Raw genomic sequence first — 229,969 nt, 5'->3', positions numbered from 1 at the left:
CGAGCCGAAGGGTAATTTGGCTCGCCTGAGCGTACTTCCCTTGACACAAGTTCTTGACCACGCATGCTTCTTCAGTTCTTCCTTCCATATCTAACGCTTTGCCATCTGGCCTCTTGGGGTTTGGCACAAAATCTCGAGGGCCTGAGGTTATTCAAATACCTGAATACTCAGCCGAAGCAGATCGGTGATGTCATCTTCTATCCCCTCAATCTCAATCCGGCGGTGGGTGTCGCTAACTTGTCAGTTGTTCTCACGGGTGTTCTCGTCATCATATTTGTGCTGAACATCCGAGCCTGCTTCTACCTGAACAAGTGGGTTGGTAGTGCCGGTTTGACCCTATGGTTACTTCCTGGTCTATTGAGCATGTTCGGCTACGTGCCGGATATTCGCGGCGTGGCGCCTGATGTATTCCGCTTCGGTGAAGGTTTCCCGGGCAGCGCTGAATCAGCTGCGGCCAACCTGCTCATGTGTCTAGTTGCCGGCTGGTCTCTCATCATGCTGCTCAGTTCGCTCTGGAAGAAAAACACCTTCAAGAATGTCTACGACCATATCTGGTACACCATGGGACTGATCGCAGCCCTGTACTTCGTGGTCGATGCGGGTTTTTCCTCGTACAAGTCAGACCTGGAAGACGCCGACGACCGAATGGTCCGTACCCTGCAACTGTTTCGAATTGCGGAAAGACATCTCGACGTCCTGTGTGCTCTGCCGGAAACGGCAGAGCTATCTCCCGCATTGTGTGCGCTCGCTCCGGAGTTGAAGTGGGGTGTACTTAGCTATCTGGACATGAAAGGTAACGTGCGCTCGCAGATAGAGCCGCCCAATTGGGCTGCCAAGCTCGCCAGCGATCCCGTGTTGGCGAGCCAGATTAGAGCGCTCAACAATTGGGCCTGCACCCAGAGGCAGCAGCCGGGACAGTGCCAAGCAGTCCCCAGAGATACAGCTTTGTCAATCCAGGACATGGACACCCCCCTAGCTTTTCCCTCACCTAACTATGCTGACGCAATTCAGAGGTTACACGCCTCCATGGAAAAATCCGATCAACGCATCCGTGAAATTGAGCGAGGGCGCAATCTCCGTTATTTCGTATTCCTAGCCGTTGCATTTCTGGCTGGAGGGAAACTGGCCAACGCTTCAAGGGCGATGGTCAAAGATGACTCCGTCCGTCCGCGGTCGTGGGTACTCACCACTATCAAGTACGTCGGCAAGAAAGCAATAGCGACGCTCAAAGGTTTGACAACGCTGATCATCGACGCATGCTGTTACTTAGCCCAACAAATTGCGGTGCTACTTACCCGCTATCAGGCAGCCAGAGCAGTTCGCCTTGAGCAACGGAAAAAGGCGGCATCTGAGCAGGAATAGACTCGTGGTCAATGAACCAAGGCGCCTGATGCAACAGGACCCCGGCGGCTCCGTGGCCTAAGGGCGCGCCTGTATTCCATTTCCGTTCTTCAACACGGATACGGTTTCGGATGTCGGGTATAGATACTTTGCTACTCTACAACTGTCAAACCCGGACGGCAGCAGCCGGCCTGACGCCGTCAGCTGTCCTGCTTCATCGAAAGTTGGCTCCTCGGTGGGAGTTGCCCACTCTGGCGCCGACCAATCCGCCTGGGAGCGCGTGACATGACGTTGAAGTGTGTCCGAAGCGCACAGTCTCAAGCGGTTCTACTGTCAACGAGAGCGAAAAAACGCCCGCTATGCGAGCGGGCGTTTGAAGAGGTGGGGCAGGAAACTTACCGTGGAACAACGTCCAAGCCAGTAAGCCCCGCACCCTGTTTCTTGTCGCCGGCCCTAGACCGGCTGCAGCATGAGGGTAGCCGCAATTTGGCAGACTCGCAACGGGCGCCCATGGCCTTATCCGGCGGCGCCTATCTCAAGCGATGTGATGTAGCGGAGCAAGTCGTCTGTACGTCCTTCCGATACAAGCTGTTCGGCAGTCTTGTAGTCAAAGGTTGGCAACGGCTCATTGCGATACCAGAAGAGAGAGCTCGGCACGTCGCCGGAGACGTCGGTTGCGGCACGGATAATCCGAAGTGCGTCCCGAAGGAACTTCTGCACACTCTCAGATCCTGACAGGCGACCTATCGTGTTGCGATGTACATGTGCGAGCCGCGCGAGCGTCTGCATATCGATATGCAGAGCGGCTGCGAAACGTCTGGCTGAGATGATCGGATCGGGGCTGTCTGGTTCACGCAAAGACGCCATGAATTGCGCGAAATTGCTGGGCGCTGCCGCACTGCCGGTGATGTCAGATCCCATCGTTGCTCACTATTTGCACACTATAAGCACATTTATAGCACACACCGGTCTGCCATTGGGCCGTGAACCTCAAGCAAGCAGGGCATCGGCAACTCGTATGCGGCGTAGATGGGGCGCTCTTGATCCATGAGCGCCGCTTCTTTTCGGGTTCCTGCCTGCGCGTAAGTCTTTGATTTTAAAATCGTCTATACGGAGATTCGATCGGAGGCCATCTTTTCTGCGAATTTTGTAGGAAAAGGTCACCTTTTATGCCACATCCTCACGCGGAAATTCGCAGAAAAGATGGCCAAGTCATTGATTTGTATGGACCGCGGAGGTCACCTTTTTTGCGACCCTACAGCGGGAGTGGAGGGCTTGTGGTTGAGGTTTGCAGAAAAGGTCGCCTTGCCCGCAGTTGACAGGATCTTCTGCCGAAAACAGGTCCAGCGTCTCGAGACGGAGATCGTGGCCGTAGCTTTGAGAACCCGGATCCGGTGATGGATTTTTCTCGGAGGTGTTGTCCGGACCCTCATCGAGGAGGGCGGCATGAGATTGGCGTTTTCAAAGTGCCGCCAATGAATGCTCGACGGCCGCAAGTAATTCGGATCGCGTACTAATGCGGGGCAGGTGCGTGCCTGATAACGGCGCTATTTCGGATCAGCACATTGCTCAACGGAGCGTAATGGTACTGCGCCGGTCTGTCGTCCAGAGAGTCCGGATCGGTGTCACGCTATGTACCGGCGGGTAGGCGGGCGATTCCGTCCAATACGGCGAGCCGCACGCTTCGATCGCGCTGCGCCCGCGGTGCGACTATTAACACCATCGTATAAGGTCCAAACTCCCACGAGGTGATATTGCCGCGGCCGACTGTTCTCTAGACTTCCGGTTAATCCTTCTACCGCAACGATTTCCGGAGAACAGCATGGACCGTACTCTGCATGCGATGTCAGTGTTTAGTCACGTCGCCCGACTGGGCAGTTTCACAGCAGCGGCTGAGATGCTCGGTATCAGTGCAGCGTCGGCCAGCACGCTGGTCCGTCGATTGGAGGAGCATCTCGGCGTCACGCTGCTTCAGCGGTCCACCCGTTGTGTTCGCCTCACCACGGAGGGGGAGCAGTATCAGGAGCACTGCCAGCGCATTCTCGGCGAGATCGAGCATATGCAGCAGCAACTCAGCGGGGCGGGGAAGATCGCGCGTGGGCGGCTGGCGGTGGACCTCGACCAGGAGGTCGCGCATTCGGTTTTGCCGCTCGTGCCGGCTTTCCACGCCAGTTACCCCGAGGTGGGCTTGCGCGTGGACGTCGGCGGGGATGCGGACGGCCTGATCGCCAACGGCGTGGACTGCGCCGTCGTCGTCGGACAACTCGCGGATTCGTCGCTGCGTAGCCGGCGCGTCGGGAATTTTCACGTGGTGACCGTCGCCAGTCCGGACTATCTGCGCGTTCGGGGCACGCCGGCCGACCCGGATAGCCTTCATTGCCACGATGTCATCCATTACACCCCGAGGCGCTTCGGCCCAGCCCGGGAATTCCGCTACACCGTGGACGGAGCAGAGACACGGCTCAAGCTGGCGGAGCGCATTTCCGTCAATGACGTCCGTTCGGCGGTTCGTTATGCGGTAGAGGGTGTCGGTATTGCCCAGGTCAGCGAGCGTATGGTGACGGAAGAGCTCGCAAAAGGGCGGCTCGTCACCGTGCTCGACGAGTATGGTCCGCCGCCGCTACCGATTTCTGTCCTCTATCCGGACCGCCGGCAGGTGCCGATGTCGATACGGGCGTTCATCGACTGGATTCAAGCCCAGCTTCGCGATCTGGAGACTGCCAGCTTCGACGGCACGCCCGCGATCAACGGCGGGCGCGACGCAGCGCCATACTGGATGGCGGGCAGTGGCCGACACGACTCGCGGTTCATGCCCAAGGGGCTGCAGCAACTGGCAGCGACTGCCGCAACTGCATGACACACGCGGGCAACGCACGACGGTGTTGGCCGAGACGGCACTCATACCGACGTATAGTTTGCGCGCCGATTGCCGGCGGCATAGGATGCGGTCGAGCCGCCGACCTGAAATGCTCGCGTTCTCGATATTTTTACTGAATTGAAGGTCAAGGACCGCTCGTATGCCGAACCAAGGTATTGTTTCCATCGTCGATGATGACCGGTCCATCCGCAGGGCCACGCGAAGCCTCGTTCGTTCGCTCGGCTGGGAGGTCAGGGTCTACGAGTCCGGCGAGGAGTTCCTTGACGCCGACTTGATAATGGACGTCGCGTGTATCATTTCGGACGTCCAGATGAAGGGCATCACAGGGCTGGAGATGTACGAAGCGCTTCTCGAGCGCGGACCGGCTCCCCCCGTGATCTTCATCACGGCTTTTCCATCCGAAACCACCCGCGAGCAAGCGATGAAGCTTGGCGCGATCTGCGTATTCAGCAAACCGGTGGATCCGGCGCAGATCAAGCAGCGCCTGGAGGAGATCGGCTCGGAAAGCAATCGGACCTGATCCGGAAATCCGTCTTTACCGAGTGACTCTATGAATAACGACCGCCAGGCGGGTGACGGCCACGGCGCATACGCGGATCCGGTCATCGCTCCGGCCGAACTCGCGGCGGCGCGTGCGTCCGAGCTCGGGCCCAATCTCCAGGCGCAACTCCGGAACAGTCAGCCCGCGGTATACGCGGTCGCGATTGCGTTGGGCCTCGCGGTATTCCTTGTCGACGCGTTTGCGCCCGTCGACGTCGCCGTCGCGGTTCTGTATGTCGTCGTGGTGCTGCTGGTCGCGTCGGTCGCCTCCCAAACGGTCACCGTCGGCGTGGCCTGGGCATGCGTATCCCTGACGGTCCTCGGATTTCTTCTGGCTCAGAGCGACCAGATAGCCGTCAGTTCTCTCGCGCGCTGTATCGTGAGCGTCATCGCGATCGTGACGGTCTCGGCATTGGCGTTGCGCAATCAGAGCAGCAGGGCGACGCTGCAGAACCAGGTCGACTTGCTCAATCTGACCCACGACGCGATCGTGGTGTACGGGCTCGACGGGCGTATCCGCTTCTGGAGCAAAGGCGCGGAGCGCCTATACGGATGGAGCGCGCAAGAAGCGTTCGGGAAAGCGTTCCATGAGCTGACGCGCACCGGCGCCGCGCTGCCGATTGCCGACCTGATCGAGAAGACGGTGGCGCACGGCAACTGGCAGGGAGAGCTCACGCGCATTCGCAAGAACGGCGAGCGCGTCGTGATTTCCAGCCGATGGATCGTGTCGCGAGACAAGTCGGGCCTGCCCGTCGCCATTCTTTCCACCGATAGCGACGTCACTCAGGCGAAATCGCTGGAAGCCGAATTGCGCCGCCAGAAGGAAGAGCTCGTGGCCACCGTCGACGCGATTCCCGCGATGGTCTGGAGCACGGACGAAGACGGGCGCTTGCTGTACCTCAATCGGCGCTGGACGGATTACGGTGTGCGGACCAGTGACGGCACGGATGTATGGCGCGATATCGTTCATGCCGACGACATCGAGACGTTGCGCGCCGCGTGGCGCCAGGCGATTTCCACGGGAAGCCCGTTCGAGGTGACGGCGCGCGTCCAGCTCGGCAGCGGCGAGTATCGTTGCATGATCGTCGGTGCCGCACCTTTGCGCGGCGGAGACGGCCGGATCCTGCGCTGGTACGGCGTCAACACCGACATCGAGGCGCGCCGGCAAGCCGAGCAGGCGCTCGAGCGATCGCACGCGGAGCTCGCGCATGTCACGCGGGTAACGATGCTCGGCGAGCTGGCGGCTTCGATCGCGCATGAAGTCACCCAACCGCTGGCTGCGATAGTCACGTCAGGTGAGGCAGGGCTGCGCTGGCTGGACCACGACGTGCCAGATCTCGTCGAGGTGCGGGATTCCGTCGAGCAGATGACCGACGACGCGAGACGGGCGACGGATATCATCCGGCAGATCCGTGCGATGGCCAAGCGCAGAGACAGGGACGACGCGCTCGTCGACGTGACGTCCATCGTCGAACAATCGATCGATCTCGTGCGCCGCGAGCTTCAGATTCACGGCGTCGAGGTCGCGCAAAGCTGCGAGCCGTCGCTCTGGGTCCGCGGAGATCGTGTCCAGTTGCAGCAGGTCATCATCAACCTCCTGATGAATGCCGTTCAGGCGATGAGCGACGTCGCGGACCGCAAGCGGACCCTCGTCGTGTCGACCGGGCTGGTCGATGGCGCGAACGTGCAGGTACGCGTGGAGGATTCCGGCCCCGGCATTCGTGGCGAAGACGTCAATTCGTTGTTTACGCCGTTCTTCACCACCAAGAAGGAGGGCATGGGCATGGGGCTCTCGATTTGCCGTTCGATCGTTGAGGGGCATGGCGGCCGCATCTGGGCCGAGTCGCAAGAAAACAAGGGGGCATCGATGCAGTTCGTTCTACCGCTTGAAGGAATCACGCAGTCATGAGCCACGGTCCCGATCTCATCGCAACAAACTCCGTCGTGTACGTTGTCGACGACGACGATTCCATGCGCAAGGCGCTCGGCCGGCTGTTTCGCTCGGTTGGCTTGAGTGTCGAGCTCTTTGGCTCCGCGCAGGAGTTTCTGGATTTCGACAAGCCCGATGTGCCGAGCTGTCTGATTCTCGACGTCCGGCTCAAAGGACAGAGCGGACTGGCGTTGCAGGAGCAGATCGTCGCGGGCGACGTGCAGCTGCCGATCATCTTCATTACGGCTCATGGCGATGTCGAGATGTCGGTGAAGGCGATGAAGAACGGGGCGCTGGATTTCCTGTCCAAGCCCTTTCGCGACCAGGACATGCTCGATGTCGTCCAGAATGCATTGCTGAAGGATGAGAAGCGGCGGAAGTCGGAGAGCCGTGTCGCCGACGTGCGCCGCCGCTACCAGACGCTGACGCCGCGCGAGCGCGAGGTGATGAAATACGTCGTGAGCGGCCTCCTGAACAAGCAGATTGCCGCAGAGCTCGGATTGAGCGAAATCACCGTGAAGATCCATCGCGGCCACGCAATGCGGAAGATGGGCGCGCGAACCCTGCCCGAATTCGTGCTGGGCGCGCAATCGCTGGGGCTGGATCCCACCGCGGAGTAGCAGTACCGATCTCGACGCGCGTGAGCGCCGCGCCGCGTCAGCGCAACGGAACACGCCGGTGGGGCGATCCGGCCGCATCGCCCTGTCGATCCGGAGCGAACCGGAATCGCGGCCCGGGGGCTATCTGTTGACGATGTGTTTCGGCAACGACAGCGTCAGGCAGAAGCCCAGCAACAGGCACGCGATCATGCACGAGACGGGAAGCGCGAAGCTCCCGGACGACTGTTTGAGAACGCCGACCACATAGGGGCCGAAAAAGCCGCCGATGTTGCCGATCGCGCTGATCCATGCGATGCCGCTGGCGGCGTTGCCGGGGCCGAGAACCGCCGTGGGCATTCCCCAAAACACCGGGGGAAGAGAAAGCAATCCCGCATTCGCGATGCACAGTGCCATCACGGTAAGCCACAAATTGCCGTGCCAGACGAGGGCGAGTGTCAGCCCCAACGCTGCCAGCAAGAATAGTGCGGCGGTGTGGACGCGCCGCTCTCGGCGGCGATCCGCGCTTTGTCCGGCCGTGATCATCACGATCATCGCGAACGCGTTGGGCAGCGCCGCGATCAATCCGATGAAGAGATCCCTGCCCACGCCGAGCGACTTGATCATCGTGGGCGCCCACAGCGTGTAGCCGTAAATGCCGACGACGTCGAGGAAATAGATCAGCCCGAATACCCAAAAGATCCAGCTGCCGAACATCGCGTTGTTGTTCGCCGAAGCGGCGAGAGCACGATCTTCGGCAAGCGTTCGGGTGAGGTAGGCTCGGTCGGCCTCCGTCTCGTGGCGGCTTTGGGTGACATCGTCCTCGAGATACTTCCAGCAGAGAAGCGCGGCGACGAACGCAGGCAGCGCCTCGACCATCAACATCCATTTCCAGCCGGAAAGCCCGCCGATTCCGTCGAAATACTCCATGATGAAGCCGCTCAGCGGCGAGCCGATCAGACCGGACAGCGGCAGCGCCGCGTAGAAGGTGGACAGCACCCGCGCGCGGTGGTATCGCGGGAACGACTGGGAGATGTAATAAACGATGCCGGGCACGAGCCCGGCCTCCGCCACCCCGAGCAGATAGCGCATGACATAGAACTGCTTGGGCGTCGCGATGAAGGTGGTCAATGCCGAAACGATCGCCCACGACAGGATGATTCGCGTGAGCCATCGCTTGGCGCCCACCCGCTGCAGGATCATGTTGCTCGGAACTTCGAACACCACGTAGCCCAGCGCGAAAGTACCCGCGCCGAATCCGAACACCGCATCGGTGAAACCCAGGTCGACCCCCATCTGGAGTTTCGCGAAGCTGACGTTGATGCGGTCGACGTATGCGGCAACATACGCAAACATGAAAATGGGCAGGATTCGCAGGGCGAGATGCCGCGAAATACGATTTTCCCGCGCTTCGTCGTTCGGGTCGTTGCTATCGACCGGACGACCGGATGCGCGCGTCGCGTTCAGATCCAAGAGGTTCCCCCGTTGCTCGGCGAGCAAGGCCGCACAAATGTGTCGACATCGACGCCAGTGATCGTCGATATCGGATGCCAGCAGCAATTCACGTATCCACTCCACGACGCACGGCCGTGCCCGCACTTCGTTCGCGTCGGTAACGAGGCGCAGGCAATGCTGGATGAGGTGGAAGAACGGCGACTTTGCCCATCGTTCACTCGAGGCGTCCGGACCGGGACGCCGGTGTTGACGAAGGCATATTTTTCTCAGGGCCCGCGATCGCGGAACTGCCCGTGCGGCACATGACGGGCTGGCGTTGCGCGATTCGAACTCGTCCGGAGATTTTACCGGATAGTGTCGATCGCAGGACAGCGGCTGTCAGCATTTTTATCGTGGCGGCGACGACTGAATTGGAAGCGCGAAAGCCGCCGCGACGCAAAGCGCGTCGTGGCGGCACGAGCATCGGGCTGGCCCCGCGTTCGGTGGGGCAAGCCAGGCAAATGGCAAAGGCACTCGCTTATTTGATGGTGGCGAAGAGCAGATTGAGGCCTTCGGCGAGAAGCGGGTGGGCGATGATGGCGTCGCGCACGGACGTGTACGGCAGGTTGCCGATCATTGCCATTTGCACGACCGACATCACTTCGCCCGCCCCCGAGCCGACCATCGTGAAGCCCAGGATCTGTCCGGTTTCGGGCGCCACGAGTGCCTTCATGAAGCCTCGCGTCGTTCCGTTGGTGCGGGCTCTCGGCACGGCCGCCATCGGCAATTTCGCGACGATGACGGGCGTGTTGCGCGCCTTGGCGTCCGCTTCGTTCAGGCCGATGCGCCCCAGTTCCGGATCGGTGAACAACGCGTACGGAATGATGCGCGCTGCCGTGCTGCCTGCCCGCCCTTCGATACCGGCCTTCAGTACGCGATAGTCGTCGAACGACGCGTGCGTGAACATCGGCGTGCCGGCGACCTCGCCGATCGCCCACGTTCGTTCCGCGGTGGTCGCGAGCGCGTCGTCGACCTTGATGAAGCCCCGCTCGTCGCGATCGACGCCTGCCAGATCCAGGCCGATGTCGTCGGTGACCGGCCGCCGGCCTGCCGCGACGAGCAGATGACTGCCGTCGATCGATGTGCCGTCGTCGAGCTTGACCGTGACGCCTGTACCCGAACGCCCGCTTACGCCGGTAATCCGGGCAGACAGATGCAGCGAGATGCCGTCGTCCTCGAACGCGCGCTGGATTTCGACGCTGACGTCCTCGTCCTCGCGAATGGCGACCCGCGGTGCGTCGTGAATGAGTGCGACCTCGCTGCCGAGGCGCCGAAACGCCTGGGCCATCTCCAGGCCGATGTAGCCGCCGCCGATCACGATGAGCTTTTTCGGCAGCACGTCGAGGTTCAGCGCTTCAACGTGTGTGAGCGGGCTCGAGTCACGCAGGCCGGGCACGTCGGGAACCGCCGCCACGGTGCCGGTGTTGATATAGACGTTCTCGCCTTCGAACAGCTGTTCGGAGCCGTCGCCGGCCCGAACGAGGATGCGTCGCGGCGCGACGAACCGACCGGAACCGATCACGAGATCGAGGCCCGACTGTTCGAAAGCGCGGCGGTTGATATCCACCATGCCGTCGACGACTGCACGGACGTTCGCATGCACGCGCGCCATGTCTGCAAGATGGTGCGCGTCGGCGGACGCCGCTCGCCACGCATGCATGTTGCGCGCGTTCTGAATCAACGTCTTGCTGGGGATGCACGCGACGTTGATGCATGAACCGCCGATCATGCCGCGTTCGATGACGGCGACGCGCTTGCCGCTTCGGGCGAGGTCCATCGCCAGGGATTTTCCGCCCTTGCCGCCGCCGAGGAACAGATATTCGTATTGCTTCGCGCTTTCCATAACGTTACTCCTTGATTAATCCGACAGGCGAATCCGCGAGATCGACGCGCGACGTCCGCTCGGCGCGCGCACGCCGGCCTTACTCGGCCCAGATCGCAGTGCGGACACCGGCGGCATACGCCGGATCGATGCGCTCGAGATGGGCGAGCACTCTGTCGACCACGTCCTGCGGGACGCCGCTGATCGCCCGCCCGATGTTGGCGAACAGTCTCTCCTTCTGGTCGGCGCTGAACAGACGGAACAGCGCACGGGGCTGGCTGTAATAGTCGTCATCGTCACGATGGTCGTAACGGTCGACCGTGCCTGCCTGCACCGGCGGTTCGGCCGCTGCTGGATTCGCGGCGAAGTCGCCTTGACGGCTGGGTTCGTAGTTCACGGTGCTGCCGAGGTTGCCGTCGACACGCATCGCGCCATCGCGATGGAACGAGTGAAACGGGCAGCGCGGTGCGTTGACGGGGATCTGGTGATGATTGATGCCGAGCCGGTAGCGCTGCGCGTCGCCGTACGAAAACAGCCGCCCCTGAAGCAGGCGGTCCGGCGAAAACCCGATTCCGGGTACGACGTTCGCCGGCGTGAACGCGGCCTGCTCGACGTCCGCGAAATAGTTCTCGGGGTTCCGGTTCAGCTCGATCGTCCCGACGTCGATCAGCGGGTAATCGTTGTGCGGCCAGACTTTGGTGATGTCGAACGGGTTGTACGGCACTTTCGATGCGTCCGCTTCCGGCATCACCTGGATGCGGAAATGCCATCTCGGGAAGTTACCGTGTTCGATCGCCTCGTAGAGATCGCGCTGCGCGGACTCGCGATCCTGACCGACCACGCGAGCGGCTTCCGCATCCGTATAGTTTTCGATGCCTTGTGCGGACTTGAAATGGAACTTCACGTAGAAGCGTTCGTTCGCCGCGTTGACGAACGAGAACGTGTGCGAGCCGAAGCCGTGCATTTGCCGGTAGTTCTTCGGGATGCCTCGATCGCTCATCAGGATCGTGACCTGATGCAGCGACTCGGGATGGCGCGACCAGAAATCCCACACCGCGACGTTGTTGCGCATGTTCGTCCGCGGATCGCGCTTTTGCGTGTGGATGAAATCCGGAAACTTGAGCGGATCCCGCACGAAGAACACGGGCGTGTTGTTGCCGACGATGTCCCAGTTCCCTTCCTCCGTGTAGAACTTGATCGAGAAGCCGCGCACGTCGCGCTCCGCGTCGGCGGCGCCGCGCTCGCCCGCGACCGTCGAGAATCGCATGAAAACCGGCGTTTCCTTGCCAACCTGGTCGAAGACCTTGGCTTTCGTGTAGCGCGAGATGTCGTGCGTGACCTTCAGCGTTCCGAAGGCGCCCGATCCCTTTGCGTGTACGCGACGCTCGGGAATCACCTCGCGGTCGAAATGGGCCAGCTTTTCAACGAGCCACATGTCCTGCAGTACGACCGGGCCACGCGCGCCGGCGGTCATCGAGTTCTGGTTGTCGGATACGGGGGCGCCGGCGGCGGTCGTCAGGCTCTTGTCGGACATTGTTGTCAGCCTCAAGTCGTTTGTCGTTCGGTGAGTGATCGAATTGCGGGGGGCGGAAGGCGGCGTCGCAGGGCCACCCTCCGGAGTCCTTCTTCGCGGCGGCTCAGGCTACCGGAATGGGGTTCTCGACGAGCGCCTGATTGAACTGATCGACGAACGCATACTCGTCGGGGCCGACGTTGTTACGCAGCGGCTGCGCCATCTCGACCACGACTTCCGTCGTCGCGGTTTCGAGACGCTGGATCGTCTCGGCGATGAAGGCGTCCAGCGGCATTGCTCGCGGATCACCGCTCTTGTGGATCAGATCCGTGTCGACCCACGGCGGGGCGATTTCCAGCACGCGGACACTCGTATTGCGCAACGCAAAGCGTTGCGACATCGTGTACGAATGAATGGCCGCCTTCGTCGCGGAGTAGAGCGCCGTGGCGGCAAGCGGGACGAATGCCAGTACGGAGCTGTTGTTGATGATGAACGACTCGGGTTGCGCCTTCAGATGTTCGACGAGCGCGGCGCTGACACGCACCGGGCCGAGCAGGTTCGTGTTCACGAGCCGGACGGCTTGCGCGTCGTCCAGCGCACCGCCGGCGTCATCGAACGGCATGATGCCCGCGTTGTTGATCACGACGTTCAGCGTCGGATAGTCCGCGATCAGCTGTCGCGCGACACGCTCGATCTGCGTGGGGTCGCCGACATCCAGCTCCACGGTGTCGATACCCGGATTGGCCCGAGCGATCTCGTCCAGCAACGCCTTGCGACGCCCCGCGACAATGACCTTGTTGCCACGCTTGTGAAGGTTTTCTGCGAAAGCGCGGCCGATACCCGACGTGCCGCCGGTGATGAAGACAGTGTTTCCGGTGAGTTTCATGATCGGAGTTCCTTTGAATGGACGACTGGAGCGGTTGCGAAAATGGTTTGCTGCGTTTATTGCGCGACGGCGTAACGCGCCGCGGGGGTATTGCTCGAGAGATGGGGAATCATCACGCGGCGGGCGGCGTCGTATGCGGCCCATTCTTCTCCTGCGTGCAGGGATGGAATCGTGACGAGTTCCTGACGGTCGAAGCCGGTCAGCGCTGCGTCGACCATGTCGGAAGCCGACATGACGATCTCCTTCGGGAGGTTGTCCAGCGGGAGCCCGCCAATCTCCCAGAATTCCGTCGCCGTCGCGCCCGGGAGAACGGCCTGAACCTGCACGCCCTTGTCTGCCAGTTCGTGATGAAGGGACTGCGTGAACGCGAGCGTGAATGCCTTGCTTCCGCCATACACGCCGTTCAGCAGCTCGGGCCCGATCGCAACGATGGACGAGATGTTGATGATCGCGCCGTGGCCGCGAGCGACGAAGCCGGGCGCTGCTGCATAGGTGAGACGCGTCAGCGCCGTGACGTTGAGATCGATCATGCGCGTCATTGCGTCGACGTCGCTTTCGAGCAGCGGCTTATGCGTGCCGACACCGGCATTGTTCACGAGCAGCGTGATGCTCGCGTCCGTGCGCAGCTTCGCTTCGATGGCGGCCAGCGCGCGCGAATCGCCGAGGTCCGCGGCGATCACTTCGACACTGCGCTGCGTGTCGTCGGTAATGCGCTTCGCAAATGCGTCGAGCCGATCCTTGTTGCGTGCAACGAGAATCAGATCGAACCCGCGGCGTGCGAGTCGTTCGGCATAGACCGCACCGATACCCGACGATGCGCCCGTGATCAGTGCGGTGCCTTTGTGTGCTTGCGTCATGATGTTGTTCCGTCGATGGTTACGAAGTGAATGACATCTGCCGGGAAACGCCGAGCCGGTTGCGTCATCTCGGCCGGCTCGTTTCAGTCTTCTGTTTCTCGGCGATTGCGATGTAGTGCGATGCAGTTTATTGGCGAGGCGACGTGTCGATCAACGCGCTCCGCCCATAAAGTCATTTCACTTACTCCGAATATTCGTTCGCGCGAACTGCATAACGGCCGTCGACGTTCGCGGCGGTTTCGGTCGATACGCGTCGTCTACGCGTTCGTCACCGACGGTGCTCGCCCGTGGCGCCTCAGGTCGTTCGCGGCGAGCCGGTGCGTGAGAGGACATGGTCCAGACGGCTCGTTTCCCGGTTGCCGAGGCTGAGAGTGCGCAGTTCGGACAATGCGGCCAACGGGATCGCGTCAAGCGACGCATTTCTGACGATCAACGTGGCGTCGTCCGTGCCGCCGAGCAGACCCTTCGGGTCCTTGAGTTCGCGAATGGTGTATTGCTCGTGAAGGTACTGTGGAGTCCAAAGCGGAACCACCACCCACCGGCGTGCGGCGACGGCCTCCTCGAAGGCGCGTACACAATCGTCGAGCGTGCCGTTTTCGAAGTGATACCCTGCGTCCGCCAGGCCGTACTGCGCGACGATTTCGCGGGAAAATCTGCTGATGCCCGCGCCGGGATTGATGCCCTGAATCCGCTTCACCATCCGTGACGCCACATCCGGCCGTTTCAGATCGGAGATGGAGCTCACCGCGCTTTCGGGCACATAGTCGGGTACGCCCCACAATGCATATGGCCGGTAAAGGACGGTGATCTTGTGCACGTCCTGCTCGAACGGAGCGAGGTAGAGACTATGACTGCTCGGGAGCCACGCGCTGCTCAGCATGTCGGCTCGCCCTTCCCGCAGAATCCGGAAGGCTTCTTCGTGCGGTGCGAATATTTCGTCGACCGTTACGCCATGCTCGTTCAATATCCGCCGCACGACGCCGGAGGCCGCGCGATGGAACGACAGGTCGATGGTAACGAGCGTGAGTCTGGGTTGAGTCGGGTCGAGATCGACCATGGCATTCTCCTGGTTCAGACGATCAAGGTCAGCGTGATGCGATAGAGAGCGCGATGCCGGCCACGATGAGAACGACGCTTGCCGCAAGCCCCATCGTGAGATGCTCGTGAAGAAAGAGGACCGACGTCATGAGGCCGACGACGGGAACGCCTAACATCGCCGTCGCCATGCTCGTGCTCGACATGCGCGTGTTGGCGGCATTCACCGCGCAAAAGCAAAATGCCGTTGCAATCGGACCGATGTAGATCAGCGCCGACGTCAGGCTGAGGCTGCGGTCGCCCGTGTAGGGCCCCTCGAGCACTCTGGCAAGCACGGCGAGCGGTACGGCGGCAACGAGCATTTGCCAGGGCGCGAGCACGTAGGCGCTCGACGCGCTGCGGAAATGCCGGAGATGAAGAATGCAGACCGCCCAGCACAGCGACGCGCCGAGCAGCATGACGTGCGCGACAACGGCCTGACGATCGTGCCAGTCGACATCGAGCGGATTGAAGAGCAGCAGCACCCCGGCCACGCCAAGTGCCGTGCCGAATGCTTTACGCACGGACAGGTGCTCGCGAAATGCCAGCACCGACGCGGGCGTCACCCAGATCGGCGTCGTATAGGCGAGCACGGCGGAACGGCCGGCGCTCACGTGGTGCAGCGCGACGGCGCTCATCGCGGTGAACGCCAACATCTGAAGCAAGCCGACACTGGCGAGAAACGGCAGGTCGGCGCGCTTCGGCAAGCGCAGCGTCCCGGTCGCAGCCTGCACGACGAACAGGCACAGCGCCCCGGATGCGAACCGTGCTGCCGACAGCCACAGCGGTGTGACGTGCGCCAGGCCGAGCTTCATCGCCGGCCAGTTCGCGCCCCACAACAAAATCGCCGCGCCCAATAACAGCGCACCGCCATATCTGGACGAGGGCACGGTCGCGGTGCGGCCGTGCGTGTCCATCCGAATCAACTCGGACATGATGACGCTCCTCGAAGTCGTGCAGCCGAGCGTGCGCGAAACGGTAGCTCGGAACGCTTGCCGCGCGGGCGGCAAGCCTGCTTCGGGTGATCAAATGAATGTGAATATCCGTTCGCGCGGCAGCCGCGATTTGGGCAGATCCGCGTTGAAGTCGTCGCCGCTGCGAAAACCCAGGGACACGATGACGACGCTCGTCAGGCCTCGTTCGCGCAGGCCGAGGCTTGCATCGAGCGCGCGGCTGTCGAACCCTTCCATCGGCGTTGCATCGACGCCGAGGACCGCCGCGCCGAGCAGCAGGCCGCCCAGCGCCAGATAGACCTGCTTTTCCATCCATTGCGGCGTATCGCGCAGCTCGTATTTGTGCATGTCGACGTACGAGCGGCGGCTCTTGTTCTGCGCGGCGCGCATTTCGGCGGTCTTGAATCGACCATCCACCGATTCGCGCTCCAGAATGGCCTGAAGGTGTTCGTCGTCCATGTCGGTCCGCATGCACATCGCGATGACGTGCGATGCGTTGACGACCTTGGCCTCGTTGTACGCGTAGGCGCCCGTTGTGGCGGCCGCGATGCGCGCGCGGCCTTCCGGTGTCGCGGCCACCACGAAATGCCACGGTTGGGAATTCACCGAGGACGGCGACTGGTGAAGCAGCGACAGCAATGTTTCGACCTGCGCGGCGGGAAGCGACTTGCCGCCCTCGAAGGCTTTGACGGTATGGCGGGCATGAATGGCGTCGGCGAGATTCATGTGCGGGACTCCGGTTGTCGGCGATGGCGAAAGGGATTAACGGGTCGGTGCGGGACCTGCGCCGATGCGTACGCGGAACAATGCGTACGGCTTCTGGCGCTCGTCCTTGCCGCCGTGGAATACCGGTTGGCGGTGAAGCTGGTTCGCGGTGAAGTAGAGGTAACCGTCCGGGCCGACCGACAGCGTGTCGGGCCAGAGCACGCGCGGATCGTGCAGGATCGTCTGCCATTCGCCGCCCGGTTCGAGTTTGCGAATCGAGTTGTGCTCGTAATCGCCGGCATAGACATTGCCGTTCGCGTCGCTGGCAAGACCGTCGGACGCTCCTTTCTCCCCGAGATCCTTCACCGCGGCCGCCAGTTGCGCGTCGCTGATCGACGGATCGCGCAGCATCGCGGTCGGAATCGAGTAGAGATGGCGGCTCGACAGCGGGCAGTAGTAGAGGGTCTGGCCGTCCGCGGAGAGCGCGATGCCGTCGGACGCCACGGAAAAGGGCTTGGTGGTCCCGTTCGGGTCGCGGACTTTCAACGACTGGCCTTCGACGACCGGGACGAAGCGAGGATCCGCCGACGTCGACACGTCGCCGGTCAGGCGGCGCATCGCCTTTCCGCTGTCGAGGTCGATCACGATCAGGCCGCCGATGCCCGACAGCGAGGAGTCGGTCACGTAAGCGACCCCGGCCTTTCCGATGCGAAAATCGAAGCGCATGTCGTTCACATAGGTCTGGGCGCGCATCACGTTCGCGGGGAACACGATCGTCTTGACGACGCGGTTGGTTGCGAGATCGATGGCGACGAGCTTCGCGCCGCCCGCGACCGGCTCCGAAAAGTTCGGTGCGGCGGTATCCAGAACCCAGAGCTTGCCGTGACCGTCGGCAACGACGCTTTGGACACTCAGGAAGTGCGTGGACGGGTGCGCCGCATCGGCATGGTTGATCTCGGCGTTTGGATAGGCGACGACGCGGCCGTCACGCAACTCGCCAACGGTGAAAGGCACGGCGTCGCCCCAGCGCGGGAAATTGACGAAAATCCGGCCGTTCTCGGCAACCGTCACGCCGGTGGGCATGGGGCCGGAAAAGGTGGCCACCGTGTCCATCGCGCCGATGGTGCGGTCGGTCGCCTGAACCGCCGGCGCCGTTGCCGGCGCGGACGGTTGCGCCAACACCGGGTTGACCAGCAGCGTGAAACTCAAGCCGGCTGCCAGTGCGGTTGCGGTCCGGCGGAGGGAAGTGAATCTCGTGATGCGTCGATGCGGGAAGTGCATGTTTGTTCTCCGGTCTTGTTCAGCATTTTCGGAATGGCGATACAGGGCGTCGTCGGCGTGCGTCAGAAGCCTTCCAGCACGATCTTTCCTCGCGCGCGACCGCTCTCGATGAGGGCATGGGCGCGCCGGAGATTTTCGGCATTGACGGTTCCGAAGTGATCGGCCATGGTCGTGCGCAACGTACCGTCGTCGATCAGGGTGGAGACGCGATCGAGGATTTCGTGCTGCCTGACCATGTCCGCGGTTTCGAACAGCGATCGCGTGAACATGAGTTCCCAATGAAGCGAAATCGACTTGCGTTTGAGCGGCATCGCGTCCAGCGTGTCGGGGTCGTCGATCACGGCAAGTCGGCCCTGCGGCGCCAGCGCCTCGACGAGCTGCGCGTAATGGACGTCCGTCTGAGTGAGGCTGGCGACGTAGCGCACTTGCGGGGCGCCGATGCGGCGCAGCCCCTCGAGTAGCGGCTGCGTATGGTCGATGACGTCGTGTGCACCGAGCGCTTGCGCCCATGCGCGCGTTTCGGGGCGAGACGCCGTCCCGATTACACGCAGCCCCGTCAGTTGACGCGCCAGTTGCGTCAGCATGGAGCCGACGCCGCCGGCCGCACCGACGATCAGCAATGCATCGCCGGCACCGGCGCCCTCGGCGATCCCGAGGCGATCAAAGAGCAGTTCCCACGCCGTCAGCGACGTAAGCGGCAACGCTGCTGCTTGAGCATCGGAGAGCGTCGCAGGCTTGCGGCCTGCAATACGCTCGTCGACGAGAACATATTGCGCATACGCGCCGGGCCGGGCGATCGAGCCCGCGAAGAAAACCTTGTCTCCCGGAGCGAACATGGAAACGTTGCTTCCGATTGCCTCGACGGTTCCGACGGCGTCCCATCCCAGGATCCGCGGCTGCTCGGTGGGTGACCCCATACGAACCTTCGTGTCGACGGGATTGACGGCGATCGCGTCGACCTTCACCAGCAAGTCGCGCGGCTCGGCTTCGGGCTTGGACACCTCGGCATCGAGAAGGGACTCGGGATGGTCCGCGGGCAGGCCATGCTGTGTATAGACAACCGCTTTCATGGATGAACTCCGAATGATGGTTGAGTGGCGCTGGGCTGCTCGCTGCAGACCGGGCGCCAGCGTGTGAGTGAAATACTGCTCGACCTCGACTGCGGGAAAAACGCGTTACATTAGGGAGGACTTTCACTCCAGGAATGAAAATGGTGCGGCTCGAGGACCTTCAACTATTCGTGAGAGCCGCGGCGCTCGGCAGCTTCTCGAATGCGGCGAGGGAAGCCGATCTGCTGCCAGGGCAAGTGAGCGCCGCGATTCAAAGGCTCGAGCGCGAGCTGGATACCCGTCTCTTTGCACGCTCCACCCGAAGCCTGAAACTCACCGCGGAAGGCGAGCAGTACCTGCCCTATGCGGAGGAAGTGCTTTCCATGGTTCACGAGGGGCGTGAGCGGTTGCACGGAGGAAAGCACGCGTTGCAAGGTACGTTGCGAATCGCCGCACCGTCGGATATCGGACGCAATGCATTGCTTTCCTGGCTCGGCGTGTTCCGCGATGCGCATCCGAAGCTGGTGCTGAAGCTTTCGTTGTCCGACTACGTGACCGACGTATTTCGCGATCCGGTGGACGTGGCTATCCGCTATGGCGCGCCGGAGGCCGCAAGCTACGTCGCGCTTCCGCTCGCCGAAAGCAATCGAAGAGTGCTCGTCGCCGCTCCGGAATACGTGAAACGGCACGGCGCGCCTGCGTCGCTCGACGAGCTCGTTTTGCACGACTGTTTGCCCTACGTGCTCGGTGGGCGTGTCTACGATCGCTGGCTGTTCCCCGCAAGCGGCGTGAGGCGGCAGGTCACGGTGAAGGGTGTGCTGCTGTGCGACGATGCCGAAATCGCGCGGCGCTGGGCTGTCGAGGGCAGGGGCATTGCCTACAAATCCTGGCTCGATGTCCATGACGACGTCAGAGCGGGGCGCCTGACAGTATTGCTGCCCGATCAGCGAGGCGAGGCGGCTCCGCTGAGCCTCGTGTGTCCGCATCGTCGCCAGTTCTCGCCGGCGGTCAGATACCTTCATGCGCACCTCCGCGAACGAATTTCGCCGATGATCGCCGCGATGCGCGACTACGTTGGCGACGCGATGGAGTAGCACGGCCTTTTTAGCCGCGCGAGCCGTGACGTGCGGAGGTGAATGGAGAACGACGCGCAACGGAGTATTCATCAGCTTCTCGGCTCCAATTCGGGACGCTGTCTGGTCCCCAGGTTTCGTTAACGTCCAGTCGCGATAGTCCACGGCAACCGGGTTCCCGCTGGCAGATCGCCCACGTTCGAGCGTCGTTCAGGCGCCTTTCGGGTCATCGGGCAACACATGCAGCCAGTTTGGCGTTTCGGAGTTGCCCGGAAAATCGTCTCGCCGTGTATTCGAGCTAGTCGAAAATAGTCAATGCACCTATGCGCAGGTATAGGTGGCTTGCGAGCATCGGCGCGGGAAGGCGAAGAACGCGCGCTGAAAGCTGTTTTCAGGGAGAGGCCATTGAGGTCGGCCCATTGTCTTCCTACCATTCACTCGGGTTTTATCCCTTGATAACTTTACGTTCACGTTGGTTAAGGAGAGTGTGATGAAGAAAACGATCGCGTCGATGCTGTATGTCAGCTATTTGGCCTTCGGTATTTCAGCCCATGCGGCGGAGCAGAATACCGCTCCGCCGCCGGAGCAGGTCGTCAGCCAGAAAGAAGTGACGAAGAGTGAAAAGAAGGCGCAACACGCGGCCGATCGCGCGCTGTCGCGGAAAATCGTATGGGCGCTGTCGAAAACGAAAGGATTGAATGCAATCAACGTGCGGGTGCTCGCTCGCCGGGGAGCCGTGACCCTGACCGGATACGTGCCCGACAGCGAGCAAGTCCAGCTTGCCGGCGATAGCGCCGCGCGGGTCGCGGGCGTGACGTCCGTCGCCAACAATGTGGTGCCGGGCGAACCGGGCCGTTGATTGCCTTCACCGGAGGCCGACGTGCGCGTACCGATGCGTTCGCGCGTCGCTCGGTGTTCGCGGCGGCTCGAAGGCCGAGTTCCGATTTTGAATGTTGCATGGCGCCATGCACGGAAAACGGGTGTGTTCGTCGCGCCGAAATAACGTCCTTTTTGCCGGGTAATTGGTGGGTCGATATCGCGACCGACACGTTCATGACGTGCCTGAAAATGAATGATCTGAAGGCGAAACGGGCCGGCCCCGATGTTGACGAGTAAAGTCAGTTTTTCGGTAAATCGCATTCAAATTCAAGCGGCGAATTTTTATGATGACAAATGCTGCGATTAAATCGGGTCGTGGGTTTTCGATGTCGATAATTGTCGTGCGCGTTGCGTGACGCGACCTATTCGGCATTTGGCGCGGTTATCTGGCAGTAAAACCAGGGGCGCGGGCTCCGACTCGTCATCGTCGCTATCCTGCCGGCCGTTTCCGGTCGGTACTTCGTTATCCAACTCGTTGAGAGATATATGACACGCTTGACTACCCTGAAGCCGTCGGAAGCTACCGGCGAAACCGCAGCTGTGTTCGGTCAGATCAAGGCCGCACTTGGGAAGGTCCCGAACGCCTACGCGACCATCGGCACGCACAGCCCGGCCGGTCTTTCGGCCATGTTGAACGTCGATGCGGCGATCGCGGCAAGTTCTCTGGATCAGGCCGACATTGAAACGGTGCGCCTTGCGGTAAGCGCGCTGTCCGGTTGCGACTATTGCCTGGCCGCTCATACGATGCTCGGCAGGATGTCGGGTCTCACGCCGGAGGTGATGAAGAATATCCGCGCCGGTCGCGCGTCGGGGGAGGCCCGGCGTGATGCGCTGCTCTCGTTCGTGCGATCGATCGCGACGACGCGCGATACCGTGCCCCAGGGCGTGCTGGAGGCGGTGCTGGACGCGGGGTATACCGAGCGGCAGGTCATCGAGATCATCCTGGTCATGACATCGATCACCTTCACCAACCTGGTGAACCGCGTGAACGACACTACGCTGGACTTTCCGGCAGTCGACTGAACGTGTCGGGCGTCGGCTCGACTGACGGCCAATGCCCGGTGTCGTTCCGGAACGCCACACAGCGCCCGTCGGGCGCTGTGTGCATTGACGCTCGCGAAGCAGTTGGAAGACTGAATGAGCGACGGGGCGCCATGCGGACGAACCGATCCGTCCGATCGTGTCGTCGTACTGGCGTGTCAAACGAAAGCAGATGCTCGAAAGATCCCTTTACGATGGAGAATGAAAATGTCAAAGCAGTTTGTCGTTGCCACGATTACCGCGGATCCGCAACACGCGAAGGCGGTGGAAGCGGCGTTGTTGGCGGCCGTACCGGCCGTCCGGACCGAGGATGGGTGCGAGCAGTATGAGCTGCATCGCGACCGCGAGGCGGCTCATCGCTTTACGATGATCGAGCGATGGCGGGACGAACGTGCGCTGAAGGTCCACGGCGAAGCACCGGCGTTCCAGAACCTGGCGCGCGAACTCGCGGGCAAGGCGACGCTCGATGTCGTGCTGCTCGAGAAAGTGATCTAGGCGAACCGAAATCATTCTGGAACAAGCCGGCGGCCGGATCGATTTCCGGCCGCCGTTATTTTTCGTTCGTTCGATCGAGGCCGGACGTCGCGTGCGCGACGTCGATCATCGAACGAGCAGCGCGAGTACGGGCGCGACGAGTGCGGTCAGGACGCCGTTCATTCCGATGGCCTGCTCGCGTATCCGCGGGCCGGTGCCTTGTCTCGATCGCGTCATGATTGAAGCGATTCCCGACACCCGGCCGCGCAGGCCTTCGCGTTGACCGACGCACGGGACACGAGCAGGCTGCCGGTCGCCAGCGCGAGAAACACCAGTGAACTGCCGATCGACCCTGTCAAACCGAACGCGGGATACACCCACCCCGCGACGGCGGAGCCGACGCCGATGCCGCAAAACACGAAGGATGCGGTCAAGGCCAACGCAATGCCCCGCCATTGCGGTACGAGTTCGACGATGCGCCGTTGCTGTGAAGGCCACAGCAGGTCGGTCGCGAACGCCCACGCCGTCAGTGCGACAAAAAGCAGGTGCAGGCTCGGGGGCGTGAACCAGAGAAACACCAGGTCCGCTGCAAGCAGGGCGAGGCCGGCGAGCAGCATCGTTTCCGCGCTATGGCGCCGCGCGGCGCGCGTCACGAACAGGTTGCCCGCGACGCCGGCGACGCCGAGCACCACGAGCGAGGTCGACACCATGTCGGCGCCTGCGTGGAATACGTCGCGAATGATGGGTGCGATAAAAGCGTACGTCGAATAGACGCCGGCCGCGATGAAGAACACGACCAGAAATGCACTGAGCGTAGCGGTGCGCGTCAGAAGAGAGACCATCGTTGCGAATTCGATGTTCTCGCCCCTGCTGGTGTCGGGTACGGCCCATACGATGAGCGCGGCGGTCACGGCGCCGGCGAGTCCGACGGCGACGAAGAGCGACCGTGCGCCCCATGCGTGCGCGATCCATGCGGACAGCGGCATGCCGACCAGGCCGGCGACGCTCAAGCCGAGCAGCACGGTGGCAATCGCGCTGCCCTGCTGGTCGCGCTCGACGAGGCTGGAACCCAAGGCGCCGAGCACGGGGCCGATGAAACCCGCGCCGAGCCCCATCAGCACGCGCGACAGCAGCAGCACGGGATAATTCGGCGCGGCCGCCAGCAGGAGGGCAGCCGTACTGAACAGCGCCAAGCCGAGCAGGACCTGGCGACGGCGTCGCAGATGTCCAAAACCGACTTGCAGCAGCGGAGCGGCGAAAGCGAACGTCACACCGAACACGGTAACGAGGTAAACGCTTTGCGAATCGGCGAGCCCCCATTGACGCGATATCGAGTCGAGGCTGCCGACGACGGAGAGCGCGCCCGTCGCCTGTACGAAGTACGCGAGGCTGAGGGTGTGGAGTGCGCGCGCCGTCCGCGCGGAAAAGGGCGTAGTCATGAGAGAGTCCTTTCGAGGCTTGAGAAGCACGCGGCGCCGCAGACGAGACGGCCGCGCACCGATCAACCGACTACCTGCCGAGCGTGTGCAGAACCAGCGTGGCCGCGGCGTGGAATGCGCCCGCGGCGACAATCAACAGTCCGAACGTTCGACGCAGAAGGCCGGGCATCTGGGTTCAACCCTGCGTCAATGGCGTGTAGTTCGACGCCTTCGTGACATCGGCCCGCGGGTTCGAGATGGCGTTTTCCATCAGGCCGACTACCTTCCCGCCGCTCACCAGCGCGGGCACGTCGTGGCTTGGCAGCAGGAAGCGGCTCGTTGCAAGCGCGCGCTTGATCGCGCGCTTCTCGTCGAGCGTCGACATCGCGCGGTTCGCGGTAATGGTGGGTTCGTGCGCGGCCTGGTCGAGGATCGGGTCGATCAACTGATCCTTCAGGTTGTAGGCGATGTCGCCGCAGATGTTGGCAATGCCTTCGTCGGTTTCGACGAGCACCGACAGCGAACCCGGCGTATGGCCACCGGAGAGACGGACCGCGACGCCCGGAATGACCTCTTCCTCGAACGTGCCGTCCACGTCGAACAGCCGGATTGCGCCGCGCGTATGCAGGCGGTCGATCAGATGCTTCGTATCGGCCGCGGTGTACATCAGCGGGCCCATGATCCCGGATGCCGCGAATTCCAGCTCGCGACGCGAGATACCGACGGTTGTCGTCATGGGAAATCGGTCGGTCATGCCGACGTGATCGATATGTGCGTGCGTATGGACGATGTGACGGATGTCGCTCATCTTCAGGCCGTGTTGAGCGAGGTGATACTCGATCGTCATCTCTGGCGTGACTTCGTAGGGCAGACCGAATTCAGCGTACTGCTCGACGCTGCGCGAACCCGTATCGACGAGCACGGGATGCGCGCCACCCGTGATCAGAAACCCGAGCACCGGTATCGTCACCTGCTTGCCGGGTTCGCGAAACAGGACGAGGCCGCTCGAATCGAGCGACATGTTGCCGAAGTTGATCGGGTGAATCTTCAAGCTCATGGCTGCTCTCCGCTGTAGATCGGTACTTTATTGAACCGATCGGTTCAGTATGATCACGCGAGCGAGGCGGGGCCAATTAAAAAAACCAATCGGTTCAAAACGATTGGTCTATCGCGAAGCGGGCCGACCGCGGACGAGCGTCAAAGGAGGCGTAGCGCTTGCATGAATGCGCCGACGGCGTCGCCTTCGGCCTCGGCGGGCAAATTGCGCTCGATGCAATAGCCGGCAAAGAACACCGTCACGATCGTGGCGATGGTCGCGGCAGGCAGGTGATGAGGCTCGGCCTCGATATTTTCGATGATCTGCGGGATCAGCCGATGGTGATACGCGCCGACGACTTCGCGCACGCGGTCGGACAACGACGGGAATTCACGCAGCGAATTGACGGAGAAACAACCTACGCAGCCGTCGTCTTGCGCATCGCCCAGCCGCAGGAAGCGCTCGATGTTGCCGTAACTTTTCGGCTCCGCGGTAAGGATCTGCAGCGCCCCGCGATGTTCGTAGTAGTAGAGGAGGGTATGCAGGAACAAGTCTTCCTTGTCCCCGAACTCCGCATAGAGCCCCGACTTGTTGACGCCCGACGCCCGTTCCAGCTGCTGGAGCGACGTGCCGGCGAAGCCGTACTTCCAAAAGAGCGGGAGGACCTTTTGCAACACGCCTTCGCGACTGAATTTTTTGGGTCTGCCCATGTCCGTCACACCATGAGATGATTTGCAAACATTTTAAACCGAACGGTTTTTTTGGGGGCCGGGCGAATCGATACGGCGACCGGCGGGGTGCGGGGCTGTATCCGGTGTCGCGGCCGTTCGATCGACTACCCCATGTGCATCGTCGCGCCGACATACCCACGTTAGCCGGCTATCCCGAAAGGCATGAGCGGCGCGGCTTGATTTACGGACGGGTTAAACGGCATCGATTATAAAAACGCCAGGGAAAATTATTTAAACAATCGAAACGGTGTGATTTTATTTTCGCTCGGGCAAACAAAATTTCCGTGTTGGCAAAGGTCATTAATCCCGCTCTGTCATTCAATGTCGCCATACCGGTCGGATGTATGTCTGGCGGCGATTTGCGAGACGATGAATAATTTCGACCCCTTATTGGTAACCCGGAAATTTATCGGAAACGTAAAGGATTGCAATATGAAGTCGTTATCCGTGCATTCCGGTTGCGGGGCATGATTTTATTTGGCAGGATTTCATCGGGCGCCCGATTTTAAAACAACAAAGCGATCGACAGTTCAATTTGCTGAAATAACGTGCGATGCCGGGGCGACCCCTTGCAAGACAGCTGATCGGAAAAACAGGTAACGAGGCGGCGAACGTGCGACCGTTCGCGATCATTGAATCAATCGCTTGTCCGGCAACGTCGATGCGGCACTCGAACGATCCGGGCGAATCCGACACGGGGCGGCCATGGCGATACTCAAGAACGACGCTTCCGGAGAAGCATGCCTGCTCCGCGCGTATCACGTGTTCGGCCGCGACGACGCGCGCTGCGACACGGTCATCCGGGACGGCTCGGTGTCCCGCGTCCATGCCCATGTCCGCTGGGCCGGCGGGCTCTGGGAACTCCACGATCACAGCAGCAACGGCACGTCGGTATCGGGCGTATCGCTGCGCGACGGCGAGCATGCGGTGCTGCGGCAAGGCGACGTGATTCGCTTCGGCAGGGCCGGCATCGCGCCCTGGCGCGTCGAATCGCTCGACGATCCGGCCGATACGCTGTGGCCGATCCGCGGCGCCGTCGCGCCGATCGTGCTCGCGCCGCGCCAGATCCTGCCGGCCCCTGCCGCGCAGCCGGTCACGATCGTCCGATCGCCGGCCGGCGAATGGCTGTGCGACGACACGCTGCCGCCGCGCGCGCTCCATGACGGCGACGAAGTGTCGACCGGCGACTTCGCATGGCGCCTCGCCCTCGCGCGCCAAGGCTCGACGGTGACGCTCGCCGCCCACGCCGATCCGGCCGCGCCGGCGCAACTGCTCGAATTCTTCGTCAGCCGGAACGAGGAGCACGTGCGCATGCTGCTGCATGTCCGCGGCGGCGTGGTCGACCTCGGCGAGCGCGCCCATCACTACAGCCTCGTCACGCTCGCCCGCGCGCGCTCGGCCGACAGGCAGGCCGGCCACGACGCCGCCACGCAGGGATGGATCGAGCTCGACCGGCTCGCGCGCATGCTCGGCATCGACACATCCCACGTCAACGTGCAGATTCATCGCGCCCGGAGCCAGTTCGCGGCGCTGCCCGGGCTGGGCGCCAGCCAGCTCGTCGAGCGTCGGCGCGGCAGCGTCCGCTTCGGCGATGTTCCGTTCCGGATCGTGCGCGGCGAGCATCTCGAATGCGAGTGGGTGCCGACCGGCGGACCGCGTCCCGGCGCGCCGCGCGCGGTGCCGGGCCCGGTCGTCCATTGTCCGTGAACGCCGGAGGCCCGGCCGTGCTGCCGATCGTGTCCCGCGCGCCCGCCGGGCCGGATGCATCTGAACCGCCGAGGCATGCGGCGCCTTTCGCGACGCTCGCCGGCAGATGGCATTACCGGCTCGGCGCGCTGCTCGGCGAAGGCGGCAACGGCGTGGTGTTTCGGGCGACCTGCGACGAGACGGGGCTCGCGGTCGCGATCAAGCTGATGCGCGACGACGCCGCGTTGATCGCGCCGGAGCGCATGCGCCGGCGTGCGCGCTTCCGGCGCGAGACGAGCCTGTGCGAGGCGCTGCGGCATCCGAACATCGTGGCGCTGCTGGACCAGGGGCAGGCGCCCGACGGGCGGCTGTTCGCGGTATTCGAACTGGTCGAGGGCCGGACGCTGCGCGACCGGCTCGCCGCGGACGGGCCGCTGTCGGCCCTCGACACCGGGCGGCTGATGACGGAAGTGCTCGACGCGCTCGCGGCCGCCCATCGGCGCGGCATCGTGCATCGCGATCTGAAGCCGCAGAACGTCGTGATCGCGATGGCCGACGACGGGCCGCACGCGAAGCTGCTCGATTTCGGCATCGGCGCGTTGCTGCCCGGTACCGAAGACATCACGCGTCGGACCGCGACGCTCGCGACCGAGGTGCTCGGCTCGCCGCCCTACTGTGCGCCCGAGCAATTGCGCAACGAGCCGCCGACGCCCGCCAGCGACCTGTATGCGTGGGGCCTGATCGTGCTCGAATGCCTGACCGGCGAGGTCGTCATGCAGGGCGCGAGCGTGGCCGAGATCCTCCATCAGCAGCTGAGCCCCGTGGATGTCGCGCTTCCACCGCCGATCGCGGCGCTGCCGCTCGGCGCGGTTCTGCGGCATGCGCTGAACAAGAATCCTCGGCAGCGCGCCGCGTCGGCCGACGCGCTCGCGGCGCAGTTTCGTGCGCTCAACTTCGCCGCGCTCGTCGGCCGGTTCGACACCGGTTGCACCGGCCGCCGCGCGCGTGCGCGCTCGCTTGGGTCGCGCGGCGAGACGATCGCGGAGGGGGGCGAGTACCGGCAGATCACCACGCTGTGCTGCTGCGTGACGATCGCCGGAGAGGGCCGCCAACGTCGTGCCGGAACCGAGCAGGGGATGGCGCTCGACGGCTACGAGGCGCAGTGGCTGACGAAGTGCGCCGATATCGCGATCGGTTACGGCGCGCACGCGGGTGGACGGCTCGGCGACACGCTGCTGTTCCATTTCGGCCTGCAAGGGGACATCGACTGGCCCGCGCGTCGCGCGGCGCGGGCGGCGCTCGACATCGTGCGCGTCGCCGAGCGTGCGCGGCTGCCGGTGCCGTCGGCCGCCGGCGGCAGTGCCGGCGGCGCGGAAGAAGGCTGGCGAGTCGAAGTGGCCGCCGCGATTCACGTCGGGCAGATGCTCGCGCATGCGTCGCACATGTCGGGCGCGTCGACGCCGGCCGCGGCGTCGCGGCTGCTGCGGCTGGCCAGGCCCGGACAGATCCTGATCAGCGACGATGCGCGGCTCGTGCTCGAACGGCATGCCGATTCGCGTCCGACCGCGTTGCGGCTGCCGCGCGCGGGCCTCGTGTCGCAGCCGGTTCATGAATTGCTCGGCGAGCGGCACGCCGATACGCCGTTCGATTCGCTCGACGCGGGCAGGCGGACGCCCATGGTCGGCCGCGCGCGCGAATTCGACGTGCTGTTGCGCGCGTGGCAGGACACGCACGAGCGGCATCGTCGCGCGATGCGTGGCGAGCAGCCGCGCGGCGTGCCGCGGCTCGTCGTCGGCGATGTGGGCTTCGGCAAGTCGCGGCTCGTGCACGAACTGTGCGAGGCCGTGCGGACGCGCGGCCATGCCTTTGCGCATTGCGGGTGCCTGCCCGAACGCGAGAATCATGCGTTGTTTCCGGTCCTGAGATTCATCGCCTCGCACTGGCACGTCGACGCCGACCACGCGCCCGGCGCCGCGCTCGCGGCGATCGACGCGATGATCGCACCGCTCGATTGCGACCATGCGGCGGCGCGTGTCGCGCTCGCGGCCTGGCTCGGGCTGCCCTGCGATGCGAACGGGCTCCTGTGGTCGAGCGCGCGCGAACAGCACGCGCTGTTCGACGTCCTCGAGCAACTGATCGTGTCGCTCGGCAACGGCGCGCCGGTGCTGCTCGTGATCGAGGACGTTCAGTGGCTCGATCGCTCGACCGAGGATTTTCTCGCGTATCTGCAGCACTCGCCGCGCGCGGCGGCACTGTGCATCGTGCTCACGTCGCGCCCCGACAAGCTCGCGCGCTGGCGCGGCGCGACCGACCGCCTGGTGCTGCGCCGCCTGCCGCGCGACGACGCGCAGCGCCTGATGTCGGCGCATCTGGGCCCGGGCGCGTTCGATCCGGCGTGGCTCGACCGACTCGCCGATCGCACCGCGGGCATCCCGCTGTTCATCGAGGCCGTCGCCCGCGAACTGACGGTGAGCGGCGCGGACGGTCCGATTGCCGAGCCAGCGGCAACGGACCCGTACCCGCTGCCGCTCGGTCTCGGCGGCATGCTCGGCCTGGCCTTCGACCGGATCGACGACGCGCGCGACACCGCGCAGTTGGCCGCGACCATCGGGCTCGAAGTGGATGCGCAATTGCTCGCCGACGCGTCGCCGCACGATCGCGCCACGCTCGACGCACATCTGCGGCTGCTGCTCGAAGAGCGGATCGTGTACGCGCAGCATCGGCGCGACCGCGTGTTCTATGCGTTCCGCCATGCGCTGATTCGCGACGCCGCGTACGAATCGATGCCGCCTGCCGTACGGCGCGGCAATCATGCGCGCGTCGGCCGTGCGCTGCTCGCGCAGGCCGATCGCGGTGCCGGTGCGCATGCGTTCGGCGTCGCCGCGCACTTCGCGCGCGCAGGCGCGTACGCGGACGCGATCGCGCACGGCATCGATGCGGCGCATCGCGCGCTCGAGCGTTCGCGATACGACGACGCGATCCGCTACGGGCAGGCCGTGTCCGACTGGCTCGCTACTGCCGATCACGCGCGGCGCGAGCACGACAGTGCGCGCATCCGCGCCACGTTGACGCACGCGACGATGGCGCGATTCGGCTGGGCCGACCCGCGGGTGCGCGAGCATGCGGAGCAGTTGCTGCGGCAGACGCAGACGCTCGACGATCCCGAACTTGAGATCAGCGCGCTGTGGACGCTGTCGACGTACTACCACGTCGCCGGCGACCGTCCGACCGTGCGCCGGATCGGCAAGCGGCTCGACACGCTGGCGACCGAGCGCGGCGATGCGGGCGTGCAGGTCGCGGCGGACGCGATGCGCGGTATGAGCCTGTGGATCGACGGCGACTATGCGCGCGCCCGTGCCGCGTTCGACGCGGTGCTGGCTGGCTACGACGTGCGACGCGACGCGGGGCACCGGCGCGTCCTGGCGCTCGATACGCGCGCGTGGGCGATGGCGTCGCTCGCCAGCGTGCGCTGGTGCATGGACGACGATCCGCAGCCGTCGTTCGCGATGGCGCGCGAAGCCGTCTATTGCGCGACCTGTCTCGATCATCTGCCGACGCTCGGCGTCACGATGCTATACCTCGCGCGCACGCATCAGCTCGCCGGAGACCGCGACGCGGCGCGAGCGGTGTCGGAAGCGATTCTCCGCCTCGCGGACGAGCACCGGCTGCGGGCAGTCGGGCATTACGCCGCGATCATTCATGCGTGGGCGCAACGCGATCGCGCGGGCGTCGTCGCGCACCTCGATGCGCAGCGGCAGTCGGGCGGCCTGCTCGGCATGACCTACTACGCGTCGTTGCTTGCCGAGCTGGATGCCGAACGCGGCGACTACGGCGCGGCGCTCGCGCAGGTCGGACAGTGTCTCGCCTGGTGCGAATCGAGCGGCGAACGGTATTACGAAGCCCAGCTGTTGCTCAAGCAGGCCGAGTTCTTGCGCCGGGCCGATCCGCGCTGCGGCGGCGTGGCCGCGCTCGATGCGTGCCGGCGCGCAGCCGAAATTGCAACGACGGCGGGCATGGGCCGGATCGCGAGGCTCGCCGAGGCGACGTTGCAGTCGTTGCCGTAAGCCGTTCAAACCGACATTCAGCAGAGCAGACGACCGCGCGACCGTCATCCGGGCGATCGCCCTCGCCTGGCATTCGCCGACGTTTCTCGACAAGCTCGAGGCCGGTCCGCCGCACGCTGACGACGCGGCGCTCCGGAGTGCGCTCGACGCGGCCGGTATCGACATTGAAAGGGAGTCCGAACTGACTATCGCGATCGCCGATACGCACGACCGCGACGATCTCGCCGTATGCGTCGCCCGCGCGGCGGTGTGACGAAGCGGAGCTTAATCCGGCGCTGCGGTTTCCATGACCTGGCCTCGGGTCCGCCCGTGGCCGGCTGCGGGATGGAACCGCCAACGGGAAAGCGGAGAATGAGCCGAGGTCGTCCGCCGGGCATGGTCCGGCGCCTTGTTCCGGGTTGCGTCCAAGGCGCCGGCTCGAGTTCACCTGTCGGTGATGGTGATGTACGGATCCCAGGTGACATAGCCCTTCAACTGCGCGTGCCGGTCGTAAATCGCGACGACGAACGTATAGGTCTCGGTGCCGGGGCTGAGCACGGTGGCTTGCGCGTAGTAGTCCGCGCGCGGCTCTTCGTTCACGCGGTTGTTGTCGGGCCAGCCCGGCGCGGGATAAGGCTCGGTGACGTTGGCGGTGAGGTACGAAACCTGCCCAAGCCGATTGGGACCGATCGCAGTGAAGCGATACAGGAAGCACTTGTAGTCCGCCGTGTCGGTCAACGACACGGTGCGCCAGCGGATCACGTCGTTGACGCTGGCCTTGATCCGCAAATTGCTGCCCGCCTCGCCCTGGTCGACGCCCTGCAACGGGCCCTGGCCGTAGCCGTACGCCGCATTCGCCAGCGTGGTGATCATGTAGACGGTGTCGGGATTCTGGCCGAGAGGGGTCGGCGCATCCGGACGCTTGCTGAGCGAGTTGGCGTTCCTGTTCAGGATTTCCTCGACATCGAACGCGGTCAGGACGTCGATGATGTTGTAGGTGCTCAGAATTTCAGGCATGACAGCTCCTTTTCGATTGTACGGCGTTGAAAAAACGATGCTTCGGCCAGCGGCGCCGATGCAGTACGGACCGCCGGGCGCATGAAGCCGGCGCGGCCCTTCCCGACATGCGGGGCGCCCGTGCGCGTTCAGTTGCGGATCGTGATGGACGGGTCCCACTGGAAGTAGCCCACCAGCTCGCCGTTGCGCTGATACATCGCCACGACGAACGTATAGGTGGCCGAGCCCTGGCTGCGCGCCGTGGCTTGCCAGTAGAAGTCCGAGCCGGGTCGTTCCTTCACGCCGTTGTTCGGCCAGCCCGGTGCCGGATCGGGTTCGCTCGGGTAGGTATGTTCGAACGTCGGCTGAGACAGCGGCGGGTCGTTCGGGGAGGTGACCGAGAGGAACTTGAACGTGTGGATGAAGCACTGGTAGTCCGCGACGTCGGTCAGCGAGACGGTGCGCCACCGGACGATGTCGTTGACCTCGACGCGCATGCTCAAGTTGCTGCCGGCCTGGCCGGAAATGACGTTCCTGTCCGTGGTGATCATGTAGACCTCGTCGTAGCCGTTGGACGGCAACGGAGTCGGTCTGGTCGGATCCTGGCTGAGCTGCTTGCCCGGCTTTTGATAGCCGAGGATTTTTTCGACGTCGAACGCGGTCAGGACGTCGACGATGTTGTAGGTACTCAAGATCTGGGACATGGCAGTTCCTTTCACGCTTGATCGTTGGCGAAACACGCCGCCGCGCGACGATGCCCGGGGCGCTTGCACCTCACTCGTCCTGCGAGACCGCGTTCGGGAAGAACGCGGACCTCGCAGGCGTAACGACAGCGTAGGAAGAATCGGATTGCGAAGCGATTACACGCGGTTACAGCGTGCGTGTGACGACGCATGCGGCGTGCGATGGTGTCGGTGCGGGACAGCAACCGTGTCGCGCAAGGCGTTCAGGCAAGGCTCGACGCCTCGGTGCACTGCCGCCAGAAATCCGCTGCCGGCCAGCGCTGCTCGAGGCCGTAGAAGTGATGCCGCATCTGCAGGTAGCGCCGGTATTGCGCGTCGACCATCCGCGCGAACGCTTCCAGTGCATGCGGATCGCCATCCATGTGCTTCCGGATGGTTTCCGCTGCGGCAATGCCGTTCGAGATCGATTTGACGATGCCTTGTGCCGTGATCGGATCGTAGGCCGAGGCGGCGTCCCCGATCGCCAGCCAGTTGTCGCCGTACAGTCGATCGAGGTGATGCGACGGCGCTGGATACGACTTCACGCGCAGATCGGACAGATCGAGGCCCAGGTCGCACACGAGCTGCCATGTGCGCCGCGCGGCCTGCAGCATGCGACGCCATGACTCCGCCCGATACAGCCGCATCGTCCGGACTGCCGGCGCATGCGTGGCGAACATAACGACGACCATCCTGCCGGGCACCGATGCGAGGTACCACCAGCCATGCTCGACCGCTTCGAGGTGTGTGAGCATCGAAGCAGGCGCGCCGGTGTCCGGCCGCGCAAGCCTTGCCGCGATGCAGATCAGCGGATTCGCGTCGAGCCGTGTCGCGCCGCGTTGCCGGGCGAATGCCGCGCGCGCGCCGCTGGCATCCACGACGAAATCCGCCTGAACGCGCGACGCGACATGGGTCGCCCGTCCCAGGCTCAATGTATGCCCGGACGGGGCATGCGGCGCGGATGCCAGCAACGTATGGCCGGTCAGCAATTCCGCCCCGGCGGCGCGCGCCTGCGAGGCGAGGAATGCGTCGAACCTGCGCCGGTCGAGATGCCAGCCATGCCCGTGCGGGCTCAGCACGGAGTCGTTATAGCCGCGTTTGTCGCTGCCCCAGTACGAGCAGCTGCCGTAGCAAGGCTCGTGCGCTTGCGCGACGAAGGCGGCGTCGATGCCGAGGCGGCGGAACAGAATCCGGCTCTCCGGCGGAATGCTTTCGCCGATCCGCGCGTCGGCATAGGAACCGGCCTCGACGAGCAGAATGTCGGCGATGCCGGCCCTTGCCAATGCCAGCGCGCAACTGCTGCCCGCCGGCCCGCCGCCGATCACCGCGACCCGGTAGCGGGCCCGGTCGGGTGCCGGTGCGGCCGGGCGTTCGATGGACGGCGTCTGCACGATCCGTTCGGCGAGCATCGTGCGACCTCAGCTGTTATCGGGCGGCAGGAGCGGGTCGGTCACGGTGTTGGGCCATGGCTGCACGAGGTTGCTGTAGTCCTTCTTGAAGAGGCTCTGCACTTCGAGGTAGTAGTTCGGCGGATACTTGCCGTCGTACTCGTCTATCGCTACGCCCTGTATCACGAAGCCGATCTTGTCCCAGTCGAGCAGGATGTCGACGCGATTCTGATAGCGCCCGACGTTCATGGCCGGCGAATTGAAGGTCTTGCTCGAATCCTGCTGAATGGCGGCCGTGCCTTCGCCGCGTACCGAGTAACGCTGCACGGGCAGCGCGCCGTGGTTCGCGACCAGGTCGTCGTAGGTGTAGACGGCCACTGGTCGCTGCGCGGGCCACGACCAGTACAGGGTCGTGTTCACGCCGCTATACACGTTGCTGCCATCCGGATCGATTTCGCCGCCCGGATTGGGTGTGGGCAAGTGGGTCGAGCAGGAGTTGTAGTCCGTGTGCCACGGAATCGCCATGAATTTGCACAGATCGCCTGGCTCGACCGGGTTGCCGCGCAGCGGGAAATAGCCGACGCCGAGGAACGGCTGGTTCGCGCTGACGGTCGTGTAGTCGAGCGGGCGCATGTTGATGCGGAACGGGCCGACCGCCGGGCCACCCGTGCGGCTGGTCTGCCAGTTCGGGTTGTACAGGTTGGGGTCGCGGACGATGAACGTCAGATCGATGCCGGGGCTGAACCGCCCGCCGAGGCAGTTCGACAGCACGTTCCGGTCGAGCGCCTCGCCCGGGCCGTACGATACCGGCGACGCTTGCTCGGACAGGCCGTTCGCCCATTGCCGGACGAAGAAGTACTGGGCCCGGGTCAGCGTCAGGAAGCTCGCTTGATTGTCGCCGAGCGCGAGCGGCATCAGCGGCGAGCCGACCGCTGCCGCTGGCGACCGCGGATCCGGATCCCGAATGAACGACATGATGTTGAACGGCGGCCTGGCGGCCGTCAGCTTGTCGATATTGTCGTGGCTCTTCATCGCCGTGGCCGGCAAATTGGTATTCCACATCTGCAACGACGCGGCCCGCAGGATCGGGAAGATGTATTCGTCGAACGACGGCCGGAAATCCTCCCGGTAAACGCCTTTGTCGTGGATGTCGGGTCGCAGCCCGAATGTCTCGATCCACGTGGCCAGGATCTCGTCCCACAGCGTCACGATATTTCTCGTCTGAGGCGCGTACGACGGGTCGGTCGAGACCACCCATGCGCCGCTGTCGACGGCGCGGGCGGTACCGTCGTTGAACACGAGGATCGCCGTGACGGGGCCATCGCCGGTATCGTCGAGCCAGTTGTCGTTGTCGACGTCGTGCACCAGCGGAGCGTCGGCGTTGGCGCGGCCGTTGGCGTCGAATCCACACGCGAAGCCATATGCGCCCAGCACGAGCAGCCGCCCGTTCGATTCCGTGGTCAGCGCGCCCAGCGTGGTGATCGGATGGCTGCCCGTGCCGGGCGGCAGGTTCGCGACGTTCGACGCGGGAAACGCGACCGGATAGCGCGGCACGTCGACGATATCGCCGGTGGCCGAGCCGTAACTGGCTCGCGTGTTCTTGTCGAATGGGACGGTGCTGCGCGAGGACGCCTTGATCGCGCGCGGCCCGGCATCGATGATCAGCTTTTGCAGCCGTGTCTGGTTCGACGGATCGGACGTCGATGCAAAGCTCGCGTTGCGGATCGGCGGATGCTGGCCGTTCTCGTACGCGGCCAGTCCCGCCGGCGTCGCCTCCATGATCCAGCAGTTGGCCTTCTTGTTGGCGAGGTGCACGGTCCACACGATGTCCTTCACAACCTTGCCATCCACCGACGAACCGATCACGACTTCGGCGCCTGTCCCGGTCGGGTAACGTGTGAGCGCCGCGTCGTCGTACTGATAGATCCTGAAGCGCGCGGCTTGCCGCTTGAGGCGCCCCGCGGCGTCGCGCAGGTCGCTGCTCGTGATCGGCGTGCTTTCCGTGCCCGGCTTGATCGGCAGGCCGCCGGTGAGGGCCTGCCCGTCGAGAGGCAGGCCGGCCGAGGTCTCCGGCGCAATGTAGTACTCCTCGCTGCTACCGACACGCGCGAAGCCGATAGCGGGATGGATGCGTAACTTCGTGTTTGTCATGACGGGCCTCTGGAATCTCGATGGCGGTCGCGCAGGCGGTCGCCGTCCTGCACGGATGGATGGCAGCGAAACCGGGGCGACGCTATCGCCGGATCTGTGGGTTGTTCATGTACTTGCGCAACAGGATGTGGCTCGTGCTGATGTCCTTGCCCGGCAGCGTCAGCGTCAGGTCGTTCGTGTCGGTGACGGCCATCGTGTTGTGACAGCTGAAGCATTGATGCTTCGAAACCTGGTTCTGCGTGAAGGTCTCGATGACCGAGTTGGACAGTTTCGGCGTGCCGCGGATGGCCTTGGAGTCGAAATTCGGGCTCCAGTCCGGGTGGAACGGCTCGTCGGGATCCTTGATCCAGACCGCGCCCACTTCCCTGTAGTACTGCCAGATGGAGTTGTTCTTCACCAGGCGGGCCAGGATGTCGCCGTTGAGCTCCGTGATGTTGGCCTGGTTCGTGCTGTCGGCCCCGCCATACTGGTATTGCCGGCACACCTGCGTGACCGGCGCCAGGATCTGCGTCTTCTCGTCGATCGTCACCCGCGACGCATTGTTGACGTTGCAATCCGACGCCTTGGTGCCCGCCTGGTAGAACGTGAACGACTTGTCGGAAACCGGTTGCGACGGGCGCTGGTTGGGCTGGAAGTCCGGCGCGTTGTCGACGTGCTCGAACGTCGACCAGATCGCCTCCGGATGACCCTTGACGACCCACGCGATATGAAACCCGACCAGCGCGACCTTCACGGTGGCGGTGCTGGGTTGCGGCGGGATGCCGACCGCATTGCCCGTCTTCGCCAGCAACTGAATTCTCGCGGTGGTCGTGTAGAAGCGGCTCGTGTCTTCATTCGCGCCGACGATTTTCCACGCCGCCTTCAGCGACAGCGCGCCGGTGGTGAATTCGAGCGTGGGTCGCGCGTTCTGCATGCCGGCACGCGTGTACAGCTTGTTGGCGATCGAGAAATCGCGATAGATCGGATTGATGTACATGTTCGTGTAAACCGCGCGGCCATTCCGGTCGATCACGATGCCGAGCGAATCGGCCTGCTGCACGCCGTCCAGCACGTGCTCGGTGGGCAGCGCCACGCTAGGATCGATGGCTGCATCGGAATACAGGCTGTCGAAGCGCGGCGCGCCGTTCAGCGTGTCGGTGAGCCAAAGGAACGCGTGCCAGGAGAAGCGGTGGAAGTTGCAATTCTCGTTCTTGGGATCGTTCGGATCCTGGAACTGCGGATCGAGATAATTTGGCTCGGTGATGCCGGCGGAAGTAAACCACTGGTCGAATGCCGTGCACGGCTTTGCCGCCGCGGGCTGACTGAAACCGGCGCAGCAGCTGATCATCGCGACCGCCACGCAACTGCCAAGGTTTTTCATGCGCTTCTCCGCTCGTTCAAGGGTCGGTGGGGCAAGACGCCGGATGCGGTCCGACGCAGTGCGCTCGCCGTGCTGTCCGGCGTCGCAATGCGAAGCGAACGGTTTGCTGCATCGAGGATGGAAGTGGGGGCGACGGCAATTTCCGTTCGAACCCAAGGCTAGGTCGGCGATGTTCTCGAATCAATTACACGCGATTACGCCGCCGGGGCAGGTTGCAGACCGTGTTGCCGATGCCGGCCATTGAATCGAAAAAGGAAACGGCGTGACGATGCGAGACGGGCCCGTCCGGTTGCGACGCCGCTGCGATGCCGGCGCCGGTTACGCCGTACGCTCGCCGGCGCCGCGCGTGCGCCGGCGGAATGATCCGCCCATCAGAACCGCGCACTGATCCCCACCCGCGCGATCGACTGCAACGCGCCGCTCGCCGCGCCGTCCGCGTCCATCACGCCGTTGATCTGCGCGTGCCTGCCGCGGCTCGCGCGCTGATGCACGCCCGCGACGTACACCATCGTGCGCTTCGACAGCCAATACTGGACGGCGGCGAGCAACTGGTGCGCATGGGCATTGTCGAGCGTGTCGTTGCCCTTCATGTACGTGTAGCTCGCCCCGATCACCCAGGCCGGCGACGGATGCCATGCGGCGCCAGCTTCCGCCGACCACGCGAGCGCGCCGTTCCGCGCATTGCGCACGGTCGTGAAGAGCGCCTTCCCCGTGACCGTGCCGACCGTGTAGTGCATGCCGGCGCCCCAGTTGCGCACGCTGGTGGCGGGCATCCCGCCGGCCGCGCCGTATTTCTGATTCGTATAGGCGGCGCCCGCGCCGAACGGGCCGTTGTCGTAGCTTGCGCCGACGCTGACCGTGTTGTTCGCGCCGATCGATCCCGCGACGTTGCCGAAGCCGTACAGCGCGCCGATGGTTAGGCCCGACAGCGACGGGCTCGTGTACTTGACCGAATTCGCGACGCGATTGCTGCCGGCGACGCGGTCCCAGTCGAACGCGCCGGTCGGGTTGTTCGGTAGCGCGAGCCGGTCGAACGGCCCGTTGCGAAAGCCGTACAGGCCGACGAGATCCTGCGCGATCTCGTTGCCGCCGGCGGCGAGCGAATCGACCATGAACTCGTACTGGTTGCCGAGCGTCAGCGTGCCGTACCGGTCGTTCTGCAACCCGACATAGGCCGTGCGCGCGAACAGCCCGCCGCCGATGATCGAGCCGTTGCCGAGCGAATACTGGTTGACGAGCCGGAAGATCGCGCGCGTGCCCGCGCCGAGATCCTCCTTGCCTTCGAAGCCGAGCAGGTTCGGAAAGAAGATGTTGTCGCCGAATTTCGCGGCGCCGTGGCCGTCTTGATTGCTGACGTAGCTGATGCCGGCATCCATCAGCCCGAACATCGTCACGCTGCTCTGGGCGAATGCCGCGGCCGGAAGCGTGCAGGCCGCGAGCGCCAGAAGGGTCTTTTTCGTCATCTCCAAAGTGCTCCTCACATGTTTCCGATCGAGTCGGATATTTTTTAATGGGACTACTGATTGATACGAATAAACCGAACCGGGTGAACCCGGTTCAGCGACAATCGAAGGGAATCGCGATGTGCAACGGGCATCGGCGGGTCGCGCCGATGCGTCAAGCGTCGTGTGCTACACCGTCGAATACCCGCCGTCCACCGGCACGATCGCGCCGGTGACGAACGACGCGCCGGGCGAGCACAGGAACAGGATCACTTCCGCGACTTCGTCGGCCGTGCCCCAGCGCCCGAGCGGCGTGCGCTCGAGGATCCGTCGCGACGCCTGCGTGTCGGCCATCAGCCCGCTGCTGAGCGGCGTGTCGATCCAGCCCGGCGCGACCGCGTTCACGCGAATGCCGTGATCGGCCCACGCCTGCGCGAGCGAACGCGTGAGCTGCGCGATACCGCCCTTGCTCGCGCTGTACGCGGGCCGGTCCCTGCTGCCGAAGTACGTGTACATCGACGCGATATTGACGATGCTGCCGCCGTGGGCCGCCAGCGCGGGCAGCGCGGCGTCTGATGCTCGCATCACCGACGTCAGGTTCACGTTCAGCACGCGCTCGAACTGGTCCATTCGGTATTCGTCCGCGTGGCGGCTGATGCCGACGCCGTTGACGAGCACGTCGAGCCGCGGCAGCGCGGCGATCGTGCGCGTCAGTGCCGCGCCGTCGGCCACGTCGAGCTCCACGCACCGGACGCCGGCATGCACTGGCGCATGCGGGCCGGCCGCATCGAGCCCGAGGGCGACGACCGATGCGCCGGCCTGCGCGAACCGCAGCGCGGTGCGCGCGCCGATCCCCGACGTGCCGCCCGTCACGACGACGGACTGCCCTTCAAACGTCCACTGACGACTCATGCTCGACACTCCCGAGGGTGGATGCGCGGCGGGCCGGCCGCTGCGCGGGTGAAACGAGGATCTTGATCTGCGCGCGGTCGGCGAGCAGCGCGTCGAAGCCGTCGGTGACGGCGTCTTCGAGCGACACGGTGCGCGTGACGATCGACGTGAGGTCGAGCGCGCCCGACGCGACGATGCGCAGCAGGTCTTCGTACGCATGCCGATAGCCGACGCTCGCGGTGAAGGTCAGCTCGTCGTTGACCGCGCGGAACGCGTCGAAACCCGCGTGCGGCATCAGGCCGACCATCACGACGCGGCCGCCCTTGCGCAGCGCCTGCATCGCGGATTCGAACGTGACCTGCAATCCGGCCGCCTCGAAGCTCGTATCGACGCCGAGCCCGCCCGTGGCCGCGCGAATCGCGTCCTGCAACGCGGACACATCGAGCCCGCGCGGGTCGAACGCATGCGTCGCGCCGAAGCGCGTGGCGGCCGCGAGCCGTTCCGGCGACACGTCGACGGCGACGATCGTCGTCGCGCCCTGCAGCTTCGCGAGCATGATCAGCAGCAGGCCGATCGGCCCGAGCCCGAACACCGCGCAGGTGTCGCCGAGCCGCAGTTCGGCGCGCCGCAGCGCGTGCAGCGCGACGGCGGCCGGCTCCATCACCGCGGCCTGTTCGAGACTCACGCCGTCGGGCAGGCGATGCAGCATGTAGGCCGGCACGACCGCGAAGTCGGCCATCCCGCCGTCGCCCATCAGCCCGGCGAAGCCCATCGACACGCACAGGTTGTACGACCCCGAGCGGCAGTACGCGCACTGGCTGCAGCGATACTCGGGCTCGACCGCGACGCGGTCGCCGGTGCGCAGCGTCGTCACGCGTTCGCCGACTTCGACGACGGTGCCGCAGAACTCGTGGCCGAGCGTCAGCGGCGCGGTGCGGCGCGACAGCGGATGCGGCGCGTCGACCGGAATCGCGTGCGGGCCGTCCGCGTATTCGTGCAGGTCGCTGCCGCAGATGCCGCAATACGCGACCGCGATGCGCACGTCGCCTGGCCCGATGCGCGGCGTGTCGATTTCGACGAGACGGACGTCGCGCGCGCCATGCCATTGAAGTGCGCGCATGTCAGCGTCCTCCGAGGTTCTGCGTGTCGAGGCGGCCGGCGGTGGCGCCTGCCAGCGCGCGCTTGCGCAGCACGGCCGGCGCGGTTTCGACGAGGCCGAACGACAGCACGCACGCGAGGATCGCGCCGATGGTCGACGTCCACATCGCGAACTGCAGGCCATACCTGTCCGCCGCGAAGCCGGCGACGGTCGGCGCGACGAAGCCGCCGATCAGCTCGCCAGCGCCCATGATCAGCCCCAGTGCGCTCGCGATCGCGCGCGGCGGCACCGTTTCGGCCGGGATCGTCGCCATGAACAGCGTGAAGCAGCCCAGCCCCGTGTACGTGACGAACACGAGCGCGCCGAGCGCCCACACCGGGCCGACATGGATCAGCACGACCGGGCACACGGCTGCGATCAGCGCGAACGCGATCATCGTCGGCTTGCGGCCGATCCGGTCGGAGATCGCCGGCACGGCGAAGCCCCAGAACACCCACGCGGCGCCGAGGCAGGTCATCACGACGCCCATGCCGGACGGCGACAGGTGGCGGCTTTCCACGAGGAACACCGGCGCGAACGAGATGATCACGACGAACCACGTGAGGAAGAAGCAGCTGATCAGCACGCAGAGCAGGATGTTGCGTTCCTTCAGCAATGCCCAGCGGCTGACGTCGGCGCCGCGTGCGGCCGGTACCGCGGTGGTATCGGCCTGCGCGTGGCGCGCGCCGCCGGGCGGCATTTCGCGCACCCAGCGCCAGATGCCGAACGCGATCAGGAAGCCCGGAACGCACGACACGTAGAACGCCTCGCGCCAGCCGTATGCGGTGGCGATGCCGATCACGACCGGCGGGCCGATCATCGCGCCGAGCAGGCCAGCGGCCGAGCCCTGCAGCAGGCCCATGTTCAGCCCGCGTCGGCTCGGCGTCGAACTCGCGACCATCAGCGATTGCGACAGCGGCAGCACGGGGCCTTCGGCGATACCCATCAGCGCGCGAAACGCGATCAGGCTCGCGAAGCCGCCGACGAGGCCCGACAGCGCCGAGCACACGGAAAAGCCGAGCACGGCCGCGATCAGCAGCGGCTTGCGCGTGCCGCGCGCGTCGGACCACGCGCCGGTCGCAGCACCCGACAGCGCCCACGTGAGCGCGAGCGCGGACGACACCATGCCGAGCTGCGTGTTCGTCAGGTGCAGCTCGGCCGACATGAACGGGAACAAGAACGACAGCGCGAGGCGGTCGAAGAACACAAAGCCGAACGTCATGAACAGGATCAGCAGCAGCCTGTTCTCGTACGTCCAAGCAGGTCCGGAAGAGGGAGGGGATGTCATCGTGAGCCTCGCCGCGCGTCAGCGGAACAGTTTCTCGATCGCTTGCGCGCCGAGGCCGACCTTCTCGTAGTGCGCCTTGCACATCGCGATGTACGAATGCACGTCGAAGTAGCCGTCGGGATTGCCTTCTTCGTCGAGCCAGATCAGCGGGCCCTTGACGATGAAGAACGCGCGCATCGGTTCGGGGTGATCGAATGCGACGAGCGTGTGGCCTTCGCCCGGCGTCTCGTAGACGAAATCGCCGCGCGTTGCGGTCCATTCGTGTTCCAGGTAGCCCCATTTCCCGGACAGCGTGTACGCGAACACCTCGTGCGGGTGATAGTGCCGGTTCACGAGCCCGGCTTCCTTCGCCATCAGGATGTCGCACCATTTGTTCTGCGACGGCGAGATCCACAGCGGCCGCGACGACACCGTTTCGGTAAACGGAACGTAATAGCGCTCGTCGTCGGTGGCCGCGTTCGGGATGTAGGCTTCGGGGAGCGCATCGGGCTTGAACGGATTGGCAATCGCCGGGATGTTTTGCCAGAATTCGGATACGGCTTGGTCGACCACGGTCTGTCTCCTTGTATGGGTTGTCGTGGGCTCGACTTTAGTCAGCCGGTGCGCGCCGCTCTTGACTGGGCTGGACGAATTGCTTGATCGCGCCGGACATTGCATCGCACCAAGATCCAGACGAACCATTCCCCGATCGGTGCCGCTCCGCACGACTGGCGCCAGCAGGAGGCGACGTGACGAATTCGACCGTTCTTTCATGCACGCGAGGCTCGACGGCCGACGTGCCGGCGCGCGACAGGATGGCGTACTGGGATGCGTTCAACGCGGCGACGCTGGTCGGCCTGCGCTGCTCGTCGCTGTCGCCGGCCGGGCTCGAAGTCGAGAAGACCGACATCGCGCTGCCGGGCCTCGGCATCGCGGACATCAGCGGGCAGGATCACGTGATCGAGCGCGGCCCCGCGCTGGTGCGCCAGTTGCCGAAGGAGTCGCTGTTCGCGTGCCAGATCGTCAGCGGGCGCGCGTATTTCATCCAGCGCGACCGCTGCCTGCTCGCGGAAGCCGGCGATGTCGTCGTCTACGACACGCGCGTGCCCTATCTATTCGGATTCCTGACGCCGATGCGGCAGCTGCTGATCGATATCCCGATCACGACGTTCGACGACCGCCTCGATGCGGAGCTGGCCGCGCTGCCGCTGCGGATCGCGCCGAAGCCGGGTGCGGGCGCGATGCTCGGCGCGACGTTGCGCACGAGCGTCGAGCGGTTCATGAAGGCGCCCATCGAGCGCGACGCCGCGCGGTTCGCCGAGCATGCGCGCACGCTGGTCGCGGAACTCATCGATACCGAAGTGAACGGCGCGGGCGCATCGCGCGCGTCGCTGTCGTACCTGCTGACCGCAAAGCAGTACATCGCGACGCATCTCGGCGAGCCGGAGCTTGCGCCGCAAGCCGTCGCCGATGCGGTCGGGCTGTCGCTGCGGCATCTGGGTCGCCTCTTCGCGGCCGAAGGCGAGTCGATCACGCAGCACATCTGGTCCGAGCGGCTGTCGCACGCGCATCGCGAGCTGACGGATGCGCGGCTACGCAAGACGAGCGTCGGCGAGATCGCGTTTCGCTGGGGGTTCTCGAGCCAGGCGCACTTCAGCCGCGCGATCCGCGAGCGCTACGGCGCGTCGCCGATGGCGCTGCGCGATGCGGCGCGTGAGGCCGTGGGGTGACGCCGGCTTGCGGATGATTCGGCGGCCGCGCGTGCATCACGCGCCGCTTTCGTTTTCGGCGCGGTGGGGTGCAGCGCACGCGCATCGCGTCACGCTGTCAGCATGAACTCGGCGCAGCGCTCCGCGATCATGATCGTCGGCGCGTTCGTGTTGCCGGACACGATGCGCGGCATCACCGAGGCATCGCAGATCCGCAATCCGTCGACGCCCCGCACCGCGAGACGCGGCGTGACGACCGCGTGCGCGTCGCTGCCCATGCGGCACGTACCGGCCGGGTGATAGACGGTTTTCGCGCGACGCCGCACGTAGTCGGCGAGTGCGGCATCGGTCAGCGGCTCGGCTTCGCGGACGATGCACGCGAGCGACGGCGCGCGGAGGATCCGCCGCGCGAGCGCGACGCCGCGCACGAGGCCGTCGACGTCGGCCGGATCCGACAGCGCACCGCTGTCGAACTGGATCGGCGCGGCCGGATCGTTGCCGCGCAGCCGAACGGAGCCGCGCGAGCGTGGGCGGAGCAGGCACGGGTTGATCGACAGGCCGTGGCCGGGCAGCGGTTCGCGGTCGACGTCGCCGACGAGCGTCGGCAGCACGTGGAACTGGATGTCCGGGCGGCCGCTGCCGGTGGTGTCGACGAACGCGCCCGATTCGACGACGTTCGACGTCAGCAGGCCCGTGCGGCACATCAGCCATTGCAGCCCGTGCCGCAACGCCCGCCACCCGCGATCCTCGCCCAGCAGGCTGATGGGCGCATCGCTGCGGCCGTAGATCGATACCTCGAGGTGATCCTGGTAGTGCGCGCCGACGTCGCGGCTGTCGTGCAGCACGTCGATGCCGTGCGCGTGCAGGTGCGCGCCGGGGCCGATGCCCGACAGCATCAGCAGCTTCGGCGTGCTCAGTGCACCGGCCGCGAGCACGACGTCGGCGCGCGCGGCGGCCGATCCCGTCGCGCCGCTCGCGGTGCACCATTCGACGCCGCTCACGCGGCGGCCGTCGAACCGGATGCGCGTCACGCGGCAGCCTGTCAGCACGCGAAGGTTCGGATCGGCGATCGCGTCGGCCAGGTAGGTGGCCGCGGTGCTGCCGCGCTGCCCGTCGAAGATCGTCGTGTGATAGAAGCCGACGCCATGCTGCGCGGCGCCGTTGAAGTCGTCGTTGTACGCGATGCCGGCTTCCTGCGCGGCCTTCACGAACGCGAGGCTCAGCGGATGCCGAAAGCGCGTGTCGCCGACCTTCAACGGCCCGTCGGTGCCGTGGTACGGCTCCGAGAGCCGCAGATGCGATTCGGCGCGCTTGAACACGGGCAGCACGTCGTCCCATCCCCACCCGGTGCAGCCGAGCGCGGCCCAGTCGTCGTAGTCGTCGCGCGTGCCGCGCACGTACAGCATCGCGTTGACCGAGCTGCCGCCGCCGAGCGTGCGGCCCTGCGGCACGTAGGTCTTGCGTCCCGCCGCGCCCGGCTGCGGCTCGCTCTCGAACGTGACCGTGCGTTGCGTGCCGAGCACGCGGATGAACGTCGCCGGAATCCGGATGAACAGGCTGTCGTCCTTCGGGCCGTCCTCGAGCAGCAACACGCGCCGGCCGGCCTTCACCAGCCGGTGCGCAACCGTGCAGCCGGCCGAACCGCCGCCGACGACGATGTGGTCGTACGTCTCCATCCCGCTTCTTCTCCTGGCTGTCGGGCGGCGGAACGAGTGCCGCCGCGCACGAAGTCAGCTTAGCGAGCAGGTTGCGGCCCCATTTGCCCGAGGCGGACGCCGTGCTTGCCTCGCCGGGACATCGCAACAAGCGGCGGTGCGAGCGGGAAACGGGCCAACGCAAGCCCGTTATTGGCGTGAACGGACCCTAGCACGCCGCGGCCGGCGCGCGCGTGTCGCTCGGTGTCTCGCCGAACCGCGCGCGATAGCTGCGGCTGAAGTGCGCGCTGTTGTTGAAGCCCCAGCGGAACGCGATCTCGCTGACCGTCAGGTGCCTCAGCGACCGGTCGCGCAGGTCGGCGCGGCAGCGTTCGAGCCGCCGCGCGAGGATGTAGCGCGTGAGCGGCATCCCCTCGATCTCGAAGACGCGCGCGAGCTGGCGCGGCGACAGGTTGATCGCACGGCTGACCGACCGGCTGTCGAGGTCGTCGTCGGCAAGATGGCTGTCGATGAACGCCTTCGCGCGCGACAGCGTGTGGACCGTCGACTTCGTCGGCGACGCGTCGCCGTCGTGCAGCCGCAGCATCGACTGCACGAGATCGAGGATTGCGGCGGCGCGCCGTTCGCGCGCGTCGGGCGTCGGCTCCGGCGGCGCGGCGAGCAGCGCATACACCTGCCGCACGGCCCACGACGCGACGCCGTCGCCGCGGTCGATCTTGACGAGGCTGCGATAGCGCCACGGGCCGACGCGCGCCTCGAACACGTCGCGCGGCACGTCGAGCACGGTCATCGCCATGTCGGCGGGAAAGCCGTGACCGTACGGCATCGACGTGTCGTACAGCACGAGGTCGCCGGGCCCGTGCTGCATGCAGTCGACGTCCTGGAACGTATAGCCGTGCCCCTCGTGCATCAGGCAGATGAACACGGCGTCGCGCTGGTCCGCGTGGATGTTGTGCGGCGTGCGCACGACCGCGTGCCGGTTTGCGACGATGTCGCATGCGCGGAACAGCCCGAGATCGCGTCTGCGCAGCGACGCGTCGATCCCCTCGGACGACCTTCCGCTGCATTCGATCCGCACGAGCGTGCGCGCGACATGGTCGACCCAGAAGTCGACGCGCTCGGCGCCGCGTACGGCGCGCGTCGAGATCGTGGCGATCTCCGTGCTGGTGTCCGGCATGACGTTCTCCCGATGACGGCCCGAGCGGGGCAGTCTCGGGCACGCCGAACGCCGCGGTCAATCCGTGAAAGACCCGGGGCACGCGCGTAATGCGCTTGCAGTGGGGCGCGGCGGGCGGTTGCGTGGCCGATGTCCGTCCAGGTCAACGAAAGCGGCCGTGCGAGTCAAGACGCGTATGCGGCTTTGGGGCAGGCGTTGCCGGCTTACTTCGACTTCGATGAAGACGACGGCAACCCGAGCGGCACGTCCTCTGTGTAGCCCATCTTGCCGCCGCGGAACTCGACGCTCACGTGGCCCGGCCGCTGTGCGTCGGCGACGTTCGCGTAGATCGACGTCATCACCATGCCTGCGTCGCAGTCGAGCGCGATCGTGCGATCGACGCGGCCCGTCGCGATGTTCACGGCCCGCAGCGACTGCATCGCCACGCCGCACTTGTCGGACAGCGCGTAGACGCCGACCAGCATGTGCGTCTTGGTGCGATACCACATCGGGATATCGACGCTGCCGTCGAGCTGCGGGTGCCGGTCGTCGGTGTCGTTCAGCCGCCCGCCTTGGCTCAGCGTGATCGGCAGCGCGTTGCGGCCGTCGTCCCACGTGCCGGTCGCCGTTTTGCCGACGACGTTCAGCACGATCGGGCAGGGCTTCGGCCGTGACGGCGACGCGGCCGGCACGACCGGCGAGTCGGCGTTAGACGCGGGCGACGAGGCTTCGCACAGCGTCAGGCGGCCGTCGGACTCGCGCTGGCCCCGCAGCGGGATCGGCTTGCGATGCGTGTCGTAGTAGTAGCTGCCGTCGACGCGCCAGCGGCCCGCGTCGTTGCGGTTGAGGGTGTCGTAGGTCTGCAGCGACACGTGCACCGGCGCGTTGCCGATTGTGCCGGTGTAGTTCGCGATTTCGTACCAGCCCGCGAACGACACGGCCGGTGCGCAGGCGAGCAGCGCGGCAATCGTTGCGGCGAGCGGACGGGCATGCCGGGAGCGGCGGGCGAGGTGGATCATCGGTGGTTTTTTATGCGACGTGGATTCGGCGCGAAGAATCCCGATCGAGCTGCGCGGCCATCGGATGTCCGCCATTGTATCCATCCCGCGCGCATCGCAGGCAGGCCGCAGAACCGCAACGCCGTTTTCCCGGTCTGCCTGCCGCCGCCACGGACTCACGGCGCGCTGGCTTCGTCGATCTGGCGGATGTCGTCCTGATCGAGCTTGACGCGGATCGCTTCGCCGAGCAGTTCGAGCTGCTCGAGCGACGTCGCGCTCGCGATCGGCGCGGTGATCGTCGGCCGCGCGATCTGCCATGCGAGCGCGATCGCGGCCGGCTGCGTGCCGTGCTTCGCCGACACGGCGTCGAGCGCCGCGAGGATGCGCAGGCCGCGTTCGTTCAGATAGCCGGCGACGCGATCGCCGCGCACGCTCTTCTTCAGGTCGGCCGCGCTGCGATACTTGCCCGACAGGAACCCGCTCGCCAGTGCGTAGTAGTTGACGACGCCGAGCTTCAGGTCGCGCACGACCGGTTCGAGATCGCGTTCGTAGTCGGCGCGGTTGAGCAGGTTGTATTCCGGCTGGATGACCTGATACGCGGGCAGCCCGTCGCGCGCGCTGATGGCGGCGGCTTCGCGCAGGCGTGCGCCGCTGTAGTTCGACGCGCCGATGATGCGCACCTTGCCCGCTTCGATCAGCGTTTGATACGCGCCGAGCGTTTCTTCGAGCGGGGCCGTGTCGGCGAGATCGCGGTGCGAGAAATACAGGTCGATGTAGTCGGTCTGCAGGCGGCGCAGCGAATCGTCGGCAGCCTTCAGGATGTTGTCTTTCGACAGCCCGGCACGCGCGCCGAGCATGCCGACCTTGGTCGCGATCACGACCTGCTCGCGCTTGCCGGAGCGCTTCAGCCACTTGCCGAGGATCGTTTCCGATTCGCCGCCGTGGTTGCCGGGAACCCACGCCGAATAGACGTCGGCCGTGTCGATGAAGTTGATGCCGGTGTCGGCGAGCGCGTCGAGCAACGCGAACGATGCGTTTTCATCGACGGTCCAGCCGAAGACGTTGCCGCCGAACGCGAGCGGCGAAACCTGGATGCTGGATGTGCCGAGGGTGCGATGTGCCATGTTCCTCTCCGATAACTGCGGGTAACGGGATTGAACTGCGGGATGGGTCGAAGCGATCGCGGCGGGACGGCAGGGTGCGCGGTGCGGTTCCGCCATGGTCGCGGGACACCGGACATTCTCGCCGATCGCTTCGATTCGTGCAGGCGGCGCGCCGCCGCGATGGTGGACGGTTTGCGGCAGATGGCGGATACCGTGTCCGCTGCGTGAGCGCTCCGTGCGGCTGCGTTCGATCGGGAGCGAATTTTTTGCGACGGGTGCGCGACGGAAGGGGGCGGACTGCCCCGGTATTACGGCGGAGCGGGGGAAAGACGGGCGGCAGACCGCCGCCCGTGCGCGGGACGGTTCGGTCAGCGCAACTGCACGGCCGCGAGAAACAGCACCATGCCGCCGATCGCGCCATCCAGCACGCGCCACGCGACCGCCTTGCGGAACCACGGCGCCAGCAATCGCGCACCATAGCCGAGCCCGAGGAACCACACGACGCTGACCGTCATCGCGCCGATCGCGAACGCGAGCCGCGCGCCTTCCGGCTCGCGCGCGCCGGCCGTGCCGATCAGCAGGAACGTGTCGAGATACACGTGCGGGTTGAGCCACGTGAACGCGAGCGTCATCAGCACGATCGCGAGCGCGCCCTGCGGCGGCGGCGCGACCGCGTCGCCGCGCACGTCGAGCGTGTCGTGGCCCGGCTTGAACGCCCGGCGCAGCGCGTTGATGCCGAACCACGCAAGGTACGCGAGGCCGACGTACAGCACCGCATGAACGAAGGTCGGATAGCGCTCGACGAGCGCCGATGCGCCGCCGACGCCCGCGCCGATCAGGATCATGTCGGACACCGCGCACAGCAGCACGATCTTGCCGACGTGCGAGCGCATGATGCCCTGGCGCAGCACGAACGCGTTCTGCGCGCCGATGGTGACGATGAGCGACGCGCACAGTGCGGCGCCGTGGGAAAAAGCGAGCCAGTTCATGATTGGGGGGGAAAGCCGTGGAAGCAGTGGACGAACGAATCGGGTAGCGGTAGTCTGCGATCAGCACGGAAATAAGAGAAGCTAAATCACCTAATGCGGATTAAGGAAATCTAATGCTCGACTACGCGTTGCTCGATGCCCTCGCGGCCGTGATCCGGCACGGCTCGTTCGAGCGGGCGGCCAAGGAGCTGAACGTCACGCCGTCGGCCGTGTCGCAGCGCGTGAAGCTGCTGGAGGAGCGGGTCGGCAGCGTGCTCGTCAAGCGCGGGCAGCCGTGTGTCGCGACCACGTCGGGCGCGCTGCTGTGCCGGCATACCGAACGCGTGCAGTTGCTGGAAGCCGAACTGGGCGGCCGGATGCCGGCATTGCCGGGCCAGATCGCGAGCGCGTGGCCGACGTTGCGCGTGGCCGTCAACGACGACAGCGTCGCGACGTGGTTCATCGACGCGGTCGGGCCGTTCTGCACGGCGCGCGAGACGCTGCTCGACCTCGTGATCGACGATCAGGATTACACGGCGTCGCGCATTCGCGACGGCAGCGTGCAGGGGGCGGTGACCGCACAGGCCGAGCCGATCCAGGGGTGCCGGTCGGAGCGGCTCGGGCGGATCCGCTATCGCGCGGTGTGCTCGCCGGCGTTTTACGCACGTTATTTCGACGCGGGGATCACGCGCGATGCGCTGCGCCGCGCGCCGTGCGTGATGTTCAATCCGAAGGACGGGTTGCAGGCGCGTTTCATCCGGCGCGTGACGCGCGCGGATCTCGATCCGCCGCAGCACTGGATACCGCACGTCGCGGGTTACCTGCGCGCGTGCGAAACGGGATTGGGATGGGGGATGTGCCCCGACCGGATGGTCGACCGCCAACTGGCGGCGGGCGAGTTGATCGACATGTCGCGCGGGCGAACCATCGACATCGATCTGTACTGGCAGAGCTGGCGTCTGTCGATCGGCTGGCTCGACGATTTCAGCGCGGCGCTGAAGGCGCGTGCCGCGCTGTTTCTCGATTGAGCGGCGGCGTCAGACGTGCTGCAGGCCGTCGAAGTCGACGATCTGCACGTGGCGGCCCTGCATTTCGATCAGGCCGCGCTTCTGGAATTTCGACAGCGTGCGGCTGACCGTTTCGAGCGTCATGCCGAGATAGCTGCCGATGTCCTCGCGCGTCATCCGCAGGTTGAATTCCGACGGCGAGTAGCCACGCTTCAGGTAGCGCGACGAGACGTCGAGCAGGAAAGCGGCGACGCGCTCCTCGGCGTTCAGCGAACCGAGCAGCATCGTTTGCGACGTTTCGCGCACGATCTGTTCGCTCATCAGCTTGTGCATGCGCAACTGCATCGAGCCGGCTTCCGAGCACAGCGCCTTGAGCGCGCTGTACGGAATCACGCACACCGAGCTGTCTTCCAGCGCGACCGCGGTGCGCGGGTGCGTATCGTCGCAGATGCCGTCGAGGCCGAGCGCTTCGCCGGCGAGGTGCAGGCCCGTGACCTGTTCGCGGCCGTCGTGGCGCGTCGCGACGGTTTTCAGCGAACCCGAGCGCACCGCGTACAGGTTGTCGAATGCGTCGCCTTCGCGAAACAGCGCTTCGCCGCGCTTGACCGGGCGAGCCGCGCAGATGACCGACTCGAGGCGGCTGAGCGCTTCGGGCGCCAGGCCCTGCGGCATGCAGAGGTGCCGCATCGCGCACGACGAGCAGTGTGCGGCCTGGCGGGGAGCCCAGCTACCGGTATGGGCCGTGGCGGCGGGGCGGGTGGCGACGGGCGTCAGCATGATCGTTTACTCCGGCGTTGAATCGACGAAATCATTGTCCCACCGCAAGTTGCCGCTGTCGGGTGACAAAACGTCGCGACCGGCCGCGCGTGCCGAACGCCGCTCACGCAGCCGGCTCATCCGCGTTGGCGGCGGCCGGGATCAGCAGCACGGGCAGCGTCGCGTGGCGCACGCATTGTTCGGCGATGCTGCCGAGCACGAGGCGGCGGAAGCCGCGGCGGCCGTGCGTGCCGAGCACGAGCAGATCGGCGCCGAACGCTTTCGCGCCGTCGAGGATCAGCGACGATACGTCGTTGAGCGACGTCGCTTCGTTCAGCCGCGTTTCGCCTTTCACGCCGGCGGCCTGCATCCGCTTCGCGAAATCCTGCGCGAGCGCGTTGCCCTGTGCGACGAGCTGATCGCGCAGCACGGACGGATCGTAGCCGGGCACGTTGTAGTAGATCGCGGCGTTCTCGACGACGTAGAACGGCTGCAGCTCCGCGCCGTGCGCTTTCGCGAGCGCCAGCGCGGCGTCGAACGCGTGGCGGGACGTGTCGCTGCCGTCGACGGCAACCAGAATACGCTTGTACATAGTGTCTCCGAGTGGCGGGTTGGAACGAAGTCGGCCGGATGGCCGATCGGGCCGGGCAATGCGCGATGCTGCGAGGCAGAGTAAACCAACGTGCACGATCGTGCAGCGAGGTGTCGCGTGCCGCGCTGTCCCTGTTCAGTTCGTGAACGGACATGCGGTGGCCGCCTCATTGGCGAAAACGCATGCGCGCGCATCGACCCGGCACGGCGATCACGCCGATGCGCCGCACGTATCGCCATTCAATCGCAATCGCGCCGGGGCGCCATGACTTCGGTCAATGCATGTGCGTCGATGCGATGCGCGGCATGCATGAATTGCGAAGGCCGATGCCAATGCGCGGCATCGTTCACTTCGGCATCGTGCGAGCGAGTATCGGCGCGCGGTCCGGTCGCACGCGCCGATGCACCGCCGTCGATCGCCGTCGGCGGCCGACGGCGATTCCCAAACGAACGATCGATTCAAACGCCGCGCCGGCTATTTCGGCACGGCCGTCAGCTCGATGACACGCTCCGGCCGGCGGCCGTGGCCGGGCCAGTACGCGCTGCCGTACATCCGGTGCACGGGACCGAACGGCGCGTCGCCCGCGGGCGGCGTGTCGAAGCCTTTCTCGATCACCACGTAGCCGGCGCGCAACGCGAACGCCGGATGGTTGCCGTCGGGGCGGCTGTCGAAACCGGCGAGGCCGTCGCCGGCTTCCGGCATCGCATTGACGAGCGACGCATTGCTGCGCGTGACCTGGTCGGGCGAGATCGGCCCGGCCCCGGCGACGCGCGCGGCTTCGCGGTTCTTGCCGTCGGTATCGACCGTGCTGTCGTGGGTGGCGTCGTTGTCGAGTTCGATACTGCGCGGATGCGCACGGCCTGTTTGAGCGGATGATTCCATCGCGGCTCTCCTGGCGGCGACACGCTCCGGATCGAAGCAAATCCCGTTCCGGGCACGACGGGAAAAGGCGCGCGGGCGATCGCCGCGGTCGCGCGGCGCGCACTGATTTGTCATGATTTATTTCAGCTAGAAGACGCGTTTCCTACAGAGTATGATTCTTTTCCTGCGAAGCGGCGACAGGGGATGAAGTCTCGCCGCCTCTGCCCGCGCCGGGGCGCCGCAGCACCCTCAAAGACGGGTAGCGAACAACAAAGCAAGGGACTAGAGGTGGCGGACTCATGCAAGCGACTACTGCCTTCACGCACCGCGGTTATCTGTTGAATTGCGCGCCCGCACGCGCCAGTGACGGTTCGTTCAAGCCCTACGTCGTGATCTCCCGATCGAGCGACGGGGAACTCGTGGCGAACCGTTTTTTCCCGATCGAGCTCCAGTTCAACGACGAAGGCGACGCGATCGCGCACGCGCGCGACTGGGCCGTGCGCTGGATCGACGCGAGCAGCATCTCGATGTGATGCCGTCGCGCGCGTACGGCGTCGGCCGTCCGGCCGATCCCCGGGGTGCCGCTCGCGGACAAAAAACGCGGTAATCTTGCGGAACCCGTCACTTTATTAGCGGCCGCGCGACCGAGCGCGGCTGCCCGCTTTGGCCTATGTCGACATCAGCCGCCCGTCAGTGGGGCCTCGAAGAAATCGTCGCCGGCTTGCGCGAATCGCGCGAGGAACTCCATCGCACGCGCCATCCGCGTGGCATCCGCGAACTGCCGTCGCGCGATGCGATCTGCAAGATTGTGACCGGCCTGCGCGCGTCGATGTTTCCGACGCACTACGGCGCGCCCGACCTGACCGACGAAAGCGTCGACTACTACGTCGGCCACACGCTCGAAAGCACGCTGCGCATCCTGTCCGAGCAGATCCGCCGCGCGTTGCCGTTCCTGCCCCAGCACGTCGATACGCCGTTCGCCGAGCTCGACGAACGCGCGTTCGAGATCGCGCGCGAATTCGGCCGGCAGTTGCCGGCGATCCGCGCGCTGCTCGTCAGCGACATCCAGGCCGCGTACGCGGGCGATCCGGCCGCGCAGCACATCACCGAGATCCTGCTGTGCTACCCCGGCGTGTTCGCGATGATGCACCATCGGCTCGCGCACGCGCTGCACCAACTCGGTGTGCCGTTGCTCGCGCGGTTCATCAATGAAATCGCGCACTCGGCCACCGGTATCGACATCCATCCGGGTGCGCAGATCGGCCCGAGCTTCTTCATCGACCACGGCACCGGTGTCGTGATCGGCGAAACCGCGATCATCGGCGAGCGCGTGCGCGTGTACCAGGCCGTCACGCTCGGCGCGAAGAGCTTCCCGGCCGATGGCGAAGGCGCGCTGGTGAAGGGCAATGCACGGCACCCGATCGTCGAGGACGACGTGGTGATCTATGCGGGCGCGACGATTCTCGGCCGCGTGACGATCGGGCGCGGCTCGGTGATCGGCGGCAACGTGTGGCTCACGCACAGCGTGCCGCCCGGCACGAGCGTCGCGCAGGGCAAGGTCCGCGAAGGCGGGAGCGCCGAGAAGCCGTAACGCGGCGGGCGGCGCGCCCGGTTCCCCGGCGCGCGCCGCATGCGTCAGTGCTTGCCGTCCGGCGAGCGGTGCTTGTACAGCACGTCCTGGTCGACGCGGATCAGGTTCTGGCCCGCATCGACGACGAAATCCACGCCGTTGTACGCATTGCCCGTCAGCAGCAGGATCGCGCTTGCGACGTCGTCGGGGCCCGCGATGCGCGCGAGCGGTGTCGAGGCGCGGCTCGCGTGTTCGAAGTCGGCTTGCGTCTGGTCATCGCTCGGCAGCATCAGCCCCGGGAATACCGCATTCACGCGCAGCACCGGCGCGGACGACAGCGCGAGCATCTGCGTCAGGTTGCCGAGCGCGGCCTTCGCGACCGTGTAGCTGAAATGGTCGCGGTGGAAGTTTTCCTTGATCTTCTGGTCGACCACGTTCACGACGACGCCCTGCGTGCCGGCCGCGCGGGCTCGCTCGTAGAACGCGCGCGTGAGCAGGATCGGCGCGCGGCAATTGACGGCCCATGCCTGGTCGAACGCCGCGAGATCGAAGCTCGGGAAATGGTCCTGCCAGAACACCGACGCGTTGTTGACCAGCACGTCGAGACGCCCGAAGCGCGCGTAGACCTGGTCGATCAGCGCGGTGATCTGCGCGGCATCGGACAGGTCGGCCCGCAGCGCCGCCGAATCGTGCCCGCGTTCGGCAATCGCGCGGGCGGCGGCCTGCGCGGCATCGGCCGAACGGTCGTAGTGCACCGCGGTGCGATAGCCGTGCGCGGCGAAATACTCGGCGAACGCGCGCCCGGCCCGGCGTGCGGCGCCGGTCACGAGCACGACGGGCGCGTGCGCCGTTTGCTTCGTCTGCTCCATCAGGTATTCGTCAGGTTGACCGAGGAAGGATTCGCGACGATCGACAGGAATTCGCGACGGGTCGACGGATCGGTGCGGAACGTGCCGAGCATGCGCGACGTGACCATCTCGACGCCCGGCTTGTGCACGCCGCGCGTCGAGATGCACTGGTGCGCGGCTTCGAGGATCACGCCGACGCCCTTCGGCTGCAGCACGTCGAACAGCGTGTCGGCGATCTGCACGGTCATCTTTTCCTGGATCTGCAGGCGCTTCGCGAATGCGTCGACGAGGCGCGCGAGCTTGGAGATGCCGACGACGCGATGGTTCGGCAGATACGCGACGTGCGCGCGGCCGATGATCGGCACCATGTGATGCTCGCAGTAGCTCTCGAAGCGGATGTCCTTCAGCACGATCATTTCGTCGTAGCCGTCGACCTCGCTGAACGTGCGCGCGAGGATGTCGCGCGGCTCCAGCGCATAGCCGGCGAAGAACTGCTCGTATGCGCGCACGACGCGTGCGGGCGTGTCGAGCAGGCCTTCGCGCGCGGGATCGTCGCCGGCCCAGCGCAACAGCACGCGCACGGCGTCTTCGGCTTCTTCACGGCTCGGCCGGGAGGCGACCGCCTCGGGCTGCGCGGATTTCTTTCCCTTACCCATCTAGTGGCTCCATCGAAGGCCGCCTGCGGCGGCCGATATCCGGGCATTGTTTCATGCTTTCGCCGGTCGTGCGTGCGGGCCGCCGCGCGTGCTTCTTCACTTCGGCCATTCGTCCTGCTCGTCGTTGAACAGCGACGCGACGACGCCGCGCAGCCACGCGGTGCGCGGGTCGTTGTGGTACTTGCGGTGCCAGTGCTGCTTCAGGTCGAAGCGCGGCAGCGCGAGCGGCGGCTCGACGGGCACGATGAACGCGTGCTCGGCTGCATACGCATAGCCGATCGCGTGCGGCACCGTCGCGATCAGATCGGTGCGGCTCAGGATGAACGGCAGGCTCATGAAGTGCGGCGTCTCGAGCACCGCGCGGCGCTGCATGCGCTGCTTCGCCAGATATTTCTCGAGCACCTCCTGGCTGCGGCCCTCGGCGCGCACCACCGCGTGTCCGCACGCAAGGAACTGCTCGACCGTGAACGGCGGCGTCTGCTCGAACGGATGGCCGCGCCGCATCAGGCAGACGAACCGGTGCGTGAACAGCCGCTGCTGGAAGAAGTTGTTGCCGTCGAGATCGGGGAAGTAGCCGACCGCGAGATCGATCGACCCGGCCTCGAGGCCGCGTCCGACTTCGTCGTGCGCGAGCGAGACCGAACGCAGGTTCGCGTGCGGCGCATGCGTCGCGAACGCCTGCAGCAGCTTCGGCAGGAACACGATCTCGCCGACGTCCGACAGCGCGATCGAGAACGTATGCGTGCTCGCGGCCGGATCGAAATCGTGCGGCGCGACGAGGCCGCGCTCGATCTGCGCGAGCGCGTCGCGGGCGGCCGGCAGCAACGCGAGCGCGCGCGGCGTCGGCTCCATCCCGCGCGACGTGCGCACGAACAGCGGATCGCCGAAGTACTCGCGCAGCCGGCCGAGCGCCGTGCTCACGCGTGGCTGGCTCACGCCGAGCAGGTCGCCCGCGCGGCTCACGTTGCGAGCGTCGTCGAGGGCGACGAGGTAGGGAATCAGGTTCAGATCGAGCGCATCCATCGCCGGGCCGGTATCTCCAGAACGTATACAACATATCTCCTGAATCGCGTTGCCGCATAGTCGGGAAAGCGCTGAAATGTGTTTCATTACTCGAACCAATGTTCTGGAGACGAACAATGCGCACCCAAGTCGCGATCATCGGCGCCGGTCCGTCCGGCCTTCTGCTTTCCCATCTGCTGCGCCTGCAAGGCGTCGATTCGATCCTCGTCGAAGCGCGTTCGCGCGAATACTGCGAGAACCGCATCCGCGCCGGCGTGCTGGAGCAGGGCACGGTCGACACGCTGAACGAAGCCGGCCTCGGCGACCGGATGCGCCGCGAAGGGCTCGAACATCACGGCATCGAGCTGCTGTTCGACGGCCAGCGGCACCGCATCGACCTATCCGAACTGACCGGCGGGCGCGCGATCACCGTCTACAGCCAGCACGAAGTCGTGCGCGACCTGATCGCGGCCGGTGTCGAACACGGCCATCAGATGCAATTCGAAGTCAGCGACGTCGCGCTGCACGATGTCGAAAGCGAGCACCCGTTCGTCACGTTCAAGCACGCGGACGGCCGTGCGGACCGCATCGACTGCGATTACATCGCCGGCTGCGACGGCTTCCACGGCATCGCGCGCCAGACGATTCCCGCCGAGCGGCTGAAGACGTTCGAGCGCGTCTATCCGTTCGCGTGGCTCGGCATCCTCGCCGACGCGGCGCCGTCGCTCGACGAGCTCGTCTACGCACATCACGACAACGGTTTCGCGCTGTTCTCGATGCGCTCGCCGACGGTCACGCGCCTGTACCTGCAGTGCAAGCCCGACGAGGATCTCGCTCAATGGTCCGACGCGCGCATCTGGGACGAGCTGCACACGCGCTTCTCGAACGACACCGGCTGGACGCCGACCGAGGGCCGGATCACGCAGAAGAGCGTGACGCCGATGCGCAGCTTCGTGTCGGAGACGATGCAGCACGGGCGTCTGTTCCTCGCCGGCGACGCCGCGCACATCGTGCCGCCGACCGGCGCGAAGGGCATGAATCTCGCGGTGGCCGACGTCCGCGCGCTGTCCCGCGCGCTGGGCGCGCGCTACCGGACGGGCGACGCGACGCCGCTCGAGCGCTATTCGGCGACCTGCCTCGAACGCGTGTGGCGCGCCGAGCACTTCTCGTACTTCATGACGAACATGTTGCACGCGTCGCCGGACGATTCGCCGTTCGTCAATCGCCTGAAGTTTGCCGAGCTGAAATACGTGACGCGCTCGCGAGCCGCCGCGCAGTCGCTCGCCGAAAACTACGTCGGCCTGCCGTTCGAAGACGCGACGGCCCCCGAGGGAACCCGCCTTGACAATGCGCTGTGCGCGCCCCTATGATCGGCTCATCGTTCGCTAATCGAATCTAGGTTCGATTAGCGAACAAATGCCGAGGGTCGACGAAGGCCTCCGGCGCGGCACGCGGCACGCGCGTGTCCCCTCGACAGGCCGCGCACGAGCCGCGGGTTCGCATCAGGAAGAGACATGGTCAACAAGATTTTCGAATCGCTTCAGTCGGCGGTCGCCGACGTCCACGATGGCGCGACAATCATGATCGGCGGTTTCGGCACGGCCGGCATGCCGTCGGAGCTGATCGACGCGCTGATCGAACAGGGCGCGCGCGACCTGACGATCGTCAACAACAACGCGGGCAATGGCGAGACGGGCCTCGCGGCGCTGCTGAAGGCGAAAAAGGTGCGCAAGATCATCTGTTCGTTCCCGCGCCAGAGCGACTCGCAGGTGTTCGACGCGCTGTACCGCGCGGGCGAGATCGAGCTGGAACTCGTGCCGCAAGGCAACCTCGCCGAGCGCATCCGTGCGGCGGGCGCCGGCATCGGCGGTTTCTTCACGCCGACGGGCTACGGCACCAAGCTCGCGGAAGGCAAGGAAACGCGCGTGATCGACGGAAAGCCGTATGTATTCGAGACGCCGATTCACGCCGATTTCGCGCTGGTGAAGGCGTACAAGGGCGACCGCTGGGGCAATCTCGTGTATCGCAAGACCGCGCGCAATTTCGGGCCGATCATGGCCAGCGCCGCGAAGGTCGCGATCGTCCAGGTGTCGGAAGTCGTGCCGCTCGGCGCGCTGAACCCGGAACACATCGTGACGCCGGGCATTTTCGTCCAGCGCGTCGTCGAGGTGCCGCAGGCCGCGCACGCGGCCGAGCTGGCCGCCGAACACGCTGCATCGCAAGCCGCCTGACCCGCCTGGAGAAAATCGACATGAAACGACTGACCCGCGATGAAATGGCCAAGCGCGTCGCCCAGGACATCCCCGAAGGCGCGTACGTGAACCTCGGCATCGGCGTGCCGACGCTGGTGGCGAACCACCTCGACCCGAGCAAGGAGATCTTCCTGCACAGCGAGAACGGCTTGCTCGGCATGGGCCCGGCGCCCGCGCCCGGCGAGGAAGACGACGAACTGATCAACGCCGGCAAGCAGCACGTGACGCTGCTCACTGGCGGCGCGTATTTCCATCACTCGGATTCGTTCGCGATGATGCGCGGCGGCCATCTCGACTACTGCGTGCTCGGCGCATTCCAGGTGTCGGCGAGCGGCGACCTCGCGAACTGGCATACGGGCGCGCCCGACGCGATCCCGGCCGTCGGCGGCGCGATGGACCTCGCGATCGGCGCGAAGCAGGTGTTCGTGATGATGGAGCACCTGACGAAGCAGGGCGAGAGCAAGATCGTCGCGCAGTGCTCGTATCCGGTCACCGGCGTGCAATGCGTGAGCCGCATCTATACGGATCTGGCCGTGCTCGACGTGACGGCCGACGGCCTCGCGGTGAGCGAGATCTTCACCGACCTGTCGTTCGACGAATTGCAGAAGCTGACCGGCGTGCCGCTGATCGACGCGACGCAGAAGGCCGCCGCCTGAACGGCAAGCGTGCCGGTGCGCGCATTCGGGCGCACGCCGGCGCGCTTGGGTAGACAATAGGCGCACGCCGTTTCCCCATCTTGATGCCATGCTCGAAGACAGCGCCCGCCTGACCTCCCTGATCTGCGGCACCGAGCCGCTCAACCGGATCTGGTCGCCCCGCGCGACGATCCAGCGGATGCTCGACGTCGAGGCCGCGCTCGCGCGTGCGCTCGCGGCGCAGCAGGTGATTCCCGCCACCGCGGTCGCGCCGATCGAACGCGCGTGCGACGCCGGCCGGCTCGACGCCGATGCGCTCGCGCACGGCGCGGCGCTCGGCGGCAATCTCGCGATTCCGCTCGTCAAGCAGCTCACCGCGCAAGTGAAGGCCGACGACCCCGAGGCCGCGAAGTTCGTGCACTGGGGCGCGACCAGCCAGGACATCATCGATACCGCGACCGTGCTGCAGTTGCGCGACACGCTCGACGTGCTCGAGCCGATGCTCGACGAAGCCTGTGCGTCGCTCGCGGCGCTCGCGCGCACGCATCGCGCGACGCCGATGATCGGCCGCACGTGGCTGCAGCAGGCGCTGCCGATCACGCTCGGCCTCAAATTCGCGCAGTGGCTCGACGCGCTGCTGCGCCATCGCACGCGTTTCGCCGAGTTGCGCGAGCGTTTGCTCGTGCTGCAGTTCGGCGGCGCGGCCGGCACGCTCGCGAGCCTGCGCGAGCATGCGGCCGGCGTGAGCGCCGCGCTCGCGTCCGACCTGAATCTCGCGCTGCCGGCCGTGCCGTGGCATACGCAGCGCGACCGCATCGCGGAAGCCGCGGCGTGCTTCGGCATGCTGACCGGCACGCTCGGCAAGATCGCGCGCGACGTGTCGCTGCAGATGCAGACCGAAGTGGGCGAGCTCGGCGAACCGGCGGCGGCCGGCAAGGGCGGCTCGTCGACGATGCCGCACAAGCGCAACCCGGTCGGCTGCGCGGCCGTGCTGACGGCTGCCGTGCGTGCGCCGAACCTCGTTGCGACCGTGTTCGCGGGGATGGTGCAGGAGCACGAGCGCGCGCTCGGCGGCTGGCAGGCCGAATGGGACGCGTTGCCCGATCTCGCCCGCCTGACGGGCGGCGCGCTCGCGCAGGTCGCGCAGATCGTCGCGGGCCTCGACGTCAACACCGAACGCCTCGCCGCGAACCTCGACCTCACGCACGGGCTGATTCTCGGCGAAGCGGTGATGCTCGCGCTCGGCGACAAGATCGGCCGGCTCGATGCGCACCACGTCGTCGAACATGCGTCGAAGGAAGCCGTGCGCACCGGCGCGACGCTGTTCGACGTGCTCGCGGCCGACGCAACCGTATCGGCCCACCTGTCGCGCGACGCGCTCGCGCGGCTGCTCGATCCCGCACATTACGTCGGCGAGGCGCAGGCCTACGTCGACGCCGTGCTCGCGCTGTACGCGGGCGCGAAACAACCAGGAGAACATTGATGCCTTTCGCCACTGTCAACGGCGTGAAACTGCATTACCGGATCGACCGTGCCGCGCGCGACGACGCGCCGTGGCTCGTTTTCTCGAACTCGCTCGGCGCCGATCTGCAGATGTGGGCGCCGCAGATCCGCCCGCTCACGCAGCACTTCAACATCCTGCGCTACGACACGCGCGGCCACGGCCATTCCGATGCGCCGGCCGGCTCGTACACGATCGAGCAACTGGCGGGTGACGTGATCGGCCTGCTCGACCATGTCGGCATCGAACGCGCGCATTTCTGCGGGATCTCGATGGGCGGGCTGACGGGCGCCGCGCTCGCCGCGCGCTACCCGTCGCGCATCGTGCGCGCGGTGCTGTCGAATACGTCGGCCAAGATCGGCTCGCCGGAAGTGTGGGTGCCGCGTGCGCAGAAGGCGCGCGCCGAAGGGATGGCCGCGCTCGCCGGCGCCGTGCTGCCGCGCTGGTTCACCGACGCATTCGTCGAGCGCGAGCCGCGCCTGTTCGACGCGATCCGCGACACCTTCGTGCATACCGACAAGGACGGCTATGCGGCGAACTGCGACGCGCTGAACGCGGCCGACCTGCGCGAGGAAGTGAAAGGCATCGCGCTGCCGGTGCTCGTCGTGACCGGCGACAAGGACATGTCGACGCCGCCCGACCAGGGTCGCGCGCTGGCTGCCGCGATTCCCGGCGCGCGGCACGTCGAATTCGACGCCGCGCACATTTCGAACATCGAGTGCACCGACGGTTTCAACCGCGCGCTGCTCGATTTCCTGACTGCATGAGGCACCGGCAATGGACGACCAGCAACGTTATGAAGCAGGGATGAAGGTGCGTCGCGCGGTGCTCGGCGACGCACACGTCGATCGCTCGCTCGAGAACCGCACGGAGGTGACGGAGGAATTCCAGAACCTGATCACGCGCTATGCGTGGGGCGAGATCTGGACCCGCGACGGGCTGCCGCGCCATACGCGCAGCCTGCTGACCATCGCGATGATGGTCGCGCTGAACCGCGGCGAGGAACTGGCGCTGCACCTGCGCGCCGCGCGCAACAACGGCGTGACGCGCGACGAGATCAAGGAAGTGCTGCTGCAGACCGCGATCTATTGCGGCGTGCCGGCCGCGAATTCCGCGTTCCATCTCGCGGACAAGATCTTTAAAGAACAGGATGGGGCCGCCTAGGCGGGGCCGCACAAGACGGCCGGCCGAGTGCCGGCGGCGATCCGATCGCATGGCCGCTGATGCTGGCGAGCCGTGACGATCAACGAGCGCACCGGCAGCGAATCGGCGCGTGAACGAAGGAAAGGCGCGGCCACGAGGCCGCGCTTGTTGCATATATATCAATGTTGGATGCGACCGGTTCGAGCGCTGACGCGCCCACACCGGCCGACAAGGAGACAAGCGATGAACCGCACACCCGTGGTCGATGTCCAGACCTTCATCAACGAGCAGCCGTTCGGCGGCTTTCAATGGCTCGTGTTCCTCATGTGTTTCGTGATCGTGCTGCTCGACGGCTTCGATACGGCCGCGATCGGCTTCATCGCACCGTCGCTGCTCGGCGAATGGAACCTCACCAAACCCGATCTCGCGCCCGTGTTGAGCGCCGCGCTGTTCGGCCTGGCGTGCGGCGCGCTCGTGTCGGGCCCGCTGTCCGACCGGCTCGGCCGCCGCTCGCTGCTGCTCGGCTCGGTGTTCCTGTTCGGCGTCGCATGCCTGATGTCCGCGTTCTCGAACACGATCGGACACCTGACCATCCTGCGCTTCATCACCGGCGTCGGGCTCGGCGCCGCGATGCCGAACGCGGTCACGATGATGGGCGAATTCTGCCCGGACAAGCGCCGCGCGACCGTGATCAACCTGATGTTCTGCGGCTTTCCGCTCGGCGCCGCGTTCGGCGGTTTCCTCGCCGCGTGGATGATTCCGCATTTCGGCTGGCGCAGCGTGCTGGTGCTCGGCGGCGTGACGCCGCTGCTGCTCGGCGTGCTGTTGCTGCTGAAGATGCCGGAATCGGTGCGCTTCATGGTCGCGAGCGGCCAGGGCATCGACAAGATCCGCGCCACGCTCGCCCGCATCTCGCGCGACGCGCTGAACGCCGGCTCGTTCGCGCTGACCGAAGCCGCGCCGCAGACCGGCGGCAAGGGTCTCGGCGTCGTGCTGTCGCGTTCGTACATCGTCGGCTCGGTGATGCTGTGGCTCGCGTACTTCATGGGCCTCGTGATCTTCTACGCGTCGATCAACTGGATGCCGATCCTGCTGAAGGATGCCGGCCTGACGCCGAAGAGCGCGACGCTGATCTCGGCGCTGTTCCCGCTCGGCGGCGTGGGTGCCGTGCTGTGCGGCGTGCTGATGGACCGCTTCAACGCAAACCGCGTGATCGCCGTGTGCTACGCGCTGACGGCGGTGAGCGTGTATGCGATCGGGCAGGCGGCCGGCAACGTGGGGCTGCTGGTGCTGGTGGTGTTCGTGGCCGGCGTGCTGATGAACACCGCGCAATCGTCGATGCCGGCGCTGGCCGCCGCGTTCTATCCGACCGAAGGGCGCGGCACGGGCGTCGCGTGGATGCTCGGCGTCGGCCGCTTTGGCGGGATCGCGGGGTCGTTCCTCGTCGCCGAGCTGACGCGTCGGCATTTCTCGTTCGCGGGCGTGTTCGCGACGATCGCCGTCGCGGGCGTGCTCGCGTGTGTCGCGCTGCTGATCAAGCAGATGGCGCGGCCGCATGGCGTGGCGCAGCCGGCAGGCAAGATCGAGTCGCTCGGGCATTGAGCGACCGGGGGCCGGTACGTTGTGCCGGCCCAGTGATGATGGATTCGGGGCAGTTGCAAGCAGATCGACCGACGCACGACAGCAGACCAGGCCGCCTTCGCGGCCCGTCGACATTCCGGCCGGCGCACCGTTACTCTTCCGCGTCGTGTTCCTTGACGAAGTTGCGCAGATACGCGCGCAACGCGGCTTCCCGGCGGCGATGATCGTCGTGGTTCGCGGCGCCCATTTCCTCCTCGTCGCCGAACAGCGTCGGCGGCGCGCAGTAAGTGCCGACTTCGATGTTCTCGCGCAGCACGCGGATATCGTGCGTGAGCGGATGATACTCGGCGATCCAGTGCATCCCTTCGATGTGCTCACCCGCTCTCAGCATTGGCTTCATCGGCAATCTCCATACAGAGCAGCGGCGCAACGCCGAAGCGGTTGCACGCGCCCGTATCGAAAGGGTACGCCTGCCTCACGTGAAGCTCAACGGGCGCTTGTGAGCGCTTACTGCGGCAGCAGATGGGCGACGAGCGGATACAGCGACAGGATCAGCAGCACGGCCATCGTCACGTTGAAGACGCGCAGCGCGCGGGGATTCGACAGGAAGCGGCGCAGGCCCTGGCCGAACGCGGCCCACAGGCAGATGCACGGGAAGCCGATCAGGATGAACACGACGGACATCCACGCGGCGTTCATCCCGTAGTCGGCGGACAGGCGGACCGTCGTCGCGGCGGTCAGCACCATCATCCACGCCTTCGGGTTGACCCACTGGAACGCGGCGGCTTCGATGAACGTCATCGGCCGCGGCTTGGCGCCGTGAGCCTTCACTTCGCCGGAGGTGCCGATGCGCCATGCGAGGTACAGCAGATAGGCGACGCTCGCGGCTTCGAGGACGGTGTACAGGACCGGCACGCGACGGAACGCTTCGCCGAGACCGAAGCCGACGCAGAGCATCAGAATCGCGACGCCGATGCTGATGCCGAACAGGTGCGGCATCGTGCGGCGGAACCCGAAGTTGACGCCGGACGCGAGCAGCATCGTGTTATTGGGGCCGGGCGTGATCGACGTGACGAGCGCGAACAGCATGCCGGCTGGCAGCGCGCTGAGGGTGAGGAATTCCATCGCGGATTCTCCGTTCAGTTCTAGGCTGGGATGGAGTCAGTGTAGCGACGGTTTTCTGTACAGTACCGGTACAGTTGGATTGACGAATGCCGGTACGGGGAGGGGGTGAAGTTTGGTAGGCGCCCGTTTATTTGTGTGGGCTCTCAGACAAGATGTGGTCTTTTCGAACGCGGGGCGCGAGCGAGACCAGCAACCCGAGGCAACCCATGCACACGGACAGCACCATGATCACCGTGTCTGGTCCGAAACGCGTCGAGAACACGCCTACCGCGACGCCCGCGAGCGGCTGTGTCATGTTGTTGAGGAGGATGACGACGCCCGTCGTCTTGCCGTAGTCACGCGCGGGGATGATCTTCTGCCGCGTGCTCCGGATGTACACGTTGAACATCTTGTCGAACCCGACGATCAGCAGGAAGCCGAAAACGTACCCCGCAATTCCGGTGCTGGCTGCCGCGATCACGCCGCCGACGCAGATCGAACCGAAGCCGACGAGGCCGAGGACGCGCCGCGGAACATGCAACGTCGCCGTCATCAGCAGAATCGCGATCGTCACGCACGCGCCTGCCGTTTGCAGTCCTGCGTAATAGCGTCCGCTTTCGTGATGAAAGCCGGTGACCATCGCGGCGGATGTCGCGAGCGTGACGCCGATCACGAGGTTCTCCGCGGCAGCCAGCATGATGACGGACTTGAGGCCCGGCAGATGGACGACGTGAGACAAGGCCGTCTTGATCGGCTTGAACCAGGTGCCGTGCGAACCTTCCGGCATCGCGAATTCGAACGCGCTGGCCTTTTGCCAATAGGCGAGCGCGACGTCGGCTGTGACGAACAGCACGGCCGCGGCCGCCACGACGAATTCCCAGCGCCACCAGGACAGCAGAATCGCCGCGAGCATGGGGCCAAGCACCAGGCCAAGCTGGTCGGCCAATTGCGAATACGACAGCACTTTTTCGAAGCGATGGCTGCTGAATATCTGCGGCAGCATCACCTCGCGCGCAACGATGCCTTGACTCGTCAGCATGCCGCAGAACGCGGACAGTGCGATCAGCCATCCGATGCCGCCGACGAGGTCGTAGGCGGCGACGCCCGCGACGCATACCGCCGCGCGGAGAACCTGACTGACGCGCATCAGCTTCGTGGGCGAATACCGGTCGCAAAGCGCGCCGAGAAACGGGAAGCACAGGTATCTCGGCAGTGTTTCGAGCGAAAACGCGATGCCCGACCAGGACACGCGTCCTGTCATCTGAAAGATGACCAGCGGCACCAGAAACAACAGAATCTGATCGGCGAGGCGGGCAAGGAAAAGCGAATGGAAAAAGGCTTGATGCTGGGCGCGCACGAACGGTCACCTTTCTTTTGCGCGGAGCACGCGATGCATGCGCGCTCCCGCGGACGTTGCCGGGAGGGCTGGTACCCCGGGCCTCCTGGAATGAGCGTATCGAGCCTCAGTAAGCGGATGCTTCTGCAGACTCCCGGTTATGCCGTTCGTGTCCCTCGAGCGGGGGATTGAAGACGCTGACAAGCACCAGATCCCCGTCTTTGCCGCCGCGCAGATAATGCTGGTCGTGTTGATCGAGCACGTAGATGGTGCCCGGGGGGATCGGAAAGACGTTGCCGTTCATGTCCTCGACCTCGCCTTCGCCCGCAATGCAATAACAGGCTTCGAGATGGTTGCGGCATTGCAGCAGCGATTCCGTCCCCGCACGCACCACCGTATGGCACACGCCGTAGCCCATGCCGTCCTTTTCCGTCAACAAGCGACGGCTTGTGCCGGACCCCATTCGACAAGCAGTCCGTCTTTCTCGACATCTCTCAGGTTTCTGACAAACAGCATTCCTTTCCTGTGTGTAAGAAATTATTGTCCTGCTCTCAGCGGAAGCGAACCCACGAAGAAGCAAGCCAGTATCCGTAACTGGATGGCCCGCTAGATCATGTAGTTTTTCAACATTAACCGCGGACGGCCAGGCTGGTCAAGGACGGAATATGGGGGGAATTTCGGGTGCTTATCCAAATCTGACTTGAGCGTGTTGAGGGCGGAACCGAATAAGTGGGTTGTAGTTTATCTACATTTTCTGTGGGCTGCGTGGCGTGTGGTCGACAGGACGATTCGCGCTGGCCGGCTCTCGTTCCTGCTCACCGCGTCGATCTGACGGCGAGGGTTACCCGCCCGCCGCAACCCGTCCCTTCACACACTTGAACCACAGCCTCGCAGCCCCGACCCCGCCCGCGACCGGAATCCGCGGCAACAGAAACGGATCGTCGGTCGCACCGGCGCATCCGCGCCGGGTCGTCGTCGCATTGCCGTAACCGGCGGCGATGACCTGGTCCCGCACGCGTGCGTCGAGATCGCCGTACGGATAGCAGAACGATTCGACGCATTGGCCGCTCAGCATTTCGAGCTGCCGCTTCGATTCGGTCAACTGAAACGCCGATACATGTGACGGCGCGTACGACAGGGCCACATGATCGAGCGTATGCGAGCCGATTTCATGGCCGTGATCGCGCCACGCGAGCATGTCCGCGCACGTCATCAGCGGCGAGCGCGCAGTCGGCGCACCGGCATCCCAGTCGTTCGCGCCGCCGAACCGACCGGCGACGAAATAGCAGGTCGCGGTGAACCCGAGCGCGTCGAGCACGGGCATCGCATGCGTCAGCACGTTGTGAAAGCCGTCGTCGAACGAGATGCCGAAGACCTTGCCCTGCCGTTCGCCGCGCAGGTACGGCTGCAGTTCGCGCACGCTCAACCCGCGGTAGCCGAGCCGACTGAACAAGGTCATCTGGCGGCGGAACGCGTCGGGCGCGACGCTCAGGCTGCGCAGTCGGTCGGTCGGCGGCGGGAGCGGGCGGATCTGGTGATACATCAGGATCGGATAGCGTGGGGTGCGCGCAAGCATCGGTGGATCGCAGGAAAGTGGGGTTATGCGGCCTTGCGGAAAATCCGCAGGGTCTTGAAGTCGCCAATCTCGGCGAAATCGGCATGCGCGGCCCACTTCGCGATGATCGGCTCGGCTTTCCGGTAGGCCGACGATTCCTTGTGGCGCCGGTCCCGGTACTTCTTCCAGATATTCATTGCCATTTCGCGGATCTCAACGAGGTCACCCAGCGGGAGGAGTTGTGTCGAACCGATTGCTGATAAACGGACAAGGTCGCGTCGACGAACGCGTCGAACGAGAACTCTCGCTTGCCTTTCAGCCGCGCGCTGCGTCCCATCGCGCGGACGCGGCCCGGATCCTCCGCGATCGTGCGCAGGATCGCTTCGATCGCCGCGGGCTCGCGTGGCGGGACGACCCAGCCGTCCACGCCCGGCTCGACGTTCTCGGGCAGCCCGCCCACGCGCGTCACGATCGCGGGGCAGCCGAGCGACATCGCTTCGCGGCATGCATACGACAGGCTCTCGTGATACGACAGCACGAACGACACGTCGATGATCGAGAACGGCGCCCGCACATCGTCGAGTCGCCCGGTGAACGCGGTACGCGACGCCATGCCGTGCCGCGCGAGCTCCTCGCGCTGTTCGCCGGATGGCTCCGCGCCGACCAGCAGCACGCGAAACCGCTCCCGTTCAGTTTCGGGCAGGCGGCCGAGTGCGGCGATCAGGTCCATCCAGCCTTTTTCTGGCGCGGTGCCGGCGCTGCTGCCCAGCACGATCGCATCCGCGCCGGCCGCGCCGAACAGCGCGATCTTGCGGCGGCGGATCTCGTCGGCCGCCAGTCGTTCGGCAGCCGGCCGACGCACGCCGTGCTTGACCACCGTGACGTTGCCGTACGGCGAGCGCAGCGCGAGCATGCTCGCGACGTAGTCGCTGACCGCGATCGTGTGGTCGGTGGCCAGCCGGGCGCGCAGGAGGTTGCCGAAGCTGTCGGCGCGATAGGTGTTGTGCTTGGTCAGCACGACCGCGGGCCGATACCGGCAACCGAGCAGCGCGAGCATGACCTGCCGGTGATCGGCGGACCCGTTCACATGGATCACATCGAAGCGTTCGGCGGCGATCCGCTGGCGCAGCCGGAGAATCTCGCGGCACAGCCGGTTCCAGCGCGGCTTGAATTCCATGTCGAAGATGGCCACGTCGGGAGTGCCCTTCAGCAGTCGCGACAAGCGGCTGCCTTCCGGCGACGCGACGGTCACGCGGTGATGACGGCTCATCGCGACGGCGAGATCGCGGACGTAGGTGTCCTGTCCGCCGCCATAGTCGCCGTGGAAGTTGGTGTAAAGAATGTTCATCACGATGCCGCTTTTTCCCGATCCTTCATTTCAAGGAATACTGACGAAATGAATAACTCGGCCTGATGGAAGCCATGGCGCGAACGCGGTGCCGCATTTCCGGCTCGGAATTGCGCGTTGACGTCGCTGCACGTTGTCAACGCGAATCATTTCCAAATATTACAGACCGTTTACGTGCCGTAGTGTCGAGGTCTGCGCAGGTTTGTGAGAATGTGTCGCGATCGCTTGATCGTGTCGCTGCCTGCGTGACGATTTCGGCAGGCCGGGCGTGGCAGGCGTCCCTTTCCCGGCGGGTTCAGGACGCAGATCAACCCGTGCTGCTTTCAGATTTGAAAGCCGGCGAGCCATTTGCGTTAGAATGCCCCCCCTGTCCGCCATGGCGAGCGCCGATGGCGGGGAGGTCGCACCCAGAGAGACGTGGGTTTCGATTCGCAGCCGGACGCGGAAGCTGTGCCAGCCGTTAGCAACATACGCTTTGTGATTTGGATTACTAATGAAGAAGAAGCACAACATCACCAGGTACATCGTCGTCGCGATGATGCTGGGTATCGCCGTGGGTTATGCCTGCCATAGCGCGTTTCCCGACCCGAAGATGGCGAAGGAGGTCGCCGGGTACGTGTCGTTGCTGTCCGATGTGTTCCTGCGCCTGATCAAGATGATCATCGCGCCGCTGGTGTTCGCGACGCTGACCGTCGGCATCGCGCAGATGGGCGACGGCAGCGCGGTGGGCCGCGTGGGCGTCAAGGCGTTCGGCTGGTTCTTCATCGCGTCGTTTACGTCGCTGCTGCTCGGCCTGCTGACCGCGACGATCCTGCAGCCCGGCAGCCACCTGAGCCTGCCGCTTCCGGCATCCGATGCGGCACTCAACCTGAAGACGGGCACGTTCACGCTGAAGGATTTCGTCGTGCACCTGGTGCCGAAGTCGATCGCCGAGGCGATGGCGAACAACGAAATCCTGCAGATCGTCGTGTTCTCGATCTTCTTCGGCTCCGCGCTGTCCGCGCTCGGCGAAGCGGGCAAGCGCCTGACCGCCGTGATCGACGATCTCGCGCAGGTGATGCTGAAGGTGACGGGCGCGGTGATGTGGTTCGCGCCCGTTGCGGTGTTCGCGGCGCTCGCGTCGACGATCACGACCGAAGGGCTTGGCATCCTGCTCACCTTCGCGAAGTTCATGGCGAGCTTCTATCTGGCGCTCGCGCTGCTGTGGGCCGTGCTGACGCTCGCCGGCGTGACGTTCCTCGGCAAGCGCGCGTTCACGCTGCTCCGGCTGATCCGCGAGCCGTTCCTGCTGTCGTTCGCGACGGCCAGCTCCGAGGCCGCGTATCCGAAGCTGCTGGACGCGCTCGACCGCTTCGGCGTGAACCGCAAGATCTCGAGCTTCGTGCTGCCGATCGGCTATTCGTTCAACCTCGACGGCTCGATGATGTACTGCACGTTCGCGGTGCTGTTCATCGCGCAGGTGTACGGCATCCATCTGCCGCTCGGCACGCAGATCACGATGCTGCTGATGCTGATGGTGACGTCGAAGGGGATGGCCGGCGTGCCGCGCGCGTCGCTCGTCGTGATCGCGGCGACGCTCAATCAGTTCAACCTGCCCGAAGCCGGCTTGCTGCTGATCATGGGCGTGGACATGTTCCTCGACATGGGGCGCTCGGCCACCAACGCCGTCGGCAACTCGATCGCGGCGGCCGTAGTCGCGAAGTGGGAAGGGCAGCTCGACGCGCCGCGCGATGGCGACGATCCGGACGGCGCGCGCGTCGCCGAGGTGAAGGTGAGGGAAACGTCGGCTTGACGCACGGCAATGCGGTGGCGCAAACGCTGCATTGCCTGACCCGCAGCAAATGATATTCGCCGGCCTGGATTCGACACGGATTCAGGCCGGCGTTTTCGTTTGGGGACAGTGGATTTTACCCGATACTGCCGAAATGGCATTCGCCGTTTCAATCTATCGTCGTTGAATCCCCGGCGATATTCCCGGCGGCGAATGCCTGATTTTCTCCATTTCCGATCTGACGCGTAAGTGACCATTTACTGACGCGAAGCCGCGCTCGCCGCAAGCGCGGGCGATTCGCAATTTTTTTCGATTTATATAACGCTATTCTCGCCCTGCGCATTATCGAACGTATGCCGTACGTCATACCGACTGCGCCGGATGATTCAGGGAAGAATTTACATCTCGCGGACTTCAAGCCATCTGGCCGGCCGATCCTTCATGTGAATGTTTGTCTCATTCAGGAGAGCCTCCGTCATGGTCGCCAGACAACGAATCCGGGCCGCGCTTGTTGCCGCGGCGATCGCCGCATGTGCATCCGCCGCGCATGCAGCCAACACGACCGACTGGATCGCGAACACGTACGGCACGCTCGCGGCGCACGTCGGCAACGTGGCGCGCGCGATGTGGGTCGCACCTGAAGGCGTGATCTACACGGCGTCGATGTGGGACGAGGACGAAGGCGGCGTCGCGATCTACCAGAACGGCAAGAGCATCGGCTCGATCGGCGCGCATTCGGAATTCCAGGGCAGCGCGATCACGGGCAACGCGACATCGCTGTTCGTCGCGCTGCAGCCCGGCAAGACCTACGGCAGCGGCGCGGTGGGGCGCTACAACCGCGCGACGAAGTATCGCGACCGCGTGATCCAGATCAGCGCGGCAACCAACCAGCCGCGCATCGACGTCGTCACCGGGCTCGCGACGGCCGGCTCGCTGTTGTATGCGAGCGATTTCTACGGCAATCGCGTGCGCGTGTTCACGACCGATGGCGTGTGGCAGCGCGACATCGGCGTGTCGGCGCCGGGCGCGCTCGCGGTGGACGGCGCGGGCAACGTGTGGGTCGCGCAGAAGCGTGCCGGCTCGATCGTCGGCTTCAGCCCGGCCGGCGCGCTGCTGAACACGATCCGCATGCCGGCCGGCTCGCAGCCGTCGGCGCTGTATGTCGACGCGGCGGCCGGGCAACTGCTGGTGGGCGACGAAGGCCCGGACCAGAACATCAAGCGTTATTCGATCTCGGGCCGGCCGGCGCTCGTCGGCACGTTCGGCGTGCGCGGCGGCTATCTCGACACGGCGACGGGCATCAAGGGGCAGGTCGGCCCGCAACGCTTCACGCGTATCGTCGGGATCGGCAAGGATACCGGCGGCAATCTCTATGTGCTCAACAATCCGTGGGGCGGCAGCTGGGATCTCGGCCGCAACGGCGCGACCGACATTCACGCGTACAGCAGCACCGGCAGCCTGCGCTGGACACTGCAGTCGCTGAACTTCGAAGGCATCGCCGCGCCGGACCCGGTCACGGACGGCGCGCTGTTCTACGGCGGCACGCACATCTACAGCGGCAGCGCAGGCGGCAAGTTCGTCGCGAACACCGTCGACCCGTTCACGTATCCGTCGGACCCGCGCATCAACATGAGCGATACGCAGCGCGACGAACACTTCGGGCTGCTCACGTCGGTCGGCGCGAACCGGATTCTCGTCGCGGCCGGCCAGAACCCGCCGGTCTTCTACTTCTATCATTTCAACGCGGCGAACGGTTACGTCGCGATTCCGGACGGCTCGCTTCCCGGCCCTGCGTTCAACACGACGCAGCGCGTGACGGGCGGCTTCAGCCTCGACAGCCAGGGCGGCGTATGGGCCGGCCTCGACAAGACCGGCGCGATCACGCATTACCCGCTGACCGGCTTCGACGCGAACGGCAAGCCGTCGTGGGGGCCCGGCGTCGCGACCCGCATTCCGGCCAGCATCCAGCCGCTCACGCGCATCGTCTATCTTGCGGACAGCGACACGATGGTGCTCGCGCAGGGCGCGCTCGGCAGCAACGACTGGACGTCGATCGGCACGCGCATCGAGGTGTATCACGGCTGGCGCGCGGGCAACACGACGAAGCCCGACCCGGTGATCACGCTGCCGCACAGCGGCGCGAAATCGATCGACGCGGCGGGCAACCATCTGTTCGTCGGCTACTGGTTCAGCAGCAGCGGGCCGCTGTGGCCGAACGTCGACGCATTCAACCTGACCACGGGAAGCCTCGACACGACGCTGGTCAACACGAGCCCCGCGACCGTCGATACCAGCAGCGCGATCGATGCGATGTACAGCATCCGTGCGTATCGCCGGTCGAACGGCGAGTACGTGGTGATGAAGAACAACGTGAAGGGGAACAGCATCACCGTGTACCGGTGGACGCCCTGACATCGATCACGCATGCGCGGCCGCTGTCCGCCGGCCGTGCCCGCGCGGCAACGACGGAATTCACCGCGTGTCGCCGGACGTCCATCGTGCTTCCACGCAATTTCCGCATCGCGCGTGCGTAATGAGCGGCGTGCGCAACGCGCGCCTCACCGCCCGCCGGGCGGCTGTTCCCGACCACACGGCGCGGAAAGCCCGATCCGGGCACAATAGCGGCGGCACCGGCGGGAGTGCGCGTGCACACGACGATGAACCGAATCGACCGACCGGTTGCGCCGGCACATTGCCGCGCCGGTGAACTTGCGCGGCAGCCCGATGCCGCGATTTTTGAGCCGAAGTGACGACATGACGAAAATGAAAACGACACCGAACCGCCTGTTGCTGATCGCTGCGCTAGCCGGCGCGCTGACGGGCCCCGTCCACGCGGAAACGGCGGCGGGCGCGGCGACCGTCGCGACCGTCAACGGCACGCCGATCACGCAGGCCGACGTCGATACGCTGCTGCGCGCGTCCGGGCAGGCCGATTCGCCGCAGATCCGCGAGGCGATCAAGAATCAGCTGATCACGCGCGTGCTGGTGCAGCAGGCGGCCGAGAAGGCCAACTACGCGGACAAGCCCGAGGTCAAGGCGGCGATGCAGCAGGCGAAGGTGACGGCCGAGGTGCAGCTGTACCAGCGCGACAACGTGAAGCCGGAGCCCGTGACGGACGAGCAGGTCAAGGCGCGCTACGACGAGCTCGTCGCCGCGCTCGGCAAGAACGAATACAAGCCGCGCGTGATCGTCGTCAAGGATCCGGTCGCGGCGGCCACCGTGCTGAGCGAGTTGAAAGCGGGCAAGTCGTTCGACGGGCTCGCGCGCCAGTACAGCGTCGCGCCGAGCCGCGATACCGGCGGCGAGCTGCCGTGGGTGAGCTTCAACACGCCGGCGGCGGCGGGCAAGACGGCCGGGTTGCCGCTGCCGGTCGCGCAGGCGCTCGAGAAACTGCCCGTCGGCGCGGTGACGAAGGATTCGATTCCCGTCGATGGCGTGCGGGCGATCGTGAAGCTGGATGCGAAGCGGCCGACGCAGGTGCCGGCTTTCGAAACCGCGAAGCCGACGCTTCAGCAGCAGTTGCAGGCGATCGCGGTCGAGAAGGCGAGTGCGCAGATGATCGGCAACCTGCTGAAGGGCGCGAAGATCACGCAGTAACAGAAATGTGGCGGCGTCGAAACGACACGTGTCACGCGCGGCGGATCATGTTCGCGCTCGTATCGGTTTCCGATACGACGCGAAAGCCGAGCCGTTCGTAGAGCCGCCGCGCCGGGTTGCCGTGCAGCACGCTCAGCGATACGGATACGCGCTCGCGTGCCGCGTCGGTCAGCAATGCGTTCAGTACGGCCGCGCCGATTCCACGACCCTGGCACGCGGGAAGGATCTGGATCTGATGGACGTGCCATTCGCCGGCCGCGCGCGTCACCTTCAGCAGGCCGATGGCGTCGGCGCCTTCGCAGACGATCATCGCGTCGTCGAAGTTCGCGCGGATGCGTCGGTCGTGTGCTTCGTCGTCGGTCGGCGCGCCGACGCGCTGCAGGTGCTCGGTCATCGTGAGTCGACGGAGCGTCAGCAGGAAGGGGAGGTCTTCCCGCGAGGCGGCACGCAGATGGATCGCCGGTTTCATGAGTGGTGAGAAGTTGCGTCGGGCGCGAGGCGGCGACGTGGATCAGAGGCCCGACAACGGAATCTGCAGGCCCGCCGGGCGATGTTCGAGGACATCCGTGACCTCGTATTCGGTTTTTGCGCCGTCCGAAGTTTGCCACTGCTGCATACGGACATTGCACAGGAGCACGTCGCCCTTGCTGAAACTGATCTGGCTGTTGTTCACGCGCGACAGGAAGCCGGCGTCGGTGATCGTCGCGTGAATCGTCGACGTGCCGTCGTACAGCCGCCACTTGTTGTCGTCCTTGAACGCGAGCGACACGATCGAGAACGCCATCTTGCGATGCTCGTCGAGCAGCAGCGCATCGGCTGGCTCGGGCGCGTGAAACCATGCGATCTCGTTGCGGGCGACTGTCTCGTACACCTCGGTATCGGTGCCCGCCGCGAAAATCTCGATGCCTTCGCGCGCGAGCGGCGCAAGCACTTGCGCGGTTGCACGGCGAACGCGGACGTCGCGCAGCAGTGTGAGCACGGGCAGGTCGATCTCGAGTGTGTCGCCATCGACGTGCAGCACCGCGGTGTGGTCCTTCATCCGCACGTGCGTGATCTCGCGCCCGCGCAGCCATTTGAGGACGGCGAAAAGCCCCTTCCTCGCCTTGGGTGCGGCAATGCCCAGCGCGGTCAGGATCGTGACCGCATTGGCGAGCGCCGTGCCTTCGCTGCCGCTCAGCAGATCGCGCATGCGGCCGAGCAGCGAGGTGGCGAGCGTGAAGTCGATGCCGAAGCTGCCGGTCTTGAAGCTGCCGCGCACGTTCACCCGCGGCCGAACCTGATCGCCGCACAGGGCGCGGGTCGACGCGTCGAGCAAATCGCCGAAGGCGAGCAGCGCGGGCGCGAGTTCGCGCACGTCCATCTCGGACGATTCGAGCGCGGGCCCGTCGTACGTGATGCGGAATCGGCTCATCGCGTCGAAGGGGCCGATATCGGCCGGGGCGGTGCTGTTTTCATTGCGTGCGGTCATGTGGAATGCTGGCGGCAGAGGTGGACGATACCTCGGAACGAACGGTTTCGGATGCCCTTCATCGTAGGGGCGATCGTCCGGCCGCGCGCGTTTTTGGCCATCCGGACAAGACGGCTTGCTGACCCGTCCAATAGCGCCCGGCAAGCACCGGACTTTTCCGAACCTTTCTCGGTCACGATCGCAGGCTTGCGGGCACGCCTGTCGTCCAGGTCGATTTCTACCTGCTTGACGCGTGCCGCCAGGTTCGCCGACGGGGCGGGCCGGCAAATCTTCTCTTCTGCTGCCTATCAGGCCTGACAGCGCGCCGCTTCCGGCCGCCGCGCGACCCGCTCCCGAACTTCCGGCGCCGCCAGGCACGTGGCCACGGCTTCATACCCCGGCGCGCCCGGGTAAGGCGCCACGCGCACAGGCGGGCTGTGATTGGCCGGGCACAGCAGAATGGTTTCGTCGGGGCCGACCGCCGCGAGATCGAGGATCGCCGACGAGCGCGTCAACAAGAACAGCGGCCGCATGCCGGCGGCCGCGCATTCGCGCAGATGCGCGATCAACGCCAGTTGCGTGGCGCGATCGAGATCCTGTTCGATCATGTCGACGATCCGCACGCGCGGGCTTGCTGCTTCGAGGCCGACGAGCAGTGCGGTCAGCGCCGCCGACGGCGTCGCGCCTTTGCCGATGAGCAACGCCGACGTGCGGTCGACACGCGACTTCAGTTCCGGATCGGCACGCAATGCATTCGATGCGGCTGCACCATCGTCGTCGAGCCGATCGAGGCCGACGAACACGGCGCCGGGCAGCGCGTCGGCCAGCCGAAGCGCGAGCCGCGTCTTGCCGCTCCCGAGCGAACCGATGATGTAGTTCAACGGCCGGATATCGCGACACTCGAACCGTTCGCCGCCCCACGGCCACGGCAGGCTGAACGCGACGCCGGCGCTGCCCGTGTCGAGCAGCCGCGTGAGTTCCCCGTCCGCCGGCATCCGTCCCCGAGCCAGGCCGGCGCGCATCGCACGCACGCGGTCGAGCTTGCTCACGAGATCCTGAATTCCGCGATCGAGCGCCGCTTCGTGAGCGCCGAGCGCTGCATCGAGGCTGCGCGCATCGCCGCCGAGCACGCGCGCCACCTGCGCGAGACCGAGGCCGAGCTTGCGCAGCGCCGCGATGTCGGCGGCGCGCGCGAGGTCGTCCGGGCCGTACGCGCGGTAACCGGCCGGCGTGCGCTCGGGCGTGACGAGGCCGTGCCGCTCGTACAGCCGCAGCGCCTTGATCGAGACGCCGAGCCACGCGGCGGCGGCCGATGCGTTCAAACGGGGCGTGGAAGAACCCATCCGTCACCTCTTTGCTGTCGATTCGTTGCGGTCAGCATAAAGGCGATCCCAAGGGCCGGGTCAAGCGCGATCGCTCTAACGCTCAGTCGGCGGCCGCGAACTCATCCCGCAGCGCGCGATACAGCCGCCGATACCGTGCAAGCCGCCCCGCCAGCAGATCGACCGACGCGGCATCGGGCGCGACCGTTTCCGTGACGGGCGGCGCGACACAGACTTCCGCGAGGGTGTCGCTCGTCGCAGCCAGCCGCGCGAGCCGCGCCGCGCCGAGTGCCGCGCCGACCGCGCCGTCCGCGTGGCGCTGCATCGCGAGCCCGGTCGCATTCGCGCACAGCCGCGCCCAGAACGCGCTCTTCGAGCCGCCGCCGATGAACGACACCGCGTCGAGCGTCGTGCCGGCCGCGCGCAGCGCGTCGTAGCCGTCGGCCATCGCGAACGCGACGCCTTCCATCACCGCATACGCGAGGTCGTCCGCACCGTGTTCGTTCGACAGCCCGAAGAACACGCCACGCGCATGCGCATCGTTGTGCGGCGTGCGCTCGCCGCCGAGATACGGCAGGAACAGCGGCGCGCGGGCCGAATCGGCGCGTTCGGCACACGCCGCGAGCACGCCGGGCGTCGTGCCGTGCGCGCGCGCGAGCCAGTCGAGGCTCGCGGCGGCCGACAGGATCACGCTCATCTGGTGCCAGCGCCCTTCGACGCAGTGGCAGAACGCGTGCACGGCGGCGTCCGGATTCGGTGCGAAGCGGTCGTTGCCGGCGAACAGCACACCCGACGTGCCGAGCGACAGGAAGCCGCTGCCGGCGCCCGTGACGCCCATGCCGATCGCGGACGCCGCATTGTCGCCGGCACCGCCGGCGATCGTCACGGGCCCGGCGATGCCCCATTCGCGCCGCAGCGTGTCGCGCAGTTGCGCGGCGGCCGCGTTGCCTTCGACGAGGCGCGGCATCTGCGCGCGCGACAGCTCGGTCGCGGCGAGCATCCGGTCGGACCAGTCGCGGCGCGCGCAGTCGAGCCATAGCGTGCCCGACGCGTCGGACATGTCGGACACGAATTCGCCGGACAGCCGCCAGATCAGGTAGTCCTTCGGCAGCAGCACCTTGTGCACCGCGCGAAACACGGCCGGCTCGTATTTGGCGAGCCACAGCAGCTTCGGCGCGGTGAAGCCGGGCATCGCCATGTTGCCGGTGATCGTGCGCGATTCCGGCACCAGCGCCTCGAGCTCCACGCATTCGGTGCCGGCGCGCGTGTCGTTCCACAGGATGGCGGGGCGCAGTACCTGGTCCGCGCGGTCGATCAGCGTCGCGCCGTGCATTTGCCCGGACAGCGCGATGCCGCGCAGCGCGGCGAAGCCGGCCGGGTGCGCGGCCCGCACCGACGCGATCGCGTCGAGCATCGCGTGCCACCACGCCTGCGGGCTTTGTTCGGACCAGTGCGGATGCGGACGGCTGATCGACAGCGTGGCCGAGCCGGTCGCGAGCGGGACCGATCGGGAATCGGTGAGCAGAACCTTGACCTCGGACGTGCCGAGATCGATGCCGAGATATGTCACGTATGGAGCGTCCTGTCTGGGGCGCGCGGCGGCGCGCGTCGCGGGGGCGGCGCGTCGTCGCGGCCGTGCGGTTCGTTGAGCCGGTGCAGCGCGCGGAACTTCGACGGCGGCACCTGCTTCATCGCGAGAAACTGACGGTTGAAGTTCGACAGGTTGTTGAATCCAACCCGGTAGCAGATGTCGGTCACCGTCAGGTCGGAAAACATCAGCAGCTCGCACGCCTCGTTGATGCGCAGCCGGTTCAGGTAGCGCACGAACGACGAGCCGGTGTGACGCCGGAAAAACCGCGTGAAGGTGCTCACGCTCATGCCGGCGAACGCGGCGACGTCGGCTTCGCGCAGCATGCCGGGCAGGTTCTGCTGCAGGTACGACAGCACCTGGTTGATGGTCGACGACATGTAGTGCTGCGCGTCGCTGCGGTAGCCGGGGCCCGCGAGCACGCGCCGCTCGCGGCACGACGACAGCCGGTCGAACAGCGACATCAGGATCTCGACGCGCCGGCAGCCGTGCGCGTTAGCGAGTTCGAGCATCAGCGGCGCGACCTCGATGCCGACGCGATCGGGAAACTGCACGCCGCGCGCCGCGTCGTCGATCAGGTCGATCACCGGCTGCAGCTCGCTGAACGCGTCGACCATCTTCTCGATCGCATCGCGCGAGAACTGCAGCACGACGTCGCGCGACGGCACGCGTTCGCCGTCGGCGAGCTCGCTGACCCAGTTGTGCGGCAGGTTCGGCCCGGTGACGATCAGGTTGCCGGGGCCGAAATCGCCGATGTGGTCGCCGACGAACACCTTGCCGCGCGACGCCTGGATCAGGTGAATCTCGTACTCGGGATGGAAGTGCCACTTCGCGACCGAATGCGGATAGTCGTGGACCCACGCGCGGAACGATTCGTCGCGGTGGGTGGGAACGATCTCGAGATCCGGGTTCATCGTGTGCTCCGTCGGGGCGTGCCGGCGTGCTACGGGCGGGACATCGACCAGCCCGTCGCGGCAGGCGGCGTGGTGCGCGTCGCGGCCGCCGGCGGCGCCGCGTGCGCGATCGGGTTCGCGTCCGGCAGCGTGACGTTGCGCTCGGCGCCGGCGTCGAACAGATGCAGGGCTTCTTCGTCGAAGCGAAACGCTACCACGGCGCCCGGCGTCGGGGCCATCGGGGCCGGCACGAGGGCCGCGCACGGCTGGCCGCGCCAGTCCAGCGTGACGAGCGCCTCCGCGCCGAGCAGCTCGACGAGCTCGACCGTGCCGGTGAGCGACAGCGTGCCCGGGGTCGGATCGCCTTCGGCGGCGAGCCGCAGGTGGTTCGGGCGAATCGCCGCCTTGACCTGCTGGCCGTCCTGCAGCCGCGCGAAGCGTGAAGACGCGAGCGGCCAGCGCGCGCCGTTGCAGTCGAGCAGCACGGTCGCGCCGACGCGCTCGATCGTGCCGTCCGCGAAGTTCATCGCGGGCGTGCCGACGAACCCCGCCGCGAATACCGTATGCGGCTGGCCGTACAGCTCGGCCGGCGTGCCGATCTGTTCGATGTGGCCGCCGCGCATCAGCACGACGCGGTCGGCGAGCGTCATCGCTTCGAGCTGATCGTGCGTGACGTACAGCGTGGTCGTCTTCAGTTGCCGGTGCAGCCGCTTGATGTCGCCGCGCAACTGCGTGCGCAGCTTCGCGTCGAGGTTCGACAGCGGCTCGTCGAACAGGAACACGGCGGGCGTCTTGATCATCGCGCGCGCGATCGCCGCGCGTTGCTGCTGGCCGCCCGACATCGCACGCGGGCGGCGCTCGAGCAATGCATCGAGGCTCAGGATGCGCGCGACGTCGCGCACGCGGCGGTCGATCTCGTCGGCGGGCACCTTCAGCCGCCGCAGGCCGAACGCGATGTTGTCGTACACCGTCATGTGCGGGTACAGCGCGTAGTTCTGGAACACCATCGCGACGTTCCGGTCGCGCGACGGCAGATCGTTGACGACCGCATCGCCGATCACGAGCTCGCCGCCGGTGATCGCCTCGAGGCCCGCGATCATCCGCAGCATCGTGGACTTGCCGCAGCCGGACGGGCCGAGCAGCACGATGAATTCGCCGTCGGCGATCTCGAGGTCGAGCGGATGCAGCACGGCGGGGCCGCCGTCGTAGTGCTTCGACAAAGCCTTGCAGGTGATCTGGGCCATGGCTCAATCCATTTCGATCTGAATCTTGACGTCGCGCGGCTGCCCGCTCGCCGCTTCCTCGAACGCGCGCACGCCTTCGGAGAACGGGAACGTGCGCGAGATGAACGGCTTCACGTCGATCGCGCCGGACGCGATCAGCGCGAGCGCGCGCGGGAAGATGTTCGCGTAGCGGAACACCGATTCGATGCGGCCTTCCTTCGCCTGCAGCGCGACCACGTCGAGCGGCACCGGCGCGACCGGCATCCCGATCAGCACCGCGCAGCCGCCCGGGCACATCAGGTCGACGAGGCCCGCATATGCATTCGCGCTGCCGCTCGCCTCGAACACGACGTCCGCGCCCCAGCCGCCGGAGGCGTCGGCCACCGCGTCGGCCAGCGGCCGCGTGCGCACGTCGACGGTCGTGACGGCCGGGTTGGCGGCGAACAGCGCGAGCTTCTCCGGCACGACGTCGGCGAGGATCACGCGCGCGGCGCCGCCGGCGAGCGCGGCGAGCGCCGTCATCGCGCCGATCGTGCCGGCGCCGATCACGACCGCGAGGTCGCCCGGCTTCATCGCCGCCTTCTTCGCGGCCTGCAGGCCGATCGACAGCGGCTCGACGATCGCGCCTTCGGCGAACGACACGTTGTCGGGCAGCCGGTACGTGAACGCGGCCGGATGCACGACGAACGGCGTCAGGCAGCCGTGGATGGGCGGTGTCGCCCAGAAGCGCACGTCGGGATCGAGGTTGTAGAGCCCGCGCAGCGTCGCGGGCGAATCGAGGCGAGGCACGCCGGGCTCCATGCACACGCGGTCGCCGACGCGCAGGTGCGTGACGTCGCTGCCGGTTTCGACGACCGTGCCGGACGCCTCGTGGCCGAGCACCATCGGCGCGTCGACGCGAAACGGGCCGATCCCGCCGTGCACGTAGTAATGCACGTCGCTGCCGCAGACGCCGACCGTATGGACCTTGATCCGGACGTCGCCGGGGCCGACCGCTTGCGGCAGGTCGATGTCGCGCAGCGCGAGTTCGCGCGTGCGTTCGAGTACGAGTGCTTTCAACGTGTTCTCCTCATTTTCCCTTGACGATCGAATTGAGCAGCCGGCTCAGCATGCCGACGAAGACGAGCGGCGGCAGCGCGAGCAGCACCGTCGATGCGTTGATCACGCCCCACGGCACTTCCTGGCCGAGCGACGTGAACGCGGACGCGACCACCGGCAGCGTCGCGCTGCGCGACGACGTGAGCGCGAGCGCGATCATCAGTTCGTTCCATACCAGCACGAAGCTGAACACGATGCCGCCGAGCAGCGTGCTCGCGCACACCGGCAGCGCGATATGCCAGAACACCGCGTACGGGCCGTAGCCGTCGAGCGCGGCGGCTTCCTCGATCTCGCGCGGCAGCCGGCGGAACACGGGGATCGAGAGCCACGTGATGGTCGACAGCGTGACGAGCAGGTACGTGACGATCATCGACAGCTTGGTGTCGTACAGCCCGAGATCGACCCAGATCGCGATCAGCGGCAGCGCGACCGCGACCGGCGGCAAAAAGCGCAGCGACAGCAGGAAGAACTGGATGTCGCGCTTGCCGCGCACCGGGTAGCGCGCGATCGCATACGCGGCCGGCACGCCGAGCACCGCGCCGATCAGAACGGCCGCGCCGACGATCGCGATGCTGTTGCCGAGGCCGATCAGCACCTCGGGGCTCGACAGCACCTGTTCGTAGTTCGCGAGCGTCGGCGTGAAGAAGAAGCGCGGCGCGGGCGTGACGATGTCGAGCAGGTGCTTGAGCGAATTAAGCACGGCCCAGAACAGCGGGAACGCGGCGACGAGCAGGATCGCGCCGGCGATTACGGCGGTGGACACGGTGGCGGCGGGGCCGCGGCGGGCGGTCAATCGTCCCATTTGTTGACCCTCTTCCAGATGAGCGTGAAGACCAGCGTGGTCGCGACCATCATCAGCACCGCCATGCCCGACGCATACGACACCTTGCCGGCGAGGCCGATGCCCTGCTGGTACGCGTAGAGATCGAGCGTTTCGGTCGCGATGCCCGGGCCGCCCTTGGTCATCACGTAGATCAGGTCGAACGAGCGCAGCGACTCGACCATCTTGATGAACACGAGGCTCACGAGCGGCGCCTTCAGCATCGGCAGCGCGATGTACGCATGCACCTGCCACGTCGTCGCGTAGTCGAGCCGCGCGGCTTCGAGCGGCTCGGGCGGCAGCGTCTCGAGCAGCTTCAGGATCACGACCGCGAAGAACAGCCCCCATTGCCACACGTCGACGAGCGCGACCGCGTACAGCGCGAGATGCGGATCGGCGAGGAACGCGGTGTGCTCGACGCCGAGCGTGCCGAGCAGCCAGCTCAGGATGCCTGTGAGCGGCGCGTACATGAACTTCCAGATGAACGCGGCCGACACGCGCGGCAGCAGCACCGGCATGATCAGCACCAGCGACGCGAAGCGGCGCCAGCGGCCGTGCACGCGCTCGAACAGGAACACCGCGAGCGCGATGCCGACGAGCACCGCGCCGGCGACCGTGACGACTTCCCACAGCACCGACACCTCGATCGCGTTCAGGAAGCGCCGGTCCGACGCGAGCCGGATGAAGTTGCGCAGGCCGACGTATTCGCTGTCCGGGTAGCGCAGCACGCGATTGCGCAGCGCAAGGTTGATCGCGGCGATCGTCGGGACGAGGCTCAGGACCGCGAGCAGCGCGAGCGTCGGCGCGAGGAACACCCACGGCAGGCTCGTGCGGTCGCGGCGCGTGCGGCCGCGCCGGGCCGACATTGCGGAAGGGGCCGGGCGGACGCCGAGCGCGCGTCCGCCGGCGCCGTCATTTGCGAGCGCCATGTTCGAGCGCGTCCTTCGCGTACTGGTCCGCATCGTCGAGCGTGCCGCGGATATCCGTCTGCGTGCCGGTGAACACCTGTTCGAGCGCGATGCCGAGGTTGTCGCCGATATCCGGCCACTGCGGCGTGCGCCAGATCGTCACCTGCGTGACGGGGTTCGTGTCGTTCAGTCCGGCCTGGATCTGCGGCGCGACGTGCTGCTTGAAGTACGGGCTGCCGATCGTGCTCGAACGGTTGTAGTCGCTGAACACGCCGTTGCGCAGCCGCGCCTGTTCCTGGTCCTTGCTGGTCGCCCATGCGATGAAGCGGCCGGCGGCCGTCCGCGTGCAGTCGTCCTTCGCGCCGACCGCCGAGATCGCGAAGCCGTGGCCGTATGCGGCCGACGGCAGCGGCGCGGGCGGGCGCGTGTAGCCGACCTTGCCGGCCACGCTCGACTTGCTCGCATCTTCCATCCAGTCGGCGAACGGCGTCGATTCGATCATGAACGCGACCTTGCCCGAGCGGAACGCTTCGAGCGCGTTGCTCCAGTCGTAGGTCGCCGAGCCGGGCGGCGCGTACTTGAACAGGTCGCTGTAGAGTTGCGTGGCCTTCACCGCGGCCGGCGAGTCGAACGCGGGCTGGCCGCCCTTGTCGGTCCACGTGCCGCCCATGCCGAGCATGAACGGCGACCAGCGCCACACGTTCATTCCCGAGCCGCGCTGGCCGCGCGCGACCCAGCCGTACACCTTCGGCGGCGCGTTCAGCTTCTTGATCGCGGCGACGAGCTGGTCGAGCGTCTTCGGCACCGGGATGTGCGCGGCGTCGAGCAGGTCGCGGCGGTAGAACAGGAAGTCGCCGCCGCCGATCAGCGGCGCGAAGTACGCGACGCCGTTGTAGCTCGCGACCGCGCGGCGGCCGGGCAGGAAGTCGTCGTAGTCGTAGTCCTTCGGGTAGTACTTGAGGAGCGGCACGATCCAGTTGGCCGACGCGAATTCGGCGACGTTCGCCTCGTCGACGTAGTAGATCTGGTAGGAACCCGCGCCGGTCGACGCGTCGAGCCGCGATTTCGCGCGGCGATCGTTCTCGCCGAAATAGCTGATCTCGACCTTGGTGCCGCTCTTCTTCTCGTAGTCGGCCAGCGATTTCTCCATCACCGACAGGCCGAGGCTCTTCTGCGCGAGCACCCGAAGGGTCGGCACCTTGCAGGTTTGCGCGGCCGCGACGCCCGGCAGACAGGCGCCGAGCAGCAGGCCGGCTGCGACGATTCGCATCTTGTTCACCCGTGTCTCCTTGATTCTGCTTGTTCGAATGCCGCCGATGACGGCAGGAACAATGGTGTGACGCGGGCGATGCGATCACCACATCAAAAGAGTTCGAGAACCGATACTTTTTGCTCAGGGTCGGTCGTGCGATGCACAAAATGTGGTGGTGGGGGTGCGGCGCGGTGCCGGCCCGACGAGGCGGAACGGCGGGAAACCGGCGCTACCCGCGCGCGGGTTGATGCGGCGCGTCGAGTGCGATCCGGTACGCCCGCAGCGCGTTGTCATGCCAGATCGCGCGGCGCGCCGGGCCGTCGAGGTGCGCGATCGCGCCGGCGAACGTGTGCAGCAGCGCGGGATAGGACACGCGCAGCCCGGCCACCGGGAAATTGCTCGCGAACAGGCAGCGCTGCCAGCCGAAGATCGCGATCGTGTCGCGGATGATCCGCGCGTTGTCCGCGTCGTTCCACCCCGCATCGCGCAGGCCGAGCTCGGAGATTTTCACGGTCACGCGCGGCAACTCGGCGAGCGCCGCCATCCCGCCGCGCCAGCGCGCGAGCCCGGCTTCGGACCGGTCCCACGGCAGCCCCGCATGTTCGAGCACGACGTCGACGTCGGGCGCATCGGTCAGCATCGCGGCCGCGTCGCCGAGATGCCAGAACGGCACGCGCAGATCCCAGCTCAGACCGTGGGCGGCAAGGCGGTCGAGTGCGGCCGGCCAGCGCGGATCATGCAGCGTGCCCGGCCCGTCGATCGATGCATCCGGCGCCGCCGCGGTGCGCGGCTTGAACCGCACGCCGCGCACGCGAGGCCACGCGGCCTGCTCGGCGAGCCGTTCGTCCGCATCGCGAGCCAACAGGTCGACCCACGCGACGATTGCCGAGGGCAGCGCGTGCGTGGCCGCGACCTCATGCAGCCAGCGCGTTTCCACGAGCGCCTCGGCGCGCGCGCGTTCGGCCTCGACATGCACGCTGGCGACGAGCGGCGCGCATTGCGCCGCTCGCCGGAAATCGTCGACGTCGAAGTTGCGGCACAGCGCCGCGTAGTCGCCGAACATGAAGCGCGCCGGATCGTAGTGCGTCTGCAGCCACGGATAGTGCGCGCCCGCATCGAGCCGCCACAGATGGTGATGCGCATCGACGAGCGCATCGGGCATGCCGCCGGGCGGCGCTTCGTCGTGCATGTCAGAGCGCGCCGGCGAGCACGTACGACGCATCGGGTTCGCGCAGCGTCGGGAGCGCGCCGACGAAACGCCACCCGTCGAGGTCGAGTTCGCGCACATGGTCGTCCTGGAACGACACGTACGCGACGCGCCTCGACGGATGGAACGACAGCGCGGTCGGGTTCGCGGGCAGCGCGATGCGCTCGATCTCCTCGAGCTGCCGCGCATCGAATACGGAAATCGACCGCTCGCCCGAATTGGTCAGCAGCAGCAGGTCGCGGCCGTCCCGCGTGCTGGTGCGGTAGATGCGATTCGGATCGCTGCGCGTCTTCACGCGACGGCCACAGGTCATCGTTTCCGTGTCGATCTCGACCAGCGTGTCGTCGCCGCGGTTCGCGACGAACAGCGTGCGCTCGTCGCTCGACAGCGCATTGCCTTCGGGGCGCGGGCCGGGCATCGCCGCGCGCGGCGCGACCGTTGCGTCGCGCGGATGGAATTGCGTGACCGTGTTCGACAGCAGATGCACGCCGTACGCGCGGCTCGCGTCGCGCGTGAGCGTCACGAGGTGCGTCTTCACGCCGCCGGACGGCACGGCCATGTTCGGTACCGGCTGCCGGGTCGGCTCGTCGAATACGAGCAGCATGTCGTGTGCCTCGCTCATCGCATACAGCCGACCGTCGCGGTCGCTCGCCATCCCGTGCGGCCGGTAGTACGGCCACAGGTCGAGCATGCGCGTATGGGCGCGCTCGACGAGATCGATCTCGGCGATCCGGTGATCGCCTTCGTGGCCGCGCGACCATGCGGTCTCGATCCCGAAAATGCCGACGTACGCGTATCGGTCGTTCACGTCGACGGTGAATTCATGCGGGAAGTTCGGCAGCACGATGTGCTTGAGCGGCGCTTTCGTGTCGAGGTCGTAGAAGCTGAAAGTGTGCGCGCATTTCTGCACCAGCAGCAGGATGTCGTTCATGGTGGGTCTCCGGTGTGTCGTTCGCTGTCTCGTGTCGTCGTGGTCAGCCCTCGCAGCGCTTCGGCAGCGTCAGCGCGAGCAGGCCGGCCACCGCGAGCGTGGCCGCGAGGCTGTAGACGCCGGCCGCCGCGCTCACGTGCTGCGTCAGCACGCCGACCGCATACGGGCCGCAGAAGCCGCCGAGATTGCCGAGCGCGTTGATCAGGCCGCGTGCGCTGCCGGCCGCCTCGACGCTGCAGAGTTTCGGCGGAATCGCCCAGAACACGCCGGCCGCCGCCTGCAGGAAGAAGCCGCATCCGATCAGGAACGCGAACGACACGGCCATCGACGCATGCGTGAGCACCGACAGCGCAAGGCAGGCGGCGAACGCGACGAGCGGCAGCAGCACGAACAGGCGCCGCTTGCCGGTCCGGTCAGACAAATACGACGTGGCGAGCATCCCGATCACCATCGCGACGTACGGCAGCATCGCGAGCAGGCCGACCCGGCCCATCCCGCCGTGCGTGAGGTTTTTCAGCAGGGTCGGCAACCACATCGTGTAGCCGTAGACGCCGGCCTGGTAGCAGAAGTTGATCGCGATGAGCAGCCAGATCGTCGGGTGGCGCAGCAGCGCGCCGAACGATGCGGCCGCCGGCGTGCCGGCCGCGCGCTTGCGCTCCTGCTCGTCGCGCAACGCGTCGAGGATGTACGCTTTCTCGCGCGGCGACACCCAGCGCGCGGTCTCCGGGCCGTCGTCGGCGAACAGCATCCAGACGACGAGACACAGCACCGACAGCGCGCCCGCGCTGTAGAACAGGTGATGCCAGTCGTACGCGGCGAGGATGAAGCCGGACAGCGGCGCGGTGATCATGCCGGCGAGCGGCACGAACAGGATGACCATCGCATTCGCGCGGCCGCGTTCGCGGTCGGGAAACCAGTGGCTGACCATCGTGAGCACGACGGGCAGCATCCCACCTTCTGCCACGCCGAGCAGGAAGCGCAGCGCCAGCAGCTGCCACGTGTGCGTGACGAGCCCGGTCAGTACCGACAGCACGGCCCAGCTCACGAGCGACCACGCGATGAAGGTCTTGCCGCTGCCGAGCGCCGCGCGCCGGCCGCCGGGAATCTGCAGGAACAGATAGCCGAAGAAGAAGATGCCGCCGGCGAGGCCGGCCATCGTCGCGTCCATGCCGAGATCGGCGTTCATCCCGCCGGGCATCGCGAACGCGATGTTGACGCGATCCATGTAGGAAATGATGCAGGCCAGCAGCAGCGGCGGAATCACGCGCAGCCAGCGGCGGCGCGGAATGGCTTCGCCGGCGTCGTAGGCCGGGGTAGCGGGGTTCAGCAGGTTCATGGTGTCTCCATCCATCCGATGAGCGGCGGCGGCCTTCTGTCGGGCCGCCGTCACGCCGATGCGCAACGCACGCGCGTTGCGGGTGCAAAAACGGTGTCTAGCGCCCCCAGTGCAGTACGAGCGGATCGAGCCGCCGCGCCGTGTCGAGCAACCCCGCGCGTACCAGCGGATGCAGCTCGGGCCACGGCGAGCGCGGCCGGTCACACGCGATCACGCCGCCTTCCTTCATCAGCGCCTTCGCGGTGAGGAAGCCCGACTGGCGGTTTTCGTAGTTGATCAGCGGCAGCCAGCGCGCGTACTCGTCGTATGCATCGTCGCGGCGTCCGGCGAAATACGCGTCGGTGATCCGGCGAATTCCGTCCGGATAGCCGCCGCCCGTCATCGTGCCGGTCGCGCCGGCATCGAGATCGGCGAGCAGCGTGATGCCTTCCTCGCCGTCCCACGGCCCCTCGATCGCGTCGCCGCCGAGCGCGATCAGCTCGCGCAGCTTCGACGCGGCGCCGGCCGTCTCGATCTTGAAGTACGACACCGCGTCGATCTCGCGCGCGAGCGTCGCGAGCAGCGACGCCGACAACGCGACGCCGCTCGCCGGCGCATCCTGGATCATCAGTGGAATGTGGAGGCCGTCGGCGACTTCGCGGAAGTACGCGCGCACCTGTCCATCGGAGACGCGGAACGTCGCGCCATGGTACGGCGGCATCACCATCACCATCGCCGCGCCGAGCGCCTGCGCGTGCCGGTTGCGTTCCGCGCAGATCCGCGCGCTGAAATGCGACGTCGTGACGATCACCGGTACGCGGCCCGCGACGTGTTCGAGCGTGGTGCGGGTGATGAGATCGCGTTCGTCGTCGCCGAGCGCGAACTGCTCGGAATAGTTCGCGTGGATGCAGAGGCCGTGCGAGTCGGCATCGATCATGAAATCGATGCAGCGGCGCTGGCCGTCGAGATCGAGCGCGCCGTGCGCGTCGAAGATCGTCGGCACGACCGGAAAGACGCCCTGGTAGCGCGCGTTCATGGCCGGCCTCACTCGACGATGTCGAACTGGTCGAGGAACGCCGTTTTCAGCGTGAGGCCGAGGCCCGGCACGTCGTCGCGCAGTTGCAGGAAGCCGTTCTCGGCCACCGGCTCGCCGTCGAAGATGTAATAGAACAGCTCGTTGCCGACCTCGACGTCGAACATCGGGAAGTACTCGCTCATCGGCGATGCGAGCGTGCTCATCGTCAGGTGATAGTTGTGCATCTGGCCCGCATGCGGAATCACCGGCACGCTGTACGCCTCGCACAGCGCGTTGATCTTGTGCGCCATCGTGATCCCGCCGACGCGATTCGTGTCGTACTGGACGACCGACACGGCCTTGCGGTCGAGCAGTTGCTTGAAGCCGTACAGCGAGAATTCGTGCTCGCCGCCGGAAATCGGGATGCGCGTCAGCCGGTTCAGTTCCGCGTAGCCGTCGATGTCGTCGGCGATCACCGGCTCTTCCAGCCAGCGCGGCTGATACTTCTCGAGCTTCGGCAGGATGCGTTTCGCGTATTCGAGGTTCCAGCCCATGTAGCACTCGAGCATCAGGTCGTTGTCGTAGCCGATCACCTCGCGGATCGCCGCGACCGATTTCAGGTTTTCGGTCACGCCCTGCTGCCCGTGCGCGGGCCCGTAGCCGAAGCGCATCTTGAACGCGCGAAAGCCTTCGGCCAGATAGCGTTGCGCCTCGTCCTGCATCGCCTTCAGGTCGGTGCGGTACAGCTTCGAGTAGTAGCAGGGGATCTGTTCCTTCGTGCGGCCGCCGAGCAGCTTGAACACCGGCTTGCCAACGCTTTTGCCGAGGATGTCCCAGATCGCGATGTCGACCGCCGAGATCGCCGCCATGCCGATGCCCTTGCGGCCCCACGCGTGGGTTGCGCGGTACATCCGCTGGTTCAGGTATTCGTAGTCCCACGGGTCCTGGCCGATCACGAGCGGCGCGAGGTACTGGTCGATGATGACCTTCGCGACGTGCGGCGCGAGCGCGACGTTGCCGAGGCCGACGATGCCGTCGTCGGTCTCGACTTCGACGACCGTCCACGCATGGAAGCGGAACGTGCTCATCGTTTCCTGCGGCGCGTACAGCAGGTCCATCGCATTCGAGCAGAAGTTGCCCTGGGGCGGAACGGTCTTGCCTTTCCACTGGAATACGCGAGCGCGTACGGAACGGATTTTCATGATGGTGTCTCCGGGAATCGATGTCGTCGTGTGTAAAGGGCGCGCGAACGTCACGCCGAAACGGTGGGCGTGCGGCGCGCGGCGCCCATCCGGCAGGCGATCTGCAGCGCCTGCCAGGTCGCGCCGACGTCGGCCGTGCCGCGGCCCGCGATGTCGTACGCGGTGCCGTGCGCGGGCGTCGTGATCGGCACGGGCAGCCCGCCCTGCACGGTCACGCCGCGCGAAAAGCCGAGCAGCTTGATCGCGATCTGCCCCTGATCGTGGTACATCGTGACGATCGCCTGGTAGTCGCCGGCCTGCGCCTTCAGGAAGATCGTGTCGGCCGGGAACGGGCCGTGGAATGGTGCGTCGGTCGGCCAGTCGCGCGACTGCAGCTTGCGCACCGCCGGCTCGATGATGTCGACTTCCTCGCGGCCGCAGCTGCCGCCGTCGCCGCCGTGCGGGTTGAACGCGGCGATCGCCACCTTCGGCGCCGTGACGCCGTTCTCGAGCAGCGACCGGTAGATCAGTTCGGACGCCTGTTCGATTCGTTCGATGCTCAACTGCGCCGCCGCATTCTTCAGCGGGATATGCGACGAGATCCGCGCGGTCCACAGCTCGCCGAGCGTATTGAATTCGCAGAAGTAGCCGGTCACGCCGAGCGCGGCGGCGAAGTGGTGCAGTTCGTCGTCATGTTCGAGGCCGCCGAGCTTCATCGCGTACTTGTTCAGCGGCGCGAAGCAGATCGCGTCGATGTCGCCGGCGAGTGCGGCGTCCAGGCACTGGTCGAGCACGGCGAGCGTCGAGCGGCCGCCCGGCGCGCCGGCCTGGCCGACCTTGACCTGCGCGGGATCGACCGTATCGACCGCGACGAACGCGGCGCGCGCGGTCGCCGGCCGGCCGCGCACGGCGGCCAGCGACGCGACGGGCTCGACGTCGACGCTGACGCCGGCGACCCGCTGGCCGGCTTCCCACAGCCAGCGGTCGCCGATCAGCACGAGATTCGCGCGGGCGGTCGCGTCGGGGCGGGCGAGCAGTTTCGCGATCAGTTCGGCGCCGATGCCGGCGGGGTCGCCGAGCGTCAGCGCGACGACGGGCAGGGTGGCGGTGGACGAGGGGGTGTTCATGCGGTGTCTCCGGTAGCGGCACGTGGCCGTTCGTTCGTCTACGGGGTTCATGCTAGGTAGACGGAATGAGTCGGTAAATTGAAAACTCTTGATGAATCGATAACCTGGAGTAATCAGAGATGGGCTCGATCGACCGACGAGATTCGACGCCGCAGTTGCTGAACCGGCTGCGCATGCGCCAGATCGCGCTGTTGCTGGCCGTGGACGAATGCTCGACGCTGCGTGCCGCGGCCGAGCAGATGGGCCTCACGCAACCGGCCGCGACGAAGATGCTGGCCGAGCTGGAGAGCGCGCTCGGCCAGCGGCTGTTCGATCGCATCGGGCGCGGGCTCGTGCTGAACCCGGCCGGCGAGCGCGTGCTCGGCTATTTCCGCGGCATCCGCGGCAGCATGGAGGCGCTGAACCGCGAGCTCGGCGAACTGCAGCTCGGCAGCGCGGGGCGACTCGCGATCGGCAGCATCATGGCGGCGTCGCCGGGGCGGCTGACCGAGGCGCTGGTGAGGTTGAAGGCGCGTTATCCGCTGCTCGCGATCGATATCGCGGTCGACACGAGCGACCGGCTGATGCCGCAGTTGCGTGAAGGCGTGCTCGAAGTGGTGATCGGGCGCCACGTCGGGACCGATTGCGACTTCCGCGTGGTCGACGACGAGGCGCTCGCGATCATCGCGGGCCGCGACCATCCGCTCGCGGGCGCGGGGCCCGTGGAATTCGACGCGCTGCTCGATTACGCGTGGATACTGCAGCCGGCCGGCAGCCCGGCGCGCGAGGTCGTCGAGCGCGAATTCCGCGCGCGTCACCAGCCGATGCCGCGCGGGCTCGTCGAAACGGGGTCGATCCTGACCACGATGAACCTCGTCGATCGTTCGTCGATGCTCGGCGTGATTCCGCTGACGGTCGCGCAGCGCAACGCGGCGCACGGGCTCGTCGCGATCATCGATTACACGCTCGAACAGAAGCTGCCGTCGTACGGCAGCCTCGTGCGGCGCGACCGGCCGCTGAGCATTCCCGCGCAGCAGTTTCTCGCGCTGTTTCACCGGGACGGGGCAGAGGATGACGGCGCCGCGTAATGGCGCGGCTTGCCAGCCGAGGCGACCGAGTCAGCCGCGCCAGCCGCGTCGGCCGAGCAAGCCGCGCAGACCGAATCAGCCGAATCAGCCGAATCAGCCGAATCAGCCGAATCAGCCGAATCAGCCGAGCAGGCCGATCAAGCCGATCAAGCCGATCAAGCCGATCAAGCCGAGCAGGCCGATCAAGCCGCGCTGGCCGACCCAGCCGACCCAGCCGACCCAGCCGACCCAGCCGACCCACCATCGCGGAACGCAGTGAAGCGTGACGGCGACGCCAGCAAGACGACCGCGGCAGGCGAACCAGGGCGAACGGATTCAGTGCGCCGACGGCGCCGCCGGCGCGTCCGCGAGCGCCGGTATCGATTCGGACAGCGCGCGGTCCGGGCGAATCCGCAGCGCGGCGACGATGCCGATCAGCAGCATCGCGACCGAGCCGATGAACGGCACCATCCAGCTGCCCGTGCGATCGACGAGATAGCCGAACAGGATCGGCGACAGGATTCCCGAGATCGCGGAGCCGGCGTTCATCATCCCGCTCGCGATGCCGGCGTGCGTCGGCGCGATGTCGCTCGGCACGGCCCAGATCGGTCCGATCGTCAGTTCGAGGCACAGGAACGACCCTGACAGGCACAGCGCGACACCGGCCGTCGAGTGCACGAACGCGAGCGGCAGCAGGCAGACGAGCGCGCCGACGAAGCTCGTGACGATCACGCTTTGCCGCGACATCGCGAGATTGCCGGTCTTCCGATAGATCCGGTCGCACATCCAGCCGCCGAGCGTGTCGCCGACGACGCCCGCGAAGAACACGCCGGACGCGAACAACGCGGTCGATTTCAGGTTCAAGCCCTGGCCGTTCAGGAAGAGGGTCGGCAACCACGTGAAGAACAGCCAAGCGGTCCAGCCGTAGCAGAAGTAGACGAAGATGGTCGGCGCCATGCGCCGGAACAGCGGCCCCCACGGCGTCGGGCCGGACGGTGCGGCACGGCGCGCTGCGCGCCTGCGGCCGTCGTCGTCGCCCACCGGATGCTCGCGGAAGCCGACGATCCACCATGCGAGCCAGACGAGCGTGACCGCACCGATCACGAAGAACGCGGCGCGCCACGACAGCCATGTCATCAGCGCGGCGACGATCGGCGGCGTGACCGCGTTGCCGAGCCGCGAGAAGGAGTGCGTGAAGCCCTGCACGACGCCGCGCCGCTCGCGCGGGAACCAGTGCGTGATCGCGCGGGCCTGGGCCGGCAGCGTCGCGCCTTCGCCGACGCCGAGCAGCAGGCGCGCGGCGAACAGCAGCGTGAGGCTGTGCACGAGCCCGGTCGTGAACGTGGAGACCACCCAGATCAGCCCGCAGCCGATCAGCGTGATGCGGGCGCCGAACCGGTCGGCGATCCAGCCGCCGCCGATCTGGCAGATCGCATACGAATACGCGAATGCGGAGAACGCGATGCCGAGCTCGGTATTCGACAGCCCGAGTTCGGCCTTGATCGCGCCGGCGGCGGTCGCGAGATTGACGCGATCGACGTACAGGATGAATGAAAGCGCGCACAGCAGCCACAGTGTGTGGCGCCGTTGACGGTGGTCGTTGGGCATCTGTCTCACTCCATGTTCGTGCGCGGCGTTGCAATGACGCTGCGTTCACGGGCCGGCCCAGCATCGCGCGGCGGCGGAGACACTGTCCAATGAATCTTTGGGATCAATCGATAACCCCAGGTGTTCATTTCCGTTTCAGCCGCGCGGCTTCGGCGCGGTACGGACGCCGGCGATCGCGCGAGGGAGGAACGGAGGGATTGCGCTACGTGGCCGTCGGCACGCGGCTGACATTCGACCGTGCCGGCGCCGCGCGCGCGGGGGCGCGCGGCGCGCGGCCGGGAAGCGGGGCGGTGCCCGTGATGGCGTACACGGCGCCGGGTTCAGCCCGCCGCTCGAACAGATCGGGCGCGAACCGCGTGCGTGAGCGGGGAACGGCGTCGTGCTACGCCGGGAAGCGCGCGCTGTCGGGCGCCGGCACGAGATCGTCGGGCCACTGCACCTCGAACCGCGTGCCGCCCGCGCCGGTCGGCACGCACAGCGCTTCGCCGCGGTGCGCGCGCGCGATCGCCGCGACGACGGCGAGCCCGAGGCCCGTGCCGCCGGGTTGCGTCTCGTCGACGCGCCGGAATGCCTGGAACACGTGCGGCGCGAACTCGGCCGGGATGCCCGGGCCGTCGTCCTCGACGCGCAGCCGGCACATCCCGTTCTCGATACGCGTCTGGATCCGGATCGCGCCGGGCACCGCGTGGCGGCGTGCGTTTTCCAGCAACGCGAGCAGCGCCTGGCGGATGCGGACCGGATCGCAGCACATGCGCCGCGGGTCGAGATCGAATTCCGGATGCTGGCCGGCGGCCTGCAGCGCGTGCGCGAACGCGTCGACCACGGCGCGCACCTCGGCGGCGAGGTCGGTGTCGCGGATCTCGATGCTCAGGTGGCCGCTGTCGGCGAGGCTGACCACGCGCAGATCCTCGATCAGCCGCGTCAGCCCTTCGACCTGCGCGAGCAGGCTGCGGTACAGCGCGTCGCTCGGCGTGAACACGCCTTCGGCGAGGCCCTGCAGCCGCCCGCGCAGCACGGTCACGGGCGTGCGCAGTTCGTGCGCGATCGCCGCGTTCCAGAAGGTTTGCTCGGCGGTCACGCGCTGCAGCTCGCTCGCGAGCGCGTTGAAGTTGTCGGCGAGCAGCGCCGCTTCCTTCAGCGAACGGTCGCCGGCGACGGCGCGCGCCCCGAGATCGCCGCGCGCGACGCGGCGGATGCTGTCCGTCACCGAATTCAGCGGCACGAGGATGCGGCGCGACAGGTTGATCGCGACGACGACCGCGATCAACAGGCCGACCAGCGTGGTCGAGATGATCCACACCCACTCCGGCCCGCTCGGCAGCCAGCTCACCGTCTGGAACGACTGGGGCGAGTACTGGTACAGCAGGTAGTAGAACGCGTAGGCCGTCACGACGATCAGCACCGTGACGCCGAAGGCGATCGCGCCCATCGTCAGCGCGATCTGGCGGCTCAGGCCGTCGAGTCTCACTCGCCGCTCCACAGTTTGTAGCCGACGCCGCGCACGCTTGCCGGCACGCCCGCGACGCCGAGATCGTCGAGTTTCTTGCGCAGCTTGCTCACGTGGCTGTCGACCGTGCGCTCCAGCGCATCGCCTTCCGGCAGGCAGGTGGCCATCAGCTCGGCGCGGCTGAACACGCGGCGCGGCGCGCGCGCGAGCTGCGCGAGCAGCTTGAATTCGGTGAGCGTCAGCACGAGCGTGCGGCGCGTGCCGTCGATTTCGACCGTCGCTTCGTGGTGCGCGAGATCGATCTCGAACGGCGCCGCGCGCAGCACGCGCTGTTCGTCCTGGCGCGCGCCGCCCATCGACCGGCGCAGCACGGCCTGCGCGCGCGCGACGACTTCGGCGGGGTTGAACGGCTTGACCACGTAGTCGTCGGCGCCGATGCGCAGCCCGGTCAGCTTGTCGATGTCCTGGTCGAGCGCGGTCAGCATGATGACCGGCGTGTCGCCGCGATGGCGAATCTCGGCGAGCACCTTCCAGCCGTCGACGTGCGGCATCTGCACGTCGAGCAGCACGAGGTCGGGCTTCAGCGACAGGTGGAGTTCGAGTGCGCGGCGGCCGTCGGCGGCGTGCACGGTGCGCAGGCCGTTGCGCGCGAAATAGGCGATCAGGATCTCGGCGATCTCGGGTTCGTCCTCGGCGATGAGGACGAGCGCTTGCGCGCCTTGGCCGGCGCCGGCAGATGAAGAAAATTCGGGCATGGCCACTCGTTCGGATCCATCGGGGTTCCATTGGATCGCCATACTACCGTACGGCCAGGTCGATCGATTGGAGACGGGCGGCCACGCCCCGGCGAGACGCCGCCCCAGGCGGCGGCAAACCGTCAGTGCCCGACTTCCTTCAGCAGCGCGGCGGCCGCGAGCTTGCCGACGCCGTTCGACGCGAGCGGGCTGTCGCCCGTGATCAGTTTGCGGTCCTGATGGCAGCGTCCGGTCATGTCCTTGTTCAGCACGCGCGCGCCGAGCTTTTCGAGGCTTTGCGCGACGAGCCACGGCAGCGGGCCCGGCATGTAGCCGATGTCGAGGTTCGGCCCGGTGTCGAGCGCATCCGGAAACACGCACATCTCGTAGTCCTTGAACGGGTAGTCGCGCGGATCTTCGTCGACGGCGGCCGACAGCAGGCATGCGGGCCCGTGACACAGCGTGACGATGTGCCGGTCGTGGTCGAGCGCCCAGCGCAGCGTACGCTTGACGTCCTTGCTGTGCGGAATGCCGGCGAGCACGCCATGGCCGCCGGGAATGAACACCGCGATATACGGCGAATCGGCGCCGGGATGCTGTTCGAGCACGTCGGACAGCTTGAGCGGCGTCTTCAGCTTCGGCAGGTACTTGCGGTAGGTGCTCTGCACGGCCTCGTCGTCCCGCGGCATCGCCCAGAGTTCGAGCTTGGCCGGATTGCCGGACAGCGTCGCGATGTCGATCTCGAAGCCGGCCTTGTCCATGTGGTGCATCGGCAGCAGCATCTCGACCGGATGATTGCCGGTCGAGAACATCTTGCCGTTCGTCATCAGGACGTAGCGCTCGTCGGTCGCGATCATCAGAACTTTCCACTTGCCGCCGGTGTACGGATTCGGATAATCCGCGCCGTCGAAGTCCGTCTTCGACGACGTGTACTGCGACAGCGAATACGGCGACGGGAAATACGCATTGTTCTCCGCCGGGTCGGGTGCCGGCGTGCGGCTCATCTGCGTCGTGTCGGAAGTCATGGCTGCTCCTTGCTGGGGAGATGGGGTAGGTGGCGGGCGCGAGCCGGAGAGGGCGATCCCGCGTCGGCGGCGCGGCCTTCCGGTCATGTCCGGTCGGGTGAGCGGGTACCCCACGGGAAGGATACGCGCTGCGATGCATCCTACAGCGGCGTGTTGCGGCGAGCGCCTCCCCGAACGGGTGGGTATCGCGTGCCAATCGCCGTGTTACGTGCACGGGCGGCCGGCGGCCGGTTTCGACAAGGGCTGGCTCCCCCCGGACAGGGGGGACGCGAAAGCCGGGCGCTCCGGTATCGTGGCCGCACGCTCGACGACCCGACCGGTTGCCCATGGAGACACTCATGAATTCGTCGTACCCGCAAGCCGAACCGGCACCGTCCGCCCACGCGTATCCGCTGCTGATCAAGCAGTTGCTTCACGCGCCGCTGGCGACGCGGCCCGAGCAGGAGATCGTGTACGGCGACCGCGTCCGGCACGACTACTGGGCGTTCCGGCATCGCATCGGGCAGCTCGCGAGCGGGCTGTCGTCGATCGGCGTCGGCGCGGGCGACGTCGTCGCCGTGCTGGATTGGGACAGCCATCGCTACCTCGAGTGCTACCACGCGATTCCGATGATGGGCGCGGTGCTGATGACGGCCAATGTCCGGCTGTCGCCCGACCAGTTGCTGTATACGCTCGACCATTCGGGTGCACGCGTGGTGCTGGTTCACCGCGATTTCCTGCCGTTGCTGGCGGGCATGCGCGACCGGCTCGACTCGGTGCGGCACGTCGTGCTGATCGCCGACGGCGACGACATCGACCTGCCTGACGGCTTCGCCGACGAATACGAGCGGCTCGTCGCGGCCGGTTCGCCCGATTTCGCGTTCCCCGATTTCGACGAGCACACCCGCGCGACGACGTTCTACACGACGGGCACCACCGGCCTGCCGAAGGCCGTCGCGTTCACGCATCGCCAGCTCGTGCTGCATACGCTCGCGGGCATGGCGGCGTTGTCGAGCGCGCGCGATCGCGGCCGCGTGCATCGCGACGACGTCTACATGCCGATCACGCCGATGTTCCACGTGCACGCATGGGGGATGCCTTACATCGCGACCGCGCTCGGGCTCAAGCAGGTCTATCCGGGCCGTTATTCGCCGGACGGACTGGTCGCGCTGATCGCGCGCGAAGCGGTAACGTTCTCGCATTGCGTGCCGACGCTGCTCGCGACGATTCTCGACAGCCCGGCGTCGGCGGCGGCCGACCTGTCGGCGTGGAAGGTGATCGTCGGCGGCTCGCCGCTGTCCGACGGGCTCGCGCGGGCAGCGCTCGCGCGCGGGATCGAGGTCTACACCGGATACGGGATGTCGGAAACCTGCCCGCTGATGACGATCGCGCAGATCGACCCGCCGCGGGCGGGCGGCGGCGCGTCGGCCGACGACGACATCGCGCGCCGGACGAAGGCGGGCTTGCCGTTGCCGCTCGTCGACCTGCGCATCGTCGACGCGCAGTGTCGCGACGTGCCGCACGACGGCCGGTCGGCGGGCGAGGTCGTCGTGCGGATGCCGTGGGCGACGCCCGGCTATCTCGGCGACGCGCAGGCGTCGGCCGCGCTGTGGGCGGGCGGCTACCTGCATACGAACGACATCGGCGTGATCGATCCCGACGGCCGGCTGCAGATCACCGACCGGATCAAGGACGTGATCAAGACGGGCGGCGAATGGGTGTCGTCGCTCGAACTCGAGGACATCCTGTCGCGCCACCCGGCCGTGCGGGAGGCAGCGGTGATCGGCGTGAAGGATGCGCGCTGGGGCGAGCGTCCGCTCGCGCTGGTCGTCCTGACCGACGAGCAGGTCGGCCGCGTCGGGCCGGACGAGCTGAAAGCGCATGTGAAGCAGGTGGCCGACCGCGGGCTGATCTCGCGCTATGCGGTGCCGGAACGGCTGCTGATCGTCGACGCGATCGAGAAGACGAGCGTCGGGAAGATCGACAAGCGCGCGCTGCGCGAGCGCTACCAGCCCGATTGAGCGGCGCGTCCGGCCGCCGCCGGCGCCGGCCGCTCGGGACGAGGCGACTTCCTCGCCTCCAGATACCCCCCGAATGGGGGGCTGAACAGCGCGCGCCGGTTCGAGAACAATGCGGGTCCCATGTCGCGGCCGATATGCGCTGCGTGCGCACACGCCGGTACGGACATCACCTACTTTTGACGGCCGGCGCCGAATCGTTATGCTGTTTGCGGCGCACGGCGAGACTGGGCCCGGTCGACGGCTTCGCTCGCGGTGCCGGCGGACACGCGATCAGCGCGAGGAGAACAGGAGCAGCATGGCGCCGACGGACAGCAGACAACCGGCCCGCCCGCCGGACACCGATGCGATCGAAGTGCTGGTGCGCACGAAGCTGGCGCCGGCGTCGGCCCGCGGGATCGTGGCGCGCATCGCGCGGCTCGGGCGGCTCGGGCGTGGCCTCGACCGTCGGCTGACGCTCGTGAGCGCGCCGGCCGGTTACGGCAAGACCACGCTGCTGGCGGAGTGGCGCCAGGCACTGGTGGCGTCGGGCGTGAAAGTCGCGTGGGTGAGTCTCGACCAGGACGACGACAACGCGTCGATCTTCGCGTCATACGTGGTCGCCGCGATCGTCGACGCGACCGGCGGCGTCGGCGCCCGCGCGCGGCAGTTGTTGCGCGATCGCGCGCTGATTCCGCTGAAGACCGTATTCGACGAACTGCTCAACGAACTGGACAGCGCGGGCGTCGACCTGTTCCTGATGCTCGACGACTTCGATCGCCTCGCGTCGCCGGTCATCCACGACGCGATGTTCGATCTGCTGCGCTACGCGCCGTCGAACCTGCATGTCGTGCTGTCGTGCCGCTCGGTGCCCGCGTTGCCGCTCAGCTATTTCGAGTCGCGCGACGAGCTGGTGCGGGTGGACGAGAACGACCTGCGCTTCGACGACGCGGAGACGCGCGCATTCTTCGAGCGGGTGGCCGGCAAGCCGCTCAATGCGGAAAACGTCGGGCGCCTTCGCGCGGCGACCGAAGGCTGGGTGTCGGGCCTGCAACTGGCGGCCCTGGCGCTGCACGACGACAGCGACGCGGCGCGCGTGGCCGAACAGGTCGGCCGCGCGCGTGCCGGCATCGCCGCGTACATGAACGAGAACGTGATGACGCAGGTGCCGGACGCGATCCGCCACTTCCTGCTGCATACGGCGGTGCTCGACCGGATGACGCCGGCGCTGTGCGATGCGCTGACCGGTCGCGACGATGCGCTCGACTGCCTCGAATGGCTGAGCGCGCACAACCTCTTCATCCGGTCGATCGACGGCGACCGCCAGCGCTACCGTTATCACGCGCTGTTCCTGCACTACCTGCGGGAGGAGCTGGCGCTGCGGGAGCCCGGCGCGGTGGCCGCGCTGCATCGCCGCGCGAGCGCGTGGTACGCGGCCGAGCGGCAATGGCCGGACGCGGTCAGGCACGCGCTCGCGGCCGGCGACTTCGACGCGGCCGCCGGCTGGGTCGAGGCGTGCGCGATGAAGCTCATCGCGTCGAGCGACGTGCGTACCGTGCTCGACTGGGTGTCGCGCCTGCCCGCGCAGGCGCTGACGGGCCGCCTGCGGCTGCGGATCGCGCATACGTGGGCGCTCGCGCTGTCGATGCAGATCGTCGATGCGCGGCGCGCGCTGGAAGCGCTGGAAGCCGACATCGAGATCGGGCGGCTCGATACCGATGCCGTCACGGCGACCGAACTGCTGGCCGTGCGCGCGCTGATCGCCGGGCTGTCGGATCGCAGCATCGAATCGCTGCAGCTCGGCGAGCGCGTGCTGGCGGCCGCACCGCCGGCCGGTTCCTGGGTCGAGCAGATCGGGCAGACGACGCTGATCTTCGGGCTGGGCTACGCGGGCCGCCTCGGCGACGTGCTGGATCTCGGCGCGCGCGCGGAGCACGCGGGGTCGGGGCACGAGCCGCTTTACGCGAACGTGTACCGCCAGAACATGGCGGGCCTGGCCGAGTTCGTCGCCGGGCGGCTGCACGACGCGTCGAAGACGTTCGAGACGGCACTGCGGGCCGCCGAACGCTCGGCGGGGCGCCTGTCGGCGGCGACGGTGCTGTCGGCCGGCTACCTGTCGGCGATCTATTACGAATGGAACGACTGGGCGAAGGTGCGCGACGCCCAGGCCGACCGCTTCGACATCGCGATGCAGGCTTGTTCGCTCGGGCCGTTGCTGAGGTTCATGCAGACTGCCGCGCTGCTGCAATTCCGGTCGGGGAACGACGCGCGCGCGCACGACATACTCGACGAAGCCGATCACATCGCATGCAGCCGGCAATGGCTGCGGTTGCGCGTCGCATGCATGGCGACCGGCATCCGGCTGCATCTCGCCGCCGGCCAGCCGACACAGGCCCATCGTGTGGGGCGCGCGCTGGCGTCGCTGGTGTCGCCCGTGCCGCCGGACGAAGCGTCGAGCCACGTCGAGACGTGGCAGATGGCGCAATCCGCGCAGGCAAGGCTGCTGCTTGCCGATGCGCGCGCGAACGAAGCCGCGCAGTGCATGGCGACCGTACATGCGGTGCTGGCCGCGCGCGGATTCGACTGGTTCGCGGCGCAGGCCGCCGCGTTGCATGCGATCGCGCTCGATCAGGCGGGCGACGAAAGCGCGGCGCTCGCGGCGTTGGCGCGTGCGCTCGAATACGGCCAGGGCAACGGGCTCGTCCGAACCTTCGTCGACGAAGGGGCGGCGGCCGAGCGTCTGCTGGCGCGCGTACAGAAGCGTGCCGACCGCTTTCCGGCAGTCGGCGCGTGGTATCTGCGCGATCTGGCCCGTGCGTTCGACGCGCAGCGGGCATCGAGCGGGGCGCCGGCCGCGCGGCAGGGTGCGCCCGGCAACCTCAGCGCACGTGAAGTCGAGATTCTCGACTACGTCGCGCGCGGCCTGTCGAACAAGGAAATCGCCCGCGCGCTGCGCGTCGCGCCGGAGACGATCAAGTGGCACCTGAAGAACATCTTCGAGAAGCTCAACGTGACGTCGCGCATCCAGGCGGTGCGCAGCGGGCTGGCGCTCGATGCGTCACGGGTGCGACGCGACGACGAATGACCGGCTGACGCGGCGCCGCCCGCGTCAGCCGTGCGCGGCGAACGCGGCCACGATCTCGTCGATCGCCGCGCGGATCCGTGCGGTGTGGCGCAGGTCGCGGTGCGTGACGAGCCAGACCTCGTACGGCGACTCGCGCACGCGGTCCGGCCAGATGCGTGCGAGCCCGTCGCGCTCCCCCATGTGGACGGGAATCTCGCCGACGCCGAGGCCCGCGCGCAGCGCCGCACGCAGCATCAGGTTCGAGTTCGTGCGCGTGACGATGCGCCCGCCGTCGATCGGTTCGCCGGCGAGGGTCGGCTGGCGGCTGGCCTCGACGTACGGCTGGTAGACGGCGAGGTCGTGGCCCGCGAACGCGCGGCCGCGCTCGGGCTCGCCGTGCCGGTGCAGATAGTCGGGCGACGCGAACAGGCCCATGTCCCAGCGTGCGAGACGGCGCGCGACCAGATCGGGGTTCTCGGGCCGCACCGTGCGGATCGCGATATCGGCTTCGCGTTTCGCGAGATTCAGGATGTGGGTCGACGTGTTCAGCGCGACGGAGACGTCGGGATGTTTCGCGTGCAGCCGCGCGATCGACGGCATCACGAACTCGATCGCGAGCGCGTCGGTCGTCGTGATCTTCACCTCGCCGGCGAGCCGCCGGTCGACGCCCTGCGTCAGTCGCACCAGCTCGTGCGCGTGCTGTTCCATCGCCTCGGCGGCGCGCAGCGCCAGTTCGCCGACCGGCGTGGGCAGATAGCCTTTCGACGAGCGCAGGAACAGCGTCGCGCCGAGCATGTGCTCGAGCGTCGCGAGCCGCCGCCCGACCGTCGCCTGATCGACGCCGAGCGTGCGCGCCGCGCGGCGCAGCGTGCGCTCGCGATGGATCGCAAGAAAGACGCGCGCGTCGTCCCAGTTCATCGTGTGTCCCGACTGATGCATTTTTGCATTCCCCGACCGGTAATTCGCTGCGTGCCCGCACGCGGCATCGCCCATAGACTGGCTTCACTTACATGGCGATGCCGCGATTCGGGGATGGCCCGCGAATCGGCCGCGCATCGACGAACGTTGAGGATCATATCGTGACTGATGACGCGAACGCTCTTCCCACCCACATGACGGCGATCGAAATCGTGCGTCCCGGCGGCCCCGACGTGCTCGTGCCCGCGACCCGCGCCGTACCGGCGCCTGGCCCCGGCGACGTGCTGATCCGGATTCACGCGGCCGGCGTCAACGGCCCCGACGTATTCCAGCGCAAGGGGCTGTACGATCCGCCGCCTGGCGCGTCCGACATTCCCGGCCTCGAGATCGCCGGCGAGGTCGTCGCGATCGGACGCGACGTCACGCGCTTCGCCGTCGGCGATCGTGTCTGCGCGCTGATTCCCGGCGGCGGCTACGCGGAGTACGCGGTGGCGAACGAGAGCAACACGCTCGCGATTCCCGACGGCCTCGGGATGGCCGAGGCGGCGGCGCTGCCGGAAACCTTCATGACGGTGTGGCTGAATCTGTTTCAGCGCGGCGGGTTCAAAGCCGGCGAAAGCGTGCTGATCCACGGCGGCGCGTCGGGCATCGGCACGACGGCGACGATGCTGGCGAAGGCGTTCGGCGCATCGGCGATCGTCACGACCGTCGGGTCGGACGCGCAGCGCGACGCGAGCATGCGGCTCGGCGCGGATCTCGCGATCGACTATCGCAGCGAGGATTTCGTCGACGCGGTCGCGCGCTTCACGGGCGGCAAGGGTGTCGACGTGGTCGTCGACATCATCGCGGGCGACTACGTCGCGCGTAATTTCGCGGCGGCCGCGATGAACGGGCGCATCGTGCAGATCGGCGTGATCAATGGCCCCGCGAAGGAGCTCGACCTGTTTCCGATGCTGACGAAGCGGCTCACGCACATCGGCTCGACGCTGCGCTCGCGCACCTACGCGGAGAAGGCGCAGATCATTCGCGAGCTCGAGGAGGCCGTGTGGCCGCTGATCCGGCAAGGCACGGTCAAGCCGCAGGTCTATCGGCTGTTCGATTTGCGCGACGCGCGCGCGGCGCACGAGCTGATGGATTCGGGGCGGCATATCGGCAAGATCGTGCTGGCGACGCCGGCCGCGGATCGTTCGCTTCGGGCGGCCGTCGATGCAAACGCCAAGCATTCCACATGATCGGCCGACGCTTCAGCCCCCCGGTCGGGGGGCTGAAGCCGCGGCGCGGATGGCCCGACAATCGACGACATCGAATGCGCCGCCGCGCTCCGCCGGCGCGTCGCATGGATGCAGCACCGGACCGGACGATCAATCGAAATGGACATGCTCGAAAACATGCGGACATTCGTGCGCGTCGTGCAGGCCGGCAGCTTCACCGCCGTCGCGAAACAGGCCGATATGGCGACCGCGCAGGTGTCGCGGGCCGTCGCGAGCCTGGAGGCGTATGCGCAGATTCGGCTGCTGAACCGGGCCACCCGAAAAATCGCGCTGACCGACAGCGGGCGCCGCTATTTCGAGCGCCTGCAATCGATCCTGGGCGAGGTCGACCAGGCGAATGCCGAGGCCCGGAACGCGCTGATCCGCCCGTACGGACGCTTGCGCGTGCATACGATGCCGGGGCTCGGACAGAGCCACGTGACCGCGTCGGCGGTCGCCTATCGGGCGCGCTTTCCCGAAGTCGCCATCGAGATGACGTATTCGCAACGGATGCCCAATCTCGTCGAGGAAGGCTACGACGTCTCGGTCGTGACGGCCGCGAGCCTGCCCGACTCCGCCTGCATCGCGCATTCATGCGGCACGTCTTTCAGCGTGCTGGTCGCGTCGCCGGCCTACCTCGCCCGCTACGGCGCGCCGTCCGTGCCCGCCGACCTGGCGCGCCATACCTGCCTGCGCCTCGACACGCCGGCGGAAGCGAACGACGAATGGCTGCTGCACGGCCCCGGCGGCCAGACCGCGTCGCATGCGGTAACGGCCGCGCCGTTTCACGCGAATGCGCCGGAAGCGCTGTCGATCGCGCTGTGTGCGGGACTCGGCATCGGCTCGCTCGCGATCTATTCGGCGATCGACGACCTGCGCAGCGGGCGGCTCGTGCGCGTGCTGCCGGACTACCGGCTGACGATGCTCGACGTGTACGCGATGTATGCGTCGCGCCGCTTCGTGGACGCGAAGGTCCGCACTTTCATCGACCATCTGCGTGCGACGTTGTCGCCCGCGCTGAAAGCCGACGTGCGTGCGCTTGACGCGCTCACGGCGCCGCACGGGCGCGACCGCGCCCGTGGGTTGTCCGGTGTCACGGCCTGACGGCCGGCCCATTCGTCGTACCCGTTCGTTCCTGTCCAGGAGAATCCGATGAAGTCCCGTTTTGCAATCGTCGTTGCAGGTTTCGTTGCGTTGTCGCCGCTGGCCGGTCATGCGCAGTCCGCCACGGCCGCCGCACCCGCCGAGCAGGCGGCGTCGGCGCCCGCGTCGCCACGCGCGGCAAAGAAGGCCGAACGCGCGGCCGACCGTGCATTCGCGAAGAAGGTTCGCCAGGCGATCGTCAGAGCGCCCGGCGTCGGCCATGCGCAAGTCACCGTGTTCGCGAACGCGAAGACGGGCGACGTGACGCTGGCCGGGCAGATCACCGACGAGTCCCAGGATCGGGCCGCAGTGGATGCGGCCCGCCGGGTACCGGGCGTGACGTCGGTGAAGAGCAGGCTCCAGTTGCGTCTGGAGGGCGGCCAGTAACGGGCCGCGTCGACGGCATCGGGTGCATGTCTTCGCGGGCTTCGTCGTGTAAAGAATCCACGGCGAAGGCTGCGGAAGGCACGCACCCGTGCCGGCTGTGACGCGTCCCCTCGCCGGTGCCGGAGCGTCAGATCCGACCGAGCAGCACCAGTATCACGACAATGACGACGATCAGCCCGACGGTCCCCGATGGCCAGTAGCCCCAGCTTCGGCTATGCGGCCATGCAGGAAATGCTCCGATGAGCAGCAGAATCAGAACGATGATGAGGATCGTACCGAGCATCGCATCCCTCCTGGATTTATTCGACACGGTGTGGGCTGACGCAATTCGCGTGCCGCGACGCGGTGGCCGATGAAAGGCGGCGCGAGGGCGTCGTTTGAATGTTCTGAATTCACACGATGAATACCCGATGATTCAAAAAATAAATTTCAAAAATGCCCGCCCGGTCGCTATGCTGGGCCTTCGGTTTTCCTCGGGCGAGTGCAATGGCTGAACTCTTTCTGGTACGGCACGGACAGGCGTCGTTCGGCACCGACGACTACGACCGGCTTTCCGCGGCGGGCGACCAGCAGGGCGCCTGGCTCGGCGAATACTTCGCGCGGCAGGGCCTGACGTTCGACCGCGTGATCTGCGGCACGATGAACCGTCATGCGCAGACGGTCGCCGCGATCCTGCGCGGGATGGGCCGCGAAGGCGTCGCGGTCGACCGACATCCCGGCCTGAACGAATACGATTTCCACGGCCTGTTCGCGGCAGCCGCCAGCGACTACCCGGAGATCGCGCGGCTCGCGGCCGGATCGATGAAGGAGCACTTTCGCGCGCTGCGGCAGGTGCTGCAACTGTGGACCGAGGACAAGCTAGGCGATGCGGCGCCCGAAACCTGGGCTCATTTCCAGCAGCGCGTGGCCGCCGCGCGCGCGGCGATCCGCGCAGGCGGCGGCCGGCGCGTGCTGGCGGTGAGCTCCGGCGGCCCGATCGCGGTCACCGTGCAGCAAGTGCTCGCGGCGCCGCCGTCGAGCGCGATCGCGCTGAACCTGCAGATCCGCAACAGCAGTCTTTCGCAGTTTTTCTTCAACGCCGACGCGTTCCACCTCGCGTCGTTCAACGGTATCCCGCATCTGGAGGATCCCGAACGACACGCGCTGCGCACCTACGGCTGACCCACGAACGATCGCGACGATGACGAACCCTTCCCAGCAACTCGACGTAGCCCGCCTCACGCGCTATCTGGAAACGCACGTGCCGGGCTTCGAAGGCCCGGTCGACACGGAGAAGTTTGCCGGCGGCCAGTCGAACCCGACTTTCCTGCTGAATGCGAAGAGCGGCCGCTACGTGCTGCGCCGCCAGCCGCCGGGCGAACTGCTGAAATCCGCGCACGCGGTCGACCGCGAATTCCGCGTGCTCACCGCGCTGTCGCGCACCGCGGTGCCGGTCGCGCGTCCGTATCACCTGTGCGAAGACCGCGACGTGATCGGCAGCCTGTTCTACGTGATGAGTTTCGAGGATGGCCGGATCTTCTGGGATCCCGCGCTGCCGGAACTGCCGAAGGCCGAGCGCGCGACCTGCTACGACGCGCTCTTGCAGACGATGGCCGCGCTGCACGACGTCGACGTCGAAGCGGTGGGCCTCGCCGATTACGGCCGCCCCGGCAACTACTTCGAGCGGCAGATCGGCGTGTGGACGAAGCAATATCGCGCGGCCGAAACGGGGCGCCTCGACGCGATGGAGACGCTGATCGACTGGCTGCCGAAAGCGTGCCCCGAGGACACGGGCCGGCCGGCGCTCGTGCACGGCGATTTCCGGATCGACAACCTGATGTTCGCGCGCGACGGCTATCGCGTGCAGGCCGTGCTCGACTGGGAGCTGTCGACGCTCGGCAACCCGCTCGCCGATCTCGCGTATTTCTGCATGTGCCTGCGGCTGCCGTCCGGCGGGCAGGTGCGCGGGCTCGCGGGCCAGGATCGCGCGGCGCTCGGGATTCCCGACGAAGCGGCGATCGTCGCGCGCTACTGCGAACTGCGCGGCATCGCGCCGATCCGCGACTGGCATTTCTACCTCGCCTTCAGTTTCTTCCGGCTCGCGGCGATCGCGCAGGGCGTGAAGGCGCGCGCGCTGCAGGGCAACGCATCGAGCGAGCAGGCGCTGCGCGTGGGCGAAATGGCCGGCCGGCTCGCCGAGCTGGCCGTCGGCGTGATCGACGCGCATCGCTGACGTCGCCTGCGAAGCGTCGCGATTGCGGCGCTCGTCGAGCGGCGACACGACAACACAATCAATGGAGGAGCACAGCAACATGGCAACGAACCTGTTCGACCTGACGGGCAAGATCGCACTGGTGACGGGCGCGAGCCGCGGCATCGGCGAGGAAATCGCGAAGCTGCTCGCGGAGCAAGGCGCGCACGTGATCGTGTCGAGCCGCAAGCTCGACGACTGCCAGGCGGTTGCGGACGCAATCATCGCGGCGGGCGGTCGCGCCGAAGCGCTGGCGTGCCACGTCGGGCGGCTGGAGGACATCGCCGCGACGTTCGAGCACATCCGCGGCAAGCACGGCCGCCTCGACATCCTCGTGAACAACGCGGCCGCGAACCCGTATTTCGGGCACATCCTCGATACCGATCTCGCCGCGTACGAGAAGACCGTCGACGTGAACATCCGCGGCTACTTCTTCATGTCGGTCGAAGCCGGCAAGCTGATGAAGACGCACGGCGGCGGCGCGATCGTCAACACCGCGTCGGTGAATGCGTTGCAGCCGGGCGACCGGCAAGGCATCTACTCGATCACGAAGGCGGCCGTCGTCAACATGACGAAGGCGTTCGCGAAGGAATGCGGGCCGCTCGGCATCCGCGTGAATGCGCTGCTGCCGGGGCTCACGAAGACGAAGTTCGCGGGCGCGCTGTTCGCCGACAAGGACATCTACGAGACGTGGAAGGCGAAGATCCCGCTGCGCCGCCACGCGGAGCCGCGCGAAATGGCCGGCACCGTGCTGTATCTCGTGTCGGCCGCGGCGAGCTATACGAACGGCGAATGCATCGTCGTCGACGGCGGCCTGACGATCTGAGCGCGCGATGAAACTCGACAGCTACGCGGGCCAGGCCGTGATGATCACCGGCGCTGCGAGCGGCTTCGGCGCGCTGCTCGCGAGCGAACTCGCCGCGATGGGCGCGCGGCTCGCGCTCGGCGACCTGAACGGCGACGCGCTCGAACGCGTGGCCGCGCCGCTGCGCGCGGGCGGCGCCGACGTGATCGCGCAGCGCTGCGACGTGCGCATCGAAGCCGACGTCGCAGCGCTCGTGCATGAAGCCGTCGCGCGCTTCGGGCGGCTCGACGTCGGCATCAACAACGCGGGCATCGCACCGCCGATGAAAGCGCTGATCGACACCGACGAAGCCGACCTCGACCTGAGCTTCGCGGTGAACGCGAAGGGCGTGTTCTTCGGGATGAAGCACCAGATCCGCCAGATGCTCGTGCAGCGCGAAGGCGTGATCCTGAACGTCGCGTCGATGGCCGGCCTCGGCGGCGCGCCGAAGCTGGCCGCGTACGCGGCGTCGAAACATGCGGTGGTCGGGCTCACGAAGACGGCCGCGCTCGAATACGCGCGCCACGGCATCCGCGTGAACGCGGTGTGCCCGTTCTACAGCACGACGCCGATGGTCACCGACAGCGATATCGGCGAGCGCCAGGGTTTCCTCGCGCAGGGCTCGCCGATGAAGCGGCTCGGCCGGCCCGACGAAATCGTCGCGACGATGCTGACGCTGTGCGCGAAGGAAAACACTTATCTGACCGGGCAGGCCGTCGCCGTCGACGGCGGCGTCTCGGCCTTCTGAACCGGACGAACGGAAACACGCAATCTCGAGGAGTCGATCATGGACTTTGGCTACACCCCGAAAGTGGAAGCGCTGCGCGAACGCGTGCGGGCATTCATGGACGCGCACATCGTGCCGCGCATCCGTCAGTGGAACGACGAGGTGCATGCGGGCCAGTATCCCGTGTCGTTCATGGAGGAACTGAAGGAACGCGCGAAAGCGGAAGGGCTGTGGAACCTCTTCCTGCCGCATTTGAAGGACGACGAGCCCGGCACGGGCCTGACGAACCTCGAATACGCGCCGCTCGCCGAAATCATGGGGCGCGTGAGCTGGGCGTCGGAAGTGTTCAACTGCAACGCGCCGGATACCGGCAACATGGAGCTGCTGCACATGTTCGCGACGCCCGAGCAGCGCGAACAGTGGCTGCTGCCGCTGCTGCGCGGGGAAATCCGTTCGGCGTTCGCGATGACGGAGCCCGACGTCGCGTCGTCGGATGCGACCAACATCACGACCCGCATCGAGCGCGTGGGCGACGAGTACGTGATCAACGGCCGCAAGTGGTTCATCACGAACGCCGCGCATCCGAACTGCAAGATCTTCATCGTGATGGGCAAGACCGATCCCGATGCGGAATCGCACCAGCAGCAGAGCATGATCCTCGTGCCGCGCGACACGCCGGGCGTGACGGTCGTGCGCAACATCACGGTGGTCAATCACTACGCGCCCGAGGGGCACTGCGAGATCACGTTCGACAACGTCCGCGTGCCGGCGCGCAACTTGCTCGGCGAGGAAGGCAGCGGCTTCGCGCTCGCGCAGGCGCGCCTCGGGCCGGGTCGTATCCACCACTGCATGCGTTCGATCGGCGCGGCCGAGCTGGCGCTGGAGCTGATGGTCGACCGCGCGCAGTCGCGCGTCGCGTTCGGCAAGCCGCTGAACCGGCACGGCACCGTCGGCGAATGGATCGCGCGTTCGCGCATCGAGATCGACCAGGCGCGCCTGCTGGTGCTGAAGGCCGCGTGGATGATCGACAAGGTCGGCGCGAAGGCGGCGCGCAAGGAAATCTCGATGATCAAGGCGCTCGTGCCGACCGTCTACACGGACGTGTGCGACCGCGCGATGCAGGTATTCGGCGCGGCGGGCCTGAGCCCCGATACGCCGCTGGCCGACCTGTGGACCTGGGGCCGCGCGCTGCGCTTCGCCGACGGCCCGGACGAGGTGCACCTGCAGGCGATCGCGCGGATGGAGATCAAGGACGGCGAACCCGGTGCGACCGCGCCGTACCTGACGCCGCCGCCGCGCGGGTGAGCGGCGCGACGTGGACGAACGAATGGCGCCCGCCGTAAGATCTCGGCAAGGAGATTCGGCGATGCGTCTTTCGAAGATTGATCTGAACCTGTTCGTCGTATTCGAGGCGATCTACAACAAGCGCAACCTGACGCGCGCGGCCGAGGTGCTGAACCTCACGCAGCCGGCCGTCAGCAACGCGCTGGCGCGACTGCGCAAGACGCTGAACGATCCGCTGTTCGTCAGCACGCCGGCCGGGATGATGCCGACGCCGATGGCCGAGAACATCGTCGGCCGCGTACGCGAGGCGCTGCAACTGCTCGATTCGAGCGCGCACGAAGGCGACGTGTTCGATCCGGCTACTTCGGAGCGCGTGTTCCGGCTGAGCATGAGTGACCTGACCGAAGCGCTGCTGCTGCCGGCGCTCGGCGAGCTGCTGCAGGCGCATGCGCCCGGCATGCACGTGCGCAGCTATACGATGGACCGCCGCGAAGTCGCGACCGCGCTCGCGAACGGCTCGGTCGACATCGCGATCGACGCGCCGCTGATCGGCGATCCGCATCTGCACCAGGCGCTGCTCGTGCAGGACCGCTACGCGTGCATGATCCGCGACGATCATCCGTTCAAGGGCGACACGCTGACCATGGACGACTACCTGTCGATGGGGCACATCCACGTGTCGAGCCGCCGCAAGGGTAGCGGGCACGTCGACGCGGAACTGACGCGGCTCGGGCTGCGCCGCAACATCCAGATGCGCGTGCAGCACTACATGGTCGCGCCGCTGATCGCGATGCGCGGCGATCTCGCGTTGACCGCGCCGTTGCGGCTCTTGCAGCGCTATCCGGCGCGGATTCTCGAACTGCCGTTCGAGATGCCGGCGCTCGATTACTTTTGCTACTGGCATCGCAGCGCCGATCAGGATCAGGGGAGCCGGTGGCTGCGCGAGCAGTTGATGACGCTGATGGGCGGGATCGGCGACGGGCGGTGACGCGTGGCGTGCGTTCGCCGATACCTCAGTGCCGCTCAATACGAATCGTCGTCGAAGCGCGACAATGCCGGCCGACGCTTCATGTCCTTCAACCAGTCCCGGACCTGTTCCGGATCCTCGAACTCGCGCAGCGCGACGCTCAGGTCCTGGTTGCTCCGCTGCATGCCGGCAATGTCGCGCGCGAGCATGCGCAGCACGGTATCGGGCGCGACCTTGGTGGACGACGCGATGCCGTAGGTCCGCCGGAAGTCGTTCTCGACGTGCACGATCTCCTGGTCGAGCTCGCGCAGTTGTTCCTCGAGGATCCCGTTGTAGCGCGTGAGTCGCGCTTCGCCGAGGCCGTCGATCGCGCGCCGGTCGATCTGTTCGATCTCCAGCTGCAGCTCGAGCAGTTGCAGCAGGTTGCCCTTCTCGTACGCGCGGTTGACCCGCTGCATCAGCACGGTCTTGCGTTGCTGCTCCTGCGGATCGGTTTCGCGATCGGGATGCAGCGCGCTCGCGAGCTTGCGATAGATCTCGCGGATCGATTTGTTCGATTCGGCTCGCTCGGCTTCGATGCGCGCCTTCGCGGCCGATTGCTTCGGTGCTTTCTTGCGCTTCGCGCGCTGGGCCTCGCGGGCCGCGTGAGCGGCCATGTCGCGCTCGAACTGCGCGTCTAGTTCGGCCTGCATGCGTGCTGCGAGTTCGTCAGGCGACAGCGTGTCGAGATCGTCCAGCGGTTGCGATTGCGGTTCGGCTTCCCGTTCCGGTTTCGCCGGCTCGGGATCGGCCGCGGCGGCGCCGACGTTTCCGGACGCGGCATGCCGGTTGTAGATGACCTTCAGCGCCGGGTCGTCGCTCACGTTCAGCAAATCACCCGCCATGTCGGCGATCAGGTCGGACAGCGTGCGTTGCTCGGCCTTGCTCAGGCCCTTCTGCAGGAACGCGTCGTCGAGCAGATGGATCAGCCGGATGCGCAGTGCCGTCGCTTCCTGTTCGAGCGGCAACAACCCGTCGACGAATTTCTTCTGGAACGCCGGCATCACGGCGTCCCACGCGCCGAGTCGCTCGCGCCGCGTCTCGATCTGCTTGACGAGCGTATTGAACGTTTGCTGTGCTTTCGACAGGCTGGCTGTCTCGTGGCCGGGCGCGATGGCGACCGCGGCACCGCGACGTGCGGTCATGATGAGTGTCCTCCGGCCGCGGCGGGACGCGCGGCAGGCCGGTATTTTAGCCGGATGCCTGCGGGGCGGCGCGCAATGGGCGCTTCCCGGCGGGCCGCCGCGGCGTTCTCGTGTTCGCGCCGGATCGTGGGCCGTCAATCGCCGAACAACTGCCCCTGCCCCGAGATCACGCGTTCGAAATCGTCGCGCAGGAACGGCAGGATCGCATCGGCGACGGGCTGAAGCTGGCGGCTCAGGTAGAACGCGTAGTCGATCGGCGAGCGCATCGTCTCGAGCGGCTCGGGGCCGGCCGTCGTCATCACGTAGCTGATCCACCCGCCGCGCTGATACTGCAGCGGCCGGCCCCGCGCATGATTGAACTCGTCGGCGATGCGCGCCGCGCGCACGTGCGGCGGCACGTTGCGCTCGTATTCGCGCAGCGGCCGGCGCACGCGCTTGCGGTAGACGAGCTGATCGTCGAATTCGCCGGCCAGCGTGCGCCGCACGTAGTCGCGAATGAAATCCTGATACGGCTCGCGCCTGAACACGCGCCGGTACAGCTCGCGCTGGAATTGCTGCGCGAGCGGCGTCCAGTCGGTGCGCACCGTTTCGAGCCCCTTGAACACGAGGTCCTCGCCGCCGTCGGCGGTCGCCGCGAGCCCCGCATAGCGCTTCTTGCTGCCTTCTTCCGCGCCGCGCACGGTCGGCATCAGGAAGCGGCGGTAATGCCGTTCGTATTGCAGTTCCAGCGCGCTGTCGAGCCCGAACTGCTCGCGCAGGTGGGTATGCCACCAGCGATTCACGTGTTCGACCAGCGCGCGGCCCTTGGCGCCGGCTTCGTCGTCGTCGTGCGCGCGGCCGAGCCATACGAACGTCGAATCGGTATCGCCGTAAATCACTTCGTATCCCTGACCTTCGATCAGTTTGCGCGTGCGATGCATGATCTCGTGGCCGCGCATCGTGATCGACGACGCGAGGCGCGGGTCGAAGAAGCGGCAACCCGTCGAGCCGAGCACGCCGTAAAACGAATTCATGATGATCTTCAGTGCCTGCGACAGCGGCGCGTTGCGCTGCCGCTTCGCGTCGTCGCGGCCTTCCCACACGCGGCGCACGATGTCGGGCAGGCAGTGCGCGGTGCGCGAGAAACGCGCCCCGAGAAAACCGGGCACCGATGCGTCGTCGCCGGGATGCGCGAGCCCTTCGATCAGGCCGACGGGATCGATCAGGAACGTGCGGATGATCGACGGATAGAGGCTCTTGTAGTCGAACACGAGCACCGAGTCGTACAGCCCGGGCCGCGAATCCATCACGAAGCCGCCGGGGCTGTTCTGCCCCGTCACGTCGCCGAGGTTCGGCGCGACATAGCCGAGCCGGTGCATGCGCGGCAGGTACAGGTGCGTGAACGCCGCGACCGAGCCGCCGGTGCGATCGGCAGCCAGCCCCGTGACGCTCGCGCGTTCCAGCGCGAAGGACAGCAGGTCGGCCTTGTCGAAGATGCGCGTGACGAGCTCGCAATCCTTCAGGTTGTAGCGCGCGAGCGCGGGCTTGTCGTGATCGAAGCGGCGCTGGATCTCGTCCATCCGCTGGTACGGGTTGTCGATCGACTTGCCTTCGCCGAGCAGCGCTTGCGACACGTATTCGAGGCTGAACGACGGGAAGGTCCACGTCGCGGATTTCAGCATGTCGATGCCGTCGAGGATCAGCCGGCCGGCCGCGCCCGCGAAGAAGTGGTCGGGCTGCTGGCCGTGCGCGCGCCAGTCGAGCACGCTGCCGCCGCGCCCGAGCTTCAGCGGGATGCCGTACTGCTCGGAATGGGCATGCAGGATGCGCAGGTCGAACTGCACGAGGTTCCAGCCGATCACCGCATCGGGATCGTGCTCGTCGAACCAGTCGTTCAGCCGCGCAAGCATCGCGGGCCGGCTGTCGCAGTAGTCGAGGTCGAAGTCGAGGGGGCCTGCGTCGCTGCTTGCATCGCCGTTCGGCGGGCCGAGCATGTAGACCTGGCGCTGCCCGCAGCCTTCGAGCGCGATCGAGTACAACTCGCCGTGGATGCTGGTTTCGATGTCGAGCGACACGCAGCGCAGCGTGGGGCGGTAACCGGTGGCGGGCTTCAGCTCGCCGCCGGTCAGCGTGCCGTCGCGGCCGGGCTGGCCGCGAAACGCCACGCACGCGGTGATGAAGCGCTCCATCGCATAGCGGTCGGGCGGCTGCACGTCGGCTTCGTACACATCGACGCCGGCGGCGGCCAGACGCTTCTGGAGTCCCGACAGATGACGGTAGCGCTTGCAATAGAGGCCGACGACCGGGCGCTGCCGGAAATCGCGCAGCGCGAGCGGACGCAGCTCGGCGTCGCGCTCGCCGGCCAGCGTGCGTTCCGCGAGCGCCTGCTGCTCGGCCGGGATGAACGCGACGGCTTCCTGCGGGCGCAACCGCACGCGGCGCGGGCCGTGTCCGGTTGCCAGCCAGAACTCGATCTCGATGCCGGATGCGGTGTCCCGCCAATGGCGGGTAAGGATGAAGCCCTGCTCGAACGCCGTCAAAACGCTTGCTCGTCGTGGATGCCCAGGCGGCGGATTTTAGCGCTTGGGCGGCGGATATGCCGACGTCACCGCGGACAAAAAAAGGGGCGGAGCGACGTCGAATTATTGACTGATGTGTCCATAACGCCTATTCTGCCGCCATGGTGAGACCACGTGAATTCGATCGGGACGAGGTGCTGGAGCGCGCGCTGCGCGTGTTCTGGGAAAAGGGCTACGCCGCGACGTCCACTGACGACCTGCTGAGCGCAATGCAGATCGGCAGGCAGAGCCTCTATAACGCGTTCGGTGACAAGCGCAAGCTGTACGTCGAAGCGCTTGAACGTTATCAGTCGGAGAGCGTGTCGGGCCACATCGCGCGCCTGACGGCGCCGGCGTCCGCGCTCGCGGGCATCGAGGCGTTGCTGCTCGGCGTGATCGCCGTCAACGCGGCCGAACGTGTGCTCGGTTGCATGGGGGTCAATGCGATCTGCGAATTCGGCGCGGCCGATCCCGAACTGGTCGGCTTGCGTGAGAAGGCCGGTGCGATGCTACATCGGCAGGTCGTCGCCCGCATTCGTGAAGGGCAGGATGTGGGCGAGATCGCCCCTGCGCTCGATGCGCGCGAGGCCGCGAACTTCGTCCTGACGACGATGTACGGGATCCAGCTCGGTGCGCGCGCCGGCGCGAAGCCGCAGGCGTTGCGCGCCACCGCCGGCTTTGCGGCCGACCGGCTCAGGGCGCACTGATATCGATGCAGGCAGGGCAACGCGCCGGCATGAGAGCCGGCGCTTTTTTGTGGGAAGTTATTGACTGATCAGTCCATTAAGGAGCGAAGCATGACAGGCAATTCCGAGGGTATGCACAAGGCGGCGATCGTGTTTGGCGGCTCGCGTGGGATCGGCGCGGCCATCGCGCGGCGGCTTGCGGCCGACGGCGCGAATGTCGCGTTCACCTATGTCTCGGCGCCGGAGCGCGCGCACGAGACCGCGGCCGCGATCGAGGCGCGCGGGCGAGCCGCGCTGGCGATCCGTGCCGACAGCGCGGATGCGGACGCAATCCGGCAGGCCGTCGCACAAGCAGTCGAACGTTTCGGGCGGCTCGACGTCGTCGTGGTCAACGCGGGCATCCTGAAGCTGGGAGACGTGGCCGACGTGAGCGTCGACGATCTCGACCGGATGCTCGCGGTCAACGTGAGAGGCGTATTCCTGGCCATCCAGGCCGGCGCTGCGCATCTCGCGCGCGGCGGCCGCATCGTCACGATCGGCAGCAATACGGCCGTGCGCAGCGGACATCCGGGTTCGAGCGTCTATTCGATGACGAAGGCCGCGGTGGCCGTGATGGTCAAGGGCATCGCCGTCGATCTCGCACCGCGCGGCATTACGGTCAACAACGTGCAGCCGGGGCCTGTCGAGACCGACATGACGGCCGATCATCTCGACCAGATCCGTCCGTTGATTCCGCTGCAGCGCGCCGGCAGTGGGGACGAGATCGCATCGCTGGTGGCGTGGCTCGCCGGTGCGGAATCGGGCTACATGACGGGTTCGAGCCTGACGATCGACGGCGGGATGGCGCTGTAGCTCGAAGAAGCACGCGAAACCGTTGCGCGACGCGCCGTTGGGTGCGCATTGAATTGGCCGGTTCGAGCGCGAACCGGCCCCGCTCAAACATGCCCCTCATGCTCGATCGCCCCACCGCTCCCGACCGGCGCCGCGACCCTCACCGGCACCCCCGCCGCCCTTGCCGCCCGCTTCGCCCACATCGCCGTCAGAATCGGCACGAGAATCGCCGTCACGAGGCATGCGGTCGCGACGATCGCCGTCGCCGCCGGCACCATCGGCTTGAACTTCGGGATCATCTCGCCGATGATCGCCGGGTTCGCGACCGCGGCGCCGGCTGTCGACGACGCGGCCAGCCCGGCCGTCCCGTTACCGCCGCCGATCACCTTGTCCGCCAGCATCAACGGTACACCCGTCACGACGATCACCGCGAGCCCGAGCGCGATGCCCGGCAGCCCGCTCTTCGCGATCACGTGCAGGTCGATGCCGTTGCCGAGCGCGAAACCGAAAAACGGGATCAGCGGATGCACGCAGCGCCCGAACAATTCGCGCAGCGCCACATCGAGGTTGCCGAGCGTGAAGCCGATCAGGAACGGCAGCACCGCGCCGACGAAGAGCCGCGTCTCGAACACCGCGACGCCGGCTGCGCCGAGAATCAGCATGCTGACGAGCGGCCCCGATTCGATCGACATCAGCACGAACGCGCCGGCCTCTTCCTTGCTGCCGTACTGCTGCATCACGGCCGCGTAGAGGCCGCCGTTGGTCATGTCCATCGAGGTCGTGATCGCGAGCAGCGACAGGCCCGCGAACAGGCCGGTGCGGATGCCGTCGTCGGGGATGAACCGCGCGGCGATCACCGTCGCGAGCCACGCGACCACGATCTTCGTCGCGAGCAGCGTGCCCGATTTGCGCAGCACGACGCCCGCTGCGCGCAGGTTGATCGTCGCGCCCATGCAGAAGAACCATACGGCGAGGATCGGCACCGTGCCGGCGATCAGGCCGTTGGTGAACGAGCCGAAGTACTTGCCGGCGTTCGGCGCGAACGTATGCACGCACGCGCCGAGCAGCATCGGGACCAGCATGAGCCCGCCCGGAATGCGGTCGATAGCCTGTTTCAGCTTCACGTCTCCTCCGTGGACGTCGATGCGTCCCGTTGTCGAATGATGTCTGTTGACTGACTATAGGACATGTTTCGGCATGGTGGTCCGTTTTTGTGAATGTCGACGGCGGTCGTATCATCCGGAAGCGACGACGGTCGCGCGGGATCGAGCGTGTGCCGGCCGCGAACCGGCAAAACGAAAAAACGAGACGGCGCAAAGAACGAATGAAACAGATGAAAATGACGATGCGCATGGGCATCGCGATGCTGGCGCTCGGCGCGGGCCTCGGCGCGAACGGCGCGCACGCAACGAGCACGGTGGACTGCGGGAAGCTCGATGCGGCCACGAGCGGCCCGGACGACAACTTCCGGCCACCGGCGTCCGGCACGGTCGTCGGTATGGGGCGCGCGTATTTCCATTCGGCGCCCGACGCGCGGTGCGTCACGAAGCGGACTTTCATCGTCCCCGGCGATTCGGTGACGGTCTACAAGTCGCACGGGCGCTGGTACGACATCATGTACGTGAACGGCAAGACCGGCGACGACTTCGAAGGATGGGTCGAGCAGGACCGTGTGCGCCTCGGCGGTCAGTACGGCGCGCAGTAGTCGCCGGCCGCGGCGGCGCTACGCGGTCGCCCATGCGAAATCGCGCTCGAGGTTTTCCGCGCGCAGCGGCCGCTGATACAGGTACCCCTGCGCGTACTGGATCCCGACCGCATGCAGCGCGCGATGCTGCGCCTCGGTCTCCACGCCTTCCGCGATGATCTTCAGGCCGTAGTGATGCGCGACGGCCGCGATTCCCTCGATGAGCCTCGCGCTGCCGCCGTCCAGTTGCGACACGAACTGTCGATCGATCTTCACGTAGTCGAACGGAAAGCGCGACAGCATGTCGAGATTGCTGTGATGCGTGCCGAAATCGTCGATCGCGAACTTCGCGCCTTTCGACCGCAGCGCATGGAAGATCTCGGTGGTGCGCGCGTTCTTCTCGAGCAGGATGCGCTCGGTGACTTCGAGCACCAGCGTGAAGCCGGGCGGCAGCGCGCGAATCGCGTCCTCGACGACGGCCACGAACCGCGCGCGCTCGAGGTCCTGCGGCGCGACGTTTACCGCGATGCGCAGCGGCGCGGACGGCGTCAGCGCGGTCAGTTCGGATACGGCCGTGCGCAGCACGAATTCGGTGATCTTCGGCAACATGGGGCTCGATTCCACCTGCGGGATGAACGCGGCCGGGCTGATGGCCCCCCACTTCGGATGCTGCCAGCGCAACAGCGCCTCGACGCCGACCGTCCTGCGCGTCCGCACGTCGACGATCGGCTGGTACACCACATGGAACTCGTTGCGCCTGAGCGCGTGGCGCACGGCTTTCAGCAGCAGCCGCCGCGGCGCCATCGCGAGCAGGTAGGCGGCCATCACGAGGCTGTCGGCCAGCAGCACGATCGTCGCGCAGATCAGCCGGTAGTGGCGCTGGACCTGTGACGCGTAGCGCGCCGATGCGACGACCGACACCGTGAACGGCCAGCGCCGCGAGGCCATCGTGCTGCCGCCCGCGGGGCCTGCATCCGTTTCCGGCGCGAACGCACCGTGCTGATCGAGACGCCCCGAGCCCGCGATCGACAGCGTGGCCGTTTCCGCTTCGTTGCCGGCGCCGCGCGCGAGCGCGTCGGCCACGTAGTCGCCTTCGATCAGGTACAGGACGCCCGCGCCGCGCGCGGTGGCGCGGAACGCGGACAGCACCGGAACGCCATGCTGGAACGGCGTCTGACGCAGCAGCGTGACGATCGTCGATCCCGGTTCGGGTTCGCGCGCGTACGCGGCGAGCGGCAGGTCGATCGAGCCGAGCGCCGACGAGCATGTGACGCGACCGTCGCTCACCAGTGCGACGGCACGCAGATAGCGCAGGCGAGTGCTCACTTCGGCAAGTGACCGGAACACCGTCGCGCACGGCCGTCCGACGAGCGCGGTCAACTCGTCCGCGTGTCGGAGGCGCACGCCGTCCAGAATGCGATCCACGGAGGCCACGATGTCGTTTGCCACGACACGCTCGTGCGCGGTGACGGCATCGCGCGCATAGCGGTCGGCCAGCATGATCGCAAGCACGGGCACGAGCACGCAGATGATCACGGCGGCGAAAAAGACGCCGCGCGGCCACGCGCCGCTGCGCTGGAAAAGGGGCTTCGAGCCGGGCGTGAGCGCCCACAGTCGTGCGATTGCCTTTGATGTTGTACGCATGGCGTGGCAAGTCGAACTGGTCGATGCGCGAACGGCGCGCATGCCGCATGCCTGATGCCGGCCATGCGGCTTCGCGCGCCGGTTTCGGGACGCCGATCGATTTGGCCGTCGCGACGGCATCGGGTGAGCCTGTCGCGATCGGCCATTCATCTGGCAGCATTGCTCAATAACATGCGCGCATCAAGCATGTATATCGACGCAGCGTACCGAAAAAAGCCCCGGCCGCACAGTGTGTGCGGCCGGGACAAAAGACACCGTCTCTTGGCACGAGGATGGTGCGCGGCCAGTATAAGATGCGGCGCGCCATTACGAAATATTATTGTCTAAAAATTGGCGCGGTTTTGTGATTGTGTCTCAAAAAGAAACATTTCAATGTGACGCCGTGGCCGGCAGTCTGCCGCCAGCGCGTCAAACCGGAGCGTTGTGATGGAAGAAAATGCCGCACCCACGGTCGTCGTGACCGATGGCGCCGCCGTGGCGGACGGCGGTTCGCTGTGGATCCGGATTTCTGTGGACGGAGAGACCCGCGACTATTCGCTCGATCGCGCACTCGCGTCGCGCGGTACGCCGAGCTACGACAGCATCCGCGGCGCGCACGGCGTGCTGTCGAACGACGAACGACGCGAATTGCGGCGGTTGCTGGCGCGCATCGCCGACCCGGCGATGTGGCGCGGCATCGTCGGCACGTTCATCGAGGTGCTGGAGCGGCCCGACGAGCCATGAACGAGGCGGGGCCGGCCGGGATTCAGAAATCTTCGCGCATCTTGTGGAGCAGGCCGCTCGGTGACTGATGCGTGTCCACGGCGGTAAGGACATCGGTCAGGAACCACGGCAGGTTCAGCTGCGTGTCGGAATCGCCGACGCAGACGCGGATCGGCGGTGCGCTGGAGGGGGAACGGGCGCCTTGCGCGGCATCCCGCGACGGCACGCAATTCTTCGCGTATGCGTGAGCCGCAGCCGGAGCCGGCGCGACGGCCCCGGAGGGCGTACCGGCGATGGCCGGCGCGCTGATGGCGGTAAACAGGGTCAGGGCAGCGGCAAGGGCGACGCGTTTCATGGGGACTCTCCGACGATGCTCGTTCGACCGTGCGAGCCGATGCGAGTTCGTCCCGACAGGATCGCTCAGCCGCCCGCGCCGGCCGCCGGCTGCGCCACTGCCGCGGCTGCGCCCCGCGTGGACGTCATTCCACGCAGGTATATTGTCGCCGTGCATCGACCGGCCGGCGATATCGCGCGGCTTCGTTTGCACGTCACCGTGCGCGTGCACTGCCGGCCGTCTGGATCGCGCAGCCCGCGGTGAAGCATCCACAGCAAATCCAGGAACCAGAGAACATTCCGAGCCCGCCCATGCCCACGAGCGATACCGAAGTCGTTTTTCAAATAACCGCGGATGATCTCGTCCACGCATACCGCCTGAATCTTTGGCGCAGGTACAACGGGAAAGCCCTGCTCAAGTCGTTTGCGACTCTTGCGATCGTGTACGTCGTGCTGCTGGTCGGCGGTGTCCGGGTAGCAAGCGGACATTTTCCGGAATGGCGCCATGTCTGGATGGCCGCGGGAATCGCGGCTGTCGTGGCGATCGGCGTGCCCGTTCTGAATCACCTGATCATGCCGCGCGCAGGCCGCAAGATTTACGACCAGCAAAGGGCGCTTCATCAGCGTTACACGGTCATTTTCGAAGGTGACCGCTTCGTGGTCGAAACGCCGACTTCGCGCGACGAAATTCACTATGCGGATCTCATTCACTGGAGCGAGGATCGTCAGATGATCCTGCTTTATCAGTCATCGGTGATGTTCCGCGTGGTACCGAAGCGCGTGCTGGACGATGGACAACTGGCATTCCTGCACCAGGCGCTGCTTCGGAACGGCGTGCGCAAGGTCTAGCGGGACGCGGGGCGGGTAGCGAAGTCCGGACGGTCCGCGCCGTCCGGGTCTCAACGTGCGGTTCCGGCCAGAAGTCCCCGCGCATCACATCACTGATAGCCGTAACACTGCTTTAGCCCCGCGTAGTCGTAGAAGTGGCTGCCCGGCGCGATCTTCGCGCCGTCGCACGCGGCCTGGAAATCCGTCTCGCGCTCGTTGTACAGCATCTTCACGATGAGCCGCGACCCGTTGCGATAGACGTCCCACTGCATGTTCGCGGCCATCGGCGATACCTGATCGCCGCGCCACGGGTTGTTCGCATACGTGTACGTCTGCGCCTGAGGCGTCGGCACGAACACGTTCTTCAGGTTCATGATCGACGCGAACGGAATCACGACCTCCGCATGCGTGAAGCGCAGCTTCGCGGCGTGCGTCAGGTCGCCGCGCGCGATCGCGTCGACCTCGGCGAAGAAATCGTCCTGCAGCCCCTTCGCCATCCGGTACGTCACGGGGTTCGCTTCCTGGATGCCGGGGCCCTTCTGGTAGTAGTCCTCGGCATCCTGCAGGTACGCGAGATACTGCGCCTGCTCGGCACCGATGTACTGCTCCATCGTGACGCCGCCGGTTTCAGCGGTCATGGCAGGCGCAACCTGCAGCAGGTTGTACAGCACGTTCACTGCGTCGACGGCCGTCGCGATCTTCGTCTTGCCGTCGCCCTTCAGCGTGTTGGTGAACTTGCCGTCCGTCGACGTGAACGCATAGGTGCCGGTATTCGCGAACGTGTAGCCGTCGGCGCCGAGCTTCGCGATGAAGGCGGGCGACACGAGTGCGGACAGCACCGTTTGCGCGACGTCGGCCGCCTGCGGCGCGGCCTTGATCGCCTTCAGCTTCGCGGCCACCGTCGCGTCGTTTGCATAGGCCTGGTACGCCTGGCTCGCCTGATAGGTCGCGTAGTACGGATCGCTCGCGTCGGTCACGAGATCGGTGGCCGGTTTCAACGCGTGGAAATACAGCAGGAAACGATTGGTGCCGGCCGGCTGCGCGACCGGCGCGCTCGCCGGATAGCCGGACGGCGCGGCCGGCAGCGTGATGGCCGACGCCAGTGCCGGCTGCGCGGCAACGAGCGCCGCCGAGAAATACGTCGAACTGTCGACCGCGCGATCCTGGCCCGAGTTGACCACCACCACCTGCCGGTTGCCGGCGGCGAACAGCGCGGGCAGCCGCTGCGCGAGACGCGCGGCGAGTTGCTGATGTTCGCGGATGCCGGCTTGCGTGAGGTTGCCGTACCCGGGTGTCGAGATGCCCTGCACGCCATAGCCGAGTAGCGCATTGGCCTTCATCATCGTGTATGTGTCGGCCTTGAGCTGCGCGCCGAGCGCGGTCAGCGCGCCGTCGGCCTCGGCCTTGAGCAGCATCGCGTAGATCGCGCCGTCGTACTTGAAGCCCGACAGCCCGCGCGAGCCGTGACGGGCGACGAGTTCGGTATAGACGGGCGCGTAGCCGGCCGGCGGCGCTTCGTACGTCGCGGCGTCCTGTTGCGGACGGTACGGCGTCTTCGTCTGGTAGTAGGTCGCGGGTGCCGGGGCCGGCGTGGGCTGCGGCTGCGGGGCCGGCGCCGTGCCGTTGTTGTCGGCCGACGTGGCAGGCGCTGTCGAGTCATTCCCGCCGCAAGCGGCGAGCAACAGGCAGGCAATCGTGAGGGCGGCGGCGGTGCGGGTCGGGCGTGTCATCGTGGCGGGCAACGGATCGGACGATGCGCATGCGCGTCGTCCGTTTCCGGGGATGTGATCGAACCCCGAAGTGTTGCAAGCGACTTTGACAGCAGAATGTCAGGATGCGGGCGGGCAAGCGCCCGATTGCCGCCGGACCGGCGATGACGGCCGGCCGCGGCCGGCCCGTGTGCCGGCGCTCAGTGCAGCCCGGCCGATGCGATCGAGCGCACCGTATCGGTGATGCTCACGCAGCCCGACAGCCCGAAATGCTCGGCCTCGCGGCGTTCCGGCTCGCTGCTCGCGATCCCGACCGCGCGCTCCGGCGGCACGCCGAGCGCTTGCAGCGCGACATCGAACGGATGCTGATTCGATCCGGACTCCTGTCGATTCGCGTCCGTGACGACGACCGAGAAGCGGTCGAGGTTCGCGCGGCCGAACTGGCCTTCGAACATGTCGCTGAGCCGCGCGGCCGGCAGCGTCGTGACGAGACCGAGTCGATAGCCTTCTTCCGATGCCCGGTCGAGCCACTGGATGATCGCGTCGCGCTGGTTGCGCGATTCGCGCGAATCCGGTGTTGCTTCGATCTGCGCGAATGCTGCGTCGAGACGGGTGACGATGGCTTCGATGACCACGGTGATTCCTTTTCAGAAACGTGATGATCCGTTCGCCGACGGGAATGCCTCACACCTTAGCGTCGATCCGGAAAACGCGACCAATTAATATTTTTAGCCGACTCATACGATTCGACTAATGAATGGGGCGGCCAGCCAGCGCGGGCGCGGGATGCGTGTCGCGCGGCAAGTCCCGCCGGAATGGCATCGTATGGGTGGCCTTCAACACGATGCACCAGCGTGGCGCACATTGCGGACGAATTACGCATATGCATCGGGAAAAACGGCATATCGAGCGATGGCCACGCGATATGCCGTGTTGCGATGCCGTGTGTGAGTCGTTGCTCAGTGCAACTTGATCGACGGCTGGTGACGGCTTTGCAGCCAGTGGCTCAGCGACTGGAACAGCGCGCGCTTCATGCCCACCACGTTGAACAGGTGCTTGCGATACAGGAACTTGTACAGCCCGATCGCCGCCAGCCCGTCGACGATCAGCGAGCGCGAGCGCACGCCGATGCCCGCCTGGTACACGGCGCCCGCGTGCCCGAGCGACACGACGGTGCCCGCATCGCGGAACGTGAAGCCGGCTACCGGCTTGCCGGCGACGCGGCGCGCGAATGCATTGACCAGATACACGGCCTGCTGGTGCGCGACCTGCGCGCGCGGCGGCAGGAACCCGCCCGCACCGGTCGACGGGCACGCGGCGCAGTCGCCGAACGCGTACACGTGCGGATCGTCGGGCGTCTGCAGCGTGTCGGTCACGATCACCTGGTTCGACCGGTTGAGCGCGATGTCGCCGATGTCCCGCAGCATCGCGGGCCCGGCGACGCCGGCCGCCCAGATCGTGATGTCGCTCGCGAGGCGTTCGCCGGTCGCGGTCGTCACGGCATCCGCGCCGACTTCCGCCACGCGCGTATCGGTCAGCACGTCGACGTTCAGCGCGCGAAGCTGCGCGTGCATCTTGCCGGACAACCGTTCGTCGAGCGCCGGCAGGATGCGCGGGCCGCCTTCGATCAGCCGGATGTGCACGTCGCGCGCGGATACCAGCGCCTTGAAGCGGTACGTCGTCAGTTGCTGGATCGCGTGCCGCAGCGCGGCGGCCAGCTCGACGCCGGTCGCGCCCGCGCCGATCACGTTGATGCAGATCGGCGCCGCGCGCCGCGCGGGCTGCTGCTCGGCCCGATGGTTCGCCTTCGTGCACGCAGCGAGGAACTTGCGGCGGAAATCCTCGGCCTGGTCGAGGTTTTCGAGCGGCAGCGCATGGCGCTCGGCGCCCGGCACGTTGAAGAAATTCGTCACGCTGCCGACCGCCAGCACGAGATCGTCATAGTCGAGCGTCCGCTGCGGCAGGATTTCCCTGCCGTCCGCATCCTGCACGGCCGCGATCGTCGCCGTGCGTGCCGCGCGGTCGACCCGCTGCAGCGCGCCCTGCACGAAGCGAAAGCCGTGGCGCTTCGCCTGCGCCGCGTATTCGATCGTGTGGGAAGCCGGATCGCGATGGCCCGACGCGGCTTCATGCAACAGCGGCTTCCAGAAGTGCGTCGGATAGCGGTCGACGAGCACGACTTCGGCTTGCCCGCGGCGTCCGACCGTATCGCCGAGACGCGTGGCGAGCTGCAGGCCGCCGGCGCCGCCGCCGACGATCACGATCCGCGGCAGGCGCGGTGCGCGGTCCGTTGCAAGGTTGGGCGTGGTGTTGTCCATGGTGGGCTCCCGCTGAATGACGATTCGCATGACATTGCTCAAGAACCGACGATATAGTTTCGTACCCAGTCGAACAATTTAATGTTTATAAGCGACTCATATGTATTCACTTATAGGAAAGACCGCGACGTTCCGGCAGTTGAAGGCGCTGGACATGATCGCGCGGCTCGGCAGCGTGTCGCGCGCGGCCGAGGAACTGAACCTGACGCAGCCGGCCGTGTCGCTGCAGGTTCGCCTGCTCGAGGAGGCCGTGGGCGCCGCGTTGCTGCAGCGGGTGGGGCGCGGCGTGCAATTGACCGCGGCGGGCGAGATCGTGGCGCGCTACGCGCGCGAGATCCTGCATCTGTGGAGCGAGGCCGGCGACGAAGTGGCCGCGCTGACGGGCGATCTCGGCGGCACGCTGCGGATCGGCGCGATCACGACGGCCGAATACCTGATCCCGCCGCTGCTCGTCAAATTCACCGCGACGCGCCCGCACGTGAAGACGTATTTCAAGGTCGGCAACCGCGACGACATCATCCGCATGCTCGCGACGCATGAAATCGATCTCGCGGTGATGGGCAGCGCGCCGAAGGAGCTGCGTACGCACGCGGTCGAATTCGCGAAGCATCCGATGGTGTTCGTCGCGGCGCCCGGCCATCCGCTGATGCAGCGCAAGCGCGTCGCGCTGAAGGATCTCGAATCCGCGCACCTGCTCGTGCGCGAACGCGGCGCGGGCACGCGCTCGACCGTCGAGAGCCTGTTCAAGAACGCGGGCTACCGCTTTCATGTGGGCTCCGAACTGTCGAGCAACGAGGCGATCAAGCAGATGGCCGAAGCGGGGCTCGGCGTCGCATTCCTGTCGTTGCACGCGTGCGCGCTTGAATTGCGCACGGGCCTGCTCGGGCAACTGCCGTTTCCGGGCAACCCGATCGAGCGCGAATGGTATGTGGTGACGCTCGCCGACCGGCGGATCTCGCAGGTGACGGGGCTGTTCCGCGACTTCCTGATCAAGCAGGGCGCGCCGGTGATCGACGGGGCGTCGGCCGCGCCGCACGAGCGGCGGCGCAAGTAGGCGGGGTGTCGACCGGCCGGTCAGACGAGCGCGAAGTCGTCGTTGCTGTCGGGAATCGACGCGAGCAGCCGTTCGAGCCCGTACCAGCCGGCCACGCGCAGGCACCACGCGGCGATGGCGGTGCGGCGGTGGCGGGAGCCGGGGGCGGATGAAGCGCGAGCGGTGGAAGGCGAGGGCGCGATGAACGCCGCGCGTAGCGGGCAGTCATGGGGCATGACGGGGCTCCGTAGGTGTCGGATGAGGCGATCGTAGGCTTCGCGGCGCCTGCCGGCGCGCACGCAAGGATCGTCCCGAGCAGAAACGGATGATCTTTTTTCTGCTCGACTCGACGGCGGCCACGCAGGGCCGGCGCGCCGGCCCGAAACGCGTCACAATGTGCGTTCGGCACCTGATCTGGTGGAGGCCATCAATGAGCGATCCGATTCTTGCCGCGCCGGCGGACAACGGCGTTCCGGTCAGCCTGCGCTCCAGCCGCGGGCGGGGCTGGCGCGGCTTCGGCGCGTCGCTGCTGCAAATCCGTGCCGGCACGTACCGGATTCCGGCGGCCGAGCATCACCGGATCGGCGTGCATATCGGCGCGCCGGTGCGCGCCGACTGCGTGTGCGACGGCGAGCGCGTGTCGCGCATCCAGGCGCATGGCGACGTCGACGTGATTCCGGCCGGCTTGCCCGGCCAGTGGACCGACAGCGCCGACTGCCGGATCCTGCACATCGCGCTCGGCGATACGTTCGTGCGGCGCACGGTCGAACAGCTCGAACTGAAGCCGTCGCACGCGCAGATCCGCCGGCGGCTGCAGGTGCGCGACCCTCGGCTGCAGCACATCGCGTGGGCGATGGCCGCCGAACTCGAAGCGGAAGACGCATCGGATCCGCTGTACGCGGAAAGCCTGTGCACCGCGCTCGTCGCGCGGCTGGTCGACGGCCAGCCGGCGTTTCGCGAACGTCGGCGCACGCTGGCGCCGAAGGCGGCGGCGCGCGTGATCGACTATGTCGAGGCGAATCTCGACCGGCGCATGACGCTGGCCGAGCTCGCGGCGCTCGTGTCGATCAGCGTGCCGCATTTCAAGGTGCTGTTCCGCGAAACGCTGGGGATGCCCGTGCACCAGTACGTCGTGCGGCGCCGGGTGGAGCGCGCGAAGGCGCTGCTGCTCGAAGGCCGGCTCGGCATCAGCCAGATCGCGCTGGAAGCCGGCTTTGCGCATCAGAGCCACATGGCGAGCTGGATGAACCGTGTGCTCGGTGCGACGCCGACGGAGATTGCGCGGTCGGGTATGCGGGGTGGGTTGCGGCTGGAGGGCGGGCGAGACGCATAACGCAACAGCGGTACGCGGACGCTGCATTTGATCCGAGGGCAATTGTCCAACAGCGTGTTGGACAATTGCTGCATTCGCCTTCTCCGGTTTTGACGCGCTTGGATCGGAGAGCCCGTATGGCTACGGCCATTCAACGCGTCATCCTTTCCTGCTCGATTCATCCCCCCGTGCGCGCCTTCCCGGCCGCGCGTGCCGACAATCACAGCACCTTCATCCCCCCCAGGAGCGAACCGTGTTCGTGATCTTCGGCGCATCCGGCAACGTCGGCCTGTCGACCGTGACGACCTTGCGCAACGCAGGCCATTCCGTGCGCGCGGTGCTGCGCGACGCACGTCACCGCGACCGTTTCGCGCAGCTCGGCTGCGATGTCGCGATCGCGGACCTGACCGACGCGAACGCGATCGCCGCGGCGATCGACGGCGCGCGGGCCGTGCAGATACTGTGTCCGGTGCCGACGACCGACGCCGATCCGGCCGCGACGATGACGCGGACGATCGATGTGGCGGCCGCCGCGCTCGCCGCGAACCCGCCGCCCGCGCTGCTCGCGTTGTCGGACTATGGCGCGGAGCTCGAAGGCAATACGGGTATCACGCGCCTGTTCCATGACTTCGAGGAACGGTTGAAGACGATCCCCACGCAGTTGACGCTGCTGCGCTCGGCCGAGCATCTGCAGAACTGGGCGCGCGTGCTGCCGGTCGCGCTCGGCACCGGCGTGCTGCCGAGCTTCCACCATCCGGTCGGCAAGGTGTTTCCGACGGTCTGGGCGCCCGATGTCGGCGTCGTTGCGGCGCGGCTGCTGCGCGATGCGCCGGAGGGCGGGCGCGGGCCGCGCATCGTCAGCGTCGAAGGGCCGCGGCGCGTGAGCGTGGCCGCGATCGCGGATACGTTGGGCGCGGCGGCCGGCCGCGCGATCGTCGCGCACGAACTGCCGCGCGACACGTGGAGCGCGACGCTGCTGCGCGCCGGGCTCAGCGAACGCCATGCACAGCTGATCGTCGATCTGTACGACGTGCATAACGCGGGGCGGATCGATGTCGAGGCCGATGTGTCCGAGCGGGCCTACGGCACGACGACGCTGGCCGATGCGCTCGCGCAACTGGTGCGCCAGCCGGCGCGGTAAGGGAAGTGGCCGCGCAGGGTGCACATCATGCAGGCTGCCGCACCCTGTTCAACACCACATACGCCGCCGACCCGATCACGATCCCCCAGAACGCGGACCCGAGCCCGAGCCACGTCATCCCCGACGCGGTCGCGAGGAACGTGATCACGGACGCTTCGCGGTGGTTTTCGTCCTCGAAGATGCCGTGTACGTTCGCGCTGATCGCGCTGATCGCGCCGATCAACGCGAGTCCTGCCAGAATCGCGACGAACGCCTTCGGCAGCGCGAAGAACAGCGTGACGATCGTCCCCGCGAAGAGTCCGCCGATCAGATAGATCACGCCGTTCGCGATGCCCGCGATATAGCGCCGGTCCGGATCTTCGTGCGCGTCCTTGCCGGTGCACAGCGCCGCGGTGATCGCCGCGAGCACGATCGTGATTCCGCCAAAGCATGCGACGACCAGCGACATCACGCTGGTCGCCGTGATGATCGGCCGTGCGCTGGTGTGATAGCCCGAAACACGAAGGATCGTCATTCCCGGCAGGAACTGGCCCGTGAGGCTGACGACGACGAGCGGCAGCGCGAGGCTGAGCGTCGTGCCGAGCGTCCATTCGGGGGCGATGAAGATCGGCCGCGCGAGGCTCGGCGACACGTTGCCGAGATGCGTCATCCCGAGCAGCGTCGCGAGTGCGGCGCCGGCGAGCAGCACGAGCACGATGCTGTAGCGCGGCAGCAGGCGCCTGAAGATCACGTAGGCCGCGATCATCCCGAAACCGAGCAGCGGCTGCGCGGTCGCCGCGGAGAACGCATGCATGCCGAACGGCAGCAGGATGCCGGCCATCATGCCGCAGGCGATGCCGCGCGGGATGTGGCGCACGAGCCGGTCGAAATAGCCGGTGATGCCGATGACGAGGATGATCAGCGCGGCCGTGATGTACGCGCCGACGGCCTGGTTGAGCGTCAGTTGCGGAAACAGGCCGACGAGCAGCGCGGTGCCGGGCGCCGACCATGCGGTGACGACCGGCACCTTTAGCTTCCAGCTCGCGAACAGGCCCGATGCACCGGCGCCGATCGAGATCGCCCAGACCCATGACGACACCATGTCGTTGGACGCATGCGCGGCCTGCGACGCCTGGAAGAAGATCGCGAGCGGGCCCGCGTATGAAATCAGGACCGCGAGAAAACCCGCGGTGATCGCGGAAACGGACCAGTCGTTGCCGATTGCGCGGATCGCGCCGGGTGGGGAGTTCGGTTGCATCGTCGTCGGGGAAATGCGGCGCGCGGCCGTGCGGCGGAGCCGGGCGAATGGTCGTCGGAAGCGCCGGATGAGCGGCCATTCTGGGCATTGCCGACGCAATTGGCAATTCACGGGCGGCGAACCGCGCTGTCGGCTTTTCGTAAGGATGGGTGCCGAAACGCGCGGGCCGACATCACGTACTGATCTGCAGCACCCTGTCGACCACCGCCACCTTGATCCCGCTGCCCGTCGACAGCGATGCCGTGCCCTCGTCGAACGGATGAACGGGCGAATCGGTCGGCGTCCACGCATGGCGCGCGAGCAGCGCGCGATACCCGCCGCGGATCACGAAGCCGCCGCATTTCTCCGCATACGCGTCGCGCCGCATCCGGTACGCACGCGGCAGGTCGTACCACGGCAGCTTCGGCAGGTCGTGATGGACGAGATGATAGTTGTTGTTCAGGTACAGCAGCCGCATCGCGAAGCCGGCTTCGTTGATCGTGATGCGCGCCTTCGGATGCGGCGCGGCGCGGTGCTCGTACAGCGAGCGGATCATCGCGAGCGACAGCGCGGGCCACGTGACGGCCAGCAGGTAGTACCACCACGGCACGCCGATCGCCCAGTGCAGCCACGCGAGCAGCGCGGCCACGCAGGCGACGTGAGTCAACCACATTGGCAGATAACGGAAGTCGCCGCGCCGGAACGCGGCGAACGCGTCGCGGAACGTCGTGGCGATGGCGAGCGGCGGCCCGACGACGAGGCGTCCGAGGAAAGTCTTGCGCGCGACCGTCAGCGCCCGGCGCCAGCGCGGCAGCCGCGCCCAGCGTTCACGCGTCACGTAGTTCGTTTCGGGATCGACGCCCGGCACGGTCAGGTCTTCGTCGCGATGATGCTCGAGATGCGTGTCGCGATACAGCGTGTACGGATACCAGACCGTCAGCGGCGGATAGCCGAGCAGCTTGTTCACCAGGGCGGAACGTGTCGGATGGCCATGCAGCAGCTCGTGCTGCAGCGACAGGTGCCACGCGCCGAGCAGGATCAGCGGCGGCGTCGCGGCGGCGCGCGACAGGTGCCCGTCGCGCACGAGCAGCAGCACGGCGAGCCAGCCGCCGTAGATCACGACGACGAGCAGCCAGGTCGGCCACTCGGTGCGGGCGGTGAAGCGGGCGTGGAGCGCGGCGATCGCGCGCGCGTGGTCGACGTCGAAGTATTCGGCCATGGCGTTGAGGCGGATGGATCGGGCAGTGCGGGGAACGAGCGATGGAACCGGGGCGCTCGGCCCGGGTGCGCTGGTGTCTCGCGGATCACGGTCGGCCGGCCCGGCATCGCACGGCGGCGGCGCCGGCAGGCCTTCGAACGGTACCGGGGCGGCGCGGCCTCGCCAACCAATCGATTCGCATTTGCTTATCGTGTCGCGGCCCATAAGCTTCCTGACCGCCGCCGATGCGTAGAATGCCCGCATGAACGCCTGGATTGCAGTCCTGCCGATGTACAACGTGACACCGCGCCACGCCGCGCTGTGGCGCGCGCTGCTGCGCGACGCGCTCGATGCGTTCGCGAACGCGGGCGGGCCGGCCGGCGTCGCGCTGCCCGACGCGCCCGACGACCTCCAGGCACTGTGGCGGCGCGACGATCTGCTGCTGTCGCAGACCTGCGGCTACCCGTACCGAATGCTCGGCTTGCGCGACGTCGTGCGATTGATTGCGACCCCCGTTTTCGATGCGGACGGCTGCGACGGGGCGCGCTACCGCAGCGTGCTGGTCGTGTCGGCGCGCGTGCATGCGGGCGGTGCGACGACGCTCGCCGCCTGCCGCGGGTTGCGGGCGGCCTTCAACGGCGAGGATTCGCACAGCGGGATGAATGCATTCCGGCACGCGGTCGCGCCGCATGCGCACGACGGGCGGTTCTTCGGCTCGGTCACGCCGTTCGGTTCGCACCTGAACGTGCTGCGAGCGCTGGCGTCGGGAGAAGCCGATTGCGCGGCGATCGACTGCGTGACGTTCGCGTATGTGCGCGACGCGCTGCCCGGGCTGCTCGAGGATATTCGCGTGATCGGCACGACCGCACCCGCGCCGGGATTGCCGTTCGTCGCGTCGCGGGCGCTGGCGGATACGCAGGTCGGCGCGTTGCGGGATGCGCTCGATCGCGCGATCGCCGCCGATGCGGAGCGGGCGCGTGTGCTGCGGCTGAGGGGATTCGACCGGCTGTCGCCGGCCGACTACGACACGATTGCGCGGTTCGAGCGGGAAGCCGCCGCGCACGGCTATCCCGAACTCGGGTGACGCACGGGGCGGCGCGCGGCGGTGCTGCGACCGCCCGCGCCGCGGCCCGCTTACTCGTCGTCCATCAGCCGGACCTTGACCCGCTTGCCCTTGATCTTCCCCGCATTGAGCTTGCGCAGCGCGTCGCGCGCGACGCCGCGCTCGATCGCGACATAGGTCGAGAACTCGGTCACGTTGATCTTGCCGATCTGCTTGCCGTCGAACCCGGCGTCGCCGGTCAGCGCGCCGAGCACGTCGCCCGGACGGATCTTGTCCTTGCGCCCGCCGAGGATCTGCAGCGTTTCCATCGGCGGCAGCAGCACGCTGTCGTCCGCCGGCTTCAGTTCGGCGAGCGGATGCCATTCGACCTCGCGCTTCTGCGCCTGTTCGATCGCGCCGACGCGGCCCATCTCGTCCATGCTCGCGAGGCTCAGCGCCCAGCCGTCCTGATCCGCGCGACCCGTGCGGCCGATGCGGTGCACGTGCACTTCGGGGTCGGGCGTCACGTCGACGTTGATCACCGCTTCGAGCTGCGCGATGTCGAGCCCGCGCGCGGCGACGTCGGTCGCGACCAGCACCGAGCAACTGCGGTTCGCGAACTGGATCAGCACCTGGTCGCGCTCGCGCTGGTCGAGCTCGCCGTGCAGCGCGAGCGCGTGGAAGCCCTGCGCGTGCAGCACGTCGAGCAGGTCGCGGCACTGCTGCTTGGTGTTGCAGAACGCGATCGTGCTCACCGGCCGGTAGTGATTCAGCAGCTGGCCGACCGCATGCAGCCGCTCGTCCTCGGTCACTTCATAGAAGCGCTGGCGGATCTTGCTGTCGTCGTGGCGTTCCGCGAGCTTGACTTCCTTCGGATTGCGCAGGAACTGCTGGCTCAGCTTCGCGATGCCGTCCGGATAGGTCGCGGAGAACAGCAGCGTCTGGCGCGTCGTCGGGCACATGCGCGCGACCTTCGCGATGTCGTCGAAGAAGCCCATGTCGAGCATCCGGTCGGCTTCGTCGAGCACCAGCGTGTTCAGCGCATCGAGCTTCAGGTTGCCGCGATCGAGGTGATCCATGATGCGGCCCGGCGTGCCGACGACGATATGCGCGCCGTGCTCGAGGCTCTGCGCCTGCGGACGCATCGGCGTGCCGCCGCACAGCGTCAGCACCTTCACGTTCTCCTCGGCGCGCGCGAGGCGGCGCACTTCCTGCGCGACCTGGTCGGCGAGCTCGCGGGTCGGGCACAGGATCATCGCCTGCACGTCGAAGCGGCGCGCGTCGAGACGCGCGAGCAGCGCGAGCGAGAACGCGGCGGTCTTGCCGCTGCCCGTCTTCGCCTGCGCGATCAGGTCCTGGCCGGCCAGCGCGATCGGCAGGCTCGCGGCCTGGATCGGCGTCATGTCGACATAGCCGAGCTGCGCGAGATTCGCGAGCGTGGCGGGCGTCAGCGGCAGCGCGCTGAACGGCGTGGCGGTCGGTTGGGTCAAGACAGGTCTCCGAGGTAGGGGCGGCCTTCCATCTGCTCGTAGACGACGTTGCCTTCGTCGTCCTCGAAGCGTTCGAGATAGTTGCGGGCGCCGCACAGCGGGCAGCGGAACAGCAGCCCCTGGCCTTCGTCCTTGATGACGACGTCGGACTGCTCCCACTGCGTGCCGCAGCTCTGGTTTCGGCAGGTAAACACGGTCTTTCTCCAGCTGAATTCGGTTGATGGCGCGCCCGGCCGGGCGCGGCCACGGCGGGCGGCGCCCGCGCGGCTCGGGCGCGGGCCGCACCGGCGGTCGCTCGGGTTGTGTCGATGCGGGTGATGGATCGGGCGGCGACGGGGTCGCGCGTGCCGCAATTCTAGCGGAAGCCGGTGCCTGCGCCCGGCGCGCGCCAGGAAAAACGGCCGCCCCGGAGAGGGCGGCCGTGTCGGGCGGCGTAATGCGCGCCGCGGGTGCCGCGCAGGCTCTGCGCGGGTTATGCGCGGCGTCGCGCGCGTTACAGCGCCATGTCGGCGGACGCCTTCGCCGGGCGGGCCGGCGCGGTGCCGGTCGCCTGCGACGGCGCGCCGAGGTCGATCTTCGGCGGCGGCGACAGTTGCAGCACGTCGCTCGTGTAGGTCCATTCCTCGACGACCTTCGCCGGGCTGTCGTTCAGCTTCGTGCCGTAGCTCGGCACGATCTGGCGGATCTTCTGCTGCCACTCGGGCGTCGCGACCTTGTCCTTGAACACCTTCTTCAACAGGTTCAGCATGATCGGCGCGGCGGTCGACGCGCCCGGCGACGCGCCGAGCAGGCCCGCGATGCTGCCGTCCTGCGACGCGACGATCTCGGTGCCGAGCTTCAGCACGCCGCCCTTGACCGGGTCGCGCTTGATGATCTGCACGCGCTGGCCGGCCTGCCACAGGCGCCAGTCTTCCTTCTTCGCGTTCGGGAAGTACTCCTTCAGCGCGTTGAAGCGATCGTCGTCGGACAGCATCAGCTGGCCGGCGAGGTACTGCACCAGCGGGAATTCGTCGACGCCCACGCGCATCATCGGCGCGACGTTGTGCAGGTTGGTGCTCTTCGCGAGGTCGAAGTACGAGCCGTTCTTCAGGAACTTGGTCGAGAACGTCGCGAACGGCCCGAACAGGATGATCTTCTTGCCGTCGATGATCCGCGTGTCGAGGTGCGGCACCGACATCGGCGGCGAGCCGACCGACGCCTTGCCGTAGGCCTTCGCGAGGTGCTGCTTCACGACCTCGGGGTTATCGGTCACGAGGAACGAGCCGCCGACCGGGAATGCGCCGTAGTCCTTCGCTTCGGGGATGCCCGACGCCTGCAGCAGGTGCAGCGCACCGCCGCCCGCGCCGATGAACACGAACTTCGCGTCGACCGATTGCGGCGGCTCATCCGAGTGCAGCTTGACCCACGACACGTGCCACGTGCCGTCGGCGTTTCGCGAGATCTCGCGCACTTCGCTCGACAGCGACAGCGTGAAGTTCGGCTGCGTCTTCAGGTAGCCGACGAACTGGCGCGTGATCTCGCCGAAGTTCACGTCGGTGCCGATCGGCGTCCACGTCGCCGCGACCTTCTGGCTGCGGTCGCGGCCTTCCATCATCAGCGGCACCCACTGCTTGATCTGGTCGTAGTCTTCCGAATATTGCATCCCGCGGAACAGCGGGCTCGCCTGCAGCGCTTCGTAGCGCTTCTTCAGGAAGCGGACGTTGTCGTCGCCCCACACGAAGCTCATGTGCGGCGTCGAGTTGATGAACGCGCGCGGGTTCTTCAGCACGCCCTGCTTCACCTGCCACGCCCAGAACTGGCGCGAGATCTGGAACGACTCGTTGATCTCGATCGCCTTCGAGATGTCGATCTTGCCGTCCGCCTTTTCCGGCGTGTAGTTCAGCTCGGCGAGCGCCGAGTGGCCGGTGCCGGCGTTGTTCCAGCCGTTCGAGCTTTCCAGCGCGACGCCGTCGAGGCGCTCGACCATCGTCATCGACCAGTCCGGCTGGAGTTCGTGCAGCCAGACGCCGAGCGTCGAGCTCATGATGCCGCCGCCCACCAGCAGGACGTCGACTTTCTTCGTGTCGGCGGCGTGCGCGGACGATGTCGCGACGCACAGCGCGAGCGCCGACAGTATTACCCGTAACGTTTTGATCACAGCAGAGATCCCTTTTTCAACTTGAATGCATCGGTTTGCCATGCCGCCCGGCGCGGTTCCGTGGCGCTGAAATGCGGGTCCGGAGATCCGGATCGCGAATCCGGAATTCCGGATCGGCGCCGCGCGCCGTTGCATTTGCGCACGGAAGCCATTCGGAAGGACACCTTCGGATCGGCTTCCCGCGGGCAGGCAAGCGCCTGCGTCGCGACGGTGCGCCACGCGCCGGGGCCCTGACGGCAAGCCCGAGCGGACGGCGCTTCAGACTGCGTTGAAAGAGGCCGCGCGCGACGTGTTTTGCGGGGGCGGGGTGGCAAGGGGCGCGTAATATAACCGAACTCGGACACTGTGTCGCAGACGCCGAATATCCTTGTTTTCGTGGGGTTTTTTGTGCGTCCGGGTTTCCGGAATGACGGTGCGCGACGCGGGAAAATCGAGGGGGATCGGCGGGGTCGAATCCGTGCGACGGGTATGCCATGCACCAGGCCGGAACGTCATCGGATCGCGGCGTTGCACCGCGACCCGTTTACTCGCATCACATCACATCACTTCATTTCGCTCCGCCGCTCCGGCAGTACTGTTCACAAGCCTCGACTGGATCGACGACACGCCGGCCCGCTTCGTCGGCACGCGCTCGACGAACCCGCGACGGCGCCGGTCGCAATGCTGGCCAGAGTCTATCGCGGCATGACGGGGGAAACGAGCTTCACGCCGCCGGGCGACCTGAAGCACGGCGCGATGTCGGAGTTCACGTAAAGGAGCGGCAGGAAGGCGCTGCTCGACATCGTCAGGATGTAACGTCGCGGGCGGCGCGCTGCCTTACGACACGCGCATGCGCACGCCGTCCGCGCGGCGCTCCGCGTCGTGCACGATGTGCAGCTCGCGCGTGCGGATCGGCAGCGCGCAATCCGCATCGGCGAGCGTCTTGCGGACCTGGCGCGCGAGGCGCCAGCGCATCGCCCAGAACTTGTCGGTGTGCGTCCACACGCGCATGTTCGCGACGGCCGTGCTGTCGTCGAAGCGCATCACCATTACGTCCGGCGCGGGATCCTGCAGCACGTCGGGGTCGGCCGCGGCCAGCGCGTGCAGTGCATCCAGCGCGCGATCGATATCGTCATGCACGGACACTTCCACTTCGAGATCGAGGCGGCGCGTCGGGTTGCGCGTGTAGTTGCGGATCGAGCTGCCCCACAGCGCGCTGTTCGGCACGTACTCACAGATGCCGTCCGGCTTCGTGAGGCGCGTCATGAAGAGCCCGACCTCTTCGACGGTGCCCGCGACGCCCGTGCCGCCGTCGATGTAGTCGCCGACCTTGAACGGCCGCAGCAGCAGAAGCATGATGCCGGCGGCGATATTCTGCATCGTGCCCTGCAGCGCGAGCCCGATCGCCAGGCCGGCCGCGCCGAGCACCGCGACGATGCTCGCGGTTTCGATGCCGAGCTGCGACAGCGCGCCGACGATCGCGACGATGCGGATGCCCCACACGGCGACGTCGCACAGGATCGGCCGCAACGTGTCGTCGACGCGCTCCTTGTTCGAGAGCAGCCGGTTCAGCCAGTTGCCGACGCGTTTGGACAGCCACCAGCCGGCGACGAGCAGCGCCAGGCCGGCGGCCAGCTTGATGGAGAGCGTGGACAATGCATTCCACAGGAACGTCCAGCGTTCCGGATGAAGATGTTCGAGAAACATGACGGGATTCCGGTGTTGAAGACAGATCGTTCGGCGCGTGGCTGTGCTCACCCGCCGGCAGCGTTTGACTGTACACGGCGCCGGGTGGTTCGCGCGAATGAAGGGGTCGAATACGAGCCGCGGCGAAATTGCGATTTCGTCCGTGTACGAAGCGTATGTCCATCCAAATAGGACAAGGCCTATTTGGTCATTTTGCGTGCGCCGATACACTCGCTTCCAGGTTGCCGGATCGTGACGGTCGTTCTTCCGCGATACCCGGCTTTTCCCGATTTTTCTTCGATAGCGAGTGACGACGTCATGCGGTTGAACCTGCGTTTCCGTCTCGCACGCGAACAAGGTCAATCCGCCCGGCGCGGTGTCCCGTGTTTCCCGATTAGCCGTGCGCTGTTGCGCGGTGCCGTCGTGACGGCCTGCATGGCGGGCACACACGGCATGGTGGCACAGGCGACTCACACCGCGGCGCCCGTTGCGCCCGTGACGGCTGCAACGCCCGACCTTGTCGACGTGCCTTTTTTCAATCCCGCCCGGACGACGTGGGGCGGCTTGCGCGCATCGGCGGCGGTGCCGCTCGACGTCGCGTACGCCGCGCATGCGTCGGGCCTGTCGGCGGGCGCCGATCGCGACGATCTCGCCGTTCGATTCGGCGCGTGCGTGGCTTACCGCGTGCTGTGCGATTCGGCGCGCGACGCGGTCGAACGCGGCTATGCGTCGCGGTTCGATTACGGTCTGGCGTCGGCGTTGCCCGCGATGGACGCGCAGCCGGCGGCCGAGCGGGGCGCCGTCGATCTGGCATCGGCCGAGCCGTTCACGCTCGCGGAGCCGGATCGCGGCACGCGCGCCGGTGCGATCGTCGGCAATCTGCGCGCGTCGCTGGCGCGCGCCGATCTGCCGGCCGGCGTCGCCGCGCAGATCACCCGCATGCTGGCCGGGCGCATCGATCCGAAGCAGCGCGCCGCGGCCGGCGATACCTTCCGCGTCGCCTTCGAACGCGACGACAGCGCCGGGCGGCCTGGCCGCATGCGCGTGACGGCGCTCGACGTCCGTTTTCGCGGCCAGCGCGTCGCGGGCGTGTGGTTCGCGCCGAAGGCGGGCGCGCCGGGCGCCTATTACGACTTCGACGGCATGCCGCTCGCCGGCGCGCGGTTTGCGATGCCGGTCAACGCGAAGCGCATCAGCTCGCGCTTCGGCACACGCGTGCATCCGGTCACCGGCGTGCGCCATGTGCATTCGGGCGTCGATCTGGCTGCGCCGGCAGGCCGCGCCGTTCATGCGTCGGAGCGCGGCGTCGTGACGTTCATCGGCACCGAGCCGCGCGGCTACGGCAAATACGTGGTGATTCGGCATGACGGCGGCTACGCGTCGTACTACGCGCACCTGTCGGCGTTCGAGCCGACGCTGCGAACCGGCGCGCGCGTCATGCGCGGCCAGCGTGTCGGCGCGGTCGGCAGCACGGGGACCGCGACCGGCCCGCATCTGCACTTCGAGGTGCGCCGGCATGCCCGCCTCGTCGATCCGATCGAACTCGTTCACGCGGCCAAGGCGGCGAGGCTGAAGGGCGCGCAACGTATGGCGTTCAACCGCGTGGCGCGCGATGCGCGCACGCACCTCGCGTCGGCCACGTTCGCGCAACCGGTCGCGATGTCGAAGGCCGTCCCGGCGCAGGCCGGTTGATCGTTCGCCGGATGCCGGCCGCGGTGGTCGGCATCGTATCGGTGGGGCGCATTTTTCGTCGACGCGCGGATATCCGGCAATGCGCCCGTGTTTGAACGGCGCGCGATCGTGCGAAGCAACATCGTCAAATGGCGCGCAATAGTCCGCGCCTTCCGTCATTCATCGAATCGCGTCAAATTTTCCGATTGATTCGGATTGCATCACGTTCGATGAGTATGGCTAAGCGAGTGTCGGTAAATTAAACCGATTTTTCGTCTCGCCAAGCCGCCCACGCCCGGCTGCGGTTTCGCATGCTGCACGGCGGCAATTCCACTCCATTTATTTCCCGATGCGAAATGATTCGCGGCGTGATTGCCGGTATCACGCATTCTGATCTTGCGATTGTTTCAAGACAGGTGCTATAACCCGTTCCACGCACCGATTTGCAGCAATAACGTCACCAATAAATGCGAGCGGAAAAATGAAAAGAAAGGCGTGGAATCTGGGTTTGGGCGGAATGGCGATCCTGAGCGGCGCGGTGCCGGTCAGTGCGTATGCGGCGTGCTCGGCTACCGCGCCGGGCAGCGGAACGACGGTCACGTGTACCGGCGCGAACGCACCGTCGGTCGTGGCCACGGGCGGCAGCACCAACGTGACGATCAACCTCGATTCGACCGTGACGGGCGGCTACGTGCTGACGTCCGCGCCGACCCCGTTCTCCGTCGACACATCAAGCACGATCACCAACAACGGCAACCTGTCGATGTCGGGCAACGGCACGGGCGTCGCGAACCGCGGCGCGGTGCTGCTCGGCGTGAACAACGGCAACACGCTCACCAACGGCGCGACCGGCGTGATTTCGACGTCGGGCACCTACAACGACGGGATGGCCGCGAACGGCAACGACAACACGCTCGTCAACAACGGCACGATCACGACCACCGGCAACAACGCGTACGGGATGACGGCCGCATGGGGGCAAAGCAATCCCGGCGCGTCGGGCAATCGGATCGTCAACACGGGCACCGTGACGACGTCCGGCAACAACGCGCGTGCGGCGTCGCTGCTCGGGGGCAACGGCACGATCACCAACAGCGGCACGCTGACGTCGAATGGCCGCGATGCGCCGGCCGTCTACATGCAGGGCAACAACGACACGCTGGTCAACAGCGGCACGATCCAGACGACGGGCACCGCGACGAGCGGCGGCAGCGTCGACGCGGTCGTGTCGAACACGCTCGGCGGCTCGTTCACCGCGACGATCACGAACCAGGCCGGCGGCAGGATCATCAGCAACAACGGGATCGGCGTGCGCTCGACCAACGGCGCGACGACGATCACCAACGCGGGGCTGATCCAGGGCGGTGGCGGCACCGCGATCCAGGGCGGCAACGGCAACGTGACGCTGATCCTGCAGACGGGCTCGCAGATCGTCGGCACGGCCAACGGCGGCGCGGGCGCCAACACCGTGACGTTGCAAGGCACGGGCACCGCATCGAACGCGTTCGCGAATTTCCAGAGCCTGACGATGGCCGGCACCGACTGGACGTGGGCCGGCACCGGTACGTTCTCGACGGCGCTCGTGCGAAGCGGCACGCTGAACCTCACGGGCACGCTCGGCACGACGACGGCATCGGTCGTCGCGACCGTCGACGCGGGCGCGACGCTACAGGCGAATGCGTCGAACCTGCCGCTGTCCGTCACCGACAACGGGCTCGTGCGCTTCCAGCAGGACGGCGCTGGCGCGTACACGGGCACGATCGGCGGTTCGGGCGCGGTGGAGAAAACCGGTGCGGGCACGCTGACGATGGCGCCTTCATCGGCCGGCGGCAACACCTATTCGGGCGGCACGACGATCACGCAGGGCACGCTGTCGGTGGCCGCGGACACTGCGCTCGGCGCGGCGTCGGGCGGGCTCGCGTTCAATGGCGGCACGCTGCAACTCGGCAGCGCGTTCAACGTCGCTTCGAGCCGGGCGGTATCGGTCACGGCGAACAATGGCACGATCGATACGCAGGGCTTCAACTCGACGCTGACGCAGGGCGTCACGGGTGCGGGCTCGCTGACGAAGCTCGGCAGCGGCACGCTGACGATGAACGGCACGAACGGCTACACGGGCGGCACGAACGTCAATGCGGGCACCGTGATCGTCGGTGACGCGACGAGCGCGTCGGCGACGCTGGGCGGCGGCGGGCCGGTGATCGTGGCGGCGGGCGCCGCGCTCGGCGGCTACGGCAGCGTGACGGGCAACATGACGAACAACGGCACGCTGTCGGTCGCGAACGCGCTGGCGAGCCTGGGCGGCGGCGCGACCGGCAGTTTCCGGATCAACGGCAACCTGACCAACGCGGGGCTCGTGCAGCTCGGCGGCAGCGGCGTGGGCAACACGCTGACGGTCGCGGGCAACTACGTCGGCCAGAACGCGACGCTCGCGCTCAACACGACGCTTGCCGGCGATGGCGCGCCGTCGGACAAACTCGTCGTCAGCGGCGGCACGGCGAGCGGCGCGAGCACGCTGAAGGTGACGAACGTCGGCGGCGCGGGCGCGCAGACGACGGGCGACGGCATCCAGGTCGTGCAGGCCGCGAACGGCGCGACGACGAGCGCGGGCGCGTTCTCGTTGTCCGGCGGGACGGTCAGCGCGGGCGCCTATACGTATTTCCTCGCGAAGGGCGGTGCATCGACCGGCACGGGCGACAACTGGTACCTGCGCAACACGGTGCCGCCGAAGCCGCAATCGCCCGTCGCTCATCCCGGCCAGCCGACGCCGCCCGCCGAGCCGCCGATCACGGCCGCCGAAGGCACGCCGGAATCGATCGTCGAAGCGGTCGACCATGCGGGCACCGGCGGCAATCCGGAACCGATCTACCGCCCGGAAGTGCCGCTGTACGCGGAAGCGCCGGCCATCGCGCGCCAGCTCGGCTTGCTGCAGATCGACACGTTCCATGACCGGCAGGGCGAGCAGGGCTTGCTGGCCGAAAACGGTTCGGTGCCCGCGTCGTGGGCCCGCGTATGGGGCGGCCACGGCAACATCAAGCAGAAGGGCGACGCGACGCCGTCGTTCGACGGCGCCGTATGGGGGATGCAGGTGGGCCAGGATCTTTACGCCGATACGACCGCCAGCGGGCATCGCAATCACTACGGCTTCTTCGTCGGCTTCTCGCGCGCGGTCGGCGACGTGAACGGCTTCGCGCTCGCGCAGCCCGATCTGAGCGTGGGCTCGCTGCAGGTCAATGCGTACAACCTCGGCGGCTACTGGACGCACATCGGCCCGGGCGGCTGGTACACGGACGCCGTGCTGATGGGCAGCGCGCTGACCGTGCGCTCGCATTCGAACGACAACGTGAACGGCTCGACGAACGGCAACGCGTTCACCGGCTCCATCGAAGCCGGGCTGCCGATCGCGCTCGGCAACGGACTGACGCTCGAGCCGCAGGCGCAGCTCGTGTGGCAATGGCTGTCGCTCGATCGCTTCGACGACGGCGTGTCGAGCGTCGCGTGGAACAACGGCAACACATTCCTCGGCCGGATCGGCGCGCGGCTGCAATACGCGTTCGACGCGAGCGGCGTGAACTGGAAGCCGTACCTGCGCGTGAACGTGCTGCGCGCATTTGGCGCCGACGACAAGACGACGTTCGGCGGCTCGACGGCGATCGGCACGCAGATCGGGCAGACGGCCGGGCAGATCGGCGCGGGGCTCGTCGCACAGCTGACGAAGCGCGGCAGCGTGTATGCGACGGTCAGCTATTTGACGAATCTCGGCGGCGAGCATCAGCGCACGATCACCGGGAATGCGGGCGTGCGGTGGGCGTGGTGACGGCGAGGCGCGGCGATCGAGATAGCGCAAGGCGGCACGGTTTCGCGAAACGGCTCGGCTGATAACCAACAACTTCAAGAACCGGGACGGGGCAGGCCCGTCCCTGGAACGTTTCCCATCGCCACGCCGGGCGGCGTGGCGACGCTCGTCGGGCTGACGCGACTCAGCCCAGCGGCCAGTTCAGGATCGCGATGCCGTCGTTGTAGTCGCCGTCGCCGCCATCTTCCGATCCGACCAGCCCGAAGTAGGTCTTCTTGAAGATGTCGACCTGACGCGAGCCGATCTTCGACGGTTTGCCGTTCGCCGTCACGACCACCCGCACCTTCCCCTTGCCCGAGTTCACGATCTGCGTGTTCAGGTTCGCGTCCTGCGTGCCGGCGCCCTGGAACGTCGCGGCCGGTTTCGGGTTGTCGTCGACGAAGACCTCGATCGTCTGCGGGGACGACGAATTGACCAGCGCGGTCACGCCGAACGCGATGTTCGGCGGCAGGTTGAAGACGCCGTCGCGTTCGCCGCCGCCGCTCGGCACGGGCTCCGGCTGCACGGGTTGCGGCGTCGCCTTCGAAAAGTAATTGACCACCGCGCCGACGCCGAACTTCGCCGCGGCGCCGGGCAGCACGCCCGGCGCGCCGGCCCACGTCACCGTGCACGCGACGACCTGGCCTGCCGCATCGGTTTTCACCTTGTTCTGCCAACTGCCGACGTCGAAGCTGTACGGGATCGTCGCGATATCGACGAACACGTCGTATTGCGGCAGTTTCTCGACGAGCTGCGCGGTCATGAACTGGCGCATCCGGTCGAGCACGGCCTGATCGCCGTTGGCCTGCACGGCGGTGGCGTCGTTGCCCGCGAGTTGCAGCAGTGCGTACAGGTCGTCGTGGGTAAAGGGTTGTGACATGTCGTCCTCGTCTCGATGGAAGGTCTCGCATCGCGCGGCCCGGTGAACGGATTTCACCGGGCCGCGCGCGGAGCAAAGCGTGGGACTGCAAATGACTGCCCGAACGATGCGCAATGCGTGGTCGTGCCCGTCGCCATTGCGATCGTTCGTGACGGCCGCCGATCAACCCAGCGGCCAGTTCAGGAACACGATGCCGTCGTTGTAATCGTCGTCGGCGCCGTCTTCCGATCCGACGATCCCGAAGTACGACTTCTTGAAAATGTCGACCTGTCGCGAGCCGAGCCGCGACGGCCTGCCGTTCGCCATCACGATCACGCGCACGCGCCCGTTGCCGGAATCGAGCACCTTCGTGCCGAGGTTCTGGTCGTGGACGCCGGCGCCCTTGAACGTCGCGGCGGGTTTCGGGTTGTCGTCAATGTAGATGTCGATCGTCTGGTCGTTCGCCGCGTTGGTGAGCGCGGTGACGCCGAACTTGATGTTCGGCGGCAGGTTGAACGTGCCGTCGCGCTCGCCGCCGCCGCCGACGGTGCCGGCCCCCGGGCCCCCGGTTTCGGCGCCCTGGTTGCCGCCGCCTTGCGACGACGGGGGAGCGGCTGTCTCCCCGATCGCGGAAAGGCTCGCGTACGAATCGATGTGCATCGCGCTGCCGCGCACGCTCTTCCACTGGCCCTTCACGAACGTGACGCCGTTGCCGACGTCGATCGTCGCGACGAGCGTGAACGGCATGCGGCCGGTTGCCTCCGGCACCTTCGACGAATAGGTGAAGCAGCCGTCCGCGACGGTGCCCTTGTTCGTCGCGATCGCGAAATAGATGCCGGGGAAGTTGTTGCCGGTCGCGTAAGGCGTCGGCACGTTGAGGATGACCTGCAGTTTCCCGTCGCGAATCCCGGCCTTCGCGATGTCGATGTAGAGGCCCGGGATGTCGACGTAAGTCTCCGATGTCGCGACGGGTGCGCTGACGATCGAAGCCGAAAGGAGCGGCATGAAAGTCTCCGATGATGAGGGGGGCTGGATCAGGCGGGGCCCGCCGAACGCGGCGCAACCCGCCGGCCGCCATGGAGGCCACCGGCGGGGACGGCCGTCGATCGTGCGTCAGGTCAGCCGATCGGCCACTGGAGCACGACGATGCCGTCGTTGTAGTCGCTGTCGTGGCCGTCTTCCGATACGACGATGCCGAAGTTGACCGTGAACGGCGAGCCGTCCGACTTCTTGCCGGTGATCGGCGCGAGGCGCGCGTCGGTGGCCGACGGCTTGCCGTTCACCGACACTTCGAAACGGATCTTGCCGTTGCCCGAATTCAGCGTGGCTTCACGCGGGCCGTCGCGCGTCGTCAGCTTGTGATACGCGGCGGGTTCCTTGCTGTCGCCGATAAACAGCTTGATGTGCTGTTGCTCGGCGGCATTCGCGAAGAAAATCGCGCGGAAATCGGTATTCGGTGGAATCGAAAACTCGCCGGCGCGGTTGGATGACGTTTGAGAATCGGCCATGCTTGCCTCCTGATAAGTATTGGATAAGGCGTGAACCTTGCCGCGCAAACGTTTGCCGTTTGAAACGCGACGTACAGAGCATGACGAAAAATAAATAAAAAAATATTCGAACGAGAATGGTTATTGTTCAGGAAATCGAAAAGGCAGGCTAATCGATTGAGTGAAATGTTTTTAATGAGCGCGATTTCGATATATTCGGGAAACTATATCGATGCGTATATCGTTTTCGTGAACGATGCGCGAGCGGGGAGGCGGCGGGGGAAGCAATCGCGCTTCGGAGCAGACGCTCGGCGTTCGCATATGGCAGCGTTTCGTTTCAACATCGGTATCTCTGTCGTGGCCGCGCCCACCGGCCACCGTCGAACGCCCACACCGAAGCGCGATTGCAAGGGAGGAGTGTGCGGCGACTGGCGAAGAGGCTGGACCGACTCACTCCGAACATGAATAGGACTTCACCGGTGCCGCACCCGTGAAGCATAGCCACGGAGGATGCCGGCGCCTATCGGACTGGACTGATTCTGCGCCCGGTTGACAGCCGTGGCTGCCCTGTGATTTGATGCCGGTCATGCACGCCGCCCAGTTCCTCTTCCCGCTACGACTACTAGCCCGCTTCTCCGGGCTGGGTCTGCGGCTGCGCGCTTTCCATCTGCTTCTTTCCTGAAGCGCCAGATTTTCCCCGCATCACCGACCTGGCCCCGGTTGTCGACCGGCGCCTGAGTTCGTCTTTCCTTCGTCGTCTCTCCGCTTCGTCCCGGTCGCTCAACCGTCAAGGCCGTCGTTTGCCGTACCGCTTTGCCGTTGTGCCGCTTTGTTACCGCTTTTCCTGCCGTTTTCACCGCTGCGCGGGCAGCCGGCGCCTGACGCCGATGGCCGCCGCGCCGCGCTTTACCGACGAACAGACCGAGGACCGACATCATGATGCTGAAGAACCCCGCGACGAAATACCGACCGTTCATGCCCGTCAACCTGCCCGACCGCACGTGGCCGTCGCGCACGATCACGCAGGCGCCGATCTGGATGAGCACCGACCTGCGCGACGGCAACCAGGCGCTGTTCGAGCCGATGGACGGCGCGCGCAAGATGCGGATGTTCAAGACGCTGGTGGCGATCGGCTTCAAGGAGATCGAGGTCGCGTTCCCGTCCGCGTCGGAAACCGATTTCAACTTCGTTCGCGAACTGATCGAAGGCGGCCACATTCCCGACGACGTGACGATCGAAGTGCTCACGCAGGCGCGCGACGACCTGATCGAGCGCACCTTCGCATCGCTGCGCGGCGCGAAGCGCGCGATCGTCCACCTGTACAACGCGACCGCGCCGGAATTCCGCAAGATCGTGTTCGGCCTCGACCGCGACGGCGTGAAGCAGCTCGCGGTGAACGCGGCGCGCACGATCAAGCGCTGCGCCGACGCGGCGACCGACACTCAATTCACGCTGCAGTACAGCCCGGAAACGTTTACGGCGACCGAACTCGATTTCGCGAAGGAAGTCTGCGATGCGGTGTTCGACGTATGGCAGCCGACGCCCGAGCGCAAGTCGATCGTGAACCTGCCGGCCACGGTGGAAATCGGCACGCCGAATTACTATGCGGACCAGATCGAATGGATGCACCGGAATCTCGCGCGCCGCGATTCGCTGATCCTGTCCGTGCACCCGCACAACGACCGCGGCACCGCGGTCGCGGCGGCCGAGCTCGCGGTGATGGCGGGCGCCGACCGGATCGAGGGCTGCCTGTTCGGCAACGGCGAACGCACGGGCAACGTCGATCTCGTGACGCTCGCGCTGAACCTGTACACGCAGGGCGTCGATCCGGGTCTCGATTTCTCGCGGATCAACGAAGTCGCGCGCACGGCCGAGGAATGTACGCAGTTGCCGATCCACCCGCGCCATCCGTACGTCGGCGATCTCGTGTTCACCGCGTTCTCCGGTTCGCACCAGGACGCGATCAAGAAGGGCTTCGCGGTACAGCGCGCCGACGCCGTATGGGAAATGCCGTACCTGCCGATCGATCCGAGCGACCTCGGCCGCACGTACGATTCGATCATTCGCGTGAACAGCCAGTCGGGCAAGGGCGGTATCGCGTATCTGCTCGAACAGGGTTACGGCGTTGCGCTGCCGCGCCGCATGCAGGTCGATTTCAGCGCGGCCGTGCAGCGCCTGACCGACGACAGCGGGCACGAGGTGACGAGCGCGCAGATCTGGTCGCTGTTCCAGCAGGAATACGTCGAAAGCGCCACGCCGCTGCGCTATGTCGGCCATGAGCTGACCGAGCGCGACGGCCGCGAGACGATCGTGCTGACCGCGGATGTGCACGGCGAGCGCCGTGTGCTGCGCGGCGAGGGCAACGGCCCGCTCGACGCGCTGATGCATGCGCTGCGCACGCCGCTGCGGATCCAGCATTACGAGGAACGCGCGCTGTCGCAGGGCGCCGATGCGAAGGCGATCGCGATCGCCGAGCTGGCCGGCACGGGCGTGCGCGGCAGCGCGTTCGGCGTCGGCGTCGACGCGAACCTGACGACCGCGTCGATCCGTGCGGTGATCAGCGGCGTGAACCGCGCGTATGCGCGTGCGGATGAGGTTGCGCGGGCAACGTTCTTCGACGCGGAGCGCGCGGTGACGGCCGTGGCGTAACCGCGGCAGGGGCGGACGTGCAGCCGGGCGGGTCGATTTCCGGCGTGCACGAGCGTGTGCCCGGGCTCGTGAATCGGCGCGTGATGCGTGGCGTGATGCGCGGGGCCCTGCCGATGGCGTACGGTGCGCTGGCCGGCGCGCCGGCGGTCGCGTCGGCGGCGCAGGGCGAGCGGGTGCCGGCGGGCGTGACGCTCGTTCACGTCGGTTTTCTGGTCGGCGTCGTGCTCGGCGCGCATCATCCGGCCGTGTTCATCGGTCTGCTGCTGTTCTTTCTCGGCTTCACGGCCGCGTACGAACGCTATCAGTCGCCGCTGATGCTGCGCGAGAGCCTGCTCGTCGCGTTCTTCCTCGGCGGGCTCGTCGTGCTCGGCGGCCTGCAGCAGTGGTGGCTGCAGCCGATCGTCGCATCGATGGACGCGTACGCGCTCTATGCCGGCGCGCTCGGCCTGACCGCCGTGATGGACAACGCGGCGATCACCTATCTCGGCTCGCTGATCGCCGGCATGCCCGACGGCGCGAAATACATGCTGGTGTCGGGCGCCGTCGCGGGCGGCGGCCTGACGGTGATCGCCAACGTGCCGAATCCCGCCGGGCTCGCGATCGTGCGACGCGGCTTCGCGGACGAATCGGTCAGCGTGGCCGGCCTGCTCGCCGCGGCGATCGGGCCGACGCTGGTCGCGACGGGTGCGCTGTTGCTGCTCTGAGCGACGGCGTCGCGTGAAATAGGACCTGGCTGATTCACGTCGTCGGGCCGTTACGCAATAATGAATTCGTCGGCGGCGAGTGGGCCGCCGGTGGGTGATTTGGGTTGGGCCGCCTGTCACGGGCGGCCCCTTTTTCACCGGCACGACGAGTGTGCAGGCGCGAGTGTCCCATGGCGGCCGGTGGGCGCGGCCGCAAGCCGGTTTCATGTCGGCTGCCGTTCGGAAAATCACGCTGCCAGATGCGAGCACCGGGCATTCGCGCGTGCGCGTTCGACGCGTATGGCGGCCGCCGTGCGGCCGTTTCTTCGCGAGAAGGACGCTTGATCAACGACACCATCCGTACCGAGCCGACGCCGCCGCGCCGCAGCCGCTCGGCGGCCTCTTCATTCCGTTGATCCGGATCTGCGTGATTCCGGTCGCGTTCGCGTCGCTCGCGTGCGCGATCATGTCGTTGTCCGATCTCGCCGCGAGGCGGCGGATCGCCTGGAAGCCGATCGCGATCCATGCGGCGCCGACGGCCTTCGCCGCCGGGCTCGCGACGGCCGCCGCGACGCGCCTTTTTTCCGCTTCCGCGTGTTCGTGCATCGGCACGTCGCGCTTCATCGCAGGACATCCATGCATGTCGTCTTTCGCTATCCGTTGATCGCCGCGCTCGCGCTGGCGGCCGGATGCGCGTGCGCCGGCGCGCGCGCGCATTGGCCGGCGCCGTCGCGCGACGGTGCGCCGCTCGTGGGCGTGCAGGTCAAACTGCCGTCGTTCAGCGCGGACGACGCCCGGCGCATCCGCGTCACCGGCTTCGATTTCGTGCGGATCGGCGTCTGGACCGACCGGCTGGATCGGCCCGCGTATCGCCGCGCAGTCGATGCCGCGATCGCGGCGGCGCACGACGCGCAATTGCCGGTGCTGCTGACCATCCGCACGCTCGAACCGCTCGCGCCGCGCGATGTGCCGGCCGAACGGCGCATGGCTGCGCTCGCCGAAGCGGGCGCGACGCTGGCGGACACGGTGACGCGGCTTGCCGACCGATACCGCGCGCAACTGCTGGCCATCGAGCTGTGGAACGAGCCCGACCTCGACAAATACTGGCCCACCGGCGAGGTCGATTCGACGTTCGCGCCGTTCATGCGGGCCGTCTGCGTGCGTTTGCGCGAGCGCCGCCCACATGTGCCGGTGATCGGCTTCGCATTCTCGCGCGCGCCGTTCGCCGGCTCGGTGCCGGATCGGCTGCTGAAGCCGCTCGTGCCGTCGCTGGCCGGATGCGTCGACGCGATTTCGTACCACGCGTACGGCATGGCGCCGGCGCGGATTCGCGCGGCCGCGCGCGACGTGCAGGCGCGCTATGGGCTGCCGGTTGCGATCACCGAGGACGGCGCGACGTCGGTCGGCCCCGCCGGCGACGCGCGCCAGGCGAAACGCCTGACGACTGTGCTCGCCGCGTCGAATGAATCGATGACGCCGCTGATCTCGATCTACGAATGGGCCGACACGCCGAACGGGCCGGATGCCGCGCAGCGGAACTACGGCCTCGTCCGCGCGGACGGGACGCCCAAGCCGGCGCTCGACGCGGTGGCGCGGGCGCTGCGCGATCGCCGGGGCCCGCTACGCGGGCCCGACTGACGCGGCCGGCGGCGCGGCCGGGGCCGCCGCACGAGCGGTGCGCAACGGCCACAGCACGGCGGCGAACAGCGCGACGCTCGACAGATGCCGTGTGTAGCTGCCCAGATCGGGTTCGAACAGCATCGACACCGCGACGTGCGCGAGTACCAGACACGCGAGCGTGTCGCCGCCGCGCAGCGACGCGGCGCGCGTGTCGGCCGGCGGCGCGACGCGCGGCCACGCGGATGCGAGCACGAGCGCGATGAAGCCCTGCATCGCGATGCCCTTCACGTCGAACGAGAACAGGATCGGCAGGTTGAGCCGCGCGACCGAGTACGCGTAGTTGCCGGCGAAATGCAGGAACGAATCGGGCGGATACGGATTGTAGAAGCTCGTCCGCGCGCCGAACGGCGATTCGTACACCAGGTAGTCGACCGCCACGTCGCGCGGGTGCTGAAGCAGCGTGTAGACCGAATCGGGCAGCGCGACGAATGCCGCGCCGGCCAGCAGCAGCGCGACGATCTTCAGCGGCAACGGCGCGCGGCGGAACGCCCACGCGCTGCCCGCGCACAGCACGATCAGCGCGAAATAGCTGCGGATGAGCGCCGCGTAGCCGGCATACAGCACGACGGCGATAGCCAGCGTGCGCACCGTGCCGAACCGGCGCGCGGCGAGCGCGACCAGCACCGCGATCAGCACGACGAGCGTGTCCTTGCTGGCGACGAACAGGTTGAAGAACAGGCAGGGTGCGATCAGCACGAGGTTGGCGAACAGCGAGCCGGCGCGACGCGTTTGCCGCAGCGCGAGCCAGATGAACAGCACGCCGAGCGCGGCGACGAACACGCTGGTGCCCGCGCCGCCGAGCGCGCGATAGAAGCGGCCGACCGCATCGAACGACGTGCCGTCGTAGGTTGCGCCGCCGCTGATCTGCGTATCGATCTTGTCGGCATCGCGGAAGATGAACTCGGGCAGCAGCGCCCGTGCGTTCGCATAGACCGCGAGATACAGCAGCGCGACGCACGCGGCGATCGCATCGACGAGCCGACGGCTCAGCAGCGGCCCGCTTGCCATCAGCTTACGAAGCATCGGCGGCTCCCGGTAACGCGCCGGCCGTGCGGGCACGGCGCGACGCGACGATGCACGCGAGCGCGGCCGTCATCGCGACGCTCGCGGCGAGATGGGCGTACGCCGCGCCGAGCGCGCCGAGGCCGCGAACCAGCGCGATCGACACCGGCAGGCAGGCGAGCGTCAGCGCCACCATCGCGAGCGCGACCGGCCGGCCCGCGCGCAGCGCGACGGCCGCCGCCCACAGCACGTCGGCGAGCGCGCGCAGCACGAACGACGTCGACAGGATCGCGAGGCCGGCCGTCTGCAGTGTCCCGGCGCGCTGGTGCGCGAGCTGGAAAACCGGCCCGTGCAGCGTGGCGATCGCGACGGCGGCGGCGGCCGTCAACGCGAACGATGCGCCGATCGAGCGGGCGAGTTCGCGTCGGAACGCGGCGCGCGCCGCGCCGAGCGCGCTCACGAAGCGCGGCGCGGCGACCACGACGACGGTCGCCGCCGCGACGGTCTGGATCGCATTCGCGATCGACCAGACGAACACGTACCGGCCCAGTTCGGCGGCCGGCAACGCGCCGGCCGCGACGAAGCGCTCCAGATATTGCAGGACCGACATCAGCAGCAATGCGACGAAGAACGGCAGTCCGTCGCGCCACACGGCCGCCAGGCTGCCCGCGGGCGGGCGGGCCGCGGTGCGCGACGCGGGCTGGGCGCGCGCGATGCGCGAGATGACCGCCCAGCCGATGGCGACCACCGCGACATCGGCCGTCAGCCACAGCACGAACAGCGCGTCGACCGACCCGATCGCACCGGCCGCGAGCGCCGCGATCGCGACGCCGGCCCACGCGCCGGTCCGCACGAACAGCAGCCACGACGCGACGCGGGCGCGATGCAGCGAAAACAGATAGGTATTGATTTCGAGCGCCGCGTGTTCGGCGCATGCGATGAATGCAACGAGCACGAGCGGCAGGTCGGGCAGCGCCGCGACGTGCAGCACGCGAGCCGCCCAGCCGGGCACCGCGAGCGGTGCGCAGAGCGCCGCATATACGACGCCGTAGCGCGCGAACACGCGCGTCGCGGTGCGGATCGCATTCGCCGGCGCATCGCCTGAAAGCCGCCGGTTCAGCTCGGTGCTGAAGCCGAGCCCGAGCACTTTCGACGCGACGACCGACACGGCGACGGCGAAGCCGTAGGCGGCGACGGCATCGAAGCCGAGCGTGCGCGCGACCGCGAGCGTCAACGCGAACTTCATCGCGAGCGCGGCGATGCGCAGCGCGAGCCGGGAGCCGAGCGCCGTCATCGCGCGGCCGGCCGGGACACGGCGTTACGCAGCGACGCGACGAGGGCGTCGCGCGCCGACTGCAGGCGCGTCAGTCCGCCGTGCGTCGCGTCGCGAAAGCGCGCGAGCGCGCCGGGGGCGAGCAGCGTTCGCGCGACGGCCGCCGCGTCGAAGTCCGCCGCGTTCGCGACCCAGTCGGCCACGCCGAGATCGGCGTATGCGCCGAAACCCTTGCGTTCGTAGCTCAGGTGGTATGCCGGCACGCCGTGCAGGATCGATTCGAGCGCGCCGTGCAGGCGCACCGATACGACGGCGTCGGGCGTGTCGTGCGCGAGGACATGCTTGAGTGAACTCGGCGCGTCGATGCCGAGCGTGCGGTAGTACGCGCTGTCGTCGTTGCCGCGGCCGGTGCTCTGAACCGCGAACGTCAACCGGCACGCGGGACGCAGCAGCGCGATCAGCGCGACGGTCGACGCGTGATAGCGTGCGCGCTGCGCGTCGTTCCACGCGGGCGGCTTGCGCAGCACGATCGCGATGTGCGCGGGCCGTGTGTCCGCGGCCGGGCGACGCGGGGCGACGCCGGCGTGGCGGCGCGCGAACTCGAGTACCGCCAGGTCCGGCGCGCGGCGCGTGTTCGCGTTGCCGGCGAGGAAGGCGACCGACCGGTCGTCGCGCACGAACACGTCGTCGAACGATCCGAGCATCGTCCGCAGATGCGCGGCGAGCCACGGCCGGTTCGCCGCGGGCCCGATGCTTTGCGGCAGGTAGACGGTCGGCTTGCGCGCGGCGCGCGCGAGCCGCATCTGCAGCAGGTGGCCGGCTTCGAGCTTCAGCGCTTCGATCGCGGTGCGCGCGCGCAGGTAGCCGCCGCCCACGCCGACGATCAGGTCGACGCCGTCCAGCAGGTGGCCGAGCGCGCCGAGCGAAGGATTGAGCGCGACCGGCAGCGGCGCCGCGCCTGCCTGCACGACGCGGGCCGCGCCGCGCGCCGCGAGCACCGGAGCCGGATGAACGTCGGGCAGATGCGCAAACGATGCCGGATCGGCGGCGACCACGGTGACCCGCACGTGCGGGCCGAACGCGTCACGCAGCAGGCCGATCGACAGGTCGACGAGCAGGCCGTCGCCGGAATTGCGCGTGCTGTATGCGTGCAGCAGCGCGACATGAACGGGGGCGCTCATCGGGGGGCCTCCTCGAGGCGTTCGCGGTAGACGGCGAGCGTGCGCTCGACCATCGTGTCCGCCGAGTAATGACGGGCGGCGAGCGCGCACTGCTCGCGCATGCTCGCGAGCCGTGCCGGAGAGCCGGCGAGATGCGCGAGCGCGGCGGCGAATTCGCGCGGGTCGTCGTCGTTGGCGACGCTCAGGCCGACCTGGTGGCCGTCGACGAGTTCGGCCGCGCCCGCGACGCGGGTCGCGACGATCGGCACCTGCGCGGCGACGGCCTCGATGCATACGTACGGGAACCCTTCGTAGCGGCTCGGCAGCGCGAACACGTCGAACGCGGAGAAGTAGCGCCGCGCGTTGTCGATACGCCCCGCGACGCGCAGGTTCAGCGGCAGGTCGTCCGCTTCGGCCCCCGCGGCGCGGTTGAAGTCGCCGGAGCCGATCGCGACGATGTGCAGCCGGCCGTCGTCGCGCGCGGCGAGCGTGCGCGCGATGCGCACCAGCCGGTCGACGCCCTTCTGCGCATCGAAGCGGCCGACGAAGCCGATGACGAACGCGTCGTCCGGCACGCCGAGCGCGGCGCGCGCGGCTTCGCGCGGCAGCAGCGCGGGCGGCGTCACGCCGTTCGGGATCGTGCGGATCCGGTCGCGCGCGATGCCGAGGGCGTGCAGGTGGTCGGCTTCGTCGCCGGAGACGGCGATCACCGCGTCGGAGCGGCGATTGCCGAGCCAGCGCTCGATGCCGCCGTAGACGCGGCGCTTCACGGCCGACAGCGTCGGGTTCAGCGTATACACGGCGTGCGGCGTGTAGATCTGTTTCCACGGCCCGCCGCACAGGCGCGCGAGCGCGCCGGCTTTGGAACTGTGGCTGTGGACCACATCCGGCCCGATCTCGTGCAGCAGCCGGGCGAGCGCGCGTGCAGCGCCGACGTCGTGCAGGCCGACCGAACGGCGGAACGGCAGCCGATGAAACGACGCGCAACGCAGGGGCGTGTCGGCGAGGATGGCTTCGTCGAAACGCGCGCCGCGCGGCGCGATCAGATGGATCTCGACGTTCGCGCGCGCGTGGAGGCCGGCAATCAGGTCGACGAGATGCACGGCGACGCCGCCGCCGGCCGCCTCGACCACCATCGCGATGCGCAACGGCGGCCCGGCGCGCTCGGGTGCGCGCGTGGGCGCATGGGCGGCCCCGTGTCGGGAGGCGGGCGTGGCCAGATCGGCGACCGTCATGCCGCTCTCCCGGTCAGGCGGCGCAGCGCCGCGCGCCAGCCGCGCGCGGACGCGTCCTCGGGCTCGTTCGCATAGCGGTATTCGGTGTAGCGGTAGCCGCCGTATTTCGTGCCGTACGCGCAGCGCCCGCCGCGCGCGTCGATGCCGTTCAGCACGACGCGGGGCGCCGCGCCGCCGTGGCCCGCGACGCGCTTCGCGGCTTCGGCGAGTTCGCCGGCCTTCGTCTTGCCCGCGCGCGCGACCAGCAGGATCGCGCTGGCGTGCTTGCCGAGCCAGCTTGCGTCGGCGGCGGCAAGCACCGGCGGCGCGTCGATCACGACCATGTCGTACTGCGCGCGCCATTGCCCGATCAGCGCGCCGACGCTCTCGCGCTGCAGCAGCGCGGCCGGCGCGTGCGGCAACGCGCCCGTCGCGATGAAGTCCAGATTCGGCTCGACCGCGCGATGCACGATGCCGTCGTGCGCCGCACGTGCCGCGAGCGCATCGGCAAGGCCGTTGTCGCGCGCGACACCGAAATACTGATGCAGGCGCCCCTTGCGCAGATCGCCGTCGATCAGCAGCACCCGCTTGCCGTCGGCCGCCTGCACCGCCGCGAAATTCGCCGCGACGAACGACTTGCCGGCGCCCGGCGCCGGCCCCGTGATCAGCACGACCGGGCGCGCGTCCTGTGCAAGCGAGAAATGCAGCGCGGTCTGCAGGCTGCGCAGGCTTTCGATCGCCGGCTCGTACGGCTCGGCGAGCGCGAGCAGGTGCGGGCCGGCGTCCTGACGCTCGATCGCGCGCATCATCGCGCGCTGGCCGGCGGCGGACGGCACGACCGCCAGCACCGGCAGCCCGGCGTGGCGCTCGATCTCGTCGACGCTGCGCAGGCCGCCATAGAGGAAGTCGCGGGCGAACGCGATCAGCATCCCGAGCGCGAGCCCGACGAGCGCGCCCACGCCGATCGCGACCGGACGGTTCGGCCGCACGGGATCGTCCGGCGCGACGGCCGTATCGACGACGCGCACGTTGCCGGTCTTGCCGGCCTTGACCAGTTCGAGCTGCTGGATGTTGTTCAGCAGCGCCGTGTAGAGATCGGTGCCGACCTTCACGTCGAGTTGCGCGCGCACTTCGTCGCGCTGCCGCTGCGGCAGCCGCGCGAGATCCGTGTCGAGCGCGGCCTGCCGATGCCGCAGCGTCGCGAGCTGCGCATCGAGCGCGGCCATGTCGGGATGCGACGGCAGGAACCGCCGCGACAGCTCGTCGCGTTTCTGCTGCAGTTCGAGCACGCGGGTCTGCAGGTCCGCGCCCTGCTGCAGCGCGAGCTTGCCTTCCTCGGCGAGGTCGATCGAATGCCCGCTGCTGCGCAGCGTCGCATAGCGTTGCTCGGCCTCTTCGAGCTGCCGCTTGACGGTCGGTAACTGGTCCCGGAGGAACGCCAGCGAGTGCGCGGCCTCCGCGGAGCGGCGCTCGACGTTCTGTTCGACGTAGCGTTGCGCGAGCGCGTTGAGCGTTGCGCCCAGCGCAGCCGGATCGTCGCCGCGCAGCGTCGCGACGAGCACGCCCGACTGCTTGATCTTTTCCTGCACGTCGAGCGCGGTGCGCAGCGCGTCGATCGTGTCGGCGCGGCCGTTGCGGATCAGGCGAAAGCGCGTGCCGGGCAGTGCGTCGAAGCCGGCGACCTCGATCGACAGCGGGCCATGGCGCGTGGCAAAGGTTTCCGCGCGGCCGATGTGGCCGATCGCGTCGTCGGGCAGATCCCGGCCGGACAGCCGGTAGCGCCGCGCATCGATGCGCGTGAGGCTGAACGTGTCGCCTTGCGCGCGCCTCGGCACGTCGAAGCGCGTGACGTTCGCGCGTTCCTGGCCCCATGCATAGCCGCCGATGCCGAGCAGGCCCGGCTGCACGACGCCGTCGTTCAGGCGCGACACGAAATCGCCGATCAGCGGAAAGCGCTTCGGTTTCGCGACGATGTAGCTGCGCAGATCGTCCACGGCGCGCGTCACCACGAGCCGGGACGACAGAATCTGCGCTTCGGCCGAGGCCGGCGCGTTGACGTTGAAGAACGACGCGGCGTCGCCGAGCAGGTTCTTCGCCGCGCTGTCGCCGCCGTCGTCGGTCTGGATCATCAGGTCGGCCTGATAGGTCGGCGGCGCGAGGAAGGCGTACAGCGCGCCGACGCCGAGCCCGGCGGCGGTCAGGGCGGCGATGGTCCAGCGTGCGCCGCCGAGCACGTCGAGCGCGTGAACGAGATCGAACTCGCTTTCGGCAGCGGGTTCGCGGGAAGGCGATGCGGTCATGATGAGGTCGACGGGGAAAGGGCGGCCGGCCGGTCGGGCCAGCGCGCGAGGATGAGCGGGCGCCAGCCGTCGACGGCGGCGGCGATCAGCGATGCGCAGCGCACGAAGTCGGCGCGCGTGCCGCGATAGGGATCGGGAACGTCGAAGCCGGCGCGCGTGCCGCCGGGCGCGATCGCGTGCTCGCCGAGGCGAAACACGCGGCCGCGCGTGAACAGGTGGCGCGCTTCGACATCGCGCTGCTGCGCGCGGTCCATCACGAGGATCAGGTCCGCGTACCGGCACAGGTCGGCCGTGACGGGGCCGGCCACGTGCGCGTCGAGATCGAGACCGAGCTCGCGCGCGACGGCGCGGGCGAGCGGATCGGCCGGATCGCCGGTGCGCGGCGCGAGGCCGGCGGAGCGGACCGTCGCGTGCGGCAGCCGTGCCGCCAGCAGCGCGGCGGCGATCGGGCTGCGGCACAGATTGCCTTCGCACACGACGAGCAGGGACGGGCGCGCGCTCATTTGGTTGCCAGCGCGGCGGCGGCGCCCGTGTTGACGCTCGGCAACAGCAGCGCGAGCACGCGGCTGAAGCGCACGAGGCCGTTGCCGTCGACGTAGACGGTGTCGTTCGGTTCCAGCTCGAATTCGTTCGCGAGCACCATCGCGACCGGCGAGCGCGCATCGAGATGGAATACGGTCGGCGTGCCGCGCGCATCGCCGCGGATCACGAACATTTGCGCGGCATCCGCCGTGTTCGAGTTGATGCTGCCGGCCTGCAGCAGCGCGTCGCCGAGCGTGAGGCGGCCGTTGCGCTTCGGGAGCGCGCGCAGCGGGCGGTTGACTTCGCCCATCACGTATACGCCGTTGTCGTCGCGCGCGGCGATCTTCAGCAGATCGCCGCCGCGCAGCACGATGTCGGCCGGATTGCGATGCTCGCGAATCATCTTCGCGACGTCGATGCGCACCGGCACACCGTCGCGAACGAGCGTCACGTCGCTCTGGTCGGCCGCCGGCGTGAAGCCGCCGGCGCGGGCGAGCGCGTCGGCGAGCGTCATCGGCACGTCGTTGACCGCCTGCGCGCCCGGCGCATGCACTTCGCCGTCGATATAGACCTGCTGAGAACGGTACGACGCGACGCGCAGCGTCACCTGCGGGTCGCGATAGACGCGCGCGAGCGCCTGCGTGACGCGCGCCTGGGCATCGGCGGCGCTCAGGCCCGCGACTTTCAGCTTGCCGGCATACGGAAACGTCAGATTGCCGCGATCGTCGACGACGAACCCGGCAACCGGATCGGCCGCGCGCGGCGGCGTCTGCGGCGAGCCGGGCTGGGCGGCGGCCAGCTCCGGATGGTCCCAGACGGTGATCTGCAACACGTCGCCGGGGCCGATCCGATAGCGCGAAGCGGCGGGGGCGTCGAGCGCCGACAGCGCGGCCGTCGCGGCCGCCTTCTCGGCGCGCTGGCGCTGGATCAACTGCGGGTCGATCTGCACGATGGGCACGGGCAGGCGCGCAGGCGGCGCGTCCGCGCGTGCGATGCCCGGCGCCGCATCGGGCGCGCGCGTCGCGCGCAGTTCCTGGACGAACGCGTGATCGCCCATTCTCATGCCGGGCGCGAGCGCGCACGCGGACAGAGCGAGGCCGGCCAGCACCGCGAGCGACGCCGTGCGTATCGCGTGTACCGCACGCCGGCGTGCGCCGGCCGCGGTCGAAACGTTCGAGGTCTTCATCTGACATTCCTTGATGGCGGCGCCGGGGTGCGGCGGCCGCGCGCGCTCGGCCCGGGGTAGCCGGGCGCGAGCGGGGTTCGGGTGAGTGCGCGCCGCGTTCGCTGGTCACGCGAACGCGGCCGGCCGCTCAGTAGGCGTTGGGATGCACGATCCCTTTCAGCACGGTCGCGCCGATGATTCGCAGATCGAGCGCGAACGACCAGTTGCGCAGGTAGTACAGGTCATGCTCGATGCGCGACTGCATGCTTTCGACGCGTTCGGTCGCGCCGCGCAGCCCGTTGACCTGCGCCCATCCGGTGATGCCGGGCTTGATCCGGTAGCGATGGATGTAGCCGTCGACGATCGTGCGGTACTGCGCGTCGTGCTCGACCGCGTGCGGGCGCGGGCCGACCACCGACATGTCGCCGAGCAGCACGTTGATGAACTGCGGCAGCTCGTCGAGGCTCGTGCGTCGCAACAGCGCGCCGACGGCCGTGACGCGCGGATCGTTGCGCATCGCCTGCACGACCGTGCCGTCCCGCTCGACGTGCAGCTTCATCGTGCGGAACTTGTAGATGGCGAAGGTTTCGCCGTCGGCGCCGCGCCGCTTCTGCGTAAAGAACACGGGCCCCGGCGACGACAGCTTCACCGCGACGCCGATGACGAGCAGCAACGGCATCAGCGCGATCAGCGCGACCGCGGCGAAGGTACGATCGAACGCCGCCTTCAGCATCCGCGCACGCGGTGTCAGCGGCGACACGGCGAGCGAGATGGCCGGCTGGCCGAGCACTTCGTCGGCCTGACTGCCGAACGGCGCGAGCTGGCTCACGTCGGGCAGCAGCCGCAGATCGACGAAGTCGTGACGGAATTCCTCGATCACGTCGACGATCGCGCGCTCTTCGCTCAGCGGCAACGCGATCCAGACCTCGCTCGCGCGAAGCTGCCGCGCGTGTCTCGCAAACGTCGCGAGGTCGCGGTGTACCGGAAGCTCGCCGGCGCTCGTCCCGGCGTCCGGCGAAACCCGATAGATCGCGACGAACCGGTACGGCGAAGCCATGCGCTCCACCGCGGACGTCAGTTGCGCGATGCGCTCGTCGGTCCCCGCGAGCGCGATCGCGCGATAACGCTTGGGCGCGCGCACGCGGCGGCACCGCCATACGAACAGCGCGATGCGAAACGCGATCAGCGACACCGCGACGCCCAGCGTCCAGCGAACGAACCACGCGAACGACGCGACATTGACCGCGGCCATCGCGATCATCATGACGAACACGCTGCCCTGGGCGATCAGCCATAGCGCGAGCGCGCGAAGCAGATAACGCGCGATGCGCACGCCGTTGTCGCTCAGGTCGCGGTCGATCAGGCCCAGCAGGAAGGTCGCGCACAGCACGCTCGTCGCGACGAGCACGGTTTCCGTTCGCAGCGCCGCGAGCGACATGGTCGTTTCGTCCAGCATCACGACCGCGATCGTGACGATCATCGCGATGTCGGCGACGAGCACGGCGAGCGCGCGGTTTCTGAGCAGTTTTTTCAGCATTTCACGTCGCCTCACGACATGCCGGCTTTGCCCATGCGGCCCGCATGGAGATACGCGTGTGGAGGCGCCTCGGGTGGTTCACGTCAAGTTATTCGAGATCGGACGAATGATTCGCGGTCCGAATCGGATTCGTTCGATTCATTCTATTGACGTGGAATGCGCGGGACCATCAGGCAACGGGAAGATCGGCAGCGCTTGCCGGTCGGACTGGTCCTGTTCTGTGCGGCCGGTTCGCCATGTCGTGCCGTCGCGATGAAACAGCATCGTGCGGAGATCGGTATCGTCCGCGCGTGTGGACCCGGGGGCGGGCGCTCGATGCTCGCATCTGGCAGCGTTTTGGAGCATGCAGCACGATCAGCATGTGAATCGTGACGTGGCCGCGCCCACCGGCCACCATCGAACGCCCGCTCCCGGGTCTTGTCCCGGCGAAGGTCGGCCCGGCAGGCCGCGCGTATCGCCGCCGGCCGGAAGCCGGCAGCGAATGCTCAACGGCCCCACGCGAAGTAATGGGAACCGGCGACCGCCAGCACCGCGCCGATCAGCGCCGCGTACGGCGCGAGATTCAGCCACATGCTGCGCGTCGGCACCTTGAGCTCCATGTCGCGCTGCATTTGCGCGGGGAAGCGGCCGCGGTCCTGCCAGTAGTGGCGATACAGGAACACCGGCACGATCAGCAACATCGCGATCAGCCCGTTGCGCAGCGTGCCCTCGCCTTGCAGATCGGCGCCCGCGCCCGCATAAACGAGGTTCGCGTAGCCGCAGATCGAGCCCGCGACGAGCAGCCACGTCGGGCAGCGGAACGGCCGATCCCAGTTGCCGCGATCCATCCGGTGTATCCAGCCAGACTGAAGATTCAGGAATACGAACAGCATGTAGCAGACGTTCGAGATCGACAGCACCGTCATGTAGTCCGACATCATCAGCAACACGAGGTTGAAGCCGAGGTCGGTCCACATCGCGCGCGTGGGCGAACCGTGCTCGTTTACGTGCGACAGGTACTTCGGCAACCAGCCGTCGACCGACGCCTGGTACAGCGTGCGCGACGAACCCATCATCGACGTCATCACGATCAGCAGGATCGACAGCATCAGCATCACGACGACCGCATTCGCGACCCACGCGCCGCCGCCGACGATCTTTGCCATCGCGGCTGCGACGCCGGTGCCGTCGCCGATCGCCGGATCGAGCATCGCCTGGGTGCCGAGCGCGCCCTGGAACGCCATCGGCACGAGCGTCATCACGACGAGACACAGCGCGCCCGACCAGAAGATCGCCTTCGCGGTATCGCGCCGCGGATCGCGGAATTCACGCGTGTAGCAGACGGCCGTCTCGAAACCGTACGACGCCCAGCCGGCCATGAACATCGCGCCGAGCGCCATCGTCACGCCCTGCCCGTTCCACGCGCCGAAGGTCGCGGCCGTGAGGTTGCCCTGCGCGTCGTGACCGAGCGGCAGCAGCGGAAGCAGGTTCGACATCGGCACGTCGCCGGTGACGAACGGCACGATGCCGACGATCAAGAGCGGCGTGAGCGACGCGATGCCGAGAATGCGCTGCGTACGCGCGGCCTTCGACGCACCGCTGTGCTGAAGCTTGAACGTGATGAGAAGCAGAATCGTGGCGATGATGAACGTCGCGTTGATTCGCAAAGACAGACCGGGCTTGATGAACCCGAGATCCGCAACCTTGAGCTGCCAGTGCAGCACCGCCGCATTGGCGGGAAAGAGACTCGTGAGCGCATAGCTTGCCGCGAGGCCGCAGCCGAGCGCGAGCATCGGCGACCACGCGAGCCAGTTGCACCACACGGACACCGGGGCAATCAGCTTGCTGTAACGAACCCAGCCGATCGCGCCATACACCGACGCGCCGCCCGATTTATGCGGAAATAGCCCGGATATTTCCGCATAAGTCGCGCTTTGAACCAGCCCCATCGTGATCGCGGCGATCCAGATCGCCCACGCGGGCTGGCCGATCGTCGCGCATACGCCGCCGATCGTGAACAGCACGCCTGCCGGCACGCCGCTCGTTACCCAAAAAGCGTCTTTCCAGGTCAGGCCACGATGCAGCGTGTGGCCCGTCGAATCATGTGAGATGGTTGCCTCGACATCACTGGTGCGATTAGCACGCAGTCCTGCTTGACTCATCCAATTCCTCCTCTCGATCAGCGTAAGCGCTTCAACGTTTACGCTGCTCCGATACAAAGCGGGATGACTCCGCACAAGGGCGCTAGTGTAACAACTTACGCGCTTTTTTGCAGAATCCGAAAAAGAATTCCGGGATATGGCTGCATTTCATCCTCATTGTTTCGGATTCCTGCATGCCATTCCCGGCGTGTTTTTATGATGATTCGTACGACGTATGTCGGGAGACTTACTGCGCGCCTTCCGTCCACGCATTCACGCGGTCGGCATGCGCCGCGATCCACGCATCCGCGGCCGCTTCCGGCTTCGAGCCGTTCTGGATCGCCAGCATCACGCTGTCGATTTCACCCGGCTTCCACTGGAATTTCTTCAGGAACGCGACGACCGGCTTCGCCTTGGTTTCAAGGCCCGGATTCACGACGCTGTCGACGTGCTCGGCGCCGCCGAACACCTTCTTCGGATCCTCGAGGAAGCGCAGCTTCCACTTCGCGAACATCCAGTGCGGCGCCCAGCCGGTCACGATCACCGGCTTGTTCGCGCCGACCGAGCGCGACAATTCGGCCGTCATCGCGCTGCCCGAGCTCGGCATCAGCGTGTAGCTCAGCCCGTAGTTCTTGATCGCTTCGTCGGTCTTGCGCATCACGCCCGCACCGGCATCGATGCCGACGATGCGGCCGCCGAAGCTGCTCTTCTCGGCGTTCAGATCCTCGATGCTCTTCGCCTTCACGTAATCGGGGACGATCAGGCCGATCTTCGCGTCGGGAAAGTTCGCGCCGAGGTCGACGACCTTGCTCTTGTATTCGCTCCAGTAGGATCCGTGCGTGACCGGCAGCCATGCGGACAACGTCGCATCGAGATCGCCGCGCGCGACGCCCTGCCACATGATCCCTGCGGCGACCGGCACGAGCTTCACCTCGTAGCCGAGCTTCTTCTCGATCACGCGCGCGGCGACGTTCGACGTCGCGACGCTGTCGTCCCAGCCTTCGACGTAACCGATTTTCAGCGTCGGCTTCGTATCGGCGAGCGCCGATGCGCTCAGTGCCGCCATCGCCGACAGCGCGCCGGCCCAAAACAGTTTTCCGAACAATTTCATGGTCGATCTCCTTGGTCTGCGCACCGTGCGCGTTGTCTCTCTAGGTTCTTCAACCACAAATCCGCGGTATCGTTGTTTTCCGACAGATGCTTGTCCGGACGCGACGCGCCCGGACAGCCGATGGCGCCTTCGACTACTTGTCGATCACGAGATCCGACAGCGGCTTGCTGCAGCACAGCAGCACCATCCCCTGATCGATCTCGCGCTGGCGGATGCCGCCGTTGTGTTTCATCTCGACCTGCCCCGACACGAGCTTCACCTTGCACGTACCGCACATGCCCTGCGTGCACGATGCCGGCAGCCGCACGCCCGACTGGCGCGCCGCGTCGAGCACGTGCTGCTCCGAGCCGCACGAAATCTCGCGATTGCTCTTCGCGAAGCTGACCGTGTACTGCTTCGTGCCGGCGGCGTCGCCTTCGGCCGGCGGCGCGAGATCGGCCAGCAGCTCGTCGCTCGCGGTCTGCGCGAGCGTCTCGAACGAGAAGCTTTCCTCGTGATACTGCTTGCGATCGAAGCCGGCTTCGTCGAGCAGGTCGCGCACCGCCTTCATGTACGGTGCGGGGCCGCACGTGAAGATTTCGCGTTCCATGAAATCCGGCGCGATCAGCTTCAGCAGCGGCAGCGTCAGGAAGCCGGTGACGCCCGGCCAGTTGGTGCGTGCGCCGACGCGCTCGACGACGAACGACGTGCGGAAATTCGTGTGGTTCGACGCGATCAGGTCGAGCTCGCGCGCGAAGATGATGTCGTCCGGCGTGCGTGCGCTGTGCACGAACAGGATGTCGCGATCTTCCGCGAGATCATGGTGTGCACGGCTCATCGACATCAGCGGCGTGATGCCCGAGCCGGCCGACAGGAACAGGTACTTGCGCGCCGGATGCCTTGCACACGTGAATTCGCCGGCCGGGCCGAGCACGCGCACCGACGCGCCCGGCTGCAGGTTGTCGTGCAGCCAGTTCGACACCTTGCCGCCCGGCACGCGCTTCACCGTGATCGATACCGTGTGCGGCCGCGCCGGCGACGACGAGATCGTGTAGCAGCGGTTGATCGTTTCGCCGTCGATGTCGAGCTCGAGCGTGAGGAACTGCCCGGGCTCGAACGAAAACGTGCGGCCCTGCGGCGAACGGAAGAAGAAACTCTTCACGTCGTGCGTTTCCTGCCGCACGTGGCAGCACACCAGCGTTTCCTCGACGTCGCTCGTCCAGCGCTCGGGCAGCGCGTTCCAGAACGCCGGGCGCGTCACCCGGCTGTCCGCCGGCTCGAAATTGGCCGCATCTCGCATCATGTCAGCCTCCGCAGGGCCGCCCCAAGGAGGCTGACCGCCCCCGCGGGGGGCAGTGAACGAAGTGAACGTGAGGGTCGTTTCATCAGTTGCTCCGCTTGCTGTTCCGCTGACGACTACGCGCCGGTTTGTTCGGCGAGCCGGCCGATGTACCAGGCCGAGAATTTTTCGACGAGACCTTCCGTGTACGGCGAATACGGGCCCGGCTCGTACGCGCTGCTGGTCGCGCCGCGCTGCGAGAATTCGACGAGCGCGCGATCCTGGTCGTTGGTCGCGTTCCACACGGCCGTGAGGTTCTTCACGTCGTAGTCGATGCCTTCCTTCGCGTCCTTGTGCACGAGCCACTTCGTGCGCACGAGCGTCTTGCCGGCCGACAGCGGGATCACCGAGAACGTCACGATGTGATCGCTCATGAAGTGGTGCCACGAGTTCGGCTGCGTCCAGAACGACAGCCCGCCGAGGTCGGCCTTGTCGAAGCCGCCGAGCAGCTTCTTCGAAGCGACCTTCGCGTCGAGCGTCTGCGATTCGCCGTGGCGGTCGAGCGGCAGGCGCTGCGTGCGGAAACCCGTCACGTCGAGCAGCTTTTCGATTTCGGCGGACGGCAGGCCCATCTCCGCCCACTCCTTGCCGCGGCGCACGCAGGTCTCGGCGAAAGCGTCCATGCCTTCGGCGTTCGCGTCGGAACGCTGGTAGCCGAAGCCGTATTCGTACAGCGAGATCGTGAGCTCCGGATGGTTCGCGACGCAGTGATAGCACTCGCGGTTGTTCTCCATCGTGAGCTTCCAGTTGCCTTCCTCGATGATGTCGATCTGCGCGGCGATCTTCGTGTTCGGCAGATCGTGCGGCAGCAGGTACGGCTCCATCTCGGCGCGCATCTGCGCGAAATCGACGGGCGGCTCGTCGGCGAGGCAGATGAAGATCAGGCCCGCGAGGTTCTCGACGTGCACCGACTTCAGGCTGTGCTTGCAACGGTCGAACTTCTCGCCCATGTGCTCGGCGAACATCAGTTGGCCCGTCAGGTTGTAGGTCCAGCTGTGGTACGGGCACACGATGTTGCCGACCGAGCCTTTATCTTCGTTGCACAGGCGCGCGCCGCGGTGACGGCACACGTTGTGGAACGCGCGGATCGCCATGTCGTCGTCGCGCACGATCAGGATCGAATCGTTGCCCAACTGCACGGTCACGTAATCGCCCGGCTCGGGAATGTCCGGTTCGATCGCCACCTGGATCCAGTGCTGGCGGAAAATCGCCTCCATGTCGAGCGCGAAAATGTCCTCGCTCGTGTAGAACGGCGCTTCGAGGCTGTAGCCTGCCTTGCGGCGTTCGATCAATGCACGAATGTCTGCCGATACTTTCATCGTTTGCTCCGGATTCCTTGCATCCCTGGGTTCTTGCCGACAGGCATCAAAATCAGTAGTCGATGAGCTGATGCTCGCGCAAATACGCAAGGATCACTTGTGCTTTTTCGACCGAACTCCCTTCATTTACGACGTTGCCGCCGCGGCTTTCTGTCGTCGTCGCGGACAGCATCCGGGCATGCCCGGAGCGCTTCTCGGCGGCGACCAGTTTTACGGGTTTACGCTCGACCGGGCCGACCGTCCACGCGGTCGCGTCGGCGTCCGCGCCGCTCGCCGCGAGCGCCGGCCGGATCGCGCCGGCGCGCAGCCGCGCATAGGCATAGCGCGGCTCGACACCGGCGAGCGGATGGACGGCCACGACGGCCGGCAGCGCCGCGTCGACACGCCGCCGCAGCCCTTTCGGCAAAAATTGCCGGACTGCCACGCGACCGCCATCGACCGTCACGTCGACGGCCGAGCCGACGAGCGGATAGCCGAGCGCCGCGGCGACGCGGTACGGCAGCATCCCGGTGTCGTACGCGCCCTCGGCGCGCGTGCCGGTCAGCACGAGGTCGTAGCCTTCGATGCGCGCGGCGAGCGCGTGCACGGCATCGTCGCCGTCTCGGCAGGCCAGCACTTCGACCTCCCGCGCGCCGAGCGCCAGATACTCGGCGAGCGCCGCGTTGGCGGGGTCGCCCGCGTGGATCACGTCGAGCGTCGCGCGATGTTTTTCCGCGAGCTGGCGGCCGGTTTCGAGCGCGGCCGCATCGTTGCGGCTGTAGCGCGCGACGCCGCTGACCGGATGCCGGCCGACGGACACGAGCACCGCGATGCGTTGCAAGGGACGAGGGGCATTCATGCGGCGACTCCTTCGGGTTCACGGGTACCGACCGCGGCCGGCGATTCGCCGCGCGCGGCCCGCGCGGCCTGGACCTGTTCGATCAGCGCGGCGATCGTCGCCTGCGCGTCGCCGACCACCGTCAGGTTCGCGCGCTTCGCGATCGGCGCGCTGCCGTCGAGGTTCACCGCGATCACGTGGCGGCAATCCTTGATCCCCTGCAAATGCTGCACCGCGCCCGAGATGCCGAACGCGATGTACACGCTCGCCTCGACCGTCTTGCCGGTCGCGCCGACCTGCTTGTCGCGCGTGAAGTGGCCGTTGTCGACCGCGACGCGGCTCGCGCCGATCGCCGCGCCGAACACGCCGGCCAGCCGCTCGAACGCAGCGATGTCGGACACGCCGTTGCCGGCCGACACGATGAAATCGGCTTCCTCGAGCGCGACCTGGGCCGCATCGATTTCGTCAAGGCCGAGATCGCGGTATGGCTGCGCGGCGTCATGCGCCGGGCGGATGAAATCGGCAGCCACGCGTTCGCCGGCGCCGACGAATGGCAGCTTCGCCTCCACCGCGTTCTGCGCGAGCAGGATCACGTCGGGCAGCGCACGGGTCGCGAACGCGCGCCCGGCCTGCGCGTACGCGCCCACGTGCTTCGCGTCGATCTCGACGACGTGGGTCGCGACGCTCGCGCCGGCCGCCGCCGCGTAACGGCGGCCGAGATCGCCGTCACCGGTCGCGTTGTCGGGCACGAACACATGCTTCGGGGCGAGCGCGGCCACACAGGCCTGCAATGCTTGCAGTTCGCTTTCGGGGTCGAACGCGCGGCGATCGAAGCCGGTCAACTCGAGCAGCTTGTCGACACCCAGTTCGGCCACGTCGTCCTTGAGTTCGCCGAACGCGAGCAGCGCGACTTCGGTCTGCGCATCGGCGAGCACGGCCGCGGCGGCGATCGCCTGCCGCGAATGGTCGTCGAGCGCGCCGCGTTCGCCATGGGCGACCACCAGCATCACGTGCTTCGGATCCTGCAGCGCACGGCGCGGCTTCGCCGCCGCGGCGCCATGACCGTGCGCGGACCACTGCGCGGCGTTCGCATCGGCGCTGCCTTCCTCGCCGAGCGTGATGCGCTTCAGGCCGGCGGCCGTGATGATGAACGGCCGGCGCGGATCGATTCGTTTGATCGTATTCATCGATTCACTCCAGCGAGGCGGCGACGAGTTCGGCGACGTCGAGCACGTCGGGGCGCGGGCCCACGACGCCTTCGAGCATGGCCGTGCAGTTCGGGCACGCAACCGCGACCACGTCCGCGCCGATCGTGCGTGCGTCGGCGATGCGGATGTCCGGGATGCGCTGCTTGCCGGGGATGTCGGTGAGCGGCGCGCCGCCGCCACCGCCGCAGCAGCGGCCGCGCATGCCGTTGCGCTCCATCTCGACGACCTGGATGCCGATCGTCTTCAGCAGCTTGCGCGGTGCTTCCGTCTCGCCGTTGTAGCGGCCGAGGTAGCACGGGTCGTGATACGTGGTGCGCTTCTCCTGCAGCGCCTCGACCGCCTTCGGCGCGATCTTGCCGCTGTCGGCCAGTTCGGCCAGATACGTCGTGTGATGCTTGACCATCACGCGCAGCCCGAGCGCACGGTATTCGTTGCGCAGGCTGTGCATCACGTGCGGGTCGGCCGTCACGATCTGTTTGTACGACAGCGAGCCGAGCGTGCCGATCAGGCGCTTCGCCATCTGCTGGAACGTCGCTTCGTCGCCGAGCCGGCGCGCGACGTCACCCGTGTCGGTCTCGGTCGGGCCGAGCACCGCATAATCGACGCCCGCCTTGTTCAGCACCTTCACGAACGCACGCAGCGTGCGCTGGTAGCGCATGTCGAACGCGCCTTCACCCGCGACGAACAGCACGTCCACCGGCTTGCCAGGCTGCGCGACGGGTGCGCTCAGGTCGACCGACCAGTCGTAGCGCGCGGCCGTGTCGTAGCCGCCCATCGTGCCCGTCTCGCGCAGGTTCGCGAGTACTTCCTGGCCCTTGCCCGGCACCGTGCCGTGCACGAGCGTGCGGTTGCGGCGCATGTCGACGATCGCGTCGACGTGTTCGATCAGCATCGGGCATTCCTGCACGCACGCGCGGCAGGTGGTGCACGACCACAGCGTCTGTTCCTCGATCAGGCCCGACACGATCGGGCCGTTCGGCTCGCCGCGATGCTGGCCGACAGGCAGGCCCGGCGTCGGGCTGCCCGCGTACGCCGCATCGGTACCGCCGGCCATCCCGACGACGAGATCCTGGATCAGCTTCTTCGGGTTCAGCGGCTGGCCCGACGCGAACGCGGGGCATGCGGCTTCGCACTTGCCGCACTGCACGCATGCGTCGAAGCTCAGCAACTGGTTCCAGCGGAATTCGACCGGCTTCGCGACGCCGTACTCCTGATGGTCGATGTCCGGCAGCTTCAGCGCGGTCGGCGGCGTGGCCGTGCCGTTGCCGGTGAACGATTCGCGGGTGGCCGCGAAACGCTCCTGGCGCGGGTGGAACGCGAGGTGCAGCAGGCCGGCGATCGCATGCTTCATCGGGCCGCCTTTCGCCGCGCCGACCGTCATCGTGAACGCCCCGATGCCGATCAGCAGCGCGCAGAGCACCGCGAACGCACCCGACATCGCGCCGGTGGGCACCAGCATGAACAGCACGAGGCCGAGCGCGAACGAACCGAGCAGCCAGGGCAGCGTATTCCACGGGCCGCGCGACAGGCGCGCCGGCACGTTCTTCGCCGCGCGGCGACGCCACACGAACACCGCGCCCACCAGCATCGCGAGCGCCGCGAGGAAGATCAGCTTGTCGAGCCACGGCGAGTAGATCGCGAGGCCGTAGTTGACGAACACCAGCGCGAGCGCGCCGATCGCGCCGCCGGCGGTCGCGACGTGGGTCTTCGCGATGTACGGATCGCGGGCGACCACGTGGTGCAGGTCGACGAAATAACGCTTCGGAATCGCGAACAGGTTCGCGACGCCAAACGCGCCGGGCGCGGTGGCGCGGCCCAGACGCCAGTAGGACGAGCGCTTCGCGACCGCGAACGCGAGCCCCGCCACCGACAGCCACAACAAGGCGGTAATGAGGAAGGACGGATTCATCTTTTAGAAATCCTTCACGAGACGCAGCGAGTCGTAGATCGCACCGTGGACGTTGTGCATCGAGATGCAGTCGCCGACACGGAACAGCAGGAAACGGCCGTTGCCGAGTTCTTCCGACAGGCACGGCTGCGGCTCGGCCGCGAACAGCGTGTGCGGATCGATCTGGCCGCGGTTCACCGATTCCGGCTTGAGCTTCCAGTACAGCTCGTCGTTCGGCGACGAGCCGTTCTCGATCACCACCTGGTCGACCGCGCGCTCTTCCAGTTCTTCCGTGTACTCGTTGCGCAGCACGGCGATCATCTTGCCGTTCTCTTCATAGACGCGATCGAGCATCGTGTTCGGCGTCGGGATCACGCCGAACGCGTACAGGCGGCGATAGAAGATCGGGAACGTCGTGCCGCCGCAATCGTCGGCGACCTTCACGTCCGGCGTCACCACCTCGACCTTCGAGCCGCGGCTCGCCATGAAGTCGGCCACGCCGGCGCCCGCATGCGTGCTCACGCCGTCGAACAGCAGCACGTTCTGCTTCGGCTCGACCTTGCCGGTCAGGATGTCCCACGAGCTCACGGCAAGGCCTTCGGCCACGCCCCACGCCGGCACCTGCCACGTGAAGCTCGAACCGCCGGTGGCAAGCACGACGATGTCCGGCTTCTCGGCCATGATCATCTTCTCGTCGGCGGCCACGCCGAGACGCCGGTCGACGCCCAGGCGCTTCGTTTCCATGTCGAACCAGCGGATGATCCCCGACATCTGCTCGCGCTGCGGCGCCTTCGCGGCGATCATCACCTGGCCGCCCACTTCCGTGTTCTTCTCGAACAGCACGACGTCGTGGCCGCGCAGCTTCGCGACACGCGCGGCCTCGAGGCCCGCCGGGCCCGCGCCGACCACCACGACCTTGCGCTTCGGGCCGCGCGACTTCTCGATGATGTGCGGCATCGTCGCTTCGCGCGACGTCGCCGCGTTCTGGATGCACAGCACGTCGAGCCCGTTGTACTGGCGGTCGATGCAATAGTTCGCGCCGACGCACTGCTTGATTTCGTCCTCGCGGCCGTCGCGGATCTTGATCACCATGTGCGGATCGGCGATCTGCGCGCGCGTCATGCCGACCAGGTCGATCATCCCGTTCGCGAGCAGGCGCTCGGCCTGCCCCGCGTCGCGAATGCTCTGCGCGTGCATCACCGGAATCTTCACGACCGACTTGATGCCGGCCGCGAGGTGCACGAACGGCTCCGGCGGCAGCGCCATCGGCGGCATGCAGTTGGCAATCGTGTTGTGCGTGTCGCCGCCCGAGCCCACCACGCTCAGGTAGTCGATCAGGCCCGTCTCGGACATTGCCTGCGCGATTTCCTTCAGCGCTTCGTGATCGAGGCCGTCCTCGTGGAATTCGTCGCCGCACATGCGCAGGCCGACGCAGAAATCCTTGCCGACCGCCTCGCGCACGGCCGTCAGCACTTCGATACCGAAGCGCAGGCGGTTTTCGAGGCTGCCGCCCCATTCGTCGGTGCGATGGTTCGAACGCTTGCTCCAGAACTGGTCGATCAGGTGCTGGTGCGCGGCGGAGATTTCGATGCCGTCCATGCCGGCCGCCTTCACGCGCTTCGCGGCCGCCGCGAAATCGCCGATGATGCGGCGGATTTCCTCGATCTCGATGATCTTCGCGTTGCCGCGGTGCACGGGTTCGCGCACGCCCGACGGCGACATCAGGTGCGGCCAGTGCTCGCCGTGAAACGACGAGCGGCGGCCCATGTGCGTCGCCTGGATCATGATCTTCGCGCCGTGCTTGTGCATCGTGTCGGCCAGGCGCGTGAGCGGATCGATGATCTTGTCGGTCGACAGGTTCACCGATTTCCACCAGCCTTGCGGGCTGTCGATCGACACCGGGCTCGAGCCGCCGCAGATGGCCAGGCCGACGCCACCCTTCGCCTTTTCTTCGTAGTAGCGGATATAGCGGTCGCCCGGCAGGCCGCCCGGCTCGGCATACACCTCCGCGTGCGCGGTGCTGACGATCCGGTTGCGCAGCGTCAGCTGGTTCAGCTGCATGGGTTTGAACAGGTGGGGATAACGCATCGCTGGCGACCTCTGGCGTTCGAATGTCTCGTGTTGCGGGTGTTGTTCTGCTTCAGTGAATCAATGCATCAGTGCGCGATCGGCGACACTTCGAAGACGCAGTGGTCGTGATGCTCGGCCGCGCACTGCACTTCCTTCGATTGCGCGCGCGGCGCATGCTTGCCTTCCGGCGTCGTGTCGTTGACCCAGTCCATCGCGCCCGCGAACCAGCCCGCGAACATGTAGCAGAGCTTGCCTTCCTTGCCCGGCTGCTGGAGCACGAACGACGAGTGGCGCAGCTCGATCTTCGCGCGTGCGCTCGCCGGATCTGCCTCGATGATCGAGAACAGCCCCCAGCCGCGTTGCGACAGGCGCTTCAGGTAATGCTCGAACACGGCCATGCCGGTGATGCCGTGCTGCTTGGCTTCCTTGTCGCACCAGTGGTAAGCCGACTTGTAGCCGGCCTTGTAGAGGATCTCGGCATACGCTTCGACGCCGAGCGCTTCCTCGACGGCGACGTGGTTGTTCGTGAAGAAGTGGCGCGGCACGTACAGCATCGGCAGCGCGTCGGTGGTCCAGACGCCGGTATCGGGATCGACGTTGATCGGCAGTTGCGGTTGCATCGTGGTGACTCCGTGAGGAAAGTGGCCGCGCGGCTCGGCGCGCAGGCGCGACATCGTCCGCGTGCCCGCGCGGCAAGCGCTGGCACGTCCCGATTTTTTTATGTTGAAACGAAGGGAGCGGTTCGGCTCGGCGGGCGCTTACGCGCCCCACACGTCCTTGAACACGCGTACCCAGTTCTCGCCCATGATCTTGCGGATGCGCGACTCCTTCCAGCCGTGACGTTCCATCGCGGCGGTCAGGTTCGGGAATTCGCCGATCGTGCGGATGCCGTCCGGGTTGATCACCTTGCCGAAGTTCGTCAGTTGGCGATAGCGGCCCTTGTCATGCGTGAGCATGTCGAAGAACTCCTTCGCGAAATCCTGCGTGAAGTCCGTGCCGATGCCGACCGCGTCCTCGCCGATCAGGTTCACGACGTAGTCGATCGCCTCGATGTAGTCGTCGATGTTCGCTTCGATGCCGCGCTTCAGGAACGGCGCGAACATCGTCACGCCGACGAAGCCGCCCGCATCGGCGATCTCCTTCAGTTGCGCGTCGCTCTTGTTGCGCGGATGCTCCTTCAGGCCCGACGGCAGGCAGTGCGAGTAGCACACCGGCTTCTTCGAGAACGCGATCGCTTCCGACGACGTGTTGCCGCCTACATGCGACAGGTCGACCATGATGCCGACGCGGTTCATCTCGGTGATCACTTCGCGGCCGAAATCCGACAGCCCGCCGTCGCGCTCGTAGCAGCCGGTGCCGACGAGGTTCTGCGTGTTGTAGCAAAGCTGCACGACGCGCACGCCCATGTCGGCGAACGCCTCGATGTAGCCGAGGTTGTCCTCGAACGCATGCGCGTTCTGGAAGCCGAGGATGATCCCCGTCTTGCCTTCCTTCTTCGCGCGGAAGATGTCGTCCGTCGTGCGCACGAGCGTCAGCAGCTCGCCGTTGTCGCGGATCTTCTTCTTCATCACGCCGATGTTGTCGACGGTCTTGGTGAAGTTCTCCCACACCGACACCGTGCAGTTCGCGGCCGTGATACCACCCTTGCGCATGTCCTCGAACACCGGCTTCTCGAACTTCGAGATGTTCAGTCCGTCGATGATGATGCTGTCCTGATGCAGCGTGCTCATATCTGCTCTCGCTCGTGTGACTGTTCTTGTGGGGTCGATCAGTAGATCGGGAAGCGCTCGCAGAGCGCGAAGATCTCGCGGCGCACGCGCTGCTCGGTTGCCGGGTCGCCCTCGGGGTTCGCCCGCAGCGCGTCGAACACTTCGAGGATCAGGCGGCCGATCTCGCGGAACTCCGCGAGGCCGAAACCGCGCGTCGTGCCGGCCGGCGTGCCGAGGCGAATGCCCGACGTGACGGTCGGCTTCTCGGTGTCGAACGGGATGCCGTTCTTGTTGCAGGTGATACCCGCGCGTTCCAGCGCCTGCTCGACCGGCGCACCCTTCAGGCCCTTCGGGCGCAGGTCCACCAGCAGCAGATGGTTGTCGGTGCCGCCCGTGACGAGATCGACGCCGCCGGCCTTCAGCACTTCGCCGAGCGCCTGCGCGTTCGCGAGCACGTTGTCGATGTAGGTCTTGAAATCCGCATGCAGCACTTCGCCGAACGCGACGGCCTTGCCGGCGATCACGTGCATCAGCGGGCCGCCCTGCAGACCGGGGAACACGGCCGAGTTGATCTTCTTCGCGATCTCCTCGTCGTTGGTCAGCACGAAGCCGCCGCGCGGGCCGCGCAGCGTCTTGTGGGTGGTCGACGTGACGACGTGCGCGTGCTCGACCGGGTTCGCGTGGCGACCCGCGGCGATCACGCCCGCGATGTGCGCCATGTCGACCATCAGCTTCGCGCCGACGCTGTCGGCGATCGCGCGAAAGCGTGCGAAGTCGAGCGCGCGCGGGTACGCCGAGAAGCCGGCGATGATGAGGTTCGGCTTGTGCTCGTGGGCAAGCGCCTCGACCTGATCGTAGTCGATGCGCAGCGTGTCGCGGTTCACGCCGTACTGGACCGCGTTGAACCACTTGCCCGACAGTGCCGGCTTCGCGCCGTGCGTCAGGTGGCCGCCGGCATCCAGCGACATGCCGAGCACCGTGTCGCCCGGCTTGGCCAGCGCGAGCATCACCGAGCCGTTCGCCTGCGCGCCCGAGTGCGGCTGCACGTTCGCGTAGCCGGCGTTGAAGATCTGCTTCACGCGTTCGATCGCGAGCGCCTCGACCTCATCGGCGAATTCGCAGCCGCCGTAGTAGCGCTTGCCGGGATAGCCTTCCGCGTACTTGTTGGTCAGTACCGAGCCCTGCGCCTCGAGCACGGCGCGCGACACGATGTTTTCCGACGCGATCAGCTCGACCTGCGACTGCTGACGCTCGAGTTCCTTCAGGATGGCGCTGCGCACCGGCGCGTCGCGCTCGGCAAGGGGCTGCGAGAAGAAAGGCTGGGTGTTCGACATAGTGCGTCCGTGACGAAGAATAAAGGGCTGCAACCGAAGCTCAGGGCCCGCCGTGCCTGGGTTTGCCGCTCGTCCAGTGCAAGGCTGCCGACGGCTCTATTCTTGTCGTTCGGATTTTCGGCGGATTGATGAATTTAGACGCGTTCTTTGCCTTTTCCGCCATGCGCGTCCGTTTTATACAAGTGACCGGTCGTGCTTTTCGGTACGGCCGCTCGAAACGGCATTGGACGTTCACCTATCGACACGCACACCGGCAGTGCGTTTGCCGCACGTTCGAGTGCGCCGTCTCCCGGATACGGTGCAGTGCAGCAACGCGCCGATGCCCAGACAACGTATGGAGCTAGGGTTTAGCCGTATGGCACGCTTGTTGCACTCGCTCACACAATACCGCAGCCCGATTCGTGCCCCGGGCCAAAAGCTATTAGAGATTCAAGGAACGCTCCCCATGTCGCCCGACCGCACAGCGTCGCTGTCCCACTTCGCGTTCATGCCTTTACCGAACTTCACGATGATCGCGTTCACCAATGCGATCGAGGTGCTTCGGATGGCGAACTACCTGAGCGGCCAGCCGCTCTATCGCTGGTCGGTGATCAGCCCGGACGGCGGACCGGTCACGGCGAGCAACGGCCTGACGGTCGACACGGGCCCGGCCGAGTGCGCGGGACAACCCGACATCGTGTTCGTGTGCGGCGGCGTCGACGTGCAGCGCGCGACCACGCCCGCCCATCTGTCGACACTGCGCCGCTTCGCGCGCTCCGGCATCCCGCTCGGCAGCCTGTGCACGGGCACCTATGCGCTCGCGAAATCGGGGCTGCTCGCTGGCTACGCGTGCGCGATCCACTGGGAGAACATGTCGGCGCTGAAGGAAGAGTTTCCGGACACGCGCTTCCTGAAGGAACTGTTCGTGATCGACCGCGACCGCATCACGTGCACGGGCGGTGTCGCGCCGCTCGACATGATGCTGAACCTGATCGCCGCGCGCGTGGGCACCGCACGCGTCACGCAGATCGCCGAGCAGTTCATCGTCGAACACGTGCGCGATACGAGCGCACAACAGCGCATGCCGCTCGTCGCGCGCCTGGGCTCGGCGAACAAGTCGCTGTTCGAAGTGATCTCGCTGATGGAGAACAACATCGAGGAGCCGCTGTCGCGCGAGGAGCTCGCGCGGCTCGCGAACATGTCGCAGCGGCAGTTGCAGCGCCTCTTCCGCGAGCACCTCGGGATGACGCCGACGCACTACTACCTGACGCTGCGGCTGCGCCGGGCGCGCGAGTTGCTGCTGCAGACCGACATGTCGATCATGCACATCACGATGGCGTGCGGCTTCCAGTCGGCATGCCACTTCAGCAAGAGCTACCGTGACGCGTTCGGCGTCGCGCCGACGCGTGAGCGCCGCAAGCAGGTGGCGCCGCTCGCGCAGGGTGCGGCGAGTGCGGGGCCTGCGTTTCCGGCGCATGTGCTGCATGCGTGAAGCAGGCAGTACCTGAAGAAAAAAGCGGCCTCGAAGGCCGCTTTCCGTTTGCGCTTACGATCCCCACACCTGCATTTCATCGAGCGAATACCCCCACTGCGTCGCCCGCTTCGTGCCGAGCATCCGCACGTAGCGGCCCTGCGCCTTCAGGTTCGGCAGCGTCACATGCCCGTACGACACGCCGTTGCTCGTCGAGTAGATCGTCGTCCAGTTCGCGTTGTCGTTCGACGTCTGGATCTGGTAGACGAGCGCACCCGCATCCCAGTACAGATCGATGCTGCTGATCGCCTTCGTCGCGCCGAGATCGACCGAGATCCATTGCGGATCGACGCCGGCGCCTTCGGGTGAATCCCAGCGCGTGCTCGTCGTGTTGCCGTCGAAGGCCTTGTCCGGCGTGAGCGACGCGTTGTAGCTCGCCGACGCCGCGGCCGGCCGCCCTTGCGACAGCAGCGTGCGTGTAACGGCCGGGCCGCCGTAGTAGTTCGCGCCGAGCTTCGCCTTCGTCGCGTCGGCATTCACGCCGAACTGCGACAGGCTCCAGCGCTGCCCGGTCGTCACGTCGCCGACGTACAGCTGATAGCCGCCCGCCGTCGTCGACGAGAAGAACAGGTAGTTCGTACCGCTGACCGGCGCCGGATCCGAGTTGTTGCTCATGCAGTCGTTGAGCGCGAGCGCGCTCGGCGTCGAGGCCGGGTCGGCCGTCTTCGCATAGATCTGGTCGGCCCCGCCGCTGTCCTTCCAGCGTGCGTAGTACACCATGCCGTCCGCACGCACGGTCGGGTAGTACGTCTGCAGCCCGGCCGGACGATCGGACACGGCGGTCGCGCCGGTCGCGAGCGTGCGCTTCATCAGCCCCATGTTCGCGCCGGTGCCGGTCGCGTAGTACACGGCGCTCGCGTCCGGCGCGAGGAACGGCATCGAGTACTCGGCGCCGGCCGGTGCGTTCGTCAGGCTCACCACCGACGTGAACACCGGGCCCGCGCTCGTGTACGACAGCGTCGCCTGCTTGACGTCGCCGTTCTGCTTGAACACGAGCGTCTTGCCGTCCGTGCTGAACTTCGGATCCTCGTTGCGCGTGGCGCCCGTGCTGTGCGTCATGTTGACGGGCGGCGTGCCCGTGCCGAGCTGCAGCATGAACACGTTCCATGCGCCGTTGCTGATGCCCATGAACGCGAGCCACTTGCCGTCAGGGCTGAACACGCCGTTCATCGGATCGGTGATGCCCCACGCGCTTTTGCTGAGCTGCGTCAGCGTATGGGCCGAGAAGTCGTAGAGGAAAAGCTGGCTCGTGCCGTCGCCGTACTTGACGTAGCTGTGATAGACGAGCTTTCCGGTGAGCGCGGCGGGGAACGTCGCGTTCGGCTGGGCGGCGGGATTGTTGACGCAGGCTGCGGCTGCGACGCCGCCGAACAGGTTGAGGGCGATGCCGGCCACGAGGCCGGCGACGAGGGTCTTCAGTTTCACGCTGGATGCTTTCGGGTAAGGTAAGGACGCCGCAGAAAAGGACTCGCGCGACACGCGCGGGCGTCACGGATTCGCGGTCGGGCAGCGTGAATTCCGTATCGGTCGGACAGCGGGAACAAAGCTTGCGAGAGGATGCCCGCTTGTCAGACGAAAGAACAGGATCAGAGCGCTCACAAAACATGCGGATCAGCGATATGGGGCGCGCTTGCACGTGACGGCTGCCGTACTACTCTTTGTCATCGAGGTCCAACGGCCGGAGGGCACGCATGAAGCGCTATGCGGTGCTGGCAAAGACGATCGCCGACGCCATCCGGCGCGGCGACCTGGCGGCCGGCGCGCGCATCCCTACCGTGCGCGCGGCATGCCGCGCGTATCGCGTGAGCCCGTCCACGGTGTTTCGTGCGTACTACGCGCTGGAAAGCGAGGGCCTGATCGTCGCGCGGGCGCGCTCCGGCTATTTCGTCGCGAATCTCGCGGACAAGCACGTACGGTTCGGCCGCGATCCGCCGCGCAAGCCGGCCGCCGTGCAAGCCGACGACGATGACGCGCTGCCCCGCCTGCTCGATTCGCTCAAGTGCGACGACATCGTGCCGCTCGGCTCGGCATTCGCGAGCTATTCGCTGTTTCCGATGAGCAGCCTGTGGCGTCACGTGGCGTCGGCCGCCCGCCACATGGATCGCACGAAACTGCTGGAGGGCCTGCCGCCCGGCTACGACCCGCTGCGCCGCCAGATCGCGTTGCGCTACCTGAACGCGGGTGCGTCGCTGCCGCTGGAGGAAATCGTCATCACGACGGGGGCGATCGAAGCGCTGACGCTCAGTCTGCAGGCGCTGACACGTCCGGGCGACATCGTCGCGATCGAGCGGCCGGCATTCCACGCGGTGTTGCAGGCCGTCCAGTGCCTGCACCTGAAGGCCGTCGAGATTCCGGTCGACCCGCGCACGGGCCTCGACCTCGACGCGCTCGCCGAGGCGCTCGATACGCATCCGGTGCGCGCGTGCTGGTTCATGACGTCGCTCCACAATCCCACCGGCGCGACGCTGACCGACGAGCGCAAGCGCGCTCTGATCGACCTGCTCGCGTCGCGCGGCGTGCCGCTGATCGAGGACGACGTGTATGGCGAACTGCAGTTCGGCACGGCGCCCACACGCCCCGCGAAACTGTACGACGATAACGGGCTCGTCCTGCATTGCGGGTCGTTCTCGAAGTGCCTCGCGCCCGGCTTCCGGATCGGCTGGGTCGCGGCCGGTCGCTTCGTGGGGCAGATCCGGCAGGCCAAAGGCGCGAGCGCGCCGGCCGCCGACGTCCCCGCGCAGATGGCGATTTCGAGCTACCTGCGCGACGGCGCATACGACCGGTTCCTGCGCAAGCTGCGGCGCAATCTCGCCGCGCACCAGGCGCAAATGTTGTCGGCCGTGCGCGCGTATTTTCCGGCGGACACCGAAGTGTTCGCGCCGCGCGGCGGGTATTTCCTGTGGATCGAGTTGCCGCCGCACGTGGATGCGATGCACCTGTTCGGCGATGCGATGGAAAGCGGCGTCAGCATCGCGCCCGGGCCGCTCTTCTCCGCGACCGGCGGCTTTCGCCGCTATGTGCGACTCAACTACGGGCGGCCGTGGACGCCGGCCGTCGAGCGCGCACTGGAGACGCTCGGCACGCTCGCGGCGCGACAGCGGCACGGCAGTTAGCACGAAACGAGCGGCACGCGACGCGCGAGAAGCGCCTTGCGTTTCGCGCGCGAGCGACAAACAATGAAGCGGAAGGCAGCCGCGGACGAACGGGTTCCAAGCGTCCGATGTTATGGAGAATCTCATGAACGCCGCATGCGAACGACCGTCGATGTGCAGCCCGACGATAGCGTTCATCGGTTGCTGACGATGCGCGTCCTGCCCAATCGAAGCGTCCGCGCGCGCGATGCGTGGCGTGCCGTGCTGAATGCGCGCGCCGAATCGCGGCACGCGACGTGCTGCCGCTGCCGCGAATGCGGCTTCGTCGCGTTCCGCGCACTCGAGCACTGCCCCGTCTGCGGTCAATGGAACGGGCCGTTCGAGCCGATCGATCGCCGACCGGCCGACGCACACGCCGCGCACGCGCCGCGGTCGTTCCACACGTGGTCGTCGCGCGTCGCCCGCGCGCTGCGCAACGCGGCTTTCCAGCGGCCGCGCGCGTCGAGCGCGCCGATCCTGAGCATCCTCACGGTCGTACTGCTCGTCGGCGGCTACGTGACGGTCGACCAGACCTGCAAGGCCGATCTCGTTTGTCGCGGGTCCGGTACGCCGGCCGCCGTCGCGACCGAAACCGGGTTGCCCGCGTCGAACGATCCGTTCCTGCCGGTCTTGCCCGCACCCGTCTACCCGTTCCATTCGCCTGATGCAACGCAAGTGGCGGCCGATCCGCAACAGGGTGCCCCGGTCGCCGTCAAACCCGCTCGCCCGATGGCGGTTGCGCAGGCCGCGCCATCGTTGCGCGTACCTGACCGGACGCGCGCCGGCGCAATCCGCGGAGCCGACTGGAAAGGCAACCGCGACACCGCCCATCGCACGCGCGCGATCCGCCGCGTCAGCGCGCACACCGGGCGTGCACGTCGCGTCGCGGCCAGCCACGCCGAAATCGCGAAGCTCTATCGCGGCCACTGAGCGTGGCCCGGGCCCGCGCGCGACGATTCGCTTTTCCCGGCCGCTCTTCATACAACGGCGTTCGTGACCTGTGCGTGTGCGCGCGAATCCGGCCGCACGGTAATGAACGGTTCGTCAGCGCGCGACGACGATCGCCGCGACGCCGCACGATCGGGGGTCGCCGGTCGCCGCGTTGCGCTGCCCTTCGCTCCCGCAACGAAAAACGGGCGGCCCGTTTCCGGAGCCGCCCGTTCTCGCGTCACGCGTCGCGTGTCGAACGCCAGCGCATCACGCCGCCAGCAACCCGTGCGGATCGATCACGAATTTGCGCGGCGCGCCGCCGTCGAACTTCTTGTAGCCTTCCGGCGCCTGGTCGAGCGAAATCACTTCGACGTTGACGATCTTCGCGATCGGCAGCCGGTCGAACAGGATCGCCTGCATCAGGTTGCGGTTGTACTTGAGCACCGGCGTCTGGCCCGTGAAGAACGAATGCGACTTCGCCCAGCCGAGGCCGAAGCGGATGCTCAGGCTGCCATGCTGCGCAGCCTTGTCCTTCGCGCCCGGATCGTCCGTCACGTACAGGCCCGGGATGCCGATCGCGCCGGCCGGGCGCGTGATCTCCATCAGCGAGTTCAGCACCGTCGCGGGCGCTTCCTCCGAATGGCCCGACGAACCGTGGCCGTGCGCCTCGAAGCCGACGCAATCGACCGCGCAGTCGATCTCGGGCACGCCGAGGATCTGCTCGATCTGCTCGCCGAGCGACGCGTCCTTCGACAGGTCGACCGTCTCGAACCCCATCGCCCGTGCGTGCGCGAGCCGTTCCGCATTCATGTCGCCGACGATCGTCACGGCCGCGCCGAGCAGGCGCGCCGATGCGGCCGCCGCCATGCCGACCGGGCCCGCGCCCGCGATATAGACCGTCGAACCGGGCTTCACGCCCGCGCTCACCGCACCGTGATAACCGGTCGGCAGAATGTCGGACAGGCAGGTCAGATCGCGGATCTTCGCCATCGCCTGATCGCGATCCGGGAATTTCAGCAGGTTGAAATCGGCATACGGCACGAGCACGTATTCGGCCTGGCCGCCGATCCAGCCGCCCATGTCGACGTAGCCGTACGCGCCGCCCGCACGCGACGGGTTCACGTTCAGGCACACGCCCGTATGCGTGTCCTTGCACATCGCGCAGCGGCCGCACGCGACGTTGAACGGCACCGACACGAGATCGCCGATCTTCAGCGTCTCGACGTCGCGGCCCACTTCGACCACTTCGCCGGTGATCTCGTGACCGAGCACGAGGCCGATCGGCGCGGTCGTGCGGCCACGCACCATGTGCTGGTCGGAGCCGCAGATGTTCGTGCTGACCACCTTCAGGATCACGCCGTGGCCGATCGCGCGGCCGGTCGGGTCGACCATCTTCGGATAATCGATTTTCTGGACTTCGACCTTGCCCGGCCCAAGATAGACGACACCTCGATTGCTGCTCATCGTATTGTCTCCATGTCTCGTTGGATGGCGCGGCGGCGCGCCGGCTCATGCGGCGCACACGCAACGTGCTGTTCGAGAGTAGTCCGGGAGGCAGGGGCGCCGATGTCTCAAACGCGACACGCGTTTGATCGGCGCCGACATCGATGGCGGAAATACGAAAGTCGGGCGGGAAACGACGGGGACGCTCCGGGTGCGAAACGCACCGGGGTCGGACCAACCCTCGCGGCCGGCCGCCGCCGCGACGGCGGGCGCTACCCGCGCTGATTCTCGCGGATGATCGCGGCGGCGGCGGCCTCCGCATCGCTCGCGACGCCGTCGTGCACGCGCGTGCTGACGGCCGGCGTCGGCGGCTCGCTGTCGAGCGCGTGGCCGTTGCGGTCGTGCGTGTCGACCGTCGCGCGCATCGACAGCCCGACGCGCAGCGGATGCGCGGCGAGGTCGCGCGGATCGAGCGCGATCACGACCGGCACGCGCTGCACGACCTTGATCCAGTTGCCGGCCGCGTTCTGCGACGGCAGCATCGAGAACGCGCTGCCCGTGCCCGCCGAGAAGCCCTGTACGCGGCCGCGATAGGCGACGCGCGAGCCGTAGAGATCCGACACGACCTCGACCGGCTGCCCGACGCGCATGTGGCGAATCTGCCCTTCCTTGAAATTCGCCTCGACCCACAGCCGGTCGAGCTGCACGATCGACATCAGCGGCACACCGGGCCCGACCTGCTGGCCGACCTGCACCGAGCGCTGCCCGATCGTGCCGTCGACCGGCGCGACGATCGTCGTGCGCTTCAGGTTCCGGTACGCGAGCTTGAATTGCGCGGCCGCCTGCACGACGGCCGGGCTTTCGTCGACGGGAAGCTTGCTGCCGAGCGCGCGCGCCGCGTCGAGCTGCGCCTGCGCGGCCGCGAGGTTCGCCTGCGCGCCGGCCACCGCCGCGCGGGCCCGCGCCAGTTCTTCGGGCGCGACGATTTCGACCGAGGCGCCCGAACGCGCGGCCAGCGCGCGCTGCGCCAGCGACAGGTCGGCGCGGCGCGCATTCACGGCCTCGACGTACATCGTGTTCGAGATCTTCGCGTTCGCGACCTGCCGCACCGCCTGTGCGAGCTGCGCCTTCGCCTGCGCGAACGCGACGGACGCCTCGGTGTCGTCGAGCTTCACGAGCGTCTGCCCCGCGCGCACGGCCTGCGTATCGGCGACCTGCACGTCGGTCACGGTGCCCGGAATCTGCGCGGCGACCTGCACGATGCTGCCCGCGACGTACGCGTCGTCGGTGTCTTCGTCATAGCGGGCGCTCGACAGCCAGTACGCGACCCACGCGATCGCGGCCAGCAGCACGATCGCGAGGAACACGGTGAAGCGCTTGCGGCGCGTCGCGCGGCGTGCATCGAGGGCCGGGTCGTTCACCGCGGCCGGCGGCGCGGCGGAATGAAGGTTGTCGTGGTGCATCAGTTCATCAGTCGCTTTGCGTGACGATCAGACGATCGTGCTGGAACACGGGAATCGCGGGCATCGGCGCCGGGCCCGGCATCGGGCTCGCCGAGGCCGTACCTGCAAGAACGGGGGTGCCACGCGGCGTCGGGTCGGAGTGGGTCGCGCCGACCGTGGACGGGCGCGCGGTGTCGTCGCGTCGTGCGGATTCAGGCGTGGACACGGCCCTCGTCGTGGCGGCGGCCGGTGAAACCGTGGCGCTCCGCGCGGGCGAGTCGTTCGACGGGCCGGCTACCGCTGCCCGGTTCGCGGCCACGGCGGCCGGCGCGCCGCGTCCGGCCGCCGCCCCGCTGCGCGCCCGCTGCACGGCCGGCGCTCGCGCCTGCACGACCGTTGCGTCCGCATCGAACCCGCCGCCCAGCGCGCCGATCAGCCCGACGCGCAGCGTCCGCTGCTTGCCGAGCAACGCGATCATCTGCGCGCGCTCGTCGATCAGCGTGAGATCCGCGACATCGACGTCCTTCTGCATCAGCACGCCGCGCCGATGCCGGTCCGCCGCGATCTGCACGATCTTCTGCGCGGCCGCGACCGCATCCTGCTGCTGCGCGACGAGCGTCTGCGACGTCTGCAGCGACGTGACGAGTTGCGCGACCTGCCCGAGCGCGTCGTCGACGGTCTTGTTGTACAGCCCGATCGCGACGTCGGCCTGCGCGACGTCCGCGCCGAGCTTCGCCTTCAGCCGGCCGCGATCGAAGATCGGCAGCGAGATCGCGGGGCCGACGGAGCCGGCGAGCGAATCGCGCGAGAACAGCGACGCGGGCGTCAGCGCGAACACGCCGCCGAGCGCGACGAGGTTCACATCCGGATAGAACTGCGCGCGCGTCGAATCGGCGTTCGCGAACGCGGCCTCGACCCGCAGCCGCGCGGCGACGATGTCGGGCCGGCGGCCGAGCAGATCGGCCGGCAGCCGGGCGGGCAGCGCGCCGCCCGCGAACGCGCCCACGCGCGGCCGCTGCAGCGCGAGCCCGCGCTCCGGGCCGCGGCCCGACAGCACGCCGAGTTGCAGTTGCGCGAGCTTGATCTGCTCGTCGTTCAGCGCGATCTGTTCGAGCACGCGGCTGCGCTTGATCGCCGCGTCGCTCGCGTCGTACGCATTGTCGAGGCCACGCGCGGTGCGCTCGCGCAGCACGGCCGTCACGCGCTGGCTGATCTTCAGCTTCTGCTGCAACAGGTCGCGCACCGCGTACGCCTGATCGAGCTGGCAATACACGGTGACGATCGCGACGGCCAGCGTGAGCCGCACCTGTTCGGCCTCGACGCCGGCGGCGTCGCGCAACGACATCAGGCTCTTCGTCGCCGCGCGGTTCTTGCCCCACAGGTCGAGCTGGTAGTTCAGTCCGACGAAGATCGACGACGGCGACACGTTCGGATCGCCGAAAATCTGCACCGGCACGCGATAGCCGCCGGCCGTCACGTCCGCGATGTCGCCGGGCTTCGGCATCCGCGCGCGGCTGATCGTCGCGCCGGCCGTGCCCGTCAGCCCGGTCAGCGAATCGAACTGCTGAAGCTGTGCCTGCGCGATGCGCAACCGCGCCTGTGCAACCTGCACATCGGGACTGTTCCGCGACGCCTCGGCCACCAGGTCGTCGAGCTGCGGATCCTGTAGCTGCTTCACCCAGTCGGGCGCCGGCCACGCGCCGTTTGGGCCGGGGCCGGCGGTATGCACGAGCGCATCGTCGGCCGGCGCGCGCAGCGACAGCGACGGCAGAAAGCCCGACGGCACGCATCCGCTCAACGCGAGCAATGCCGCGGCGGCCGCGATCATCGCGCCGCCCTTCACGCCACGCGGCGAACGCGCCGCTTGCTTCATCCGACGCATCGTCACCCCTGCCGAACGCGCTGCGCCCGCGCGGCCAGACGCGGCCGCGTGCGCTCGAGCGGGCCGAGCCGGCCGAACAGGCCGTCCGCGACGCCGAACAGGATGCCGGCCAGCTTCGCGCGCTTGTCGCGCTCGACGAGCGCGATCTGCACCACCTGCCACACGGTCAGCAGGTTCGGCACGAGCGCCACCGGAAAACGCAGCCCGTACTGCATCCCGAGCTGCACCGCATTGCGCGCGCTGTAGTAGCGCCGTTGCCACGAATGGTTCATCGACGTCATTTCGAAAGGGCCGATCGCATGCCGCCGTTTCGCGCCGATCCGGTGCGACAGCACCAGCGACGGCACGACATAGAGCGGCACGTTGCGCGACAGCGCGCGGAAGCTGTATTCGGTATCGACGTGATCGATGAACAGCGTCTCGTCGAAGCGGCCAAGCACGTCGAACGCATCGCGCGACACGACGCAGCCCGACGAAATCAGGAACGCGCAGCGCTGCATCGGCGCGCCCGGTTCGATGCGCAGGCGGCGCAGGCCGATGCCGTTCGTCGCGAGTTCCGGCAGGAAGCTGCGCGCGTTCTCGTCGAAGATGCGCGGGCCGGCGAGGAACGCGCGCCCGCCAAGCCCCGCGCAGACCTCGCGCATCGTCGGGAAATACGCGGCCGGCACCGACGAATCCTGGTCGAACAGCGCGACCGCATCGACGCGGTCGCGAAACAGCGCCGCGAGCCCCGCGTTGTACGCGCCCGCGATGCCGCCGCGATTGCCGTGATGCAGCAGCGCGATGCCTTCACGCGCGCACAGGTCGCGCACCCGTGCATCGGCCTGCGGCGTGTTGTCGACGACGAGCAGCGCATCGCACGCGTGCCGCCACGCGCGCAGCGCGTCGAGCTGTGCGTCGCTGGGGTGATACAGGATCACGAGTGCACCGAGTGTCGTCATGGTCTCTTCTCAATGTCCGAACGATGCGGCCGCGCCGCGTTTCGGCCGCGTCAGCCACATCATCGCGGCGAGCGCGAGACACGTCATGCTCGCCATCCAGAACATGTCGTTGGTCGCCATCATGTAGGCCTGCTGCATCACGACGTGATGCAGCGTCGTCAGCTCGCGCACGCCGTCCACGCCCATCGCGTTCAGCGCATGCACGAAGCGTTGCGTGTTCGCCGACGCATGCGTGACCGATTGGGACACGACGTCGTAGTGATAGGTCGCGCGGTTGTCCCACAGCGTCACGCTCATCGCGGTGCCGAACGCGGCCGACAGCGTGCGCAGGAAATTCGACAGGCTCGACGCGGCGGCGAGCCGGTCGTCCGGAATGCGCGACAGCGTCGCGGCGGTCAGCGGAATGAAGAAGCACGGCAGCCCGATCCCCTGGATCAGCCCGGGTGCTGCGATCTGCGCGAACGTCATCTTCAGCGTGAAATGCGCGTCCCACGCGAGCACGGCCGCGAACACGAGAAAGCCGAACGTCGCGAGCACGCGTGCGTCGAAACGGTGCGCACGCAGCCCGACGAGGATCGAGAATACGAGCGCGAGCACGCCGAGCGACGCGGTCGCGAGCCCCGCATGAAACGCGTTGTAGCCCATCACGGCCTGCATCCACAGCGGAAACACCACGCCGACCACGGAGAAGCTCATCATGCCGAGCGAGATGATCAGCACGCAAAACGAGAACGTGCGGTCGCGAAACAGGCTCAGGTCGACCACCGGATGCGCTTCGCCCGCTTCCCAGATCAGCAGCGACACGATCGCAAGCGCCGCGACCACCGCGAGCGTGACGATCAGCGGCGAATCGAACCAGCCGCGGTCGTGGCCGAGATCGAGCATCGCCTGCAGCGAGCCGACGCCGATCACGAGCAGCACGATGCCCGGCACGTCGATCGGGCCGGCCGCGCCGCGCTGCGCGTCGGGGCGCAGCATCGCGGTGCACACCGCGAACGAGAACAGCCCGATCGGCAAGTTGATCAGGAAGATCCACGGCCACGAAAAGTTGTCGACGATCCAGCCGCCGACCACCGGCCCGAAGATCGGCGCGAGCAGCACCGTCATCGCCCATAGTGCGAGCGCGATCGTACGTTTGGCCGGAGGAAAGGTGCGCAGCAGGATCGTCTGCGACAGCGGCACCATCGGCCCCGAACACAGCCCCTGCAGCGCGCGGCAGATCACGAGCACGTGCAGGTCGCGCGCGAGCCCGCACATCAGCGACGTCAGCGTGAACAGCAGCACCGCGCCGACGAACAGCCGCAGTTCGCCAACGCGGCGTGCGAGCCAGCCGGTGAGCGGCACGGCGATCGCGGCCGCGACCGAATACGAGCTGATCACCCACGTGCCCTGGCTGTTCGATACGCCGAGACTGCCGGAGATCGCCGGCACCGCGACGTTCGTCACGGTCGAGTCGAGCACTTCGATGAACGTCGCGAGCGACAGCGCGAACGTCAGCAGCGCGAGCCGGATGCCGCGCACCGGCTGCGCGGCCGGCGCGGGCGGCACGTCGAACGCCGGCGGCGCGGCGGCCCCGTCGTGAAGCGGCGACGCGGCGCTCATGCGCCGGCCACCGCGACATCGGCCCGCGCGGCCGCTCGTCCGCGCTTCGGCACGAACCGTTCGATGAAATCGGCGGCCGCGCCGCAGCCGTCCGGCGCGGCCGCGAGCAGCGCACGCGTGCGCTCCGCATGCACCGCGAACGCGGGTTCGTCGAGCACGCGCGCGAGCGCCGCGCCGAGCCGCGCGCCGTCGAGCGGGCCGTCGACACGCACGCCGCAGCCGTTCGCGACGACGCGTTGCGCGTTGTCGAACTGATCGTGCGCGAACGGCGTGACGACCTGCACGATGCCGGCTTCGCACGCGAGCGCCGCCGTGCCGATCCCGCCGTGATGCACGAGCGCGCGGCAACGCGGCAGCAGCGTGCGCATCGGCACGAAGCGGCGCACGAGCAGCCGGTCGCCGTCCTGCGCCGCATCGTGCGGCGTCAGCAGGATGCCGCGCGCGCCGGTCGCGCGCAGCGCGTGCGCCACCGCGCGCGCATAGGCCGCATGATCGACGAGCGTCGAACCGGCCGTGAACACGACCGGGGCTTCGCCGGCCGCGAGAAACGCATCGAGTGCCACATCGTCGTCGGGTGTCGCGATATCGTTGAACAGCGGAAAACCGCTTTGCAGATGATTCGACGGCCAGTCGGGCTGCGGCGGCGCGAACCAGCCGGGAAACAGACACAGCACGCCGTCGGTCGAATGCAGCCAGCGGCCGAGCACGCGGCGCGCGGGCGCCAGCCCGAGCCCGCGGCGCACCGCGTCGAGCGCCGGGCCGCACACGCGGTCCAGCACCTGGCGCTCGATCAGCGTCATCAGCGCCGACTTCACCGGCAACGGCCAGCGCGCGGGTATCGTCAGGCGCGGGTGGGTCGGCGGTGCATGCGCGGACAGCAGCGTCGACGGCGACACCTGCACCGACACGTACGGCGTGCCGTGCAGCTCCTGCATGAAGCGCGCGGAGAACGCCCACAGCGTGCCGACCAGCACCGTGTCGGCATCGGTCAGCGCGCGCAGCGTGTCGTAATGCGGGCGCAGCGTCGGCGCGATCACCTGCCACAGCGTGCGGAACGACGTCCGCGGATCCCACAGCGCCGGGTTCGCCATCGCCGCGTCATAGTCGGCCGCGGTGCCGACCGGCACGAACGCGAAGCCGCAGCGGCGCACGGCCGCCTCGAACGGCGCATGCGTGCAGAACACGACCTCGTGGCCGCGCGCGGCGAGCGTGCGCGCGATGCCGAGCAGCGGATGCACGTCGCCCGCCGAACCGATCGCGGTCACGATCATCTTCGCCATCGCGCGCCTCGCGGGGTCAGTAGAAGCCGGGGATCAGCGCCGCGACCTCGCGGCGGTACTGCGTATAGGCCGGCCCGAAATGCCCGGTCAGCCAGCTCTCCTCGACGCGCACCTTGTACGCGAGCGACGCGAACACCAGCAGCACGCCGATCGCGCCGCGCCATTCGCCGCCGATCAACGCGGCGCCGACCAGCGCGATCAGGCAGCCGGTATAGATCGGGTGACGCACGAGCGCATACGGCCCCGTACGGACGAGTTCGTGGTTTTCCTTCAGCGTGACCGACACGCTCCAGTTCGTGCCGAGGTGCAGCCGCGCCCATACCGAAAACAGCAGGCCGGCCACCAGCACCGCGAGCCCGCACTGCGCCTGCAGCCCGAAGCGCTGCCAGTCGGGCGCGAGCGCCTGCCACGACGGATCGGGCAGGATGATCAACGCGCCGCCGACGATCAGCGGAATCGACTGCAGCGTGCGCGAGCGCGACGCCTCCTTGCGCACGGTCGTCTTGACGCCCTGCGACGTGGCGATCCAGTACGCGAGCCACGCGGCCCACGGAACGACGATGGCGATGGTCTGAACGATATTCACGGCTGGCCTGCCTCGTTGGGATGGGAATTCGGATGCGCGGGACGCGCCCGCTGCACGACGGATGGCGTCACGACGAAAGCGCATGCATCGGCGCGGGCACGCACGCGTGCGCGGCGGCACGTGCGACCCCGGCCGCGGCAGATGGCTCGCCGCAGAAGAACTCGAGCAGCGCGGTACGGGTGGATTCGCGCTGCGCCCGGCCTTCGATGTCGAGGAAGTGGCCCGCGTCCGGCACCGTCGCGAACCGCGCGCGCGCCACGTGCGCGCCGAGTTGCCGCACGTCGGCCGGCGTCGTGTATTCGTCGCGCTCGCCGTTCAGGAACAGCAGCTCGCAGCCGATGTTCGCGAACTCGCTGAAATAGCGCTCGGGCTGCAGCGACAGGATCTGGTCGACGTGGAACGCGACCTGGTCCTGCTCGTCGCGCGGCAAGCGCGTGAGATACCGGTAGTTGTACAGCTTCATGATGCGCGGCAGATAGCGGCCGACGGTGTCGTTCAGCAACTGCGCGGCCTTCAGGTTCTCGCCGGCCGCGATGTGGTCGCGGGCGCGCGTCACGTAGTCCACCATCGCGTCGTTCAGGAATGGCGAGAACGAACAGATCGCCGCGCGCCGCACGCTCGGGCAGCCGCGCGCGAGCGCGAACAGCGACGCGACGCCGCCCCACGACACCGACACGAGGAACGCCGGCGCGAAGCGCTCGACCAGGTACTGGAGGATCGCGGCTTCGTCGTCCTTGGTCAGGATGGAGCAGCCGGGGTTGTGCTGCCGCGACTGCCCCGCATACGGCAAATCGAAGCAGATTGTGTTCATCCGCTCGCCGAGATACTGGACGGTCTGGCCGAACGACGCGGTCGTCGCGAGCGCGCCGTTGACGAGCATCGCCGTGTCGAAGGCCGGGTCGAACACGTTCCGTTCGACGTAGACCTTCAGACCGTTCGGCAGCGGGACCACGTGTTTTTCGGTCGGCATCGTCGTTCTCCGGTGAGTGCGGCGTCTCGACGTCGCGGCATGCTGCAGGTGCACAATGGCCGGCGCCGGGTCCGTGCGCGATCGATCGACGCGCGCGATTGCCGACGCACCGCGGCAATCGCGCGCGGCGCCATTCATTCCTCGTGGTGCGGCGCCATACTAATACGGTCGACATTGCCCACTCAAGTCATTCCAAAAATCCCTCTACTCGGCCATGAAATACGCCGAATTCAAATTGATTTATCGATTTCTATGGTATGCGGAATCCATCCGAGGACGATCGCAATCGTTTGCGCGCAACGCTTCCTGGCGTCGAAAAATTGACATTTGTACTTATTTTTCAACTACTTATTGAGTTTAAATCGCCGAATTCAAACGGCTTTCACAAAACCGCACGCATTCACAATCCGATTTGGCAATTTCACATCGTGAATAATATTACAGACCTCGACATTCTTTCGCCTTGTAATGAAATCGAGCGCAGAAACGGTCCTCCGCATTGCATCATTTTTTCACAGCGCGTTTTAAACAGATTCAAATTTAATTAACCTTCTTTCAATGCGTTTTTCCGCATCCGCACATGGCTCCGGGCGTGACGAGTCGTTCCGTTTGGAACAGGGCCCGCCGTTCAGCCCCGATTTTTTGTTGATTGAACAATCAATAAAAAACCGCTAAGCTCTCGACTTCCATCAACGGCCCGTCCGGGCGAAGGGGAGTCGCGATGCCGAAAGTCGGAATGCGGGAGATACGCCGCGCCCAGTTGATCGATGCCACGCTGCGCTCGATCGACGAAGCGGGCCTGCCCGGCACGACGCTCGCATCGGTCGCGCAACGCGCGAACATCTCGACGGGCATCGTCAGCCATTACTTCGGCGACAAGGACGGCCTGCTCGAAGCGACGATGCGGCACGTGCTGCGCGACCTGTGGTCGGCCACCACGCGCCGCCGCGCCGCCGCACGCAAGGACCCGCGTTCCCGGTTGCGTGCCGTCGTCGCCGCGAACTTCGACGACACGCAGGTCAGCGCGCCGGTGATGAAGACATGGCTCGCGTTCTGGTCGCAGAGCATGCACGACCCGATGCTCAAGCGGCTGCAGCACGTCAACACGCGGCGCCTCCATTCGAACCTGTGCGCCGAATTCGCCAAGGCATTGCCGCGCACGAAAGCGCGCGAAGCCGCCAGCGGCCTCGCCGCGCTGATCGACGGCCTGTGGCTGCGCGGCGCGCTTGCCGGCGGCCCGATCGACACCCGAGCCACGTTGAAGCTCGCCCACGATTACATCGACCTGCTGCTCGCGTCCGACTGACGCGCCACGCAGTCGCCTACCAGGAGATCCTCATGTCCGTATACGGTTTGCAGCGCCTCTACATCGGCGGCGGTTACGTCGACGCCACCAGCGGCAAGACTTTCGACACCTTCGACCCGGCCACCGGCGAGCTGCTCGCGCAGGTGCAGCAGGCGAGCGCGGCCGACGTCGACCGCGCCGTTGCGTCCGCGCGGGAAGGCCAGCGCGAATGGGCGGCGATGACCGCGATGCAGCGCTCGCGCATCCTGCGCCGCGCGGTCGACCTGCTGCGCGAGCGCAACGACGAGCTCGCGGCGATCGAAACGCGCGACACCGGCAAGCCGATCGGCGAGACGCTCGCGGTCGACATCGTCACCGGCGCCGACGTGATCGAGTACTACGCGGGCCTCGCGACCGCGATCGAAGGGCTGCAGGTGCCGCTGCGCGCCGAGTCGTTCGTGTACACGCGCCGCGAACCGCTCGGCGTGTGCGCGGGCATCGGCGCATGGAACTACCCGATCCAGATCGCGTGCTGGAAGACGGCGCCCGCGCTCGCGGCCGGCAACGCGATGGTGTTCAAGCCCAGCGAAGTCACGCCGCTGACCGCGCTGAAGCTCGCGGAAATCTATACGGAAGCCGGCGTGCCGGCCGGCGTGTTCAACGTCGTGCAGGGCGACGGCTCGGTCGGCGCGCTGCTCACCGGCCACCCGGACATCGCGAAGGTGTCGTTCACCGGCGGCGTCGAAACCGGCAAGAAGGTGATGTCGCTCGCCGGCGCATCGTCGCTGAAGGAAGTGACGATGGAGCTCGGCGGCAAGTCGCCGCTGATCGTGTTCGACGATGCGGACCTCGACCGCGCGGCCGACATCGCGGTAACCGCCAACTTCTTCAGCTCGGGCCAGGTCTGCACGAACGGCACGCGCGTGTTCGTGCACCGCTCGATCAAGGACGCGTTCACGCAGAAGGTGCTCGAACGCGTGAAGCGCATCCGCGTCGGCAAGCCGACCGACGCCGACACCAACTTCGGCCCGCTCGTGTCGGCCGCGCAGCTCGACAAGGTGCTCGGCTTCATCGAAAGCGGCAAGGCAGAAGGCGCGAAGCTGCTCGCGGGCGGCACGCGTCTGACCGATGGCCACTTCGCGAACGGCCAGTACGTCGCGCCGACCGTGTTCGGCGACTGCCGCGACGACATGAAGATCGTGCGCGAAGAGATTTTCGGGCCGGTGATGAGCATCCTCGATTTCGAATCGGAGGACGAAGTGATCGCCCGTGCCAACGACACGCACTATGGCCTCGCGGCCGGTGTCGTGACCGAGAACCTGTCGCGCGCGCACCGCACGATCCATCGCCTCGAAGCGGGCATCTGCTGGATCAACACGTGGGGCGAATCGCCGGCCGAGATGCCGGTTGGCGGATACAAGCAATCGGGTGTCGGACGCGAGAACGGCATCACGACGCTCGAGCACTACACTCGAATCAAGTCGGTGCAGGTCGAGCTCGGCCGCTACAACCCGGTGTTCTAATACAAGGAGAGCCGTCATGACGACACGCGAATACGACTACATCATCTGCGGCGCAGGTTCCGCGGGCAACGTGCTCGCGACGCGCCTGACGGAAGATCCGAACGTCACGGTGCTGCTGCTCGAAGCGGGCGGCCCCGACTACCGCTTCGACTTCCGCACGCAGATGCCGGCCGCCCTCGCCTACCCGCTGCAGGGCCGCCGCTACAACTGGGCATACGAGACCGATCCCGAGCCGCACATGGACAACCGCCGGATGGAATGCGGCCGCGGCAAGGGGCTCGGCGGCTCGTCGCTGATCAACGGGATGTGCTACATCCGCGGCAACGCGCTCGACTACGACAACTGGTCGACACACAAGGGCCTCGAGAACTGGACGTATCTCGACTGCCTGCCGTACTTCAAGAAAGCCGAGACGCGCGACGTCGGCCCGAACGACTATCACGGCGGCAGCGGCCCCGTGTCGGTCACGACCAGCAAGCCGGGCGTGAACCCGCTGTTCGAAGCGATGGTCGACGCGGGCGTTCAGGCCGGCTATCCGCGCACCGACGACCTGAACGGCTATCAGCAGGAAGGCTTCGGGCCGATGGACCGCACCGTCACGCCGAAGGGCCGCCGCGCGAGCACCGCACGCGGCTACCTCGACCAGGCGAAGATGCGGCCGAACCTCGAGATCGTCACGCATGCGCTCGCCGACCGCATCCTGTTCGACGGCAAGCGCGCGTCGGGCGTCACGTACCTGCGCGGCACCGAGCGCGCGACCGTGCATGCGCGCCGCGAAGTGCTCGTGTGCAGCGGCGCGATCGCGTCGCCGCAACTGCTGCAGCGCTCGGGCGTCGGCCCCGGCGCATGGCTGAAGGAACTCGACATTCCCGTCGTGCTCGATCTGCCCGGCGTCGGCCAGAATCTGCAGGACCACCTGGAGATGTACATCCAGTACGAGTGCAAGGAGCCGGTCTCGCTGTACCCGGCGCTCAAATGGTGGAACCAGCCGAAGATCGGCCTCGAATGGATGCTGAACGGCACGGGCCTCGGCGCGAGCAACCACTTCGAGGCGGGCGGCTTCATCCGCACGCGCGACGACGACCCGTGGCCGAACATCCAGTATCACTTCCTGCCGGTGGCGATCAACTACAACGGCTCGAACGCGATCGAGATGCACGGCTTCCAGGCGCACGTCGGCTCGATGCGCTCGCCGAGCCGCGGCCGCGTGAAGCTGCGCTCGCGCGACCCGAACGATCACCCGAGCATCCTGTTCAACTACATGGCCGAAGCGCTCGACTGGCGCGAGTTCCGCGATGCGATCCGCGCGACGCGCGAGATCATGCGGCAGCCCGCGCTCGACCGCTATCGCGGCCGCGAGCTGAACCCGGGCGCCGACTGCAAGAGCGACAAGGAACTCGACGCATTCGTGCGCGCCCGCGCGGAAACCGCGTTCCATCCGTCGTGCTCGTGCAAGATGGGTTACGACGACATGGCGGTGGTCGATGAAGAAGGCCGCGTGCACGGGCTCGACGGGCTGCGCGTCGTCGATGCGTCGATCATGCCGATCATCACGACCGGCAACCTGAACGCCCCGACGATCATGATCGCCGAGAAGATCGCCGACAAGATCCGCGGCCGCACGCCGCTCGCGCGGGTCGACGTGCCGTACTTCGTCGCGAACGGCGCACCGGCGCGCAATGTCGCGAAGGCCGTGCGGCAACCCGAGACCGTCTGATCGATCCAGCGCCCGCACCGGGCGCCGCGATACCCTCCCCCGCGGCTCGCGGCGTTCTCGCCCCGAGCCGCGTTTCATTGCGTCTTCCCGCTTGCGCCGCCTGCCCGGGCTACGGAAACGCCTCGCATCCGTTTCGCACGCACGATCGGGTTCCTGCGCGACGTCAGGCTCATCGCGTCGCGCAGGCGCTCGAATGCCGCATCGTCCTTCGGCCCGAAGCGGCTGACCGCCGGCCACGCGAGCACGTGATCAAGCCATTCCTGCCAGGTGTCGCCATGGAAGCCGCGGCCGATTTCCCGCACCGTATCCGGCGCGGCGATCATGACGCCCGCCAGCAGGTAGTAGGCCCAGAAACTGCCGGCGCCTGTCAGTCGATCGAGCCGGCACACGGATAGCGCGGCGAACAGCCCGTCCACCGACGCAAGATCGGCGCGGTGCGTGCGGATCGCCCGCGCGACGAGGTTGTGCCGGCCGCCGTACGCCTGAACCGAAACGCCGTTGCCCGCGGCAAGTTCTGCCGAAAACATCGCGAATGCGGCCATCTCGTCGATGCGCGCCGCGTCGTCGCGCGGGCCGCATGCGCGCAGCACGATCGCGTCGATGACGGCGCCGGGACGAGTCGGTGCTTCCGTGCTCGTTGCCACGACCGCGGCGAGCCTGTCTCTCAGGTTCTTCGCATTGGGTGTCTCGCGCTGCCCGTCGGGTTCGCTCGCGAGGCGTGCGCCCGCGTCTTCGCCGCTGCATTCGACGCCATCGGCAATCCGTTCGAGCGCGGCCCAGCCGACGTCAGGATCGTCGAATGCGCAGGCATCGATCAGGCCGTGCGCGGTGTCGAATACGGCACGCGAGCCCGGGCAGCGACGTTCGGCTTCGGCGAGTTGTCGGACGGAAGGCACGTGCGAGCACGCGCCGAACGGATCGGCCGGGTCGCATGCGCAGCCGCCGCCATCGGTCGCGATCCACGGGACGAGCCGGTGCAGGACCGCGGTCGCTTCGCGGGAGAGGCTCGCGCCAGTTCCCGCACGTCGCGCGTGCGACGCGACGACGGCCGGGTCGCCGGCGTCGCTCGCGGTCATCGCGCAGGCCGCCGTGTCGAGATGGTCGATCAGGTACTGCAGCCACGCGGCCGTGCGCAGCCGGTCGGGCGTCGCGCCGTGGGCACCGCCATACTTTGCTGGATCGGTAAGCATGGTTCCGGCCAATTGGAATAGTCTCGTTTCAATCGAATCGGGAGGCGCGGTGCGTCACGCCTGCCCTGCAGGTCCGCCCGTGCCGGATCTCGACACGGGCGGCCAACCGGTCGTCACGCGGATAAGCGCGACGACGCGAATACATCGAGGAAGCGAAAGCGACAACCCGCGTGCGAACCGCCCGATCCTCACGCACGGCCCTCCCGCGCGGCGGGTCCCCGCTTCGGTCGCGCGCCGCTTACTGCACGTGGAACTTCGGCGACGTCAGGATCGTGCCGCCCACCGTGCAGTCCGGCGTCAGCGTGGCGTTGTTGAACGTCAGCGACGAGTTCGCGTCGCTCCACGCCATCACGACCTTGCTCGGCCCGCACGTGCCGAGCAGCGTGACGTTCACCTTCACGTTGTTGATCGACAGTTGCGTCGTGCTGTCGGCCTGCCCCGTCCACGGCGACGTGCTGCTCGCGCTGCCGCTGATCAGGCCGCACGTCGCGCCGCCCGTGAACGTCGTCGAGGTGATGTTGACGATACCGGTCGACGTGATGGTGCCGTTGAACGTCGCATTGCAGGATGCGGTAATCGATCCCTTGCTGAGGTTCGTGAGCCCCGTCGCCGAGAACGGCTCGCCGTTCGGATTCATCGGTTGGCCGTCGGCGCGCGACACGGTGACGGCGAAAGCAGGCGCGGCCGAAACCGCGGTGAAAGCCACTGCAGCAACAAGCGATACGATTTTGCGAATGCTCATTTGAACTGCCCCCTCTCTTCACAAATGGCGGCACGCCGCCAGGAACGCGACCTTCCGGCCGGAACGATCCGGCCGGTTGGTCACAGGAAGCCGCCGGCACGCGTCATGCGCGCCGGTCGGCTCAGAACTTGTAGGAAATCCCGACGAACGTGATCAACGGGTCGGCCTTCAACCGCGTGCGCGTGGTCGCGAGCGTCGAGCCGTCGGCCGCCTTGATCACGAGCGACGAGTACGTCTTCAGCGGCATGTACGTCAGCGTCGCCGTGAGTCCCCAGTGCTTGTCGATCGCGTAGCTCGCGCCGACGTTGTAGACCGGCGTGAACGACGACGACGCCTTGCCCTCCACCGACGTCGCGCCCGGCTTGCCGGCGCCGGCCGCGAGCACGCTGCCGAGGTTCTCGTTGATGTCCTTCGCGAAGTTGCCGTTCAGTTCGATGTTGCTGAACCAGCTGTAGGCCACGCCGATCCCGACGAACGGGCGAAACCTCGCCGTCGGCGAATTGAAGTAGTACTGCAGGATGATCGTCGGGCTCCACTGCCGCGCATTCTTCACGGCCGGCTGGTTCGCCGACTTGTCCATGTCGACGTTGCCGAGCGCGCCGGCCGGGCCCGGCGGCTTGATCACGCCGTGGCCCGTCAGCGTGAACTCGGGCGGCACGCCGAGCACCGACGTCACCGCGATGTGGTCGGTGAAGAAGTGCGTGAGCGTGAGGCCGACCGTATCGGCGTTGTTGACCGTCAGGCTCGTGCCGGGCGACGTGAACGAACCGGGCAGACGCAGCGGCCCGTTGATCGGCATGTTCGCGAGATTCGTCGTGAGCCCGTTGGTCGAATCCTGCGGCATGATGTGCAGCCAGCCCAGCGTCGCGACGTTGTCGCCCGCCTGCTGGGCCGATGCGAGCGTCGACGCGCCTGCGACGACACCCGCGACAATCAGCTTCTTCATGAAGTCTCCCCCTCGTTCCGTCGGGGCGCCGCGTAGTCGCGCGCGGCGCCGCCATGTCTCCATCCACACGCGGTCACTGCACGAACGCGCCGACCGTGAAGTACGGGTTGCGCGTATCGGCCATGTCGAGGAACCCGAACACGCCGCCGGTGAACACGAACTTGCCGGTCGCCGGCCCCGACGCCGCGTCCGCATGCACGGTCGTCACGACGCCCGGCACCTTCTGCGTGTAGTCGAGGTTCAGCGCGCGCGTGAGCGCGGCCTGCGACGCGTTGAACGGATCGAGCAGCGTCGCCTGCGCACCGACGAGCGCGGTCGCGCGGTAGTTGAACGCGCTGTCCACGCCCGTGTACTCGCCGTCCTGCGAACCCTGCGCGATCGCCGTCCGCGGGCTCAGGAACGAGATGCCCGATTCGTCGTCCGCGCTCGGCGGGCCCTGCGTGAGGTCCGCGTTCGCGGCGCCGGTGCGGATGAAGATCGGCACGAGCTGGTTGCGCAGCTTGCCGACGATCAGGATCCCCTTGCCGGCCTTCGCCGGATCGAGCGCGGCGAGCGTCGGCGGAATCTGCGGCTGGTAGTTCAACGACTGGAACGCCGGCGCATCGGGGCGCAGCGTGAACGGCTGGTTCACGGTCGCGCTCGACGCAAGCGGCTGCCCGCCGTTCTTCTTGCCGAAGTTGTCGGTTTCCGTATAGCTGCCGTCCGCGTTGATCGTCACCGTCTGGTCGAGCGCCACCGGTTGGAAGTTCTGCGACGGCACCTGGTGATAGCCGAGCTGGTTGTACGTGCCGGCGATCTTCGTCAGATCGGTTTCCAGCGACGAGAAGCTGATGAACGGGTAGTACGGAAACGTCGTCTTCGGAATCTTGCCGACGCCGATCACGCCGTCGAACTGGATCGTCGCGCCGGGGATCGCGCCGCCCAGCACGCCTTCGCCGAGGAACAGCCGCGCGGGCCGGCTCGGGTCGAGGCTCGCGTTCTGCATCCGGAACGTGCACTGGTTCAGCTTCACCGTCGGCAGCCCCGTCTCGTCGGCCAGCGTGCCGTCGACCACGTTCGCCGGTGCGGTGTCCCGCGTCGGCTGCACGGTACCCGTGGTGATCGGCACCGGCGATGCGAGGTAGGTCATCCGGTACGTCATCTTCGTCGTGTCGAGCTGTACTTTCACGAGCTCGCCCGACCCCGAGCCGCCGACGAACACCGTGTTGTAGTCGATCGTCTGCGGGCACAGCCGGACCACCGGCGCCGGCGGCGGGTCGCCGTCTCCGCCGCATGCGGCCAGCACGGGCGCGAGCGACGCCGCGGCCATCCACTGTTTCACATTCATAGGAATCCTCTTGAAATTCGATTCGCCGGCGGCGACGCGTGCGCCGCCGGTGCTACGTGTTCAATGCGGGGTTACTGGACGAACGCGCCGACCGTGAAGAACGGATTGACCTTGTTGTTGTTGACGACCATCGCGTAGACGTTTCCGGCCGTCACGAGCCAGCCCGTGTCGCCCTTGCTGAAGATCGCCACGTTGCCGTTCGCGCCCTTCGCGTTGAAGTCCTGCGTGGCGGTCACCTTGATCTTGCCGGGCGTGGCCTGCGCATAGTCCAGCGCGAACTGCGAGGTGACCGACGACGTCTGCGGATCGATGAACGCCGCGGTATTGCCCTGGAACAGCGTGGACGTATAGTTCGCGGCCAGCGTCGACACGGCGGTACCGTCGTTGCAGCTTCCGGCTTCCGACATGAACACGCCGTTGACGAACGCACCAGGAAGGTCCGGATGCGGGATGGCCGGATCGAAGCTCGGCCGCGCCAGCGCGATCGCGTTCGGCTGCCCGTTGGAGGTCACGATGCCGCATGCCGATGCGCTGGTCGCGCCGATGTAGCCGCCCTTCAGCGAATTCGCCGCGATCGCGCTGGCCGACGACAGCATCGAGATCCCGACCTCGGCATCCGCGACCGACGCGAGCAGGTTGGTCGGATCGACGTGCGTGTAGCCGACACGAATCACGATCGGCACGCGTACGCCGTTCAGCTTGCCGACGATCATGATGCCTTTCGCCTGACTCGGCGCAATCACGAGCGATGCGCCCTGCCCCGCGACCGGATACACGAGCGTGCCGAACTGGTCCGGGACCGCGTTGCTCACGAACACGTTGTCGGCCGACCCGTCCGCGTTCTTGCGCAGCACCCACGGCGACCCGGTCGTCTGGCACGAGTAGTCGCTGCCCTGGGTAATCGTGCATGAGCCGTCCGCATTGAGCGTCTGGTTCCAGTTGACGACGTCCGGCTCCCAGCCGACCGGACCGCTCGAGCTCTGGCCATTGCCGCCGAGCGGCGACAGATGAATGCCGACCTCGTTGTAGTTCCCCGCGACCTTCGAGAAGTCGGTTTCCGTTTCGACGAAGCCGATGAACGGATAGAAGTCGAACGTGCGCGACGGCACGGTGCCGAGGAACAGACCCGGTACGATCTCGATGCCCGGGAACGCGATCGTCGCCCCCGGAATCCCGCCGCCCACCACGCCGTTGCCCACGAACAGCATCGGCGGATCCGCACGGTTGATCGTCACCGCATACGCGCCGTCGCTCGTCGCGCCGCTGTCGAGCACGAACGCGCAGCGGTTCTGCTCGGCCGTCGGAAGATTGGTCGGATGGTGGAACGCGCCGCTGATCGTCAGGCCCGCGCGCGTGTCGTTGACTTGCCCTGCCGAGGTCGGCACCGACGATTCGATGAACTGCATCTGATAGGTGAGCTTCGTCGTGTCGAACTTCACCTTCACGTACTCGCCGCTGCCGGCGCCGCCCGTGTACGTCGTCGTGTAGTCGAGCGCGTCCGGACACAGCTTCGTCACGACGGGCGGCGTCGTGTCGGCGCCGCTCGGCCCGCATGCGCTGCCCGAGCACTGCGGCACGGTGATCGGCCCCGGATCGTCGCCGCCGCCGCAACCGGCGACGAACGGCAGCGCCAGCACCGCACACGACAGGATCGCCTTCCGCCATTCAGGAATGCAAATCATCAACCCCTCCTTTTCAGGTACGACAAGTCTCGTCCGGCCGGGCTGCATGGCCCGCCGGTTGGTATCGCGCCGCCGCACGGACGCGCGGCGCATGATGGTGCGCGCATCGCCGCCGCGATGCCGTTCACGCACATGCGGCACACGCCGCGGCGGCGGACAAGCGCGCTCCCGCGGCGCCGTCATGCGGCACGGCGCCGTCGGAACGATCGAAACGGAAAGTGGCTTGGCCGCTGCGGCTTTGCCGCTACACGGCGAGGCGACGATGCAGGCACGCGATCCGCGGCGCGCCTGCATTCGGCGAAAAATCGGGAAACGGCAGTCCGGCTGGCCCGGCGGATAGGCGTCTCATGATGTGGTCTCCATACGTACGCTTGATTCGTTATCGTGATGCGTCGTTCGTCGAGACTATGATCGGACCATTCCCACAAGTAAATGGATGCAGAGTTCCAAACGAATGAACCCGCGCAATCCTAGCGTTTGTACGGTATTTAACAGATTTTCAAACGGCCTTCATTTTATTTGCTCAGACAAATACCCGGCCCGTGGAACGCGCGTTTGAACGGCAGCCGCCAATCCTCGCCGAGCCAAGCCGGCCGGCCCTGGGCGGCACGCACGCATGCTGCGGCGCAACTCACACGTCGATGATCGCGAGCGTGCCGTGGCTGCCGGGCAGCACCGCGTGGCGCGTGCCGGCGTGCGCGAGGTACATCTGTCCGGCCCCGACCACGACCGTTTCTCCGTCGACCTCGAGCATCAGCGTGCCGTCGAGCACCAGCAGCCCCTCGTTGTAGTCGTGCACTTCCGCTTGGTAAGGCTGCGCATCCATGCGCAATACCTTGATCCGGGCCGGCCCCACTTCGCCGACGATCGTGGATTTCCATGCGGCGGCCTGTGCGTCCGCCACGGATTTGAAATCGACCAAGGACATGCGCGCCGCTCCCTATCACGATGAAAGGAACGCATTATCGCGAGCGCCGCATGTGCCGTCCCGGTACGGCGCGAGGGCCGGCAGGCAGCACAGTCGGTCGGCATGTCGGGCAGCCACGCCGGGCGCGGCCCGATACACGGAAAAGAACCCCGATTGTTCGCATCTTTCAACTAAAACATCGAATCATTGGGAAATCCGCACGTAATCCACGCAAATCCGGCACCGCCGCTGCCCGACTTTTCCATCAGAATGCATTTCGATGTGCCGATTGCTAATATGGCGGTCCCGCGATCCCGCACCACCCTGCCGTTCGACATGACGCCCGTTCGCCATGCCGTTCCCGGTCCCGGCCGCTGCGCAGCGGCGGCGGCGCCGGGCACGCGCGGCGCCCGCCGTCGCACCGGGCGGCCGTGCCATCCGTGAGCATGCAACCGATCCTTTCCGTCTCCGACCTCTCCAAGACTTACGCGTCCGGCTTCCAGGCGCTGAAGCACGTGACCCTCGACATCCGCCCCGGCGAGATCTTCGCGCTGCTCGGGCCGAACGGCGCCGGCAAGACGACGCTGATCGGCTCGATCTGCGGCATCGTCACGCCGACCGAAGGCCGCGTGACGGTCGGCGGCCACGACATCCGCGATCAATACCGCGCGGCCCGCGAAATGATCGGCCTCGTGCCGCAGGAGCTGACCACCGACGCGTTCGAAAGCGTCTGGGCCACCGTGTCGTTCAGCCGCGGCCTGTTCGGCAAGGCGCCCGATCCCGCGTACATCGAGAAGACGCTGAAGGCGCTGTCGCTGTGGGACAAGCGTGACAACAAGCTGATGACGCTGTCGGGCGGCATGAAGCGCCGCGTGATGATCGCGAAGGCGCTGTCGCACGAGCCGCGCATCCTGTTCCTCGACGAACCGACGGCCGGCGTCGACGTCGAGCTGCGCCGCGACATGTGGAAGCTCGTCGATTCGCTGCGCGAAAGCGGCGTGACGATCCTGCTGACCACGCACTACATCGAGGAAGCCGAGGAGATGGCCGACCGGATCGGCATCATCCTCGGCGGCGAGCTCGTGCTCGTCGAGGAAAAGCGCGAGCTGATGCGCAAGCTCGGCAAGAAGCAGCTCACCGTGCAGCTCGAGCACCCGCTCGCGGAGGTGCCGCCGGCGCTCGCGCCGTTCGGGCTCGAGCGCGCGGAAGACGGCGCCGCGCTCGTCTATACGTACGATTCGCAGCGTGACGACGCGAGCATCGCTAAGCTCATCAACGCGCTCGGCTCGGCCGGCATCGGCTTTCGCGACCTGCATACGACGCAGAGCTCGCTCGAGGACATTTTTGTCAGCCTGATCGACAACCGCCGCAACGGCGTGCAAGGAGCCTGACGCATGAACTGGCATGGAATCCGCGCGATCTACCGCGCAGAAATGGCCCGCACGCGCCGCACGCTGATGCAGAGCATCATCGCGCCGGTGATCTCGACGTCGCTGTATTTCGTCGTGTTCGGCTCCGCGATCGGCTCGCGCATCAGCGACGTGAACGGCATCGGCTACGGATCGTTCATCGTGCCGGGCCTCGTGATGCTGTCGCTGCTGTCGCAGAGCATCTCGAACGCGTCGTTCGGCATCTACTTCCCGCGCTTCACCGGCACGATCTACGAGATCCTGTCCGCGCCCGTTTCGTACTGGGAGATCGTGATCGCGTACGTCGGCGCGGCCGCGTCGAAGTCGATCCTGCTCGGCGTGATCATCCTCGCCACGGCCGGCCTGTTCGTGCCGCTGCACATCCTGCATCCGGTCTGGATGGTGCTGTTCCTCGTGCTGACGGCCGTCACCTTCAGCCTGTTCGGCTTCGTGATCGGCATCTGGGCCGACAGCTTCGAGAAGCTGCAGCTCGTGCCGCTCCTGATCATCACGCCGCTCACGTTCCTCGGCGGCAGCTTCTACTCGGTCGACATGCTGCCGCCCGCGTGGCGCGTCGTCACGCTGTTCAACCCGATCGTCTACCTGATCAGCGGTTTCCGCTGGTCGTTCTACGGGATCGCCGACGTGCACGTGTGGATCAGCCTCGCCGCGACCGCGCTGTTCCTCGTGATCCTCCTCGCGGTCGTCGCGTGGATGTTCCGCACCGGGTACAAGCTGAAGAACTGACGCACGCGTGCGTCGCGCGCGCCGCCCGCCGATGACGCATTTCGGCAAGCGGGCGGCGCTTTTCCTCTGATGCGGCAGTTTGTGGTCGCGTCTACTGAACGTGAAGCATCGGGGCCTCGAGCATGCGCTGCGCGGCCCCTTTTTCATTTCAGAGGACGCCATGCCCGCCACCACCGCTCCCGCCTCCGCCGCCGCCCGGCTCGAACGCCTGCCGTTCTCCGGCTATCACAAGCGCATCTTCTTCATCATCGCGATCGCGTTCTTCTTCGACTCGGTCGACCTCGGCACGATGACGTTCGTGCTGGGCTCGATCCGCAAGGAGTTCGGGCTGTCGACGGCCGCCGCCGGCCTCGTCGCGAGCGCGAGCTTCTTCGGGATGGTGCTCGGCGCGGCCGTGGCCGGCCTGCTCGCCGACCGGTTCGGCCGCCGGCCCGTGTTCCAGTGGAGCATGGTGCTGTGGGGCGCCGCGTCGTACCTGTGCTCGACCGCGCAGAGCGTCGACGCGCTGATCGTCTATCGCGTGCTGCTCGGCATCGGGATGGGAATGGAGTTTCCGGTCGCGCAGACGCTGCTGTCCGAATTCGTGCCGACCGAGAAGCGCGGCCGCCTGATCGCGCTGATGGACGGCTTCTGGCCGCTCGGCTTCATCACGGCCGGCATCGTCGCGTACTTCGTGCTGCCGCAGTTCGGCTGGCGCACCGTGTTCGCGCTGCTCGCGATTCCGGCCGTGTTCGTGCTGGTCGTGCGCCGCATCGTGCCCGAATCGCCGCGCTGGCTCGAGCATGCGGGCCGGCACGCGCAAGCCGACGCGGTGATGCAGACGATCGAGGCGAAGGTGATGCGCTCGGCCGGCGTCACGACGCTGCCGCCGCCGTCGCGGCTCGCCGAGCCCGCCGCCGCACGCGGGCGCGGCGCGCTGCGCGAGATCTGGAGCGGCGTGTACCGTCGCCGCACGGTGATGGTGTGGCTGCTGTGGTTCTTCGCGCTGCTCGGCTTCTACGGCCTCACGTCATGGCTCGGCGCGCTGCTGCAGCAGGCCGGCTTCGAAGTCACGAAATCGGTGTTCTACACGGTGCTGATCTCGCTCGGCGGCGTGCCGGGCTTCCTGTGCGCCGCGTGGCTCGTCGAACGCTGGGGACGCAAGCCGACCTGCATCGCGTCGTTGATCGGCGGCGGCGCGATGGCGTATGCGTACGGCCAGAGCGCGCTGTACGGCGGCAGCACGACGCTGCTGATCGGCACGGGCCTCGCGATGCAGTTCTTCCTGTTCGGGATGTGGGCGGCGCTGTACACGTACACGCCCGAGCTGTACGGCACCGGCGCACGCGCGACGGGGTCGGGCTTCGCGTCGGCGATCGGCCGCATCGGCTCGCTGATCGGACCTTACGTGGTCGGTGTCGTGCTGCCGGTGTTCGGCCAGGGCGGCGTGTTCACGCTCGGCGCGCTGTCGTTCGTCGCGGCGGCAATCGCCGTGTGGACGCTCGGGATCGAGACGAAGGGCCTCGCATTGGAACAACTGGCGGCAGGCGACGAAGCCGGCGGCGGCAACCGGTATCCGGCGGCGGCGGCGGACAAGGCGTCCTGATCGTCGCGCGGGCTCTCGGCCCGTTTCGGGCCGGGCGGGTGTTCGGCGCCGTGCCCGGCCGGGCCGGTCAGGCGCCCGAGACGACGAACTCTTCGGCCGCCTTGCGCTGGACCGCGGCCATCACGGCCAGCTCGCGCTTGCTGCGTGCGTCGCCGGACACGACGCCCGTCGCATGCTTCGCCTTCGCACCGAGCGGGAAAAACACGAACGATGCGCCGGCCGGGGCCGCCGGCTCCGCACGCAGGCGTTTGTTCAGGATTTTCAGGTACTTCTTCTTCGAAACTTCCTTGACAGCCATGGCGCCCTCCGCATGAACGTGGTGCGGACCAGCATACCAGCTTTGCCGAGGCGCTCCGTGACCGTGGTATGCGCCGCCGCGCGCGCTCGTGCCCGTGCATGCCCGCAACGGGCCTGCACCGGCCTCACTGCCGAACTTTCCAAACAAGGGCACGGGCGAAAGGCGCGCTGTTCCGGACGCCGAGGACAAGACTGTCCCGCTGGAAGGCACCGCGAGAAACCGAAAGCAACCCGTTCAAGCGTCGCTGCCACGGCGCGCAGCGCGCTTGCCGACCGGATCCACAGCGTGCCCGGTGCGCGTGCCGCCCGCGGCAAGAGCGGCGGCCGGCATCGCCGCTTCCATCGCGGATGAAAACTTTTTCCCGCGATGTCGATTCGCGTCGTCGCCGCGCGTCGTGTTGTCGTAACCCTGCGTTTGCCCGCCTCCGGCCGGCAGACACCCTCGTTCCCTTTCAAGGAGATAAGACAATGCGCGTCATGGTCATCGTCAAAGCCACCGCCGATTCCGAATCCGACCGGATGCCCGACACCGAATGCATGGCAGAAATGGGCCGCTTCAACGAGGAACTGATGAAAGCCGGCATCCTGCTCGCCGCCGACGGGTTGCGCCCGAGCAGCCGCGGCAAGCGCGTGCACTTTTCCGGCAAGAACCGCACGGTCATCGACGGCCCGTTCGCCGAAACGAAGGAGCTCGTCGCCGGCTACTGGCTCTGGCGCGTGAAATCGATGGAAGAGGCCGTCGAGTGGGTGAAGCGCTGCCCGAACCCGATGCCCGGCGACTCCGACATCGAGATCCGCCCGCTGTTCGAGGCCGAGGATTTCAGCCCCGCATTCACTCCCGGGCTGCAGAAGCCGTAAGCGGCCATCATCGCGGAAATCGACGCGGCAGAAGCCCTGAACCGGGCATACGGGCGGTGCGGGCGCCGCCCACATGCGCCCAAATGAGCCGGTTGACGGAAGCCCGTCTAGTAACGTATCGTTTTGTTACGTTACTAGACGGGCTTCCGACATGCATTCCCGTTTCGACCGTTTCCGCTTGACCGCACTCGGCGCGCAGCTCGAAGCGCTGATCGAGCAGCCCGAACGCTATCTCGAGTTCGCGGCGCTGTCGCGCGTCGGCGTCGCCGCGATCGGCGCGATCCAGGACGAGATCGCGCGCAAATTCCCCGAAGTCGAAGCCGACACGACGGCCCGCCAGTTCTGCGGCGCGATGGTCGCCGACGTCATGCGTCGCCGCGGCCATGAGGTCGTGCAGGCGCGCGGGCGGCTCGGCGGTGCGCTGTTCAGTTATGGCGCGGTGTTCAGCGCGCACCCGCAACGGCTGCCGTTCGCCGACGTCGTCGCCGCGCTGGCCCGCATGCCGGCCCGGCTGGCCGCCTGCGCGGCGCATGTGCCGGCGGCGCTGGCCACCCGCCGCCCGGCCGGCACCGGCTTCTCGCTCGTCGAACATGCGTGCCATCTGCGCGATCTCGATGCGGTGTTCGCCGCGCGTATCGACGCCGTACGCACGGCCGAGCTTCCCGCGATCGAATCCGTCGACGGCACCGCGCTGGCCGCGCAACGCGACTATCTCGCGCAGCCGCTCGATCTCGCCGTCGCGGCGTTCCGCAGCGGCCGTGCCGCGCTGTGCGTCGCCGCGGCCGCGCTGGAACCGTCGCAACTCGCGCGCTGCGGGCTGCGCGACGGCATCCGCCGCATGTCGCTCGACGAACTCGTGCGCGAGTTGCTCGACCACGACCGCACGCACATGCTCGAACTCGACGAACTGCTCGCCGAGCTCGAATTGCCGCCCCTGCCTTCAGCACACGGCGCATGATCACGCCTACGCCCGTCGTCTTCATTCACGGCTTCATCGGCACGTTCGACGTGCGCGGCTGGAGCGGCCCGCACCTCTGCCCCGACCTGCTCGGCTACGGCGCGCATCGCACCACGCCGCCCGACGCGATCTCGCTTGCCGCGCAGGTCGAGCACGTGCGGCACACCGTCGATACGCACTTCGGCATGGAGCCGGTCGACGTCGTCGGCCATTCGGTCGGCGGCGCGATCGCCATGCTGTTCGCGCACGCGCACCCCGAACGCGTGCGGCGCATCGTCAACGTCGAAGGCAATTTCATGCTCGCCGATGCGTTCTGGTCGGCCTCGGTCGGCCGCATGACGCCCGACGAAGCCGATGCGATGCTCGACGGCCTGCGCGCGGCCCCGCTCGACTGGCTGCGCGGCGCGATCGACGACCCGTCGCCGGGCCAGCTCGCCGACGCACGCCGCTGGCTTGCGCATCAGCCGGCATCGACGCTGCGCGCGATGGGCCGATCGGTGGTCGAGACGACGGGCGCGGCGGGCTACCTGCCGGCGCTCGCGCAGGTGTTCGAGCGTCATCCCGTCTGGCTGATCGCCGGCGAACGCTCGCGCGCGGGCTGGCACGTGCCCGCCCACGCGCTCGCCCGCTGCGCCGGCTTCGACACCATCGCCGGCTGCGGGCACCTGATCGCGGCCGAGCGGCCTGACGCGTTTCGCGCCGCCATCGCACGCATCGTATGCGAGCCGTCCGCCTGACAACCCGTAGGATTCGCCGAAATATGGTTGAAAGGCACGGTTGCTAGAGTCGCCGGAACAGGGTTTTCCCGGCATCCGGCCGGACTGGATCGACACATGCGAGGATCGATGAACCTGGCACGTACCTTCTGGCTGCTCCTGCTGCTCGCCGTCACGAGCCCTGCCTTCGCATTTCATGCGCGGGTCGTCGCGATTCCGAGCGCCGCGATGAGCGAAACGCTGAAGGCCACCATCGTGCTGCCCGACGATTACGCGCGCGACCACCACGGCGAACGCTATCCCGTCGTCTATCTGCTGCACGGCTCGGGCGGCGACCATACCGACTGGACGTCGAACACGCACATCGCCGCGCTCGCCGACCGCTACCGCGTGATTCTCGTGATGCCCGACGGCGGACACGAAAGCTGGTACATCGACAGCCCGTTCGATTCGGGCAGCCGCTACGAAACCTTCGTCGGCGATGAAGTCGTGTCCTATGTCGACCTGCATTTCCGCACGATCGCGGCACAGCACGCACGCGCGATCACCGGGCTCAGCATGGGCGGCTTCGGCGCGCTGCGCATCGCGCTCGACCGGCCCGACACGTTCGGCGCGGTCGGCAGCATCAGCGGCGCGGTCGACCCGCGCTGCTGCGCGAACGAGCCGGGCATCGACCACGTGTTCGGCGATCCCGGCCGCCATCCGTCGTTCTGGAACCGCAACGTGATCGTCGAAAACGCGCGGGCATTCGTGCGCGCGCATCTCGACCTGACGATCGATTGCGGCCGCGACGATGCCTTCGTCGACTCGAACCGCACGCTGCACGAACGGCTCGTCGCGCTCGGCGTGCCGCACGACTATGCGGAGCGCCCGGGCGGCCATACGTGGGATTACTGGGCGAATGCGATCCGCTACCAGATGCGGTTCTTCGCGACCTCGTTCCAGCATCGCGGCTACGCGTCTCGCGCCGCGCCATCCGCGCCGTCCGCACCGGACATGACCCGTGCGGGCCGACGCACGGCAACCGCTCAAGGCGGCTATCCGGCCGAAGGCCGCAAGGCCTGACGTCGAGAATCGAAACGGGGTGACGAACCGGCATGCCGCGCAACGCGCCCGGCAGGAAGATGAACGCGCGTCGCACGACGCGCGAAAAAGAGAAACGACGAAGCCGTCAGTTGCCGTGCGCGGTATCCGCGCCGACGACGCGATCGAAGAATTCCTGTGCACGCGCCAGCTCGTCGAGCGCGCGATCGAGACGCGACATCGCGCGTGCATAGTGGGCCGACGAGCCGTCGTCGTCGCTTTCGCCGCGCACGGCGCGAAACGCCTGATCGACGTTGCGCGTCGCTTCGACGAAGCGTTGTGCGGCCCGCGCTTCCCGCGAACGGATATGGGTCGACATCGACACTCCTCCCTCAGGATTGCAGTGTGAAGCACGCCGACGCCCAGTGTGCGTGGTACGCATGTCGGCGGCGTGAACCACGACCCGTCGCATGTCGACGCATCGGCCGCCGCGCCGCGCGCTTCGTGCCGATTGTCGCGCCGCGCTCGCCGATCCGCTACGGCGAGATTGCAACAAATTCTTGCGCGAACGGCTTCGCGTGGGTCGTCACGCGCGCCCGATGCGCGGATGCGCCAGCCCCGCGAACGCGGCCGCCTCGCCCGGCGACAGGTCGAACAGATCGCCGGTAAGATCGCGCGGATGCTCGACCGCCGGCCGGTGGCGCATGCGCGCGACATGCGTGGGCGCCACATACGCGGCCGCCGTTTCGAGCGGCGGCACGTCGAACAGATCGCGCGTGACGCCGCGCACGGCGTCCGTCGGCGAACGGCCGCGCAAGCGCGCGACCAGCTCGACGAAGCGATCGAAATCGCCCGCGCGCGTGGCCTTGTTCACTTCCGCGAGATCGCGCGCCTTCAGCACGCACGGCTGCGCCAGCCGCACGAAATACGGCGCTTCGAGCTCGACCGACAGCGCGAGCGGATAGCTCTTGCCCGTCTGTTCCTTCGCACGCCCGACGCAGTCGACCACGGCCGCCCCCTGTGCGGCGCCCAGCGGCTTGCCGGTGCTCACGCTGCGCAGGTGATCGGGAAACACGCGCAACTGCGTGCCGACCGTCAGCGCCGTGGACGACGCGCACACGAGCGCGTAGTGCTGCTCACGACGCCGGCCGGACGGCAGCGTCGAGCGGCTGGCGATGAACGTATGCGGCGGCAACGGCCGCACCTGCCCGCCTGCGTCGACCCACGCATTCCACAGCAATGCGTCCTTGCGCTCGCCCGCGCGCGGACGCGACGCGACCGGCGAGAACAGTGCGAGCAGCGAACCGGTGCGATGCGCGGCGACTTGCGCGCTGTTGCCGAGCGGCTGGTTGATGCCCCACAGAAAACGCCCGCCTCCGAGCCGGCGCTCCCATTCCTTGCGGAGTACGACGGTCGGCAGCTCCTCGCCGGACTCGGTGCCGATCTTGGTCCAGCAGAACGTGGGAGGGAGGTGTTTCAGTGTCATCAACTTTCTCGGGATACAGCCTCGCTGCTGACAGCAAGCCCATTCAACAGCCGTAACTGTATAGGTATAATGCATCGCATGGAAGCCCCGGACCAAGATTTTCCCGTTCAAGACCTGTTGCGCCGCCTGATGGCGGATACACGCTCGTCCAGCGAAATCGCGCGGCTTTCCGGGGTCAGCCAGCCTACCGTGTCGCGCCTTCGGTTGTCGAACGGGCGCCGGCTGCGCCGCAGCGCGCCATTCAATAAGCTATGCAGTTTCTATGGTGTCGATACGGAGCCGTCGCGCCGTCGGTACAACGACCTGCTGCGCGACGCGATCGTCGACGCGTGGGACGGGTCGGACGAGCACGGGCGCGCGCTGCTGGTCGTGATTCAGGGGCTGAAGGATTTGCAGGCGAAGGCGGATGACGGGTGATGGCGCGCGCGTGCGCGGCCATTCATCGAGATTGAATGCGGTGGGTACGCGCGCCCGCATCGGCGGCGGCGGTGCGCCGTTTTCTCCCCGCGCGGCGCGGCGGCGCGCGAGCACCGCGTCGCGCGCCGCTGCCTTCGTCCTGACCGCGCGCCTCAGCGCTCGCACGCCGCGTCGCATTGCGCGAGCGAATTCTCCTTGCTGCGAAACACCAACGGCTGTTCGGCGATCGGCGCGCGACGTCGCGCGAACTGCACGGCCTGTTCGACCTGGCCGTGATGGGTGGACTTCGCGCACACCGGATCGGCCTCCTTCGGATCGCCGGCCAGCAGGTAGGCCTGACACCGGCAGCCGCCGTGATCCGTATGCCGCTCGTCGCACGTGCGGCACGGCTCGCGCATCCAGTCGTCGCCGCGAAACGCGTTAAACGCGTCGCTGTCGTACCAGATTTCCCGCAGCGACCGGTCGCGCACGTTCGGCAACGCGAGCCCCGGCAGCGACCGCGCGGCATGGCACGGCAGCGCGGTGCCGTCCGGCGCGACACCGAGAAACACCGAGCCCCAGCCGTTCATGCACGCTTTCGGGCGGCGCTCGAAATAGTCGGGCACGACGAACAGGATCTTGCAGCGCTCGCCGATCAGCTTGCGATAGCGGTTGACCGTGTCCTCGGCCTCGCGCACCTGCTCGACGGTCGGCATCAGTTGATCGCGATTGAGCATAGCCCAGCCGTAATACTGCGTGTTCGCGAGCTCCAGGTAATCGGCGCCGAGATCGAGCGCCATCTCGATGATCTGCCCCACGTGCGGCAGGTTGTAGCGATGCAGCACGCAGTTGAGCACCATCGGGTAGCCGTGCGCCTTGATCAGCCGCGCCACGTCGCGTTTCAGTTCGAACGTACGCGTGCTGGTCAGGAAGTCGTTCAGCTCGCGCGTCGAATCCTGCAGCGACAACTGAATATGATCGAGCCCGGCGGCCTTGAGCCGCTCGATGCGCGCGACGTTCAGCCCGATGCCCGACGTGATCAGGTTCGTATAGAAGCCGAGCCCGCGCGCATGCGCGACGAGCGTCTCGAGGTCGCCGCGCTGCAGCGGCTCGCCGCCCGAGAAGCCGATTTGCGCGGCGCCGAGCGCGCGCGCGTCGCTGATGACCGTGCGCCACGCGTCGGTGTCCAGTTCCGCGCCGTGCGTCGCGAAATCGACCGGGTTGTAGCAGAACGCGCAATGCAGCGGGCAGCGGTACGTGAGTTCCGCGAGCAGCCACAGCGGCGCGGACGGACGGGAAGTGTCGGGCGCCATGTCAGTCGAGCCAGCCGCGCAGTCGCGCATGATCGAGAAAGCGGTAGACGTCGGTCGCGAGATCGGATTGCATGAACAGGCGCTCGAGCTCGCCGATGATGTCGTCCAGTTCGCGCGTGCCGTCGCAGCGCGCGAGTATCTCCCCCGCGCTCGGATTGAGCTTGACCATGCCCTCCGGATAGAGGAGCACGTACGCATCCTGGGCCGCCTCCCATTGGAGGCGGTACATGCCCCTGAGGCAGGGGCGCAGCGGCACGCCGCTGGCGGCTTCGATCGCGTTCATAGCGGATAGGCCTTTTCGACGGCGTCGAGCATCGACCACAGGATGTCGAGCTTGAATTGCAGGATGCCGAGCGCGCGCTGCTGCGCGTCCGGTGTCGTGAAATGCTCCAACGTGACCGCGAGCCCGTGCTCGACGTCGCGCTGCGCGAGCGGCACGCGGCTGCGGAAATAATGCAGCCCGGCCGGCTCGATCCACGGGTAATGCGACGGCCAGCCCGCGAGCCGGTCGAGATGGATCTGCGGCGCGAACATCTCGGTCAGCGACGAGCACACGGCTTCCTGCCACGGCGCGCGCCGCGCGAAGTTCACGTACGCATCCACCGCGAAACGCACGCCGGGCAGCACGTGTTCGAGCGACCATAGCTCGTCGCGCGTCAGACCGCATGCCTCGCCGAGCCGCACCCACGCCTCGATGCCGCCTTCGTTGTCGCCCTGCCCGTCGTGGTCGATCAGCCGCTGGATCCAGCGGCGCCGCGTCTCGCGGTCGGGACAGTTCGACAGGATCGCCGCATCCTTGAGCGGAATGCAGATCTGGTAATAGAAGCGGTTCGCGACCCAGCCGCGGATCTGCGTGGGCGAACAGGCGCCGCTGTTGAGCCGCCGGTTGAACGGGTGATGGATGTGATAGCGCGATTCGAGCGCACGCAGGCGCGCCTCGAATTCGGTCGCGGTCCAGGGCGTCGCGTGCAACGCCGTAGCGGGGATCGGTGCGTTCATCGTCAGACCTGGAATTGCATGCCGTCGTGCGCGACGTCGATGCCGTGCGCGCGCAGGTGCGCATGCTCGACGGAATGCGGATCGAGAATCGGGTTCGTGTTGTTGATGTGCGTGAGCACCTTGCGCGTGCGCGCGGGCAGCCGGTCGAGCCAGTCGATCATGCCGGGCCGCCCGTGTTCCGCGCACTGCGCGAGATGCCCCATGTCGGCCGCGTGCTTGCCCGACAGGCCAAGATCGATCATCTCGGTCCCGGTCCAGAACGTGCCGTCCACCAGCACGAGATCGGCGCCGTCCATGGCCGCGCGCACGTCGTCGGTGACCGACGCGAGCCCCGGCGCATAGAACGCGCGCCGCCCGCTCGCGACGTCCTCGATCGACAGCGCGATGTTGTCGCCGGGCGCGGCCGACGCACGCCGCGGCGAATAAGGCGGCGGCTTGCTGTCGACGGCGATCGCGGTGAAACGGATCCCGCGCGCCGCGGGCACTTCGAATGGCTCGCCGGGCACGATCGTGTGCGCGGCGACGCCGCAGTAATGGCCGAGCAGGGGCACGAGCGGCAAGCCGGTCGACAGGTCGTCGAGCACCGGCGCGCTCGCGTACAGCGGCAGCGGCGTCGAGCGCTCGCGCAGCATCAGCAGGCCCGTCACGTGATCGATCTGCGCGTCGCACAGCACGACGGCGGCGATGCCGCTGTCGCGGATCGCGCGCGCCGGTTGCAGGTCCGGATCCGCGCGCAACTGCGAAAGAATGTCGGGCGACGCATTGACGAGAACCCAGTCGATGCCGTCTTCGCTGACCGCGATCGACGATTGCGTGCGCGGCACCACATGGCCGCTTCCGCTACGCGCACGGCGGCAGTTCGCGCAATTGCAGTTCCATTGCGGCAGGCCGCCGCCGGCTCCCGAGCCGAGTATCTTGATCTTCATGGGCGTCAGCTCCCGAGGCCGCCCGCGCCGACCACGGCGAAACGGGCGGCACGCGCGGCGATCAGCGGTTGGCGATGTACATCGTGATTTCGAAGCCGAAGCGCAGGTCGGTGTATGACGGTGTCGTCCACTGCATGGTGTGTCTCCTGTTGAGTTGATGAATCGATGAGTCGATGTGTTGCTGCGTGAGTCGAACAACCGCGGTGATCGAGCGGTCGCTTCCTCTTCAGCAAGGAGCGTGCCGATGCGTTGCCTTCACCGCCACGCACCGGCATACGGCCGTCATCCGGGCATCGGGACGCAATCCTTACGAATGGCCGACACGATTCGCGCGAATGCGCCCGGCCGGCCGGACGGCGCGAGGCGCCCGGGCGGTGACAGGTGTTGAATCGTTGAACACCGGTGTTGCAACTTGACACACCGGCTGTGACACGTTGCGCACCCGGCGCACCGGCCGGTGCGCCGTGGCTCGCGTATCAGCTTTCGTCAGACGGGTGCCGCGCCGCGTCGGCCGCGGGCATCTTCCGGTAGATCGTGTTGCGCGACACGCCGAGCGCGCGCGCGGCGGCGGACACATTGCCGCCGTGACGGGCCAGCGCGGCCGCGATCGCGGATGCCGCGACATCCTGCAGACGCGTGTCGGCGGGCGGGAAGGCGTCCACGCCGCAGGGCCCGCCTCCCGCCGCGGCAGGCCGGGCGGGCGCGGCGGGCGACGCGCACGCCTCGGAGACGACCTGCACATCGCCGCGCCGCAGGTCGTCGAAGAAGTCGTCCGGCAGGTGCTCGCGCCGGATTTCGCCGTCGTCGTCGACCATCGCGGCCGCCGTGCGCAGCAGGTTGCCGAGCTGGCGGAAGTTGCCCGGCCACGTGCAGCGCACGAACAGCTCCATCACGTCCGGCGCGACCGACAGCGGCGGCCGGCCCGGGCCCGCGAACGCTTCGCGCTGCAGCATCTTCTGCACGACGACCGCGAGATCCGTGCGGTCGCGCAACGGCGGCAGGCGCACCACGAGGCCGTTCAGCCGGTAGTAGAGATCCTCGCGGAAACGGTTCTGCGCGATCATGTCGCGCAAATCGCGATGCGTCGCGCAGATGATCGCGATGTCCACGGGGATCGTCTTCGTCGAGCCGAGCGGGTTGACGAGACGCTCCTGCAGCACGCGCAGCAGCCGCACTTGCAGCGGATACGGCATGTCGCCGATCTCGTCGAGGAACAGCGTGCCGCCGTTCGCCTGCAGCAGCTTGCCGATCGCCCCCTTGCGGCGCGCGCCGGTAAACGCGCCCTCCTCGTAGCCGAACAGTTCGGACTCGATCAGCGTCTCCGGAATCGACGCGCAGTTGACCGCGACGAACGGCGCGTCGCGGCGCGGCGAGTCGTTGTGGATCGCCTGCGCGAGCAGTTCCTTGCCGGTGCCGGTCTCGCCCGTGATCAGGATCGGGATGTCCTTGCCGATCACCTTGCGCACCTTCGCGATCACGCTGGCGACCTGCGCGTCGCCGGTGTCGAGATAGTTGAGCCGCGACAGGCCGGCCGACGTGCCCGCCGCCGGCGCGGGCGCCGCGTTCGCGCGCGCGGCCGGCGCCCCCGCATCGTGGACGTCCGTCGGCCGGCTGCCTTCGGCGAGCGTCGCGCGGCGAAAGTGCACGCGCGCGCACACCACCGCGCCGTTGCCGAGATTGAGCATCAGGTGCCGGTCGGTGCTCGCGCGCATGCGGTCGATCAGTTGCGCACTGGTGATGTCGAACAGCGACGACAGCGTGTGCGCGCGCAGCGCGGCGAGCGGCATGCCGAGCTGGAACTGCGCGCTGCGATTGGCCGACAGGAAGCGGCCGTCGGCGGTGAACGCGACGATCCCCTCCATCAGCGTGCCGAGAAATTCGGGGCGGCCATGGAACGACACCTGCAGCGTTTCCTGAAAGGTCGTCGTAAACAGGTGATTCTCGATCATCTGCACCGACATCTTCGCGAGCGCCATCGTGTGCTGGTGATAGCTGCGGTGGTCGCCCGTCACGTCGAGCACGCCGATCGCGTCGCCGTACGGATCGAGGATCGGCACGCTCGAACAGGTCAGGAAGCGGTTCGCGGCCAGGAAGTGCTGGTCGCCGTGGACGACCATCGGGCACAGCTCGGCCAGCGCCGTGCCGATCGCGTTGGTGCCCTGCCGGTTCTCCGCCCAGTTCGCGCCCGGGCGCAGCGCGACCTTCTCCGCGCGGCGCAGGAAATCGTCGTCGCCGATCGAATGCAGGATCAGCCCTTCCGCGTCGGTCAGCACGATCATGCTCTGCGTATTGACGATCTGCTCGTGCAGCGTTTCCATCACCGGCATCGCGTGCACGCACAGCACCCGGCTCTGCTCGCGCTTGAGCACCAGCGCCGCGTTCGACAGCACGTCGTAATCGGGGCGTGCCGATACCTGCAGGCCGAACGTCTCCGAGCGCTCATGGGCCTTCTGGATCGACGGTGCGGGCCAGCCAGCGGGATGCGCGGCCCGTGTCCCGGCCGCCTGCTCTACGTCATCGCGCATTGTCTCCTCCGGGGGATCCTTCCGGTCAACTGCCGGACTCTTTGCCGTCATTGCAAGCAAGCATCGGGCCACGCTGGCGCCGCGCAACCCGATCGAAAGGAGGATGTAATGAATCGCCCGGGCGCGGTGGCGCGCGTCGCGTCGCGCGACGGCCTGTCTGCGTGATACCGCGATTTCCCGGCGCGTGACTACCCGTGCGAATCCGGATCTTCGCGGCTGGCGCGCTTCTCGCTTTGTCGCAGGGCAGGCCGGGCGACCGTCCGGCCGCCGACGATTACGCCTCCCGATTCCGCCCGAACCCTATCGACATGACGCGTCGCCCGATTCGATCCACGCCGCCGCCCGCCATGCGGGTCTTGCCCGACACGCCGGCGCCGCCGCCCACGCCCGTTCGCCGACGCCTGCGCCGCGATGCGCAATCGATCGCCTTCACCGTGGCCGGCGCCGCGCGCGGCCATCCGGTCGTCGTGCTGCACGGCGGCCCCGGCAGCGGCAGCCAGGCCGGCATCCTGCGGCTGTTCGACCTTACCCGCGTGCGCGTCGTGCTCGTCGACCAGCGCGGCGCGGGCGCGTCGACACCGCGCGGCGGCACGCGTCACAACGACACCGCGCGGCTGATCGCGGATCTCGAGGCGGTGCGCGAACAGCTCGGCGTGACACGCTGGGGCGTCGTCGGCGGATCGTGGGGCGCCGCGCTCGCACTCGCGTATGCGGGCACGCATCCGGAACGGGTGACGGGCGTCGTGCTGCGCGGCCTGTTCCTGACGTCGCGCCGCGAAGTCCGCGGGCTCTTCATGACGTCCCGCACGCGTGCCCCGCGCGAATGGCGGCGCCTCAATGCAGCGGCCGGGGGTGGCCGGCCGGATCGCCTGCTGTCGCGCTGCGCGCAGCGATTGCGCCACGGCGCGAGCGCGGCCCGGCAGCGCGCGGTGGCGCTCGCGTGGCACGCATACGAAAGCGCGATCCTCGCATCGGCACGCACGCGCCGCTCGCCCATGCGCGCGATCCGTTCGAACGAGACCGTCCGCCGGCTGATCGACAAATACCGGATCCAGGCGCACTACCTGCAACACGATTGCTGGCTCGGCGAGCGCCGCGTGCTCGCGCTCGCGCGACGGGCCGCACGGGCCCACGTGCCGCTGTTCGCCGCGCACGGGATACACGATCCCGTTTGCCCGGTCGGCAACGTCGAGCGCCTCGCGCGAGCCGTGCCCGAAGCGCGAATCGAATGCGTGAAGGCCGGGCATCTGGCAAGCGACCCGGCGCTGGCGCGCAGCATCGCACGCGCGGTGAACGCACTGTTCGCGACAGCGCCGTTCACGTGACGGCCCGCGCGCGTTGGTGCCATGACGCGGCGACACGCTCAATCCCACGCATAACGCGCGCCGACCCACGCGCCGCGCGGTGCGCCCGGCCCGACGAACGGTTCGTTCACCGGGTTGGCGCCGTCAAACGTGTGGTTCGGTCCGTTGAAGAAATTCTGGCCGAGTACGCCGAAGCTCGCGTAGCGCTTGTCGAGCAGGTTCGTCACGCTCGCGAACACCTCGAACCGCTTCGTGACCCGGTAACGCATGTCGAGATCGACGAGCACGTAGCCCGCGATCCTGCCGTTCACGTCGCCATTGTTCTCGTCGCCGCGCGCGTACACGCCGCTGCGCCACGTGACGTTTGTGCCGATGTCCCATGCAGGCGTTGCCGCATAGTCGAGCCGCAACTTCACCGTATGCGCGGGAATGCCGGGGATGCGGTCGCCCGGCTTGACCGTCACGTTGCCGTTCGCGTCGGCCGCCGAATTCGCCGGGCTGTGTTCCGTCCACGACGAACGGTAGGTCGCATCGACATGGCTGTACGACAGCCCGACACCGAGCGAGCCGAGCCGCGTGCGGCCGGCGAGCTCGATACCCTGCCGCCGCGTATCGCCGACGTTGCGGAAATAGCCCTGCGCGCTGGCCGGGCTGCTGATGAACTGGATGTCATCGGTCAATGTCGTGCGATAGGCCGCGGCGCTCCAGGTCGTCGCGGCGCCGATGCGCCCGCGCACGCCGGCCTCGAACGTCCTCGAGATCACGGGTTTGAGCGCCGGGTCGGCGATGAAGTCGTTCGGCAGCGAACACGGCGCCGCCGGGTCCGCGCACGCGAGCTCGATGGCGGTCGGCGAACGCATGCCTTCGTTGTACGTCGCATACGCGGTAAAACCCGGAACCGGGTTCCAGTTGAGCCCGACCGCCGGGTTGAAGCGCGAGAACACATGGTTGCCGTCGAGCAGCGGCTGCACGCCGCTCTCGTCGCCGATCTGCGCTTTCGACCAGTCGTAGCGGCCCGACAGCGTGAGCGTCCAGTGCGGCGTCAGCGACAGCGCGTCGCTCAGGTACACGCCGAAATTCGTGTTGCGCGTCTTGGCGCGCGTCTGCTGCACGAAATCGCCGATGCCGAGCGCCGCGCGCGCATCGGTGAAAGACGCGTCCTGCGACGACGCGACGTAGCTCGAGTTCGCGACATCGGCCGAGACGCCCGCGACCAGCCGGTTCGCCATCCCGCCGAGCTTGCCGAGCAGCGTGAGCTGCACGCTGCCGCCGTAGCTGTCGGTGACGATCGTCGATTGCGCGTTGCTGCCCTGCACCGTGTCGACCGTACCGTCCTCGTCCACCGATCCGTAATCCGTATTGTTGTTGCTGCTCGTGTTCGTGTTGCGCAGGTGCCGGTAGTACGCGTTGCCGCTCAATTCGACGTTTTCCCCGAAGAAGCGGTCGCCCGACAGCGTCAGGTAGCCGGCGCTGTTGCGGTTCCGGTCCGGATACGTATACGCCTGCTTGCGGTTGTCGAGGAACGAGCGCGGGATCGTCTGGGAGCCGGACAGCGTGTTGTCGGCGCCGCCCGCCGCGATCGACAGCGTCGTGTCCGCATCGGTGTAGCGCAGCTTGCCGAACGCCTGCCGCACGCGGCTCGCGTTATGGTCGGCCCAGCCGCCGTCGTTCGCGACGTTCGCGGTCGCGTAGTAGTCGAGGTTCGGGCCGATCGTGCCGCCCTGCTCGACGCTGGCGCTCTTGCGGCCCCACGCACCGCCCGACACCTCCGCTTCGCCGCCCGGGTTCGACCTGCCGTCCTTCGTCGTGATCGCGAGCGCACCGCCGAGCGTGTTGAGCCCGTACACCGGGTTGGAGCCCGGAATCAATTGCACGCGGTCGATCGCCTGCATGGGCAGGATGTCCCAGTTCACGACGTCGCCGAACGGCTCGTTCACGCGCACGCCGTCGACGAACACCGACAGCCCCTGCGGCGTGCCGAGCAGCGGCGACGCGGTGAAGCCGCGATAGTTGACGTCCGTCTGATACGGGTTGCCCTGCGCATCCGAGATCGTCACGCTCGGCAGGTTCGCCGCGAAGAAATCGGCGAGCGTCGCGCGGTGCTGCGCGTCGAGTTCCGCCGCACGCACCGTCTGCACGTTCGCCGGCACCTTCGACAGCGGCGTGCCGATCCCGAGCAGCGGCGTGGTGCCGACGACGACCACCGCGGGCAGCACGACGTCCGGCTCGAGCGCGGCCCCGGCCGCCTGCGGCTGCGCGCTCACGCTGCCGGCCGGCAAGCCGACCAGCGCGAGCGCGCCGAGGGCCGTGCCGACGCATCGCGCACGCCGGCCGCGCCGCGTCGCGGCGTCGCGCGCGGCGGCCTTTGGTCTCCTGATCATCTACGTTGTCTCCGCATTCATGTTCCGCCGGCGCGTGCGAGGCATCGCGCGGCGACGGGTTGTCGCGAAGCCGGCGTGCGAGAACCGTGCCAGCGCCGCGAGCACGCGTGGCGCGCGCTGCGCCGCACATCGCGTCGGTACCCAATGTGGGCGACCGACTCGCCGCTGTTGCGCGGGCTGCGCCACCTGTCATGTTTGGCAACACTTCGCGCGCGACGGTGTACCTGAATGCAACACCTGCGTCGACGCGATAGCGCGAACCGCCCGTGCGTGCTTCCCCTGCGATACGCCGGTATGCCGCGTCATACCGGCATGCGACACCGATGGCATGCGACTTGCGTAACGGACAGTGCACTCGGCCCGGAAACCCCAACCGTGCCGGCGCGACGAATCGTTCGCGGCGGTGCGACCACAATGACTCAGGAGACAACCATGAAGAAACTCTCGGCTTCAGCGAGCCGGCTGGCGACGATCGGCATCGCGGCGGCGGCGGCCGTCGCGCTGAACCCCGGCCTCGTCGAAGCGGCCGCGGACTACCCGGCCGTGACCTACCAGCGCCTGACCGATGCGCACGGCGATCCGGGCTGGCTGACCTACTACCGCACCTACGACGGCCGCTCGCACTCGCCGCTCAAGCAGATCGACACGTCGAACGCGAAGGATCTCAAGCAGGTGTGGGCGTACAAGTTCCCCGCCGACCTGAAGCAGGGCTTCGAGGCCACGCCGATCGTCAACGGCAACTATCTGTTCGTGACGACGCCGAAGGACAACGTCTACGCGTTCGATGCGAAGACCGGCAAGCAGCTGTGGAAATACGAGCCGAAACTCGGCGCGGCCTCGTTCAAGACCGCGTGCTGCGACGTAGTGAACCGCGGCGTCGCGCTGTACGGCAAGAACGTCTATATCGCGATGCTGAACGGCGAAGTCGCGGCGCTCGACGCGCAGACCGGCAATCTCGTGTGGAAGAAGCAGATGTTCGAGCCGGGCCTCGGCTACGCGTTCTCGCTCGCGCCGCTCGCGATCGACGGCGCGATCGTCGTCGGCACGTCCGGCGGCGAATACGGCATTCGCGGCTACATCGCCGCGCTGAATCCGGAGGACGGCTCGCAGGTCTGGAAACGCTACACGATCCCCGCCGCCGGCGAAAAGGGCGCGGAAACCTGGCCCGACGGCATGCAAAGCCATGGCGGCGGCGCCGCGTGGCTCACCGGCACGTACGACGCCGCGTCCCGCACGCTGTACTGGGGCGTCGGCAACCCCGGCCCGTGGCTCGCCGCGCTGCGCCCCGGCGACAACCTGTATTCCGATTCGCTGCTCGCGCTCGATGCGAAGAGCGGCAACCTGAAGTGGCACTACCAGTACACGAACAACGACACGTGGGACTACGACGGCGTGAACGCGGCCGTCCTCGCGGACATCAAGTACAAGGGCAAGGACTACGACGCGATCATCCACGCGGACCGCAACGGCTTCTTCCATGCGATCGACCGCACGACCGGCAAGCTGATCTACGCGACGCCGTTCGTGAAGGCGCTGTCGGTCACCGGCTACACGGCCGACGGCAAGCCGATCCAGGACGCATCGAAGTTCCCGAAGGCCGGCACGACGATCGAGACGTGCCCGAGCTTCCTCGGCGGCAAGAACTGGTGGTCGATCTCGTACGACCAGGAACGCAACATCGCGGTCGTGCCCGCGCTGCATGCGTGCATGAGCCTGACCGGCAAGTCGGTCAGCTACATGGAAGGCCTGCCGTATCTCGGCGAAGGCTTCGAGATCAAGCCCGAACCGGGCAGCGAAGGCTACGGCGAACTGACGGCCATCGACGTGAACACCGGCAAGAAGCTGTGGAGCCACTGGTCGAAGAAGCCGTGGAACGGCGGCGTCGCGACCACGGCGAGCGGCCTCGCGTTCAGCGGCTCGCTCGACGGCCACCTGTACGCGTTGGATACGGCGACCGGCAAGGTGCTGTGGGAAAGCCCGCAACTGGCGAGCGGCATCATTTCCCAACCGTCGGTGTACGAAGTCGACGGCAAGGAATATGTCGCCGTGCTCGCCGGCTATGGCGGCGCGAACCCGATCTGGGGCGGCCCGATGGCCGACATCGCGAAGGACGTTCCGCGCGGCGGCACGCTGTACGTGTTCGCGCTGAACTGAACACGCGCCACGCCCGAGTCGCGCCCGCATGCGCCCGATGCGGGCGCGACGTCCCACCTGCTTCAACCGGACATACGATCATGAATACTCGCCTCACTTCCGTTACCGTCGCCAGTCTGCTCGCCGTGGGCGTGGCGCTGACACCGGCAGCCGCGTCGGCCGGCGTGCGCGTCTGCACGCTGCCCGGCAGCCCGACCACCGCGCTCGACCGCTCCGTTGCGCGCGAAGTGTTCCGCGCCGCGGGCATCGCCGCGACCTTCAACAAACACGGCGTGGACGACAACGGCGACGACGACGGCATCTCCGCCAGCGAGCTGACGAAATCGCTCGAACGCGACTGCGACGTGATCGCCGGCTTCCCGCGTTCGGCGATCGCCGATGCGTCGGGATCCAGGATGACGTTCTCGCAGGGCTATCTGCGCTCCGGCTACGTCAGCGTGTCGCTGCGCGACGCGCCAGCGCCGACCGGCGCCAAGGAAACGATCGCGGCCACGTACGGCAGCCCGTCGCAACTGATCGCCGCGCAGCAGACCAACGCCCGCTTCGACCTCGAGAACACCAGCGAGAAAACGATCGGCGCGCTCGCCGCGGGCCGTGCACAGCGCGCGATCGTCTGGTATCCGAGCGTCGTCGCGTACGAGCGAGCCCATCCGAAACAACGGTTCCAGGTCGCGGCGACGTCGTCGCCGTACTCCGACTGGCAACTGTCGTTCGCGTTCGGGCCGGGCAAGGACGCACTGCAAAAGCGCATCGACGCCACGCTGTCGCAGATGAGCGGCAACGGTCGTCTCGCGTCGCTCACGCGCGGCTGGACGCTGCCCGACGACATCGCGCAAGCCGCCACGCGCGTGCCCGGCCGGTTTCTCGACGGCGCGATCGCGTCCGCACAGCGGCCGGCAAGGAGCGGCTTCATCAAGGTGTCGACGAGCGAAGGCGGCGGCGTCCCGTCGTTCGATCAGGTGCAGGTGCAGCACGGCAAGAAGCTCTACGGCGATGCGTGCGCGAAATGCCACGGCGATCAGCTCGAGGGCAATACCGCGCCCGCGCTGAGCGGAGAATCGTTCGCGCCCGAGGGCAAGTCGCATATCACGGTCGGCGGCATCTTCCTGTACATGTCGAGCAACATGCCGGCCGATCGCCCCGGCAAGATGACCGCACAGGAGTACGAGGACCTGATGGCGTTCCTGCTTTACTCGAACGGCTACGACGCGTCGAAGAGCAAGCTGACCGCCGAGATCGCCAACGCATCGAAGGCGCCGCTCATCGCCGGGCCGCGCAAGTAATCCGCCTGCCCACCTTCGTTTCGATCGACCGCCGCGCCGGGCAGTTTGCCCGGCGCGCGAACCGGACTTTTTCTTTTCATTTCATTCAGGATCCCATCATGATCTCCCGTCATCGCAGAACCTTCTTCGTTCAGGCCGCCGGCCTGTGCGCCGCGCTCGCGGCCGGCCCCCGTGCATTCGCGGCCGCCCCGCCCGTCGACGAAAACGATGCGACGGCGAAGACGCTCGGCTACCGCGCCAAGGCGGCCGCCGTCGACGCAGGCAAGTTCCCGAAGTATCAGGCTGGCCAGACGTGTTCGAACTGCCGCTTCTACAAGGCTGCCGCGGGCGAATCCTTCGGTACGTGCCCGATGTTCGCGGGCAAGACGGTTGCCGCCGAAGGCTGGTGCAACGTCTATGCAAAGCTCGCCTGACGCCGGGCCCGCTCGCGAGCGCGACGGCGTGGCGGGTCGCGGCGCGGCCCCCGATCGCGCCGCGCATCTGCATGCGCTGATCGCGCTGGGCATCGATCGCGGCTACGTGACGCACGGTGAAATCGCCGACGCGCTACCCGACGATGCGGCCGACGGCGCGGATTTCGACGCAGCGGCGTCGATGCTGCGCGAGTTCGGCATCGACGTACGCGAGCATGCCGGCGCGCGCACCGCGTGGACGCTCGACGGCCATTTTTCGCAGGTGACGGAAGTCGCGTCGACGCTGGCCGACGCGTCGACGCCGCTCGCGGCCGACGACCTGCTCGCGGGCCGGACCAACGACCCGGTCCGGCTCTATCTGCGGGAAATGAGCGCGACGCCGTTGCTCGAACGCGACGAGGAAATCGCGCTCGCGCTTCGTCTGGAAAGCGGCCGCGCCACATGCGTCGACGCATTGAGCCACGATCCGGCGGCACTGGCCGTCGTCGCGGCGATCGCGGATGACATCCGCGCCGGCAAGGTGGCGGCGTCGGCTTACGTGACGGGGTTCGCCGGTGAAGCCGAGCCGCCCGCGAATGCGGCGACGATGTCGTCCGACGAGCCGATCATGGCACCGCCCGTGCCCGACGACGACGCCGGTCTTTCCCTCGACAGCCCGGCGTGGCGCGATACGGTCGTCGGGGCGCTCGAGCGTGCCGGTGCGTTGGCATCGGCGATGCAGCACGCATTGCGAGCGGACGGTTTCGAGTCGGCGACTTACCGCGCGCTGCTGCGCGACGCTGGCGCGTTGACCGGCAGCATCCGCTTCACCTCGCGCGCGATCGAACGCATCGGACAGACGAACCGCGAGCGCGCGACGCAAGCGCGCACATTCGAAAAACGGCTCGTCGACACGCTGGCCGCCGCGGGCATACGCGTCGAATCCGCGCGCCACGATCTATTCACGCGGTGCGACGACGTACGCGCGTGGCTACACGCATACAGCGCCGCGCACCCCGATTGCGCGACCGCCCTCGCCCGCCACGCGCCGGCGTTGATCGACGCGCGCACCGCGCTCGCGCGCCTGGCCGCCGAGTCTCCGCTGCCGCTCGACATCGCGATTGCGCTCGATGCGCGGCTCTCGCGTATCGAGCGCGCGATGCAACCTGCGAGAACGAAGCTGTTCCAGAGCAATCTACGGCTCGTCGTGTCGGTCGCCAAGCGCTATGCCGATCGCGGCCTGCCGTTCCCCGATCTGATCCAGGAAGGCAATATCGGCCTGATGAAGGCCGTCGATCGCTACGACCACCGGCGCGGCTTCAAATTCTCGACGTATGCGACATGGTGGATCCGGCAGGCGATCACGCATGCGCTCGCCGATCTGGGGCGCACGATACGCGTACCCGCGCATACCGTCGATACGCTCAACAAGCTGTCGCGGCTCGCGCGAATCCACCGGCAACGGACCGGCGACGTCGCCGACGCGCGGGTGCTCTCCATGCAGATGCGGCTGCCGGTCGACAAGGTGCGCGAGCTGATGAGCATCGTGCGCGAGCCGATCTCCGCCGATTTGCCGGTTTCGCCCGATCACGACCTGACGCTGTGCGACGTCACGATCGACCCCGACGCGCCGACGCCCGAAGAAGCGGCGAGCGCCGGTCAGTTGCGCACGGCGGTCGCCGCGCTGATCGACCGCCTCCCCGCACGCGAAGCGTGGATTCTCCGCCTGAGGTACGGCATCGATGTCGACAACGAGTATTCGCTGCGCGAGATCGGCCGGCAACTGAACCTGTCGGCCGAGCGCGTCCGCCAGCTCGAGGTAGCGGCGCTCGAACGCATCCGGCAATTCCGGCACGCGCCGGCGCTGCGTTCACTGCTCGCCTGACACGGCCTTGCCGGGGCGACCGCCTGCCGGCTCGCCCATCCACTGCTCAGGACTGCAACACGACTTGCTGCATTTCTGAACGCCGCGCCGCCTCGCGCCGTCATTCGCAACACCGCAGGGCCGATCGGATCGGGCGCCACCCGCCCGGCTGCCGCGGCTTGCGCCGCAGTCGCGCCCCGGTCGCGCAACTGGCATGCATGTTGCGTTTTCACGAGCGCAGCAGGAATCACACGAACGCATGGAGACACGCTTGTCCAAGATCGAATCGGTTCTTCACGAAACCCGTCAGTTCGCGCCGCCCGCGGCGCTCGAGAAGACGGCGACCATTTCCGGCATGCC

General features: G+C 67.2%; 196 protein-coding genes and 1 pseudogene. 71 read left to right on the top strand and 126 right to left on the bottom strand.

Going from position 1 to position 229,969, the window contains the following annotated elements:
• The first annotated feature begins 63 nt into the window (after positions 1-63).
• Positions 64-1,362 (top strand): hypothetical protein, encoded by a 1,299-nt coding sequence (locus C5F75_RS31065; protein WP_104013234.1) that lies wholly within the window; start codon positions 64-66, stop codon positions 1,360-1,362.
• 495 nt (positions 1,363-1,857) lie between these two features.
• Here C5F75_RS31065 and C5F75_RS31060 read toward each other — a convergent pair whose 3' ends face one another.
• Complete coding sequence (locus C5F75_RS31060) at positions 1,858-2,262, bottom strand: DUF2384 domain-containing protein (protein ID WP_104013233.1); 405 nt, start codon at positions 2,260-2,262, stop codon at positions 1,858-1,860.
• Positions 2,263-3,163: 901 nt separating this feature from the next.
• Between C5F75_RS31060 and C5F75_RS31055 the strand changes: the two genes are divergently transcribed.
• From C5F75_RS31055 to C5F75_RS31040, 4 genes are all read left to right on the top strand, one after another.
• A complete protein-coding gene (locus tag C5F75_RS31055; RefSeq protein ID WP_059581413.1) occupies positions 3,164-4,198 on the top strand; it encodes a LysR family transcriptional regulator in 1,035 nt (344 codons plus the stop codon).
• Positions 4,199-4,358: 160 nt separating this feature from the next.
• Positions 4,359-4,739 (top strand): response regulator transcription factor, encoded by a 381-nt coding sequence (locus C5F75_RS31050; RefSeq protein WP_059581410.1) that lies wholly within the window; start codon positions 4,359-4,361, stop codon positions 4,737-4,739.
• Positions 4,740-4,769: 30 nt separating this feature from the next.
• Positions 4,770-6,668, top strand: coding sequence for a PAS domain-containing sensor histidine kinase (locus C5F75_RS31045; RefSeq protein ID WP_059581408.1), 1,899 nt, complete (start codon positions 4,770-4,772; stop codon positions 6,666-6,668).
• Positions 6,665-7,309, top strand: coding sequence for a response regulator transcription factor (locus C5F75_RS31040; RefSeq protein WP_059581405.1), 645 nt, complete (start codon positions 6,665-6,667; stop codon positions 7,307-7,309). Before C5F75_RS31045 ends, C5F75_RS31040 begins: the two co-directional genes overlap by 4 nt.
• 120 nt (positions 7,310-7,429) lie before the next feature.
• Here the strand turns inward: C5F75_RS31040 and C5F75_RS31035 are convergent, their stop codons facing one another.
• The 10 genes from C5F75_RS31035 to C5F75_RS30990 form a co-directional block, all read right to left on the bottom strand.
• Positions 7,430-8,758 (bottom strand): MFS transporter, encoded by a 1,329-nt coding sequence (locus C5F75_RS31035; protein ID WP_059581402.1) that lies wholly within the window; start codon positions 8,756-8,758, stop codon positions 7,430-7,432.
• A gap of 499 nt (positions 8,759-9,257) precedes the next feature.
• The gene (locus C5F75_RS31030; RefSeq protein WP_059581396.1) at positions 9,258-10,622 is read right to left on the bottom strand and encodes an FAD-dependent oxidoreductase; all 1,365 of its coding nucleotides are present in this window, start codon (positions 10,620-10,622) and stop codon (positions 9,258-9,260) included.
• Positions 10,623-10,701: 79 nt separating this feature from the next.
• Positions 10,702-12,135 carry a catalase gene (locus C5F75_RS31025; protein WP_059581395.1) on the bottom strand — a complete coding sequence of 478 codons (1,434 nt, stop codon included), beginning with the start codon at positions 12,133-12,135 and terminating at the stop codon, positions 10,702-10,704.
• Between the two features lie 103 nt (positions 12,136-12,238).
• Entirely contained in the window at positions 12,239-13,000 is a 762-nt protein-coding gene (locus C5F75_RS31020; protein ID WP_050012423.1) for an SDR family oxidoreductase, read from the bottom strand.
• A 56-nt stretch (positions 13,001-13,056) separates the two neighbouring features.
• Positions 13,057-13,857, bottom strand: coding sequence for an SDR family NAD(P)-dependent oxidoreductase (locus C5F75_RS31015; protein ID WP_059645008.1), 801 nt, complete (start codon positions 13,855-13,857; stop codon positions 13,057-13,059).
• A 295-nt stretch (positions 13,858-14,152) separates the two neighbouring features.
• Entirely contained in the window at positions 14,153-14,914 is a 762-nt protein-coding gene (locus C5F75_RS31010; RefSeq protein ID WP_059581390.1) for a glycine betaine ABC transporter substrate-binding protein, read from the bottom strand.
• A gap of 28 nt (positions 14,915-14,942) precedes the next feature.
• Positions 14,943-15,866, bottom strand: coding sequence for a DMT family transporter (locus C5F75_RS31005; RefSeq protein ID WP_104013232.1), 924 nt, complete (start codon positions 15,864-15,866; stop codon positions 14,943-14,945).
• A 90-nt stretch (positions 15,867-15,956) separates the two neighbouring features.
• On the bottom strand, positions 15,957-16,610 hold the full coding sequence (nfsB, locus tag C5F75_RS31000; protein ID WP_059581384.1) for an oxygen-insensitive NAD(P)H nitroreductase: 654 nt from the start codon (positions 16,608-16,610) through the stop codon (positions 15,957-15,959).
• A 36-nt stretch (positions 16,611-16,646) separates the two neighbouring features.
• Entirely contained in the window at positions 16,647-17,870 is a 1,224-nt protein-coding gene (locus C5F75_RS30995) for an L-dopachrome tautomerase-related protein (RefSeq protein ID WP_059581382.1), read from the bottom strand.
• Positions 17,871-17,932: 62 nt separating this feature from the next.
• Positions 17,933-18,940 carry a zinc-binding alcohol dehydrogenase family protein gene (locus C5F75_RS30990; protein ID WP_059581379.1) on the bottom strand — a complete coding sequence of 336 codons (1,008 nt, stop codon included), beginning with the start codon at positions 18,938-18,940 and terminating at the stop codon, positions 17,933-17,935.
• A 140-nt stretch (positions 18,941-19,080) separates the two neighbouring features.
• Here C5F75_RS30990 and C5F75_RS30985 point away from each other — a divergent pair, with 140 nt between their 5' ends.
• The 4 genes from C5F75_RS30985 (at position 19,081) to C5F75_RS30970 (ending at position 22,407) form a co-directional block, all read left to right on the top strand.
• The gene (locus C5F75_RS30985) at positions 19,081-20,013 is read left to right on the top strand and encodes a LysR family transcriptional regulator (protein WP_059581376.1); all 933 of its coding nucleotides are present in this window, start codon (positions 19,081-19,083) and stop codon (positions 20,011-20,013) included.
• 469 nt (positions 20,014-20,482) lie between these two features.
• The gene (locus tag C5F75_RS30980; protein ID WP_059581373.1) at positions 20,483-20,851 is read left to right on the top strand and encodes a BON domain-containing protein; all 369 of its coding nucleotides are present in this window, start codon (positions 20,483-20,485) and stop codon (positions 20,849-20,851) included.
• Positions 20,852-21,357: 506 nt separating this feature from the next.
• Positions 21,358-21,894, top strand: a complete 537-nt coding sequence (locus C5F75_RS30975) for a carboxymuconolactone decarboxylase family protein (protein WP_059581370.1) — start codon at positions 21,358-21,360, stop codon at positions 21,892-21,894.
• A gap of 225 nt (positions 21,895-22,119) precedes the next feature.
• Positions 22,120-22,407 (top strand): putative quinol monooxygenase, encoded by a 288-nt coding sequence (locus C5F75_RS30970; RefSeq protein WP_059582169.1) that lies wholly within the window; start codon positions 22,120-22,122, stop codon positions 22,405-22,407.
• 212 nt (positions 22,408-22,619) lie between these two features.
• Here the strand turns inward: C5F75_RS30970 and C5F75_RS30965 are convergent, their stop codons facing one another.
• From C5F75_RS30965 to C5F75_RS30955, 3 genes are all read right to left on the bottom strand, one after another.
• On the bottom strand, positions 22,620-23,855 hold the full coding sequence (locus tag C5F75_RS30965) for an MFS transporter (RefSeq protein ID WP_230971920.1): 1,236 nt from the start codon (positions 23,853-23,855) through the stop codon (positions 22,620-22,622).
• Positions 23,856-24,000: 145 nt separating this feature from the next.
• Positions 24,001-24,861, bottom strand: a complete 861-nt coding sequence (locus C5F75_RS30960) for an N-acyl homoserine lactonase family protein (protein ID WP_059581364.1) — start codon at positions 24,859-24,861, stop codon at positions 24,001-24,003.
• 140 nt (positions 24,862-25,001) lie between these two features.
• Positions 25,002-25,550, bottom strand: a complete 549-nt coding sequence (locus C5F75_RS30955; RefSeq protein ID WP_059581361.1) for a TetR/AcrR family transcriptional regulator — start codon at positions 25,548-25,550, stop codon at positions 25,002-25,004.
• Between the two features lie 726 nt (positions 25,551-26,276).
• Here C5F75_RS30955 and C5F75_RS30950 point away from each other — a divergent pair.
• Together C5F75_RS30950 and C5F75_RS30945 are read left to right on the top strand one after the other, a co-directional pair.
• Positions 26,277-27,278 carry an FHA domain-containing protein gene (locus tag C5F75_RS30950; RefSeq protein WP_059581358.1) on the top strand — a complete coding sequence of 334 codons (1,002 nt, stop codon included), beginning with the start codon at positions 26,277-26,279 and terminating at the stop codon, positions 27,276-27,278.
• Positions 27,275-31,321, top strand: a complete 4,047-nt coding sequence (locus tag C5F75_RS30945; protein ID WP_059582166.1) for a TOMM system kinase/cyclase fusion protein — start codon at positions 27,275-27,277, stop codon at positions 31,319-31,321. The genes C5F75_RS30950 and C5F75_RS30945 overlap by 4 nt, the downstream gene beginning before the upstream one ends.
• 423 nt (positions 31,322-31,744) lie before the next feature.
• On the opposite strand, the gene C5F75_RS30935 is transcribed toward C5F75_RS30945, so the two are convergent.
• The 10 genes from C5F75_RS30935 to C5F75_RS30890 form a co-directional block, all read right to left on the bottom strand.
• Positions 31,745-32,317 carry an AidA/PixA family protein gene (locus C5F75_RS30935; protein ID WP_059581353.1) on the bottom strand — a complete coding sequence of 191 codons (573 nt, stop codon included), beginning with the start codon at positions 32,315-32,317 and terminating at the stop codon, positions 31,745-31,747.
• A 128-nt stretch (positions 32,318-32,445) separates the two neighbouring features.
• Positions 32,446-33,000, bottom strand: coding sequence for an AidA/PixA family protein (locus C5F75_RS30930; protein ID WP_059581350.1), 555 nt, complete (start codon positions 32,998-33,000; stop codon positions 32,446-32,448).
• A 242-nt stretch (positions 33,001-33,242) separates the two neighbouring features.
• A complete protein-coding gene (locus C5F75_RS30925) occupies positions 33,243-34,427 on the bottom strand; it encodes an NAD(P)/FAD-dependent oxidoreductase (RefSeq protein ID WP_081066502.1) in 1,185 nt (394 codons plus the stop codon).
• Positions 34,428-34,436: 9 nt separating this feature from the next.
• Positions 34,437-36,557: a LodA/GoxA family CTQ-dependent oxidase gene (locus C5F75_RS30920; RefSeq protein WP_099318139.1), complete on the bottom strand. Its 2,121-nt coding sequence runs from the start codon at positions 36,555-36,557 to the stop codon at positions 34,437-34,439.
• 82 nt (positions 36,558-36,639) lie between these two features.
• Positions 36,640-37,917: a hypothetical protein gene (locus tag C5F75_RS30915; protein ID WP_124659251.1), complete on the bottom strand. Its 1,278-nt coding sequence runs from the start codon at positions 37,915-37,917 to the stop codon at positions 36,640-36,642.
• A gap of 371 nt (positions 37,918-38,288) precedes the next feature.
• The gene (locus C5F75_RS30910; protein ID WP_059581342.1) at positions 38,289-39,380 is read right to left on the bottom strand and encodes a porin; all 1,092 of its coding nucleotides are present in this window, start codon (positions 39,378-39,380) and stop codon (positions 38,289-38,291) included.
• Positions 39,381-39,548: 168 nt separating this feature from the next.
• Entirely contained in the window at positions 39,549-40,271 is a 723-nt protein-coding gene (locus C5F75_RS30905; RefSeq protein ID WP_059581339.1) for an SDR family NAD(P)-dependent oxidoreductase, read from the bottom strand.
• The gene (locus C5F75_RS30900) at positions 40,249-41,370 is read right to left on the bottom strand and encodes a 2,3-butanediol dehydrogenase (RefSeq protein ID WP_059581336.1); all 1,122 of its coding nucleotides are present in this window, start codon (positions 41,368-41,370) and stop codon (positions 40,249-40,251) included. The genes C5F75_RS30905 and C5F75_RS30900 overlap by 23 nt, the downstream gene beginning before the upstream one ends.
• Before the next feature lies 1 nt (position 41,371).
• Positions 41,372-42,676: an MFS transporter gene (locus C5F75_RS30895; protein WP_059581334.1), complete on the bottom strand. Its 1,305-nt coding sequence runs from the start codon at positions 42,674-42,676 to the stop codon at positions 41,372-41,374.
• An 18-nt stretch (positions 42,677-42,694) separates the two neighbouring features.
• Complete coding sequence (locus C5F75_RS30890) at positions 42,695-43,228, bottom strand: 2,4'-dihydroxyacetophenone dioxygenase family protein (protein ID WP_059581331.1); 534 nt, start codon at positions 43,226-43,228, stop codon at positions 42,695-42,697.
• 176 nt (positions 43,229-43,404) lie between these two features.
• Here C5F75_RS30890 and C5F75_RS30885 point away from each other — a divergent pair, with 176 nt between their 5' ends.
• The gene (locus C5F75_RS30885) at positions 43,405-44,385 is read left to right on the top strand and encodes a helix-turn-helix domain-containing protein (protein ID WP_059581328.1); all 981 of its coding nucleotides are present in this window, start codon (positions 43,405-43,407) and stop codon (positions 44,383-44,385) included.
• Positions 44,386-44,474: 89 nt separating this feature from the next.
• On the opposite strand, the gene C5F75_RS30880 is transcribed toward C5F75_RS30885, so the two are convergent.
• From C5F75_RS30880 to C5F75_RS30860, 5 genes are all read right to left on the bottom strand, one after another.
• A complete protein-coding gene (locus C5F75_RS30880; RefSeq protein ID WP_059581325.1) occupies positions 44,475-46,040 on the bottom strand; it encodes a GMC family oxidoreductase in 1,566 nt (521 codons plus the stop codon).
• Between the two features lie 187 nt (positions 46,041-46,227).
• Positions 46,228-47,196 (bottom strand): helix-turn-helix domain-containing protein, encoded by a 969-nt coding sequence (locus tag C5F75_RS30875; protein ID WP_060011764.1) that lies wholly within the window; start codon positions 47,194-47,196, stop codon positions 46,228-46,230.
• Between the two features lie 203 nt (positions 47,197-47,399).
• Positions 47,400-48,194 (bottom strand): hypothetical protein, encoded by a 795-nt coding sequence (locus C5F75_RS30870; RefSeq protein WP_059581320.1) that lies wholly within the window; start codon positions 48,192-48,194, stop codon positions 47,400-47,402.
• Positions 48,195-48,349: 155 nt separating this feature from the next.
• Complete coding sequence (locus C5F75_RS30865) at positions 48,350-49,297, bottom strand: aldo/keto reductase (protein WP_059581317.1); 948 nt, start codon at positions 49,295-49,297, stop codon at positions 48,350-48,352.
• Between the two features lie 347 nt (positions 49,298-49,644).
• The gene (locus C5F75_RS30860; protein WP_059581314.1) at positions 49,645-50,265 is read right to left on the bottom strand and encodes a LysE/ArgO family amino acid transporter; all 621 of its coding nucleotides are present in this window, start codon (positions 50,263-50,265) and stop codon (positions 49,645-49,647) included.
• A 113-nt stretch (positions 50,266-50,378) separates the two neighbouring features.
• On the opposite strand from C5F75_RS30860, the gene C5F75_RS30855 reads away from it, so the two are divergent.
• Entirely contained in the window at positions 50,379-51,272 is an 894-nt protein-coding gene (locus C5F75_RS30855; protein WP_059581311.1) for a LysR family transcriptional regulator ArgP, read from the top strand.
• Positions 51,273-51,281: 9 nt separating this feature from the next.
• Here C5F75_RS30855 and fnr read toward each other — a convergent pair whose 3' ends face one another.
• From fnr to C5F75_RS30840, 3 genes are all read right to left on the bottom strand, one after another.
• Positions 51,282-52,028 carry a fumarate/nitrate reduction transcriptional regulator Fnr gene (gene fnr / locus C5F75_RS30850; RefSeq protein WP_059581308.1) on the bottom strand — a complete coding sequence of 249 codons (747 nt, stop codon included), beginning with the start codon at positions 52,026-52,028 and terminating at the stop codon, positions 51,282-51,284.
• A gap of 103 nt (positions 52,029-52,131) precedes the next feature.
• Positions 52,132-52,599 carry a universal stress protein gene (locus tag C5F75_RS30845; RefSeq protein ID WP_059581304.1) on the bottom strand — a complete coding sequence of 156 codons (468 nt, stop codon included), beginning with the start codon at positions 52,597-52,599 and terminating at the stop codon, positions 52,132-52,134.
• 474 nt (positions 52,600-53,073) lie between these two features.
• Positions 53,074-53,481 carry a DUF3005 domain-containing protein gene (locus tag C5F75_RS30840; protein WP_059581302.1) on the bottom strand — a complete coding sequence of 136 codons (408 nt, stop codon included), beginning with the start codon at positions 53,479-53,481 and terminating at the stop codon, positions 53,074-53,076.
• Between the two features lie 278 nt (positions 53,482-53,759).
• Here C5F75_RS30840 and C5F75_RS30835 point away from each other — a divergent pair, with 278 nt between their 5' ends.
• Entirely contained in the window at positions 53,760-53,993 is a 234-nt protein-coding gene (locus tag C5F75_RS30835) for a hypothetical protein (protein WP_006480138.1), read from the top strand.
• Between the two features lie 137 nt (positions 53,994-54,130).
• On the top strand, positions 54,131-55,051 hold the full coding sequence (gene epsC / locus C5F75_RS30830) for a serine O-acetyltransferase EpsC (RefSeq protein ID WP_089465888.1): 921 nt from the start codon (positions 54,131-54,133) through the stop codon (positions 55,049-55,051).
• Between the two features lie 44 nt (positions 55,052-55,095).
• Here epsC and C5F75_RS30825 read toward each other — a convergent pair whose 3' ends face one another.
• The 3 genes from C5F75_RS30825 to C5F75_RS30815 all read right to left on the bottom strand — a co-directional run bounded on the left by C5F75_RS30825 (position 55,096) and on the right by C5F75_RS30815 (position 57,557).
• Positions 55,096-55,899, bottom strand: a complete 804-nt coding sequence (locus C5F75_RS30825; RefSeq protein ID WP_089465889.1) for an SDR family oxidoreductase — start codon at positions 55,897-55,899, stop codon at positions 55,096-55,098.
• Entirely contained in the window at positions 55,899-56,534 is a 636-nt protein-coding gene (gene folE, locus C5F75_RS30820; protein ID WP_059645050.1) for a GTP cyclohydrolase I FolE, read from the bottom strand. The genes C5F75_RS30825 and folE overlap by 1 nt, the downstream gene beginning before the upstream one ends.
• A 96-nt stretch (positions 56,535-56,630) precedes the next feature.
• Positions 56,631-57,557 carry a LysR family transcriptional regulator gene (locus tag C5F75_RS30815; protein ID WP_006482291.1) on the bottom strand — a complete coding sequence of 309 codons (927 nt, stop codon included), beginning with the start codon at positions 57,555-57,557 and terminating at the stop codon, positions 56,631-56,633.
• 116 nt (positions 57,558-57,673) lie between these two features.
• Between C5F75_RS30815 and pobA the strand changes: the two genes are divergently transcribed.
• The 7 genes from pobA (at position 57,674) to C5F75_RS30780 (ending at position 64,669) form a co-directional block, all read left to right on the top strand.
• A complete protein-coding gene (pobA, locus tag C5F75_RS30810) occupies positions 57,674-58,906 on the top strand; it encodes a 4-hydroxybenzoate 3-monooxygenase (protein WP_059581292.1) in 1,233 nt (410 codons plus the stop codon).
• A gap of 144 nt (positions 58,907-59,050) precedes the next feature.
• On the top strand, positions 59,051-59,767 hold the full coding sequence (locus C5F75_RS30805; RefSeq protein ID WP_034205770.1) for a 3-oxoacid CoA-transferase subunit A: 717 nt from the start codon (positions 59,051-59,053) through the stop codon (positions 59,765-59,767).
• Between the two features lie 20 nt (positions 59,768-59,787).
• On the top strand, positions 59,788-60,444 hold the full coding sequence (locus tag C5F75_RS30800) for a CoA transferase subunit B (protein ID WP_059581289.1): 657 nt from the start codon (positions 59,788-59,790) through the stop codon (positions 60,442-60,444).
• 88 nt (positions 60,445-60,532) lie between these two features.
• Entirely contained in the window at positions 60,533-61,906 is a 1,374-nt protein-coding gene (locus C5F75_RS30795) for a 3-carboxy-cis,cis-muconate cycloisomerase (RefSeq protein ID WP_104013231.1), read from the top strand.
• Positions 61,906-62,691 carry a 3-oxoadipate enol-lactonase gene (gene pcaD / locus C5F75_RS30790; RefSeq protein WP_104013230.1) on the top strand — a complete coding sequence of 262 codons (786 nt, stop codon included), beginning with the start codon at positions 61,906-61,908 and terminating at the stop codon, positions 62,689-62,691. Before C5F75_RS30795 ends, pcaD begins: the two co-directional genes overlap by 1 nt.
• Before the next feature lie 10 nt (positions 62,692-62,701).
• Positions 62,702-63,088 carry a 4-carboxymuconolactone decarboxylase gene (gene pcaC / locus C5F75_RS30785; protein WP_059581279.1) on the top strand — a complete coding sequence of 129 codons (387 nt, stop codon included), beginning with the start codon at positions 62,702-62,704 and terminating at the stop codon, positions 63,086-63,088.
• A gap of 222 nt (positions 63,089-63,310) precedes the next feature.
• Positions 63,311-64,669 (top strand): MFS transporter, encoded by a 1,359-nt coding sequence (locus C5F75_RS30780; protein ID WP_060968130.1) that lies wholly within the window; start codon positions 63,311-63,313, stop codon positions 64,667-64,669.
• A gap of 130 nt (positions 64,670-64,799) precedes the next feature.
• On the opposite strand, the gene C5F75_RS30775 is transcribed toward C5F75_RS30780, so the two are convergent.
• The 7 genes from C5F75_RS30775 to C5F75_RS30750 form a co-directional block, all read right to left on the bottom strand.
• Positions 64,800-65,048 (bottom strand): hypothetical protein, encoded by a 249-nt coding sequence (locus tag C5F75_RS30775; RefSeq protein WP_059581274.1) that lies wholly within the window; start codon positions 65,046-65,048, stop codon positions 64,800-64,802.
• 107 nt (positions 65,049-65,155) lie between these two features.
• On the bottom strand, positions 65,156-65,773 hold the full coding sequence (locus C5F75_RS30770) for a LysE family translocator (protein ID WP_059581272.1): 618 nt from the start codon (positions 65,771-65,773) through the stop codon (positions 65,156-65,158).
• 127 nt (positions 65,774-65,900) lie between these two features.
• A complete protein-coding gene (locus C5F75_RS30765; protein WP_104013229.1) occupies positions 65,901-67,109 on the bottom strand; it encodes an MFS transporter in 1,209 nt (402 codons plus the stop codon).
• A gap of 106 nt (positions 67,110-67,215) precedes the next feature.
• A complete protein-coding gene (locus tag C5F75_RS30760; RefSeq protein WP_258048620.1) occupies positions 67,216-67,527 on the bottom strand; it encodes an ectoine synthase in 312 nt (103 codons plus the stop codon).
• A 402-nt stretch (positions 67,528-67,929) separates the two neighbouring features.
• The gene (locus tag C5F75_RS30755) at positions 67,930-68,664 is read right to left on the bottom strand and encodes a polysaccharide deacetylase family protein (protein WP_104013228.1); all 735 of its coding nucleotides are present in this window, start codon (positions 68,662-68,664) and stop codon (positions 67,930-67,932) included.
• 23 nt (positions 68,665-68,687) lie between these two features.
• Positions 68,688-68,840 carry a hypothetical protein gene (locus tag C5F75_RS36965; protein WP_155634572.1) on the bottom strand — a complete coding sequence of 51 codons (153 nt, stop codon included), beginning with the start codon at positions 68,838-68,840 and terminating at the stop codon, positions 68,688-68,690.
• Positions 68,837-69,991: a glycosyltransferase gene (locus C5F75_RS30750; protein ID WP_099318156.1), complete on the bottom strand. Its 1,155-nt coding sequence runs from the start codon at positions 69,989-69,991 to the stop codon at positions 68,837-68,839. The genes C5F75_RS36965 and C5F75_RS30750 overlap by 4 nt, the downstream gene beginning before the upstream one ends.
• Positions 69,992-70,484: 493 nt before the next feature.
• Between C5F75_RS30750 and C5F75_RS30745 the strand changes: the two genes are divergently transcribed.
• From C5F75_RS30745 to C5F75_RS30735, 3 genes are all read left to right on the top strand, one after another.
• The gene (locus C5F75_RS30745; RefSeq protein ID WP_104013227.1) at positions 70,485-71,783 is read left to right on the top strand and encodes a dicarboxylate/amino acid:cation symporter; all 1,299 of its coding nucleotides are present in this window, start codon (positions 70,485-70,487) and stop codon (positions 71,781-71,783) included.
• Between the two features lie 456 nt (positions 71,784-72,239).
• The gene (locus C5F75_RS30740; protein ID WP_059581258.1) at positions 72,240-74,174 is read left to right on the top strand and encodes an SMP-30/gluconolactonase/LRE family protein; all 1,935 of its coding nucleotides are present in this window, start codon (positions 72,240-72,242) and stop codon (positions 74,172-74,174) included.
• A 342-nt stretch (positions 74,175-74,516) separates the two neighbouring features.
• A complete protein-coding gene (locus tag C5F75_RS30735; protein ID WP_104013226.1) occupies positions 74,517-75,359 on the top strand; it encodes a peptidylprolyl isomerase in 843 nt (280 codons plus the stop codon).
• A 31-nt stretch (positions 75,360-75,390) separates the two neighbouring features.
• On the opposite strand, the gene C5F75_RS30730 is transcribed toward C5F75_RS30735, so the two are convergent.
• The 16 genes from C5F75_RS30730 to C5F75_RS30655 all read right to left on the bottom strand — a co-directional run bounded on the left by C5F75_RS30730 (position 75,391) and on the right by C5F75_RS30655 (position 92,686).
• Positions 75,391-75,828, bottom strand: a complete 438-nt coding sequence (locus tag C5F75_RS30730) for a GNAT family N-acetyltransferase (RefSeq protein ID WP_059581256.1) — start codon at positions 75,826-75,828, stop codon at positions 75,391-75,393.
• 42 nt (positions 75,829-75,870) lie between these two features.
• Complete coding sequence (locus C5F75_RS30725) at positions 75,871-76,827, bottom strand: hypothetical protein (RefSeq protein ID WP_099318158.1); 957 nt, start codon at positions 76,825-76,827, stop codon at positions 75,871-75,873.
• A gap of 287 nt (positions 76,828-77,114) precedes the next feature.
• Positions 77,115-78,149 (bottom strand): MerR family transcriptional regulator, encoded by a 1,035-nt coding sequence (locus C5F75_RS30720; RefSeq protein WP_104013225.1) that lies wholly within the window; start codon positions 78,147-78,149, stop codon positions 77,115-77,117.
• An 82-nt stretch (positions 78,150-78,231) separates the two neighbouring features.
• Positions 78,232-79,698, bottom strand: a complete 1,467-nt coding sequence (xylB, locus tag C5F75_RS30715) for a xylulokinase (RefSeq protein WP_104013224.1) — start codon at positions 79,696-79,698, stop codon at positions 78,232-78,234.
• Positions 79,695-80,630, bottom strand: a complete 936-nt coding sequence (locus tag C5F75_RS30710; RefSeq protein WP_059581245.1) for an AraC family transcriptional regulator — start codon at positions 80,628-80,630, stop codon at positions 79,695-79,697. The genes xylB and C5F75_RS30710 overlap by 4 nt, the downstream gene beginning before the upstream one ends.
• 29 nt (positions 80,631-80,659) lie before the next feature.
• Positions 80,660-81,853 carry an ABC transporter ATP-binding protein gene (locus C5F75_RS30705; protein ID WP_104013223.1) on the bottom strand — a complete coding sequence of 398 codons (1,194 nt, stop codon included), beginning with the start codon at positions 81,851-81,853 and terminating at the stop codon, positions 80,660-80,662.
• Positions 81,854-81,856: 3 nt separating this feature from the next.
• Positions 81,857-82,891 carry an NAD(P)-dependent alcohol dehydrogenase gene (locus tag C5F75_RS30700; protein WP_104013222.1) on the bottom strand — a complete coding sequence of 345 codons (1,035 nt, stop codon included), beginning with the start codon at positions 82,889-82,891 and terminating at the stop codon, positions 81,857-81,859.
• Positions 82,892-82,901: 10 nt separating this feature from the next.
• Entirely contained in the window at positions 82,902-83,732 is an 831-nt protein-coding gene (locus C5F75_RS30695; protein ID WP_059581236.1) for a carbohydrate ABC transporter permease, read from the bottom strand.
• Positions 83,720-84,616, bottom strand: coding sequence for a carbohydrate ABC transporter permease (locus C5F75_RS30690; RefSeq protein ID WP_059581234.1), 897 nt, complete (start codon positions 84,614-84,616; stop codon positions 83,720-83,722). Before C5F75_RS30690 ends, C5F75_RS30695 begins: the two co-directional genes overlap by 13 nt.
• A 46-nt stretch (positions 84,617-84,662) precedes the next feature.
• Positions 84,663-85,928, bottom strand: coding sequence for an ABC transporter substrate-binding protein (locus C5F75_RS30685; RefSeq protein WP_264160034.1), 1,266 nt, complete (start codon positions 85,926-85,928; stop codon positions 84,663-84,665).
• Positions 85,929-86,139: 211 nt separating this feature from the next.
• Positions 86,140-87,099: an amidohydrolase family protein gene (locus tag C5F75_RS30680; RefSeq protein WP_104013221.1), complete on the bottom strand. Its 960-nt coding sequence runs from the start codon at positions 87,097-87,099 to the stop codon at positions 86,140-86,142.
• Between the two features lies 1 nt (position 87,100).
• Entirely contained in the window at positions 87,101-88,048 is a 948-nt protein-coding gene (locus tag C5F75_RS30675) for a YncE family protein (protein WP_104013220.1), read from the bottom strand.
• Positions 88,049-88,091: 43 nt separating this feature from the next.
• Entirely contained in the window at positions 88,092-89,384 is a 1,293-nt protein-coding gene (locus tag C5F75_RS30670; protein ID WP_059574796.1) for an MFS transporter, read from the bottom strand.
• A gap of 97 nt (positions 89,385-89,481) precedes the next feature.
• Complete coding sequence (locus tag C5F75_RS30665; protein WP_104013219.1) at positions 89,482-90,399, bottom strand: dihydrodipicolinate synthase family protein; 918 nt, start codon at positions 90,397-90,399, stop codon at positions 89,482-89,484.
• A gap of 8 nt (positions 90,400-90,407) precedes the next feature.
• On the bottom strand, positions 90,408-91,580 hold the full coding sequence (locus C5F75_RS30660) for an L-rhamnonate dehydratase (protein WP_104013218.1): 1,173 nt from the start codon (positions 91,578-91,580) through the stop codon (positions 90,408-90,410).
• 50 nt (positions 91,581-91,630) lie between these two features.
• Positions 91,631-92,686, bottom strand: coding sequence for a 4-hydroxythreonine-4-phosphate dehydrogenase PdxA (locus tag C5F75_RS30655; RefSeq protein ID WP_104013217.1), 1,056 nt, complete (start codon positions 92,684-92,686; stop codon positions 91,631-91,633).
• A gap of 119 nt (positions 92,687-92,805) precedes the next feature.
• Between C5F75_RS30655 and C5F75_RS30650 the strand changes: the two genes are divergently transcribed.
• On the top strand, positions 92,806-93,753 hold the full coding sequence (locus C5F75_RS30650; RefSeq protein WP_099318166.1) for a LysR family transcriptional regulator: 948 nt from the start codon (positions 92,806-92,808) through the stop codon (positions 93,751-93,753).
• Positions 93,754-94,068: 315 nt separating this feature from the next.
• Here C5F75_RS30650 and C5F75_RS30640 read toward each other — a convergent pair whose 3' ends face one another.
• From C5F75_RS30640 to hchA, 4 genes are all read right to left on the bottom strand, one after another.
• Positions 94,069-95,340 carry an MFS transporter gene (locus C5F75_RS30640; protein WP_104013216.1) on the bottom strand — a complete coding sequence of 424 codons (1,272 nt, stop codon included), beginning with the start codon at positions 95,338-95,340 and terminating at the stop codon, positions 94,069-94,071.
• Between the two features lie 382 nt (positions 95,341-95,722).
• Positions 95,723-96,808, bottom strand: a complete 1,086-nt coding sequence (locus tag C5F75_RS30635; protein WP_104013215.1) for an ATP-binding protein — start codon at positions 96,806-96,808, stop codon at positions 95,723-95,725.
• Entirely contained in the window at positions 96,805-97,542 is a 738-nt protein-coding gene (locus tag C5F75_RS30630) for a response regulator (protein WP_099318167.1), read from the bottom strand. Before C5F75_RS30630 ends, C5F75_RS30635 begins: the two co-directional genes overlap by 4 nt.
• 122 nt (positions 97,543-97,664) lie before the next feature.
• A complete protein-coding gene (gene hchA, locus C5F75_RS30625) occupies positions 97,665-98,546 on the bottom strand; it encodes a glyoxalase III HchA (protein ID WP_059574780.1) in 882 nt (293 codons plus the stop codon).
• Positions 98,547-98,884: 338 nt separating this feature from the next.
• Between hchA and C5F75_RS30620 the strand changes: the two genes are divergently transcribed.
• The gene (locus tag C5F75_RS30620) at positions 98,885-100,546 is read left to right on the top strand and encodes a fatty acid--CoA ligase (protein WP_181035498.1); all 1,662 of its coding nucleotides are present in this window, start codon (positions 98,885-98,887) and stop codon (positions 100,544-100,546) included.
• Between the two features lie 295 nt (positions 100,547-100,841).
• The gene (locus tag C5F75_RS30610) at positions 100,842-103,607 is read left to right on the top strand and encodes a LuxR C-terminal-related transcriptional regulator (protein ID WP_104013214.1); all 2,766 of its coding nucleotides are present in this window, start codon (positions 100,842-100,844) and stop codon (positions 103,605-103,607) included.
• A 24-nt stretch (positions 103,608-103,631) separates the two neighbouring features.
• Here C5F75_RS30610 and C5F75_RS30605 read toward each other — a convergent pair whose 3' ends face one another.
• Positions 103,632-104,504, bottom strand: coding sequence for a LysR family transcriptional regulator (locus C5F75_RS30605; protein WP_059574811.1), 873 nt, complete (start codon positions 104,502-104,504; stop codon positions 103,632-103,634).
• 92 nt (positions 104,505-104,596) lie between these two features.
• On the opposite strand from C5F75_RS30605, the gene C5F75_RS30600 reads away from it, so the two are divergent.
• The 3 genes from C5F75_RS30600 to C5F75_RS30590 all read left to right on the top strand — a co-directional run bounded on the left by C5F75_RS30600 (position 104,597) and on the right by C5F75_RS30590 (position 107,284).
• Positions 104,597-105,736, top strand: a complete 1,140-nt coding sequence (locus C5F75_RS30600) for an NAD(P)H-quinone oxidoreductase (RefSeq protein ID WP_181035497.1) — start codon at positions 104,597-104,599, stop codon at positions 105,734-105,736.
• A 138-nt stretch (positions 105,737-105,874) separates the two neighbouring features.
• Positions 105,875-106,858, top strand: coding sequence for a LysR family transcriptional regulator (locus C5F75_RS30595; RefSeq protein WP_104013212.1), 984 nt, complete (start codon positions 105,875-105,877; stop codon positions 106,856-106,858).
• 48 nt (positions 106,859-106,906) lie between these two features.
• Complete coding sequence (locus C5F75_RS30590) at positions 106,907-107,284, top strand: BON domain-containing protein (RefSeq protein ID WP_099318171.1); 378 nt, start codon at positions 106,907-106,909, stop codon at positions 107,282-107,284.
• Between the two features lie 127 nt (positions 107,285-107,411).
• Here C5F75_RS30590 and C5F75_RS30585 read toward each other — a convergent pair whose 3' ends face one another.
• Entirely contained in the window at positions 107,412-107,567 is a 156-nt protein-coding gene (locus tag C5F75_RS30585) for a DUF3309 family protein (protein WP_006483086.1), read from the bottom strand.
• 203 nt (positions 107,568-107,770) lie between these two features.
• Here C5F75_RS30585 and C5F75_RS30580 point away from each other — a divergent pair, with 203 nt between their 5' ends.
• From C5F75_RS30580 to C5F75_RS30555, 6 genes are all read left to right on the top strand, one after another.
• Positions 107,771-108,445 (top strand): histidine phosphatase family protein, encoded by a 675-nt coding sequence (locus C5F75_RS30580; RefSeq protein WP_059574768.1) that lies wholly within the window; start codon positions 107,771-107,773, stop codon positions 108,443-108,445.
• A gap of 19 nt (positions 108,446-108,464) precedes the next feature.
• Positions 108,465-109,496: a phosphotransferase gene (locus C5F75_RS30575; RefSeq protein ID WP_104013211.1), complete on the top strand. Its 1,032-nt coding sequence runs from the start codon at positions 108,465-108,467 to the stop codon at positions 109,494-109,496.
• Between the two features lie 79 nt (positions 109,497-109,575).
• On the top strand, positions 109,576-110,340 hold the full coding sequence (locus C5F75_RS30570) for an SDR family oxidoreductase (RefSeq protein ID WP_104013210.1): 765 nt from the start codon (positions 109,576-109,578) through the stop codon (positions 110,338-110,340).
• Positions 110,341-110,347: 7 nt separating this feature from the next.
• Entirely contained in the window at positions 110,348-111,106 is a 759-nt protein-coding gene (locus tag C5F75_RS30565) for an SDR family NAD(P)-dependent oxidoreductase (RefSeq protein ID WP_104013209.1), read from the top strand.
• 39 nt (positions 111,107-111,145) lie between these two features.
• Positions 111,146-112,390, top strand: a complete 1,245-nt coding sequence (locus tag C5F75_RS30560) for an acyl-CoA dehydrogenase family protein (protein WP_059574760.1) — start codon at positions 111,146-111,148, stop codon at positions 112,388-112,390.
• A gap of 61 nt (positions 112,391-112,451) precedes the next feature.
• Entirely contained in the window at positions 112,452-113,357 is a 906-nt protein-coding gene (locus C5F75_RS30555) for a LysR family transcriptional regulator (protein ID WP_059574758.1), read from the top strand.
• A 35-nt stretch (positions 113,358-113,392) separates the two neighbouring features.
• Here C5F75_RS30555 and C5F75_RS30550 read toward each other — a convergent pair whose 3' ends face one another.
• Both C5F75_RS30550 and C5F75_RS30545 read right to left on the bottom strand, forming a co-directional pair.
• On the bottom strand, positions 113,393-114,520 hold the full coding sequence (locus tag C5F75_RS30550; protein WP_104013208.1) for a J domain-containing protein: 1,128 nt from the start codon (positions 114,518-114,520) through the stop codon (positions 113,393-113,395).
• A gap of 134 nt (positions 114,521-114,654) precedes the next feature.
• Positions 114,655-117,039, bottom strand: a complete 2,385-nt coding sequence (locus tag C5F75_RS30545; RefSeq protein WP_104013207.1) for a DNA polymerase II — start codon at positions 117,037-117,039, stop codon at positions 114,655-114,657.
• Positions 117,040-117,179: 140 nt separating this feature from the next.
• Here C5F75_RS30545 and C5F75_RS30540 point away from each other — a divergent pair, with 140 nt between their 5' ends.
• Together C5F75_RS30540 and C5F75_RS30535 are read left to right on the top strand one after the other, a co-directional pair.
• Complete coding sequence (locus C5F75_RS30540) at positions 117,180-117,764, top strand: TetR/AcrR family transcriptional regulator (RefSeq protein WP_104013206.1); 585 nt, start codon at positions 117,180-117,182, stop codon at positions 117,762-117,764.
• A 90-nt stretch (positions 117,765-117,854) separates the two neighbouring features.
• Positions 117,855-118,595 (top strand): 3-oxoacyl-ACP reductase family protein, encoded by a 741-nt coding sequence (locus C5F75_RS30535; RefSeq protein WP_181035496.1) that lies wholly within the window; start codon positions 117,855-117,857, stop codon positions 118,593-118,595.
• An 83-nt stretch (positions 118,596-118,678) separates the two neighbouring features.
• Here the strand turns inward: C5F75_RS30535 and kdgT are convergent, their stop codons facing one another.
• Positions 118,679-119,698 carry a 2-keto-3-deoxygluconate transporter gene (gene kdgT / locus C5F75_RS30530; RefSeq protein WP_104013205.1) on the bottom strand — a complete coding sequence of 340 codons (1,020 nt, stop codon included), beginning with the start codon at positions 119,696-119,698 and terminating at the stop codon, positions 118,679-118,681.
• 209 nt (positions 119,699-119,907) lie between these two features.
• Here kdgT and C5F75_RS30525 point away from each other — a divergent pair, with 209 nt between their 5' ends.
• Positions 119,908-120,279 (top strand): SH3 domain-containing protein, encoded by a 372-nt coding sequence (locus C5F75_RS30525; protein ID WP_104013279.1) that lies wholly within the window; start codon positions 119,908-119,910, stop codon positions 120,277-120,279.
• An 18-nt stretch (positions 120,280-120,297) separates the two neighbouring features.
• Here C5F75_RS30525 and C5F75_RS30520 read toward each other — a convergent pair whose 3' ends face one another.
• Positions 120,298-121,902 carry an EAL domain-containing protein gene (locus tag C5F75_RS30520; RefSeq protein WP_104013204.1) on the bottom strand — a complete coding sequence of 535 codons (1,605 nt, stop codon included), beginning with the start codon at positions 121,900-121,902 and terminating at the stop codon, positions 120,298-120,300.
• Positions 121,903-122,328: 426 nt separating this feature from the next.
• Here C5F75_RS30520 and C5F75_RS30515 point away from each other — a divergent pair, with 426 nt between their 5' ends.
• Complete coding sequence (locus tag C5F75_RS30515) at positions 122,329-122,625, top strand: hypothetical protein (RefSeq protein WP_059574748.1); 297 nt, start codon at positions 122,329-122,331, stop codon at positions 122,623-122,625.
• Between the two features lie 22 nt (positions 122,626-122,647).
• On the opposite strand, the gene C5F75_RS30510 is transcribed toward C5F75_RS30515, so the two are convergent.
• The gene (locus C5F75_RS30510; protein WP_059574747.1) at positions 122,648-122,959 is read right to left on the bottom strand and encodes a hypothetical protein; all 312 of its coding nucleotides are present in this window, start codon (positions 122,957-122,959) and stop codon (positions 122,648-122,650) included.
• Positions 122,960-123,249: 290 nt separating this feature from the next.
• Between C5F75_RS30510 and C5F75_RS30505 the strand changes: the two genes are divergently transcribed.
• Entirely contained in the window at positions 123,250-123,786 is a 537-nt protein-coding gene (locus C5F75_RS30505) for a YcxB family protein (RefSeq protein WP_104013203.1), read from the top strand.
• 89 nt (positions 123,787-123,875) lie between these two features.
• On the opposite strand, the gene C5F75_RS30500 is transcribed toward C5F75_RS30505, so the two are convergent.
• From C5F75_RS30500 to C5F75_RS30490, 3 genes are all read right to left on the bottom strand, one after another.
• Positions 123,876-125,495, bottom strand: coding sequence for a histidine-type phosphatase (locus C5F75_RS30500; protein ID WP_104013202.1), 1,620 nt, complete (start codon positions 125,493-125,495; stop codon positions 123,876-123,878).
• 179 nt (positions 125,496-125,674) lie between these two features.
• Positions 125,675-126,109 (bottom strand): HAD family hydrolase, encoded by a 435-nt coding sequence (locus tag C5F75_RS30495; RefSeq protein WP_104013201.1) that lies wholly within the window; start codon positions 126,107-126,109, stop codon positions 125,675-125,677.
• Between the two features lie 324 nt (positions 126,110-126,433).
• Positions 126,434-127,792, bottom strand: coding sequence for an NAD(P)/FAD-dependent oxidoreductase (locus tag C5F75_RS30490; protein ID WP_104013200.1), 1,359 nt, complete (start codon positions 127,790-127,792; stop codon positions 126,434-126,436).
• Positions 127,793-127,892: 100 nt separating this feature from the next.
• On the opposite strand from C5F75_RS30490, the gene C5F75_RS30485 reads away from it, so the two are divergent.
• Positions 127,893-128,846, top strand: coding sequence for a LysR family transcriptional regulator (locus C5F75_RS30485; RefSeq protein WP_059574736.1), 954 nt, complete (start codon positions 127,893-127,895; stop codon positions 128,844-128,846).
• Positions 128,847-128,866: 20 nt separating this feature from the next.
• Here the strand turns inward: C5F75_RS30485 and C5F75_RS30480 are convergent, their stop codons facing one another.
• Positions 128,867-129,061, bottom strand: coding sequence for a hypothetical protein (locus tag C5F75_RS30480; RefSeq protein WP_059574734.1), 195 nt, complete (start codon positions 129,059-129,061; stop codon positions 128,867-128,869).
• Positions 129,062-129,255: 194 nt separating this feature from the next.
• On the opposite strand from C5F75_RS30480, the gene C5F75_RS30475 reads away from it, so the two are divergent.
• On the top strand, positions 129,256-130,158 hold the full coding sequence (locus C5F75_RS30475) for an AraC family transcriptional regulator (protein WP_059574732.1): 903 nt from the start codon (positions 129,256-129,258) through the stop codon (positions 130,156-130,158).
• 232 nt (positions 130,159-130,390) lie between these two features.
• Positions 130,391-131,278: an NAD(P)H-binding protein gene (locus C5F75_RS30470; protein ID WP_059574730.1), complete on the top strand. Its 888-nt coding sequence runs from the start codon at positions 130,391-130,393 to the stop codon at positions 131,276-131,278.
• A 25-nt stretch (positions 131,279-131,303) separates the two neighbouring features.
• On the opposite strand, the gene C5F75_RS30465 is transcribed toward C5F75_RS30470, so the two are convergent.
• Positions 131,304-132,515 (bottom strand): benzoate/H(+) symporter BenE family transporter, encoded by a 1,212-nt coding sequence (locus C5F75_RS30465; protein WP_104013199.1) that lies wholly within the window; start codon positions 132,513-132,515, stop codon positions 131,304-131,306.
• A gap of 172 nt (positions 132,516-132,687) precedes the next feature.
• Positions 132,688-133,713 carry a fatty acid desaturase gene (locus C5F75_RS30460; protein WP_059574726.1) on the bottom strand — a complete coding sequence of 342 codons (1,026 nt, stop codon included), beginning with the start codon at positions 133,711-133,713 and terminating at the stop codon, positions 132,688-132,690.
• 241 nt (positions 133,714-133,954) lie between these two features.
• Between C5F75_RS30460 and C5F75_RS30450 the strand changes: the two genes are divergently transcribed.
• Positions 133,955-134,776: a phosphate/phosphite/phosphonate ABC transporter substrate-binding protein gene (locus C5F75_RS30450; protein WP_059574724.1), complete on the top strand. Its 822-nt coding sequence runs from the start codon at positions 133,955-133,957 to the stop codon at positions 134,774-134,776.
• Positions 134,777-134,826: 50 nt separating this feature from the next.
• Here the strand turns inward: C5F75_RS30450 and dbpA are convergent, their stop codons facing one another.
• The 4 genes from dbpA to C5F75_RS30425 all read right to left on the bottom strand — a co-directional run bounded on the left by dbpA (position 134,827) and on the right by C5F75_RS30425 (position 140,047).
• On the bottom strand, positions 134,827-136,224 hold the full coding sequence (gene dbpA / locus C5F75_RS30445; protein WP_059574722.1) for an ATP-dependent RNA helicase DbpA: 1,398 nt from the start codon (positions 136,222-136,224) through the stop codon (positions 134,827-134,829).
• Positions 136,221-136,418 (bottom strand): hypothetical protein, encoded by a 198-nt coding sequence (locus tag C5F75_RS30440; protein WP_006483193.1) that lies wholly within the window; start codon positions 136,416-136,418, stop codon positions 136,221-136,223. The genes dbpA and C5F75_RS30440 overlap by 4 nt, the downstream gene beginning before the upstream one ends.
• A gap of 299 nt (positions 136,419-136,717) precedes the next feature.
• Entirely contained in the window at positions 136,718-138,403 is a 1,686-nt protein-coding gene (gene mqo, locus C5F75_RS30435; RefSeq protein ID WP_226093842.1) for a malate dehydrogenase (quinone), read from the bottom strand.
• 774 nt (positions 138,404-139,177) lie between these two features.
• Positions 139,178-140,047, bottom strand: coding sequence for a mechanosensitive ion channel family protein (locus C5F75_RS30425; RefSeq protein WP_059574718.1), 870 nt, complete (start codon positions 140,045-140,047; stop codon positions 139,178-139,180).
• 297 nt (positions 140,048-140,344) lie between these two features.
• On the opposite strand from C5F75_RS30425, the gene C5F75_RS30420 reads away from it, so the two are divergent.
• Both C5F75_RS30420 and C5F75_RS30415 read left to right on the top strand, forming a co-directional pair.
• Positions 140,345-141,718 carry a M23 family metallopeptidase gene (locus C5F75_RS30420; protein WP_059574716.1) on the top strand — a complete coding sequence of 458 codons (1,374 nt, stop codon included), beginning with the start codon at positions 140,345-140,347 and terminating at the stop codon, positions 141,716-141,718.
• Between the two features lie 496 nt (positions 141,719-142,214).
• Entirely contained in the window at positions 142,215-145,514 is a 3,300-nt protein-coding gene (locus C5F75_RS30415) for an autotransporter outer membrane beta-barrel domain-containing protein (RefSeq protein ID WP_059574715.1), read from the top strand.
• Between the two features lie 163 nt (positions 145,515-145,677).
• Here C5F75_RS30415 and C5F75_RS30410 read toward each other — a convergent pair whose 3' ends face one another.
• The 3 genes from C5F75_RS30410 to C5F75_RS30400 all read right to left on the bottom strand — a co-directional run bounded on the left by C5F75_RS30410 (position 145,678) and on the right by C5F75_RS30400 (position 147,899).
• Positions 145,678-146,412 (bottom strand): fucose-binding lectin II, encoded by a 735-nt coding sequence (locus tag C5F75_RS30410; protein ID WP_059574713.1) that lies wholly within the window; start codon positions 146,410-146,412, stop codon positions 145,678-145,680.
• A gap of 162 nt (positions 146,413-146,574) precedes the next feature.
• Positions 146,575-147,396 carry a fucose-binding lectin II gene (locus C5F75_RS30405; RefSeq protein WP_059574711.1) on the bottom strand — a complete coding sequence of 274 codons (822 nt, stop codon included), beginning with the start codon at positions 147,394-147,396 and terminating at the stop codon, positions 146,575-146,577.
• Between the two features lie 113 nt (positions 147,397-147,509).
• Complete coding sequence (locus C5F75_RS30400; protein ID WP_059574709.1) at positions 147,510-147,899, bottom strand: fucose-binding lectin II; 390 nt, start codon at positions 147,897-147,899, stop codon at positions 147,510-147,512.
• 918 nt (positions 147,900-148,817) lie between these two features.
• Between C5F75_RS30400 and leuA the strand changes: the two genes are divergently transcribed.
• From leuA to C5F75_RS30380, 4 genes and pseudogenes are all read left to right on the top strand, one after another.
• The gene (gene leuA, locus C5F75_RS30395) at positions 148,818-150,527 is read left to right on the top strand and encodes a 2-isopropylmalate synthase (RefSeq protein WP_059574803.1); all 1,710 of its coding nucleotides are present in this window, start codon (positions 148,818-148,820) and stop codon (positions 150,525-150,527) included.
• An 80-nt stretch (positions 150,528-150,607) separates the two neighbouring features.
• Positions 150,608-151,231: pseudogene (locus tag C5F75_RS30390) on the top strand (putative Na+/H+ antiporter); the annotation flags it as partial.
• Between the two features lie 205 nt (positions 151,232-151,436).
• Entirely contained in the window at positions 151,437-151,874 is a 438-nt protein-coding gene (locus tag C5F75_RS37720) for a cation:dicarboxylate symporter family transporter (protein ID WP_143328770.1), read from the top strand.
• A complete protein-coding gene (locus C5F75_RS30380; RefSeq protein ID WP_059574705.1) occupies positions 151,847-152,848 on the top strand; it encodes a glycoside hydrolase family protein in 1,002 nt (333 codons plus the stop codon). Before C5F75_RS37720 ends, C5F75_RS30380 begins: the two co-directional genes overlap by 28 nt.
• On the opposite strand, the gene C5F75_RS30375 is transcribed toward C5F75_RS30380, so the two are convergent.
• The 19 genes from C5F75_RS30375 to C5F75_RS30280 form a co-directional block, all read right to left on the bottom strand.
• Positions 152,831-153,913 (bottom strand): hypothetical protein, encoded by a 1,083-nt coding sequence (locus C5F75_RS30375; RefSeq protein WP_059574800.1) that lies wholly within the window; start codon positions 153,911-153,913, stop codon positions 152,831-152,833. The two genes, C5F75_RS30380 and C5F75_RS30375, sit on opposite strands and share 18 nt — an antisense overlap.
• A complete protein-coding gene (locus C5F75_RS30370; protein ID WP_104013198.1) occupies positions 153,903-155,186 on the bottom strand; it encodes a polysaccharide biosynthesis protein in 1,284 nt (427 codons plus the stop codon). The genes C5F75_RS30375 and C5F75_RS30370 overlap by 11 nt, the downstream gene beginning before the upstream one ends.
• Complete coding sequence (locus C5F75_RS30365) at positions 155,183-156,346, bottom strand: polysaccharide pyruvyl transferase family protein (protein WP_089465907.1); 1,164 nt, start codon at positions 156,344-156,346, stop codon at positions 155,183-155,185. The genes C5F75_RS30370 and C5F75_RS30365 overlap by 4 nt, the downstream gene beginning before the upstream one ends.
• Positions 156,343-157,560: a glycosyltransferase gene (locus C5F75_RS30360; RefSeq protein WP_059608927.1), complete on the bottom strand. Its 1,218-nt coding sequence runs from the start codon at positions 157,558-157,560 to the stop codon at positions 156,343-156,345. Before C5F75_RS30360 ends, C5F75_RS30365 begins: the two co-directional genes overlap by 4 nt.
• Positions 157,557-159,839, bottom strand: coding sequence for a polysaccharide biosynthesis tyrosine autokinase (locus tag C5F75_RS30355; RefSeq protein WP_059608926.1), 2,283 nt, complete (start codon positions 159,837-159,839; stop codon positions 157,557-157,559). Before C5F75_RS30355 ends, C5F75_RS30360 begins: the two co-directional genes overlap by 4 nt.
• Complete coding sequence (locus C5F75_RS30350; protein ID WP_059574699.1) at positions 159,836-160,342, bottom strand: low molecular weight protein-tyrosine-phosphatase; 507 nt, start codon at positions 160,340-160,342, stop codon at positions 159,836-159,838. Before C5F75_RS30350 ends, C5F75_RS30355 begins: the two co-directional genes overlap by 4 nt.
• The gene (locus C5F75_RS30345) at positions 160,339-161,547 is read right to left on the bottom strand and encodes a polysaccharide biosynthesis/export family protein (RefSeq protein ID WP_059574698.1); all 1,209 of its coding nucleotides are present in this window, start codon (positions 161,545-161,547) and stop codon (positions 160,339-160,341) included. The genes C5F75_RS30350 and C5F75_RS30345 overlap by 4 nt, the downstream gene beginning before the upstream one ends.
• Positions 161,548-161,674: 127 nt before the next feature.
• On the bottom strand, positions 161,675-163,063 hold the full coding sequence (locus C5F75_RS30340) for an undecaprenyl-phosphate glucose phosphotransferase (RefSeq protein WP_059574695.1): 1,389 nt from the start codon (positions 163,061-163,063) through the stop codon (positions 161,675-161,677).
• A 485-nt stretch (positions 163,064-163,548) separates the two neighbouring features.
• Positions 163,549-165,204 carry an APC family permease gene (locus tag C5F75_RS30335; RefSeq protein WP_104013197.1) on the bottom strand — a complete coding sequence of 552 codons (1,656 nt, stop codon included), beginning with the start codon at positions 165,202-165,204 and terminating at the stop codon, positions 163,549-163,551.
• A gap of 226 nt (positions 165,205-165,430) precedes the next feature.
• A complete protein-coding gene (locus C5F75_RS30330; RefSeq protein ID WP_059583193.1) occupies positions 165,431-166,294 on the bottom strand; it encodes a glycine betaine ABC transporter substrate-binding protein in 864 nt (287 codons plus the stop codon).
• A gap of 133 nt (positions 166,295-166,427) precedes the next feature.
• Positions 166,428-167,576, bottom strand: a complete 1,149-nt coding sequence (locus C5F75_RS30320) for a hybrid-cluster NAD(P)-dependent oxidoreductase (protein ID WP_059583194.1) — start codon at positions 167,574-167,576, stop codon at positions 166,428-166,430.
• A gap of 113 nt (positions 167,577-167,689) precedes the next feature.
• The gene (locus tag C5F75_RS30315) at positions 167,690-168,931 is read right to left on the bottom strand and encodes an aromatic ring-hydroxylating oxygenase subunit alpha (RefSeq protein ID WP_059583196.1); all 1,242 of its coding nucleotides are present in this window, start codon (positions 168,929-168,931) and stop codon (positions 167,690-167,692) included.
• A 52-nt stretch (positions 168,932-168,983) separates the two neighbouring features.
• The gene (locus C5F75_RS30310; protein WP_059583197.1) at positions 168,984-169,769 is read right to left on the bottom strand and encodes an electron transfer flavoprotein subunit beta/FixA family protein; all 786 of its coding nucleotides are present in this window, start codon (positions 169,767-169,769) and stop codon (positions 168,984-168,986) included.
• Entirely contained in the window at positions 169,766-170,935 is a 1,170-nt protein-coding gene (locus C5F75_RS30305; protein ID WP_059583198.1) for an electron transfer flavoprotein subunit alpha/FixB family protein, read from the bottom strand. Before C5F75_RS30305 ends, C5F75_RS30310 begins: the two co-directional genes overlap by 4 nt.
• Before the next feature lie 4 nt (positions 170,936-170,939).
• The gene (locus tag C5F75_RS30300) at positions 170,940-172,865 is read right to left on the bottom strand and encodes a (Fe-S)-binding protein (RefSeq protein ID WP_104013196.1); all 1,926 of its coding nucleotides are present in this window, start codon (positions 172,863-172,865) and stop codon (positions 170,940-170,942) included.
• 3 nt (positions 172,866-172,868) lie between these two features.
• On the bottom strand, positions 172,869-174,932 hold the full coding sequence (locus tag C5F75_RS30295; protein ID WP_104013195.1) for an NADH:flavin oxidoreductase: 2,064 nt from the start codon (positions 174,930-174,932) through the stop codon (positions 172,869-172,871).
• Between the two features lie 68 nt (positions 174,933-175,000).
• Positions 175,001-175,534 (bottom strand): DUF5943 domain-containing protein, encoded by a 534-nt coding sequence (locus C5F75_RS30290; RefSeq protein WP_059583203.1) that lies wholly within the window; start codon positions 175,532-175,534, stop codon positions 175,001-175,003.
• A 138-nt stretch (positions 175,535-175,672) separates the two neighbouring features.
• Positions 175,673-176,644 (bottom strand): dipeptidase, encoded by a 972-nt coding sequence (locus tag C5F75_RS30285; RefSeq protein ID WP_034186088.1) that lies wholly within the window; start codon positions 176,642-176,644, stop codon positions 175,673-175,675.
• A gap of 38 nt (positions 176,645-176,682) precedes the next feature.
• A complete protein-coding gene (locus C5F75_RS30280) occupies positions 176,683-177,957 on the bottom strand; it encodes a serine hydroxymethyltransferase (RefSeq protein ID WP_089465735.1) in 1,275 nt (424 codons plus the stop codon).
• A gap of 355 nt (positions 177,958-178,312) precedes the next feature.
• Here C5F75_RS30280 and C5F75_RS30270 point away from each other — a divergent pair, with 355 nt between their 5' ends.
• Positions 178,313-179,428, top strand: coding sequence for a GlxA family transcriptional regulator (locus C5F75_RS30270; RefSeq protein WP_081066474.1), 1,116 nt, complete (start codon positions 178,313-178,315; stop codon positions 179,426-179,428).
• 54 nt (positions 179,429-179,482) lie between these two features.
• On the opposite strand, the gene C5F75_RS30265 is transcribed toward C5F75_RS30270, so the two are convergent.
• Entirely contained in the window at positions 179,483-180,892 is a 1,410-nt protein-coding gene (locus tag C5F75_RS30265) for a galactose-binding domain-containing protein (RefSeq protein ID WP_104013194.1), read from the bottom strand.
• Between the two features lie 266 nt (positions 180,893-181,158).
• On the opposite strand from C5F75_RS30265, the gene C5F75_RS30260 reads away from it, so the two are divergent.
• Positions 181,159-182,580 (top strand): aminotransferase-like domain-containing protein, encoded by a 1,422-nt coding sequence (locus C5F75_RS30260; protein ID WP_089465738.1) that lies wholly within the window; start codon positions 181,159-181,161, stop codon positions 182,578-182,580.
• Positions 182,581-182,769: 189 nt separating this feature from the next.
• Complete coding sequence (locus C5F75_RS30255) at positions 182,770-183,528, top strand: hypothetical protein (protein ID WP_104013278.1); 759 nt, start codon at positions 182,770-182,772, stop codon at positions 183,526-183,528.
• Between the two features lie 267 nt (positions 183,529-183,795).
• Here the strand turns inward: C5F75_RS30255 and fdhA are convergent, their stop codons facing one another.
• The 8 genes from fdhA to C5F75_RS30210 all read right to left on the bottom strand — a co-directional run bounded on the left by fdhA (position 183,796) and on the right by C5F75_RS30210 (position 193,674).
• Positions 183,796-184,992, bottom strand: coding sequence for a formaldehyde dehydrogenase, glutathione-independent (gene fdhA, locus C5F75_RS30250; protein WP_044844368.1), 1,197 nt, complete (start codon positions 184,990-184,992; stop codon positions 183,796-183,798).
• Between the two features lie 251 nt (positions 184,993-185,243).
• Positions 185,244-186,434: an HlyD family secretion protein gene (locus tag C5F75_RS30240; protein ID WP_104013193.1), complete on the bottom strand. Its 1,191-nt coding sequence runs from the start codon at positions 186,432-186,434 to the stop codon at positions 185,244-185,246.
• 7 nt (positions 186,435-186,441) lie between these two features.
• The gene (locus tag C5F75_RS30235) at positions 186,442-188,295 is read right to left on the bottom strand and encodes an efflux transporter outer membrane subunit (RefSeq protein ID WP_181035494.1); all 1,854 of its coding nucleotides are present in this window, start codon (positions 188,293-188,295) and stop codon (positions 186,442-186,444) included.
• A 2-nt stretch (positions 188,296-188,297) separates the two neighbouring features.
• Positions 188,298-189,236, bottom strand: coding sequence for a glycosyltransferase family 2 protein (locus tag C5F75_RS30230; protein ID WP_059583216.1), 939 nt, complete (start codon positions 189,234-189,236; stop codon positions 188,298-188,300).
• Positions 189,237-189,245: 9 nt separating this feature from the next.
• Positions 189,246-190,838: a DHA2 family efflux MFS transporter permease subunit gene (locus C5F75_RS30225; RefSeq protein WP_059583218.1), complete on the bottom strand. Its 1,593-nt coding sequence runs from the start codon at positions 190,836-190,838 to the stop codon at positions 189,246-189,248.
• Entirely contained in the window at positions 190,835-192,118 is a 1,284-nt protein-coding gene (locus tag C5F75_RS30220) for a glycosyltransferase (protein ID WP_059583220.1), read from the bottom strand. The genes C5F75_RS30225 and C5F75_RS30220 overlap by 4 nt, the downstream gene beginning before the upstream one ends.
• 16 nt (positions 192,119-192,134) lie before the next feature.
• Positions 192,135-192,704: a methyltransferase family protein gene (locus C5F75_RS30215; protein WP_059583221.1), complete on the bottom strand. Its 570-nt coding sequence runs from the start codon at positions 192,702-192,704 to the stop codon at positions 192,135-192,137.
• A gap of 67 nt (positions 192,705-192,771) precedes the next feature.
• Positions 192,772-193,674 carry an alpha/beta fold hydrolase gene (locus C5F75_RS30210; RefSeq protein ID WP_059583275.1) on the bottom strand — a complete coding sequence of 301 codons (903 nt, stop codon included), beginning with the start codon at positions 193,672-193,674 and terminating at the stop codon, positions 192,772-192,774.
• Between the two features lie 721 nt (positions 193,675-194,395).
• Between C5F75_RS30210 and betI the strand changes: the two genes are divergently transcribed.
• Genes betI through betA form a run of 3 tightly spaced genes read left to right on the top strand, consistent with a single transcriptional unit; the run spans position 194,396 to position 198,199 of the window.
• On the top strand, positions 194,396-194,980 hold the full coding sequence (gene betI / locus C5F75_RS30200) for a transcriptional regulator BetI (protein ID WP_059583223.1): 585 nt from the start codon (positions 194,396-194,398) through the stop codon (positions 194,978-194,980).
• 32 nt (positions 194,981-195,012) lie between these two features.
• Positions 195,013-196,482, top strand: a complete 1,470-nt coding sequence (betB, locus tag C5F75_RS30195) for a betaine-aldehyde dehydrogenase (RefSeq protein WP_059583225.1) — start codon at positions 195,013-195,015, stop codon at positions 196,480-196,482.
• Between the two features lie 16 nt (positions 196,483-196,498).
• Complete coding sequence (betA, locus tag C5F75_RS30190; protein WP_059583226.1) at positions 196,499-198,199, top strand: choline dehydrogenase; 1,701 nt, start codon at positions 196,499-196,501, stop codon at positions 198,197-198,199.
• Positions 198,200-198,273: 74 nt separating this feature from the next.
• Here betA and C5F75_RS30185 read toward each other — a convergent pair whose 3' ends face one another.
• From C5F75_RS30185 to C5F75_RS30160, 6 genes are all read right to left on the bottom strand, one after another.
• Positions 198,274-199,389, bottom strand: coding sequence for a hypothetical protein (locus C5F75_RS30185; RefSeq protein ID WP_104013192.1), 1,116 nt, complete (start codon positions 199,387-199,389; stop codon positions 198,274-198,276).
• 238 nt (positions 199,390-199,627) lie between these two features.
• On the bottom strand, positions 199,628-200,131 hold the full coding sequence (locus C5F75_RS30180) for a hypothetical protein (RefSeq protein WP_059642351.1): 504 nt from the start codon (positions 200,129-200,131) through the stop codon (positions 199,628-199,630).
• Between the two features lie 121 nt (positions 200,132-200,252).
• Positions 200,253-201,077, bottom strand: coding sequence for an OmpW/AlkL family protein (locus C5F75_RS30175; protein ID WP_059583231.1), 825 nt, complete (start codon positions 201,075-201,077; stop codon positions 200,253-200,255).
• Positions 201,078-201,150: 73 nt separating this feature from the next.
• Positions 201,151-202,404, bottom strand: coding sequence for a DUF2957 domain-containing protein (locus C5F75_RS30170; RefSeq protein WP_104013191.1), 1,254 nt, complete (start codon positions 202,402-202,404; stop codon positions 201,151-201,153).
• A 71-nt stretch (positions 202,405-202,475) separates the two neighbouring features.
• Positions 202,476-204,086 carry a DUF2957 domain-containing protein gene (locus C5F75_RS30165; RefSeq protein ID WP_059642347.1) on the bottom strand — a complete coding sequence of 537 codons (1,611 nt, stop codon included), beginning with the start codon at positions 204,084-204,086 and terminating at the stop codon, positions 202,476-202,478.
• A gap of 631 nt (positions 204,087-204,717) precedes the next feature.
• Positions 204,718-205,014 carry a cupin domain-containing protein gene (locus tag C5F75_RS30160; RefSeq protein WP_059583237.1) on the bottom strand — a complete coding sequence of 99 codons (297 nt, stop codon included), beginning with the start codon at positions 205,012-205,014 and terminating at the stop codon, positions 204,718-204,720.
• Between the two features lie 425 nt (positions 205,015-205,439).
• Between C5F75_RS30160 and C5F75_RS30150 the strand changes: the two genes are divergently transcribed.
• The 3 genes from C5F75_RS30150 to C5F75_RS30140 all read left to right on the top strand — a co-directional run bounded on the left by C5F75_RS30150 (position 205,440) and on the right by C5F75_RS30140 (position 208,734).
• Positions 205,440-206,384 carry an ABC transporter ATP-binding protein gene (locus C5F75_RS30150; protein WP_059583239.1) on the top strand — a complete coding sequence of 315 codons (945 nt, stop codon included), beginning with the start codon at positions 205,440-205,442 and terminating at the stop codon, positions 206,382-206,384.
• 3 nt (positions 206,385-206,387) lie between these two features.
• The gene (locus C5F75_RS30145; RefSeq protein WP_059583240.1) at positions 206,388-207,149 is read left to right on the top strand and encodes an ABC transporter permease; all 762 of its coding nucleotides are present in this window, start codon (positions 206,388-206,390) and stop codon (positions 207,147-207,149) included.
• A 160-nt stretch (positions 207,150-207,309) separates the two neighbouring features.
• Entirely contained in the window at positions 207,310-208,734 is a 1,425-nt protein-coding gene (locus C5F75_RS30140; protein WP_104013190.1) for an MFS transporter, read from the top strand.
• A 67-nt stretch (positions 208,735-208,801) separates the two neighbouring features.
• On the opposite strand, the gene C5F75_RS30135 is transcribed toward C5F75_RS30140, so the two are convergent.
• A complete protein-coding gene (locus C5F75_RS30135; RefSeq protein WP_059583243.1) occupies positions 208,802-209,032 on the bottom strand; it encodes a hypothetical protein in 231 nt (76 codons plus the stop codon).
• Between the two features lie 467 nt (positions 209,033-209,499).
• Between C5F75_RS30135 and C5F75_RS30130 the strand changes: the two genes are divergently transcribed.
• The 4 genes from C5F75_RS30130 (at position 209,500) to C5F75_RS30115 (ending at position 212,628) form a co-directional block, all read left to right on the top strand.
• Positions 209,500-209,889 carry a YciI family protein gene (locus C5F75_RS30130; protein ID WP_059642334.1) on the top strand — a complete coding sequence of 130 codons (390 nt, stop codon included), beginning with the start codon at positions 209,500-209,502 and terminating at the stop codon, positions 209,887-209,889.
• Between the two features lie 151 nt (positions 209,890-210,040).
• Entirely contained in the window at positions 210,041-210,847 is an 807-nt protein-coding gene (locus C5F75_RS30125) for a DinB family protein (RefSeq protein WP_104013189.1), read from the top strand.
• The gene (locus C5F75_RS30120) at positions 210,844-211,584 is read left to right on the top strand and encodes an alpha/beta fold hydrolase (protein ID WP_104013188.1); all 741 of its coding nucleotides are present in this window, start codon (positions 210,844-210,846) and stop codon (positions 211,582-211,584) included. The genes C5F75_RS30125 and C5F75_RS30120 overlap by 4 nt, the downstream gene beginning before the upstream one ends.
• A 108-nt stretch (positions 211,585-211,692) precedes the next feature.
• Positions 211,693-212,628, top strand: coding sequence for an alpha/beta hydrolase (locus C5F75_RS30115; protein ID WP_226094016.1), 936 nt, complete (start codon positions 211,693-211,695; stop codon positions 212,626-212,628).
• A gap of 106 nt (positions 212,629-212,734) precedes the next feature.
• Here the strand turns inward: C5F75_RS30115 and C5F75_RS30110 are convergent, their stop codons facing one another.
• Together C5F75_RS30110 and C5F75_RS30105 are read right to left on the bottom strand one after the other, a co-directional pair.
• Positions 212,735-212,965: a hypothetical protein gene (locus C5F75_RS30110; protein WP_059583251.1), complete on the bottom strand. Its 231-nt coding sequence runs from the start codon at positions 212,963-212,965 to the stop codon at positions 212,735-212,737.
• A gap of 207 nt (positions 212,966-213,172) precedes the next feature.
• Positions 213,173-214,072, bottom strand: a complete 900-nt coding sequence (locus tag C5F75_RS30105; RefSeq protein WP_060011993.1) for a hypothetical protein — start codon at positions 214,070-214,072, stop codon at positions 213,173-213,175.
• Between the two features lie 78 nt (positions 214,073-214,150).
• On the opposite strand from C5F75_RS30105, the gene C5F75_RS30100 reads away from it, so the two are divergent.
• On the top strand, positions 214,151-214,489 hold the full coding sequence (locus C5F75_RS30100; protein WP_012339501.1) for a helix-turn-helix domain-containing protein: 339 nt from the start codon (positions 214,151-214,153) through the stop codon (positions 214,487-214,489).
• A 152-nt stretch (positions 214,490-214,641) separates the two neighbouring features.
• Here C5F75_RS30100 and pqqE read toward each other — a convergent pair whose 3' ends face one another.
• The 6 genes from pqqE to C5F75_RS30065 all read right to left on the bottom strand — a co-directional run bounded on the left by pqqE (position 214,642) and on the right by C5F75_RS30065 (position 220,231).
• The gene (gene pqqE / locus C5F75_RS30095) at positions 214,642-215,781 is read right to left on the bottom strand and encodes a pyrroloquinoline quinone biosynthesis protein PqqE (protein ID WP_104013187.1); all 1,140 of its coding nucleotides are present in this window, start codon (positions 215,779-215,781) and stop codon (positions 214,642-214,644) included.
• Position 215,782: 1 nt separating this feature from the next.
• Positions 215,783-216,064, bottom strand: a complete 282-nt coding sequence (pqqD, locus tag C5F75_RS30090; protein ID WP_006480620.1) for a pyrroloquinoline quinone biosynthesis peptide chaperone PqqD — start codon at positions 216,062-216,064, stop codon at positions 215,783-215,785.
• Positions 216,061-216,780, bottom strand: coding sequence for a pyrroloquinoline-quinone synthase PqqC (gene pqqC, locus C5F75_RS30085; RefSeq protein ID WP_059583257.1), 720 nt, complete (start codon positions 216,778-216,780; stop codon positions 216,061-216,063). The genes pqqD and pqqC overlap by 4 nt, the downstream gene beginning before the upstream one ends.
• Positions 216,781-216,782: 2 nt before the next feature.
• The gene (gene pqqB, locus C5F75_RS30080) at positions 216,783-217,706 is read right to left on the bottom strand and encodes a pyrroloquinoline quinone biosynthesis protein PqqB (RefSeq protein WP_059583258.1); all 924 of its coding nucleotides are present in this window, start codon (positions 217,704-217,706) and stop codon (positions 216,783-216,785) included.
• Positions 217,707-217,767: 61 nt separating this feature from the next.
• Positions 217,768-217,842, bottom strand: coding sequence for a pyrroloquinoline quinone precursor peptide PqqA (gene pqqA, locus C5F75_RS30075; protein WP_006485436.1), 75 nt, complete (start codon positions 217,840-217,842; stop codon positions 217,768-217,770).
• 340 nt (positions 217,843-218,182) lie between these two features.
• Positions 218,183-220,231 carry a sigma-54-dependent Fis family transcriptional regulator gene (locus C5F75_RS30065; RefSeq protein ID WP_104013186.1) on the bottom strand — a complete coding sequence of 683 codons (2,049 nt, stop codon included), beginning with the start codon at positions 220,229-220,231 and terminating at the stop codon, positions 218,183-218,185.
• Positions 220,232-220,539: 308 nt separating this feature from the next.
• Here C5F75_RS30065 and C5F75_RS30060 point away from each other — a divergent pair, with 308 nt between their 5' ends.
• Positions 220,540-221,556 (top strand): alpha/beta fold hydrolase, encoded by a 1,017-nt coding sequence (locus tag C5F75_RS30060; RefSeq protein WP_060011997.1) that lies wholly within the window; start codon positions 220,540-220,542, stop codon positions 221,554-221,556.
• A 38-nt stretch (positions 221,557-221,594) separates the two neighbouring features.
• Here the strand turns inward: C5F75_RS30060 and C5F75_RS30055 are convergent, their stop codons facing one another.
• The gene (locus C5F75_RS30055) at positions 221,595-223,916 is read right to left on the bottom strand and encodes a TonB-dependent receptor (RefSeq protein WP_104013185.1); all 2,322 of its coding nucleotides are present in this window, start codon (positions 223,914-223,916) and stop codon (positions 221,595-221,597) included.
• 432 nt (positions 223,917-224,348) lie between these two features.
• Here C5F75_RS30055 and C5F75_RS30050 point away from each other — a divergent pair, with 432 nt between their 5' ends.
• From C5F75_RS30050 to C5F75_RS30035, 4 genes are all read left to right on the top strand, one after another.
• On the top strand, positions 224,349-226,070 hold the full coding sequence (locus C5F75_RS30050) for a methanol/ethanol family PQQ-dependent dehydrogenase (protein ID WP_104013184.1): 1,722 nt from the start codon (positions 224,349-224,351) through the stop codon (positions 226,068-226,070).
• 80 nt (positions 226,071-226,150) lie between these two features.
• Complete coding sequence (locus tag C5F75_RS30045; protein ID WP_104013183.1) at positions 226,151-227,353, top strand: c-type cytochrome; 1,203 nt, start codon at positions 226,151-226,153, stop codon at positions 227,351-227,353.
• A 98-nt stretch (positions 227,354-227,451) separates the two neighbouring features.
• Complete coding sequence (locus tag C5F75_RS30040; protein WP_059583268.1) at positions 227,452-227,766, top strand: high-potential iron-sulfur protein; 315 nt, start codon at positions 227,452-227,454, stop codon at positions 227,764-227,766.
• Positions 227,750-229,630 (top strand): sigma-70 family RNA polymerase sigma factor, encoded by a 1,881-nt coding sequence (locus tag C5F75_RS30035; protein WP_104013182.1) that lies wholly within the window; start codon positions 227,750-227,752, stop codon positions 229,628-229,630. The genes C5F75_RS30040 and C5F75_RS30035 overlap by 17 nt, the downstream gene beginning before the upstream one ends.
• Positions 229,631-229,969 lie beyond the last annotated feature (339 nt).

It is taken from the genome of Burkholderia anthinoferrum (assembly GCF_002925705.1).
GTDB classification, from domain to species: Bacteria; Pseudomonadota; Gammaproteobacteria; order Burkholderiales; family Burkholderiaceae; genus Burkholderia; species Burkholderia semiarida.
The sequence above is the reverse complement of the archived record's forward strand: the minus strand, read 5'-3'. Positions and strand labels throughout refer to the sequence as shown.

What these genes read in the sequence shown, in the direction of transcription:
- C5F75_RS30685 (WP_264160034.1), bottom strand. Translation starts at nt 85,928, where the DNA reads ATGCGAATCGTCGCAGCCGGCCTGCTGCTCGGCGCCTGTCTGCCGGGC.
- pcaD (WP_104013230.1), top strand. Translation starts at nt 61,906, where the DNA reads ATGCCTTTCGCCACTGTCAACGGCGTGAAACTGCATTACCGGATCGAC.
- C5F75_RS30225 (WP_059583218.1), bottom strand. Translation starts at nt 190,838, where the DNA reads ATGAGCGCCGCGTCGCCGCTTCACGACGGGGCCGCCGCGCCGCCGGCG.
- C5F75_RS30405 (WP_059574711.1), bottom strand. Translation starts at nt 147,396, where the DNA reads ATGCCGCTCCTTTCGGCTTCGATCGTCAGCGCACCCGTCGCGACATCG.
- C5F75_RS30535 (WP_181035496.1), top strand. Translation starts at nt 117,855, where the DNA reads ATGACAGGCAATTCCGAGGGTATGCACAAGGCGGCGATCGTGTTTGGC.
- C5F75_RS30420 (WP_059574716.1), top strand. Translation starts at nt 140,345, where the DNA reads ATGCGGTTGAACCTGCGTTTCCGTCTCGCACGCGAACAAGGTCAATCC.
- C5F75_RS30710 (WP_059581245.1), bottom strand. Translation starts at nt 80,630, where the DNA reads ATGAACCCGGATCTCGAGATCGTTCCCACCCACCGCGACGAATCGTTC.
- C5F75_RS31005 (WP_104013232.1), bottom strand. Translation starts at nt 15,866, where the DNA reads ATGTCCGAGTTGATTCGGATGGACACGCACGGCCGCACCGCGACCGTG.
- C5F75_RS30550 (WP_104013208.1), bottom strand. Translation starts at nt 114,520, where the DNA reads ATGACCGCACGTCGCGGTGCCGCGGTCGCCATCGCGCCCGGCCACGAG.
- C5F75_RS30135 (WP_059583243.1), bottom strand. Translation starts at nt 209,032, where the DNA reads ATGGCTGTCAAGGAAGTTTCGAAGAAGAAGTACCTGAAAATCCTGAAC.
- C5F75_RS30670 (WP_059574796.1), bottom strand. Translation starts at nt 89,384, where the DNA reads ATGAACCTGCTGAACCCCGCTACCCCGGCCTACGACGCCGGCGAAGCC.
- C5F75_RS30985 (WP_059581376.1), top strand. Translation starts at nt 19,081, where the DNA reads ATGGTGCGGCTCGAGGACCTTCAACTATTCGTGAGAGCCGCGGCGCTC.
- C5F75_RS30100 (WP_012339501.1), top strand. Translation starts at nt 214,151, where the DNA reads ATGGAAGCCCCGGACCAAGATTTTCCCGTTCAAGACCTGTTGCGCCGC.
- hchA (WP_059574780.1), bottom strand. Translation starts at nt 98,546, where the DNA reads ATGACTTCCGACACGACGCAGATGAGCCGCACGCCGGCACCCGACCCG.
- C5F75_RS30975 (WP_059581370.1), top strand. Translation starts at nt 21,358, where the DNA reads ATGACACGCTTGACTACCCTGAAGCCGTCGGAAGCTACCGGCGAAACC.
- C5F75_RS30815 (WP_006482291.1), bottom strand. Translation starts at nt 57,557, where the DNA reads ATGGATGCGCTCGATCTGAACCTGATTCCCTACCTCGTCGCCCTCGAC.
- C5F75_RS30650 (WP_099318166.1), top strand. Translation starts at nt 92,806, where the DNA reads ATGGGCTCGATCGACCGACGAGATTCGACGCCGCAGTTGCTGAACCGG.
- C5F75_RS30750 (WP_099318156.1), bottom strand. Translation starts at nt 69,991, where the DNA reads ATGAACATTCTTTACACCAACTTCCACGGCGACTATGGCGGCGGACAG.
- C5F75_RS30880 (WP_059581325.1), bottom strand. Translation starts at nt 46,040, where the DNA reads ATGGAGACGTACGACCACATCGTCGTCGGCGGCGGTTCGGCCGGCTGC.
- C5F75_RS30290 (WP_059583203.1), bottom strand. Translation starts at nt 175,534, where the DNA reads ATGCAACCGCAACTGCCGATCAACGTCGATCCCGATACCGGCGTCTGG.
- C5F75_RS30220 (WP_059583220.1), bottom strand. Translation starts at nt 192,118, where the DNA reads ATGGCGAAGATGATCGTGACCGCGATCGGTTCGGCGGGCGACGTGCAT.
- C5F75_RS30995 (WP_059581382.1), bottom strand. Translation starts at nt 17,870, where the DNA reads ATGCACTTCCCGCATCGACGCATCACGAGATTCACTTCCCTCCGCCGG.
- C5F75_RS30780 (WP_060968130.1), top strand. Translation starts at nt 63,311, where the DNA reads ATGAACCGCACACCCGTGGTCGATGTCCAGACCTTCATCAACGAGCAG.
- C5F75_RS30280 (WP_089465735.1), bottom strand. Translation starts at nt 177,957, where the DNA reads ATGTCGAACACCCAGCCTTTCTTCTCGCAGCCCCTTGCCGAGCGCGAC.
- C5F75_RS30730 (WP_059581256.1), bottom strand. Translation starts at nt 75,828, where the DNA reads ATGAAACCGGCGATCCATCTGCGTGCCGCCTCGCGGGAAGACCTCCCC.
- betB (WP_059583225.1), top strand. Translation starts at nt 195,013, where the DNA reads ATGTCCGTATACGGTTTGCAGCGCCTCTACATCGGCGGCGGTTACGTC.
- C5F75_RS30160 (WP_059583237.1), bottom strand. Translation starts at nt 205,014, where the DNA reads ATGTCCTTGGTCGATTTCAAATCCGTGGCGGACGCACAGGCCGCCGCA.
- C5F75_RS30680 (WP_104013221.1), bottom strand. Translation starts at nt 87,099, where the DNA reads ATGCACGACGAAGCGCCGCCCGGCGGCATGCCCGATGCGCTCGTCGAT.
- C5F75_RS30315 (WP_059583196.1), bottom strand. Translation starts at nt 168,931, where the DNA reads ATGAAAGTATCGGCAGACATTCGTGCATTGATCGAACGCCGCAAGGCA.
- C5F75_RS31020 (WP_050012423.1), bottom strand. Translation starts at nt 13,000, where the DNA reads ATGAAACTCACCGGAAACACTGTCTTCATCACCGGCGGCACGTCGGGT.
- C5F75_RS30610 (WP_104013214.1), top strand. Translation starts at nt 100,842, where the DNA reads ATGGCGCCGACGGACAGCAGACAACCGGCCCGCCCGCCGGACACCGAT.
- C5F75_RS30840 (WP_059581302.1), bottom strand. Translation starts at nt 53,481, where the DNA reads ATGGAATCATCCGCTCAAACAGGCCGTGCGCATCCGCGCAGTATCGAA.
- C5F75_RS30900 (WP_059581336.1), bottom strand. Translation starts at nt 41,370, where the DNA reads ATGCGCGCACTTCAATGGCATGGCGCGCGCGACGTCCGTCTCGTCGAA.
- mqo (WP_226093842.1), bottom strand. Translation starts at nt 138,403, where the DNA reads ATGGCAAACCGATGCATTCAAGTTGAAAAAGGGATCTCTGCTGTGATC.
- pqqC (WP_059583257.1), bottom strand. Translation starts at nt 216,780, where the DNA reads ATGAACGCACCGATCCCCGCTACGGCGTTGCACGCGACGCCCTGGACC.
- C5F75_RS30630 (WP_099318167.1), bottom strand. Translation starts at nt 97,542, where the DNA reads ATGCCCGAATTTTCTTCATCTGCCGGCGCCGGCCAAGGCGCGCAAGCG.
- C5F75_RS31025 (WP_059581395.1), bottom strand. Translation starts at nt 12,135, where the DNA reads ATGTCCGACAAGAGCCTGACGACCGCCGCCGGCGCCCCCGTATCCGAC.
- C5F75_RS30400 (WP_059574709.1), bottom strand. Translation starts at nt 147,899, where the DNA reads ATGGCCGATTCTCAAACGTCATCCAACCGCGCCGGCGAGTTTTCGATT.
- C5F75_RS30165 (WP_059642347.1), bottom strand. Translation starts at nt 204,086, where the DNA reads ATGATTTGCATTCCTGAATGGCGGAAGGCGATCCTGTCGTGTGCGGTG.
- C5F75_RS30375 (WP_059574800.1), bottom strand. Translation starts at nt 153,913, where the DNA reads ATGCTTCGTAAGCTGATGGCAAGCGGGCCGCTGCTGAGCCGTCGGCTC.
- C5F75_RS30605 (WP_059574811.1), bottom strand. Translation starts at nt 104,504, where the DNA reads ATGAACTGGGACGACGCGCGCGTCTTTCTTGCGATCCATCGCGAGCGC.
- C5F75_RS30860 (WP_059581314.1), bottom strand. Translation starts at nt 50,265, where the DNA reads ATGAACTGGCTCGCTTTTTCCCACGGCGCCGCACTGTGCGCGTCGCTC.
- C5F75_RS30895 (WP_059581334.1), bottom strand. Translation starts at nt 42,676, where the DNA reads ATGACATCCCCTCCCTCTTCCGGACCTGCTTGGACGTACGAGAACAGG.
- C5F75_RS30515 (WP_059574748.1), top strand. Translation starts at nt 122,329, where the DNA reads ATGGAAGAAAATGCCGCACCCACGGTCGTCGTGACCGATGGCGCCGCC.
- C5F75_RS30870 (WP_059581320.1), bottom strand. Translation starts at nt 48,194, where the DNA reads ATGATCCACCTCGCCCGCCGCTCCCGGCATGCCCGTCCGCTCGCCGCA.
- C5F75_RS30595 (WP_104013212.1), top strand. Translation starts at nt 105,875, where the DNA reads ATGGACATGCTCGAAAACATGCGGACATTCGTGCGCGTCGTGCAGGCC.
- C5F75_RS30555 (WP_059574758.1), top strand. Translation starts at nt 112,452, where the DNA reads ATGCGTCTTTCGAAGATTGATCTGAACCTGTTCGTCGTATTCGAGGCG.
- C5F75_RS30345 (WP_059574698.1), bottom strand. Translation starts at nt 161,547, where the DNA reads ATGAAGACCTCGAACGTTTCGACCGCGGCCGGCGCACGCCGGCGTGCG.
- C5F75_RS30805 (WP_034205770.1), top strand. Translation starts at nt 59,051, where the DNA reads ATGGTCAACAAGATTTTCGAATCGCTTCAGTCGGCGGTCGCCGACGTC.
- C5F75_RS30330 (WP_059583193.1), bottom strand. Translation starts at nt 166,294, where the DNA reads ATGAAATTGTTCGGAAAACTGTTTTGGGCCGGCGCGCTGTCGGCGATG.
- C5F75_RS37720 (WP_143328770.1), top strand. Translation starts at nt 151,437, where the DNA reads ATGTCGGCTGCCGTTCGGAAAATCACGCTGCCAGATGCGAGCACCGGG.
- C5F75_RS30180 (WP_059642351.1), bottom strand. Translation starts at nt 200,131, where the DNA reads ATGAGCATTCGCAAAATCGTATCGCTTGTTGCTGCAGTGGCTTTCACC.
- C5F75_RS30525 (WP_104013279.1), top strand. Translation starts at nt 119,908, where the DNA reads ATGAAAATGACGATGCGCATGGGCATCGCGATGCTGGCGCTCGGCGCG.
- C5F75_RS30370 (WP_104013198.1), bottom strand. Translation starts at nt 155,186, where the DNA reads ATGACGGCGCTCGGCTCCCGGCTCGCGCTGCGCATCGCCGCGCTCGCG.
- C5F75_RS30460 (WP_059574726.1), bottom strand. Translation starts at nt 133,713, where the DNA reads ATGGCCGAATACTTCGACGTCGACCACGCGCGCGCGATCGCCGCGCTC.
- C5F75_RS30490 (WP_104013200.1), bottom strand. Translation starts at nt 127,792, where the DNA reads ATGGACAACACCACGCCCAACCTTGCAACGGACCGCGCACCGCGCCTG.
- C5F75_RS30910 (WP_059581342.1), bottom strand. Translation starts at nt 39,380, where the DNA reads ATGACGAAAAAGACCCTTCTGGCGCTCGCGGCCTGCACGCTTCCGGCC.
- epsC (WP_089465888.1), top strand. Translation starts at nt 54,131, where the DNA reads ATGTCGACATCAGCCGCCCGTCAGTGGGGCCTCGAAGAAATCGTCGCC.
- C5F75_RS30920 (WP_099318139.1), bottom strand. Translation starts at nt 36,557, where the DNA reads ATGACAAACACGAAGTTACGCATCCATCCCGCTATCGGCTTCGCGCGT.
- C5F75_RS30500 (WP_104013202.1), bottom strand. Translation starts at nt 125,495, where the DNA reads ATGACACGCCCGACCCGCACCGCCGCCGCCCTCACGATTGCCTGCCTG.
- C5F75_RS30145 (WP_059583240.1), top strand. Translation starts at nt 206,388, where the DNA reads ATGAACTGGCATGGAATCCGCGCGATCTACCGCGCAGAAATGGCCCGC.
- C5F75_RS30035 (WP_104013182.1), top strand. Translation starts at nt 227,750, where the DNA reads ATGCAAAGCTCGCCTGACGCCGGGCCCGCTCGCGAGCGCGACGGCGTG.
- C5F75_RS30925 (WP_081066502.1), bottom strand. Translation starts at nt 34,427, where the DNA reads ATGCTCGCCGAACGGATCGTGCAGACGCCGTCCATCGAACGCCCGGCC.
- pqqD (WP_006480620.1), bottom strand. Translation starts at nt 216,064, where the DNA reads ATGAACGCGATCGAAGCCGCCAGCGGCGTGCCGCTGCGCCCCTGCCTC.
- C5F75_RS31030 (WP_059581396.1), bottom strand. Translation starts at nt 10,622, where the DNA reads ATGGAAAGCGCGAAGCAATACGAATATCTGTTCCTCGGCGGCGGCAAG.
- C5F75_RS30905 (WP_059581339.1), bottom strand. Translation starts at nt 40,271, where the DNA reads ATGAGTCGTCAGTGGACGTTTGAAGGGCAGTCCGTCGTCGTGACGGGC.
- C5F75_RS30365 (WP_089465907.1), bottom strand. Translation starts at nt 156,346, where the DNA reads ATGAGCGCCCCCGTTCATGTCGCGCTGCTGCACGCATACAGCACGCGC.
- C5F75_RS30505 (WP_104013203.1), top strand. Translation starts at nt 123,250, where the DNA reads ATGCCCACGAGCGATACCGAAGTCGTTTTTCAAATAACCGCGGATGAT.
- C5F75_RS30755 (WP_104013228.1), bottom strand. Translation starts at nt 68,664, where the DNA reads ATGCTTGCGCGCACCCCACGCTATCCGATCCTGATGTATCACCAGATC.
- nfsB (WP_059581384.1), bottom strand. Translation starts at nt 16,610, where the DNA reads ATGAATCTCGCCGACGCCATTCATGCCCGCCATACCGTCAAAGCCTTC.
- C5F75_RS30130 (WP_059642334.1), top strand. Translation starts at nt 209,500, where the DNA reads ATGCGCGTCATGGTCATCGTCAAAGCCACCGCCGATTCCGAATCCGAC.
- fnr (WP_059581308.1), bottom strand. Translation starts at nt 52,028, where the DNA reads ATGCTGACGCCCGTCGCCACCCGCCCCGCCGCCACGGCCCATACCGGT.
- C5F75_RS30560 (WP_059574760.1), top strand. Translation starts at nt 111,146, where the DNA reads ATGGACTTTGGCTACACCCCGAAAGTGGAAGCGCTGCGCGAACGCGTG.
- C5F75_RS30060 (WP_060011997.1), top strand. Translation starts at nt 220,540, where the DNA reads ATGACGCGTCGCCCGATTCGATCCACGCCGCCGCCCGCCATGCGGGTC.
- C5F75_RS30050 (WP_104013184.1), top strand. Translation starts at nt 224,349, where the DNA reads ATGAAGAAACTCTCGGCTTCAGCGAGCCGGCTGGCGACGATCGGCATC.
- C5F75_RS30795 (WP_104013231.1), top strand. Translation starts at nt 60,533, where the DNA reads ATGCTCGAAGACAGCGCCCGCCTGACCTCCCTGATCTGCGGCACCGAG.
- C5F75_RS31010 (WP_059581390.1), bottom strand. Translation starts at nt 14,914, where the DNA reads ATGGTCGATCTCGACCCGACTCAACCCAGACTCACGCTCGTTACCATC.
- C5F75_RS30675 (WP_104013220.1), bottom strand. Translation starts at nt 88,048, where the DNA reads ATGAACGACATCCTGCTGCTGGTGCAGAAATGCGCGCACACTTTCAGC.
- C5F75_RS30960 (WP_059581364.1), bottom strand. Translation starts at nt 24,861, where the DNA reads ATGAGCTTGAAGATTCACCCGATCAACTTCGGCAACATGTCGCTCGAT.
- C5F75_RS30210 (WP_059583275.1), bottom strand. Translation starts at nt 193,674, where the DNA reads ATGCCGACCGAAAAACACGTGGTCCCGCTGCCGAACGGTCTGAAGGTC.
- C5F75_RS30140 (WP_104013190.1), top strand. Translation starts at nt 207,310, where the DNA reads ATGCCCGCCACCACCGCTCCCGCCTCCGCCGCCGCCCGGCTCGAACGC.
- pobA (WP_059581292.1), top strand. Translation starts at nt 57,674, where the DNA reads ATGCGCACCCAAGTCGCGATCATCGGCGCCGGTCCGTCCGGCCTTCTG.
- C5F75_RS30640 (WP_104013216.1), bottom strand. Translation starts at nt 95,340, where the DNA reads ATGCCCAACGACCACCGTCAACGGCGCCACACACTGTGGCTGCTGTGC.
- C5F75_RS30120 (WP_104013188.1), top strand. Translation starts at nt 210,844, where the DNA reads ATGATCACGCCTACGCCCGTCGTCTTCATTCACGGCTTCATCGGCACG.
- C5F75_RS30320 (WP_059583194.1), bottom strand. Translation starts at nt 167,576, where the DNA reads ATGATGCGAGATGCGGCCAATTTCGAGCCGGCGGACAGCCGGGTGACG.
- C5F75_RS30585 (WP_006483086.1), bottom strand. Translation starts at nt 107,567, where the DNA reads ATGCTCGGTACGATCCTCATCATCGTTCTGATTCTGCTGCTCATCGGA.
- C5F75_RS30845 (WP_059581304.1), bottom strand. Translation starts at nt 52,599, where the DNA reads ATGTACAAGCGTATTCTGGTTGCCGTCGACGGCAGCGACACGTCCCGC.
- C5F75_RS30915 (WP_124659251.1), bottom strand. Translation starts at nt 37,917, where the DNA reads ATGAAAAACCTTGGCAGTTGCGTGGCGGTCGCGATGATCAGCTGCTGC.
- C5F75_RS30570 (WP_104013210.1), top strand. Translation starts at nt 109,576, where the DNA reads ATGGCAACGAACCTGTTCGACCTGACGGGCAAGATCGCACTGGTGACG.
- C5F75_RS30855 (WP_059581311.1), top strand. Translation starts at nt 50,379, where the DNA reads ATGCTCGACTACGCGTTGCTCGATGCCCTCGCGGCCGTGATCCGGCAC.
- C5F75_RS30955 (WP_059581361.1), bottom strand. Translation starts at nt 25,550, where the DNA reads ATGGGCAGACCCAAAAAATTCAGTCGCGAAGGCGTGTTGCAAAAGGTC.
- pcaC (WP_059581279.1), top strand. Translation starts at nt 62,702, where the DNA reads ATGGACGACCAGCAACGTTATGAAGCAGGGATGAAGGTGCGTCGCGCG.
- C5F75_RS30775 (WP_059581274.1), bottom strand. Translation starts at nt 65,048, where the DNA reads ATGAAGCCAATGCTGAGAGCGGGTGAGCACATCGAAGGGATGCACTGG.
- C5F75_RS30520 (WP_104013204.1), bottom strand. Translation starts at nt 121,902, where the DNA reads ATGCGTACAACATCAAAGGCAATCGCACGACTGTGGGCGCTCACGCCC.
- C5F75_RS30230 (WP_059583216.1), bottom strand. Translation starts at nt 189,236, where the DNA reads ATGACGACACTCGGTGCACTCGTGATCCTGTATCACCCCAGCGACGCA.
- C5F75_RS31060 (WP_104013233.1), bottom strand. Translation starts at nt 2,262, where the DNA reads ATGGGATCTGACATCACCGGCAGTGCGGCAGCGCCCAGCAATTTCGCG.
- C5F75_RS30865 (WP_059581317.1), bottom strand. Translation starts at nt 49,297, where the DNA reads ATGGCACATCGCACCCTCGGCACATCCAGCATCCAGGTTTCGCCGCTC.
- C5F75_RS30835 (WP_006480138.1), top strand. Translation starts at nt 53,760, where the DNA reads ATGCAAGCGACTACTGCCTTCACGCACCGCGGTTATCTGTTGAATTGC.
- C5F75_RS30540 (WP_104013206.1), top strand. Translation starts at nt 117,180, where the DNA reads ATGGTGAGACCACGTGAATTCGATCGGGACGAGGTGCTGGAGCGCGCG.
- betA (WP_059583226.1), top strand. Translation starts at nt 196,499, where the DNA reads ATGACGACACGCGAATACGACTACATCATCTGCGGCGCAGGTTCCGCG.
- C5F75_RS30115 (WP_226094016.1), top strand. Translation starts at nt 211,693, where the DNA reads ATGAACCTGGCACGTACCTTCTGGCTGCTCCTGCTGCTCGCCGTCACG.
- C5F75_RS30600 (WP_181035497.1), top strand. Translation starts at nt 104,597, where the DNA reads ATGGCGATGCCGCGATTCGGGGATGGCCCGCGAATCGGCCGCGCATCG.
- C5F75_RS30045 (WP_104013183.1), top strand. Translation starts at nt 226,151, where the DNA reads ATGAATACTCGCCTCACTTCCGTTACCGTCGCCAGTCTGCTCGCCGTG.
- C5F75_RS30065 (WP_104013186.1), bottom strand. Translation starts at nt 220,231, where the DNA reads ATGCGCGATGACGTAGAGCAGGCGGCCGGGACACGGGCCGCGCATCCC.
- C5F75_RS30720 (WP_104013225.1), bottom strand. Translation starts at nt 78,149, where the DNA reads ATGGGTTCTTCCACGCCCCGTTTGAACGCATCGGCCGCCGCCGCGTGG.
- C5F75_RS30125 (WP_104013189.1), top strand. Translation starts at nt 210,041, where the DNA reads ATGCATTCCCGTTTCGACCGTTTCCGCTTGACCGCACTCGGCGCGCAG.
- C5F75_RS30170 (WP_104013191.1), bottom strand. Translation starts at nt 202,404, where the DNA reads ATGAATGTGAAACAGTGGATGGCCGCGGCGTCGCTCGCGCCCGTGCTG.
- C5F75_RS30465 (WP_104013199.1), bottom strand. Translation starts at nt 132,515, where the DNA reads ATGCAACCGAACTCCCCACCCGGCGCGATCCGCGCAATCGGCAACGAC.
- C5F75_RS30360 (WP_059608927.1), bottom strand. Translation starts at nt 157,560, where the DNA reads ATGACGGTCGCCGATCTGGCCACGCCCGCCTCCCGACACGGGGCCGCC.
- leuA (WP_059574803.1), top strand. Translation starts at nt 148,818, where the DNA reads ATGCTGAAGAACCCCGCGACGAAATACCGACCGTTCATGCCCGTCAAC.
- C5F75_RS30310 (WP_059583197.1), bottom strand. Translation starts at nt 169,769, where the DNA reads ATGAATGCCCCTCGTCCCTTGCAACGCATCGCGGTGCTCGTGTCCGTC.
- C5F75_RS30105 (WP_060011993.1), bottom strand. Translation starts at nt 214,072, where the DNA reads ATGACACTGAAACACCTCCCTCCCACGTTCTGCTGGACCAAGATCGGC.
- betI (WP_059583223.1), top strand. Translation starts at nt 194,396, where the DNA reads ATGCCGAAAGTCGGAATGCGGGAGATACGCCGCGCCCAGTTGATCGAT.
- C5F75_RS30770 (WP_059581272.1), bottom strand. Translation starts at nt 65,773, where the DNA reads ATGGAATTCCTCACCCTCAGCGCGCTGCCAGCCGGCATGCTGTTCGCG.
- C5F75_RS30695 (WP_059581236.1), bottom strand. Translation starts at nt 83,732, where the DNA reads ATGGGACGATTGACCGCCCGCCGCGGCCCCGCCGCCACCGTGTCCACC.
- C5F75_RS30655 (WP_104013217.1), bottom strand. Translation starts at nt 92,686, where the DNA reads ATGAACACCCCCTCGTCCACCGCCACCCTGCCCGTCGTCGCGCTGACG.
- C5F75_RS30175 (WP_059583231.1), bottom strand. Translation starts at nt 201,077, where the DNA reads ATGAAGAAGCTGATTGTCGCGGGTGTCGTCGCAGGCGCGTCGACGCTC.
- C5F75_RS30185 (WP_104013192.1), bottom strand. Translation starts at nt 199,389, where the DNA reads ATGCTTACCGATCCAGCAAAGTATGGCGGTGCCCACGGCGCGACGCCC.
- C5F75_RS31050 (WP_059581410.1), top strand. Translation starts at nt 4,359, where the DNA reads ATGCCGAACCAAGGTATTGTTTCCATCGTCGATGATGACCGGTCCATC.
- C5F75_RS30740 (WP_059581258.1), top strand. Translation starts at nt 72,240, where the DNA reads ATGGTCGCCAGACAACGAATCCGGGCCGCGCTTGTTGCCGCGGCGATC.
- C5F75_RS30580 (WP_059574768.1), top strand. Translation starts at nt 107,771, where the DNA reads ATGGCTGAACTCTTTCTGGTACGGCACGGACAGGCGTCGTTCGGCACC.
- C5F75_RS30590 (WP_099318171.1), top strand. Translation starts at nt 106,907, where the DNA reads ATGAAGTCCCGTTTTGCAATCGTCGTTGCAGGTTTCGTTGCGTTGTCG.
- C5F75_RS30990 (WP_059581379.1), bottom strand. Translation starts at nt 18,940, where the DNA reads ATGAAAGCGGTTGTCTATACACAGCATGGCCTGCCCGCGGACCATCCC.
- C5F75_RS30725 (WP_099318158.1), bottom strand. Translation starts at nt 76,827, where the DNA reads ATGACCGCACGCAATGAAAACAGCACCGCCCCGGCCGATATCGGCCCC.
- C5F75_RS30415 (WP_059574715.1), top strand. Translation starts at nt 142,215, where the DNA reads ATGGCGATCCTGAGCGGCGCGGTGCCGGTCAGTGCGTATGCGGCGTGC.
- C5F75_RS30575 (WP_104013211.1), top strand. Translation starts at nt 108,465, where the DNA reads ATGACGAACCCTTCCCAGCAACTCGACGTAGCCCGCCTCACGCGCTAT.
- C5F75_RS30285 (WP_034186088.1), bottom strand. Translation starts at nt 176,644, where the DNA reads ATGAGCACGCTGCATCAGGACAGCATCATCATCGACGGACTGAACATC.
- C5F75_RS30480 (WP_059574734.1), bottom strand. Translation starts at nt 129,061, where the DNA reads ATGCCCCATGACTGCCCGCTACGCGCGGCGTTCATCGCGCCCTCGCCT.
- C5F75_RS30355 (WP_059608926.1), bottom strand. Translation starts at nt 159,839, where the DNA reads ATGACCGCATCGCCTTCCCGCGAACCCGCTGCCGAAAGCGAGTTCGAT.
- pqqE (WP_104013187.1), bottom strand. Translation starts at nt 215,781, where the DNA reads ATGGCGCCCGACACTTCCCGTCCGTCCGCGCCGCTGTGGCTGCTCGCG.
- C5F75_RS30235 (WP_181035494.1), bottom strand. Translation starts at nt 188,295, where the DNA reads ATGCGTCGGATGAAGCAAGCGGCGCGTTCGCCGCGTGGCGTGAAGGGC.
- C5F75_RS30475 (WP_059574732.1), top strand. Translation starts at nt 129,256, where the DNA reads ATGAGCGATCCGATTCTTGCCGCGCCGGCGGACAACGGCGTTCCGGTC.
- C5F75_RS31055 (WP_059581413.1), top strand. Translation starts at nt 3,164, where the DNA reads ATGGACCGTACTCTGCATGCGATGTCAGTGTTTAGTCACGTCGCCCGA.
- C5F75_RS30950 (WP_059581358.1), top strand. Translation starts at nt 26,277, where the DNA reads ATGGCGATACTCAAGAACGACGCTTCCGGAGAAGCATGCCTGCTCCGC.
- C5F75_RS30335 (WP_104013197.1), bottom strand. Translation starts at nt 165,204, where the DNA reads ATGAGTCAAGCAGGACTGCGTGCTAATCGCACCAGTGATGTCGAGGCA.
- C5F75_RS30295 (WP_104013195.1), bottom strand. Translation starts at nt 174,932, where the DNA reads ATGCGTTATCCCCACCTGTTCAAACCCATGCAGCTGAACCAGCTGACG.
- C5F75_RS30240 (WP_104013193.1), bottom strand. Translation starts at nt 186,434, where the DNA reads ATGCACCACGACAACCTTCATTCCGCCGCGCCGCCGGCCGCGGTGAAC.
- C5F75_RS30665 (WP_104013219.1), bottom strand. Translation starts at nt 90,399, where the DNA reads ATGAACGCGCGCTACCAGGGCGTCTTTCCGGTCGTGCCGACGATCTTC.
- C5F75_RS30055 (WP_104013185.1), bottom strand. Translation starts at nt 223,916, where the DNA reads ATGATCAGGAGACCAAAGGCCGCCGCGCGCGACGCCGCGACGCGGCGC.
- C5F75_RS30340 (WP_059574695.1), bottom strand. Translation starts at nt 163,063, where the DNA reads ATGCTGAAAAAACTGCTCAGAAACCGCGCGCTCGCCGTGCTCGTCGCC.
- C5F75_RS30690 (WP_059581234.1), bottom strand. Translation starts at nt 84,616, where the DNA reads ATGTCGGCCCGGCGCGGCCGCACGCGCCGCGACCGCACGAGCCTGCCG.
- C5F75_RS31040 (WP_059581405.1), top strand. Translation starts at nt 6,665, where the DNA reads ATGAGCCACGGTCCCGATCTCATCGCAACAAACTCCGTCGTGTACGTT.
- C5F75_RS30410 (WP_059574713.1), bottom strand. Translation starts at nt 146,412, where the DNA reads ATGTCACAACCCTTTACCCACGACGACCTGTACGCACTGCTGCAACTC.
- C5F75_RS30620 (WP_181035498.1), top strand. Translation starts at nt 98,885, where the DNA reads ATGAATTCGTCGTACCCGCAAGCCGAACCGGCACCGTCCGCCCACGCG.
- C5F75_RS30305 (WP_059583198.1), bottom strand. Translation starts at nt 170,935, where the DNA reads ATGAATACGATCAAACGAATCGATCCGCGCCGGCCGTTCATCATCACG.
- C5F75_RS30260 (WP_089465738.1), top strand. Translation starts at nt 181,159, where the DNA reads ATGAAGCGCTATGCGGTGCTGGCAAAGACGATCGCCGACGCCATCCGG.
- C5F75_RS30745 (WP_104013227.1), top strand. Translation starts at nt 70,485, where the DNA reads ATGAAGAAGAAGCACAACATCACCAGGTACATCGTCGTCGCGATGATG.
- C5F75_RS30425 (WP_059574718.1), bottom strand. Translation starts at nt 140,047, where the DNA reads ATGTTTCTCGAACATCTTCATCCGGAACGCTGGACGTTCCTGTGGAAT.
- C5F75_RS30565 (WP_104013209.1), top strand. Translation starts at nt 110,348, where the DNA reads ATGAAACTCGACAGCTACGCGGGCCAGGCCGTGATGATCACCGGCGCT.
- C5F75_RS30800 (WP_059581289.1), top strand. Translation starts at nt 59,788, where the DNA reads ATGAAACGACTGACCCGCGATGAAATGGCCAAGCGCGTCGCCCAGGAC.
- C5F75_RS30735 (WP_104013226.1), top strand. Translation starts at nt 74,517, where the DNA reads ATGACGAAAATGAAAACGACACCGAACCGCCTGTTGCTGATCGCTGCG.
- C5F75_RS30350 (WP_059574699.1), bottom strand. Translation starts at nt 160,342, where the DNA reads ATGAGCGCGCGCCCGTCCCTGCTCGTCGTGTGCGAAGGCAATCTGTGC.
- C5F75_RS31065 (WP_104013234.1), top strand. Translation starts at nt 64, where the DNA reads ATGCTTCTTCAGTTCTTCCTTCCATATCTAACGCTTTGCCATCTGGCC.
- C5F75_RS30510 (WP_059574747.1), bottom strand. Translation starts at nt 122,959, where the DNA reads ATGAAACGCGTCGCCCTTGCCGCTGCCCTGACCCTGTTTACCGCCATC.
- C5F75_RS30660 (WP_104013218.1), bottom strand. Translation starts at nt 91,580, where the DNA reads ATGAAAATCCGTTCCGTACGCGCTCGCGTATTCCAGTGGAAAGGCAAG.
- C5F75_RS31045 (WP_059581408.1), top strand. Translation starts at nt 4,770, where the DNA reads ATGAATAACGACCGCCAGGCGGGTGACGGCCACGGCGCATACGCGGAT.
- C5F75_RS30380 (WP_059574705.1), top strand. Translation starts at nt 151,847, where the DNA reads ATGCATGTCGTCTTTCGCTATCCGTTGATCGCCGCGCTCGCGCTGGCG.
- C5F75_RS30935 (WP_059581353.1), bottom strand. Translation starts at nt 32,317, where the DNA reads ATGCCTGAAATTCTGAGCACCTACAACATCATCGACGTCCTGACCGCG.
- pqqB (WP_059583258.1), bottom strand. Translation starts at nt 217,706, where the DNA reads ATGAAGATCAAGATACTCGGCTCGGGAGCCGGCGGCGGCCTGCCGCAA.
- C5F75_RS30825 (WP_089465889.1), bottom strand. Translation starts at nt 55,899, where the DNA reads ATGGAGCAGACGAAGCAAACGGCGCACGCGCCCGTCGTGCTCGTGACC.
- C5F75_RS30485 (WP_059574736.1), top strand. Translation starts at nt 127,893, where the DNA reads ATGTATTCACTTATAGGAAAGACCGCGACGTTCCGGCAGTTGAAGGCG.
- C5F75_RS30110 (WP_059583251.1), bottom strand. Translation starts at nt 212,965, where the DNA reads ATGTCGACCCATATCCGTTCGCGGGAAGCGCGGGCCGCACAACGCTTC.
- folE (WP_059645050.1), bottom strand. Translation starts at nt 56,534, where the DNA reads ATGGGTAAGGGAAAGAAATCCGCGCAGCCCGAGGCGGTCGCCTCCCGG.
- C5F75_RS30255 (WP_104013278.1), top strand. Translation starts at nt 182,770, where the DNA reads ATGCGCGTCCTGCCCAATCGAAGCGTCCGCGCGCGCGATGCGTGGCGT.
- fdhA (WP_044844368.1), bottom strand. Translation starts at nt 184,992, where the DNA reads ATGAGCAGCAATCGAGGTGTCGTCTATCTTGGGCCGGGCAAGGTCGAA.
- C5F75_RS30970 (WP_059582169.1), top strand. Translation starts at nt 22,120, where the DNA reads ATGTCAAAGCAGTTTGTCGTTGCCACGATTACCGCGGATCCGCAACAC.
- C5F75_RS30980 (WP_059581373.1), top strand. Translation starts at nt 20,483, where the DNA reads ATGAAGAAAACGATCGCGTCGATGCTGTATGTCAGCTATTTGGCCTTC.
- C5F75_RS30930 (WP_059581350.1), bottom strand. Translation starts at nt 33,000, where the DNA reads ATGTCCCAGATCTTGAGTACCTACAACATCGTCGACGTCCTGACCGCG.
- C5F75_RS30300 (WP_104013196.1), bottom strand. Translation starts at nt 172,865, where the DNA reads ATGAATCCGTCCTTCCTCATTACCGCCTTGTTGTGGCTGTCGGTGGCG.
- C5F75_RS30040 (WP_059583268.1), top strand. Translation starts at nt 227,452, where the DNA reads ATGATCTCCCGTCATCGCAGAACCTTCTTCGTTCAGGCCGCCGGCCTG.
- C5F75_RS31015 (WP_059645008.1), bottom strand. Translation starts at nt 13,857, where the DNA reads ATGACGCAAGCACACAAAGGCACCGCACTGATCACGGGCGCATCGTCG.
- C5F75_RS30450 (WP_059574724.1), top strand. Translation starts at nt 133,955, where the DNA reads ATGAACGCCTGGATTGCAGTCCTGCCGATGTACAACGTGACACCGCGC.
- C5F75_RS36965 (WP_155634572.1), bottom strand. Translation starts at nt 68,840, where the DNA reads ATGAATATCTGGAAGAAGTACCGGGACCGGCGCCACAAGGAATCGTCG.
- C5F75_RS30150 (WP_059583239.1), top strand. Translation starts at nt 205,440, where the DNA reads ATGCAACCGATCCTTTCCGTCTCCGACCTCTCCAAGACTTACGCGTCC.
- C5F75_RS30875 (WP_060011764.1), bottom strand. Translation starts at nt 47,196, where the DNA reads ATGCCGGACACCAGCACGGAGATCGCCACGATCTCGACGCGCGCCGTA.
- C5F75_RS30270 (WP_081066474.1), top strand. Translation starts at nt 178,313, where the DNA reads ATGGCACGCTTGTTGCACTCGCTCACACAATACCGCAGCCCGATTCGT.
- C5F75_RS30705 (WP_104013223.1), bottom strand. Translation starts at nt 81,853, where the DNA reads ATGGCCCAGATCACCTGCAAGGCTTTGTCGAAGCACTACGACGGCGGC.